Source organism: Paenibacillus sp. 2KB_22 (assembly GCF_052115745.1).
Lineage (GTDB): Bacteria > Bacillota > Bacilli > Paenibacillales > Paenibacillaceae > Paenibacillus.
In genome coordinates this window covers 461,371-692,056 of sequence record NZ_JBFRHG010000002.1, presented here as the reverse complement: position 1 = coordinate 692,056, position 230,686 = coordinate 461,371, and the positions used below count along the sequence as shown (strand labels likewise).

Sequence of the window (230,686 nt, the reverse complement as noted above, 5' to 3'; positions counted from 1 at the left end):
GTGTTCGTGAGGCGATATCGGCTAATGCAGACCGAATTGCACTCCCGTAACAGTAACCTTTGTTCTGCTTTGATGTGTTTTATATAAGCAGACCGCTGTGCAAGAATGAAATACGTTTAAGTGAGTTGTTGGATTCTGCTCTGAGCCGAAGAGGACCGAGACAGAAGGGACGATCGCAAGTGACTCTTTTTTGACTTTTCGGGACTTTTTAGTGGAAAACTAAAAGGTTTTTTTGTTGCGTTTTATTTGAAAAGAAGAAAGGAGCCATGAGAGAAAATGGCGAACAAACAAGCGATGAATATTGTGAAAATGAAAAAATACAAGCAGGATGGCGTGCCGCTTAGCATGATCACGGCTTACGATTATCCTACTGCGCTCCTCGCAGAGGAAGCAGGTATCGATCTGATCCTGGTTGGCGATTCACTTGGCAATGTAGTGCTGGGTTATAACTCAACGCTTCCGGTGACCATCGACGACATGGTGTACCATACACGTTCCGTAGTGCGCGGGGCTGAGAAAACGTTTATCGTGGCTGATATGCCTTTTATGACTTATCATGGCAGTGTGGATGAGACGCTTAAGGGCGTACGTCGACTGATGCAAGAGGGGCATGCCCATGCGGTTAAAATGGAAGGCGGAGTCGAGATTGCGGACACCGTCAGAGCCGTTGTGCAAGCAGGCGTGCCTGTTCTTGGACATATCGGTCTGACACCTCAATCGGTTAATCAGATTGGTGGTTACCGCATTCAGGGCAAGGATGCAGCGGATGCGAAACGTCTGATGGACGAAGCCAAAGCTTTGGAAGCTGCAGGCGCGTTCGGCATTGTGCTTGAACTGGTTACGGAAGAAGTTGCACGGGCGATCTCGGAGGAACTGTCCATCCCTACCATCGGGATTGGTGCAGGACGAGGCTGTGACGGTCAGGTACTGGTATTCCACGATGTGGTTCAGTACGCCTCTCCGTATACGCCCAAACGTTTTGTCAAAACCTATGGAGATGTGGGTACATTAATCAGAACCAGCATCGAAGCTTACGTGAAAGAAGTTAAAGATCGTTCGTTCCCGGCCGAAGAGCATGTATTCAATGCTGCGGATGGTGTTCTGGATCAATTGTATGGACAACGCAAGGAAAAGGTGGGAAGTAACTCATGAAAGTATTACGGACAATCGCAGAGTTAAGACAGGAGCTAAGCTTGAAGCGTCAAGTGATTCGATCCAATGCGTCCGTTGTAGGTCTGGTACCGACAATGGGTTATCTACATCAAGGTCATGCAAGCTTGATGCAAGCAGCCAGACAACAGAGCGATATCGTGGTATTAAGCATATTCGTTAATCCGATTCAATTTGGCCCTAATGAAGATTTTGACAGTTATCCGCGGGATGAAGCCAGAGATGTGGAAACAGCACGCTCACAAGGAGTGGATATCGTATTTATTCCCTCAGTTGAAGAGATGTATCCACAGGCAACGCAGACAACGGTATCTGTTTCACAATTGACTGAGCGCCTATGTGGCGCTTCCCGGCCAGGACATTTTAACGGAGTAACGACTGTAGTCTCCAAGCTTTTCAACATCGTACAGCCACAGCGTGCATTTTTTGGTATGAAAGACGCTCAGCAGGTTGCGGTCATTCAACAGATGGTGAATGATTTGAATATGCCTGTAGAAATTGTTCCCTGTCCGATTGTTCGCGAAGAGGATGGTCTTGCTCTCAGTTCACGTAATGTCTATCTTAGCGCAGAACAGCGTACACAGGCGTTGGTTCTGTCGAAGGCACTGCGCGCAGCTCAGGAAGCCGCAGATACGGGTATAGCTATAAACGCCGCAGATATCCGTCGTATTCTGCGCGAGCAGATTGCAACCTCATCGCTTGCAGTGATCGACTACGCTGAGATTCAGGCTTTTCCAAGTCTGGAGCCGCTCGCAGATCAGGAAGAAGTTCAAGGACGTGACGATCTGCTCATTGCACTTGCGGTGAAATTCGGAAAAACAAGATTGATTGACAATATAAGGTTGCAAAAATCGGAGGTACTGTCCCATGTTTAGAACACTTATGAAATCCAAAATTCACCGGGCTACGGTAACGGAAGCCAACTTGAACTATGTGGGTAGCATTACCATAGATGAAGACTTGATGGAAACATCCGACTTGATGGAAAACGAGAAAGTGCAAATTGTGAACAACAACAATGGTGCACGTCTGGAAACTTATGTGATTCCAGGACCGCGCGGAAGCGGGGTTATCTGTCTAAACGGCGCAGCTGCACGCCTGGTGCAACCTGGAGACAACGTCATTATCATTTCTTATGCCATGATGTCGCAAGAAGAGGCAAATACTCACAAACCAACCGTTGTATTTGTAGATGGACAGAATAAGCCGGTACAAACCATGAAGCAGGAAGTCCACGCAACAATTATGTAATCGACTGGTAAGGAGAATGAAATCGGCCCTTGAAGCAAAAAATGAGTACAGGTCACTGCACTAATCCATTTTTTCAAGGGTGGGGATGCAACGATGTTCCAGCATGTTTTCGCAGAAATGAACGACATGTTAGATGAAATTATCAAGAGCTATCCTTCCGCTGAAGGTCTGAACAAACAAGAATTGCTGCAAAAGTGGAACTTGCTTAAGCGGATGAGTGACGGAATGCTGGATGAATGGCTGATGTTTGAAGAAAAGATGAGTCAGGTGAGGGAGCGGGAGATGTATAAGCCTGCTTCCCTTGAACCGGAACAGGAAGCTGTTACCGCTCTGCCTGAACTCCATCTGGAATGTTTCAGTCGAGGACAGGGCTATTTCAAATTACAGATGTATCCGCAGGCGATCTTGCAGTTCTCCCGGGTTGTGACCGACCATCCGGAGAGTGCATTGACTCGTTTTTACCTGGCACTCGCATATCTGAATCTGGAACAAATGGCGGAAGCAGGGACACATTTGCAGCAGATCATGTACCTTGAGGGTTCACCTCGCTTGAAGGGGCTTGTATGTAATGCCCTGGGCTGTATTCAAGCCAAGCTTGCGAATCCGGAGGCTGCATGTTCACTCTTTGCACAGGCCCTTCAGTATGACCCGACATTGACCGAACCACTGTACAACATGGAAGCATGCAGGTTGAACAGGGGAAAATTGCAATATGCTAATCAGCTGACGACCCTTCATTAAGCGGGGAATTCGGCGACAAAAAACGGTGTTCCCTCCTTTGGCATAGCGGCGGGGACACCGCTTTTTTGTCAGTTAATTTTCAAATCCCCTTTTTTTTGCTATGCTGTAACATAGACTGGAATGGAAGGGACCGTATATTGCAATGAAATTTGCCGTATTGGATTTCGAAACAACCGGCACGCAGTCCGACGGTGAGATTATACAAGCCGGACTTGCCATCATAGATCATGACTTCAGCATAACTCAAATATATAGTTCTTATGTGAACCCTGGTGTCCCGATTCCTCCGTTTATTTCGGGGTTAACGGGTATTACCGATGAAGATGTGGCGGACGCTCCTTCACTCGAAGAGATGATGATGGAGATGGTTCCGCTGCTTAACGATGTGGTTCTTGTTGGACACAACGTAGCTTTTGATTTTCACTTTTTGCAGAATGCACTTGACCGTTGTGGTTATCTGCCGTTCACTGGACGTATTCTGGATACAATTGATTTTCTGAAGATTACGTTCCCATCACTGGGTTCTTATCAACTCGGTTATGTGTCTTCTGAATTTGGATTTCAACATGATCGCCCTCATCAGGCCGACAGTGACGCACTGGCGACAGCCTATGTGCTGCTCAAGTGTCTGGATGAGTTAGAGGAATTACCGCTCATAACGATTCAGCGGCTCAGTGACCTGTTCGCACCAGAAGACAGTGACTTGGGTTGGTTCTTGGACGGGATGCGCAGTGAGAAGGAAGCAGAGCCGATTCAGGATCTGGACGGACATACCTATTATCGGCAGCTTGCTCTTAATGTAAGTGATTGGACCGATATTGGTGCACCACGTGATGAGCGGGAGGGTAACCCCCTCGATGGTGTAAGCTTCGAACAGTTTATGGACCAGGTTCGGGAGAACCTGAAGGATACGCTGGATCATTACGAAGAGCGTGAAGCGCAGACTCAGATGTTCAGCAGTGTAAGGCAAGCTCTGGATGAAGAGAAACATCTCTTGATCGAAGCTGGAACGGGTACCGGTAAATCTCTGGGTTATCTGTTGCCAGCGATTTACGAAAGTGTGAAACAAGAACAGAAAGTCATGGTCAGCACGCATACGATCAATCTGCAGGAGCAATTGAGAGAGCGGGACATTCCAATGCTGACCCAAGTGGTTCCGTTTCCGTTTAAGGCTGCTGTCTTCAAGGGACGTGGACATTACCTGTGCCTGCGCAAATTCGAGCACAAAATCAATAAACGTGAATTCGCCACACCCAAAGAGGATTATTTCACAGCCGCTCAGATGATCGTGTGGCTTACTCAGACCGAAACTGGAGATGATGAGGAGCTTAACCTTAGCGGACGCGGAGGCGACTTCTGGGAGACGGTACAGAGCGAATCCGAGTCCTGTCTGGGAAGATCCTGCCCATGGTTCCGCAAATGTTTCTATCATCGCGCCAAACATGAGGCCGGGTTGTCTGATATCGTAATTACCAATCACTCCAAACTGTTTACGGATGTCAAAGCAGCGCATCAGCTGTTGCCAGCCTATGAGAGTCTTGTGATCGATGAGGCCCATCATCTGGAGGATGTAGCTGGTAAACATCTTGGAATGCATATGAAATATTTCACGTTGGTTCATACCCTGACCCGTCTGTTTAAAGACAGTCGTAATGGACAATTGCCTATGCTTCGTTCGCAGTTATCCGGGCATGAAAATTCGGTGCAATGGGGCTCCATGGTGGATCAGATGTTCCCGCTAGCTGTCGAGGTTAAGGAACTGTGGGATCGTATGAGCGATGCCTTGTTCGGTCTGTTGCCTGAACGAAGTGATGCTTCACCGGGAGAGACAGGGCAATTTTCCCTGCGCCTGAAGGCATCTCAGAAACCTGCGAAATGGCAGGAGTTGCAGGATCTGGAGAACCAGATCTATGTGACTCTGGGGGATTTGGTTCGCAAAGGGGATAAATTGCTGCTTGAGGTGAAAGAGGATCAGGATGATTATCAATCGGATAGTCTGATTACGGACATTACAGGATTGCTGAAAGATCTGACCACATTGAAGGAGAATCTGCGATTCTTCATGCGTATGGATGATGCCAAAACGGTGTACTGGATGGAAGCCAGCGGTCAGTTCCGCAGTAAATCTCTTCAACTGTATGCCGTACCTGTAGATGTAAGTGCACAACTGAAGGATTTGTTCTTTGATAAAAAGAAAAGTGTTGTGCTTACCTCGGCTACGCTATCTGTAGATAAGTCATTCCAGTTCATGATTGAGCAGCTTGGCTTACAGGAAGCCTCCGAGAATAATCGGCTGTTAACGTCGATGCTTCCATCACCTTTCAATTATCGCGATCAGGCACTTCTAGTGATTCCCCGTGATTTCCCAAGTGTGAAAGGCAGTGTGGGTGATGCGCACTTTGTCAATATGCTGGTGCAATCACTCGCAGAGACCGCAATTGCCACGCGTGGACGCATGATGGTTCTGTTTACTTCATACAAGATGCTGCGACAGGTCTATGATCCGCTGAAGGAGGCACTGTCTGGTAACGACATCTCGTTGTTGGGCCAAGGTGTGGACAGTGGAAGCCGCTCCAAGTTGACTCGTAGGTTCCAGGATGCCAAAGCTACGGTACTCTTGGGCACAAGCAGCTTCTGGGAGGGTGTAGATATCCCGGGAGAAGCACTGACCTGTCTTGCTATTGTGCGCCTGCCTTTCCAGCCGCCGAATCATCCGTTGGTGGAAGCCAAGAGTGAGTTGCTCCAGGAGCAAAAGAAAAATCCATTCATGAAACTGTCTGTGCCGCAAGCGGTCATTCGTTTCAAGCAAGGATTTGGCCGATTGGTGCGTACTGCGAAGGACAGAGGTATTGTCATTGTTTATGATACACGTGTGATCGAAGCGTACTATGGCAAATTCTTTTTATATTCATTACCTGGTCCCAAAATGGAGCATATGCTCACGGAGCAGATGGTTCCACGAATTACCGAGTGGTTAGAAAAACCTGTTAATGAACAAGAATAATGGTTGTTTTGTTCGTTATATCATTGCATGACACTATCGTTTGGCGTTAAACTTTATTAGATATTTCCGTTTCCGATTAAAGCAGTTGCACGTAAGAACTTATAACCTAAATTACAAGGAGCATTCTGTATAAAATGTCACGTCTATCTTGGAGTTTATACAGAATGCTCATCTTTTCATCTATTATTTTATCGTGGCATTGGTAAGGGGGAGCAAGAATGAAATCGGATAAAATTTCGGAAGCGGTGGTACGACGTCTGCCTGTATACTTGCGCTATTTGAACGAGTTGCATCAGCGTGAGGTGGCTACTGTTTCTTCTCAAGAGCTTGGACAGAGGCTGGATCTGAATCCGGCCCAAATTCGAAAAGACCTGGCTTACTTCGGTGATTTTGGTCGAAAAGGGATCGGGTATGATGTATCCTATTTGATCGAGAAAATTCGTCACATTCTCAAAATTGATCAGCAAATTAATGTAGCTCTGGTAGGCGCGGGTAACCTCGGACAGGCCTTGTCCAACTACAACGCATATCTGAAAGACAACATGAAGATTGTTGCTGTATTCGATGCATATGGACCGAAGATTGGTAGTCAAATCAACAGTTTGACGGTAAAACCAATGAATGAATTGACGGAATCGGTTAAGACGGATAACATCCGCATCGGGATTATTACAGTTCCGGATACGGAAGCTCAAAATGTAGCCGATCAGCTTATTGAATCCGGAATCGAAGCGATTCTTAATTTTGCACCAACCATTCTAAAAACACCGCCACATATCCGCATTCACCATGCTGACTTTACAACGGATCTGCTTAGTTTGGCCTATTACTTGGAGACTGGAAAGGACGACGAGGAAGATGACAACAAATAGATGGGTAATTCACAACGGCAAATTTGCTGTTAATGAAGGTACAACATGGAATGTGGTTCATGGATACATGGTTGTCGAGAATGACAAGATTGTGCATATTGGTGAGACATTGCCGGATGGAGACGAAAATTGTACCAAAGTGGATGGAAAAGGATTGTTCTTCCTGCCGGGTCTGATCAATACGCATGGTCATGCAGCGATGTCGTTGCTCAGAGGGCACGGAGACGATCTTGCGTTGCAAGTATGGTTGCAAGAAAAAATGTGGCCGATGGAAGCGAAAATGACTTCACAAGACGTATATTGGGGAACCTCGCTATCCGTGCTTGAAATGTTGAAAGGCGGAACTACAGCTTTCCTGGACATGTATGATCACATGGATCAAGTTGCCAAAGTTGTGGAACAATCCGGCGTTAGAGCAGCACTGGCACGTGGTGTAATCGGGCTGTGTTCGGAAGAAGAGCAATTGCGGAAGCTGGAGGAGTCGGCAGCGTTTGCACGTGAGTGGAATGGACAAGCAGATGGTCGCATCACAACCGTAATCTCGCCACACGCACCATATACATGCCCTCCTGACTACATAGAGAAGCTTGTACAGGTCGCAAATGACCTTAACCTTCCTCTGCATACACATATGTCGGAAACGCTGCGTGAAGTGGAGCAGAACGTTACAGACTACGGACTGCGTCCTGTGGCACATCTGGAGAAACTGGGCTTTTTCTCCCGTCCATCCCTGGTTGCACATGCGGTCCATCTGAATGATGAAGAGATTGAAATTTTGGCCCGCCATGATGTGGCTGTATCCCATAACCCGGGAAGTAACCTGAAACTCGCTTCCGGTGTTGCGCGGGTACCTGCGTTGCTGAAAGCAGGAGTTACCGTGTCACTCGGAACAGACGGACCGGCAAGCAACAACAATCTGGATATGTTTGAGGAAATGAGACTGGCTGCATTGATCCACAAAGGTGTGTCTGGTGATCCGACGGCAGTGCCAGCGGGCGAAGCGTTACTACTCGGAACTTCATATGGTGCTAAATCCATCTTCCTGAACAATACCGGAGCGCTTCAGGTAGGCATGAAGGCTGATTTCATCGCCCTGGACATTGAACAGGCACACTTCTACCCACATACAGACCTGATCTCACATACGATCTATTCGGCCTCTGCCAAAGATGTGGAGCACGTATGGGTGGATGGGAAACAAGTGGTCAAACATGGCGAATGTCTGACGCTGGATGAAGAGCGCATTTTGCGTGAGTCTCAATTGGCATTTGATGGTCTGCTTGCTCGTTAATTGCATTGAAGAGCATCATAGGGAAAGGAAGTTCGGCTTTTGAAGAAAAAAAAGAAGTGGATATGGGTTTCGCTGCTTGCACTGGTTCTGATTCTGATTGGACTTCAGCGTTATTACGTGTATGTCACACAGGACCAGCGTAAGGAAGAAGCGCTCGCCATACAGGTAGCACAACAGAAACTGGGTATTACATCTTATGATGAACTGCGTAAATACATCTGGGGAGATAAAGAAGGCTCTGACAACATCTACTGGACCCTGATCGGCAAAAACAAGGATAACCAGGATGTAATGGTCTGGGTTAAATTCGATGCAAACAATCAACCTGCTACAGGTGCTAACGCTGTACACAGTGAACTGCTGCAGAATGGCATGTCCGAAGCACAGATACGCAATCGCTTTAGTTCCGAAGTTCCTGCCGGTGAGATTAAACGAATCATGCCCGGAGTTGTGAATGGAATATATGTGTGGCAAGTGTATTATAAAGACGGTACGCATAACCACTATCGGTTTTATCGTTTTAGCAATGGAGAACAGGTGGACTTGGTCTACACACTCCCGAACAGCTAGAACCAATAGAGTAACTTAGCTAGAGAATCATAGAAATGAAAGAACCGGCAGACGGATATCCGACTGAACCGGTTCTTTGTGTTGCCTGTGAACAGTTTTGATTTAAATAGTTAAAATTAAAATTAATAATTTATTCATATTTTCGCCTTCGAAATTGTATATACGATGTGATATACTCAGATATGTACTCAAAGTTACATTCAAAACAAATAAACCTGTCGAAATTCTCGCAGGAGTCAATGTGCACATATTCGTATATACCAATAAGCCAGTAGGTTAGGCCAAAATCTGGGAGGGGTAATTCACTTGAAGCTAAAAGTATTGCCTATTGCTTTAACTGCCGTCATTTCAGCCGTTGTGTTGTTTGGAGGTTGGTTTGTGTATCGTCAGGTGGCTTTGCAGAATCCGATTGAAAAGATGGTTACCCAATACGATGGAGTCAATGACGTTCAATTAACTATTAACCGCAATGACGTACAATTGAAACTGGATCTGCAACCTGATGTTGATTTGGGCAGACTGGTACAATATATTCACAAAGAAGGACAGACCTTGATTGGAACTCGTTCACTAAAGTTGGATGTTGTGGATCATTCCAGTGAAGCACTGGAAAGTTGGTGGGGTGATGCGATGTTTACCGTAGCTCAGGCGATGGAGAACAAACAGTACACCGAGATTACACCAACGTTGTCGAAGATGGCGACGAATGGGATAAAGGTAAATACAGCGATGGATGACAACAATGTATATGTCAGTCTCAGAGACGGAGATGCCAGCAAGTTTATTATTCTGCCGCGTGTGCCCGGTCAGATAGGAGTGTGGCCTAATGCCTAAGTGGACCAAAGAAGTTGCCATTGGATTTATCCCCGTGTTGATTATTTTTCTTGCTTTTACTGGTGTTAATATTGTTCCGATTCTAATCGCAGCGGTGTTTGTCGGAGCTTTGCTGTTCATGATGCAAATGCGTGGCGGGATTACCGTAGGCGCTGCACAGGAACGTAAACGGAAGAAAAAAGGACCTTCCAAGCTTACTTTTGAAGAAATTGGTGGTCAGGACAGTGCCAAGCAAGAATTGCGTGAAGCACTGGACTTTCTCATCAAACATGAAGAGATCCGCAAGTTCGGGATTCGCCCGTTAAAAGGGATCTTGCTGACAGGCCCTCCAGGGACAGGGAAAACGTTGATGGCCAAAGCTGCAGCCCATTACACCGATTCTGTCTTTGTAGCTGCATCGGGTAGTGAGTTTGTGGAAATGTATGTTGGTGTGGGTGCCAGCAGAATTCGGGATTTGTTCAAGGACGCCAGAACCCGTGCCACCAAGGAAAATAAAGAAAATGCCATTATATTTATCGATGAGATCGATGTCATCGGGGGGAAACGTGAGGGCGGACAACAGCGTGAGTATGATCAGACGCTGAACCAGCTCTTAACGGAAATGGATGGAATCTATTCTTCCGATACGCCAAGAATACTGGTTATCGCTGCAACAAACCGCAAGGAAATGCTGGATAGCGCCCTGACACGTCCAGGACGTTTTGACCGACACATTCAAGTGGACTTGCCTGACAAGAAGGGCAGAAAGCATATTCTGGAACTGCATGCGGTGAATAAACCTCTGATGAAAGAAGTTAATCTGGAGAAGACAGCCGAAGAATCGTATGGTTTCTCCGGTGCGCAGCTTGAAAGTGTGATGAACGAAGCAGCGATATACGCCATGCGGGATGGGCTGTTGCACATAGAACAACGGCACTTGTCTCTGGCTATTGACAAAGTCATGATGGGTGAGAAGACTGACCGTGAGTCCAGTGTGGAAGAGAAGAAAAGGGTTGCCATTCATGAATTGGGACATGCCATTATGGCTGAACTTGTTCGTCCAGGCAGTGTAAGCCAGGTCGCACTCAGTCCACGTGGACAGGCTCTCGGATATGTTCGTCATAACCCGCAACAGGAACAATTCCTTTATACGAAGCGTTTTCTGGAAGAGCAGATCATGATTGCACTCGGAGGAGCCGCTGCGGAGGAAATGTATTACGGTGGACGTTCCACAGGTTCACGCAATGACTTCGATCAGGCCACCAATGTTGTGCAAACGATGATGGCTTCCGGATTGACTTCTCTTGGGATTGTGAACATGGATATGGTCACAACCGAGGAGCTCATGCGAGAGAACAAATTAATATTGCAAGAACTCATGGAACAGACGAAGCGGTTACTTGAAGAACAACGGACAATTTTCGACAATTCACTCGACATCCTGATTCGAGAGGAAGTTTTGTCCGGCGAACAATTTCGTTGTCAATTTCGTGACAGTGCCCGTTTACCAGCATAATTTCTTTATGCTGGTTATTTTTTTTTACATTTCACTCGTGCTAAGATATTATTATATGTTGGGTCGAAATTTGTAATTTTCGGCGAACAGGGTACAATAGAGAAATAGAGAACCGAAAGGATGGAGCAGAACCATGTTTTTCAAAAAAATAGGAGTTGTCGGCGGCGGTACGATGGGGCAAGGTATTTCCCAGATGCTCGCAGCCAAAGGACTTGATGTGCTTCTCGTGGAGCATACAACACAAAAACTGGATCATGCCTATGACATGATCGAAACCAATCTGGATAAACAACTGGAGAAATGGGCGATTACAAAAGCGGAGAAGAAATTGATTCTTTCCCGTATTACCAAGGTAGCTCATTTAGCTGAACTTGGAACTTGCGATATGGTCATTGAGACGATTTCAGAGGATCTGGATGCGAAAAAAGCAGTATTCAGCCAACTGGACCAAGTTTGCCCAAGCAATGTCATTCTGGCAAGTAATACATCCACGCTGAGTTTGACCGAGCTTGCAAGCTCGACCAAATACCCAGAGCGTGTTATTGGTATGCACTTTATTCACCCGGTATCCCGGGTTGATCTTGTAGAGATTATTCGTGGACTGAAAACGTCGGATTCAACATTCGAAGAGACCAGACGTTTTGTTGAAGAAGTGGCAGACAAAAAAGGAGTTATGATCTATGAATCACCTGGATTCGTAACTTCCCGCTTGATCTGCCTGCTGATTAACGAAGCGTTGCATGTATTGCAGGAAGGTGTTGCATCTGCTGAAGATATCGATGATGCAATGCGTATCGGATACAACTTCCAACATGGACCACTCGAAATGGCTGACCGTTTCGGATTGGATTCTGTTGAAGCTGCACTCGAAAGAATGTTCCGTGAATTCGGAGAATTGAAATATCGTCCTTCCACGGTCCTGAAGAAAATGGTGCGTGCAGGACACCTGGGTGTCAAAACAGGCGAAGGATTCTTCAAGTACGACAAGGATGGTGACCGACTGTGAAAGTACTCGTAATTAATGCGGGGAGTTCCTCGCTCAAATATCAACTGTATAATATGACTGACGAATCTGTCCTGGCTAAAGGTCTGGTAGAGCGGATCGGAATGGATTCCTCAATTCTGACACACAAACCGACAGGCCGTGAGGATGTTACAGAAGTTAGCGAGATTCTGGAGCATACAACAGCGATCCGTAAAGTCATTGATATTTTGACTCATAAAGAAAATGGTGTACTGGATTCTGTAAATGAAATTCAAGCTGTTGGACACCGTGTTGTTCACGGTGGTGAAGCATTTAAAGAATCTGCATTGGTAGATGATGCTGCCAAAGCTGAAATTCGTCGTTTGTTCGACTTGGCTCCACTTCATAACCCTGCAGCAATGATGGGGATTCGTGCGGCTGAATTAAATATGCCAGGTGTGCCTCAGGTAATGGTCTTCGATACAGCGTTCCATCAAACGATGCCGGAAAAAGCATATCTGTATGCTATTCCGCGTGTACTTTACAAAAAATATAAAGTACGTCGCTACGGCGCACATGGTACTTCCCATGATTTCGTAAGCAAGGCAGCTGCTGAATATCTGGATCGTCCAGTGGAAGATCTGAAAATCATCACTTGTCACGTCGGTAACGGTGGTAGTGTAACAGCAGTTAAAGGTGGCGTATCCGTTGATACTTCGATGGGTATGACTCCGCTTGAAGGTCTGATGATGGGAACGCGTTCTGGTGACCTTGACCCAGCCATCGTACCTTATGTCATGAACAAGGAAGAACTGAGCGTAAGCGAAGTGAACTCCATGTTGAACAAACACAGTGGATTGCTTGCAATCTCCGGAATCAGCAGTGACATGCGTGAGATTACAGAAGGTATGGAGAATGGCGATGCGAACTCCACGCTTGCTTTTGAAATGTACGAATACCGTCTGCGTAAATACATCGGATCATATGCAGCTGCAATGAACGGTGTAGACGTGATTGTCTTCACGGCTGGTGTAGGTGAGAACTCCGTTGTTCTTCGCCAAAAAGTATGTGAGCAGCTTACGTATCTTGGCGTTGAGCTGGACGAAGCCCTGAACGCAGTCCGTTCTGGTGAGCCGCGTCGTATCACAACAGCGAACTCGAAAGTGGATGTTCTCGTTGTTCCAACAAATGAAGAATTGGTCATTGCGCGCGATACGCATCGAATCGTATTGAATTCTAAGTAATCTAACTGTAAAGTAAATATAGAGTGGCAAGGAAGTGCAGAGGACAGGCAACAGCCTGTCCGCTGCATTTTCAAATTTCAGGAACCAAGGGGAGATATGGCATGGATACGAATTGTGTAATTCGTAATGTGAACGAGCATGTGGGCGAGACCGTAACGATCGGTGCCTGGATTAACAACAAACGTTCCAGCGGCAAAATTCAGTTTTTGCAGTTGCGTGATGGAACCGGATATATTCAAGGGGTTGTTGTAAAAAGTGAAGTTAGCGAAGAGATCTGGAACAATGCGAAGAGCCTGACACAAGAAAGTTCTTTGTATGTTACAGGGATTATTCGTGAAGAACCTCGCAGTGCGTCCGGTTACGAGATGACTGTGACAGGGGTCGAAATTATACATCTGACTGAAAACTATCCAATCACGCCTAAAGAGCATGGTGTTGATTTCTTGATGGACCATCGTCATCTGTGGCTCCGTTCTACGAAGCAACGTGCGGTTATGGTGATTCGTGCAGAGATTATTCGTGCTGTTCAGCAGTTCTTTGATGGTAACGGATTCACACAAGTTGATCCTCCGATTTTGACACCGTCGTCTGCGGAAGGAACGACAAACCTGTTCCACATCAAATACTTTGATGAAGATGCTTATCTGACGCAAAGTGGTCAATTGTATATGGAAGCAGCAGCCATGGCGCTGGGCAAAGTATATTCCTTTGGTCCTACATTTCGTGCTGAGAAATCCAAAACACGTCGCCATCTGATTGAGTTCTGGATGATTGAGCCGGAAATGGCATTTGTAGATCACGAGGAAAGTCTGCGCGTACAAGAGAAATTTATCGCTCATGTCGTTCAATCCGTGGTGAAAAACTGCCGTGCAGAACTGGAATCCATCGGTCGTGATGTATCCAAGCTCGAAGGCATCGTAGCGCCATTCCCGCGCATTACGTATGATGAAGCGATTGAATTCCTGCATGGACAAGGCTTTGATATTCCTTGGGGAGAAGACTTCGGTGCACCGCACGAAACAGCGATTGCTGAGAAGTACAATACACCAGTCTTTATCACGCATTACCCTGCAGGAATCAAAGCTTTCTATATGAAACCAGATCCGAATCGTCCAGAAGTTGTTCTCTGTGCTGATATGATTGCACCAGAAGGCTACGGAGAGATTATTGGCGGTTCTCAGCGTATTGATGATCCGGAATTGATGCAACAACGTTTTGAGGAGCACAATCTCTCGGATGAAGCTTACCAATGGTATTTGGATTTGCGTAAATACGGATCGGTTCCTCACTCCGGTTTCGGTCTGGGATTGGAGCGGACGGTAGCATGGATCTGTGGATTGGATCATGTGCGTGAAACAATCGCATTCCCACGTATGCTCTATCGTCTGTACCCTTAATGCTTAACCGAGGAGCGTCTATGGAAGATACCACATCCAAAGCCTGGTTGGATGGAGCAGCTTATGGCATGACTTCGGGTACAGCCCATCTGCCTTATGCCTTGTTACGTTATTATCACCAGCTTGGCCTATCAGATGCAGAAGTGCTTCTTCTGATTCAATTGCTAGGGTTCCGTCAGGCGGAGTTCAATGAGTTTCCGACGCTTGAAGAGCTTGCGGGGCGTATGGGACTTGCACCTGAAGGTATTGCCAGAATGTTGCAACGTCTGATGAGGGACGGATACATCGCTATTGACGAGCATCGTGACGAGGAACGTGACATCCAGTACGAGCGATATGACTTACATGGATTATATGCCAAGCTTGCAGCGTGCACTGCGAAAGAAGTAGCCGCATTCCGTGCGGAGCAGCTGAGCAGCAGTACAGCACGTCAAGATTCGAACAGTGTTCAAAAAGAAGAGGATGAACGGAACATGTTCTCCATCTTTGAAAAAGAATTCGGACGTCCGCTCTCTCCAATGGAGTGTGAGACGATATCCAGCTGGTTGGATCAGGACCGTTACCAAGAGGAATTGATTCTAATGGCTCTGAAGGAAGCGGTTTTTGCAGGCAAAGTACATTTCCGGTATATCGATCGAATACTGCTTGAGTGGAGCCGTAATCGTGTCAAGACCGTTCAAGACGCGAAGGCATACACGCAGCGGTTTCGTAATGGTGGACGTTGATTCAAGTGTAGGCAAGACACAAGAAACAGGCCAGAAGTCATTCTGTGCCTGTTTTTTTTGGATTATAGAATAGATGAGTGATCAGCGACATCAACCTTTCAGGCAAATTTTTTAAAAAAATTTATAGATCACGCAGGGGCTAACACACAAGCTGTCGTCTATTGTATTGGAGAGGAGGGGAGAGTTATTGATGAAGCGCGCGTAATCGAACAAATCCGTCAAGGAGATACATCCCAGATGCGTACTCTGATTGATAAGTATAGCCAGCATGTATACCATGTTGCCTATTCCGTACTCAGGAACGATCAGGAAGCACAGGATGCAGCTCAGGAGGCGTTCATACAGATGTATAAGTCTCTCCCCGACTACCGTTCTGAAGGTTTCAAAACGTGGTTAACCCGAATTGCTTTTCACAAAGCGATTGATGCCAAACGCAAGCTGGGCAGACGAACTGCTGAGGACCTGGGTGGAGGAGAAAAAATAATTAATTTGCCCGGACGGGATGAAGACGTTCTTACCCGTCTCGTTCGTGAAGAACGTCAGGATAAACTTCGCGAACGAATTAATCAGTTGCCTGCTCAGCATCGTGACATTATCACTGCGTATTATCTAAGCGAAAAAAATTATGAGCAGATTGCCAGTGATGCACAGGTGGCTGTGAAGACCGTGGAATCCCGCTTGTATCGTGCACGGCAGTGGATCCGAAAACATTGGAAGGAGGATGAATGGCGTGAGTAAACAGGAGAAGTATACCGCTGGGCAATGGACTGATTATATTGAAGGCCATATGAGTGAAACTCAAGCGAACCAAATGGAACAGCTTCTGATGGAAGATCCGGATGCGATGGACATCTATCTGGAAGCGCTTGGTATCCACGGAGAACTGCCTCCGCTACATGACCCAACAGGGTTTGCGGATTCAGTCATGCATCGGATTGAGGGCATTCAATCACCCAAGGTACAACGCAAATCCTGTGCTGGACGAAACCGGCGCTGGCTTGATCATAAAGTGTTCCATTACGCGGTAGCCGCCTGTTTGACATTGATCTTCCTCTCGTCTGGACTTTTTGACAAGGTAGCACCATATCACAAGTTCCAGGATGGCGATCACAGAGGGTCTTTTTCCGAGAAATGGACGGAGGCAGCCACTACATGGCTGGATAACTTCAAGCCTAAACCATAAATAGTTTCGCATTGCCTGAAAAGAAAGGATGACGACTGTGCACTCAGATCGTAACAAACTACTCGCATTTCTATTAAACCTGATACCAGGTCTCGGTTTTATGTATTGGGGACGGCCTACCAGAGCTGTGGTCTATCCATTACTCTTTTTTGGAACAGGCATTGGCTTCATCATGTTGGCGTTGTTGACTGATGAAAAGGAATTGATGATTGTCGGGTTCCTGGGAGCCATATTCTTCTGGTGTATCAGCATGCTGGATATGATTATCGTTCTACTCCGTGCCTCTTCATTGCACGAAGTTCATTACCAAGGTTATGGGACACATTACGGTGGTCTCCATCAAGGCGCCGCTTACCAGAAAGCATATGCTGGCCAGGAAGAGCCTCTCGGACAGATGGATCAGGAGGAGCCACATCAGGATCATGGTGGAGTGTATGGTGTGCCCGAGGGGCCCTATGGTCAACCCATGTACCGAAAAGGCAGTGAGGGTGAACGGTTCTTCACCATTTTGCTTTCATTTGTTCCTGGATTGGGACATCTTCATCTGGGATTGTTGCATCGCGGGTTGTCGTTCCTGATGGCGTTTTTTGGTTCATTTGCCATGATGGTTTTTGTGGCTTCAATCACCAATGAATCGGTGTTTCTAATGTTTCTGCTCATTCTGCCTGTAATATGGGTATACTGCATGTTTGATGCGGTGCAGCATGTCCACCGTAAGCAGGCTGGAGAGGTACTGCAGGATCGGACGTTATTCGAGGAATTGGAGATGGGCAGAGTAGCCGGACGACGCAGCAAAGTGCTTGCAACCCTTTTATCTGCTTTTCCAGGTGCGGGTCATCTATATCTGGGTTTGCAAAAAAGAGGCATGCAATTGATGTTTCTGTTCCTGGGCAGCATCTATGTTCTGGACCTGCTGCACTTATCTGTGTTCCTTTTCATGATACCCTTGATCTGGTTCTACAGCTTCTTTGACGGGCTACAGTGCTCAAGTCGCTATGGGCGCGAGCCATTGATCGATCAGCCGATCTTCAAGGATTGGGCCCGTCATCAGCGCCTGATTGGATTCGGAATAGCGGCGCTTGGTCTATATTATCTGGCGATCCGGCTTATCATTCCGCAGCTGAATGAGCTGTTCCCTAATGCATTGATGACTTACGAGATCCGTTCCTATTTGAACACCGTCATTGTTTCCTTGCTGCTCATTTTCGGCGGCTTGAAGCTGCTGTTCGGCAAGCAGCGGGGAACAGGCACCAATCATGCGGCTCATCGAAATGACGAAGAAGTAGATAGCCTCTTTTTATTCAAGGATCGGGATGATCGACTGTAAGTTGTAATCGAAGTGGGTTAAGGATGATTTTTACTGACGCTGGGATGACAAAGAAACCTTTACCTTTCATTGCATGTCATCCCACAACATAGAAACACGCCAAGGGCTGTGTAATTCAGCCTTTGGCGTGTTTTTTGTTTTACATTTTAGATTTCAAAATGAATGATTGCTATTTCGTAGCACCCTTCAGCAGAAGTTGACGGTACATTACTTCGAATAAGAATTCGAAGGCTTCAAGGTGGCGTTTTGCCTCAAAAGCATCCTTACCCCAGGCATAAATACCGTGGTTACGCAGCAAAATGCCTGGTACGTTGGCATCCAGAACATCCGGTACCAATTCAGCAATGGACGGGATGTCCGCAAAGTTAGGCAGAACAGGGACACGAATCTCCGCATTTTCTTCCCAGATGTTGAAAGCCTTAATCAGTTCGATACCCTGAATCGGCACTTGACCATCTGCTCCAAAGAATTCACTAATCAGATTGTTAAACACGGTATGCACGTGGAATACAGCACCGCAGCCGGTCAAACGATAGATTTCGCAGTGAATCAATGTCTCGGCACTTGGTTTCAACGTTGTTGTTTCAATTGCTTTGCCGTGTTTGTCCACAAAAAGGAAGTCTTCCGGTGTGCGCAGAGATTTGTCTTTGCCTGAGGCGGTAACCGCAAAATAAAATTGCTCCGGGTCAAAATCTCCTACACGCATCGACAGGTTGCCACTTGTACCCGGGAACCAGTTACGACTGGCAAACAGTGCTTTGATATCAGCCAGCTCTTCAAGGACCTGGCGTTTGTGTTCCAATGTAATCTTTTCAAAACCCATCTTTACAGCACTCCTTGTGTTTGCTTCTGTTTCATATCTTCGATGATATCGTAAAAGGTTGCGAATGGTACATGGTCCACACCAAGTTCTATGCACTTGTCCGTCAGGATGGAACGGGAGTAGACCATATCCGCTATTTTGGCACCTTCGAAATCCGTCAGACTGTCTCCAATGAGGATTCGATTGTATTGTTCTGCCGGGAATGTACGAATCACGGTCGTTTTGCACATGCCGCAACCGTTCTCACAAGGAGGCTGGCAGGGATGCGGCCATTCAATGCGGATGGTATCACCAGAGAAGTCAGCGCCGTTACAATAGACATGATCCTGAGGGATATCGAAGGGCGCGAGTAAAGGTTCGATAAAGAAGTCCATACCACCGCTGGTCACGTTGAATTCAATCCCTTCGCCGCGAACATAGTCAAGAAATTCGCTGAACCCTTCACGGATGCCGGCTTGTCCAAGCACAAATTCCACTATTTCATCTTTTTGCGATGCAGGCAACAGAGCGAACATGGCTCCAACACCTTCACGCAGCGAAATGTTCTGCTTAATCGTATCTTTCATAATCGCTTCAATGCCCTCAGGCTTGAAATGTTTCATGATCGCGACAATATTGTCCGAGAGGGTAATCGTACCATCAAAGTCACAGAAAATGACTGTTTTCTTATCACTTCTCATCGTTCGCCACCCCACAGGTCCAGTGCGCTTTTCAGTTCCGGATGATCGGTTGCATATTGCGCCAGTGGTATGGAACGCTGAGCTGCCTCAATCGCTTGCAGGAATGCCCGTCCGCCTGCCTCAGTGCCCATCGGATGTCCATGAATACCGCCGCCAGCATTAACGATAACATCAGTTCCAAAGTCGCGCAAAATAAGCGGCACAAGGCCTGGATGGATGCCGGCTGAAGGTACTGGCATACTCGTTCTCACTGGCAGATCAGATGACAACAGCTGCTCAGTAATGGCCATATTTTCTTCCTTCGGCATCGTTACCGATCCATAAGGAGAAGGGAAGAGCACCAGATCGGCACCCGCAAGACGCATCAACTGGCCAAGTACAACCGAAGCCGAGATGCCGTAATGTGGTGAAGGATACAATGCTCCTGCAAGAGCAGGGTGAGCCATAATCGGCACATTAATGTCAGGATCACTGCTGAGTTCATGCAGGACATCATATCCGTAGGACAATACGTTGAATAACAGGGCATTGGCTCCTGCGCCGATGGCACGTTCAGCTTGCTCTTTCAAACGAGATGTAGGCCCGGTGAGATTGGTTGCATACAGTAGCTTCTTGCCTGTCTCCTGGCCAGCCTGTTCGGCAGCTTTCATGCAGACCTCAACTCTTTTTTCGATAGGTGTCAATTTATTCTCGAACAGAATTTCATCGTCCTTGATCAGATCAACGCCCCCAAGGGCCTGACGAATAAATTGTTCACGCAGTTCATCTGCGTCCAGTCCAATCACCGATTTGAAGATACTCATTAACAGTGGACGGTCGTGTACACCAAGCAGATCACGAACACCATTGAGTCCAAATTTGGGTCCTGGGAATGCACGGAGGAAGCCATCCGAGAAACCAAGCTTTGTCAGTTTGATTCGGCCATCCATTGAGATTTTGCCAAAAACCGTCACGAGCAGGGCAGGGATATCACGGCTAAAGTTGATATCGGGATATCCGATGGTAATGTCAGCGTAACGCTCACCCGCAGCCATTCCATCAGCTTCATGTACTTCTACGCTTATGACTTCACCCAGATGCTTCTGCATCGCTTCACGCTGGGCTTGCGGCAACTCCGTCCAGCTACCCACGGTCATGCCGATCGCGATGGACTCGGCCTTCTTGCGAAAGTCTGCATGATCATCATGCAGACGATAGGTGGCTGTGCACATGTTATTCATTTTTTAAATCCCCTTCCAAAGCAGCTCCCATCTCCCGTGAGCGCTCTGCACAGCGGTTGACGGCTGCGATTACATTTTCAAAGAAATCTCCTTCGTCCAGCGTCTTCAGTGCAGCTTGTGTTGCTCCTCCCGGGGATGTCACATCACTGCGAAGCTTCATCGGCTCCAAACCGGTTTGCTGTACCATACGTGACGCGCCGAGCACCGTCTGAACAGTGAGATCGCGAGATTGCTGACTGGATAAGCCACCACGAATGCCTGCGGCAATCATGGCCTCCATTAAATAGTATACATAAGCAGGGCCGCTTCCGGAAATCCCAGTGAGTACTTCGAGTTTATCCTCAGGAACAATGGTTACGATTCCGACCGCTTCAAACATGGTCATCACCGTACTGCGCTGCTCATCCGTAATTTCCGCAGAAAAGGCAAGTCCGGTTGCACCAAGTCCGATGGTACTGGATGTATTCGGCATAGTTCTGGCAATAGGCTGTTTACGACCAAGCAAGGATTGCATCGTGCGGATCGATAATCCGGCAATGACAGATACGATCAATTGATCAGGTGATAACAGCGGACCCAGTTCGCGAAGCGCTGCGGCTGCATCTTTGGGTTTCATACAGAGAACAATGACCGGACTGGAGGCCAGATGATCCAGAGATTGTGAGGCCGTTCCAGTATGTACAGCATAACGGGTACTGAGCTCCTCCTGACGTTTCTGGTTGCTGCGGTTCAGCATCGTAATATCCTGAGGACGAACGACTAGGCGGGAGATTAGTCCGCGCACGATGGCTTCAGCCATCGCGCCTGCTCCGTGGAAAGTAATCTTCTGTTGTAGTAACGTCTGTTGCTCTTGACTCATATTTATCGTTCCTCCTATATAACTGGTGCTGGGATATTATTGACGAATCTGTCCATTTCCTGTAATACGATATTTGGTTGACGTCAGTGCTGGCAGTCCCATCGGTCCACGTGCATGCAGTTTCTGGGTGCTGATCCCGATCTCGGCTCCATAGCCAAATTCGAACCCGTCAGTGAAACGTGTGGACGCATTATGGTAGACGGCTGCTGCATCCACATCATGCATGAAGCGCTCTGCATGGGCTGTATCCCGGGTTACGATACACTCGGAATGTTTGGTTCCGTAATGTGCGATGTGCTGCATAGCTTCGTCCAGGTTCTCAACCACACGGATATTTAAAATATAATCGTTGTACTCGGTCGCATAGTCTTCCTCGGTTGCCTCAAGGGCAGTAGGGACAAGACGGCGCACCGTGTCGCAACCTTTCAAGACCACACTCGCCTCACGGAATTGCTCGGCAAGAGCAGGAAGGTGCTCTTCCGCGTATGCGGCATGCAGCAATAACGTCTCCATGGAGTTACACACGGATGGGCGTTGTGCCTTGGCGTTGATGGCAATTTCGGCTGCCATGACGGGATCAGCTGATTCATCCACATAGGTATGACAGATGCCTGCACCGGTCTCAATAACAGGTACGGTCGCATTGGCAACCACATTACGGATGAGGGAGGCCCCGCCGCGTGGAATGATGACATCCAGCAGTCCGTTCAACTTGAGCATTTCATCTACGGAAGCACGGTCCGCATCCTCAACCAGTTGCAAAGCATCAGCAGGCATGGCTGTCGTTGCCAGTGCGTGATGCAGAACCTCTACAATTTTGCGATTGGAGGACAGGGCAGAGGAGCCGCCGCGCAGAAGTACTGCATTACCTGTTTTGAGACATAATCCGGCTGCGTCTACGGTGACATTAGGACGAGCTTCGTAGATGATACCGATTAGACCAATAGGCACTCTTAACTTTTCAACATGTAATCCGTTGGGGCGTGTAAATGTCTCCAATACTTCACCGACAGGATCAGGCAGATCTGCAATCTGACGTAGTCCTTCGGCAATGCCTGCGATACGCTCCTCATTAAGTGCGAGTCGATCCAGCATGGATTCCGGCGTGCCTTGTTCTCTGCCTCGTTCGAGATCTTCAGCGTTTGCTGTGATGATTGATTCCGACTCCGTGATCAATGCATCGGCCATGACACGAAGTGCCGCATTTTTCTGTTCAGTAGTTAATCGGTTCAGCTGTGTAACCGTAGCTTGAGCTTTGCTGGCTTTTTCTCTCACTTCACTCATCGTAATTCCTCCTCATATATAGTTGAGTATTTTTTTCGACCACTTTATAGCTTCATGTCTATTTTAACGTAATCCACTCGTCTCTATGAATAACCTCGAGCCTGTGGATACTAGCAAGTTGTTTCATCACTTCGCCACTGGGAAGTCCGGCAATAAGTCGAAGCTGGTCATCATCATAATTGACAATACCGCGACCAAGCAAGGTTTCATCCATTCCAATGACCTCTACGACGTCTCCGGCGTGGAATGTTCCCAGCACCTTTTTGACCCCTACAGGCAGCAGACTATGCCCACCATGCACAAGAGCCTCTTCAGCCCCAGCATCCACAACAATTGTACCGAGCGGAGTGGACATGAAGCCAAGCCATTGCTTTTTACGGGATAACGAAGCGAGTCGTGTCTCAAAATAGGTTCCTTTGCCCGTTCCGTCCACAGCCTGTTGCATATCTCCGGGCTCTTTCACACTTCCTACAAATACAGGAACACCTCCACGGGTTGCTACCTTGGCTGCATCGACTTTGGATCGCATTCCGCCTGTACCAACCGATGATCCCGAACCGCCGGCAAACGCGTAAATCTCAGCCGTTATTTCGGGGATTCGGTCGTAACGGATGGCTGATGGATCTTTACGTGGATCGGCGGTGTACAGCCCGTTGGTATCCGTTAGAATGATCAGATGTTGTGCCTTCACCAGGTTCGCAACCAACGCGGACAATAGATCGTTATCACCAAACTTCAATTCGTCCACGGATACCGTATCATTCTCATTGAATATCGGAATCACTCGCTGTTTGAGCAGCTCTTCTACGGTCATTCCTGCATTACCCATGCGTTTACGACTGTGAAAGTCTGTACGGGTTAACAGAATTTGTGCCGTAGTAACGCGGTGCGCTGCAAAAGCCTGTTGATATGCCTGCATCAGCAATGCTTGCCCAACGGCCGCTGCAGCTTGTTTCTCATGCAGCAGTTTGGGCCGCTGAGGGTAACCGATCTCCCGGAATCCGGCCGCCACTGCTCCAGAGGTGACCAAGAGCACTTCATGACCCTGCTCAGCCAAGGCTGCAATTTCTCCGGCAAAAAAAGTGATCGAACTGCGATCCAGACCGCCTTCTTCCGTGGTAAGCGAGCTGCTTCCAATCTTAACTACAATACGTGAAGTCATGGTTTCACTTCCTTAAACATGATTAATAAGTGCTTCTGGGTCAGGATTAAGCGGGTACAAAAAAAACTCCCGCCCTTTAGTTAAAAAGGACGAAAGTTCGTTACTTCCGCGGTACCACCTTTATTGATGATTAGATCATCCGGCTTCATGCCCTGTAACAGAAGGCACTGTCCTGTACGTAACAGGCCGCTCAGGGGTAGGTTTCAGAGAAGAGCCGCGGTAAATTCTTTCAGCAGGATGGAATTTACTCTCTGGGCGCGACTGATATTCTCTTACTGGTCCCGTCATCACGTTTCGTTCAATATTTCTTATAACATACCATGGAAACTTGGCATATGCAAAGGGGTTATCGTCCTGTAAATTACTTGAATAAGTTCAGCTTGCCAATCCGTTCCACAGCTTCACGTAATCGGTTTTCATCACTTAGCAGTCCTGCGCGCACATAGCCTTCACCATGCGAACCAAAACCGATACCTGGGGCAACTGCCACCTTGGCTTCCCGCAGTAACAAGTCCGCAAATGAAGCAGAGGTATAACCTGCAGGTACAGGCAACCAGCTGAAGAATGAACCTGCCGGTTTCGAAGCTCGCCAGCCAATCGAGGAAAGAGCGTCATAGAACGCATTACGACGGGATTCGTAACGTGAAACCAGCGAAGTGACACATTCCTGAGATCCAGTAAGTGCTTCCGTTGCCGCAGCTTGAATCCCACCGAAAAGACTGACATAGATATGATCCTGAAGCAGATTAATTTTAGAGACGATCTCTGCATTACCTAGCGCGAATCCAACACGCCATCCAGCCATATTGTACGTTTTGGATAACGTATAGAACTCAATGCCGACTTCTTTGGCACCAGGGGCTTGTAAGAAACTTACTGGACGATGTCCGTCGAATCCAATTGCACCGTAAGCAAAGTCACTTGCTACGACGATTTGATTTTGAATGGCGAATTCAACCGTATCTTCGTAGAAAGACAGTGGAGCCGTTGCCGACGTTGGATTGTTGGGATAGTTGAGGAACATCAGCTTGGCCTTCTCCCGATCTTCGGCTGTAACTGCTTCGTAATCCGGCAGGAATGCATTGGACTCCAGCAAAGGCATAAAGGACATGTTTGCTTTCGCGAGTGCAACACCAGACCAGTAGTCCGGGTAGCCTGGATCGGGAACGAGAACAGTGTCACCGGGGTTAAGCAGGACCTGAGGTAACTGAACCAGTCCTGTTTTGCCTCCGAACAGAATGGCTACTTCGGTCTCGGGATCCAGATCAACATTGTAATCTTCCTTATAACGTTTGGCGACAGCTTCCTTCAGGAAAGAGTACCCTCTAAAAGGGGAGTATTTGTGGTAGAGAGGATTTTCTGCCGACTCTTGCAGTGTTTTCACAATATGTGGAGGTGTAGGTGTATCCGGGTTCCCCTGACCCAGATTGATCACGTCATGTCCACTTGCGATTTCACGATTCACATTTTGAACAAGCGTAGCAAAAAATTGCGTTGGCAGCTGTGTCATTACATCAGAAGTTGGTATCGTAAAGGCTGAACGAGCAGTTATATGGTCTGAATGGGTCATTAGCTTCATCACTCCGGTTATTAAAAATGGCAAATAGTTCTCATTAATTTATCACGCCAATCCCGAGCTGTATAGAGGGAAATACACTTGATTATGCAGTACATAGGTGCCAAGAGCGGGAGATTGTACAAAACTGAAAGTGCTCATTTCGTTTTGTCCATTGAGCTGAGAGAAGCCATGTTTTATGATAATATCCGATAATGATAATCAATATCATTAAAATATATTGCACTATGCACATGATACAGGGGGAGTAATAGCAATGAAAAAGGGTATACGAAATACGGCAGTATTATTTACGATTACGTGGTTATCCGTTCTGATGCTGGCTTGTGGAAATCAGGCTGCTACACCTGCTGCTGGCGCAGAGGATTCTAAAGCAGCCACAGAAACTCAGGCTGAAGGAAAGACAACTAATCAGGAACAAACTGCAACGGAAGAGACAACGAATGAGGGTGAGACCCGGGTATTCAAAGATTGGACTGGCCATGAGGTTGAGGTTCCTGCAAATCCGAAGCGAGTCATCTATCATGGGGAAGTTACCGGGGACCTGCTCGCGCTAGGTGTTGTTCCAGTAGGCATACTGCATCAGGAGGGAACCGTATACGATGATCAGGTTGCTCAGGCAGAAGATGTAGGATTTCCGATTAGTGTGGAAAAGGCGCTAGCCTTGAATCCCGACTTGATCATCTTCTCCAACAGTGATGAGGCGCAATATGATCAGATTGCGAAGGTTGCACCCACGGTTACCTTTGACTCATTCGGATCAATAGAAGATCGGTTGCGTATCCTTGGCGACTTGTTGAACAAGAAGCAAGAAGCGGAGGATTGGATTACGAAGCATCAACAAGCAACAGATGCGATGTGGAAGCAACTGCATGAGAACGGATTGAAAGAAGGGGAGACAGCTTCGGTATTCACCATGTATCCCGGGAATCGTCTGTTTGTCATGGCGGGTGCAGGATTGCCACAGTTGTTATATGGAAAAGACGGGCTGAAGCCAACCGCAGAAATTCAGAAAGTATTAGATCAAGACATGGGGTTCGTAGAGATTTCGACCGAAAAATTATCGGAAATTGCCGGTGATCGGATATTTATTCTAGATCCTGTGACCGACGATGCAAAGCAATCCACCAAAGAATTGCTGGATAGTTCAATTTGGAAGAACCTGCCTGCGGTGAAGGAAGGAAAAGTATATCGCTTTGATATCGTAAAAGCTTCAAGTGATGCCCTTTCCAGGGAGTGGCTGTTACAAGAGCTGCCTAAACAGATGATCCAATAATTGATGATGAGCCAGTAAGGCACCAGTAATACCTTTAAGTAATGTTGATTCAAAAGTAAAAGGAGCCTTCAACTTTTCGTTGAGCGCTCTTTTTTGCTGATTAAAGTCATAGCTGGATTATTAACCATCACTCGCTTATAATCAGACCATACAGAACGATTGATAATTATTCTCATTATAGAAAAATGAGGTGAACCGACATGCAGGCTTTGGATGCCGATGGGGGAGCGTTGTTCTTTTCAGCATTCATGTTTCGGCTGGATCATCTGGTACGACGAATTGAGCTACCTGAACAGGTGATGCTGGAAGTTGCTTGCGAGAAACATGCGTTCCTGATCTGCGAAGAAGGGGAAGGGCGTTTATATATTGGAGATGAACAATATCCGTTTACTACTGGATGTGTTTATCCACTTTCTCCGGGAGAGGGCTACCAGATTGAACATCGCAGTGACTCGGAATTGAAATATATCGTGATGAACTTGGATGTTATTCATGTGTTGACGGGTGATCCGGAGCTCTATACCCGCCCTGTATTTGAGCACAGGAACCAATTGAATGGCTATCCTTATGCTCCGTTAAGTGGGCTGCTGGAGCAGATGTATGTCATTCGGAACTATAAAACAGATGCCGAATACAGTCATTTGAATGCACAGTTCCAAAAATGGATGGAGATGATCATTACCCGGTACACTTCTCCAAAGACGGAACAGAGTATGGAAGCAAGACTGCACAGTACGATTCAGTATGTGCACGACCATTATGCTGAAGAAATTACTGTACAGAAACTGGCACGTCTTGCGGAAATCAGACCTGTGCAGTATACCGCCTTGTTCAGACAACTCACAGGCCACAAGCCGCTCGATTATGTGAATCATGTACGCATCAAACATGCCAAGGAATGGCTTCGCAAATCGGATGAACCACTTCGGGATATAGCGAGCCGGGTGGGGTTTAAGGATGAGTATTATTTCAGCAGGCGTTTTCGCCAAATGACCGGTTTATCTCCTCGTCAATATGACAGATCGATTCAGCAGCAGACGTTGGTACAAGATTGGTTGGGTCATGACGTAAATATTCCAGTAAACCCGGAGCGAATTATGCATTACGGAGATTCCGCTGGGGATCTGCTGATGCTGGGCATTCAGTTGCTGGGAGATCAGACCTATGACGCGATTGCTCCGGTTAATGTGGAAGTGGCTGTTCATATGAAGCCGGATCTAATTATTTTTGATAGCAGCAATGAACAGCAGTATGAACAACTTTCCCGGATTGCACCAACACTTGCTTACAACTCACATGCCATGTTGGACGAGCGAATGCGCAGATTGGGCAGCTGGTTTGGCAGACAACCTCAGGCTGAACAATGGCTAGCTTCCTATGAAAAGCGAACGGAAGAGATGTGGGTGAAGATCCATACAGCGATTGAAGCTGGGAAAACGGCATCCGTATTTACATACCATCGGGGTGCACGATTGTTTGTTATGGGCAATATCGGACTTGCGCCACTACTATATCATCCCAAGGGATTTAGGCCGGTTACCAAAGTGAAGGAAGCACTTGCAGCGGGCAGAGCCTATAAGGAAATTTCGGCTGAAGCGGTGCAGCAGTATGCCGGAGATCATATATTTGTTATGCTGCCTGAAGAAGTAGTGGCAAGGCAGGCTACGGAGATGCTGATGGAAAGTCCCAGCTGGCAGACCCTTCCTGCTGTGCAGAATGGACGGGTGTACGCTGTGGAGGAGTCGACCTGGAATATGGGTGATGCGCTCACGATCGATCGATTGCTGACCTTGCTGCCTGAGTTGTTGTGTGCAAGTTCATAACAAAAACAGGCTTGCGGTACTCAAGAGGATCAAGCTATGATAGCAGGTATTACGGTTCAGAGGAGTGCTTGTCATGACAGAAAAACAACAGGGAGAAATGCGTGTAGCCCTGATTCAGGGCGATATTCAACTCGGAGACCCTGAGGCCAATCATAAACATATGCAGGCGTTGCTTGAGCGTGCGGTAGAACAGTATCCGGATCTGGGGCTGGCTGTGCTGCCTGAGATGTGGAATACCGGATACGCTTTGACTCAAATTCATGAACTCGCTGACCCGGAAGGCCAGAAATCTCGGGAATGGCTGTCTGCTTTTGCTCAAAAACATCAAATTTCCATCGTTGGCGGTTCAATTGCCGAGAAACGGGATGGTCAAATATACAATACAATGTACGCGTATGATCGTGAAGGAAAACAGGTCACTCGCTACGATAAATTACATTTGTTCCGTCTGATGGACGAGGAGAAATATTTAGAGCCTGGTGCGGAACCTGAAATTTTTGAATTGCAGAACGGTCTTACAGCGGGTGCTTCGATCTGTTACGACATCCGGTTTCCGGAACTTGCCCGCACCCTTGCTTTAAATGGTGCCAAGGCATTGATTGTACCGGCCGAATGGCCGAATCCTCGTCTGCACCACTGGCGTACATTGCTTACGGCAAGAGCGATTGAGAATCAGATGTATGTGATCGCCTGTAACCGTGTGGGAAAAGGGGGAGACACCGAGTTTTTCGGACATTCCCTCATCATTGATCCGTGGGGTGAGATTGTGGCTGAAGGTGGCGAAGGGGAAGAGATCGTGACCGGAATCATTCGCCCCTCCCTGGTAGATGAGGTTCGCGGGCGTATTCCCGTGTTTGAAGACCGTCGACCTGGCGTTTATTTTGGCGAAAAATAAAAATTGAAATAAAATTCTTTAGATAAAGTGTTTATTCTTCCAGGGCGCGGGTAATGATAACTATCCCGTTACCAAGGAGATGATCAATCAATGGACAACCATGTGAAAGATACGCTCAGGAGACTGGAACAGGATAACACAAGGGAAGATCACTTAAGGGCATTCTTAGAGAATGGAGCAGGAGGGCTATCACCGCCTGATTCAACTGTTCAGGACGAAGGCCGTATCATGAATCAGCAAAACAGGCTGACAAGCGATCGTAATTTGCGAAAATAAACCGCCACACATGAAGTTTTCTTATGTACGTTTCTACATTAACATTATAAATTAGCATTAAAGCTAAACAACTTAACAAGCAACATTGTACTCTAACCAGTTACTGTGATTGCGATGTAAGAACTCTATCCTGCTTATGCGGGAAACGAGTATATGACAAAGGCTTGGCCCATTAGGGTCAAGCCTTTGTTTTGGTTCTGTATTATATGTCACCATACCTATAGGAGAAATTCCTTAGTCTCCCTTTGACAATTCGGCCACCGTTTGTTGAAACGTATGGATGAATGCTTCGGCTGCCTTCGACAGTACTCTTCCTTGACGGTAAGCCACAACAAGTGTTCTGCTGGGAGTTGGCTCAGCAAGCGGCACGTACACAGGTACGAATTCACTGCGCGGCGCACGGGCAATAAAGCGTGGAACCAGTGTAATGCCCATCCCTGTGGCGACCAGTGACTGAACGGTTTCAATATTTGTGCTTTCGAACACAACTTGGGGATCAAAACCGGCCTGCTCACAGAGATCAAATGTAAGTTTGCGGAAACCCTGTCCTTTTTTTAATACAACAAATGGTTCATCGCGAAGCTCTTCAATGCGCACAGGAAGCGGATTTTCAGGATCTGCCCTGCGTGCCAGAGGGTGATTCGGAGGAACCGCCAGATCAATCCGTTCTTCGCCAATAGTTACATAAGACAAGCTTGGTTCTTGTAAAGGAAGAGATAACAGGCTCAGATCAGCTTTGCCGCTTGCTGTCAATTTCTCAAGCGTAAGTCCGGAGTCTTCCAACAAGGTGACTTCAATCTCGGGGTACGCTTGTTGGAATGCAGGAAGCACGTGTGGGAGCAGGTGTGAGCCAGTGATGGGCATGCTGCCCACAACGACTTTACCTTTGCGAAGCTGGGAGATGTCTGACATTTCCTGACGTAATAACTCCATGGCATCTACGATCTTCTGGGCTTGCTCCACAAAAGTAACACCCGCATGGGTTAACTCTACGGTGCTTGTATTACGCTGAAACAGCAGTACTCCCAATTCTTTTTCCAATTTGGATAATTGCTGGCTTAATGAAGGTTGGGCAATATGCAGTTTTTCTGCTGCTCTGGAGAAATTGCGTTCGGCCGCAATTTGCAGCGTATATTGAAGTTGTCTGAATTCCATTGTCATTGGTCATTCCTTTCGTTATGCCACCATTATATCACTACAGATAAAGAAATCATTAATTTCGTTTAACCGCTTGCACTACATAAGAAGAGTTGATATACTAATTTTGAAAACGCTTAAGATAACCACTTACCCGGGTGAAACAAAATCAACGTTTTCATGTGTGCTTGTTTCAAGCTTAAGTACTCATACATTCTAATTGTCCATATTTTTCGTTCATATAATTGAATAAAAGTTCATCCAACGATGGCGTGTTACTGTTCGGCAGGCAAGACCTAGATTGGGTGGGAAGAGTTTCTTTTTCCTACCCTTTTTAGGTCTTTTTTTGTTCCCATCAAGAAGAAATGGCGGAGGTATACCATGAATCACAAACAATTAGCACAATCGATTATGGAGCTTGTAGGTGGTAATGATAATATCAACACAGCTATTCATTGTTCGACAAGGCTCAGGCTTACATTAAAGAATTCCGATTTAGCGAAGACCGATGAGATCAAAAGACTGGATGGCGTCATTGGTGCGGTGAACAGCGGTGGTCAATATCAGGTGATTATCGGTAATGATGTCGGGTACGTGTACAACGAACTTGCCAAGATGGTGGATACCCAGCAATCAGACGAGGTTCAGGAAAAGAAAAAAACGGATTACAGTCCTAAAGGCTTATTTAATATCTTTGCCAGTGTCATTGCAGGTATATTCCAGCCGATTATTCCAGCCATTGCTGCCTCGGGGATGCTCAAGGCCCTGTTGCTGCTAGCCACTGTGACTGGCTTAATGTCCAAAGAGAGCCAGACGTATATTATTTTAAGTGTGATGTCTGATGCGGCTTTTTATTTTTTACCGATTCTACTGGCCTTTTCCAGTGCGAATAAATTCAAAACCAACCCTTTTGTTGCCGTTCTGTTCGGTGGCATCATGTTACACCCTAATATGATTGGTCTGCTTGGCAGTGAGGATCCGGTGTCCTTTATTGGTATACCTGTTGCTTCCGTCCAATATGCGACGTCCGTGGTACCGATTATTTTAACGGTCTGGTTCATGTCTTATATTGAACGTTTCGCGGACAAAATCTCACCAGGGCCGGTTAAAATTTTTCTTAAACCGTTGATTGTTATTTTAATTGTTGCTCCAGTCGCTTTGATTGTACTTGGACCTCTGGGGATGTATCTCGGAACGGGAATGTCGAACATGATTTATTGGATTCAGGACAAAATTGGATGGTTGACTGTTGTTATTATGGCTGTTTTGATGCCTCTAATTGTCATGTTCGGTATGCATAAAGTATTTTATCCCATTATTTTCGCAGCACTGGCTTCACCTGGATACGAGACACTGGTGTTGGTCGCGATGTTAGCTTCCAATATGGCACAGGGAGCAGGCGCACTGGCGGTGTCTTTCAAAACTAAAGATACGAAGTTTAAACAAGTGGCTTTGTCTGCAGGGATTTCTGGCGTATTCGGTATCACAGAGCCAGCACTCTACGGTGTACATTTAAGGCTTAAGAAAACGTTAGTTGCTTGTATGATCGGTGCGGGAGTCGCGGGATTATTCGCAGGTATTGTGAATCTTAAGGCTTATGCGGCCGTGGGACCAGGGATTGCATCCATGCCTATGTTTATCAGTGAAGATCATATGAACATCATTTATGCGATCATCACCATGCTGATCTCCTCCATAATCACATTTGTTGCAGTATATATCATTGGATTTGAGGATGTTGTTTCAGCAACAAGTAGTGCCATAACCAATGTAGAGGGAAAATCTGATATTCAGGCTTCTAAGGGGATCAAATCGAAAAAAATTATTTTTGCTCCATTGGAAGGTAAAGTTCTGCCATTAAGAGAGGTGAAGGACGAAGCCTTCTCGCAAGAAGCCATGGGACAAGGTATGGCCATTCAGCCAAGTGTTGGCAAGGTGTTCGCCCCGTTTGATGGTACCGTTGAGACGGTGTTCCGTACCAAGCATTCCATCGGTCTGAGATCGGCAGAGGGGGTAGAACTTCTGATTCATGTAGGTTTGGATACGGTGAAACTCAAAGGTCAGCATTTTGATGTGAAAGTGAACGAGGGAGAACAGATCTCCCATGGTCAGCTCCTGATCGAATTTGATCTTGAAGCCATACAAGCCGCAGGTTATGACACCACGACCCCTGTAATTGTAACCAATTCCTCGAATTATCTGGAGGTATTGGGCAATGAATCATCAACAATGACTGGACCGGAAAAACCGTTAATTACGGTGTTATAACTCGCTGAAATACGAATGAAAGGCAGGCAGCCTGATATGGAAGTCATAAAAATACTGAATTCGAGCATTGTTCTTGCCAGACGTAGTGAGGATGACAAGGAAATTATTGTGATGGGAAAGGGCATCGGCTACAGGAGCAAACCCGGAGATGTCGTGAGCGAGGATGAGATTGAAAAGATCTATGTCCTTGAAAATGAAACGATCTCCTCCGATCTCACCGCCCTAATGAAGGAAACGCCAAAAGAATATCTGATTCTGGCTGATGAAATCATCTCCCATGCAAAACATACATTGTCCCGCCATCTGAGTGATCATCTCTACGTCGCATTAACGGATCACCTGTATATGGCCATGAAGCGATTCAAGGAAAATATGACGATCCAGAACCGAATGATGTGGGAAGTGAAGAAATTCTATCCGCAGGAGTTCAGTATCGGGTTGCATGGCCTGTCTCTCATTCAAAAACAGCTGGGTCTCTCCTTGCCTGAAGAGGAAGCAGCGAATATTGCCTTTCATCTCGTTAATGCGCAGCAGAATGATGACAATATGAATCAGGTCATGCTGATGACCAATACAGTTAAGGATGTACTCAATATTATCAAAATTCACTATCAAGTGGAACTGGACACACACAGCATCAACTATTCACGTTTTTTGACCCATTTGCAATTTTTTATTCAACGGCTTTTTGAGCATAAAACATTAAACACACAGGATCATGAGCTCTTTGAGCAGATCGCGAATAAATACCCGCAGGAAGAAGCCTGCGTACTGCTAATCAAGGATTATATTGAAGCCCGGTTTGAACATACGATCTCCAATGAAGAGATGATGTATCTGATTATTCATATCAATCGGGTCATGAGTCGCAATTGAGCAAGAATGAAAGAGTCAGAGAGATAATCCAAGGAGGAATACACAATGACCAATACAACAAGAACGTTTCCAGAAGATTTTCTATGGGGAGGAGCGATTGCTGCCAATCAGGCAGAAGGAGCGTGGAATGTGGATGGCAAAGGTCTATCTACAGCCGACATTGCTATCTACCGAAAAGGTGTAGCCAAGAGTGAGTATAAAAAACATAATGCGATCAATGAAGAACAGATCAAGGCTGCGATGGATTCTACCTCGGACAGAGAATATCCGAAACGCAGAGGCATTGATTTCTACCACCGTTACGAGGAGGATCTCGCCCTGTTTGGGGAGATGGGACTCAAAACGTTGCGCTTATCCATTGCTTGGACCCGAATTTTCCCGAATGGCAACGAAACAGAGCCGAATGAAGCCGGGTTGCAGTTCTATGACCGTGTTATTGATGGCATGCTGAAACAAGGGATCGAACCTTTGATTACGTTGTCCCATTATGAAATGCCGATGTATCTGGTGAATTACCATGGTGGATGGACGGATCGGAAAGTCGTCGAGTATTTTGTTCACTTTTGCAAAACCGTGTTCACCCGTTATAAGGACAAAGTGAAGTATTGGATTACATTTAATGAAATTGACAGCATTGTTCGTCATCCGTTTACGAGTGGTGGTATTGTTCCGGAGCGTTTCGAAAATGTGGAGCAGGCCGTATATCAGGGGTTGCACCATCAATTTGTAGCGAGTGCGCTCGCAGTGAAATACTGTCATGAGATCATTCCCGGTTCCCAGATCGGATGTATGCTTACCAAACTGACGACGTATGCTCATACATGTAATCCCGAAGACGTACTCGTTGCTTCCCGGGATAATCAATTCAATCTTATGTTTACGGACGTACAGGTACGTGGTGCGTATCCCTACTTTACGAAGAGATTTTTTGCCGAAAAAGGAATTAACCTCGATATGCTTGAGGGGGATGAAGAGATTCTGAAAATACACACTGTGGACTTTATCTCATTCAGTTATTATATGTCCCTGGTATCAAGTGTGGATGGCGACCGATTGGAGCAGGTGAGCGGCAATACAACTGGAGGGGTGAAGAACCCGTATCTCCAAACCAATGATTGGGGCTGGCAGATTGACCCGGTTGGTCTGCGCATCTCACTGAATGAACTGTACAGCCGTTACGAGGTGCCCTTGTTTATCGTTGAAAATGGAATTGGAGCGGTAGACACGATTGAATCTGATGGCAGCATTCAGGATGATTATAGGATCGATTATTTCCGTTCTCACATTGAACAGATGCATGAGGCAATTCTAGACGGTGTTGAACTGCTGGGCTATACCAGTTGGGGAGTGATTGATCTGATCAGTTATTCTTCTTCAGAGATGGAGAAAAGATATGGCTTTATTTATGTAGATCAGGATAATGACGGCAATGGAACACTGGAGAGAAAACGCAAGAAGAGTTTCTGCTGGTACAAAGATGTGATTGCGAATAACGGTTTGTAATACAGTGGTAGGACCATTCTCATAAAAGGCGTTGATATGATAATTTTCATTTCATAACAGAAACTAGGAAAGCAGCTCTGGATTCAGGGCTGTTTTTTTATGTTCCAGATAAAAAACATTGACAGCGACGAAGCGGGAACGTACTATAAGACGTATATGATAATGATAATTGTTATCAATTGAAACCTCTGCGATGAGCAGTGGTTTATTTGTCTTTCTCTCATTATAGGTTAAACCTATTACATCTATAGATATTATATCTTGGAACAATGAAGGACGGGGTGATATATTTATGTCATTCAAGAGCTTCACTTTTTAAAGGAAACAGAGGCTCTTCCAAGGACCGAACTTATGATGAGGTGAAAATGATGAGTAAAAAAACGATGTTTGAGAAAATTTGGGAAAATCACGTAATTCATCAAGAAGAAGGCAAACCAAGCATTCTGTATATCGATCTGCATCTGGTGCACGAAGTAACTTCTCCGCAGGCATTTGAAGGACTTCGTCTGAGTGGACGTAAAGTTCGTCGCCCTGAGCTAACATTTGCAACAATGGACCACAACGTTCCAACCAAAGACCGCTTCAACATTACAGATCCAATCTCCAAACAACAAATTGATACACTTTCGCAAAACTGCCGTGATTTCGGCGTGAAGTTGTATGATCTGGACACCATTGATCAAGGCGTTGTGCACGTTATGGGACCTGAACTGGGTCTGACTCACCCGGGTAAAACGATTGTATGTGGTGACAGTCATACTTCCACACACGGTGCGTTTGGCGCACTGGCATTCGGAATCGGAACAAGTGAAGTTGAGCACGTTATGGCAACTCAATGTTTGCAACAAGCGAAAGCTAAAACAATGGAAGTTCGTTTTGTCGGCAAACGTAACCCGGGTGTAACCGCGAAGGATATGATCCTCGCAGTCATCGCTAAATACGGTACAGACTTTGCAACAGGTTATGTTATTGAGTACACAGGTGAATCCATCCGTGAGTTGAGCATGGAAGAGCGTATGACGGTCTGTAACATGTCCATCGAAGGTGGAGCAAGAGCAGGATTGATCGCTCCGGATGAAACAACATTTGAATATCTGCGTGGACGTGAATACGTACCAGCGGGTGCGAAGTTCGATGAGGCTGTAGCAGGCTGGAAACAGCTTGTAACCGATGAAGGTGCAGAGTTCGACCATGTGGTTGAAATCGATGTGGAGACATTGATTCCGCAAGTAACTTGGGGAACAAGCCCTGGCATGGGAACCGACATTTCTTCGAAAGTTCCTGTTCCGGCTGAATTGCCTACAGAAAACGAACGCAAAGCGGCTGAAAAAGCGCTTGAATATATGGGACTTGAGCCGGGAACACCAATTGCCGAGATTCCAATTGATTATGTATTTATCGGTTCTTGCACCAATGGTCGGATCGAAGATCTGCGTGCAGCTGCAAAAGTGGCTAAAGGTCACACGGTATCCAGTCAGGTTACAGCAATTGTTGTACCAGGCTCAGGACGTGTTAAAATTCAGGCTGAACAAGAAGGTTTGGATAAAATCTTTACGGAAGCCGGATTTGAATGGCGTGATGCGGGATGCAGCATGTGTCTGGCGATGAACCCGGATGTATTGAAGCCAGGACAACGTTGTGCTTCGACGTCCAACCGTAACTTTGAAGGACGTCAAGGACGCGGAGGACGTACACATCTGGTATCTCCGGCAATGGCAGCAGCAGCAGCGGTTAAGGGTCACTTTGTGGACGTACGGGACTGGAATTTCAAAACGGAAGCAGCGATCTAATCTATAACAGACAGAAGGGAGAACGTTTAATATGGAAGAATTCAAAACATTACAAGGCATCGTTGCACCGGTAGACCGGGTCAATGTAGATACAGACGCAATCATTCCGAAACAGTTCCTGAAACGGATTGAACGTACCGGATTTGGACAATTTTTGTTCTATGAATGGCGTTTTGATGAAGAGGGCAACAATAATGCCTCCTTCGAAATGAACAAACCTCGTTATGAAGGGGCATCCATCCTGATCTCACGTGCCAACTTTGGCTGTGGATCTTCCCGTGAGCATGCGCCATGGGCAATTATGGACTATGGATTCCGTTGTGTCATCGCTCCATCTTTTGCAGATATCTTCTATAATAACTGCTTTAAGAACGGGATCTTGCCAATCAAGTTGTCAGAAGAGCAAGTGGAAGACTTGTTCCAACGTACAGCTACACATGAAGGCTATGAGATGAATGTCAATCTGGAAAACAAAACGATTACTGATGCATACGGACTGCATATCGATTTTGATCTGGATGAGCATCGTCGTCAATTCCTTTTGCAAGGACTGGACGATATCGGTCTCACTCTTCAACATGATGACGAAATCGCTGCGTATGAGCAACGTCATGCGGCAAAACTGTTCGGTTAATCGCTAAATTAGCGTACAGCAGAAAGCTTCTGCCTCGCCAAAGGGACCTTGGTTCCTATGGATGAGACAGAAGCTTTTTTTTGTAATTTCAGAAGCTAAAATATCTTAATGAGTCACCTATACATAGAACTTCTCATTTTTTTTGGTCGAATACTTCAACAGATACAATCAACAGTCGACTAAATAGATGAACCTAAAAATAGATTACTGAGGTAAATTCAAAGGGTCGTTTTTTGTATTCTGAAAATAGACATAGATATAACAAGCCGAATGCACGAAATTCACAAGTGACCATACCATAAGCCATATGATTGTAGTAGATAGGGTAGTCCAGATACCAAACCATGGCAGCACACGTCCTCCGCCGATAAATGTAACCAATGGGAACAGAGACAAGAGAATTAGAACCGGGATCAGTCTACCGACTGTGATCAGAATCAATTTGCTAATCGTTAGGCGTTGGTTGCTCCGAAGTATGCGAAAATAGGCGTCGATGCCCCATGCAAGCGTAGCGATGATCAGCGCAATCATAATCGTTTCCATATTCCGACCGTTTACAAAAGAGGTTTGGGCTTCCTGCCCCCTTATAATATCTGCTATTCCATCAATAAATGCCGAGTAATTCACATAAGCGTTTATACCAGAATTAAACATTACGGCAATGCCCATTTGCTCGTTCAAATAAACCAGTTCTTCTGACTTGTAGGTCCAGAAAATGCCGCTGTGGGAGATCGTTTGGCCGCTAGACGCATCTTGGTTTGCAAGCCAGCCCATGCCGTATGAACTGATATCTCCTGCGGAATGATATTGTTTCATCAGCACAGGGGAAACGAGGCGGCCGTGATATTGGGAAAGCATCCAAAGGGACATGTCCTCTGCAGTTGAAACGATGCCGGCGGGGCCCTCAATGAACCAAAGCGGTTCGGATTGACTTATAGAGCGTCCCAAACTCAGGTAATGTCCTAGCGGGATAGTATTATTCTCATAGAACTGCTGCGTTGTACTGACACTGAAGGTATGATTCATTCCTAGCGGTTCAAAAATATGTTTTTTCAGGTAATCTGAAAAGCGCTCTCCGCTAACACTTTCCACGAGGTTCGCCAGCAGCACGTAATTAGGATTATGATAGCTGTAGGCCGTTCCGGGGATATGGGCAAGTTGAACCGTGTTTAATAATTGGTTCGCTTCCGCCAGTGATTGGAATTGCGGAGTCTTTGTCATATCGGGATTTATCTTGTCATTGAGACCACTCGTCTGATTCAGTAAATGACGGACCGTGATGTCAAGAACGCGGGGATCCTGTGGAGAAAGCTCTGGAAAATAGGAAGCGTAAGTAGCATCCAAGTTGATCCGACCCTTGTCCACCAGCTGCAGAACGGCCAATGCAGTAAAGGACTTGCTAAGTGAAGCAATGGGAAAAGGGGTGATGCCCGTAACCTTCTGGCCATCTGCAAATGTCCCGTAGCCTTTTGCGTAAAAGACCTCATCGTTATTGGCAATCGCCAGCGAAGCAGCCTTAATGTGATTGGCCTTCATGCTCCGATTCATATATTCATCGATCTCCTGCAGAACTTCTGTCCTGTCTCTGGCTTCATTGGCGGATAAGGGGTTCGCCCACGCGATACATAACAACAAGCAGCTAATTGTGATATACATAATTTTTTTCAGTTTTAGCATGATAACACTCCTCGAATTCAAGATAAGGAGATGTTATCAGATCATTTTCAACTATTTATCAACTTGCGTCCCAATACTTGCCGACACGCTTCCACCTCCGTTAGGACCGTTTGCAATCTGAAGACTACCTTCATGTTTTTCGCAAAACACCTTGCAAACGTAAAGGCCCAGCCCGCGATGTTCACTCGCATCCCATACTTCGCCTCGGTAAAAAGGGAGTATAGCCTTACTCAGGGCCTCGTCAGAGAAACCAGGACCGTCCTCGGAGACGGTAATCTTCATAATGCCCCCCTGCACGTCATAGTGAACGTTTAATTGACTGGCTGCGTATCTTGCCCCATTAGCCACTATATTCTCGAAAATCTGCATGACGAGATAGGGATCTACATGCACTGAGGCATTATTATATTCCACGGAAGAGACGAAACGTATACCGTACTGTTTCGCGATTTGCTCAGCGCTGCCGTCCAGCAAAGCCGTCAATGAGATCGTATCCATCGATTGGATTTTCAACGGCACATCCTCCAGCCTCTGAATGGAGTTCATGGCCTCTGCATAACTCTCCAGACGCAAGATGTGAATGTTCATAGTATGGATCAGGTCGAGCACCTTTTCTTCCGACAACTTCTTCTCGGGAAGATAGGTGGCGAGAAGCTCGGCGTTTCCTTTTAACACGGACAGGGGGGTTCTCAGATCATGGGCAAAAATAGCATTGATCTGCTTGCGCTCTTCAACCGAACGCCAAAGTGTCTTGAGGTTTTTTTCCAATTGTGAGCGCATGTTTTCAAATAGCGCGATCAGCTCGCCCATCTCATCCTGGCTGTCATAGGAAATGCGGAAATCTAGATCGTTGGCTGAAATGTTCTCGGATGCTCGTTTTAATAGCTCCAGCGGACGTTTTAGCTTCCATCTGTAAAATAGAACGGCCATTGTGACAATTCCACTCGCTACGGTGAGCAGAACCGCCGTGACGAGGGAGGGCATCACCCAATCCGTTTCTCCGAAACGTAGCCGCAGCTTCTCCGCCCAAGCAAACTCCATAGTTATAACGGCCAGCACGGCAACGAGTGTGACCACACACAACAGCATAAAAGAGTGCAGTAAGGACAATCGCTTTAAAAACAGGAGTCTAGTCATGAACTTGGCCATTTGTATCCTACTCCCCAAACGGTCTCGATTTGATTATCACAGCCGTATTCCTTTAATTTGTAGCGAATTCGCCGGATATGCTCTGCAATCACGTTACTGTCGCCTTGCTCGTCCATGCCCCAAATCTTTTCGTATATGCGTTCCTTTCCAAACACCATATCAGGATGCGTGGACAGCAATTCGACAATATCAAACTCTTTTTTGGGCAGTGAAATTCGCTTATCCAGGTAGTAGAGCTCCCTGGCCGTATAATCAATGACCAATTCATTGTTAAACCTTACCGAAGATTTAGTTTGGATTCGTTGTTCCCTGCGTATATGTGCTTCGACCCTGGCGCCCAACTCGCGAATGCTGAAAGGTTTCAGGATATAGTCATCGCCTCCGGCACGAAAACCTGCTATTTTATCAGCATCTTCGATTCGGGCCGTTAAGAATAAGATCGGGCAAGAGACGAAGTCCCGAATTTTCTCACATAATTGAAGGCCGTTCTGTTCAGGCATGTTGATATCTAACAAAACGAGATCGGGCTTTTTTTCCACTTTCCGCAGCGCTTCCCGGCTGTCCTTGGCCGTCATCACGGAATATCCGTTAATTTCAAAATAATCAGTCAGTAGCTTTCGAAGATCTGCTTCATCGTCCACGATCAGTATTTTAGGCATTAAGTCTCAATCTCCTGTAATCAAGTATTTGAACTCAGCATAGCAAAAATGGATGAGGAATGTAATTTCCATATGATTTCGGGAACTAGACGAATGGAGAAAGTAACCTTTTTGCGACTCTGTTTCCGACTAAATATGACAACGTTGTAACCGGATGATCAGACAATATCTGATAAACTGATTAGTAGATTATGGAAGGCTACATAGCGCCATTGATGTTACGCTGCAGAGAATCAGGTCGGATGTTCAAAAGACAAAAAGAATGGTGGATGAGGTATGAAAAAATGGTCGGCAGCAGTCGTTTTTCTTCTGTTCCTATGTTTATTTCCAGTCATGGCCCATGCAGACACCACTCCCTCGATTGTACTCGACGGTGTAACCATTAATCAGCAGACGGGAGCACCTGCCGAAAATATTGGAAAGACCGTCATGGTTCCGATTCGAATTGTATCCGAGAATCTGGGTTATAAGGTGAAGTGGGAGAAGGCAACTCAGTCAGTCCAGGTTCAAAAAGGAAACAGCACAATTCAAATGACGGCTGGCAAAGATGCAGCTACAGTGAATGGAAACGTGGTGAATCTGGATTCGCCTCCACTGATCAAACAGGGAACGACGCTTGTTCCGTTACGCTTTGTTGGGGAAGGCATGGGTCTGCGTGTTGGTTGGGACAATGGAACCAAGACAGTAAGCCTATTTAGTATTCCTCCCGTAGTCGGAACGGAAGGTGACAGTGACCCCGTCGAGGCTCCTGTCCCGGATGGTCTGACAGAGCTTCAAGGGATCACCTTCAGCGGAGATCGGTTGATTGTAGCAACAAACGGGAATATCAGTCCCAAAGTATCCAGTATAGGCGGGCCAGACCGTATTATAGTTGATCTGCCTTCAGCCACATTCTCTCAGGAATTCATTCAGGGACAAGCCTCTAACGCGGATGGCAGTGGACAGATTCTCGTTACGGATTCATCATTAGTTTCCAAAGTCAGGTATGCCATGTTCAGTAAATCGCCTTCTACCGTGCGTGTCGTTCTGGATCTGAGTCAGACGGCTACAGCCAAATGGTCTGTTGGAGATAACAATGTCTTGCTTGTTGACCTGACAGCAACGAGTGGAGAACCCACAAGCCAACCGGCAGTACCTACGAATGATGGCAAAACCATTGTGGTCATTGATCCAGGACATGGTGGTCGTCAATCTGGTGCAGTAAGTTTGTCAGGAGCTTATGAGAAGGATTTCAATCTGGCTGTAGGGCTGAAGGTACAGGCGATCCTTCAACAATACCAAAATATTCAAACGGTCATTACACGCCAGGATGATACAGAGCTTTCACTCAAACAGCGAGTGGATATTGCTGAATTGAATAAGGCAGATGTTTTTGTATCCATTCATGGAAACAAATTCACAACACCCGTACCTAACGGCGTTGAAACGCTATACAGTCGCAAGGAAAGCAAGACTTTGGCTGATACTCTTCACAAATATGTCTTGCCAATAACAGGACTCAAGGATCGTGGGGTTAAAACGGCTAGTCTACATGTGACCCGTGAAACAACCATGCCTGCTGTGTTACTTGAATTAGGTTTTTTAAGTAACCCTTCAGATGAAGCAGTCATGCTCACAGAAGAATACCAGGACAAATGTGCACAGGCGATTGTGGACGGAATTGTTGAAATTTTTGGGACTGTAAAGTGAATTGTGCGCAAATATGAAGGTTAGGGTAGTACGTTGTTTAGAGATGTATATTTGATAAATAAGGAAAAAATAAGACATTAAAATGTAAAAAAAGCTTGATCTGACAACGTTTTTTTTCTGTTATGTTGGAATATATTCGCAACTTTTGAGAGCGAGGGGCGTCTAATAGGTGTCTGGTAATGCCCAAACGGTCAGTCGGAGTTGGAAAATGACAACATGCGGCAAAAAAATATGAGAATGGTAGGGGTGAAGGATGAAGAAGTTCGGTTTTTTGGTACTGTTATTTGTCTTTGGGCTCGTATTCCCGGGCTATAGTCACGCAGCAACAGACACGAAAATTATCCTAGACGGAAAAGAAATCGTACAACCATCGGATGCAAAAGCGGAAATTATCAACAGCAAGGTGATGGTCCCGATCCGGGTTGTGTCCGAAAATCTTGGATATAGCGTGGAGTGGAAGCAGCAAACGCAAACGGTGACTATCAGCAAAGACAACACTGCCATGCAGATGATTGTTGGACAGAAGACGGCAACGGTGAACGGCAGTAACGTAAACCTGGATGCCCCGCCACTCGTTAAAAATGGTACTACGCTCGTACCTCTCCGATTTATTGGTGAGGAAATGGGTCTTAAGGTGGGTTGGAACAATACCACGAAGACGGTAACATTAGTTACCCAGAATTCAGGTTCCGGAAACGGGACAACCACACCTCCGAACTCTGGCAATGAAGGCGGAGGATCGGATCAGGAAGGTCTTGTACTGGTGAACGGCATCAGCTTCAGCGACAACCGCCTCATGATAGCAACAAGCGGAAGTACGAAGCCGAACGTCTTCACGATGACAGGACCAGATCGAATCGTTATAGACTTGCCGAATACCGCATTTGCTGATTCATTCAGTGAAGGACAGGCTCTAGACAGCAACCAGAATGGACAACTCGTCGTTAGCGGCTATCCGGATGTGTCTAAGATTCGTTACTCGTTATACAGCAACAGTCCATCCACAGTTCGTTTTGTGATCGATCTGTCCAGTTCGAAAGGGTACAGTGTGCAAAATGATTCCGGACTGATCATGATTAACCTCGACAATCAAAGTGGTACACCTGCTCCTCCCGTTGGGAATAATGGCAAAAAAGTTGTCGTTATCGATGCAGGTCACGGAGATCAGGATCCTGGGGCAATCGGTGTAACTGGTAAACGTGAAAAAGACTTCAATCTGGCAATGGCTCTGAAAGTGGAAGCCTTGTTGAAAAAAGAATCCAAAATTGACGTTGTGTTAACGCGCAGCGATGATACATTTTTGGCATTGAAAGAACGTGTGAAGATTGCACAAGACATAAAAGCGGATATCTTCATCTCCATTCATGCTAACAGTGGCCCTACTGCTGCGAACGGTGTAGAGACATTCTATACACGCTCCAACAGTAAAGCACTTGCTACAGTGATGCACAAGTATCTTTTGCAGTCATCCGGACTGAAAGATCGTGGAGTGAAAACGGCAAGTCTCCATGTTACCCGTGAAACGACAATGCCAGCAGTTCTGCTGGAAGGTGGATTCCTTAGCAATAAGAGCGACGAAGCAGCCCTGTTCACGGAGAGTTTCCAGAACAGTGTTGCCAAAGGTATTGTTGCAGGAATCAAGGAGTATCTGGGAATTAAATAAGGGACAAGCCCTTATGTTGAGGAGGCGGAGTTAGAATGAACAAGAAAATATGGATTGCAGCCTTGCTGGTAACGGTTATGGCAGTAGCTGCTGGATGTGGAAGCAAGCCAACAGCTGCTCCGAATCAGACGCAAGGCGCAGGAACTGAAAACAATGTGACCGAGGTTGAAGGCGAAACAATTACCGAACCGGTAACTGCTGAACCAGAAGAGAACACAACACCAACAGAATCCACGGAAGGCAGTTCGGAGGAAACGACTACAACTACTCCGCCAAGCGAAACGTCTACGGACACGCCAACAACTTCCGAAAGTAATGAAAAGAAAACGATCACTGTATTCTATACGGATGAAGAAGAACTGGAGTTGCACAAAGCTTCGGCAGAGATTTCATACGCATCGGATGATGCCAAATACAAGGCTGCCTTTGAATCACTGCAACAGAGCAAAGATGCTAAACTTGTTCCGCTGTGGTCTAAGGACATTGAATTGAAGTCTGTTCAGTTCAAGGATGGAGCTCTTACGCTGGATATTCACATGCCAGATACGGCACGTCTTGGAGCAGGTGGAGAGTCTTATGCGCTGGATGCTTTAAAACAAACGTTCTTCCAGTTTGATGAAGTAAAATCACTTGATTTACTGGTGGATGGTCAGCAGACCGAGAGTCTGATGGGCCATGTGGATCTTGAACATCCAATGACAAGATCCGAATAGGCTGTACAGCATGCTGTTGTACCGTGAATCCACGGAATATGGGGCGTTTTACATGAGAGAGGGGAATCATAGGTGACTTTTAAATATAACAATCCATCACACTCTAAAAAAGTAGTATCAGCCGTGCTTGCAGGCATGATGGCCCTTAGCGCCGGCGGAGCTGCCATGGCAGCAGAATCAACAGAAACGGGGCAGGGTCAGACTGCTGCGGTAACGAATACGGCTGCACCAACTGGTTTGTTCAGTGACATCAAGGTCGGATACTGGGCCGAGAAACATGTGTACAAACTGGCATATCAAGGCATTCTTCTCGGTAATAACGGCCTGTTCCGTCCAGGAGACGCGGTAACACAGCAAGAAGCTGTAACGATGGCAATCCGTTTTATGAATCAAGAGGGCCAGTTGAAGACCGACTCGGCTGCGGCATTACCGACAAACATGGAAGTGGGAAATTATTTCAAGCCATATGTCGCGCTGGCACTTCAACTGGGACTGATTGACAAGACGGAAGAATCAACGGTGGATGTATCCAAGACATCATGGGGGCAAAAGCCGGCTTCACGGGAATGGATTACGAAATTGTTAATCCGCTCATTGGACAAGGATGCTGAAGCGAAGGCACAAAACAATCAATCTACCGGATTTGCTGATAATGCAAGTATCTCCGAAAGTGGTAAAGGTTATGTCAATCTGGCTGTTAGCCTGGATCTGGCCAAAGGTGTGGAAGGCAACAAATTCAATCCAACCGGTTCCGTAACCCGTGCTCAACTCGCTACCTTTTTCAGTCGTGGCGAATCGTTAACGGATACAAAGTATCCGAACACTTCCACGGGTTATGTGACTGGATTGAAAGATGGGCAGATCACGCTGGTTGTGGACGGCAAAGCCGTTAACTTCGCAGTGAACAGCAGTACGCCTTACTTTACAAAAGACAGTGAGACGCGTGCTTCATCCACAGATGTGAAACTATATACAAAAGTTATGGTTGTGGGTTCGGCAGGTGGGGCTTCCTATGTGGAAGTGGTTGTTGCAACACCACAGGTGGAAAGCGTTGAAGGTACATTTGCTCGTTCATTGTCTGGCAACAAGATTGGTATTTTTGTGGGCGAAAATTACGAAACGTACAGTTATGATGAGGGAACTGCATTCATCGATCAGAATGGTAATGCAATCAAACTGTCCGATATTACGGCAGATAGCGTCATCGAAGTACAGCGTGAGACGTTCTCGGCTGACAAAAAAACAGTCGCTATTCGTGTGAAATCCGGCATTGTGAACAAGAGTGACAATGGCGTAGTTGCTGAAGTATCTACTTCAGGCAAAACCATTAAACTTGTCAATGCAGCGGGTGCTACCGAGCAGTTTGCATACAATGACAATCTGCTTATCACATATCAGAACCGTATCCTGTCAGTGGCTGATCTCAAAGCCGGAAGTGCCGTGAAATACACCGTTAAGGACAGTGTTCTGCAAACGATCGTATTATCTCAAGGTGTGGAGCAATCTGTGCGTGGAACATTGGTTGAAATTGGTGGTAACCAATCCACGGTAACGTTCAAACGTGAAGGGGGTTCACTGGAGGCGAAACTGCTGACTGAAAAGCCGGAAGTCATTATCAATGGCATTCAGGATGCAACGCTGAATGATCTTATCACGGATGCAACGAACGGGGATCAGGTGGAGTTGACATTAAACGCTGACGACCAGGTAACGCGTATTCAGGTCATTGGCCGCCAGATGGAGCCTATGAACGGAGTAACGGTTGTATCTTACAATAGCAAAACAAAGGTACTTACCGTGCTGGATAACAACAAAAAACCGTATGTGTTTACATTGGATGAGAAAACCAAGCTGGATTACAATACGACCAAACCTACACTGGCTGGTCTGGAGTCACTGTTAAATGATGGTCGCAAATTGGATCTGACATATGTGGGAACACGTGCATTGTCCGTTAAAGTGATTTACAAATATGAGGGTACAATTAGCAACATTGATACTTCTGGCAAGAAAATCAGCTTGTTGTCCGGTAATCAGACGATTACAGTGCCTTATTCTACAGTTCCTACAGTTGAGATGTATAACAAATCCGGCGCAGGTCTGGGAGATTTGAAGATTGGTGACAAAGTTACCGTAACGCTTGGAGCGAATCAGGATGTCGTGCAGAAGGTTGCACTGAACACCGTGGCTCAATTCGAAGTGGTTGCCTTGGAAGCAAATGGTCGTATTCGAGTAAAATCCGATCTGTTGACAAGTCAGTTCTACGTGGATCAAGCGGTACTGACAGGAGAGAGTGGTCAGACGATCACGCCTTCACAGCTGACAGCAGGCAACCTGATTAATGTAACGTTTGAAGGAGCTACGCCAAAAGCGGTTCAAGTTGTGAAGCGTACGCTGGCTGAAGTTACAGCGGTGGATGCTTCATCCGTAACACTCAAGCAGTTTAACGGCCAGACTGAAACTGTGCCTGTTAGCGGTTCGGTTAAAGTCGTAAAATCGGGCTCCACATTAACTTCACTGACTAGTCTTACGGTCGGGGATCGTGTGGAAATGACAAAAGATACGGATAATTCCACACGTTTCAGAGTGCTGACTGTCATGAGTAAACAATTCTGGTCTTATGATGGCGTGGGTAACCAGATTTTGGTTAAACGGGAAACGACAGCAGACACAAACTATCGTTTTGCACTCGGCTCAAGTGTATTTGTTCACCAGGGTGACAATACTTTAAGCGTGCAATCTCTCAGAGATAATGATAATATTGTATTGTATCTCCTGAACAATGTTATTCTGGAGATTCAAAAACAGTAATCGTTTCTTTTCGAGGATCAAAAGAATGACCGTCTTGATACGGGATCTTTCCCGCATCAAGACGTTTTTTTTGCAAGCTTTTTGAGGTCCCCGCAAAGTACTCGGATGAAGCTTCGAAGTAAGGCTCCGCAGAGTGGAGTCATTTTGTGGGAGGTAGCTCTTCATGAATGCAGCGACGGTTAGGCATATACTCGAAACTATGGAAGCAATGTTTCCTGATGCACATTGCGAATTAAATCACAGCAATGCATTTGAATTGACGGTAGCTGTCCTTTTGTCTGCCCAGTGTACCGATGAAACGGTGAACAAGGTAACCGCAGATTTGTTCCAGAAGTACAGAAGCCCAGCAGATTATCTGGCGGTTCCTCTCGAAGAGCTGGAACAGGATATTCGGCGAATCGGTCTGTACCGGAACAAGGCCAAGCATATTCAGAACATGTGCCGAATTCTAATAGAGCAGTATGGCGGTGATGTACCGCAGGAACATGATCAGCTTGTGACGCTACCAGGTGTCGGGCGGAAAACCGCGAATGTAGTTGTTTCCAATGCGTTTGGAGTACCGGCAATTGCGGTAGATACTCATGTTGAACGTGTATCGAAGCGGCTGGCGCTTGCAGGTTGGGATGACTCCGTACTTGAAGTCGAAAAGAAACTAATGAAGCGCGTACCTCGGGATGAGTGGACTTTAACTCACCACCGATTTATATTTTTTGGACGCTACCATTGCAAGGCACAGAACCCTGCGTGTCATATCTGTCCATTGCTGGACATATGCAGGGAAGGGAAAAAACGTATGAAAACGTCCCAAATCAGGAAAGATAAGGAACGTGTCATCACCCGAAAACGAAAAATAAATTAATGAGCAGAAGAGGATGAATAATCATGAAATGCATTTCCGTGTACACTGACAATTTTGAGGCTTTCTCCGATATTTTTGAACAAATCGTTGAACAGGAAATGGCTGAGAATGAAGAAAAAGAAGTAGAAGGCATCACAGTAAGCCATTCTGGCGATGTGCCTGAACATTATCTGGAGCGTATGTCCGTTAAACCAGAAGTTGTGGTTATGAGAGACAAAGGAAGAGACATCACAATTCTGCAACATGGACAAGTATTTGAAATCTTGCTTCCTTCCATGGAGAACGCAGTTTCCTAAGAAGTGATTACACTAATGGGTTCTGTTGTATTAAAGTGTAAACAGTATGCTAAATACCGAGTATAGAATGTCTGACAGATAAAACCGACTTGTTCGGTTTTATCTTTTTTTAAATTATAGATTTATATGTTTTCAGCACAGCTGAACAATTCGATAATTGCAAGAAAAGCAATTGCTAAACGCGTTGTGTCTTCTGTGAAAATACGTTGATAGACTTTTTTCTTATATCTGTATTTTGTATATATAGGATAGTTCATGTATATTCCATTCCAATCGTTCAAATTCAAACTTGATAATGTTAAAATAAATGTTGTAAAAGAGATAGACATCGAAACGGATGTCAAATTAGAGGAGCCAGGGGGAAGGCCAGTCATGTCCAGAACAGATTACCCAAAAGAAATGGCCAAACCTCTGCTTCCGCTGCGTGAAGCGATGGAGCAGACAGGGGACCATACGGCTGTACAGGCTTTAACGGATTTAATCAGCAAGGCGGAAATGAAACATCTGACGATTGCGTTCTGTGGTCATTTCTCTGCAGGCAAATCGAGTCTCATCAACAGTTTGTGCGGTAAGCGGGTGCTGCCTTCAAGTCCCGTGCCAACAAGTGCGAATGTGGTATCCATACGTAATGGTAAGCCAAGAGCGCTTATTTATACTACGCCAAACGTAAGCGCTGACAATGGAGCAGGAATACTTGAAGTTTCTCCAGAGGAATTGGAGGCGTATTGCAAAAATGGGGGAGCGTACAGCTCCATTGAGGTATGGGATGATATTCCCCTGCTGAAGGATGATGCTGTTCTACTGGATACACCCGGTGTGGATTCTACAGATCGGGGGCACAGTCTTGCGACCCATTCCGCGCTCCATCTGGCGGATGTGGTCTTCTATGTCATGGACTATAATCATGTCCAGTCCGAGACGAACCTTTCATTTGCCAAGAGTCTGTCGGATTGGGGCAAACCCTTGTTTTTGATCGTAAACCAGATCGACAAGCATCGGGAACGTGAGCTTTCTTTTGAACAATATACCGAAGGGGTCGAAGCTATATTTGCAGCCTGGGAAGTTAGATATGACGGACTGTTGTTTACTTCCCTCCGCGACAAGGAGCATCGCTACAACCAGTGGGATATGCTACCGGAACTCATTGGACACATGATGCAAGAGAAGGAAGCGTTAATTACGCACAGTTTGGCAAGTTCGGCCAGTCATGTAACGGAGCAACACCTGACGAGAGAAGCGGAGAAACGTGAGGATGAAGAACATTCTCTGCTGGATGAGATTGGTGGCAAGGAAGGAATTGAACGCTTGGAACGGGAGCTGGAGCTTCTCGATCAACAAGCAGAAGACATTCGTACCGGGCCTTCGCGAGTGCGTGAGAAATTCCGGGCAGAGCTTGAGCCTCTTCTGGCGAATGCAAATCTTACTCCTGCGGATATTCGCACGTCGGCTGCTGCCTATTTGGAGAGCCGCAAACCGGGTTTCAGGGTAGGCTTATTGTTCTCAGGCGGCAAAACCGAACAAGAGAAACAACGCCGTGCTTCTGAGCTGGTGCGGTTATTACAGGATCAGGCTTCCGGACAAGTGGAAGTACATATTCGTACGATGCTTAGGCAGCTGGGTGAATCCCATCAGGTATGGGGAGCGGAGTGGGAGCAGGCGCTCAATTCGGAGCTGCCTGCTGTAGATGAAGCACTATTGGAGATGAAACGCAGTGCCAGTGCTGAGGTATCTCCAGAGTATGTGATCCAGTTCAGTAAAGATGTGCGGGGCGAGATTGAGGCCCGCTATCGCAGGTCGGCCATGATGCTGGCCGACCGCATGCTGGAAGCGCTGGGTGCGCGAGGCGAAGCCGCGCTCCAGGCGCTGGACGCCAGCCGCGCAGCGCTGCTGGCGCAATCCGCGGCGGCGGCGCGCTACACGGCGCTCCAGCGCAGCGCCGCCGCAGAGGCAGCAGGGCTGCGCAGCCTGCTGCCTGATGCGGGCCCCCTCCCCTCCGGGCTATTGCCGGAGGTGAAGGGCCCGCACGTGCCCGCGGTGCCTGAACCGGGCGAAGCTTCCGGTTCGCATGCGGGCACGTCAGCGTCTGTGGCTGCGCAGCCACAGACGCCAGAGGCACCGCCAGCGCAGCGCGCAGTCGCGGCGGCGGTGCCAGGGCCAACGGCGGCGGCTGGCGCTGAACGCCGCCGACGCCTGGACGCAGCAGCGGCACGGCTCGAAGCCGCTGCTGCGCTGGTGGAGCCGTACCCCGCCATGGGGTCGGCGGTACGGGATCTGCGTGCACGCGCGGCTTCGCTTGCGGGCGGCACGTTCACACTCGCGCTGTTCGGAGCTTTCAGCGCCGGCAAATCCTCCTTCGCCAACGCGTTGCTAGGCGAAGCTGTACTACCCGTCTCGCCGCATCCAACAACAGCGGCGATTAACCGGATCATGGCTCCTGCCGGGGGCGCGGAGCATGGAACAGCCCGGGTCCGTATGAAGACCCGGGATGCCTTCCAGGAAGACCTCGCCTATTCCTTCCGTTTACTTGGACTGGGTGAACCTGGAACCGAGTGGCAGAAGCGAGTTAAATCCCTCTCGCCACAGGATGTGCATCCGGCGGGGCGCCCGCATTACAGCTTTTTGCAGGCTGCGGCAGCCGGCTGGGAAGAAACAGCGGACCAGCTAGGTCAGGATGTACTGGTGGATCTGGAGGGTTACCGTAATTTTGTCGCAAACGAGAAGAAGTCCTGCTTTGTAGACAGTATCGATCTCTACTACAGTTGCGATGTAACGGAACAGGGTATTGTGCTGGTCGACACACCAGGAGCCGACTCCGTCAATGCTCGTCATACGGGTGTAACCTTCAATTATATGAAGAATGCGGATGCACTCATTTTTGTGACGTATTACAACCATGCTTTCTCACAAGGAGATCGCCAGTTCCTGAATCAGTTGGGACGTGTTAAGGATAGTTCTGCCATGGATCAGATGTTCTTTGTCGTGAACGCCAGTGACCTGTCTACCTCTGAGGAAGAACTGGAGCAGGTGCTCGATCATGTGAGTACCCAACTACGCAGTAATGGAATTCGGGCACCACGACTGTTCCCGGTATCCAGCATACTGGCGATGGAAGGCAAGATGGCAGGCGATTCGAAGTTGCTTGAGCAATCCGGTTTTATTCGTTTTGAGGAAGAGTTCAACCAATTTGCAGGCAGAGAATTAGCCGATCTTGCCGTAGGCGGAGCTTCAGAAGAGATGGCACGTGTCATTCAGCGGCTGAAGAAACGCGCGGAGGATGCGGCTCAGGGAGAGGAAGCATTGCAGCAGCGGCGGAATGAACTGGAGACTATCCAGGGACAGTCACGCCAGCGCATACAGCAACTTGCAGCACGATCCATGAAGGAAGAACTGTCACAGGAAACAGCAGAACTCCTCTTCCATGTGCGGCAGCGACTTGCCTACCGCCTTGGCCTATTCATGGCAGAAGCATTCCATCCATCCGTACTTCGGGAGGATCGGGGCAATCTGAAGACGGCTTTTGCTGCCTGTGGACGTGAACTGTTGCGCATGATTGCCATTGAACTGGAGCAGGAACTGCTCGCTACTACCCTCAGACTTGAACAGGCAGGTCAGACTTGGCTGACGAAGCAAGTTACGGATTGTATAGATGAGGTGAGACAGTTATCAGGTGGCGTGGATGTGTCACTGCCACTGACCGAACGCTGGAGTACACCTGTGCTTGAAGAAGTCCGTCTGGAAGAACCATCTGGATGGAAAAGCTATTTGAATTATTTCCGCAATCCGAAACAGTTCTTCGAAGGGGATGGGCGTCAGCGGTTACAGGAGGCACTTGATCCGGTCCTCAAACAGATGATCATTGAAGTTCTTCCTGCTGCGCAAGACAAACTGATTCAGTTTTATGACAACCAGCTATGTCAATCATTGCAACACCAATCCCGTCAGTTGGAAGAACGTCTGGACGAGGCGGTGAGCGGAATTCAAGATACACTGGAAAGCGGAATTCCGGCGGAGCAATGGACCAGCTTGTCTAATCAATTGGAACAGATTGAACACCGTTAAAATCACGGTATAACGCGTATTCTCTGGAAGTCTTTGTAAAAAGAAATGATGGATACAGCAACACATTGAAAATGTTGCGAAACTAACCTCAAAAAGGCCCCTGCCGAAAAGGCATATAGGGAGCCTTTTTTTGGTACGAACAACCTGAAATAAAGAGAATATTCAAACATTTGATTGAAAGGTGGGTATTTACCTTCGTTAATGCGTCAATAAGCTGAAAGCAGGCAGAATATGGTCTGTTATTCGCTTTGCCGCGAATGGGGTACGGTGATAAACTTCATAAATGTTCATAGTATTTTTGAACGACATAAGAGGAGGAGAAACATGGATGTTCTTAGGCAACTGCAAATCTTTTTTTGGGAAAAGCGAACGTATTTATTTGTATCAATCTTGTTCCTCGCCTTAGCGACCGCACTTGGGTTGGTGTATCCGTACATGCTGAGGATACTGATTGATGATGTTATTGTTCCGCGCACTTTTGAAGACGTTCCCATAATTGCCTTAACTGTGTTAGGTGTAGTGATTTTAAAAGCAGGAATGCAGTTTTTACATGGCTTTTTTGGAGGACGCTTGGGTAACTTCCTGGCGTACAGACTTCGTAACGCATGTTATGAAAAGCTTCAATTTTTATCCTTCCGTTATTATGATACGGCCAAGACAGGTGATCTGATGTCCCGCCTCACGGGAGATTTGGAAGCCATCCGTAACTTTATCGGATTTGGTTTCGCCCAGATTCTCAACATGGTTTTGATGGTCGTATTCGGCGCAATCATGATGATGACCATGAGTTGGCAGCTTACACTGTTCACGCTCATATGCATCCCATTACTTGCCTTCGTTGCGCTGAGATTCGAATCCAAAATTCACCCTGCGTTTCAGGAGATGCGGCTGGCGCTCAGTTCACTGACGACAGCGGTACAGGAGAATATTACTGGCGTGCGTACGGTAAAATCCTTTGCACGTGAGCCTTATGAAGTGGAGAAATTCTCCACACGTAATGAGCGTTACAAGACGAATCAGATTCATGCCGCAACATTGTGGAGTCGTTATTTTCCGATCATGGAGATTCTTGCTTCGGTGAGCATCGTGCTGTTGCTGGTGATCGGTGGAAGAATGGTTATACAGAATACGCTGACACTTGGTGAACTCGTTGCCTTTTTCAGTTTGATCTGGTACATAATCGGTCCAATGTGGAATCTGGGGTTCCATATCAACAACTATACGCAATCCAAAGCTTCAGGTGAACGGGTGCTCGAACTGCTCAATACGCCAGTGGATGTTGAAGAAACGCAAGATCCGGTCATTGTGGAAGCAGACCAAGTGAATGGTCATGTGACATTTGAATCCGTTACCTTTGCTTACGGCAACAAAATGCCAGCGGTAACCGATATTAATTTTGATGCTGCACCCGGTTCTGTAATCGGTTTCCTTGGGGGGACAGGGTCAGGTAAATCGACCATCATTCAGCTTCTGATGCGTGCATATAACGTCAACTCGGGTACGATCAAGCTGGATGGCAAAAACATCAAAGATATAGGCATTCGCAGTTTGCGGAGTCAGATCGCTTCTGTTTTCCAGGAAACATTCCTGTTCTCATCCAGCATTCGCAATAATATTTCCTACGGACTTAAGAATGTCACCATGGATGAGATTATCCGTGCAGCCAAGCTGGCCAAAGCTCATGACTTCATTATGGAGTTCCCGGACGGATATGACACGGTGGTTGGTGAACGCGGCATGGGATTATCGGGTGGACAGAAACAGCGGATTGCGATCGCAAGGGCTTTGCTGAAAAATCCGAAAATCCTGGTACTCGATGATGCAACCAGCGCCGTGGATATGGAGACGGAACATGAGATTCAATCCGGTTTCCAGGAAGTAATGCGCGGTAGAACGACATTTATTATTGCACACCGGATATCTTCACTAAGACATGCAGATGAGATTCTGGTGCTGGATGAAGGTCGCGTGGTACAACGTGGCAAACATACCGAACTTATTGAAGTACCTGGACCATACCAGGATGTTTATAAAATTCAATACGCAGATTATATTGCCCGCGGTAAGCGGGAGGCTGGGGAGCAGGTGAATTCATGAGTGCCGAAACGATAGCAGACAGGCGCGAGGCCAAAGGGGCCTCCGAGAAGAAACTGAATGAACGATTTGTGTATCAGGATGATGAAATTATTGAAAAACCGTTTAACTGGAAAGAATTCGGACGTTTGTTTGCATACATGAAACCTTATGCGAAACAACTGTTGCCACTCGTTATTCTAATGATGATTCTCGGTACCATTACGAAATTATCCGTACCTTTTCTGATCAGTCTGGCGATTGACCGGGCCATCGCACCGGCAACAGGGCTGCCAAGTATGACGATGCTTTATCTGATCGCAGGCTCCATATTCGTGTTGTATCTCATTCAATGGGCAGCCAATACGTACCGGATCAAATTGACGAACATTATTGGACAGCGCGTTATCTACGATCTTCGCTCGGATCTGTTCAAGCATATCCAGAAGCTGTCCTTTAACTTTTTTGACAAGAGACCGGCAGGTTCCGTACTGGTGCGTGTGACGAATGATATTAACTCCCTTCAGGATCTATTCACCAACGGTGCAGTTAACGTCATGATCGACTGCGTGCAGCTGCTCGGGATCATCGTAATCTTGCTGTTGATTAACTGGAAACTGGGTCTCGCCGTGATCATTACGGTGCCAATCATGTTTATCATCTCGACCAAACTGCGGGTGCTGATCCGTCGTGCCTGGCAGGATGTTCGAATGAAGAACTCTCGTATTAACTCCCACTTGAATGAATCCATTCAGGGGATTCGAGTGACTCAGGCTTATACACAGGAAAAAGAGAATATGAAGTATTTTGACAACATGAACCTGTCCAGCAAAAAGTCATGGGATAGAGCATCAGCGATGAACCAGGGCTTCGGACCGCTGATTGAGATTACCGGCGGATTCGGTACATTGATCCTCTTCTGGTTTGGTGCTTATCTGATTCAACAGGATCAGTTGACCGTGGGATTACTTGTCGCTTTTGCCAACTATGTCGGCAACTTCTGGGACCCGATCAACCGTCTGGGACAGATGTACAATCAACTCCTGGTTGCGATGGCATCATCGGAGCGTATCTTCGAGTTCATGGATGAAAAGCCTAGTATTGCGGATAAACCAGGTGCCAAGCCACTTCCTTCTATTAAAGGGGATATCGCATTCGAAAATGTTGTGTTCGAATACGAGAAGGGCAGACAGGCGCTGAAAGGAATCAGCTTCTCGGCGGCTGCGGGACAATCAATTGCACTTGTTGGTCATACGGGTTCAGGTAAAAGTACGATCATCAATCTGATCAGTCGTTTCTATGATATATCCGGTGGACGTCTCACCATTGACGGACAGGATGTGCGGGATGTAACGGTAGAGAGTTTACGCAGCCAGATCAGTATTGTATTACAGGATACCTTCATCTTCTCGGGTACGATTCGTGACAATATCCGATTTGGGCGACTGGATGCAACGAATGAAGAGGTGGAGGACGCAGCCAAAGCAGTCAATGCACATGAGTTCATCATGAAGCTGCCTGGCGGATATGATACCGAAGTCGAAGAACGCGGGAACGTATTATCCATGGGACAACGGCAATTGTTATCCTTTGCCCGTGCGCTGCTTGCTGATCCGCGTATATTGATTCTGGATGAAGCTACTGCCAGCATTGATACCGAGACGGAGCTTAAAATCCAGGAAGCATTGAAGGTGCTGTTGCAGGGAAGAACGTCCTTTATGGTCGCTCACCGTCTCTCAACCATCCGGAATGCAGATAACATTATTGTCCTGGATCATGGTGAAATTAAAGAAGAGGGCAACCATGAGCAGCTTATCCAAAAACAAGGCGTCTATAATGGATTAATAGAAGCTCAATACAGATTTTTGTGATGAAACCTTCGGACGCCTTTGAAGTGTCTGAGCGCATATGAACTTATAATACTCTGGCGTTCTTTAGCCTGATCCTCAATAATAAGTGCATCTTATTCATTGAAGACAGGTTAGAGGATAGCCGGAGTGTTTTTTTAATCTTTAGTTCGTGTGGTATGTTATATTTTTAAAGAATGAAATCAGTACAATCGTTTATGTCTGGAGGGAGATCAATGCAGATGGACAACAACGAAATAGACTCAAAGCATTTTGATCACCTGGATCATATGAATTTTAGGCTCATTCACGTGAATTATACGACTGATCCTGCGACGGAGTGGCTTCTGAGGAAACACTTCATTGAAACATACATGTTATTATTTGTAGCCAGTGGCCAAGGTTGGTTAAAAATAGATGGCAGTTTCATCGAATTAAAGGCAGGCGGACTGTACATAGGTTTCCCAGGGCAGCTGGTTGAGGCAAATGTGCATTCGTTGGATGAACGAGGTGTGTATCACATGAGTTTTGAAGTCACGTACGCACCGGAGCAGGATGCTGGAACAGCCCTGGATATGATGAAGCAACTTTTACGTAATGAAGTGAATGGAGAGGTCAGCTCAACTTCGCCCGTTGCTGTTGGCGTGATCTGTCAGATGATTTACCACCACACAATGAAGAAGGATGGTTTGCAAAGGTACTATGGTCAGATTCGTTTTCAGGAACTGTTGTATACCATGTTTTACGACGTGGCCTATGCCGAAAAGACGGATCTGGCTTCACCAATTGAACATGTTAAAGCCTACATGGAGCAGAATTATTCGAAAAGATTAACTATTGAGCAATTAGCAAATGTGGCACGAATGAGCGCTCGACACTTCATGCGTTTATTCAAGAAAAGGTATGGCTACAGTCCAGTCGACTATTTAACGCTATATCGAATTAAACAAGCCCAGATCTTAATGAGAAATGATCACAGTTATCGACTCAAGGATGTGGCATCGTACGTGGGGTATCAGGATGAGACGTATTTCCGGCGTAAATTCAAGCAAATCTCCGGCGTTCCACCGGCAGCGTTTATACGTAATAGCAAACAAAAAATTGCTGCGGTTCATTCTTGGAGCATTGGTATACTGCTTGCATTGCAGATCATTCCATGTGCCGCGCCGGCAAGTCATCCATGGACATATTATTATAGACGTAAATATGAAACGGACAAAGTTATGCCACTCGCTGAGAGTGAGACCACCTGGCTGGAACAGCTTCAATTAGTTAAGCCTGATTATATAATTACGATTGGGACGGAGTCTGAGGTTTTGCAAAGTCAGCTTCAATCCATTGCTCCTGTGTGTGACCTTCCGTGGGAAAAAGGGGATTGGAGAGAGCATTTGAGATATGTTGCAAGCTTTTTGGACAGGTCTGATATTGCAGAGGTATGGCTTCAAAGATATGAAGAGAAAGCAACGGTCATAAAGAATCAGCTTGCGGATTTCATACGAAAAGACAAGCTAGTTGTACTCAAATTTTATGGCGAAGAGTTGCAATTGTTAGGCCCAAGGAGCATTGCTTCCGTTTTTTACGTTGATATGCAAATGGAAGGTCCCGAAGGAATTGAAACTTATTGGGAACAGGGAACAGTGAGCATTAAGGAGTTGTCTGTTCTTAACGTTGAAAGAATATTACTGATTGCGGGTGATGATGAGGCATCCAGGCATACATGGTCTGTTGTGCGTAAGTCTGAAGAATGGCTTGAGCTGTTAGCGGTACAGAATGGCAGAATAGATGTCCTTTTGTCGAGCGTCCTGCTGGACTACACGGCGTTTACCCATGAGCTTATGTTGGATGAAATTTTAAAGCTATGGCAAGATCGTCCACAGCAAAAAGTCTGAATAGTCAATATCATGCCTGTACATATTTGATTATACTACTCCTATATCTTAGTGATAATGATAATTATTATTGATTAGGCATTGTCATATATTAATGACCAATAGGGGGTACATACAGAATGAGATTCAGATGGTTAACCGTAATATGTACAATGATGTTGATGCTCGTTATTTCGGCTTGTGGGGCAGCAGGTAAAGAAGCGTCCACGAGTGAAAGACAAGAAGCGGGTACCGTCAATTCTTCAACGACAGAAGCAAGTCAGGTGAAGAAAGTGAACACGGAAATGGGAGAAATTGAAATCCCGGTAAACCCACAAAAAATAGTGGGTCTGTCCGTTGTATATCCAGAGTTTTTATATTCACTTGGGATCGTACCCATTGCTGTACAGAACTACCATGAGGATTTTCCTTCTTACTTGCAAGAGCCATTCGCAAACACGATGAAAATGGGAATAGGAAGAACGCCTAACTTTGAAGCCCTCATGGAGGCAGCTCCGGATTTAATTATCGCTCCTGACTGGTGGTCTAAAAAGGACTATGATCAGCTTACTCTGATTGCCCCTACCGTACTTTTACCACAGCGTGATGATTGGCGTGATGAACTGCGGGATATTGCCAAAATTCTGGACAAAGAAGAGCAGGCAGAAAAGGTTATTCAGGATTTGGTCGCTAAGGAGAAGGTAGCTGCTGACAAATTGGATAAGCTGATTGGTGAAGAGACTGTTCTCTACATTAGAGTGATGGAAAAAGAAATCGTACTGCATGGAGAGAATCTTGACCGAGGAAACTTTGTCCACAAACGATTGGGAATGAATCCACTTCCTAACTTCCCGAAAGATCAAACGGCCATGTCCGTATCCTTGGAAGTACTGCCCGAATACGACGCAGATCATCTGATTGTTCAGCTGGATGATGAGACTAATCCGGAAATTAAAAAGAAATTTGAAGATATGTTATCGACATCGATATGGAAAAATCTGAAAGCTGTTAAGCAGGACCATGTTTACATGGTGGGCGGCAAGGAATGGTTCAATCTGGGAATGTCTCCGCTTGCCGACGAATATGTCATTGATGATATTGTGACTGCTTTTGAAGAAAAAAATAAATAAGGCAAACCGTATGTTACAAGAATCTCTAATTCATAACTAAATTAACAGGGTGTGTTCAAGATGAATGAAGAAGATATCTACGATGTAACCATCATTGGAGGCGGACCTGCAGGCATGTATGCGGCCTTTTATGCAGGGATGCGTGATATGAAAGTAAAGATCATTGAAGGTAAAGACCAGCTTGGTGGTTTTCTGCACACCTATTCGGAAAAAACAATTTGGGATGTAGGCGGCCTGCCGCCTATGAAATGTTCGAAGTTGATCGAGTGGCTTGTTCAGCAGGCCAATACGTTTAACCCAACGGTAGTATTGAATTGTAAAGTGGAAAGGTTCACTCGAATGGATAACGGGATATGGAGTATGTATACTACTGGAGGAGAGATACATTATACTCGTACGATTATTGTTGCAGTAGGTCGAGGTATCGCAGAAATTCAAAAATTGGAGCTTCACGAGACAATGGATTATGAATATGAGAATCTTCATTATACCGTTCAAAATCCAGCACATTTTTCAGGGAAGCGTGTGCTCATTTCAGGAGGAGGCAACAGTGCAGTAGACTGGGCAATTGAACTTGCTAAACTTGCACACAGTGTAGTCATAATCCACCGGAATAATGAGTTCCGTGCAATGGAACGAAATGTAAGCGAGATGAACAATATAACGGATGTGAGAACACCATATAGCATCACGCAGCTTCACAATAATGGTAAGCGAATCCATCAGGTTGTGATTACGCATATGGAAAGTCAGGACAAAGTCGTGTTGGAAGTGGATGAAGTCGTTGTTAGTCACGGATATAAAAGCAATTTAAGTGATCTGACCAGTTGTGGCATAGAAATGGACGATGGAATGGTTCTAATGAGCCACCATGCACAGACGAGTCTTCCAGGTGTTTTTGCAGCAGGGGATTGTGCGACCCACGAGAGCAAAGTCAGACTCATTGCCGGAGCCTTCAATGATGCGATTGTTGCAGTCAATAGTGCGAAACAATACATGACACCAGACGCACCCAAGATGGCCTACGTTTCCTCACATAATGAAATTTTCAGAGAAAAGAATCGACAAATCCCAAGATTTTAAATTTGGGATTTGTTTGTGTATTCCGATTCTCTGAAATATTAAAATCTTCCCTTTTAACTTTTCCTTAATTCTGGGAGGAATGGAAAGAGTATCGAATCTGTGAGCGGTAATTGTAAAATTTGATCGAAAAAACACAAAAAATCTTGTAAAATTCACAAGAAAAATAGGGAGCACTCTTGCAATCTTTAACCAAAACCCCGAAAATAGAGAGACAGATATATAGAAGATTTCTCTTTGGGAGGATTGGAAAGAACATGTGGGGTGCTCCTTTTACGGCTCAAGCCAAAAAAATGCTGCTATTAGGCAGTGGAGAATTGGGAAAAGAGGTCGTTATTGAGGCCCAACGACTGGGAGTAGAGACGATCGCTGTTGATCGTTATGAGAACGCACCTGCAATGCAGGTCGCGCACCGGTCTTACTGCATCGACATGCTGGATGCCGAAGCTTTGAAACAATTGATCCGTAAAGAAAAACCTCATTACATCGTACCTGAGATTGAAGCTATTGCAACAGAAGCTTTACTGGAGCTTGAGGAAGAGGGATTTTGTGTAGTACCTACTGCCCGAGCTGCACGTCTAACGATGGATCGCGAAGGCATCCGTCGTCTTGCAGCCGAACAATTGAAACTTCCTACAGCTGATTACCTTTTTGCGGACAACCTGGAACAACTTCAGGAAGCCGTACGTGAGCTTGGCACACCTTGTGTTATTAAACCATTGATGAGTTCTTCCGGCAAAGGGCAGAGTGTATGCCGTACACCGGGGGATGTGGAGGATTGCTGGAACATTGCTCTTTCGGGGGCTCGTGGCAAATCCGTTCGTGTCATCGTGGAGAGCTTTGTGCAATTTGACAGTGAGATTACATTACTTACCGTTAGGTCTGTATCAGGCACCGTATTCTGTCCTCCGATTGGCCACATTCAAAAAGATGGGGACTATGTCGAATCGTGGCAGCCTCATGCGATGACTCCTGAGCAATTGGAGCAGGCTTGTCATATTGCCAAATCCGTTACGGATGAACTTGGCGGCTATGGACTGTTTGGAGTGGAATTATTCCTAACATCGGATGGTGTTGTGTTCAGCGAGGTATCTCCTCGTCCGCACGACACAGGTATGGTTACAATGGTGACGCAAGACAGTTCCGAGTTTGCGCTGCATGTACGTGCAATTCTTGGTTTTCCGGTTACAGGTGTACATCTGTTGACACCGGGAGCTTCAGCGACGCTGAAGGCTAATGATGAAACATCTGACTTTACTGTAGGCGGGATTGAAGAAGCGTTGGCTCTTCCTCGTACTCAGATTCGTGTATTTGGCAAACCTGAGACCAAAGTAGGACGCCGAATGGCTGTAGCGCTAAGTGCTGGCCAAGATGTGGAAGAAGCTCGTAAAACAGCGGTGCAAGCCGCTAATATGCTGAAAGTGGAGGTAAATCATGTCCAATAATGTTGAGGCCCCTGTACTGATGATCCGAGAGTGTGAACTGCGAGATGCTGAAGCGGTAACGGGACTGATGCGAGAGGTCAGCTATCCGACAACAGCCAATGTCATGAAAGAACGCATTGAATGTTTGGAAACCAATCCTAACGCATGCATGCTTGTTGCCGAAGTGGATGAACAAATTATTGGTGTGATTGGCTTGCAATGTGTGCAAAGTCATGCCTATCCAGAACCTGCCGCACAAATTACTTCCCTGATTGTAGGTCAAGAACATCGTGGTGGTGGTATTGGCCGTCGTCTGATGGCTCGTGCCGAAGATTGGGGCAGACAGCAAGGTGGTAAACAACTGTTTGTCACAGGTGCGAACCGTGAAGTAACTTCAACAACGTACTCTTTTTATGAGCACATTGGTTTTCAGAAGAGAGGTTATCGGTTCAGTAAAGTTCTTCTATAGTATAAAATAAGTCTCTTCTATTGCATGGAAATTCTCATGATATCCGGATCTGCACGTTCTGATGTAGTGACTGATAAATAGATGGTGAAGCGGCATTCGACTAATATTTTTAGTCTGAATGTCTTTTTTTTATGCTTTTATAGGCAGGGATAGAGGCAGGGCACGCTCTTAGTATGATCTGAGACAATCTAGAAAATGACAAAAAAGTTACTTTTCCATATTTTATAGGTTCACAATCTCCTGTTGAATTGATATACTGCTAGAGTATTAATTACAAAGTTGTAATAACTAATCTTAAGGAGATGAATGAATTTGAAAAAGAAATGGATGAAAACTGTCGTAACGAGTAGTCTGACAGCCGTACTGGCCGTAGGTGTAATGCTTCCTGCTTCCGCGTCTGCTGCAGATTCAACATATAAGACTGTCACCACTTACAAAATTACTAGTACAGACAGCCTAAAAGCATATCTGGAGAAATGGCTCAAACAAAACGGATATACTGTATCCGAGGGGCAAATCGTAGAGAAGCCTGCTACGCAGCCTGATCAAACGACCAAACCTGCTGAGCCGACTACAAAGCCAACTCAGCCGACAACTAAGCCGACAACTAAGCCGACAACTAAGCCTGAGCAACCGACTAAACCAGCACAACCAACACAAGAAGAAAAACCGGCAACGACACCGGCTAAAGATTCTTCAAACACAGGTAACACAGGTAATACCGGTAACAATACAAGTAATAATGGTAGCGAGAGCACACAATCTGACTTTGCTACTCAAGTTGTAAAACTTGTGAACGCTGAGCGTGCGAAAGCAGGTCTGAACGCTCTGACTTCAGATGCTCTTCTGGACAAAGTAGCTGTAGCCAAAGTAAAAGATATGAGCAACAATAACTATTTTGATCACCAGTCACCTACGTATGGTTCTCCGTTTGATATGATGAAACAGTTCGGAGTAACTTACAGCTATGCAGGTGAGAACATTGCCAAAGGACAAAAAACACCTCAGGAAGTTGTAACAGCCTGGATGAATAGTGCAGGACACCGTGCCAATATCCTGAGCAAAAACTTTACCCATATCGGTGTAGGGTTCTACAACGGATACTGGGCTCAAGAGTTTATCGGTAAATAAGCAATTATAATGAAGAAAGTATGAACTTTCTTTTCCACAAGGTTATGCCAGCACAGTTGAAATCTGTGTATGGCATAACCTTTTTTCCGTTAAATGACATATAGAAAATGAATTCTGCGAATGTAGCGGCAAAATTTGCAAATTAACGACAGAACATTTATGTTATTTAGGAATAGCATCATCAGGGCGTGTCTGAAAACTCCGAAGGAAGCGGATTTTTAGACACGCCTTGATGTAAAGTCATTATAAATTATTAAGCACCCGGATTGGTGTACATGAGCGGAGATGTGATGATGAAAAAGAAAAAAAGCCTTGATTCAGCACCATGGATCTGGAGAACCGTCAGTACAGTATCCATCTTGGCAACCTTGTTGTTGTTATTTGGATTTGGATACGCTATAAAAGACGTGATTTTCCCCGAGGGAGATTCAGCGTTAACTACAGGCCAGGAGGCAACTGCTCCATCCAAGGATAAGGAAGGAGAACCCGCTGTAGTGGAAGATGGCAAGATTCGGATGGCCGTCATTGGCGATTCCCTGGCAAGAGGTACGGGGGATGATGAGGGACTCGGTTTTGTGAGACGTGCAGGGAACCTGCTTAAAGATAAAGGATATGACGTTCAGGTTCTTAACAATCTGGGTGTGAACGGTTTGAGAACGGATGCTTTATTGGAAAAACTCGATGAGCAAGGCGTACGTTATGTCCTACAGCAGTCCAATTTTATTTTGCTCTCGATCGGCGCGAATGATCTGTTCCAGGGAGGGCAAGTTCTACAGGGGGAAGATCCGCCAACAGCAGAGCAGCTGGCAGCAGCTTTACCGGAAACGTCCAAACGCCTTCAAGAGATATTGAAGAAAGTAAAAGAAATCAATCCCGATGCACAGATTGCGTACATAGGGTTGTACAATCCATTTGGTGATGTGAAGGAATTGGAGAAGCCAGGTAATGCAGTTGTTGCTGCTTGGAACGATGCTGCACTGGCTATTTTGAACAATGAGGATAAGATGACACTTGTCCCTACATTCGATTTATTTGAAAATCATCTGGGGGAGTATCTCTCGTCAGATCATTTTCATCCAAACGGACAAGGTTATGAGCAAATTGCAGTTCGGATTGCACAGGAATTCCAGACGGATACACCGGCAGAAGGGAGCGGAAATTAAATGGCAGAGCAGCAGTATGATTCCGTCCTGTCTGTACAGCATCTGAAGAAGCGGATCGGGCGCAAGTGGATCATTAAAGACGTTACATTTGACGTAAAACCTGGTGAGATCTTCGGATTTCTCGGTCCCAACGGTGCTGGGAAAACAACAACGATACGGATGCTGGTGGATCTGATCAAACCGACAGAAGGGAAAATTAAAGTCTGTGGTTATGATGTGAATCGGGACCCTGAGCGCGCTTTGAAGTATGTAGGCTCCATTGTTGAAAATCCCGAGGTATATACCTATCTGACCGGATGGGAGAACCTGGAACATTTTGCCCGCATGCAACCAGGAGTGGATAATGATCGTATCCAGGAAGTTGTGGATATTGTACGATTGGATCAGCGTATTCACGATAAAGTCAGAACATACTCACTTGGTATGCGTCAGCGGCTCGGTATTGCACAAGCGTTACTTGGGCGGCCTCGTCTGCTCATTCTGGATGAACCGACGAATGGCCTTGATCCAAAAGGAATTAAGGAACTTCGTGTCTTTATTAAACAACTTGCGAGTGAAGGGATGGCTGTATTTGTCAGCAGTCACTTGTTAAGTGAGATCCAGCTTCTCTGTGACAGAGTAGCGATTATCAGTGCGGGACGTGTGCTTGCCGTTGGAGGCGTAAGCGAACTGATTGAAGATCATTCCAAGTTGGCGATATGGCATGTTTCCCCACTGGAGCAAGGCAAAAAGATGTTACTGGATGCAGGGATTGCTCTGGTAAGTCGACCTGCAGATGTAATGGATGATACCATTGTTGCGGGTCTTGGTCCCAACGCTGTGGTTGCCGAGATGCATGAAGATCGAATTCCTGATATGGTACAACAGATGGTTCAAGCTGGTGTACAAGTTGAAGGGGTACAGCGGATTCAGCCTACGCTTGAACAACTATTCTTAAAAATGACAGAAGGTGAATCCATTGAGTAATATCATGCCGCTGATCCGGAATGAAACGATTAAGATGGTGAAGAAAAAACGGCTTTATATTATATTTATTGTACTTGCGATCCTGGTACCGATGTTTACGTATGCCCAGATGAAATCTGCGGAGAATAATCGCGACAAGTTTGGCGGCGATTGGCGGCTTGAATTGCAACAGGCCATCACAGACAATCAAAACTCGCTCGGTAGCGATCGTGTACCTGAAGAGTACAAGAAATATAGAACAGTGTATATCCAGCAGATGCAGTATTATCTCGAAAATGACATCAATCCCAAAGAACCGGGAGGTGTTACCTTTACACGGGAGTTCATGAACAATGCAGTTGGATTGTTTATTCCACTGTTAATCATGGCCATTGCTTCAGATCTTGTTTCAGGTGAACGTACGACAGGTACGATTAAAATGCTTTTAACGCGTCCGGTTAGACGCTGGAAAGTGCTTCTGAGCAAATTAATTACGCTGATTATGTTTGTTTCAATCATCGTGGTATCAGCCTACATTATATGTTATGTCATATCGGGTGCGGTCTTTGGCTACAAAGGCTTCAACATGCCAATCTTCACAGGATTCAAAGTTGTGGGAACAGATGTCGATATGTCGGCAGTGCATGCTGTAGACCAGTGGTTGTATATGCTTATGCAGGCAGGACTGATCTGGTTTGTGAGCGTAATTGTGGCTATGCTTGCATTTATGGTATCCGTACTTGTGCGAAGTACAGCTGCAAGTATCGTTATCATGATGGCCGCTCTGATTGCAGGAACAATCTTGACCAGTATGGCTGCATCCTGGCAGACAGCCAAATATCTGTTCATGGTTAACCTCGAACTTCCTGATTATTTGTCAGGCGGATTACCGCCAATCGAGGGTATGAATTTAGGTTTTTCTCTTATTGTGCTTAGTGTTTGGGGCGTTGCTTCACTCATTGTGTCATTCCTTGTCTTTACGAAACGGGATATCTTGAATTAAAATGGACAAGGATAAGAAAACATCTGTTTGCATTTTAGGCATTTTTTTAGTTGCAAGTTAAGAAGGGGGAGCATGAATGGTCGAGCAAATCGATATGTCGGCAGGTTCGACAGGCGGAGGACAGGGGTCTTCAGGCTACGACGCGGACGACATTCAAGTACTTGAAGGGTTGGTAGCGGTACGGAAACGGCCGGGGATGTACATCGGCAGCACCAGCACTTCGGGTTTACATCATTTGGTATGGGAAATTGTCGACAACGCTGTCGACGAACATCTCGCCAAATTCTGCTCCAAAATCGATATCACGCTGCATAAGGACGGTTCTATTACGGTTCAGGATAACGGAAGGGGAATTCCGACAGGTATACATAAAACAGGGATTCCTACTCCCCAGGTCGTGTTTACGATTTTGCACGCAGGCGGAAAGTTCGGTGGATCAGGATACAAAAAATCAGGCGGTTTGCACGGTGTAGGTGCGTCAGTTACAAACGCATTGTCCGAGTGGCTTGAAGTCGAGATTTTCCGTGATGGCAAGATTCATCGTCAGCGATTCGAGTATTGGAAGGACAAAAAAGGGATTGAACATGTCGGTGAACCGGTCTCCGGTCTCGAAGTGTTGGGCAATACCAATCGGACAGGTACGAAAGTGACATTCAAACCGGATATTCGGGTGTTCCAGAATGGCATTCAATTTAATTATGATACATTGGCAGAACGCCTTCAGGAGATTGCTTTTCTGAATTCTGGTCTGAAAATTGTGCTCAAGGACGAACGTTCGGGCAATCAGGATGAATACATGTATGAAGGCGGAGCAAGCCAGTTTGTTGCTTTTCTTAACGAAAATAAAGATGTGTTGCATGATGTTATTCACTTCTATGCGGAGAAGGATGACATTGAAGTCGAAGTGGCAATCCAGTATAACGCGGGTTATACGGAGACACTGGCGTCGTTCGTGAACTCGATCCCTACTCGGGGTGGCGGTACTCATGAGACCGGATTCAGGGCTGCGTATACCCGTGTAATGAATGATTACGCACGGCGAACCAGCATGATTAAGGAAAAAGATAAAAACCTCGAAGGTAATGATCTGCGTGAAGGCATGATGGCCGTCATCAGTGTCAAAATGTCGGAGGTTGAGTTCGTAGGTCAGACGAAGGATCAGCTTGGGAGCGCAACCGCGCGGAGTGCTGTGGATTCGGTCGTGTCCGAGAATATTCAGCGGTTCCTGGAAGAAAACCCGCAGGTAGCGCAAACGTTAATTCGCAAAGCGGTGCAAGCCTCCAGAGCCAGAGAAGCAGCTCGCAAAGCACGTGATGATATGCGTACAGGCAAGAAACGCAGTGAAAGTTCCAACCTGAACGGCAAGTTGACGCCGGCGCAATCCAAGGATTTTACCCGAAATGAGTTGTTTATTGTCGAAGGTGATTCCGCAGGTGGTTCTGCCAAACAAGGACGTGACTCGAAGATTCAGGCTATTCTGCCCCTCAAGGGAAAACCGCTCAATCCGGAAAAATCAAAGCTGGCGGACATTCTCAAAAATGAAGAGTACCGCGCCATTACCGCAGCGATCGGAGCGGGCATAGGAACCGAATTTGCAGTTGAAGACAGCAATTATTCCAAAATTATCATTATGACCGATGCGGATACGGACGGCGCACATATTCAGGTGCTGTTATTGACCTTCTTTTATCGTTATATGAAGCCTTTAATTGATGCAGGCAAAGTATATATTGCTCAGCCGCCATTGTACAAACTTACTCGTAAGTCTGGTAAGCTCGCGAGTGTTCGATATGCATGGACGGATGAAGAACTGGCGAATTATATGAAGGAATTCGGTAATAATGTTGAGCTTCAACGTTATAAAGGTCTTGGTGAGATGAATCCGGATCAACTGTGGGAGACAACAATGAATCCGGAAACTCGTGCGATGCTGAAGGTACAGATTGTTGATGCAGCAAAAGCAGAACGTCGTGTATCTACGCTCATGGGTGATAAGGTTGATCCGCGGAAACGCTGGATTGTAGAGAACGTCGACTTTACAGAGTACGAAGAATAGAAGGTGCTTGGAATGAGTCCATCAGAACAATTTATGCCGGCCTTTCTCGAAGAGGTCGTAGGGGACCGTTTCGGTCGCTACTCCAAATATATTATTCAAGATCGAGCCATTCCGGACGTCCGGGATGGATTGAAGCCAGTACAACGGCGTATTCTGTACGCCATGTACGATTCAGGTAATACGCCTGACAAGACTTACCGCAAGTCTGCCAAAACCGTTGGGGACGTAATGGGTAATTATCATCCACATGGTGACTCCTCCATCTATGAGGGTATGGTGCGGATGGCTCAGCCATGGAAAATGGGCCATATGCTCGTGGACGGTCATGGTAACTGGGGATCACAGGATGATGACCCGGCAGCGGCGATGCGGTATACGGAGGCCCGTTTGTCGCCCATCGCGATGGAGATGCTTCGCGATATCGAGAAACGGACGGTTCTGTTTAAGGATAATTTTGATAATACAGCCAAAGAACCGGTTGTATTGCCATCCCGTTATCCGAACTTGCTGGTTAATGGTGTCAGCGGTATCTCCTCAGGGTTTGCAACGGAGATTCCTCCACACAATTTGCGTGAGGTCATTGATGCTTCCATCGCTGTGATGGAGAAGCCGTCAATTGAGCTGGACGAGATCATGATGTTCATGAAGGGCCCTGACTTTCCAACCGGCGGATTGATTATGGGCGGTGACGGCATTCTGGATGCTTATCGCACAGGTAAAGGACGGATCTATATCCGATCCAAAACCGAAATTGAAAATATGCGCGGTGGCAAACAGCAAATCGTCATTACCGAAATTCCTTATCAAGTCGTGAAGTCGCGTCTGGTTACGGCGATGGAGAACATTAGACTTGAGAAAAAGGTAGAAGGTATTGCCGAAGTGCGTGATGAGAGCGGACGTGAAGGGCTACGGATCGTAGTTGAGCTGAAAAAAGAAGCTGACGCACAAGGTATTTTGGCTTATTTGCTGAAGAAAACCGACCTTCAGGTCACTTACAACTTCAATATGGTTGCAATTGTGAATAAAGCACCACAGCAAATGGGATTGAAATCAATTCTAGAGGCTTACATTGCCCATCAGCGGGAAGTTGTTACATTCCGTACCCGGTTTGAGCTGGAGAAAGCGGAAGACCGTGCACATGTGCTGGAGGGCTTGGTTAAAGCTCTTAACATCCTTGACGAGGTCATTGCAGCGATCAAAGCGTCCAAGAATCGGCAGGATGCTCAAAATAACCTGATGTGGATGTTTGGATTCACGGAACGTCAAGCGGATTCCATCCTTACTTTGCAATTGTACCGTCTGACTAATCTGGAGATTAATTCTCTGGAGAAGGAACTCGGTGAACTGATGAAAAAGATTGCGCAATTACGATCCATTCTGGATAGTGACCGCAAGCTCATCGGAGTCATCCGCAAGGAATTGATGGAGATTCGTGAGAAATACGGCATAGACCGTCGTTCTGCGATCCAGGGTGAAGTGGAAGAACTCAAGGTTAATCTCGAGGTACTTGTGAATGCGGAAGATGTATTTGTTACGTTATCCAAAGAAGGATACGTGAAACGTACAGGCATGCAGTCCTTTACACGTTCTGGTGGTGAACGGAGCGGAAGTGGTGTAAAAGACGGCGATTATATCGCTCAGGTTCTGGAAGTAAATACGCTTGAGAATCTGCTTGTCTTTACGAGGAAAGGTCAGTATTTCCTGTTACCTGTTCATCAGGTACCTGAGTTCAAGTGGAAAGACCCAGGCACAGCCATTGTGAACGTTATTCCTCTTGCGAAAGACGACCGTATAGCAAGTGTGCTTGCTGTGAAATCCTTTGAAGAGCCGAATCACAGTCTGGTCTTCGTCACACGAAGAGGACAGGTGAAACGGACGGAACTGAAGGATTACGTTACCAAACGTTCCGGAGCAGTTGCAGCTTGTAAAGTGGGCAAGGACGATGAAGTGTTATCTGTACATCTGAGTACGGGTGACCAAGATATAATGTTGATTACAAAAGAAGCCATGGCGATTCGTTTCCGTGAGGATGAGGTCAATCCAATGGGACGTGTATCCGGTGGTGTTCGTGGTATTCAGTTGAGAGATACAGATGAAGTTGTATCCGCCCTATGGGTTGCAGGAGATGAAGGTGAAGTTGCCGTGTTGTCCGATTTGGGATATGGTAAACGTTCATTACTCCTGGATTATGCTGTGCAGAGTCGTGGAGGCAAGGGGCTTGCCACATTCGAGTTCAAGGAAGGCAAACGCGTGAAACCAAATGGCAGTCGTATTGTCGGCGCTTTTTATTGCAAAGAACAACGTAACATCACTGTCATGACCAAGGAAGGCCACGTGCATCCGATCTCTTCGGAAGGTGTTCCGATTACTGAACGCAAACATATTGGCAAACTGCTTGTTCCTGTGGACAAACAGGACGAGATCGTTGAACTTCTGAGGGACTTCAATGAGAATCAACCAGCATCAACTTCATAAAAACAAGCAAACAAGACTTTTCGCAGCGCAGCTAATCCTGTCATGCGAAGAGTCTTTTTTTGTTGTTCGAAGGCGGATTAGAAGAGCACATCCATGCGAAGTTTAACAACCTTCGTCGATTACGGTCGATCGCTAGGAAAATGAAAAAAGGCAGCAGGAATGCGGCTTTGGAGGGCGAAAACTTAAGCAGGTGAAGTGATAACCGGTTGCAGAGAGGAGCGATGCAAGATGTATAATTCCGATTTTGCCAAGTGCTGGTCCAGACTAACCAAAGATTATAAACTGCATATGGATCAAGAGCTGGCACCCTCATTGACGGAGGCTCAGTTAGCTGTTCTGGAGGTGCTTGAGGATCATCAGAAGATGAAACCTTCGGATCTGATTCCTTATCTGGCGACTACGCCAGCTGCCGTAACCATGCTGCTCGATCGGATGGAAAAGAATGATCTGATTCGCAGGAATCGGGATAATCAGGATCGACGCATTGTCTGGGTTTCTCTTTCCGATAAAGGAAGAATGGAAACAGAGCGGGGGATTACCATCCGCAATGAATTCATGAACTCTGTTCTCAGTAACATATCGATGCACAATCAACAATTGCTGGTATATCTGTTAGGCAAAATGACAACACCCAAAACCAAAGAGCCTGCATTATCTACTTCGGTATAATACAATGCTGATTCTTCTGAATAACCATAGGAGTACCTGCTCGTTTCGTGCAGGAGCCCTATGGTTATTTTATTTACAAATTACATATGATACACATTGTGTCCAGGTTAGTTGATGAAAGGCAAGGAAATAACACAGTTAGTATGTCCTAATATTATTTTTGTGATTTCATATGTAAAGAGTTGACTATGTAAATATTTTTGTTATAATAAATAATTGTTCCCCTGATATTTCGTGTACGAAATATTATATTCCATAAGTAAAAGGGTGAATCAATGACTGATACGTATGAAGTATTCTATATTATCAATTCGTTCCGCCAAGTGAATCAAATGCTCTTTCGAGCATTCTGGAATGAAAACAAGGAGATCGAGTTGACTTCGATTCAGTTTATGGTGTTATCCATCCTGAGAGAGCGTCCTTCCATCGGCATCAACGAAGTGGCTGAGCTATGCCATATGGGCAGCAGTTCCATGAGTGCTGTTGTGGAGCGGCTCGTAAAGGGCGAGTATATCGTTCGGACACGTTCAGATGCTGACCGCCGATCCGTTAAGCTTCAGATTACGGATAAAGGGGAAAAGGTCCAACGGGAAACGCACCATTTGTGGATGGAAAGAGTGTCGCCCATTCTGGATATATCGAAGGAAGATCTTGAGCACCTACTTAGAATTCATAGTCAAATGATTGAAAAGTTACAAGGAAGAGAGATGAACAACATATGAGCACGACTACTGCTGCAGCACCATCCTCCGCGATGGACAACATCAAGAAAGGCCCGATTGTAGCGGCATTGTTAATTGGTGCCTTCGTGGCATTCCTGAACCAAACCCTGATGAACGTAGCTCTTCCTAAAATCATGGAAGACCTCGCGATCAATGCAAACAAAGCCCAATGGTTAACCACGGGTTACATGCTCGTCAACGGTGTACTGATTCCGGTTACGGCATATCTGATTGCGAAATTTTCAACTCGTCAAATTTTCATTACAGCCATGACTCTCTTTACCATAGGGACGTTAGTCTGTGGTCTTAGTCCAACCTTTACCATTCTAATGGTAGGTCGTGTCATTCAGGCTGCGGGTGCAGGTATCCTGATGCCTCTGATGACCGTTGTATTCCTGACCATCTTCCCAATTGAGAAACGCGGTCAAGCCATGGGAACCATGGGGATCGCGATGATTCTGGCTCCTGCGATTGGGCCTACACTTTCAGGTTATGTAGTTGAGCATTATTCCTGGAGATTGTTGTTCTACATCATCTTGCCATTCTCTATTATTGCAACGGCAATTGGTATTGCTTTTGTCAAAAACGTAACACGTCAATCCAGACCTAAACTGGATTATCCAGGTGTTATTTTATCTACACTTGGTTTTGGTAGTTTGCTTTACGGATTTAGTGATGCGGGTACCGATGGATGGGGCAGTGCAATTGTCATTGGATGCCTCGTCGTAGGTGCGATATCCCTGATTCTTTTCGTTATTCGTCAACTGACAACAGATCATCCGCTCCTTGAGTTCCGTATTTTCAAGTACAATATGTATTCATTAACGACAATTATTAATATGCTTGTGACGATGGCGATGTTTGCAGGTATGATCCTGCTTCCTATTTTCCTGCAAAACATTCGTGGTTTCTCGCCGATTGAATCAGGACTTCTGATGATGCCGGGTGCGATATTGATGGGGATCATGTCTCCGATCACGGGTCGCATATTTGATAAGGTAGGCGCTCGCTGGCTTTCAGTTGCAGGTCTTGCCATTACGGCGATCACAACGTTTGGACTGAGTCGCCTGGCCATCGATACGACTTACGGCTACATGATGTTTATCTACACGGCTCGTATGTTCGGTATGTCGATGCTGATGATGCCGATCCAGACAGCAGGTCTGAATCAACTGCCTCAACGTCTGAACGCGCATGGTACAGCGATGTCCAACACATTGCGTACTGTTGCAGGAGCGATCGGTACAGCCATTCTCGTTACCATCATGAGCAGCAAGCTCAAAACACATCTGGCGGATGCAGTGGCTGCGGGTCAGGTTGATCCTACTGATAAGACAGCGATGATAGCTGCTACAGCAGATGCAACGATTTATGGTGTTAACTATGCCTTCATCGTGGCTACCGGAATGACCGTGGTTGCTTTAATTATGGCGTTCTTTATTCGTAAAACGAAACCGGCTGTTGAACCTGTTGCTGTAGAACAGGAAAAAGCGACGGCTACAGCATAACGAATACCAGATAAAAATCAAAAAAGAGAACTCTAGCAGTTGAAGAGGGGTACCCCTAACTGCCTGAGTTCTCTTTTTTGGTGTGTGAAATAGGGGGAGAGTAATCTTATTCGGGCTGGATCGTTGGATCGATGAGAAATACAGGTTCGGGCTCATGTCCGAACAGGTTGAGATTAATGGTTCCGTTCAGCTGAAACTCCACACCTTCGCTAATCAGTTCTGTTTCCTGCATCATACGCGAGTGTTCATCCGGGATGGAGATTTCGCCTTTTGCGTTGACGACGCGGTGCCAGGGCAGACGTTCCTTGCGGCTCATAGAGTGCAGGATTCGTACGACTTGTCTCGCGGCTCTCGGACTACCAGCATGGGCTGCAATCTGACCGTACGTCATCACTTTACCTTCGGGAATCGCCGCGATGATCGCAATGACTTGTTTGGTAAACGGGGTCATCAAAATGTCTCCTCTCTGTATCTTAGGCATATAGCTGAAAATATGAAAAAACGTGTCGTTCAGATACAGAATCTGAACGACACGTGATATGGACAGATCTAACCTGATCCTGTGCACTTATAGAGGTTGTTCAAAAGCTTTTTGGTACACCGCAGCAGGCCATTCTGCCCAGGGAAATTCTCTTGCAGGCAAAGATTGTAGAATAACTTCTTCTTTGGTAACTGGATGGGGAAAGGCTGCAATCACAGACCATAGAGCAATTTGTTGCCCGGGTTTATTCACGCTTGCACCGTACTTCTGATCCCCGTACAGAGGGCAGCCGACTTCTTTCATTTGCACTCGAATCTGATGAGATCTGCCGGTGTGCAGTTCAATATGGACGAGGCTGTAACAATCTGTCTCCCCTATAACACAGTAATCCAGAACGGCATCCTTACCGCCAGCTGTACCCTTAGGTACAACCGTAACGGTATTTGTGCGTGCATCTTTCAGAAGCGTGTGTTTTAACGTTCCCTGCTGTGCAGGCAACTTGCCATGTACAACAGCCGCATATATTTTACGGAAATGACGTCCCCGCACTGTCTCGGACAATCTCGAAGCTGCTTTGGATGTCTTAGCAAAGATCATTGCCCCTCCAACAGGACGATCAAGTCGGTGTACTAACCCGAGATAGACATTGCCAGGTTTATTATATCGTTCTTTCAGATCTTGCTTCAGCAATGTGAGCAAATCCGGATCACCTGATGCATCTTCCTGGGTAGGTACATTGACCGGCTTCGTAATACCTAACAGATGGTTGTCTTCAAACAGAATCGGAATTGCATCGTGATCATGCCGATGTTCTGACATGATTAGGACTCCCAACGGCCCAGAATACCACAAGGCAGATCAAGACCACTGCGTGTGATCGGCAGACCAATTTCACCTGCGGTAATGTCACCACCGTACTGAGCAGACATCGTCATGGTCAACATGTTGCGCAGAACCGTGGAGGAAATGCCCGTGGTGTAGGAGTTAACCAGCATGAATAATGGATTATCCGACAAGATCGTCATACATGACTTCAAGAATGGATAAAGGTTCTCTTCCAGTTTCCATGTCTCGCCATTCGGACCGCGGCCATAAGAAGGAGGGTCCATGATAATGGCGTCATAACGATTTCCACGCCGTTGCTCCCGTTGTACGAATTTGAATACATCATCTGTAATAAAACGAACAGGGCGATCAGCCAGTCCGGATAATTGAACATTTTCCTTGGCCCATTGAACCATGCCTTTAGCTGCATCCACATGCACGACAGAAGCGCCTGCGTAAGCTGCGGCTACCGTTGCTCCGCCTGTATAGGCAAACAGGTTCAAGACAGAAATCGGGCGTCCTGCATTGGAGATTTTATCCATCATCCAGCTCCAGTTGGCGGCTTGTTCAGGGAACAGACCAGTGTGCTTGAAGCTGGTAGGTTTAATGTGGAATTTCAGGTTTTCGTATCCGATCGTCCAGCGCTCGGGAATGGGCTTTTTCATATCCCAGTTACCGCCACCAGAAGAGCTGCGATGATAGTGACCATGCACCTGACGCCATTCATTGGTTTCTTGCTCAAGGGGCCAAATAATCTGTGGATCGGGTCTGCGTAAAATCACATCTCCCCAACGCTCCAGTTTCTCGCCGCCTCCTGTATCGATTACTTCATAGTCCTTCCAATTCTTAGCTACGTACATAATGATTTATCCATCCTTCAAAAGTCATTTGGATACTATTGTACAACAAAAAAGGGCTTGTACGCCAGTTGGGGGGCGGGATCATTGGAGGAAGATATTATATCTGATCATAAAAGGGTGAAGGATGTTTAGCTGTGTTGAAATTCAATGTGCGCCATACACTGAAAAACAAAGATAACCAAAAATTTAATTTGACAATGATAATCATTATCACATATGATTTTGTTAATTCAAATTCATTCTTTCTTCGGAGAGAATATTAACATGATCCAACTAAAGTGAGGGAAAATAGATGGCTAAATTGTTAGTGGCTTATGCGAGCATGACGGGAAATACAGAAGAAATTGCAGAACTGATTGTGGAAGGAATTACACAGGGAGGCCATGAGGCAGATCTGAAATCCGTAACAGATTGTAATGCATCCGATGTATTGGACTATGACGGATTCATGATTGGCGTCTACACCTGGGGAGACGGGGAGTTGCCAGATGAATTCCTTGATTTTTATGAGGAGCTGGATGAGCTGGACTTGAGCGGTAAGAGAGCCGCGGTGTTCGGTAGTGGTGATACCTCGTATGAGCAGTTCTGCGGTGCAGTTGATCTCGCTGCTGCCAAGCTGCAAGAGCGTGGGGCGGAGGTATCTCCAGAGATGTTAAAAATAGAATACAGTCCGCTTGAGCAGGAGAAGGATTCGTGCCGTGACTTTGGCAAACGCTTTGCTGCTGCCGGATTACAGGTGTCCTAAAGATCATGTTAAGACATAATATTCAGGCGGCGATGCCGGTCGGAAGGAATGACCTTCCTGTACGCTTGCTTGAAGATTACAGATTGGAAGAAATGCTGCGCAGCCCACACCGGTTCATCCGCCCTGAACCAGTGACTGAGCAGCGTCCTCCACTGCAATGGAGGCACCGTGTACAATATGCGGTGAGCCATGCGGTCAATGCCTTTTATAGCCTCGACCCCGATGTTCGCAAAGAAGTACCTGTACAGTATTTACTTGAGAAGTGGTGGCCCAGAAAGACAGATGGTTTCGAATCTGTTCTCCATTACTGGGATGTGAAGAGCAAGATCACGGATGAATTGTCACTCGCCATTGCTATGAACGATGATCTGAAGCATCCAGCCATTCTGTTTGAACAGTGGAGAACGGAGTTACCTTCATTATCCATGCATTTGTCGATGATATTTCAGGCGGCTTGGCAACCAGAAGGGTGGGATTCGCTGCTTATTCAGAAATATATGGTTGTCCATGATCCGAACGTAGTTGAGGCGTTTCAGCATATGGTCAGTGCATTTTGCTGGGAAGCCTTCGGAAAATTACCGGGTATGATCGAGGTGTACTGCTTGTTGGAAGGACGCAAAATTAGGTACATCCCTGGACGCCAGTCTCTGATTCGTTCCATGGACTACATTCACTTGATACGTGATAGCATGCCGCAAGCAGAAGTGGTGGAGTCAGAACAGTTTACGACTCGTGATAAAGTACGCATACACGAAGAGGTAGATCGCTGGAGAACGGAAGCCGTTGAACCGAAGAAAACATGGTTGATGTGAAGACGGATGAAGGATAACGATATAACATGCAGATAGAGGAGGGGAAGTTGCCATGTCTACCGGTCTAAGTCAAGATATAAGCAGCAGCAAAAGACGTGCAGGAACTTGCGAATTCAGTCCGTTGCCGGTACCCCAGTCAGTTATACGAAAGTTGCTTGATGAAGCAGATCCTTCATTATATGTGATGAGTTCAGAACCGTGGAGGTTTATGTTATTTGCAGGCGAAGGGCGACAGCTATATCTGGAAGCGGTCAGACAGAGCTATCCACCTCATCTGGCTGATCGCTACGGCGATTGGGCTACATATCAATACACGGAAGCGATTCCTACCCATCTGGTTGTGGTAGCGCCTGTGAATGCCCGTGAGGATAATCTTCTGCCAGCCAAAGCCTGGAGCAAACGTTTTAGTATTCTGGCTGCGGAACAGGGCTTGAATGCTGTTTGGAAGATCAATGATTATCAACAACATCCAGTATTTATGAATTTGATGGGCTTGACAAGTGCAGAGAAGGTGTTAGGGGTATTCCATATCGGTTACGGAGACCAGCCTGGATTGCGGGATATGGATGCAAGCAGACCAGCCTCTGAACTGATGACGGTCTATGACCATCTGGTATAAAACGATTCTTTAGTTACTTATTTGCTGGTGTTGGATAGAAAATCACGAACGAGCTGACGATTCGTCTGATCTTTGTTATATACGGAGTATAATCGATTGGATACTGTAAGGACATTGCCAAAAAAGAATCGTTCGAATTGGGTCTGTCTGCCTCCGAATGATCCAGCACCAAGCTCCCAGATCAGGCGGAACAGAGCGTTGCGTTCATAAGAAGCCATATCGTTCCCTTTCAGATATATATTCAGTGAAGGAGCAATATCGGATTGAAACTCTTCTTCCTGAGGGATCATAATTATCCCGCTCGAACCCAAAAGTTGCAGAGTTTCAATCATCTCAGGATAAAGTTTCGGAAAAAGGAGATTGGCTGCCATCAATGGTTTGGGTGCAGGTAATACAAATCCTCTTCCGTCTGGTATGGCACCTGCCTCTGCGGCCAAAGCCAATGCTTTTAACGATTCAAGACCTGCGAACAGACGTGCAGTTTTCTCAATAACATGTGCTTCTGTATTCAGATCGAGAGTATCCGTGAGAAGCTGGATTGTACCGAGAACAAATTCCGTCTTGGCAATATAACGACACAATACCTGATGACCTGCGTGAATATGAAAGTTGCTACCACTGAAGAGACGCGAGGACATTTCCTCACTTCCTGCAAAAAATATTCGTTCATGCGGAACAAGCACCCGGTCAAAGATGACGATATTGTCCATTTCTTCATATCTGGAACTCAGAGGATAGTTGGTGTGAGATTCGGCTGCGTAGGTATCCCTGCATACCAGACTGATTCCTGGGAGATCATTGGGGACAGCAAAAGAGAATGCAAATGGATTTTCGTCATCAAATGGGGCGGGAGAAGGGGACGGGTAGACAAAAATCTCATCCGAAGTGGCAGCTTGTGTAGCCATCATGAATGCTCCGCTAATAATGAGACCTTCCTCGGTACGATCTACGACCTTTGCGGCAATAGCATCCTCAGTGGCATCCAATTGTCCTGAAATTTTGCTGGCGTATGGCTGAATGAAGGCATGGGATAGCGTAATATCATGATCACGGCAGTAGGCATAATAATTCTTGAGATTTTCTGCATATTGGGGAGATAATTCGTTCAGAAGATCGGCACCTGTGTAAAAGGACATTATGGCTGTATTCATGTAATCGGGTGAGCGACCAAGAAAGCCATGATGGACATTTGCCCAGATATTCATCCCTTCCCGTCGTTTGCGGAGGTCGTCCGCACTGGTTGGAGGCAGGAAGGATATGCCTACTGGTTTTCCATCGGCCGGAGAGGCATACGTCATCGTTTCCACATATCTAGGATCAGATTGCAGATCATACATGTACATCTGAGTCTCCATTAAACCAGCAAATGCTACATGTTCAGAGCGTTTTCCAGTAATAAGATTACCTTTGTACCAGCAAGGGACGGACTGTGCATCAATTCGTTCACGATACTGTGTGCCACTTTTAACAGGCATTGTTATTCACCTCTTGGTTCTAATCGTTCATGGGCAGACTGACTTCTTACATAGTGTACGTAGGTGATCTGTCCAATGTGCATTTAAGAGGTGAGAAGGATTTTTACAGATTAGGGCTTGATAATAATTATCATTCTTGTTACAATAGATAAAGAAAAAAGGAACCGGTAAGGGCTCCTTTAAGTGGATCACATGAAATTACTTATTTTACTTCAAAAGTCTTACAGTCTGTTTCAGCAGACTGACTTGCTTCTTTGGAACTGTGGCTCACGATGTAGATTGAAGAAGCGTTACATTTGTTCTCTTGAGCCCAGTGACGACAGGAATTAACTTCACACAATACGTCTTTTGCCATGATTGTTAACCTCACTTTAATTGGATTACATTCGTTGGTATAAAGAATCCAGATGTAGCAAGTTGCCGCTTGCGAATCTGGAAAATTATTACTCTCGTGAAAATTGGAGGGCTTTTTTGCGTTATACACAACGATGCACATTTAGAATAGCAAATTTTATTGAAGCTTGCAACCAATGACTTCCTTCTGTGGCAGAATAGTGGACGTGCTCTAGTTATATTTGCAAAAAGGCATTAGTATGTTATTATTTAATAGTAATAATTACGATTAATAGTCTGGATGATTCTATATAAATTGAACTAAGCATTTACACGAAAACGGAGAGGACAGAAAGAACCTGAAGAAGCGGAGCGTTCGCCTTTATCCCCGGATTTCCCCTCTAGGGAAATAATCAAAAAATCTGGGGATAACAGCAATCGGAAGGTTGTTCTGTCATCGAAGTGGTCAGTGTAAATATTTATTAGTTCAACTTATATAACTTGAATCACGGACTGAAACTATAAATGAAGGAGCATTTGTTACATGAGCAAAATAAACCATATGAACCGGATTCCACGAGCAAAAGGGATCGATATGGCTGCTTTTTACACACCAATAGAGTGTAGGCGCAAAGCCCAGCATATTGTATTTTCCGCTGAAAATGAGCGTATCATTAATGAATTCATCACCATTCTGGGCATGAAAGAGAAGTTCAGGGAGCATGACGTGTCCATCCCCAATAAAATGGTCATGTTCGGGCCTCCCGGTACAGGTAAAACATTAACGGCATCACATCTGGCAGAGCAGCTTGATTTGCCACTGGTACTCGTGAGATTGGATGCAATCATTCATAGCCATCTTGGGGAGACGGGCAGTAATGTTCGCAAGTTATTCGAATATGCGCGATTGAATCCCTGCGTGTTATTTCTGGATGAATTTGATGCCATAGGTCGGACACGTGAGAGTAATGATGAAGTGAAAGAGATGGCTCGTGTCGTCAATACGTTGTTGCAGTGTCTGGACGAATTCGATGGAGACAGTATTCTGGTGGCTGCAACGAACCTGGACACCCAACTGGATCATGCCATATGGCGGCGTTTTGATACGAAGATGACCTATGGAATGCCTGATGATTCAAGTCGCAGATTGTATATCAGCAAGTTGTTGGGGGCATTTGAACAGGAGACCGGGCTGGAAGATTACATATGTGAACGCATGGCAGGGTGCAGTTATGCGGATATAGAGCAGATCGTTTTGAAAGCAAAACGGAAAGCGATCATTGCCAGCAGTACACTTCATAAGCAACTGATCTCGGATGCTTACGATGAATATAGGCCACGTGTATTAGAGTGTTGACTGAAAAAACGCTGAAATAGCCCAGTCTCCTGAATGGAATCCTGGGCTATTTGTCATGTTAGCATGCTGCGTTACACTTTTACGGCTGCTCCGTAAGCTTTTTCTGTATTCATGGCTTCTTGAGTTGCAGTCCAACGTGGCAGGCTCAATCTGAACGTGCTCCCTTCCGGACTACTGGAGACAAGCGTCAGTTCACCGCCTTGTTCCTGAGCGAGTAACCGGCTATATGTTAAGCCTAGACCCAGGCCGCGGTTACGACGTTTCTTGAGCTCTCCACGATAGAAGCGTTCGAAGATCTTGGGTTGGTCTTCGGCCGCGATGCCTGTGCCGTTGTCCTTGACATCAACATACAGCATCTGTTCTTCTGCGCGTAGATAAATATCGAAGACAGCCTTTTGTTCAGGAGCTGTGGCATGAAGTGCGTTATTAAGCAAATTAACAATAATCTGCTGAATGCGGAGAGCATCCCCCAGGGTAAAGAAGTTGACTGGTGGGGTGTGCAGCTGAACCTCTGGCATTTTGTCCTCATACGCAATCTTCCACTGATAGATGATCTCACCGACCAACAGCTTCAGATCCGTCCGTTCCTTGCGAACGGTAACACTTCCTGCAGCCATGGCGTTATAGTCAAGCAAATCTGCGACCATACGCTCCATGCGTTCGGATTCCTTCAAAGCGATATCCAAAAATTCTTTCCCTTCCTGTGGACTCACGACATCGTCACGTACTGCCATAACGAGCCCCTTGATGGAAGTTACCGGTGTCTTGAGTTCATGACTTACCCCTGCCAGCGAAAGTGTACGCCATTCTTCGAGTTGTTGGAGACGAGAGGCCATATCTCGGAATGAATTAACAAGTTCATTGATCTCACGCTCTCGTGTATTCAAGTCAAGACTCACATTATAATTGCCACCTCGAATCTGTTCAGCTGCATAGGCTACCTGACGAATAGGTCTGGATAACTTGTTGGACAGGAGATAGATTGTGAACCATCCACAGAGGATTAGTCCTCCGAGGATTAGAGCCACGAGCCATATGGTCTCTGGACCAAATGTAATGGATTGTTTGGACTGCATAACCCATACTTTACCCAAGGTTTGATCGCCCTCGGATATGTTGACCGTTACACCTGCATATTTGTTGTTTCGCGGTTCAAGATAGTCGTCTGACAGTCGATAATGCACATCTTTTTGCTCCATTTTAGGCTGGGAAAAGATCAATTGATTGTTGTTGTCCAAGATCATGACACAAAAATAATGATCTGTATTAAATAGTTTCTCTCGCTTGGTTACCAGTCTGTCCAGATCGGGTGGAACCCGTAGCATATTATTTTCACTGGTCACATGATCTGCGATCTCCAGACCCAGCAGTTCTGCAGTTTTGAGGCTTTTCTCAATGGAAGTTGTTCGAATCCAGTAGAGTGCCCCAGCCACAATAATTGTGAAACCAATGCATAGAATCAGAAAATATCGCAGTGTCCAGTGTGACAGAATGGATATCGTTCGTTTCGGTTTCTTTTGTTTCAGTTGGCGATCCAAAATTGATACCCCATTCCTCGCAACGTCCGAATCTCTCCCGTCTCTGGCGACCAGTGGGAGAGGGCTTGGCGTAGTCGTTTAATCGATAGATCCACAGCACGGTCACTGCCATCATAGTCCATCCCCCATACCTGTTCAATGAGGTGATCCCTGGTAAACGTACGATTCGGATAATCGGACAGGAAAAACAGTAATGACAGGTCACGAGGTGTGAGTGCAACCTCTGCACCATTCAGCAGCACCTGCTTGGCAGCAAGATCAATGACGAGATTTCCAAAGGAACGCTTCTCTTCGCCACCTGAGGTCCAATGTGGATTACGCCGCAACACCGCATTAACTCTGGCGACCACTTCTTCCGGTACAAAAGGTTTGCTCATATAATCGTCCGCACCGGCATTCAATCCGTTGAGACGGTCTGAAATGTCATCCAGTGCGGTTAGCATGATCACGGGACAAGCACTTTTTTCACGAATAATCCGCAGCAGATCCCATCCGTCCATTCCTGGCAGCATCACATCAAGTAATACGAGGGAAGGTGTGACGGTATCAAAAAGGCTAAGTGCAGTCGGTCCATCTGCTGCATGATGAACTTCAAATTCTGCTTTTCTCAGATAAGCAGCCAGTACTCGTGCAATAGCTTGCTCATCCTCGACGATAAGTATGGATTTCAAGAAAAGCGTTCTCCCTTCATTTCATAAACTTGTACTGATTTTACATGAGCAAGAGCGTAAAGCCAATCCTGTATTACAGATTTGAAAAAAATATCGCACGTGTCGTATCTTGACTTCTTCCTGACACATTCGGTTGATATGATCCATATCAACAAGCAATCTAAACAATCATATACTGGAGGAAACATACAGATGAACAAGAAAGCAAAAGCATGGCTTATTACAGGTGTGGCGGCGGTTGCCGTAATCGGTGGTGGTGGTTACTATCTGGCCAATAGTTACTTGGGGAACAACGTGGAGATTGAGCAGGTGCTTCCTGCCAGCACAGCGACTTCGACAACATCAGTAGACAGTACAGGTGCGGTTGTCGCTAATGAAACTGCGGGAGCAGAGCAATTGAACGGAGACTGGAGCATCAGTGAAGGTTCCAAAGTTTACTTCTCTGTGACTACTTCGCAGGAGACGGTTAACTTTGTGGACGAGCAGGTAACAGGCAATTGGACTATTAATGTAGACGATGCTTCCCAGATGAAAGCAGAAGGACAGATCGAGATGGACGGAATTGATTCCGGGAATGGACAGCGTGATGGTCACGTGAAGCAAGCCGATTTCTTCGACATTGCTACATATCCACAAGCTACATTTACAGCGACTTCATTTGAAGGGGTACCTGCGGAATGGCCTGTCGGTCAAACGGTTGATATCAAAATGAATGGTACAATTACGGTTAAAGGTATTGAAAAAGAAGTCACTTTTGATGCAAAAGCGGCTTATGAGAATAATGCAGTATTATTGTCGGCAACATCGATGGTAACGTTCGAAGATTTCGGAATGGAAAATCCGCACTCGGTTGTGCTTTCGACGGAGAATGATATTCAGGTACAGCTTGAATTAAAACTCTCCAAATAAGTGTAGCGACGATCATATACCTAAAAATCTGTTCTGCTTCCGCCTTCCGGTGGACGGACAGATTTTTTTGTTTCTTACAAATCGTGGATTCTTATAGCTCAAATGTAACTTTTACAGGATCATATTGTTAAAATAACTGCTGTTTCCTTTGGAAAATGCCGTGTTACCCACCACTATTAAGCGCTTACAATGAGGAGGATTCATCACATTCATTGATCCATGCACAATCAAACACAAAAAGGGGGAGATCAAGAGTGAACAAAAGGTACATAAGCGGGTGTCTAGTATTACTAATGTTGTTCTGTGATCTGGGGTTGATGGTTCGTCCAGCGGCTGCAGAAGATGCAAAAGTGAACGTGGCACTTAACAAGGCGGTTACGGTAAGTGAGCAAGATCTATTGTATGAGGGACAAAAAGAAAAGGCGGTGGATGGTGATGTGAATACTCACTGGAGTGCGAGCTCACCTACTTCTGAGAGTAATCCTCATTGGTTGACTATAGACCTAGGTGCGCCATATGAGCTTTCCGGAGCGGAGTTGACTTGGAAGGACAAAGACCAAGTTGTAAAATATTTGATTGAAGTATCTGATGATGGTAACAACTGGTCAACTGTTGTGGACCAAACGACTAACGAAATAAAACAGACTGTGGCCAGTGAAGAATTCCAGACCAGTACATCTGCCCAGTATGTGAAGGTTACGATTCCGTACTATGCGGGAGCAACTTGGTGGCCCGGGATATCCGAGCTTAAAGTCTGGGGCGAAGAGGAAGAAATTGATCCGTCAACCATTACGGGCTATGATGCTATACAGGTCAAAACAGTGGCTGGGGTTGCTCCCGTTCTACCGACAAAAGTGACAGCGCAGTATCCGATCGAAAAGTCGGGTTCTGTTCCAGTGGAATGGAATAGTATCAGCCCTTCAGAGTACGCACATGCGGGAAGCTTTACCGTAACAGGTGCAGTATATGGAGCTCCTGTTCAACCGGAGGCCACAGTAATTGTTGAGGGATATCGTGAAGACTATGTTAGAGGTGTTGATATTTCCACATTGACAGCCATTGAGGACAAAGGCGGCAAATACGTGGACAGCAACGGTACGGAGCGTGATTTGCTCGATATTCTAAAGGATCGCGGTGTCAATTATGTACGTCTTCGTCTGTGGAATGATCCACAGAAATCAGGGGGCTACAACGATAAGGAAGATGTCATTCGTTTGGCTACGCGGGTGAAGCAAAAAGGCATGAAGATCCTGTTGGATTTCCACTACTCGGATGAGTGGGCGCACCCAGGTCAGCAGCTTCGTCCCAAAGCTTGGGAAGGTCTTTCCCCCGAAGAGCTGAAGCAAGCCGTATACAACTATACGTTTGAAGTTGTGGGAGAATTGAAGGCAAAGGGCGCTATGCCAGATATGGTGCAGATCGGTAACGAGATCAACAGTGGTGTTCTGAACGGCTTGAGTAGTGACGTGGATTTCGAGCAAAATGTTGCATTGCTGAAAAGCGGAATTGATGCTGTACGTGCAGTAGAAGGAGAGATCACCAATAACGCGGATAAGGTGAAGATCATGATTCATCTGGCAGAAGGAGGCAAGGCGGATACGTTCGACTGGTATTTCAGTGAGCTGGAGAAACGCGAACTGAAGTATGACATTATCGGACTGTCATATTATCCATTCTGGCATGGGACATTTGCCGATGTTCAGAAGACCATGAATGAAGTGTCTAACAAGTTCCAAAAAGACGTGATTATTGCCGAGACATCGTATCCATTTTCATATAAAAACGGGGACGCTCACGGAAATATCATTGGATCGGACGAAGCGCTTCATGTAGGGGGAGCAGACTTCCCTGCAACCGTCCAAGGTCAATATGATGCCATCGCGGGCATTATGGACATGATTGCAAATGTGCCGAATAATCATGGAGCAGGTTTCTTCTACTGGGAGCCAGCATGGATTCCGGCCGGTGTAGGCTGGATTGCATCTGAAGGGAATGCATGGGAGAACCAAGCGATGTTTGACTACGACGAATTTCCGGCTAACGGTGGGCATTCGTATGAAGGCAGAGCGTTATGGTCCCTTGATGTGTACAAACGCGGATTAAATCTTCTGCCGGCAGACCGCCAGCAACTGGCTGCGGCACTTGCACGGGCAGAATCGTTGGTACAGACTGATTTTACTTCGGAAACCTGGAGTACTCTGGCTCCGGCAATCTCGGCAGCGAAAGACGTAAATCGTCAGGCATACACGCCGGGTGGGGTGACTCAAGCAGATACAGATGCAGCGACAACGGCATTAGAACATGTGATGCAGCAAATGCAGGTTATCCCTCCGCAGCTTGACGAGCTTCGAGCCAAAATAGCAGAAGGGCGTACGTATCAGCAGGCTGACTGGTCTGCGGCCACTTGGGCGGTATTGACTAAAGCACTGGAAGGCGCTGAGCAGGTCTTGGATGATCCAAGAGCAACACAGACGGATGCGAATACAGCGGTTAAACGTTTAGATGATGCGATTCAAGGTCTATCCAATGTGGACAAAACACAACTGTACCAGTACATTCAACAAATGCAGCAGCAGAATGAATCTTCCTATACACGCCGGAGCTGGTCTATATTGCAACAATCTTTGAAGGTAGCGATTCAGGTCCGAGATAACAATGCTGTTGTCCAGTCTGAAGTGAATTCAGCACTAAGTACGTTGAAACAAGCCTTTACTAATCTGGTCTCTCTGGAGGCTTTAACAACGGGCAAAACGGCAACGGCTTCAAGTAGTGCAGGGACTGGAGGCAATCAAGCCAACTCTCCTGAAGGTGCAATTGACAACAATCCGAACACTTCATGGGGGACCGATAAGAGTATTGACAGCTGGTGGCAAGTGGATTTGGGGCAAGTCGCTAACCTTCGCAAGCTCGAGATGTCGATGTGGAGTGGCGGTATCAAATATACGATCGAAGTGTCCAATGATAACCAAAACTTTGTGAAAGTAGTGGATACCACAAGTGATGTGGTTGTATCGACCGCACCTAGCCATGTACTTCCAGAAGGCACGGAGGGACGTTATATTCGCGTAACGATTAAAGCAGGTCCCACATGGGTAGGATTCATGGAATTTGAAGCCTATGGTACGTTCCCTGCGGACAAATCTGCACTGCAAGCTACTGTGCATACGGCTGAGAAATTAAAACAAGCCGAATACACGACATCAAGCTGGAATGTATTCAGTAAGGCGCTTTCTGAAGCGAAGGCATTCATTCTGGATGTTGAATCTTCAACGCAAGATGTAAGCAGTGCGGATCGTGCGTTACAAGATGCTGTGAGTAAGCTTGTACGTCAAGAGGGTACACCTAGCCCTGGCCAGCCATCAGAACCAGGTGTACCATCACAGCCTTCCAACCCGGGAACAGCTCCTTCAACGGGGAATCCGGCTGTAACACCACCGGTTGGATCAGGTACTGTACCAGAGAAGGGTTCGATCACGGTAAAAGGAACGACATCCGGGGAGGACAAGTATTCTATTCGTCCGGATGCATCCCAATTAACCCAGGCAATGCAATCCATGGATGCAGGAAATCGTATCTTGAAGCTGATTGCAGATGTGCCTGACACAGCCAAGAAAGTCACATTCCAATTGGCTGCAAGTCAACTGGGGGCATGGATTCGTTCCGAGGAAGTGAAATCCCTGGATGTAGTTGTAGGACAGACTACCGTTCGTGTTCCTCTGAGATCACTCCCGCTAACCATTGCGGAGACTGAGGGAACGTTCGACATCGTAGTGGCAACAGGATCGACAGATACACTGACCACATCACAAAAAGCAGCGATCGGTCATCATACGATTGTTGATGTGAATTTGTTGTTGAACAATAAGCCATTGCCATGGACAAACAGAGCGGTTGAAGTTGCATTATCCAGTGTAGAGCAGCCTAAGCAGAATGATGTGGTTATGGTCGTACATTCCATATCTTCAAGTGGGGAAATGAAGCCTGTTACGTATTCCAAGTACGATGACAAAACGAAGACGATGGCGTTCAAACCGCTGGAATCCGGCAGTTATGTCATTACAGAAGTTGAAGTGCCATTACATGATCTGCAAAATCACAACTGGGCTCTCCAAGAAGTGCAGAACCTCTACGGTAAAGGAATTATTACGGGGATGAGCGCAACTCGTTTCGCTCCGCAAGGTGAACTGACCAGAGCACAATTTTTGCAAATGATAATTAAAGGTATTGGTGATACACGTCAGCCGGATCCATCTATTTCAACCCCAACGGATGTGAAGGAAGGGCAGTGGTATGCCGATTCAGTAAGACTTGGAATTGAGATGAACATTATTCAAGGCCGAGCGGATGGAAGCTTCGGGGCCAACGAACGCATTTCACGAGAAGATATGGCCGTTATGCTGAATAGAGCTCTTCAGGTTGTGCAGCGTGAGGATGCAACCCATTCTATACCAGGAAATATGGTGTTTGTAGACAACGATGAGATCGCGCCATACGCCAAAGAGGCTGTAGCCTCGATGCAACAACTTGGACTGCTGAATGGCATGCCTGATGGCACGTTTGCTCCGAAAGAAACGGCGAACCGTGCACAAGGGGCTGTTGCAGTAGCCAGATTGATGGAACGACTGTATTAGAAAATAACGAAGCAGGTAAGGAGATCGAATCAACTGATTCGGTCTCTTTGTTTTGTGGAAAGAAGAGGTTCAGACTTCATCCATTTCTCTACATAAGCATATGAATCATTTGTTAATGTCGTATTGACAATATCAAATCCATTTGTTATCATTTCGATAATATCAAAACGACAATATTAAGAAATGAGGAATGAGCCATGTTTGGATTCCGATTTGCGAAGTTTCAACCCAGTGAATATGTCATGAAGGTGAAAAATGGTAAGGTACAACGTCAGGGTGTCGGATTGTCTTTCTATTATTATGAGCCGACCACATCGGTAGTGGTCTTACCCGTGTCCTCGGTGGATGTACCATTCATGTTCGAAGAGATTACGGCGGACTATCAGACCGTTACAGTGCAGGGACAACTAAGCTATCGCATTGTAGATTATTTGAAAATAACACAGAGCCTGAATTACACGTACAATTTGCGCAAGAATCGGTATATTTCCGACGACCCCGGCAAACTGGATCAACGGGTAATCACCACAGCGAAAGTACTAACTAAGAAATATCTGGAGAAAATGCCGTTGAAGGAGGCCATTCAATCCAGTGAACGGCTGGCAAGCAGCATGAAACGTGAAGTTGTGCAGAGTGAAGAGTTGGAGAAACTGGGCGTTGAGCTGATGAGTCTATCCATCCTGGCCATTTTGCCCAATAAAGAGACGATGCGTGCATTGGAAGCACAAGCGCGGGAAGAGATTTTGCGTCAGGCTGATGAAGCGCTGTATGTGCGTCGCAATGCATCAATTGAACAGGAACGCCGAGTGAAGGAGAACGAACTGAACACCGAAATTGCCGTGGAGACAAAGAAACAGCAAATTCGTGAGACCCAACTGCATGCAGAACGCTCGGTGAAACAGAAACAAAACGAGATGGAGCAGGAGCAGCTTCAGTTCAATACAGCGATGGAGGAACGTAAGCAGCAACTGATTGAATTAACCATTGCCAATCACAATGCAGAAGCCGATGCCAAAGCATATGAGATCGCTGCCGTGATGAATTCGTTGCAACATGTACAGCCCAATGTACTGCAAGCGATGGCAAACATGGGCATGAATTCCGATAAGCTGATTGCACTTGCATTCCAGGAGCTGGCTGAAAATGCAGGCAAGATCGGACAGCTTAATATCTCGCCGGATCTGTTGCAGGGGTTGATGTCTCCCGCGCCGGGCAGAGATCAGGGAGGTAGAGGGCGATGAGATTAGGAAGAAGAGAGCAGACAGAGCAAGCAGGGAAATCGGTACGTCATCAGGCTACGCCGGACGATCGAATGAGCGAACACAAGCTCATTCTCGTTAAGCGTCGGACCCGACTGGAAGAGTTGGTGGTTCGATATAACACGGTGCAGCAAGCTCAGTTTTATATTGAACGTCTGGGTGCCGACTTCAGTGATTATATGGAGGAAGACCGTCGTTATCGGTTATCTGTGCAGCAGGCGCAGCAGCAACTGGGGCAATTAGGACGGGTTCAGACAATTGATCGTGAACATGTGCCCAACTTTATTTTTGGAGAGCAGGATATCGTGGTTGTGGTTGGACAGGATGGGCTTGTAGCCAATACCCTCAAATACGTAACCGAGCAGCCACTCATTGGTGTGAACCCGGACCCAATGCGGTGGGACGGGGTGTTATTACCTTTTACCGTGGAGGATCTGAGCTTCATTGTCCCGGATGTCATTCGAAAACAACGAACCTTGAAAGAAGTCACACTCGCCAAAGTAGAACTCAATGATGGACAGTATCTATATGGCGTCAACGATCTGTTCATTGGTCGGAAGACACATGTATCGGCACGTTATGAAGTGCGTTTGGGTACATCCGTAGAACAACAATCCTCCAGCGGTATCATTGTATCCACAGGCATGGGATCGACAGGTTGGTTCAAAAGTGTGCTGGCCGGGGCCACCGGAATTGTAGGATCGGCGGCGTGGCAGAACATGAATTCGGAAGATGAGGTTGCTGTTGCATCCTCATCCATTCATGGAAGCAGGCAGGAGCTGAATCATTTTAACTGGGATGCGCCTTACTTGTATTTCTCAGTAAGAGAACCCTTTCCAAGCCGAACGACGGCGGCTAATCTCGTGTTTGGACAGATCCATTCGAAGCAACCACTGCACATTGTATCCCAGATGCCAGAGGATGGTGTTATTTTCAGCGACGGGGTTGAGCAGGACTTTCTTGAGTTTAACTCAGGGGTGGAAGCTATCATTGGTTTGGCAGAGAGAAGGGGGCGTCTCGTAATCTGACCCTTTATTTCCAAGACGTTTCCAACTAAAATGGGTAACTAGATGTGATACACTGACGTCAGGAAACGGAAAGAGGGTTAACGATGCAGTCGATATTGTTGGTTGAAGATGATGCCAAGCTTGCAGGATTGCTGGCGGCTTATCTTAGCCGAAATGGATTCCAGGTACAGGTCACCGGTGATTTTCGTCATGTATTGGATGAATTCGTGAAGATGGAACCGGATCTAGTGCTGATGGATGTGAACTTGCCTCAATATGATGGTTATTATTGGTGCAGGCAGATACGTACACATTCCATATGTCCCATTCTATTCATATCCGCTCGGGATAGCGGCATGGATCAGATTATGGCATTGGAGCATGGAGCGGATGATTATATTACAAAACCTTTTCAATATGAAGTTGTGCTTGCCAAAGTCCGCAGTCAGCTGCGAAGAGCCTATGGTTCCTACGCTGCTGTGCAGCAGGAAGTGAAAGTGAATAACGGTCCCATGATTCTTTATCCTGAGAGATTCATATTGGAATATGATGAACGCTCAACAGAGCTGACTCAGAAGGAAGCGATACTGGTGGAAGCACTGATGGCGAAGGCAGGGCGAGTGGTCAGCCGGGAAAAATTACTTGAACAGATGTGGGAAGATCAGCATTTTATTGATGATAATACATTGAATGTCTATATTACACGTGTTCGTCGGAAGTTGAAGGAACTGGGTGCAGAAGAGATCTTGGAGACGGTTCGCGGAGCGGGTTATCGCGTGTTGGATCTGGGCCCTTCTGCACAAGGACAAGGGAAATGAAACTTTTCCTGAAAGACCACCAGATGTTAGTTGGATTTTATGTATTGCAGATGCTGCTTGTTCCGTGTGTATATTGGCTCTCTGGTGAAGATCGCCCGATGAAAATTATCCTCTATGGCATGATGATCAGTACCGTGGTGCTGATGGTCTATCTCGTCATACGTTACTTCCAGCTACGAGCGTATTATCATCTACTTCAACAACCACGTAAATGGGTCAACGAGCCTTTTCAGACCCTTGGAAATTCGGTTGTAGCTGAGGCTATCCAGGAATTGTTACACGAACTGGAGCGTAATCGGCAGAACGAGATTGGTCAGTTACGTACTAGCAAGGAACAGCAGGTGGTATTCATGAATCGCTGGGTTCATCAGATGAAGACACCGTTGTCTATTATCCAACTGACCTTGGAAGACGTGGAAGACGAGACGGCTGGCAGCATTCAGGATGAGCTGGATAAAATGCGTAAAGGACTTGAAATGGTCTTACATTCATCCCGGCTTGAACAGTTCGAAGGAGATTTTCGTGTGGAGCTGCTGTCTCTGCAAGAGGTACTTCGGAGCAGCATTGCAGAGAACCGACGTTTGTTTATACGCAGAGGTATTAAGCCGGATATCCGTATGGAGGAAGATCTTAAGATCTACAGTGATTCCAAGTGGCTGCGGTTCATGTTCACCCAGATCCTGACCAATGCGGTGAACTATTCCGATAGCAAATCAGGCAAAAAAGTGATCATTACCGGCTATAAACAGGAAGAGCGTACAATCCTGGATATTCAGGATGAGGGAATCGGCATCTCGTCAGAGGATATTCATCGCGTGTTCAATCCCTATTTTACAGGTGAACGTGGCAGGCAATACCATGAATCTACGGGAATGGGATTATATCTGGTTCGTGAGATCAGTGCACGCCTGGATAACCGGGTAGAGTTGTTTTCGGAGCTGAATAAGGGAACATTGGTTAGATTCAGCTGGGTTCATACGAAAGTTCCGCAGTAAAGAGCGCTTTGCCCGTAACCATGGGTGAGGTGCTTTTTTATGTAGATACCCAAAGTTATGGAGGTAGGGGAACAGAACCTTAAACGGGATGTAAGGCAAGTTTAAGGTAATTCGATAGCACCGTTACGGAAGGTCAGTTAGGATAAGAATAGGATTAACATATAAAGAGTAATAGATTCGGAGGGGAATACACATGGAAATGTTACAAGTATCGGGACTGAGCAAAGTATATCAGGGCAAAGTGCAGACTCAAGCCCTTAGTGATATTCATCTGACAATCAAACAAGGTGAGTTTGTGGGCATTATGGGCCCGTCCGGCAGTGGCAAAACTACATTGTTAAACATGGTCTCTACCATTGATGAACCCAGCTCAGGCAAGGTGCTGATTAATGGTATGAACCCGTTTGATATGAAAAAGAAAGAACTTGCCATGTTCCGGCGTCGGGAACTCGGGTTTGTCTTTCAGGATTTCAATCTGTTGGACACGCTGACGGTTGCCGAGAATATTGTACTTCCATTGACACTGGACAAGGTCAAACTGAAGGAGATGGAGAGTAGACTACATCGCATTACATCCAAGCTTGGGATTGATCATATTCAGGATAAACGAGTGTACGAAATCTCGGGCGGTCAGCGACAGCGCACAGCCATTGCGAGATCCATGATCAATATGCCTTCAATTGTATTGGCGGATGAACCTACGGGCGCATTGGATTCCACTTCATCTCAGGCCGTCATGGAGTCGCTTGAACAGATTAATCAACAGGAGAAAACGACCATTATGCTGGTTACACATGATCCCCTTGCTGCAAGTTATTGCAACCGAATTGTGTTCATCAAGGACGGGAAACTGGCAGCGGAGGTACACCGCGGAGATAATCGACAGACGTTTTTCCAGCGGATCATCGATACCTTATCCTTCTGGGGAGGGAATTCACATGAGCTTTCCTCAGTTCGCGTTTAATAACATTCGCCGCAATGGGCGAGCGTATATTGCTTTTTTTCTAAGCAGTGTGTTTATGGTCATGATTTTCTTCGCTTATGCAGTGTTCATCTATCATCCGTATGTGACCGAGTTGCCGATGGGTGACACAACTGCTACGGGGATGCAGGTGGCTTCGATCATTGTATATGTGTTTGCATTTTTCTTTGTCATGTATTCCATCAGTGCTTTTCTCAAATCACGGAACAAGGAGTTTGGCATTCTAACCATACTTGGTGCGGAGCCTGGACAGATTCGGAAATTGGTCATATTGGAAAATATGTTGATCGGCTGTCTTTCCATTATTGCCGGTATCGGCGGAGGCATGTTGTTGTCGAAGCTGTTCCTGATGTTAACTACTCGTTTTATCGGGATGGAAGATCTGCCCTTTTATTTTCCGGTGAAAGCGATTCTGATTACGATCGGGGCCTTTCTGTTATTATTTTTCTGCATTTCACTCTTCACATTGGTATTTATCGGAAACAAACGGACGTTAGAGCTTTTGACAGGGACCAGCAAACCTAAAAAAGAACCCAAAGCTTCATGGTTCTTCTCGATTCTGGGTTTTGCCTTACTTACAGTCGGATTTGTGGCACTCCGCAGTGAATTGAGTGGCGGGACGATCTTGCTTGCAGCAGTGACAGGCATCGCGGGGACGTATTTTTTCTACTCACAACTTTCAGTGCTCATCATCCACTTATTGAAGCGTAATCGTAAAACGGTATGGCATGGTACTCGTCTGTTATGGATCTCAGAGATGAGTTACAAAATGAAGGATAATGCTCGCATGCTGTTTATGGTGACCGTGGTCATTGCGATTGCTTCGATGAGTGCAGTTGTAATTTTGTCACTGGATCAGGAGAATCGGGAGCAGTTTACCAACAACGATTTTCCAGTCATATACAATGTGTACACACCATCGGATCAAATGGATATGAGCGCTATTGATTCGACACTTGAAGCCGCAGGCTTGGATTATCAGCAAGTGTATCTGGAGTACTTCTGGTCTGATGCAGATCAGAGTGCTGTCTCAGTCATGCCACTCAGTCATTACAACCGATTCAATGCGATCCAAGGAAAAAAGACATTCCAATTGGATTCAGGTGCAGCATTATTCGTAGATTCGCGTAATGAGAAGGATCAGGCTCAGATCGATCGCAACAGGTTTCGCAATTATGCGGAAGGAGACACTTTGACCTTGAATCTGGAAGCTGGCCCCATGCAAGCAAGAGTTACAGCCACGGATGTCGAGACACGGTTTGCAACCTTGATCTATTCAACAGGTGTAGTTGTCCTACCGGATGAGAAGTTTGAAGAGATCACACAACAGATCCATGAAAATAGATTATCTGGCAAAGTTCTGTATCAGATTCCTGCCTGGGGTCATGCGGTACCTGACCGCCACTCCTCGGAAGCCATGGTTAGCGATCAGTTACTTTCGTCCGCAGATACCATTCGAAGCGATAATGCTTCGGATGAGAATTACTCCGGATTTCTCACCACTCGATATGGAGATTTTGAAAGATACAGACAGGGTACAGCACTTTTTACCTTTCTGGGCATATTTATCGGATTGATCTTCTCCATCTCTTCGGCAAGCTTTCTGTATTTCAGACTGCATACCGATCTTGAAGCAGATGGGAAAATGGTTCACTCTCTTTCGAAAATGGGTCTCAGTTTCGACGAGATGAAACGATCATCCACCGTTCAGATTGCCATTCTGTTCTTTTTACCGATCGGGGTAGCTATCATTGAAACGTTGGTCGTGGTTAAGCCATTCCTGTCTGAATTCGGTATTACCCACTATACGATTCCGGTGTTGACTGTATTTGGTGCGTTTCTACTTGCACAGACGTTTTATTTCTTTGTTATTCGTTCCAGATATATATCTTCTCTGCGCAAAATGATGGTTTAGTCATCCAGGAAACGAATGATTATAAGATACGCTCGTGGTCTCTTCATTGCCTGCATTTCTTGATTCAGATCAAGGAACTGCGGGCTTTCTTGCGATAAGATGAATGTATTCACAGATTACAGTATCGAGGAGGACGATGATGATGAGTATTACGTCACTGCAAGAAGTCAAAGCATTCAGTGAGGACCGTTTTACGAAACGAGTTTTATTCCAGCAGGGTGGTGGAGTTACCTTTGTCCTTCATTTTCTGCCAGGTCAGCAGCTTCCCGATCATAAACATCCGGGCACAGACGTTATTTTGCTGGTGGTCGAAGGCACAGGCACACTTATATTGGATGGAAAAGAACAAGAGGTGAACCAAGAGGATGTAATCCATTGCGGCGGCGAGGTAGAGTTCGCATTCCGTAATACAGGAGAACAGGAAGTTCGTTTGTTCGTGGTGTTAAATAAAGTACCAGCAGCATCGTATGCAAAGGACATCTAAGAGCTATTATCAAGGAATTGATACAATGATTCACTGATTGGCACGAATATAAGAGGGAACTCTATTCTGGAGTTTCCTTATTTATTTTTTATCCAAAATTCACTGCATGTGTCCGACAAGCCATTTCGTAGGAGACGATCAAGTGCAAGCAATCCTTCGCAAAACAAAAAGCATACCTAGGTCTGAGAGAACATCAGATGTCAGGTATGCTTTTTCATATTCCGTCAACAACTTGTTCATTCATCCGGTCTATAGTCATTCGGCCTAGAAGTATCCCAGCATTTCCTTGGCTTCATTCGACATCCGCTGTGGAGACCACTGTGGCTCCCACACGACTTGAACGTCAATATTAGTCTTGTTCGTATTTTCCTGTAAAACCCATTTCACCGCACCAACGATGGTATCGTGCAGCGGACAACCTGGTGTAGTCAGCGTCATCCGTACATGTACCCGTTCAGGTTCTTCCCTTACTTCATATACCAGACCCAGGTCAACGATGTTGACACCTAATTCAGGGTCATACACTTCCTTGAGACATTCGAGTAAATGCATCGTTTGTTCCACCTTTTCCACGCTCCGATCGATTTCATAATTTTAACGTCTGAATACCAAAGCAATATTTGCGATATAAATGATGGAAACAAGAGACAAAATCGTTCCACCAACCATCATGACCTCCGCCAGATTAATCAGAATTCCACTCACAAGCAGCAGGCTTCCAGCCACCATGGCTATCATCCCCCAATGGACGTTCCGTTCACTTAGCATACCTGCCATCAGCGGTGTTCCGGGTCTGCCTGCCTGCTTGCCATATTTGTGGGTCCACCACAGAAAAGGCACGATTTTGGAGGCATAGCCAAGTATGGTGAGAGACACCCAGCCCCCGAGATATATCCATCCAGACAGCAGAACAACACGTGGATGGAGCAGCAGTTCAGTCCCTTGTGCGGAATAGATCAGTAGGGCGACAGCATATGCGGCAAATGCACGGCTTACATACACAGACCAGCGAATGCCTGGACCTGGGTTGCTTTTGTGTCGTTTCTCCTGAATTTGCTCCAAGTGATACACATAGACGAGTAACGCTGCGGTAAGGAGAAGTAGCGCGAACCAGAGCCAACCTCCCTTGAGCCCAGTGAGAAATGCAACAACGCCTGTGATAACAGCTGCGTTCCACAGAACCAGGACCACTTTCTGTAATCGAATGGAATAATTGTGGGACAGGTAGAACATGGGCAGCATTTTGTAACTGAAACCGGTAATTAACATGCCAAACCAGCCGAGTGTACCCATCCAGATGTGTGCGCCGAACAAGCGTTCATGCAAGCCATTCCAATCACCAAAGGCAAAATTCAGACCCATCAGCATACCGGACAGCCCGGTAAGAACCAGATAAAGACAGGAACAAGCTGCGCTGATCGTTACCGGGTTCCACTGTGAGGCCCGGAAGAGGGTAACGGCCATATTCCATCCGAACAACAGAATGCCCGAGAGCACGAGTGCAGCAGAACCGGCAATCCAGATGACATCAGCATGAATGAAGCCATATAACATGCCCACGATACCGATACTGAACAAGAAATAATGACAATAACCGAGAAACAGACTGTAGATATTGGATTGCAAAATAACATGTATCAACTGATATACCGCTCCCATGGCCAGCATCGTTGCCCACCCAAGCACAAACAAATGAGCATGAAACCAGCCTTCGGGTCCTCTGAGTTCATCACCAAGCCAGCCTGTCAGCGAGAGTAGGGAGAAGGCATGATACATTACAAATCCAAAGATGCCCGAGATGATAAAAAGAAACGGCAACCTGGACATGGCTTTCGCCTCCTTACCCTTTTTCAATTCTCACTTTGGCTGTGCCATCGGTTTGATCTTCAACCGTGTAGGTGCAACCGAGATTGTTCAACTCTTCAATCAGGAATACAGGTACACGGTCATTGTGGATCAGCACGATTTCCCCAGACTTGCAACGATCCAGAGCTGCGAGTGTTCGCACCATGGGCTGTGGCGGTTCCAATCCGCGATTGTCCAGTATAACGGTGGGAGCCTGTAGAGATTCAAGGTTTTTAAATGCAGCAGGTTGCTCCTCTGGATGTCCATGGCATGAAGCTGATTCTTCATCTGAATCGGGTTCTGAATTAACTTCTGATCCAGATAAAACCATTGCAGAAATTGCCTTTGCACCGGTTTTATTTTTTTTGTGCACAAACTTGGTGACCCAGTGATCTGAAGCCTTTCGTTCCGATGTGCTGGAGTATCCTTTCAGCTTGAGAATACCGAGCAGAGGTGTTGGCTTGAATGGAGCGTGTAGTACAAACACATCGTCACGCTGAAGGCCTTTGACTGTGTCCATAATCAGCTGAAACGGCTCCAGCTTGTTACTCAGATGAGGACGCACATCCAATTCAACAACATGAACATCAGATGGATACATGTGCGTTCACATCCAATCCTGCTCCAGCTACATCCGCCTGCTTTACCAACTGCAGAGATGATTCATACAGGGCGGCCATTCCACCGTACAGCGCATAGAAGAATGACTCTGGCGCATCGAGGGAGAAGGAGAGATAAGCTTTCGGGTCCATGCCAAGCACCTGTTCAAATAGTCTTGCACTGTCATAGGCGTAAAAACAGAAATGAGTATATTCGAACACTGACATTTTTTCGTAAATGGTAATAATCTCTTGGGCATATTCGGCCTGTTCACGCTGTGCCATCTGCACCATGGTTATGGCATCTTCCAGCCGTAGCGTGATGCGAAGTGTAGTATCGTCAAGGATTTCAACGTCCGCCATAGCGGTTCAGCTCCAATCTATAGTTTGCTGATTTTGACCTGGAAGGTTGTAGGGCCCTGCTCAATATATTCCCAGTTGAAACCATCCGGATGTGTGGACTGGAACTGGAATCGAAGTGGCTTTGGATCGTGATCGTTAATGAGCAGCATGGATTCCTGTGGTTGCAGCTGATCAAACGTTTCGAAAATCACTTTATGTTTCAAATGCGGTGCATACTCCGTGGCATTAATGGTTGCTGTGTATGTGTTCATGTGTCATTCCTCCAATTAGGGATAGTGTGGTGTTGCAATTTGATTATAGAAAATGTGAAGAGGGGTCTGTGTGAGCCTGCTCACATATTTGTAATGTCATTGTCTCGCCTTATATGACTGAATTCTGCATACGCAAAGAGACCTTAACGTGGGTTACGGGCGCTAAGGTCGTTTTGTGTAAACACAGTTTTATTGTTAGAGTGTGGGTCAAAAACAAAGTAGCCTGGGTGCAGGGAGATCAAGTATCCCTTTGCTGCTTCAAAGCTTGCAAATCATGAATGATAATCCGGTTGCGATCCACTTCGAGCAGATTCTCTTTTGTAAGCTGGTTCAAAAGCCGATTTGCTGTTTCCCTTGTTGTACCAATGGAATTGGCAAACTCCTGATGTGTCATGGGCAGATTGATGACAATATGTTCTTCATGTTTGTGTCCGTGCTGCTCTGCGAGCATAAGAAGGAAGGAGAGCACACGATTGCGTACATCCTGACCAGAGAGCACCTGCAACTTATCCTGCAATTCTCGTATTTTATCACCGAGCACACGCATAATTTTGATCGCAATGGAGGGTGTACTCAACATTAATCTTTCGAAAAGCCGCACAGGTATGGCCAGTAGTTCGGTAGGAGTAATTGCTTCTGCTGTAGCCGGGTAGGGGTGCGCGTTAAAAAAACCGGTATGTGGGAACATATCTCCTGTTTTAAGGAAAGAGACGATCTGTTCATGGCCGTTTTCATCCGTTTTATAAGCCTTTACAATGCCGGTACGTATGAAAAAAACAGCTTCTTTTTCGCTTCCTTCGCTGAAAATAACTGATTTCTTCTGAATGCTTCTGGAGATGGCTATGTCTTCCACTTGCTTTAATTCCTCGGGGCTAAGATCCTGGAAGATGGGGAACTGTTGTAGAAACTCCGCTGTTGTATCTTTGTTTACCCTGCTCATGAGAATCTCTCCTCTCTGTGCTCATATTTCTGGAACTACGACATCATTTTATCATAGCGTGATTTTTAAACACATCAGGTGACATAGATCACCGTAAAGCCACATCACTGTTTTTGATTGCTCAACCAGGGTTAATGGAATGATAGAAGATAGAATATGATTGAACAAGAGAGGGGTCGACCCGGATGTGGACTGCATTCATGTGGGGCGGCATCTCTGCCTCAGCGGTAGTCATTGGCGCACTCGCAGCATTGTTTGTGAAGATTCCCAAACGAATCATTGGCTGGATCATGGCATTTGGAACAGGAACATTAATTGGTGCAGCAACCTTTGAACTTCTCGGAGATGCGCTGAATGATGGAGGTATTATACCCACAGCCATTGGATTTACGGCGGGGGCTGTTGTGTATACGCTGTTTGACCTGCTCGTTTCTGCAAAGGGAGGGGCAGGGCGTAAACGTTCGGCAAAGTCGGGAGATTCCAATCAAAGCGGCCTTGGCATCTTTGCAGGAACGGTAATGGATGCGATCCCGGAATCCATCATGCTTGGAGCCAGCTTGCTGGCTGGCAACGGTGTCAGTGTAGTCCTGGTGGTATCGATCTTTGTCAGCAATATCCCTGAAGGTCTGTCCAGTACGGTTGGGCTACAGGGCAAGTACAGTCGTGGTAAAATCATGCTGATGTGGCTGAGCGTCCTGCTGATCTCTGCTCTTGCAGCACTGGGAGGCTATCTGTTTCTGGAGCAGCTTCCCAAAGAGATGGGTGCAGCGATTGGTGCATTTGCAGGCGGCGGAATCATTGCCATGATCTGCTCGACAATGATGCCGGAAGCCTTTGAAGAGGGCGGACCTGTAGTGGGATTGATTGCATCCATGGGACTGCTTGTGTCGCTGTTGTTGGATATCTGAATAACAGGACCATACGAAAGAGTATCCGAACAGAAGCTTTTCTGTTCGGATACTTTTTTTTGGCATACACAGACTGCTCGTACCTGCAAGCTTCCTTACCACGCTCATTGGCTTAACGCTGGCGGTTCAATTCTTTCCCTGAGCTGTTCCAATTGAAGAATAAGAATACAGTTCCCTGTAACCTGAAGAAGTCCCTGCGTTTGCATCATGGTGAGTTTACGACTAAGCGTCTCTGGTGTGATACCAAGTAATAGAGCCATGTCTTTTTTGAAAACAGGCAAGCGGATCTCATGCCTTGCATGATTTCGGTTGTGGAAGAACAGAAGCAGCTTGGCAATCTTCTGTTCCGTTGTCATGGCACTAAGCGAGCTGTTCCATTCATCGGTTTCACGCAGAAGATTGGAAATGGCAAGCAGGAAATGATAAGCAAGCTTTGGATCATGTTCAAGTAACTGGTCAAAATCATGCTTGCCGATGGAGCAGATGGCTGAAGGCTCCAGAACTTCGGCGTTCGCGGCATGTGGTTTTTGGTGTAACAGGGAATCTTGTCCGAAGAAATCTCCAGGAAACAGAAACCGGATAATATGTTCTTTGCCATTTTCATTATATTTGGATAACTTCACACATCCCTGATGAATCACATAAAGCGTATCTGAGCGTTCGCCCTCCTGGACAACCATCTCACCTTTTTTATAACGGCGGGTATGCAGAAGGGAGCTCAGCAATGCAGCTTCGGATTCATCCAGATGCTGGAACAGAGATACTTTGGAGAAACAGGTATCCTTCGCTTCGTGCGCACAGATCATCATATAATCACCTCGAAATTGTTCAGGATGGGTATAGCCATGATCTATTGTTATGTCTTTAGTGAGACATGGCGAATCCACCATGATCTTTACCATCCTTGGTCACACGCAGAACAGCGGTAGCTCCTTTGGCTACATGGTTGAACTGGTGGGTTACGATTGCATAATCGCCTTCTTCGGTCACGGTAAACTCGACGACAGCTCCACCACTTGCAGGAAGCATAATCGTCTGTATTCCATACTGGATATTGCGTGGATTCCCATCGTTATATACACGGTCCATAATTGTACCTACAACGTGGAAGGATGAGACTTCATTGGGTCCGGCATTGCTGACATAGATCCGCACGGTATCACCAACTTTGGCTAGCAGGGGGTGCTTGGTCAATCCATAATCATTGCCGTTAAATACGACATGTTCAGGTTTTTCATTCAAAAAAGCTTCGTAATCATGCTCTTTATACCATTCACTCTGAACTAAGGTATACTCACGATCAACCAAGTGATCGGAAGGGTATCCAGCCTTGGGCTCCACAATAATCATGCCGTACATGCCGTTCGCAATATGGGCTAGAACTGGTTTGGTTCCACAGTGATACATGAATACACCGGGTGAGGAGGTTGGATAGGTGAACGTGCCTTCCTCGCCTGGCATAACATCAATAAATTTGCTGCTGGGAGCAGCATGTACCGCGTGAAAATCCATGGAGTGAGGCAAGCTGGAATCTTTATTTTTCAACGTGAACACCAAGGTATCCCCCTCGGTCACTCGCAGGACGGGTCCGGGTACGGTACCATTAAATGTCCAAGCGTTGTAGATCACACCTTCGGAGATTTCGATGTCTGTAACCTGAGCCGTCATTTCAATATATACCGTAGTTCCTTCTCTGCGAATGATTGGGTCCACCGGGGGTTGACTGGCCGCAGAGGAGGAGACTTCATCGTTGTGAACAGGTTTAATCGTATCGGTGGAACTACAGTGAGAGAGAGTTGCAGTGAATATGGCGAATACGAGTGACCATTTATATACATTTATGTAGGAAAACATAGGTGCACAACCTTTGCTAAGTGATGTTTTTCACAATCTAAAAAGCAGGTATACTTTCAATCCAGTATTTATTTAGTTATAGATTACGTTATTGAGGCAGGAGCTGGTGTGACGGGGCACACACTTGGGTATGTCTTATTAGAGCCATTTTCAACAATCTGGCTTCCATTCTTGTGCTGAGGAACGGAGTTACATATAATTTTAGAGAGATGGATTGGTAAATGTTACGTATTTTCAGGCTGTGTATATCTTAGTTACAGAAGGAAGGGTGGATACGGAATGAAACGTTTCGAAGATGAAGGTGCGTATAAGTACAGTTTTTATTCGGTACTTCGTCGGGGCGATAGGGTGGCTGTGAAATGTCCAAAATGCGGCGGAAACGCATCTATTGAAAAGCGGAAAGATCAACTGGGATGGAAGTGTTTTGATTGTTACGCTCAAGCTATTGAAGAACCAGTGTATCAATATAACGCCAAGGGGAATTGTGCTGTATGTGAACGTTGGTTTAACGTGGAGGTCACAGGCGAGAAGAAGACGTCTCACCGAGTAACGCAACTGGAATGTCCGCATTGTGGTTCTGTTAATCAGGTTGAATTACATGCCAAGCCGATATACGGAAGGTGTTTTTCCGAGATTCGTGCAGGAAAAGATCCTGTATTCGGGTTGGAGCTATACTTCCTGGATGAGTTCAGAGGAAAAAGAATATGGGCAGTGAACCGGGAGCACTTAAATTATCTCATCGCTTATGTTTCCGCAGATCTGCGTGAAAAACCTGGAAATATGCCTTTAAAAACAGCTTCACATAGTATCCCGGCTTATATTAAGGATGCAAAGAACAGGGATGTGGTTGTACGTACACTGTCGAAGCTTCAGCACAAGACTGGATGAGACTGAAAGCGAAGATGAAGCGTTAAAGCTGCAAGGGAGAGAAAACATGAAACTACGATTTAAATTAACTATTTTTGCAATCATTCTGGGTATGTTGATGATTCCGGCTTATTTTATTTTACAGACTTATGGCATATTTCAAAAACAGACAGTCTTATCTGACTATGCTCTCGCGGTTGATGTGAATGGCAAGTCCTATGCAGCCTGGCCGCTGATTAACAGTTTTGCAGCGATGGATAAACAAAAGGATAACCGTCAGTTTTATTACCGGATCGACATGAGTCATCTCCAATATCTGTTTAATCTGGCCTATCGGGAATATGAAGTGAAGCCCGGTGGGGACAATCCATATCTGGCTGGTACTATAAACTATCAGCATACGGACCACAACTACGTACAGACCGAGAAACAGTATGAGAACGCCAATGATTTCTCAACGGTCTTGAATCTGTATGATCAGGATGGGCAGGTGATTTACTCCTACGATAACACTGGCAAGGGAGATAAACAGCTTGTACAATCCATTATTCATCAGGGAATGAGCCGTAACAGTGGCGGTAGTAGCGAAGCTGCCCGCGATCCATATATCAATATTACGGCGTTATTCCGCGAGAAGCTAAACATCGATGTGAAACTGACGGTGGATGAAGAGCACAAAGTGGTGACCATTCGAATGAACAAATCGGAGGCGAGATGATGAATGAGTATGGTGTGCAACACGGACCTGCTTATCTGGAAGGTTTGACAAGAATAGAAGAGGACATTAAGTCCGAGGAAGTGGAGTGGAAAGGCAAACTTCAAACGAGTGATGGTCATGATAAATTCCATATTTTTTATTATGGTGACTTGACGGAAGATGATCTGATTACCTGGCATGATTCGACACCCCTTCTTGTATATGCGGAGCATATTGTCACAGGTGAACGTTATCTGCTCATTGATGCCGCCAAGCATGGATATGATGCCATGTTATGTGAGACCTATTCGGAAGAAACACTACGTGACAGACCCCTTCGTCCTTATCTGGATGTTGAAGGAGAGGACATCTTTGAGGTGGAATTGACGGCCTACTACAATGTGCCATGGGATGAAGAGTTCGGCGAAGATGTAGATGAAAATGGTGCATATGAACTGATTACGGGAGAGCGCATTCATTTTGATCAGGTCAAACGTGATGGATATGATGCCTTTGCCATTCGTATTCTGAATCGTAAAGGGGTATGGACTGACATTGTACAGGAAGAACTGGCTTAGATCTGTAAACGAATGAACCAAACTGAGATGGGAGATGTCAAAAAATGTATATGGTATCCTGTGTACTTAAGCCGGTTCCAGCAGAGGAACTGAATCAATTTGAACAACAATATGCCATCTCGCTACCTTCGTCATATCGTGCTTGGATTGAACAATACGGTGAAGGCACATACACGGGGTGGATGAACGTGCAGAGACCGGACCCGGAAGTGTTGAAGCCTTTTGTGGAATATGATTTTTGGATACATACGGATGAATCGCCTATAAGTCAGCATCAACTTGAGCAGTGCATTACCATCGGCAGTTCTGTAGATGGAGATTTCCTTGCTGTTCATCCGGAAGTTGAGGGGCTGTTGTGGCTACCGCGTCATGATGAAAATATCACCTTATGGACATGCTCGGAGACTGAATTTGGCGAAACGCTGGACCGAATCTATTGTGGGTATTACCGTCAGGATAAACCGATAGCCCCATCATACTATGAACCGTGGAATGAGCTGCGTAAACATACGTTTTACCACTTTACAGGTCTGGAACAGGGAAGTTCAATGCAGGCACTGGCAGAGATGTGTAAAACGGAATACGAGTGGGACGCTGTGTTGGAGAATGAGTACATGTGCAAGCTGTTTATGGCGTCAATGGGCGGATATGTACGTTTTAACTATGCAACTGGGAGAGAAGTTGCCTTGTTTTATGAAGAAAAAAACGGTACTGAAGAGGCCACAGATAACGATATCAGTCTGTTTTTGCAAGCACATCATTGCACGGCATATGAATAGGTTAGGTTGGAGGGGAACAGATGAGTTGGTTAAAGGAAGACATTGCGGAACAATGGCGCAATGAAGGCAAGCGTTATGCAAAGGATGTCAATTCATTTGTCCAGAGAAGTATGCAGGGAGAGCAACCGGATGAATCCGAGTTGGAGGGAGACTCCAGAAGCGGAATGAGTACTGAAGTATTCCATATGGTGAGACAAGCCAATCTCCACGGTGACTTGGAGGTGCTCCGACGTGAGCTGCCCGCAGCAACGTGGCCGCTGAATGAGGCGTTTCAGGCTTCCATGCAGGCGGTCAAAGTTGTAGGTTATCTGAACGAAGAAACGTGTGTATGTAACACGGGAATCTTCACGGAGAATGGTCAGATCTATACAATGGATCAACATGGATGGCAGTTGATTTCTTCGTTTACTTTTGCAGGGTGCTCATCAGACGGATTGGACTATGCGCTTGCAGGACCGGATGGGATTCGTATTATTCGTCAGCCTGATCGCAGATTGGAAGGACAGGAGTTGGCAGCATATCGTTGGGAGGATATTCAAGCCCGGATACAATCTTCCTTTCCTCGGATCGAATCGCTTGCGGACTGTGAGCATCCCGAACGGACATTAGAGGGACTTATTTCTATGGATGAAGGCAGAGCAATACTTATACATTCACGATACGGGATATATCTGGTCACACAAGCTGAGGTGACCTTGCTTCATCCCGATCTGGCTGAGATTGAAGAGTACGAACTAGAGGATACACAGATAGATATGGGACATGCTGCTGTATCTCGGGATGGCCGATGGATTGCCTATGGTAGCCAAGGGAGCAATCATATGGTGATGGATCGTCAGGTGAATAAGACATATTCCCTCTATCCGGAATCGAGTTACCCTCATTATGCCGCATTCATGAGTGCTAAGCAGAGCGTCTGGTTTAACGCATGTCATTTCTATAATGGGGTCACGATACAGGTTCCGCTGGAAGATATACAAGGTAACGAAACGAAGGAAGACTGGCCAGTCATGGATGAGAATGCACGTGTGTATGCGGCAGTGGAAATAGAGGCGGGCATGGTGCTTGGAGATGCCTATGGTTACCTGTACTGTGTGAATGGCGAGGGTGAGGAAGTATGGCGTCATTTTGTGGGCAGTACGATCTATTCTCTGGCTGTATCCCCTGAGCAGTCCAAGCTAGCAGTAGGTACCTATGGCGGTATGTTGCATGTGCTCGATCTTCATTCCAACGAGATGGACGAGTACGGGATCGGTACAGGCAGTCTTCGTGAGTTGGAGAGGTATGTATTGTGGCGTGGAGAAGAACCTCTGCGCTGGTGAGGTAGCATTATGACCTGGTTAGGGGTGAAGGCATGGAACGTGAAGAGGCTGTAATGTTATTAAAATGTCATGCTTTTTCCTATGATGATCTGAGTCATCCCAAGATGGAGAACGGTTTTATTGGCAGTCTGCGCCCCTTTCGCGGACATTTGATTGAGGAGAATTTTCATGAATTGATGAAGATATTACGTGTTCTGGCACCAGAACTTGCACAGCCTTCACTGGATCGGGGAGTCATGGCATGTCTTTGGGGAATTACTCATATGGCACGTGCCTGGGCCGTTGAACCCGAGGGCATGCTCCGCAGAAACAATCTCATCTCGGACGAGCAAGTAGTGTTGATGGAACAATGGCTTAATTTGTTATCTTACGCAGTCATGATCCTGATCGAAGGTGGCGGAGAGGAAGAAGCGTTTTGGGAATATCATCAATATGTGCAAGAAGAGAATGGCGGAGCTAAGAAAGGGGAGGTCTAGTGAAACCGGAATCGAATGTAACATTAAACGTACTTATTGACGAGCTGAATCGCTTGTTGGATGAGAAAATACAGGATCAAGAGATTCGCCAATTGTTTGAAGAATATCAACATCGGGAAGGGGCATCCGAAGAAAGTCTCGATGTATTCGAAAAGGAGTATGGAATTAGGCTACCTGGCGATTTTCGTACCTTTTACCAAGGCAAAGATGGTAGTGGCTATGGGTTGCATGTGCTGTACCCGGGTGATGCTGAGGCTGGGCGTTGTACGCCATTTTATCTGATGTCATTGGAAGAGATTCGAGAGACCAAACAATACTTCTGTGAGGTAGATGATAAGCTCGAAGAGTATTATTCTGCGGAAGAGATCAGCCAGTTGGACCCGGAGATCAAGCCATATCTGTTCCATAAACCATGGATTCCTTTTGCAACAATCGCGGGAGGTTCACTGTATCTGATGCTCGATTTTGATCCAACGGAGGAAGGGACGTATGGACAGATTATTATGTACGTGCACGATCCGGACTTTGTCTATTATCTAACGCCTACCTTCACGGATCTTCTCAGTATGTCGAACCATAATCTGAAGATGATGGATGAGATCGCATATTAGGTCCTGAACGATTAGACTATTCCAATAAATAAAGAAGCTGCCGAAGCAGCTCCTTTATCTGACCTGAACTTTGCATAAGTCTCGATTACCACTGAAAGAAACGATGTCCGTGAAACCCGCCGCCTTGTGGACCTCCGTGTCCACCTGGACCACCCGGCCCGCCGTGCCCGCCTCCGTGAGGTCCGCCGGGATAGCCACCTCCCGGGTAATGACCAGGGTGTCCACCGGGGTAACCACCGCCGGGATAGCCACCATGCCACCAAGGACCACCGATCGGATATGGTAATGGAAAAGGAACGATGGGCGGATATGGATACGGATAAGGGTAGGGGTAGGGATATGGTGTGGGTGGATAATAAGGGTAAGGATAACCCGCAGGTTGCGGGGATGATACTGAACCAGGGCCGTATGCCATGTAACAAGCCTCCAATAACTGGATTGATGATATCAGCCTATGCCACAATGGTTTCAGTTGATACAGCAGATTGAAGAATAATGAATTAGAGGTATGAGGGGGAACCTATGGTAGCCGTAGCTTTTCACACCGATCCAAGAGGAACTGCCTATGAACTGTTGATTGACGAATTGATCGAGAAGACAGATCGTTTTATGCTGGTTGACAGACAAAGGTACGAAGAGAGCGAAATACCCGAAGTAGTTCGTGTGTTAGAGAGATTGAAGCCCTATTTAGTTGAACGTGCTACGATGGAAGAGATGATGTTAAAAAGCGGCGCCTATTATTCAGAAGGCACCTATTATACATATCGCTGTACGCCGGAATCGGGTCAAGTACTCAAAGAAGAAGCCAATCGTTTTCATGATTGGTGCTATCCTTTATTGCCGGACGATCTTTGTTTTATGACGGAAGACGGGAATGATTATTTCTTCTCAGTGGCCCATGAGCATATGTACGGCATGAGGATTACATACAAAGAAGCGAGTGAACTTATGGAGAGGATTCCGGGTTTGTTCTTTGAGTTGGACCGTCATAAAAAAATCGATCACCTTCTAGACGATGCTATCAGGCATCAGACTGATAAGCTGGATATCAGCTTACATGGTTTGAGTGAACTTCCCGAACGAATTCGGGAGTTGAAGCACTTGAAGGAATTGACGATTTTTGAGCAGAATCTGTACTCGCTCCCTGCAAGTCTGTTCGAACTGACCTCATTGGAAAGATTGGTCATTACAACGCTTGATTTGGAGCGTATTCCGGCTGAGATCAAGAAACTGAAGTATCTTCAAGAGTTAAGAATTTATTGTGGGAGCCCTTTTGAATCTAAACCTGGTTGGAGGCCCAAACCACAAACTGAATTGGGATTAAATTGTATTCCACCTGAAATTGGTGAATTAAGTGAGCTGAAGTATCTCGAAATTGTATATTCTGGTATACGTGAACTCCCTCCTGAATTGGAAAAACTGAAGAATCTACGCGCTTTACTGGTGACGAATGCACTAATTGAAGGAACTCCGGATGTTGTCAAACGAATGCACTGGCTGGAGTATGTAGACTTAATGAATATTCCATTTGGTACCTCTTGGGAAGAAGTCTGGGAAATGAAAAAGAACATGTAGCCAATGAGCCCTGCTCGGGATGTCCGAGTCAGGGCTCTTTTGTTATACGATAAAAACTTGGCGGAAATGGGCTCACGGATCTGGGCGCTGGGCATAAGCTGGCATATAGGTTATCACCTAAACCGAGAGCGAAGGGCAGGCGTTTTATTTTGGCAACTTCATACATGGATTACACTTTACCAAGCACTCAATTTACTTATGATTTAAGCAAAAACCCGTTATTCAAGAAGGATGAGAACAACTACATTAATTCTCTGTCCATCAACCAGTTAAACACACTCGGCAATACTTCTTTACTGGATATTTTCCTCAGCACAGGCAATGTGGTTGAACCTCATATTCATCAGAATGCAACAGAACTGGTATACTGCATCAGCGGTTCGGCAGTCGTGTCACTCATTAATCCGTTCACGAACGAGTTGCTTCATTTCCCAATTACACCAGGGCAGGTAGCTAATGTACCTCAAGGCTGGTGGCACTATGAAGTGGCTACTGTAGATCATACGCATTTACTGGCGATCTTTGATGCTCCTGTGCCTGAGGCGATATTTGGCTCAGACATCTTACGTCTTACACCTGCAAAACTTTTGGCTTATACGTACTGTCTGGACGAGAACAAAGTTCAAGAAGCGCTGGCTCCCATCCAAAAAACAGTGATCATTGGACCGCCGGCAGATTGTATGACTTCCACTGCCCCTGTCTCTAACAGTGCTCCGAATGTGAATCATCAGCCCTACGTAATGCCTAATGTACAGCCAAACATGCAACCAAACACACAACCCAGCATGCAACCAAACACACAGCCGAATATGCAACCAAATGCACAACCAAACATGGCACCAAATACTCAGCCCAATATGCAACCTTACGTAAACCGTCTTCCATACTGGGGTACTTGGGTCGATCCACGTATTATCCACGAACCGGGTTGCCCGTATTATAGAGAGCTTCCTGTGAATACGAATATTCAAGAGGAAAGATGACTGTTTATTAGGCAAGGTTTATCTAATGCACATAGGTACTTCAATTGTATTAGGTATAGAAAAAGAAGCGTTCCTTGGCGGACGCTTCTTTTTCTTGATTAAGGGTGTCTTCATACTTGCCGAAAGCTGATGCAATGAGGCGCTAATGAATCGCAGGTGTCTTAAATCAAGGATTTGAAGAGTGCCCCAAAATTAAAGAATCTGAGACACGCTATATCAGAATAAATAGCCGTTTGATGGCGTTTATATCGGGGATTTTGGGAAATAAGGTGTCTGTTGTTCTTTACAATTTTAGATGAGGAGCTAAAGGCCAAATAAGATGTCCTGAGTTCCTTAGAAAATTCTCAACTCATTCGCCACAACCCGCAGCACCTGAATTTGAAGACACACCTAGTATTCATACTATCTACTTACGATGTGTAATTTCGGCCCAAACCAATTTCCGTTAATAATTGACGATAAGCAATTGAAGTACGGTCTGCGGGAATATGGGCCTCGGCATGCAGATCCAGGGGCAGATCCTCCGGTTTCTGTGACTCGACCATCTCGCGGTCCTCTTCGAATACCTGCAAGTTGAACTTGATTGTGTCTTCAATAGGAGCGTCTTTGTCAAAGTTTCGTGTGATTGGACAGAATAGACGGGTATAACGGGCAGAGATCGGCGAAGCACAATTTAGAATATTCAGCTTGTCTTCACCTGGGAAATGTACCGTCAGAGAAGCCACAAAAGGCGGGAACACCCTAAACTCACGTAACCATTGGAAACCTTCGGGAGCAACCAGATCTTGCCCTTTGCCATAGTTGCTCACCGTACTCCAATATTCGGCCAGTAACTCATTACCTTCGCGTTTCACTTTGTATTGGGGCACTTCTGTATTGTTTCGGTCACCAAACGTTTCCGTATGCACATAGGCAAAATGGGATACATCGAGGAATCCCTCCATTTGTCGTCCAGAAGAACCGGCAATGTCAAAGTTGGGTGGCAAAATATTGATATAATCCGGATCATCCCATCCAGGGAAGGAGGGGATCTGTTCTTCCGATCCCGCCAAAGTGGTCCAGATTAAGCCATAACGTTCAACTGCCGGATACACGATAAGTTTGAGCTTAGGCGAGATCTTGGAGCTTGGGTGTGCAGGTACTGCGGTACATTTACCTTCACAATTGTAACGGAAGCCGTGATACGGGCAGACAATCTCACCATTTTCTACCCAGCCTTTGCTGAGTGGGGCCCCGCGGTGAAAACAAAGATCCTTGGCTACGACAACCTGATCATTGCTACGATAAAGAACCAGCTTCACATCGAGTAATTGAGCAGCAAGTGGTTTGTCTGTTACTTCGGTAGCTTGTGCTACTGGATACCAATATTGTGATAATACATGCCAGTCTTCAGCGGTGAATGTACAACCTCTAGGCAATTCGGGCGTCACATTAGGGTTTGCGTTGGAAGTTATCATAGTAAAACACTCCTTGCCAATATGAATAACGTTTCTCTTTTCATGTCAGAAAAGTTAACTTGATTAGACGTATGTTACTACTCTTTTGGTCAAAGTATCAATATATCCAACCTACTTTTGGTTGAAATCACAAACAGTACAGCAAAAACCGTACATGAACACGGAAATTTCCGGACTTACATTACGTCAGATGTTACTTGTAGTAAAAGAGAACAACCTTTCAGTTTGTTATTTCTTTAACTGATGGATGGATATATGGAGATGTTTTGTTAGAATCTCAGTGTAATATCTGTTAGTTGAGCATACATTTTGGTGGGAATAAAAAGATTTTCGCAAAAATGTCACAGATCCCGGCCGTCGTTTGTCTACAGTATGTAAACCAAATGACGGAGGCGAATGAAATGAATTTAAGAACCAACTACAGAGCAGTGAGTCCAGGCGCTTTTAAAGCGATGATGGCGATGGAGCAGTATATATCCGGGCAATTTGATAATAAAGTATTGTATGAGTTGTTAAAAATCCGTGTGTCTCAGATCAATGGCTGCGCCTTTTGTCTCGATATGCATGCCAAAGATCTGATGAAATTGGGAGATTACGCGGATCATGTTCTCTTGCTAAGTGTGTGGCGTGAAGTACCTTTATTCACGGATCAAGAACGTGTTATGCTGGAACTGGCTGAAGCCGTGACTCGAATCTCGGAACAGGGTGTACCCCTTGCGTTGTACGATAAGGTCCGCGAACATTTCAGTGAATCCGAACTGGTGGATCTGATCTTCGCCATCAACCCGATTAACAACTGGAACCGGATTGCCATTACAACCGGAATGTATCCGGGCTGCTTTAACTAAAAATACTCGCACCATGCCAGAGGAGGCCATTCTTATGAATTCCAATCCCTACACCAATGAGCCAGAAGTGTCTTCTCTGGACGTTGGTGAGTTGTATATTCGCTATAAAAATTATGCATTTTCAATAGCTTACCGCATGCTGGGCAGTGTGGTTGAAGCTGAAGATATTGTGCAGGATTGTTTTGCGGGGATTCAGAGCACGTCTGCTCAGGATATTCGTAATCCCAAGTCCTACATCGCCAGACTCGTGGTGAACCGAAGTTTGAATCTCTTGAATTCCGCCCGCAACCAGCGGGAAAGTTATATTGGTGAGTGGCTGCCAGAGCCGCTTGGTGACAGTGAAGTGGAAAATATGCCAGAGGAAACGATGCAGAAGAAAGAGATGATATCCTACGCCTATCTGGTCATGTTGGAGCGTCTTTCGCCCATGGAACGAGCTGTTTTTGTACTTCGTGAAGCGTTCCGATATGATTATTCCGAAATAGCGGATTGGCTTGGCAAAACGGAGAGTAACCGCCGTCAAATCTTTAGCCGTGCCAGAAGGAATTTGCCTGAAAAACTTTCGCCGATCGAGCAGAGTGATGCGCATATGTTAGCCAAAGGCGAATTGCTGAGCCGTTTTACGACGGCTTTCCTTCGTTATGATGTATCTGCCATGCTCGAGTTACTGGCGGATCAGCCTGTATTTACAGCAGATGGCGGTGGTGTTGTGCATACCGTTATGAGAACGATGAGCGTTCATAAAGGCGTGCTTGCCCTCCTGACCTCCCGGCGTGTCCTTACGCGATTGCGTGAGAGAGAATGGCTACCGGTGTGGATTAACGGCGAGCTTCAACTTGCGTTGATGAAAGAAGGGCAGTTGTCCGAGGTATTCTGTTTGGAATTGGACTCTTCCGGGGAGCGGATTGTGGGTGTTTACCTCATCGTGAATCCGAACAAACTTACAGCGGTACACACGACAATTCTTTGACCAGAACGGAAGGACTCGATAGATAAACGGAAAAGCGACAACCTCTGTTACGAGGATTGTCGCTTTTTTTGCATTCAATTGGTGCTCTGCTCCACCTTATTATTTAAGGGCAAAGTGTTGTTCAACAGATTCAATAACTGCTCTCACTTCTGGTGTAAGCTCATCATTGTTCTGATTGAGAACTAGTAGAATCTTTTCCATGGCATCCAGAAGAATACTCTCCGTATGGGGCTCCCGCTTAGCCAAAGCTTTCTCGTAAGCCTGTTTCACCTCAGGATCTATGGTGCGGATTTCTTCATCCGTGTACCAATCATAAGCAGGCGTGTTGTCACTTCCATAAAACAGATATTCAACAAATAACCACTGCTTCACTACTGTTGTACGATTGGAATTCGGAAAGTTGTTCAGAAAGGCTTCTTTCTCCAATGTACGCTGAATTAATTCATTCCAGGGGATGATGATGCCAGCATCTGCAGTTGTCATTTGATTGGACTCAGTAGCCATAATATTAATGTATGCGGCAATATCAGCTTTAACGAAAGGTTTGAACTTTTGGTATATCTCATAATTGATGATGGGGTAATACAAGCCTTCACTGGTTTCCAGTTTGAACCCGAGATCAGAGGCTTCCTGCAGAATCTTCTTCACTGCCGGATCTTTAATTTCTTTGAGCAGACGACTATATGTAAGCTTCTGTTCGTAACCCAGTTGTTCGTGGGCTTGAGATAGGGCTTGTTGAAATTGTTCCGTATACATTTGGTATTCTAGATCAGCCAGCTTCACGTTCTGCATGTTCTCCAATTGCAGGGTCATTAATGTTGCTTGCCAAGAACTGACTTTATCGATATGATTCATGAGATATTTACGGGCTTTAACCAGACTTTGTGTGGACTTCACTGCTTCTGTTCGATAGGTTTGAAATTGATGATACACCGCTTTGGAAGCGGGGACAGGTGCAGCCAGTGTGGTTGAGGTCGCAAGTGTTGAGCCAATGGCAGTACAGCCGAGAGCCATAGCCAGTAAACCGAGTTTAGCAGGTTGATTCCATCTCATTCATATACCTCCCCATAATGAAGAAAAAGCCATTTGAATTCTGATTCTCGTGTAACGGTACTGTAACGTATTTTATATGTATGATCCGTAAGCTGAATATGTACGGGTTAGATTTTGATTAAACCAGTTTCTGGTAACTGAATCAAGTGTCTTAAGCACGAAAATTGATTACGAATATTCAAAAAAACAGTCTCTACTACCCGAGTGGGTTATAGAGACTGTCCTCTGACCTGGTATTTGGTTTTTTTGTTTTTAATTAATGTAGTGGTTTATTGCCAATAGGCATTTGAGGTGCTCCGGTTGCTGGAATATAAGCCTGAAGCATCTGTTGTGTATCACTTGGTGTGAGTTGAGGTACTTGATAATAGGCGTTTTTATTCTGGAACATGAAAATTTCATAAGCCATCTCAATAAAATGCTGGATCTGCGAAGCGATGACTCGGCGAACCGTTCCATTCGTAATTTCGCTGCAAGACATGCCAAGAAGACTCGCATGTGACTTGATCAGTCCCAGCATATGACCGCTAATCCCGGCATCCTTTACGTCAGCCAAGCTCTGGTTTGGCTTTTTCGGTGCTGAGGGCTTAAGGCCATATACCGGTGGTACCATATTGGGGATCATGTAGGTTGCCGTTTCTTGATGAGGCTTCTGTCCGGATGCAAAACACTCTGCTGTCAGATTGTACTGGGATAAAATGAAGTTATACTGTCGGTCCAGAATGCCAATCAGTTCCTGGCTCTGCACAAACGTACGAAAGATCATATATTGATCCAGCACGTTAATGGTGGAGGCCAGAATTTCATGCACATCGAACATCTCATGGCCACCATGATTCAAGTTAGGGCTGATATTTGGATTCGTATTCAATGTGGGCTGTACTGCATTCTGAGGGTTCATGGAATTTGGATTCATTGTAAATTTGATTCTCCTTTGGTAAATGGTATGATTCTAGTATGCTTGAAGAGTAGTAAATTTATGTACATAAGTGAGGTTAGAATCATTGAGAAAACTGAATTATATTCGCATATTTATTTTCCTTTGTGTGGTCACAGCAGTAACGCTTGGATTGTACTATGTAGCCGCTGATTGGCTGGATCAGCGCTATTTCCGCTTCCTGATCTGGAATTTGTTTTTGGGCTGGATTCCTTTTGTGTTCTCATATGCATCCTATCTGCTATCTGATGTGAAATGGAAAGGGTCCGCATGGCTTGCAGTGGCAAGTGGGTTGCTGTGGTTATTATTTTTCCCGAATTCTTCGTACATTGTTACGGATCTGGTTCATCTGACAGCGAGAAGTTCCCGGTATTATGGCGGGAATGGGGTGGACTACACGTACTGGTACGACTTAAGTGTTGTATTAATGTTTGTCTGGACAGGGCTCCTGCTTGGATTCCTGTCGATGTATCAGCTTCAGGAAGTGATCTATCACCGAATTGGACGCTGGGCATCATGGATCTTTGTACTGGCTGGCTGTGCTCTGGGAAGTTATGGCGTATTGCTTGGACGTGTATATCGATTGAATAGCTGGGATGCATTGACGAATCGCGAGACGCTGATTGAGCTGATGCACGAAAGTGTAAGCCGCCCGTCTCTTGCGTTTTGCCTGTTTTTTGGTACGTTTATCATCACAATATATGCCACACTATATTATCTGATCAATACAAGGTCTCCCCGTGAAATGAAGAAGGGTGCAGGAAGTCCCGAGGCGGACCTGCAAGCGTTACGCTAACTTATGCTATCTTGAGACTGAACTCATTAGAACTAATATTAATGTATTTTGCTTAAAAGGCTGTTCCAAGTCATACACATGGCTTTTGGAACAGCCTTTTCACATTGGATCGAGCGCAGGAAGTTCTGAAGAAAAAACCTCTACTTATTTAGAGATTAACTCAAGAATGGTTTTCACAACCAGTTCGGGTTCATCGTGGATAATCATGTGACCACTGTTGGTGGCCGTAATGAGTTGACTATCCTCCGATATATTCAACATGTTACGCTGTCCCGATTGCCAGACGGATTCGAGCTTCTGCCCCATTTCAATCGGAATCCCTGCACTAGCATAGTCTTGAGGACGTCCGCGTGCAATGATACGTACAGGAATGGATCCAAGAGTTTGGCCACGAATGGCATCTTCTGTTGAATGAGCGTGGAGGGCTTCTTCTTCTTTGGCGTGAAAATAAGAGGGGGTGGCAATCACATTAACAAATGTATCCCGATCTTGCTTGGCAACCAGACCATCAAGCATAAAGTCTGGAAATAATCTAAAAGTTCCAGATAGCTTCAATAAAGATAACAGGGAGGCAGGCGGGTTTCCCTGAAACTGAGCCTGTTCCAACAAAGCCTTAGTATTCTGTTCATCATCCTCAGGTCTCGCATCAATGAGGACAAGGCTCTGAACCTCACTTGTATAGGTCTGTGCAAAGAGTCTGACGTACATACCACCAAGGGAATGACCTACCATAACGTAAGGCCCCTGGATATTCTCTTTCTCCAGCGCTGTATGCAGCTCTTTGACGATATTCGCACCTGTACGTTCTGTAGGGGCAGATTCACTCCAGGCATATCCTGCGCGATCATAGGTGACCACCGTTGCATGTTGGGCGAGTGCCGAAGGAATATCTCTCCACGACAAACTGGTCTCCCCACTTCCAGCCTCCATAAGGATGGTAGGCGAACCACTACCTTGTTTATGAATGTGAAGTTGGTAACCGCCGACTTGAACTAACGTACCGGGAGGCGGAAAGTCCTTTTTGGCCTGCGACGAGGCAAACCACTCATAAAGGAATGCCGCTCCAATTAGCAATAACATTGTGCAGAATATCCTTATGATGAAGGTGAGAACTCTGAATTTCTTTCGTTTTTTGGTTGGAATAGTTGTATGCATAATCGTATGAATTCCTCTCTTACAATTGTTTTTTTATTTAGTACAATGTATTAAATAGTATTATAGCACAGTGTATTACTAAAAGAGAAGGATGGTGTATAATGTTGTCATGCCAAAAATCGTAGATCATGAAGCTCAGAAGAAAATCGTTGCTGATGCAGCAATCCGGGTCATTCAAGAGCATGGACTGGAGCATGCTACAGTTCGGAATATAGCAAAGGAAGCGGGACTATCTGTAGGTTCCATGCGTCATTATTTTGCCACACAGGCCGAATTGTTCACCTTTTGCATGAATCTTTTTGCAGAAAGGGTACAGAAAAGGGTGGAGGCGTTACAGATGAGCGGATCTGTCCTGCAGGATATGAAGAATCTGCTCTTGCAATTTCTCCCGTTGGACGAAGATAGAATGATGGAAATGGAGGTCTGGTTTTCGTTTACAGCCAAATTATTGGTGTACCCCGAATTAAAAAAGTTAAGTGACGAGATGCATCAGGGGATGTATCGATCTGTTCAGTGGGTAATACAGGAGTTGCAGAGCCAAGGCATGACACATCCTGATCTGGATGTCGAGATGGAGATAGAGAAGTTATATGCTCTTGTGGATGGACTCGCCATTCATATGCTAATGCAGCCAGATAGACTTACAGTAAACCGAGTGGAACAAGTGATTGAACAACATTTGAGCATGCTTTGTTCAACTTAGTCTTACTTGTATTAAGAAGGGTTATTACCTTTTATAAGGGAGTAGCCTTTCTTTTTTATGGAAATTTGGCAGGTATGCTGGATATGACGAAGAATTAAGAATGAGAATGTAATGAATACATAGACAAGTAGGTGAACAACAAAATGTTAAATGTATTAGAGCTGACAACAAAAGTAGAAGAAGTTATGGAACGCGTTAATTTTTCGGGTGTTGTATTACTCCAGCAAGGCGGGAAAACCCTTTTGAATATGAAACGTGGTTATGCGAATCGCAGTGAAGAGCTTGCCAATCAGGTGGACACACGGTTCGGCATTGCATCAGGATGTAAGATCTTCACGGCAGTGAGTATATGCCAACTAATTGAAGCAGGTAAGTTGTATGCCGATTCCAAGCTGAACGATGTGTTGGATGTGGAGTTTCCATTATGGGACGAAGGAATTACCATTCAGCAGTTGTTAACACATACGTCAGGCATTCCGGATTATTTCGATGAAGAAGTGATGGATGACTTTTCCGAATTATGGAAAGACAGACCCGTTTACACGATGCGGCGTTTAAGTGACTTTCTGCCCATGTTTCAGCATCTGCCGATGAAGTCTGCTCCGGGTGAACGTTTTCACTACAACAATGCGGGTTTCATTGTGCTGGGGCTTATTGTGGAACAACATTCAGGACTGTCGTTTACAGATTATGTGGAAGAGCACATTTTCAAAAGTTGTGGCATGAAGGACTCCGGTTATTTCTTAACAGATCAGCTTCCGCGTAATACGGCTTTAGGATATATCGATCATGAAGATGGCTCATGGAACACCAATATGTTCTCCATTCCTGTCAAAGGTGGATCAGATGGTGGGGCCTATGTTACTGCGCCGGATATGATTCGATTTTGGGATGCTTTGCTGGGTCACCAATTGTTGAATGCTGAGACAACACGGCAGTTATTAACTCCACATGCTCATCAAGAAGATGAAGAGTACTATGGGCGGGGTATCTGGATTGACCGCAAGGGGGAAGGGATTTTTAAATTTCATGTCATGGGGTTTGATCCAGGGGTGTCGTTCATGTCTTCCGTGTATCCAGACTATGATCTACAATTAATTGTGCTCTCTAATCAAGAGTCTGGTCCGTATCCAATCACAATTGCTATCGAAGAAGCATTGGTATAACGAATAAACCCTCAGCCTATGGATTGGTTATCCTACAACAGGTTGAGGGTTCATTGGTCTAACTATTGGTCGAACAACATAAAAGAGCGGCCTGCATTTATAATATTTTCCACAGCTCAGGAGCTATTAATCGAGGGAAAACATCCAGTGGAGGTTTCTCTTTCTTTCGTTTGTCATTGGTTAACACCGTAACAAGTTCCAGCTCAGGGACAATATATACATACTGACCACCAAATCCTCGCGCGTAATAATAATGGAGATTGGGTCTGCCGTTTTCAGCAGCAATATCTTCGGCAACAGACCTTTCATTCGGATAGACATCGACCCACCAATGCCAAGCATAACTGCCGTAATTAGGTGGGCTGACTGTAATGAATGGCTGCGTTGAACGGGTAACGAGATGACTGGAGATGAGAGACTCCCCTTCCCACATCCCTTGCTGTAGAAATAGCTGACCGAATTTTAGCAGATCTACAGGTAACATCTTAAGACCGAATCCGCCGGTGTGTACACCTTGGGGGTCGCTTTCCCATTCATAATCCTTAATTCCCAGCGGCTCAAAAAGATAACGTTCTGCGAACTCGGCTACATTCATACCTGCATTTTGCATCAGAATGGCGGATAGGATCTGTGATACTCCTGAGTTGTACTCCATATGTGTACCTGGTACATGACTTAACCGTTGTTCCAACGCAAAATCCACCCAATGATCGGTGCGGGTCATGCGAGGAAATGAATTCTGTCCGCCAAACTCATCCCAGTTGAATCCAGCTGTCATGGTGAGCAGTTGTTCCAGTGTGATTGCTGGTTTACGCGGGTCAGGATCGGATATCAACTGTGGGAAAAAGGTGGAGATTGGGGCTGATGCCTCTGGCAACAAGCCTTTATCCATGGCAATACAGATGAGTGCGGACAGCACGCTCTTGGTGCATGAATTGATTTTTGCAATATCGGTCGCAGCCTCTTGGTTGCGGTAGTGTTCATACATGATCTCACCGCGTACGCTGACCAGACAGCTTCGCAGATCCAGCGGTGGAATGATCTGTTGTAACTTGGATGGCAGTGATGAAGGATTCATAGTGTCCTTTCTGTACAGTTGATTTGTAATAGAGATTTTGTAGAAATAGGTGTCCATTATCTTAGCATACTCCCGAGGTAGGGCTCAACAAGTGTAAAAGTTTTGTTGAATAATCAGCTTGTAAAAGCTGAGGGTTCATGATGTGAGTAGTATATTTCAGAAGTAAGGGTGGTATATCATGGTTCAACAGTTACTGACTTATTTTAAAGCAAATCCTGAATTTTCAATCGTAACTACTATTGTTTGTACAGCTATTATCTGGCTTTATAAAGAGTTTAAAGTCATGATTGAAAGAGATAATCAAAATAAACTTGTAAGAATTCAGAAGCGGATGGACTCATACGTTAAAGTTGAGGCAGCCATAGCTAGTATTCTAGCCCAACCCGCCAATTCTGGAGTACTTCAAAACTTATACGATAAATTTGGTGAGTGTAGTTCTTACTTTTCCGAAGATATACGTGTTTTGATAAGAGATTATTACACTAGGCAAGATGCTGCCAAACTAGTAACAATTATGAGTTTTATGAAAATTGAGATTATGAAGTTAGATAACCAAAGAAATAAAATAGAAGCTCAGGATGTCTCGGGCGATGATTTTGACTCCATTCTTCGTTTATACAGACCCCTGAAACCCATCTTACTTATTTTTTTGTTGTTCTTTGTCACTTTATGGTTCATATTGCTTGCATTATTAGAGAGTAGTGTTTGGAATAGATTATATTTAGGGACTAGTTTTATAACGACATCGCTCAGTGTTTTGTTTTTAATCGCGGTTGTTGTGGTCTGGATGAATGGTGAGTTATATATTAGAGGGAAATTAGAATCATCTTTTAAACTCAGTATGATGTTTTCTCCTCTTTTGATACTTATTGATTGGAGATTGTCTGTTCTGTCATTAATTATTCAGATTGTGGCAGGTATACTTATAGCTAGGAATATGAAAACAAGACTGATCGTAGTGTAAAAATAATCAAAGAGTAGGAGGTACAGCGTATGTTCAAAATCGGAAATCAAGGATCTTTTGAAACGCTTCCTGATCATGCCAGGGCAATATATGAGGGAGATACCGGTGCTGTAGAGCAATTCGTTAAGCAGGGCATGGATCTTGAGGAAGAGATTACGCTCAGTAAATACATAGCATTAACGCCGCTCGACCTTGCCTTAATCTGCAATCAACTGGAAGTAATTAAATTATTGGTAGAGCATGGAGTTAATCTGAATGTCAAAAATAATCCGGCAATCCTGAAGGCGGTTAGATACTGTGGAGAAGAAATGGTGCGATACCTGTACCAGCAAGGAGCCAAGTTAAATGGCCTTAATCGGGTCAAATCCAGTGCATATGATGAAGCCTACTATGGTAACAAAAAGAATATAACCGTGCTGAATGAACTCGGGTTGGATATTCGTAAATATGGAGGCAAAACGCTACGCAAAGCGGTAGCTGATCACGATATGAAGACAGTCCAGTACTTGCTGGATCAAGGAGTGGACGTCAATTACAATGAACCGGACATGGTATATCCGTACAAGGCCACACCTCTCACGGTAGCTGCACGACTTAATAACATGAAGATGGTTCGATATCTGGTGGACCAGGGAGCAGATGTGACCATTCAGGAGAAGGATGGAGAGCGTGCATATACGATTGCAGTGAGTCAGAAAAATGAAGAAATGGCTGAATATCTAAAGGGGCATGAACCTCAAGAATTTCATGATTTAAGCAACAAATTGCATGCTCTAAAGTCTTATAAACTCCCACAGCAACTTATTGATTTTCTAACTAGCAGTAAGAGAAGAATGGACTTGCCAGATAATGAATTAGGTATCCGGTATATAGAATTCTTTCATCTGATCGATACCGTGGAGATGAAAATGGGCAGACAGAAGCTGCTGCGTATATCCTCGAACATCGATCAATACTCACATATCCTGATTGTCTGGAATCCGAGCAAAAAAATGATTGGATATGCAGACATTGAACATCAAGAACATGGAACGATAGCTACCTTTGAAGAGTTCATGGCAGATCCTGTTGCAGTTATAGAAGGTACCCTGAATTAGATGGATTTTATACGGAATTTCTATGAACCTCTTTCCTAATTAACATGCGGAAGAGGTTTTTACTATTATGAACATGCTAATATAGGAAAAATATCATATGAAAAATAAAGTATGATAGTGTGTGATAAAGTTTTAAATGGTAAAATACCGAATTATGTTATAACCTTATCGACCAATACCATGTATGCTGCTTTGATATTATCTCACCCATCCCCATCCTGAACCAGAGCAACTCAGTTCCAATGAAAATGAGATTGGCTTACTTAATGAAACGTTTCGAATTAATATTTATAAATTCTCTTTATGGCAATCAGCATTTGTAAGCGTTTTATTTTATGGTTTACGGAAATGGGAAATTTATGATAACATATACACGAAACGTTTCGAATCCATTTGAAGGGAGAACATCATGAAAAAAGTAAAAATATTCAGCTTCATTTTAACTTTTTGTCTGCTAGCTAATCTAGCTTTAACTCCGATGGCCTCAGCGGCTAACTCAAGCAATTTAATTGGATTTCGAGCAGAATTGAAAGCGATTGCATATAAGACCTATTTGTATTTTGAGGACTATACGGATCAGAACACTGGCTTGACTTACGATGAAGTTCGGCTCTCTGAAAACGGGAGAGAAGAAGCTAAACGTACCTCGCCCACGAACATCGCCATGTATATGATGAGCACCGTTTCAGCGCAACAGTTAGGCATTATTTCAAAGAAAGAAGCTGTACATCGTCTGCAAACGACTATCAATTCCCTGGAAAAGTTAGAAAAGTGGAACGGCCTTTTCTATAACTGGTATAACACAGATGATGGTTCAGTGAAGAAAGATTGGGGGCAATTTATTTCTCAAGTCGATAATGGCTGGTTATCCGCTGGTTTAATTGTTGTTGGGCAAGCCTATGAAGAACTTCATGGGGCAACAAGCGAGTTGATTAAAAATATGAATTATACTCCGCTGTATGATCCTGAAGTCGGCCAATTCCGCGGAGGCTATGATGTGGCTAAAGGTGCACTGACGGACCACCATTATGGAATGTTTTATACGGAACCACGTGTAGGCAGCTATATTGCCATTGGGAAAGGTGATGTTCCCCAAGAGCATTGGTGGAAGATGTATCGCACATTACCTCAAGAGTGGGATTGGCAAGCTCAGATTCCTCAAGGCAAATCCGTTAAGTACGATGGAGTGGATGTGTTTGAAGGAAGTTATGTATACAAGGATAAAAAGTTCGTGCCAAGCTGGGGAGGCAGTATGTTTGAAGCTCTTATGCCCGGTATGGTTATAAAGGAAAAAGACCTGGGCACTCAAGCTTTGGGATTGAACAACCAGCGTCATGTTGAATTGCACATCGAATATGCCAAAGAAAAAGGGTATGCCGCATGGGGCTTTTCACCTTCTGCAACTCCGACAGGTTACAGTGAGTTTGCGGCAACGCCGTTAGGGACCTCAGGTTATAAAGATGGAGCAACGGTTACAGCACACGCAACTTTCCTTGCCCTGGATTATGCACCTGAAGCTGTTCGAAAGAACATTAAAGCTTTAAAGAAATTCAAAATGTTGGGTAAATATGGTCTCTATGACTCAGTCAATGTTGAAACAGGAGAAATTACGAAAGCTTATCTGGCACTGGATCAAGGAATGATTATGGTTTCGATCGCTAATTATCTTCAGGATGGCGTTATACGCGATTATTTTCACAGCGATGAGATTGGGCAGAAGCCAGAAGAATTGTTGAAAAAAGAAGTGTTTTCCATTCATTAAAGGAGAGGGAAACATGCCATACTGATTGTTTAAACGGAACGAAGCAGGGTGTTTTCTGCTTCGTTCCATTTGCGTTTGTCGAAACCGTCTCTTAGGTTCAAACCTCCTTTCCGTAGCGAGAACCGCCAAGAGCCTTCCGGTAAACTTGAGATGTTTAGGCTTGGTGAAAGGAGTGGTTTTTCTCATGAATGATGCAATGACTTCCAGAGTTGTATTGGTAGTTATCAAGATCCTATAGAGAAGATTTCTTCTTCGTATTTAATACCTCAAATGCTTCTGTCAAAAAATCCATAGTATGCTTAGGTATCAACGACTCATAGGGTTTTACGTTTCTATAAAGTTCTTCGTTCTTTTCTTCGTCATGGAGAATCAGATGATTTAATTGGGTATTTGCAATGATGTCTTTCAACTGTTGCTGTATGGAAGGATGGTTTGGTTTAAGATCGTGTATGGTAGCTCGATGGACAAGCAATAGCAAATTGTATAATTGTTCATCCAAGTAAGTTTGCTTAGAGATATCCTCTGGGAACACCTTCTCAATAATATCCGTAGAAACATACTTTTGAAGCAGCTTTTTTTGGTCCTCCTCAACACGCATCGAGTTCATAAGTAGCATGAGCAATTCTGAGTTTAATTCATTGAATTGATCTTTTTCCTTTAACCATTTTATTCGTTTAATTAATGCTAAAGAACAATCAATAGCTTTTCTCCGATGTTTAAGCGATTGTTCTTGAACTCTAATGATTTCATCAAAAGAATATTGTGGATCTTCGAAACTGGCTTTAATCTCGTTTAATGAAAGTCCCAGAATTTGTAATAATTGGATTTCGTGCAGCCTTTTAAAATCCTCATTTATAGATACATAATGATCATTTTCGTTCTTTTGTGAGGGAACCAATATGCCAAGTTGTCGATAATGTCTTAACGTACGAACTGTCGTGCCCGCCAGCTTTGCAAATTTACTCACTGTTAATTGCATCTAACGCCCCTCTTTTCAAATAATCAGTTCTTGTATTTTCGTGCCAGAATAATTCCAATAGAAATATTATAAATGACATGTGCAAGGATTGGGGGAATTAACGACCCGGTAAAATAAAAGAGCAGTGCAAAAATCAAACCATTTACAAACACAACTATAAGGACACCAGTAGCTCCTCTATATTGAGGAACGTGTATTATCCAGAATAGAAAAGTGCTTATTAGAATGACGAGCCAATCCACTAACAAAGAGTATCCAATAAATAATCCGATCAGGACCCCTCTAAAAAAGAATTCTTCAAATATACCACCTATCGTTGTTAAAGCTATACCACTTGGTTGGATCATTATTTTTTTAATCATATCTGACCCTTCGGTTTTAGGGAGTTCTGTTCTTGTTTTGATAAATGTAATTAGAACAATTGTAGTAATAAATAAACTAAAAATAAGACCGATGATGATTGTGGATAATATACTAATCACGTTTGGCATAAATAGGGAAGCTATAAATGGTAATATTCCTCCCCACTTGAAAAACCCAATAAAAATAAATCCAATAAATAGAAAAGCTGATTGCGTTAGTAATGCGATCAACAGTATTTTGTAATGTTCCTTTGCATGGGTCTCAGACATAATGAAAACTCCTTTATCACATTTTTTTCATTGTAGATTGTGACGTAACGTCCTCCGCAACAGCTTTTTTTATCAAAGTATGAATCAGCTACTCATAACAAACGTTTGAATTCTTGCTCGGTAATCACAATATGTTTCTTTTGCAACGTGGAGGAGGTTCGTAATTCACATATCTACAGCCTTGCTCCATTTGCAACCATTCACATCAGGGCTGAACGAAAAGTGCCGCAGTAGCACGGTTTTACACACCCTATTCGTGACAATGCAGAACCTACATATTTACCATGTCATCTTCGTTTCACTATACTTCGGATTGTAAGCGTTACCAAAAGAGAGTCAGCAAGAATGCAAAGCAGCAACATAAACCGTAGGTAATGAAAGACATAGAAAGGAGTGAGAGAGTGAAGGAGAGTCACGCAGTAGTATCCGTAAATCCTTCATTGAAGAAGAACTCCCTTGGCAAGAGAATTTGGAAAAACTGGGAGCTTTATCTGTTCATGCTTCCTGCTTTGTTGTATTTCCTTATTTTTCATTATGGCCCGATGTACGGCATTCAGATTGCTTTTAAGAATTTCGTACCTTCAAAAGGAATTACAGGCAGCGAATGGGTTGGTTTTGACCATTTTGAACGGTTCTTCAATTCTTATTTTTTCTGGGATCTGCTCTGGAACACATTCAGTATCAGCTTCTATGAACTTGCCATCGGATTTCCGCTGCCTATCATATTGGCGCTGGCCTTCAATGAAGTCCGTAACGGCCCATTCAAGAAATCGGTCCAGACGGTCACCTATGCACCCCATTTCATTTCTGTAGTTGTCATGGCAGGTATGATCATTACCTTTTTATCACCCTCAAGCGGAATGATTGTCCGGTTCATCGAATTCATTGGTCTTGAACCAGCACAGTTTCTGACTGATCCCGCATGGTTTAAGACGGTGTATGTATTTTCCGGCGTCTGGCAGAGCACCGGGTGGGGAACCATTATTTATCTCGCAGCCTTGTCAGGCGTAGATCCCCAGCTCCATGAAGCAGCCATTATGGATGGAGCAAGCCGAATTAAACGGGTGCTGCATATCAATCTGCCGACGATATTACCCACGATTACGATCATGCTGATCTTGAATATGGGTAATATACTGGGTCTTGGTTTCGAGAAGATTCTGCTGCTGCAGAATTCACTCAATATGGAAGCATCCGATGTAATTTCCACCTATGTATACCGCGCCGGTTTGGTGAACGCCCAGTATAGCTTCTCAACAGCTGTCGGATTGTTCAACTCGGTAGTCAACGTTATTTTGCTTGTTACGGTCAACCAGATCGCCAAACGCACCAGCGAGAACAGCCTCTGGTAGAAAGGAGTTGAAGTCTTTGGTTACTGCGATGAAAGAATCCCGGGGGGACAAGCTTTTTCTGATCAGCACTTATATTTATCTGGGTCTGGCAATGCTGGTTGTTCTCTATCCGCTCATCTATATTCTTAGCGCTTCAATCAGTTCGCCGCAGGATGTCAATTCGGGAGCGATGTGGTTGTTTCCGAAGAATGTAACACTGGACGGCTACAAACTTGTGTTTGAGAACCCAAAGATATGGAGTGGTTACTGGAATACCATTATTTACACAGTGGTGGGCACTCTGCTCAATCTCGCCGTCACTCTGCCGGCCTCGTATGCGCTCAGCAGATCTGATTTTGTCGGGCGCCAGTTGTTCATGGGCCTCATTCTGTTCACGATGTTCTTCAGCGGTGGAATTGTGCCGACGTATCTGCTGGTCAAGAACCTTGGACTCATGAACAGCATGTGGGCATTAATTCTGCCGGTGGCCGCTTCGGTCTGGAATATCGTCGTGGCCCGCACTTTTTTTCAGACGACCATTCCGAAAGAACTTCAGGAAGCAGCGCACATTGACGGCTGTACGAATCTAAAGCTGTTCATTCGCATTGTTCTACCGCTGTCGGCACCGATTGTAGCGGTTATGGCCCTGTTCTATGGGGTTAGCCACTGGAACAGCTACTTCCCGTCCCTGATCTATTTAAATGATGAAGCGAAGTATCCGCTGCAGATGGTCCTGCGTCAGATCCTTGTTCTTCAGGAAATGACGGCGGAAACGACGGGCTCATCCATCAACGGTGAGGTGGCGACCGCCATGAATAATAAGGCAGAAACGGCATCCCTGATTAAATATGGAGTCATTGTTGTCTCCACACTGCCCATCGTGGCAATCTATCCATTCCTGCAGCGTTACTTTGTCCAAGGGGTCATGATAGGTTCTGTTAAAGGCTAAACAGCTAAAATGTATGAAATCAAGGGAGGAATTATAAATGCCAACCGCACGCAAGCCATGGAAGCTCCTGCTGTCTTCGGCTTTAGTTATTACATTACTGGCAGGCTGCAGCAGTTCAAACGAAGGTGAAGCGAACAACAATCTCGGAAAAGTCGCTGTAAACAATGAAGGTTTCCCGATTGTTAATGAACCCGTTACTCTGTCGCTTATGGCACCAGATGTAGGAATTCAGAACTGGGAGAACATGGCGGTGCTTCAGCAGATGCAGGAGAAGACCGGTATTACGCTGGAATACAAAAACGCACCGAAGGATAGCTTCGAAACGAAGAAAAATCTGGTGCTCGCCAGTGGGGATTACCCGGATATCCTCTATGCTGCTGGTTTGACAACTGCAGAGCAGATGAATTACGGAGAGCAGGGTATCCTCATTCCACTGGAGGATCTGATTGAAAAGTATGCTCCGAATTTCAAGGCGCTGTTGGAGGAGAATCCGGATGTCCGCAAATCGATAACTGCACCGGACGGGCATATCTATTCCTTGCCAGTAGTAGAACTTAGCCAGCACTGGTACCGCAATCCGATGTGGTATAACGGGGACTTTCTAAAGGCGCTGAATATCGATAAACTCCCTGAAACGACAGAGGAGTTGTATACCTATCTGAAGCGTGTGAAAGAGGAAGATCCCAACGGCAATGGCATAGCCGATGAAATTCCGATTTCCTCGGTGACAACACCCGCTGCGAACCTGCGCGATATCCGTACATGGCTGCTTGGTGCCTTCGGCATTTATGAAGAAGAAATTTATGTGGATGATGCGGACAAGGTGCATTATACACCACTTGAAGAAGGTTACAAGGAGTATTTAACTTATATGAACCGCCTGTGGTCTGAAGATCTGCTGGATCATGAGAGCTTCTCACAAACAGCGGAGCAAAAGAAGGCCAAAGCACAGAACAATCAAATCGCCCTCTTTTCGGACTGGCATGCCTACATGAGCAAAGGTGGAGAACCTTCGACGGCGGATCCGATGTTTGCACCTGTTCACAGTGAATCAGTTGCTGCTCCAGCGATTGCAAAGAATAGGGGGATTACAAGCGGCGCCTTTGCTATCACGCAGAGTAATCCTGCGCCGGAAGCCTCTATGCGCTGGGTGGATTATCTCTATTCGTATGAAGGTGCCATGTTCTTCAATAAAGGTCCAGAGGGCACTCTCTGGGAGTACACTGACAAAGATAACCGGGTCAAACGTTACTTGCCGGTACCCGAAGGTAAGGAAATGGAAGATTATCGGGCAACGCTGACACCTAACTACGGCATTCCCGCTCCTACCCTGTCCATGGATGATATTAATAAGGGGCTGAAGACAGACTTTGACCTCTGGGTAGAGCAGGAGACCAAGCAGAAGCTTCTTGATAAAGGCGCACGGATTCCGTTTCCGACTCTGTTCCTTACCGTGGAAGAGCAGACCGAAATCAGCAGCCTGAATTCAGATTTGAAGACATATGTGAATCAGATGGAGGCGAAATTCATCACTGGAGCCGAGCCGCTTACGGGTTGGGACAATTATGTGGCGACGGTCAAGAAAATGGGCGGAGAGCGTATGGTTGAAATCAATCAGGCTGCCTATGATCGTTGGAAATCCAACTAATCAGGTCCATGCGAAGAAAGCTGCTGTAAAAATAAAAGGTGAGATATAAGGTTACAACGCGTCCCTGAACATTCATGCAGATGCAGGAGGAATAGACATGCAAATCACGAGACATCCGAATAATCCCATTGTTGTCCCGGGCGACTATGAATGGCGTAAGGTTACGGTTTTCAACCCTGCGGTCATCATCGATAACGGTAAATTTTATATGATTGAGCGCACTGCTGGTTCCCTAACTCCATGCAAAAATTATTTGGGTCTGCTAGAGAGTGAAGATGGGGTGAATTTTACCCACGTGAAGGATGAGCCCATTGTGACGCCAGACATGCTGGGGTTCCCTTATGGTAGTGTGCAGGACCCGCGGATTGTCAAAATTGACGGAACCTTCTATCTGAACTACGCCCTTCGTCCCTGTGCCATGAGTTATTACCCTACCGGGGCAGGCGTCCCTCTTCGCTCTATTCCGGAATATCCGGACGGGTGGGGGGACGAGGCGGGACATTGGCTAACTCGGTCCTCCATTTTGAAATCAGATAATCTACTGGATTGGGAGTATGTGGCGGACACGACACCTCTTGATATTAATGACCGGGACAACATTCTGTTCCCTGAGAAAATAGGCGGCAAATTTGTACTGTTGCGCCGCCCTGAGGAATATGTGGGAGAAGCCTACGGTACGGATAAAGCGGCCATGTGGATTACCTACTCCGAGGATCTCGTTACCTGGGAAGAGCCCAAGCTGCTCGCTACCGCCCAGAACCTCTCCTGGGAATCGCGGAAGATTGGGGGCTCTACGCCCCCGATCCGTACGGACAAGGGCTGGCTGGTGCTCTATCATGGTGTCGATGAGGGCATTGTCTACCGTGTGGGGGCCATGCTGCTGGATTTGGAGCAGCCCGAGAAAATCATTGCCCGGACACATCATTTTATTATGGAGCCAGAGACGTATTATGAGAAATTTGGGTTCCAGATTCCAAATGTCATCTTCCCAACCGGAAATGTGGTCAAAGATGGACTGCTCTATATCTATTACGGGGTAACAGATACGGCGATTGCCCTTGCAACTGTTCCGCTGGATGAGTTGGTAGAACACATCCTCCAGGAAGGGCAGTAGCTAAATAAACCATCAATGAAGCGATATCTTCAAATATAAGAATGTAGTACAGAGGGTGCGGAAGCTCCGCCAATTTAAACAGGTCTTTTAATAGTAGCTCCTCTCGAGGCATGTTCCTTGCGATACTGCCCTGGTGTCAGACCGATTTCTTTTTTGAACTTGCGGATAAAATTTGGCGCATCCATGTAACCGACCTGTTCGATAATTTCTTTGAGGGGTGCGCTAGTGTTCTCCAGCAGCCGCATGACTTCATCCACACGTCGCTGCCAGATATATTGTGAGAAATTGCGGCCGGTCTTCTCTTTGAAGCTCCGGCTTAAATAAGAAGTTGAAATGGCAAACTTTAGCGCCACATGCTCTAGGCTGAGTGTGTAGTCTGCAAACTGTTGATTCACATAAATCAGAATGTCATCCATTAATGTAGACTCGCTTGTCTTCGTATTCAGCTCCACCTGCGTGCAAATGTCAGCGGCCAGACAGAGCAAACGACTCTCCAGCTCTTCAAGTGTTTCAAAGGAAGTCAGTTCCGGCATATTGGCGAACACTTCGTTCATACCAAGCTCGGAGGCGGTGCGTAGAAAAGCGTTCAACAGATCGAAACAGATGCAGCGCAATAGATGAACCTGTAACGGCTCGTTTTTTATCGTATGAATAGTTTCGGTAATCAGTTGCACGGTTACTGATTCGTTGCCCTGCTTTAGACTCTGCTCCAGTTTCAGCATGGATTTGCGTGGAATCCAGAAGCTCTCGGAAGCAGAAGGGTTCAGCTCTGCAAGCTGCTCGAAATAAGTTACCTGACCGCTGTGCTGGATGATCCGGTGCTCCAGAGCTGTAGCAGCTTCAATGAAGGATTGGTTAAGATGGGCCAAGTCCCCGTATGCCGTGCCGACACCGATACTTAGAGATAGCTGCGAATGCTCGCGGATTACCGCTTGAATGGCTTCAATCACCTGTTCCAATTGGTTTTGAATCGGCTTCTCCCCATCACCGGGAAGTGAAATTATCAGAGCAAACTGGTCTTTGACCGAGAATTCTACACCGAAGATCTGAGCACGGGTACCTGGAAGACATACATTGCTAAGTATATCCTGCAACAGAAGGCGTTCCTGCCAGGACTTGTCGCCAGGCAACGTATCATCCCAAGACAATATAGTCGAGAAATAGAGGCCTTGTCCTTGAGGATGCCGGAATCCGGCGCTCAGAATCATTTGCTCAATCTCCGGATCATCCGGTTTGCCGTGCTTGAGTAACAGCAGCATGCACTGATTACGGACGAAGGGCTCCTGAAAATCAATTTTAGCACTGTAATTGTGTAGGGTCTGTCGTATCCATTCCCATTCATTGCGCAGCTTGGAAGCATCATCGCCGCTGCCTCTCATCTTGTCCATTAAATCCCTGATTGGATGGTACTGGCGTTTGGCTAACAGCAGCGCAGCAGCTATGCCGGTAATGACGGTAATACAGAATACGATCAGGATCAGGGTCTGGACATGAGCGACACGGCTGAAGAACTGGAAGCTTGGCATCGTAGTCACATAGGTCCAGCCATTTTCTTCCGATTGAACAGAAACAACGGAGTATTGTTCTCCGTCCATTTTCAAATTATGAATACCGGGCTCAAGTGTAGCCAAGTTGTCAATTTCGTCTTGGGGAAGGCTGACGCCATGGCTGTTCGCGGTCAACACCTCTCCGGAGGGACTGAAAATATAGCTGCTTCCTGAAAAATCACTCAAAATCGAATCCATGACCCCGGTAAGGTTGGATTCTTTCATTAAATAGACAACGGTCCCATATGGAAACGGATCATTCGGTTTAATGGGCACAAGCATGACGAGCATCGGTTCCATTCGGGAATTAACCTTCACATTCTCAGCGGCACGGACCAGGGGATGCCTAGTTTCATTCAAGTCCTGCTGCAATTCTTCCAGATTCCAATGCTCGAACTGATAGAGGCTACCAAAGGTGACATCAAGATTAGCCAAACCGCGGTGCGAATAGATGTGGGAATCGTTATGGAAGTAGAGAAGCAGATCCTCTGCAATGCTGCTGCTAGCTTTGTAATTCGCCAACGCCTGAATCGCCTCCAAGCTGTAATACGGGTGATTTACCATATAAGGGGTCAGGTGTTTGTCATAGGCGATTCTCCCCGCTATTTCCTGAAGTTCATTCATCCGGTTATCTATCGTGCTCTTCACCTGGTTAAGCTGATTGACATTTGATTGTTCGATTTCTACACGCAATCCTTTGACAGCGTTTTCATATACAAAAATAGTTACACCTGTCAGAGGGATAAGAAATATGAGAATGTAAGAAAAGGCATATTTCAGCAGAAGCCTTGATTTGAAATGATTCCAGCTGAGCCTGAATCTGTTGAGCAAGGATGGCTTGAGTGCCGAATTTGCCATGAAGTATTCCCTCCAGTGTTAAAATATTCGGATTAAAATCACTATTCTCTTCTGGATTACACTTGTGCTAGTATAAACATTATAACATTATAATCTTTAGAATGAAGTAGCTCATCAGGCTTATTTTTAACGAATTGGAAGTACGATTTACATGTCATGAATCATTTTTGGAATTTGTCTGTATACCGGGGTTGAAAAAGGAGATGGGATGAGTGGGCACAGAGAATGTGCTGCGCAATCTGCAGCTTGTTGACGGGCGGATCATGGATATCGCCATTCAGGACGGGATCATCACCGCCATGTCACCGCCAGGCCAGGCTGAAGGAGAAAATGAGTTGAATTGTTCAGGGTTATATGCGTCCAGTGGGTGGATTGATCTGCATGTGCATGCCGTTCAGGAGCTTGATCCCTATGGTGATGATATCGACGAAATTGGTGTGAAGCAGGGGGTAACAACACTTGTAGATGCCGGAAGCTGCGGTGCAGACCGAATTGGCGCTTTCTATACGGCAAGACTACAGGCTGCTACACAAGTATTCGCTCTGTTGAATATTTCAAGGATCGGACTCGAACGGACGGATGAACTGTCACAGCTGGAATGGATTGACAGGGCCAAGGTCTTGGAGGCAGTAGCGGCTTATCCTGATTTCATTGTTGGCCTGAAAGCGCGCATCAGCGAAAGTGTCGTCAAAGACAGCGGGATACAACCGCTCAAGTTGGCACGCACACTCTCGGAAGAAACGAAACTTCCGCTTATGGTTCACATCGGTTCTGCTCCGCCCGCGATCTCGGATGTGCTGGAGCTACTACAGTCGGGCGATGTAATCACCCATTATCTTAACGGTAAGTCGAACAATCTGTTTCATACGGATGGCACACCGCTGCAAGAATTACTGGATGCGGCTGCTCGGGGAGTTCATCTGGATGTGGGTCATGGTACAGCAAGCTTCTCCTTCCGGATTGCAGAACAGGCCAAGGCTGCAGGCATTGCGCTGAATACAATCAGTACGGACATTTACCGAGGCAACCGTATGAATGGTCCGGTATACAGTATGTCGAATGTGCTGACGAAATTTCTGTACCTCGGCTACAGTCTGGAAGAGGTCATCCGCGCGGTTACAAGAAGTCCAGCCGAGTGGCTCGGTAAGCCGGAGCTCGGGCAGATCAGGGTGGGACAGCCAGCAAACTTGACTTTGTTTTCCCTGGAAGCAGGAGAAAAGCAACTTGAGGACTCGGAAGGCGATGTCCGGGTCACGCAACACTATATTGAGGTTAAAGGAGTCTTTGCTAATGGGTCACTCATTACAGGCTAAATATGGATTGAAGCGTGTTATTAATGCCAGTGGGAGAATGAGCATCCTTGGTGTTTCCGCACCAACGGATTCAGTCATGGATGCGATGAAACAAGGCGGACAGCGGTACGTAGAAATTGCAGATCTTGTGGACAAATCAGGAGAATATATTACACAGTTACTTGGTTCGGAAAGCGCGGTTGTGGTGAACTCAGCATCCAGTGGTATTGCGCTGTCGGTGGCAGCCATTGTGACCGCCGGAGATCCGCGTCTCAGCCTTCGTCTGCATCAGGAACCGGTATTAAAAAATGAAATTATTATGCTAAAGGGCCATAATGTGCAATATGGAGCGCCCGTCGAAACCATGATATTTCTTGGCGGCGGCCGGGTAGTGGAAGTCGGATATGCCAATGAAGGCCGCAAGGAACATATTGATCAGGCAATCGGTGAACGCACGGCAGCCATTCTTTATGTTAAATCCCATCATGCTGTCCAGAAAAACATGATTTCTGTGGAAGAGGCCTGGGAGGTTGCACAGCGTAGAGGCGTGCCGCTGATTGTTGATGCGGCAGCGGAAGAGGATCTGCATAAGTATATCCAGTTCTCCGATCTGGCCATTTACAGCGGGTCAAAAGCTATTGAAGGCCCTACTTCCGGCATTGTCACCGGTAAAAAGAAATACGTCGAGTGGCTAAAGGTACAGCTACACGGGATTGGCCGCAGCATGAAGGTTGGCAAAGAGACCATCTTTGGGTTACTTCAAGCTCTGGAGGAATACCAGGACAAAGCGGATAATAGTGAACGAGAGAAGCAGACGCTGGAGGCTCTTCAGCCACTTGGTGGACTTCCTGGTGTTTCAGTCCGCATCGTGCAGGATGAAGCCGGCAGATCGATTTTTCGAGGGCGTGTCCAGATTGATTCCTCTCTTGCTGGGGTGGATGCGAAGAAAGTGAATGACCAGCTTCGTGAAGGTGTAATTGCGGTATATACCCGAGATTATGGCGTCAGGCAGGGTTATTTTGATATTGATCCAAGGTCGCTGCAAGGGGATGATCTGCAAGTCATTATCAGCAGAATACATGAAATCGTGGGAGGTAAACCGAAATGAGTCATATTCAGCAGTGTCTGTATAAGAATAGGGCGGCAATGAATGTACTGGCTGGAAGTATCGAAAACGCTAAGGATGTGTACGAGGCTGCGGAAGGATATGTGCTTGTGGGTGTACTCTCCAAAAACTATGCTACGTCGGAGGAAGCTGTAGTCGCCATGACTGAATATGGTCAAGCTATTCAAGATGCTGTATCCATCGGACTCGGAGCCGGAGATAGTCGCCAGGCTGCAGTTGTGGCGGAGATTGCCGCGAGTTATCCGGGCAGCCATATCAATCAGGTATTCCCGGCAGTGGGGGCAACCCGTGCCAATCTGGGACCTAAAGATAGTTGGATTAACTGCCTGGTATCTCCGTGCGGGCAGCCAGGCTATGTAAATATATCGACCGGCCCCATCAGTTCAGTAACCACTCCGCAGGCCATTGTGCCGGTTCATGCCGCCATTGCACTGGTTCGTGACATGGGAGGGAACGCGCTTAAATATTATCCGATGCAAGGGTTGAAGCTCGAAGAGGAGTACCGTGCGGTCGCCAAGGCTTGTGGGGAAGCAGGTTTTGCTCTGGAGCCTACAGGTGGAATCGATCTGGACAACTTTGGACCCATTCTAGAGATTGCACTTCAGGCAGGCGTTCCTCAAGTTATACCCCATGTGTATTCTTCAATTATTGAGTCGCAGACCGGGAATACGAACGTACATGATGTCCGCAGACTGCTCGAAACAATGAAATCGCTGGTGGACCGATATGCCTAGGGTTGTTGCTTTTGGTGAAGTGATGATGCGGCTGCAGGTTCCGGGCTACGAAACGCTGGTACAGGGCAGCAGGCTGGAGTATTCTTTTTCCGGCAGCGGGGTGAATGTAACGGCAGCATTAACCAGATACGGCCATAATGGTGCTCTTATTACGACTTTGCCGGAAACCCCGGTGGGCGAAGCGGCTATCGCTTATTTGCGCAAGCTTGGGGTGGATACCACTCTTATTAGACACGGCGGTAGACACCTTGGGATGTACTTTCTGGAAAATGGCTTTGGAGCCCGTCCAGGCAGAGTCACTTACACAGACCGACTGGGCAGCAGTTTTAATACCGCGGACGCAGACAATTATGATATGAAAGATCTTGCCTCCCGGATCGACGTTCTTCATTTATGTGGCATTACGCTGGCTATGAATGATAGCGTGCGCAAGCAGATGAAGCGGCTTGCTGAGGAAGTGAAGAGTGCTGGCGGCAAGGTTGTATTTGATTGTAATTACCGTCCTGCGTTATGGGGAACGGACGGCTATGTCAAGGCCCGCCCGCATTATGAGGTAATGCTGGGGCTGGCAGATCTGGTGTTAATGAATGAGAAGGATGCGAAGGGTATTCTTGGCATCGGTACCGGAGAATATGATAGAATAACACAGATGAAGCACGCGATTCCTGAAGTTGCAAAGCGCTTCGGAATCGGAACGGTAGCAGGAACCCACCGTGAGATTAACGCGGACCATACGCATTCCTTGACAGGATATATCTATCATCAGGGTACGTTCGTATTTTCCCGCAAGCTAACATTTCCGGTGTACGATAGGATCGGTGCCGGCGATGTGTTTGCCAGTGCCATCATCCATGGAGAATTGCAGCAATACCCACTGGAACATACGGTTAATATGGCAGTGGCGGCAGCGATGCTGGCCCATACCACCCAAGGCGATACAGCGCTTTTTACCGAGAATGAGGTGCTCCGGGCGCTGTCGGACCATACCTCAGATGTTGAAAGGTAGTGAACAGTGAGTGTCTCTCAAGCGCAAGCAAGGTCCTTTATATCAGCAAATCCAAAAAATTCTCAAAGATCGGATTCTACATGGTGTATATCCTCTCGGAAGCACGATCCCCTCTGAACCGCAGCTGGAGAAAGAATTCGGCGTCAGCAAAATGACAGTCCGCGGTGCGGTTCAAGAGCTTTCCCAGGAAGGTTACGTGCAGAAGAAAAGCGGAGTCGGTACAATTGTGATGCGGAACACCTCCCATCAGAAGCTCTCAAAGGGTAAAAGGTTTACGGAACTACTCGTAGAAGAGGGCCATAAGCTGGAAAAGAAAGTTCTGAATTCCCGGTTATTTACCAATGATACTGGTACAGAGGAGTATGGTCTCTACGGACCATGTTGCCAACGGATTGAAAGGCTCTACATTCTTAACGGACAGCCCTATATTCATCTGATTCACTTCTTGGCAGCAGTTGCTTTGCCCGGCGGAGGCAAGGAAGGCATAGATGGAGACATCCAATCGCTGTATGACTCACTGGAGGAGAACGACATATTGCTGGAAAACTTCAAAGACCGTTTCTTTGTAGAACCGGCAGCTCCTGAAGTATGCCAACTGCTGAAGATTCCCCCTGGAGTGCATGTGCTTAAGCGCCTTCGTAACTCCTTCGATGGAGAAGGCAGATTAATTGAGCACAGTATCGGCTGTTATAACACGGAACTTCATCATTATCTGGTTAGTTATGACACTTGAGGTCGGTGGACATATTGTGAAAGAAGTTGTATTCATACAAAAAAAGGGTCCTGCACTTTTAATAACAGGCCCCTTTTTGCGTAAACAACGGTTTAATCGTAAAATACCTAGAAATCCCTCAAACGATCAAATACCTCATATAAATCCTCGTGATTAACTTTACCGAATCTTCTTGATGCAGTTCCAAATTCTGCTGTAACTGATCTAGCAACGCTGCTAGAACAACATAAATCTCTTCCCCTCAATAGTTTCAATAAAGCCGGTCTTGGCATTCATCTTGTTGAAGGTTTGTGTGTAGTTCTCAAACATGGAGGCGAGCTGTTTGTGTAGAAAGCCACTCCGGTTTGCGAGAAAGCAAGCGTGTCGGAAGGTTTACCTTCCATTTCTTTCAACCGATTACCTGGCAGGCGGTATATTGTTGTAATTTTTCGGCGTACACGCAGTACACATCTCCAACATTGGGGATCATGTTATGCTCCTTTCGTTCTGCACCATTCGATGCTAAGCTACTTGTAAACCAAGGATTCTGCAGAACTAATAATAGATGAAATATATCAAAGTCATTCAGAGACTACCATTTTGGGATAGAGCCGAATAGGCTTGAATACTTTTATAAAAAGGAACGATGTCTATGGCTACAGGTATGAGCCGCAACAAAAAACTGGGTGAGTTTTTGAAATCACGGAGAAGCCGCATTCAACCGGAACAAGTTGGATTGTCAGGGTTTTATGGACAGCGAAGAACACCGGGTCTAAGGCGGGAAGAAGTAGCGGTACTGGCTGGTGTCAGTGCAACGTACTACACGTGGCTTGAACAAGGTAGGGAATTGGCAGCTTCACGAGAAGTAATGCAAAGCATAGCGAACGCGCTCCGGTTAACGCCGGAAGAGAAGAGTCATCTGTTTGACTTATGGGACCCGAATACGGAACATGAATTCCTTGCTTCGTATTCACAGCTGGAGCCAGGTTGGCAAAGTATTATTGGCCAGTTGACGCATCCTTCCTTTATTACCAATGAACGTTCTGAGGTACTTGCCTGGAATGAAGCAGCTGATACGAACCTCTTTAACTTCTCGTCGATGAATATGAATGAGCGTCTATTGATGCGGATTTTGTTCTTGGATGCAACGCTCAGGGAGCGTATGCACAATTGGGATGAATTCGCGCGGCACTCGGTAGCTGTTTTCCGTACGTATTATGATAAGTATCCGAGTGACCCCGAATTTGCCAGAATCGTGAAACAATTGAGTGAAGAAAGTGTGGATTTCCGAACGATCTGGAACCTGCACCAAATCGAATTAAAACAAGTCAATCGTGTGCTGCTTGAAACGACGGATCGTGCAGATGGTGTTGTACATGCGTACGATATCTATTCCATGAATAATCTGAACAGCCAATCAGGCATTCATTGCTGTATTTATGTTCCTGTTGTCATGTAGAAGGTTGAATAGACTAGACTAGTAATTTCTTTACTAGCATACATGGAGTGTGGTTGGGGTCTCGGGAGTGAAATAGAATGAACTTAAGCTCAAACGTAGCTATTTATCGTTTCTATTTTAATATGAAAAGAGGGAGCCTCATGCTCAAGACAAGAACGTTAGGCAATGACAAATTACGTATATCCGGGCTCGGCCTGGGTGTGATGATGATGCCGGATAATGACGAATCGGTACATACCATTCAGGGTGCACTGGATGCAGGAGTCACTATGTTTGATACGGCGGATCTGTACGGAGAGTATGAAAAAAAGCGATTCGGAGGGAATGAAAAGCTGCTTGGGCGTGCGCTTCAAGGTCGAAGATCTGACGTTGTTGTTGCCACCAAATTCGGTATTACGCACACACAGGGCCCCAAGGGAGATCCGGCCTATATCAAAAAATCAGTAGATGCGAGTCTCTACAACCTGGGAATGGATTATATCGATCTGTATTATCAACATCGTCCTGATCCGAATACCCCCATTGAAGAGACGGTAGGCACGCTTGCCGATCTGGTTCAACAGGGTAAGATTCGATATATAGGTTTGTCCGAGGCGCCGGCAGAGATCATTCGGCGTGCACATGCTGTTCATCCGATTACAGCGTTACAGACGGAATATTCCTTGTGGAGTCGAGAGCTTGAGGATGAGATTATGCCTGTCCTGCATGAATTGAACATTGGCTTGGTTCCATACAGCCCATTGGGACGTGGCTTCCTGACTGGTCAGATCCGATCTGTAGATGATTTACCAGAAGACGATTATCGTCGTCACTATCCGCGTTTCCAAGGTGAGAATTTTCAGAAAAATCTGGAGGTTGTTGGATTGATCCAAGAGATGGCTAAGCAAAAGGGATGCACGGTTTCTCAACTTGCTCTGGCCTGGTTACTTGGAAAGGGAGAACATATCGTTCCGATTCCGGGGACCCGTAATTTGGATAGAGTTCACGAGAACTTAGGAGCGTTAGAAGTTTCGCTTACGGATGAAGAGATGAAGCAGATTGATCGCATATCACCCCAAGGCATTGCAGCCGGAGGCAGATTCCCTGGCCAAGTCTAGCTCCTTAAGACAAGATTCAAGAAACCAGCAGTTTCGGATGAAAAAGAATGTATAACAGGTCAACGGTATTATCTTTCTACTCTCCGGCATACAGTACAACAATGAGATGTATGCTCAAGGAGGAGAAATGATCGTATGATAAATCCGATTTTGCAATCCCCGAATGTTCCGCTAGCTGCTGATTCCAATGCGGTTGTCAATTATCAGCGGGATTCACGCAACTACGTAACCCAGTTGTTTGGAGAACAGCTGCCGACCATTGCCAATGGTTTCTTCAACGTGTACTTAAGCAAAGGAATTATTGTGCAGCCACATTGGCACACCAATGTTACGGAGATGATTATAGTCATCACTGGTGAAATTACAGCGTCAGTTTTTAATCCGTTTACGCGTGAACGATTAACATATCGTCTGAAACCAGGTCAGGTTGTGGTATTTCCGAAAGGCTGGTTTCACTGGTTTGTTGCTGAGACAGATGACGTATATGTATTAACGATCTTTGATCAACCTACGCCTGATATTGTGTTTGGAGCAGATTTCTTGGCAGCTACACCGCCGGAGGTGGCTCACCGCGCGTACTGTTTGGATGAAGAGGCGTATGCCAGAGCAGTTGCGTCCATTAAAAATGATGCTATTCTGGGCCCACCAATAGGATGTGATACACAGGTTTCTGATCAATCGACTTCACCTTCCGAGACGTCCGTGTCACCATCCAGTAAGCTGAAGTCTTAATTCAGGATTCCTTATTCATTATCAAAGTACAGAGCCTGTAACTGGAGAATAACAGTTGCAGGTTTTTTGACGTGTCGATGTGATTATTGTATGAAGTTCATGGAGGGGTTGGCATTATATTAGAAAAAAATTCAAAAGCCTTGAGTCAGTGTGTTACGTTCTCTGTTAGTATAGTATGAACATCCAACGAAAACGGAGGACTCATTAATGAACATGTCAGAGATGGAAACACTTGAAACTGCAATGAGTTATGCACCTATCTTGATGTTTGATAGAAACGAACCCTTTTATCCGGATTTTGTTGGCATTTCTGTGCTGCATCAATCAGGGCCTTCACCATCGTTCAGAAGGGACATTGAGTTCCCAAGCGAGGTAGTCCAATACGTAATTGAATATGCAATTTGGTGGGATTATGAGATCGGACATCTGTATGAAATGGAGCATGTATGGGTTTATGTGGGCCATGACGGAGAGGTAGTAGACTGTGAAGCCAGCTTTCATGGGAAGGTATTACGTGGATTGTTGAAGGAACGGGTCAATGTGGTTGGACATCATGTATGTCTGTACTCGCAGCCTGGCAAACATGCTTTTTCACCACTTCCGGTTGTATTTGAGTTATTGCCTAATCTGTATAGTGCCACGGGTTCAAAAGCTGGATGTGATGGGCTACTTGTGAATGAGTTGTTTCAAGGTTATTTTGAAACGAATGAACAGATCGATGCTCAGGTGGAGCGTTATCTGAAGACCAAAGCGTTCGTACCTACCATGGAGTTCGAAGAATATGTATTAAAACCGGAGATGTTTATGACATGGGATAATCTGTTTGGTATTATTCCACACAGGATTAAGGATCGCTTAATGGAACTGGGGCAGTTGTATAACACATAAATAATTAGTTTTAAATGGATTTTATGTTAATTTAAAGTTTATATTTTCGCTTCGAAACCAAACTTTGTTGATTCGGGTTTGGTTTTTTTTTTTTTTTTTTTTTTTTTTTTTTTTATGGGAAAATGGACTCAGTTTTAGGAAGTGTTTATTAGACTTAAGTCTTGGAATGTGGTGTTTTATGTATCATAATAGATCATTTTTTTGCATGGGAAACGATAGAGGTTAGACATAAGAACTATACATCTTTTTATGTAGCTATAAGAAGAGCACGCGACATGACAGTTTTTTTGAGATGCCTGTGTGTGTCAATGTATACTGTTAATTATACGTATATGTGTAAGGAGTGGAAACGATTTTATAGGTAAAAAGTCTAAATTGTATTAAAAAGAAGTTTCTTTATGTCTGAAATAAAAATTCATAATAGTGCAATTTTATAGAAATAAAAATTTTCTATTCAGTTTTAATATATTTATGTCGAAATAGATCGTAAGTTGTCTGGAGCGCGACCTAGAGAAGGGTTTACCAACCAAGCGTTATATACATAACTGGACACTACGATGCCTAGGAGGAGATTACATGAAGTGGTTTGGAAACTTGAAAACAGCAACAAAGATTATCTCAGCATTTTTAATTGTGTCGATAATCCTCGCGTCGCTTGGCGTCTACTCGGTAGTAACATTGAGAAGTACGAATGAACGAATGCAAGAGATGTATAACAACAATCTGATCTCAGTTAGAGAACTGTCCTCAGCTCAGGTTGATTATCAGAGATTGCGAGTTAACGTGCGAGATCTGAATTATGAAACGGTAGCATCAGAACAGACCAAAGTTACGGAAAATATCGCTACAATTCGTCAATCCATGGAGGAGCGACTTGCTGCGTATCGTCCTCTTGCTACTACCCCGGAAGAAACGGAACTGCTTCGTAAGTTAGATACCCAATATACCAGCTATATGAAACTTTATGATCAAGGCGTCACTATGGCAGTAACAGATGATGATGCAGCTTTCATCACATTCCTGAAATCATCATTGAAATCTCCGGGTGATGAGGTTGTAAAAACACTCTCAGACCTGGTGGATCTCAATGTAAGGTTGGCAGAGCAGGCTAACACGAAGTCGGAAGAAGCTTACACAACTTCCTTTGCAGTAACCATTGTTATGGTCGTTGCATCCGTCCTCTTCAGTGTCCTCATTGGTTATATCATCGCTCGCTCCATTTCGAAGCCACTCATGGCCATGCTGGGTCTAGCTACGGAAGTTTCCAACGGAAACCTGACCCTTAAGTCAGACATCTCTAGCAAAGATGAAGTCGGTCAACTGGCTGCGGCATTGAATCGTATGGTCGACAACCTGAAAGAGTTAATCAACAATATCGTGATGAACTCCCAAAGTGTTGCCGCTTCTTCGGAACAGATCTCAGCCAGTACACAGGAAATCGCAAGTACCAGCACAAGTCAATCCAGCGAGGCAGGAAACATCTCCGAATTGTTCAAGGAGCTTTCACTTGCCATTAACTCCGTCGCTGCAAGTGCGGAAGAAGCGGCTGAATTGTCCAATGATACTGTGAAGACTGCGCGTGAAGGCGGACTTGTTGTACAGACTTCATTGGAAGGTATGCAAGCTGTTAATACGAAAATGACCAAGCTTGAAGATGATTCTCGTAAAATCGGTGACATCATTGAAGTGATTGACGATATCGCTGAGCAGACCAATCTGCTTGCGCTGAATGCAGCAATTGAAGCGGCACGTGCGGGAGAACAAGGGCGAGGGTTTGCCGTAGTAGCAGATGAAGTCCGGAAGCTTGCAGAACGAAGCGGCGAGGCGACCAAAGAAATTACAGCCATCATCAAAGCGATGCAGGAAAATACGAGACAAAGTGTACAGGCAGTTGCAGCCAGTGTTGAGCAGTCTTCCATGACTGGACAGGCGTTTGATCAGATTATTGATATGGTCAATAACTCCTCACAGAAAGTAAACGAAATTGCAGCTGCATGTGAGGAAGAGGCGGCTCAAGCGGCAGAAGTGATGAGTTCTGTTGAATCCATCTCGGCTTCCAGTGAGGAATCCGCGGCTGCATCAGAAGAGACTGCGGCAACCTGCCAGTCATTGGCACATCTGGCAGAAGAGCTGGCGAAATCTGCGGCTGCCTTCAAAACCCATTAAAACAAATTGAATTGAGGGTGAATCGATGTCTTCACTTCAGAAGGAACAATATATTGAGCTGTCGGTAGGTGCAGAGACTTGCGCCATTCGAATCGAAGAAATTCACGAAATTATTAAAATGCTCAGCATTACAGATATCCCATTCAGCCGTCCAGAGATCAAAGGGGTAGTTAATTTGCGTGGCAAGGTTGTATGTGTGATGAGCCTGCGCAACCTGCTGGGTATGCCGGATGAACCGGATACCAGAGCAACTCGAATTATCGTAGTTCGGTATCAGGATGAATATATTGGCTTAATCGTGGATCGGGTGAACAAGGTAACCACATATTCGGAAATACATCCGCCAACCGGAGGTTACGGTCGTAACCGTGAAGGGGCATTCCATGGTGTAGGTCAACATGGAGACGAGCTTGTGGGCATTTTGAAATTGGACGAAATATTGGGCGGTTAGGGAGGAATACACGAATGATGGATTTGTCTGCCTACCGTGACATCTTTATCGAAGAACTGAATGATCAACTGGAACGGATGGATCAGTCTTTGCTGGCATTGGAGCTTTCGCCTTCTGTTGAACTGGTTCAAACGCTGTTTCGGGCAGCTCATACCATCAAGGGATCGGCATCGACAATGGATTTTCGTGAATTAAGCGACCTCACTCATGAGGTGGAGTATGCTCTTGAATGGGTCCGGGAGAAAAAACCCGAGATGACTTCGGAGCTAATTGATACGTTGTTCCGTTCTTTGGACGCCATGAAGGTGCTTCGCGATCAGTATATCCGTGGGGAAGCCTATGCAGACTTTCGAGCGGTAGTACGAGAAATAAAGGATCTAATTCAAACCCCGGCAGTAGTCGGAAAACTTGTAACACCTCAATTGCAACCAGCAGAATCGATTGTTGCACAGGTTGCTGTCGTGTCAGGCAAGCACCTACTGTCCATTCACATTGTGCTTGAGCATAAGTGTATGATGAAAGCAGCCAGATATCATATTTTGCGCCAACGCATTGAGGACATATGTGGGACGGTGGTTACAACTTCTCTCATGGAGATGCAACCGGGCGCACAGAATGAAGATGACCATTATAGTCAGTTCATCATTATCGTGGCAACTTCGAAGGACCGTCAGCAGCTTGAGACAGAATTGTCTACAGACTCGGATATTCATATGTTGGAGATTCATCCATATATGCTGGAATCCAATGAGGTTACAGCGACTTTTGCACCAGTTGAATTAATCTCTGAACCAGTGCACACAAAACCAAGCTTGCCTACCGTGACTACATCAGGCTCGGGCTCGGATGAGAAAGTGAAAGCTGCTCAACCTACAGTTCGTGTGAGTGTTGAACGTCTGGACCATTTGATGAATTTGGTCGGTGAACTGCTAATTGATCAGACATCCCTTGCAGATCTGAGTGGATCGGGTGCGCGTAAGGAGTCTTCCTCACTCATCCAGAGTATTGGTGGAGTATCTGATCATATGGGCAGGGTTATCAAGGAACTGCAAGAAGGTGTAATGAAGACACGGATGTTACCCATCGATCAACTATTCAGTCGCTTCCCGAGATTGGTTCGTGATCTTTCGCAGAAGCTGGGTAAAGATCTGGAACTGGTTATTCAAGGTGGAGAGACTGAACTTGACCGGATGATTATTGAAGAATTGAGTGACCCGCTAATCCATCTCATCCGCAACAGTGCAGATCATGGCATTGAAAGCGCAGAGGTTCGTGGAGAGCTAGGGAAGCCGTCCAAGGGACGTATTACCTTAACTTCGTTCCATGAAGAGAATCATGTCGTTATTCGGTATTCGGATGATGGCAAAGGGATCGATGGGGAGAAGATTAAGGCTTCCGCTTTGGGCAAAGGCATTATTAGTGAGGAACAGGCTGCACGCCTATCGACACAGGAGGCTGTACATCTCATATTTGAGCCCGGTTTTTCCACAGCTTCTTCTGTAAGTGAAGTATCAGGTCGCGGCGTTGGAATGGACATTGTGCGCAGCCAGATCGGGCGGCTTAACGGTATCATTGATATTGATACGGAGGTTGGTGTTGGTACCACGTTTACGATTCGTCTACCGCTCACTTTGGCGATTATTAAAGGTCTGTTAGTCAAAGTATCGGGTCGTGTTCTGATCCTGCCAATGTACAATGTGGCCGAAATTGTTCGAATTTCACCTGAAGATATTCAGATGATCCAGGGGCAACAAGCGATCCTGAATCATGGACGCATAGTACCCTTTCACCGACTATGTGACAGACTGAACTATCCACGAACGGAACGTAAATCGAAAACCATTCCACTGGTAATTGTGCGTTCCGTCGACAAAATTGCAGCATATGCAGTAGATGAGATCATCGGAAATCAGGAAGTCGTTATAAAGACACTCGGTACGTATCTGGGTGCGATGAACCATCTTTCTGGTGCAACAATCCTTGGTAATGGTAAGGTTGCTCTTATATTGGACGCCTCCTACCTGGTCAGTCATTAATCGTTAGATTAACATTATGCAGGCCCAAGAGCCTCATCATCCATAACGGGATGGTGGGGCTCTTCGTTGTACTTTTTGACATGGTGACCACTCAGGATTTGAAAATAAGATCCATAAACCGGTTGGCAGCCAAAGAAATCGGCATATTGCGCTTGGTCATAATCCCCACATGGGAAGGGGGGAGCGGGACATCAAGCTGAATTTCGAAGAGAGAACCTTCCTCCAGCTCTTTGGAGATAAACTCACGTGTGACATAGGAAATACCCAGTCCTCGACGCGCAAACTCAATCAACAGATCAACGCTACCGACCTCAATCTCAGGCTTCAACGTGTAATTATAGCTGTTAAACAACTCGGTTATAGCCATCCGAACCCGACTGTTCCGGGAGAAGAGGATCAGTTGATGCTCTAGAAGCATCTCAAGTGTCATGACTTTACCCTTCAACTGAGCATAACGTTCCCCAGCTACAAAACAGTCTTTCAACTGAATGCTTTCTCTGACTTCGAGCTGCGGATCAACAATGGGCATCCGAACAACACCAAGATCGATCTTGCCTTCTTTCAGAAAGGTAATCACTTCCGGCGTTGTTCCATGACTCAGATGTAGCTTGATGTTAGGGTACAAAGTGTGGAATTCCTCTAGATACGCCAGCATGTAATGCTTGAACAGGGAGTCACTGCCACCAATCCGGAGTTCACCATTATCTAGATTCTTTAGTGCGGCCATTTTTTCTTCCGCAAGTGAGATCAGAATCTGGGATTGTTCAATATAGGAGTATAGACTGGCACCTTCCTGTGTCAAAGCTACACCCTTGGAATTTCGATAAAACAAGGTAAGACCAAAGCTCTCTTCCAATTGCTTAATGGCATGACTGACGCTGGGTTGAGTGATATACAGTGCTTTTGCAGCCTGTGTCAAACTTCCCGTTTTGGCGGCCCAATAAAAGACTTTATATAGTTCGTAATTTGTAGTCATAGATGTTGTCTATAGCTCCTGTGAAATATATTAATTACTTGTATGGCTATAAAACGTATTATAGTGTAACTACAACAAAGAAACCAGAGTTACTTGGAAGGAGAACGGTGAGATGGAACCAACTACCATTGTTTTATTTGGTGCTACTGGCGATTTAGCCAAAAGAAAAATATATCCTGCCTTATATAACTTATATCTTGAGCAGAAGCTTCCTGAAACCTTCTCATTGATTGGTCTGGGGCGTAGAGAGTGGTCTGATGAATTCTTTCAGGCACAAGTGGAAAAGTCATTAAATGAATTTTCCAGACGCCAGGCAGATCCTGAAGTTGTGAAGTCATTTGTGAAAGCTTTTCGCTACAGTGTATTGAATATAAGCCATAAGGAAGATTATATAAAGCTGTTGGGATTAGTTGAACAAAGAGAAGCTGAGCTTGGCATTCCGTCTAACCGCTTGTTCTATCTCTCGGTTGGTCCGGAATTCTTCGAACCCATTGCCGAGAACATTCAACAAAGTGGGCTGGGTTCCACAGAGGGCTGGAAACGTCTCGTCATCGAGAAGCCATTTGGTCACGATCTGCAGTCCGCCCGAGACCTTAATCGCAAATTAAGCGAATCGTTCACGGAGGAAGAGATTTATCGGATTGACCACTATTTGGGCAAACCGATGGTACAGCGCCTGGAGACGTTACATCAGAGTAACCCAATCATGAAGGCGTTGTGGAACAACCGCTACATCTCCAATGTGCAAATTACGGCTAATGAGACTGTAGGTGTCGAAGAACGTGCATCCTATTATGATCATGTAGGTGCAGTGCGAGACATGTTCCAGAATCATATGTTGCAATTGCTCATGATGATGGCGATTCAGCTTCCATACAACAGTACTTCCGAAAAAGTTGGATTGAAGAAAAAGCACATTATGGAATCAATCCAGCCGTTACAAAAGCAAACCGTGGGCGCAAGCATCATCCGTGGACAGTATGCAGAAGGCAACATTCAAGGCAAACCGGTAAATGCTTATGCTGCTGAACCGGGTGTAGCAGAGATTACGGTGAATGACACATTCATTGCTGCCAAATTGCAAATTGATGATTTCTTCTGGCGCGGTGTTCCGTTTTACATTCGTACGGGTAAAAGAATGAAGGAGAAATCAACACGTATCGTGATTGAATTCAAAGAACCTTCAGGACAAACGAATGTGCTGAAAAACAAGGGTTCCAAGCCAAACCTGCTCGTCATTGAGATGAGCCCGGATCAGAGCATGACATTGCAACTGAATGCAAGTGATCCTGAGAATAAAGGTGAATTCAAACCGGTTCATATCGATCTTTCTCCGGATAAAGGTGACCTTGCGGAAGCTTACGAGAATCTGATTCGTGATGCTTTGCTGGGTGATCCAACATTCTTTGCCCACTGGGATGAAGTAGAATTGTCATGGGCATGGGTGCAACCTATTCTGGATGCATTCCAGGAAAATCTGTTGCCACTTCACCTGTATCCTGCAGGTAGCTATGGTCCAGCTGAATCAGATGCTATGCTTGAAGAAGATGGTCACCACTGGTGGTTTGATGAGCCGGCGGATCAGGAGTCTGTAGTTACGAACAGCATACCCTTGGCGGTTAATGCGAATCTCTAAACCATACTAAAAAATATATCTGGAGGTAATTTAATCATGAAATTTTTTATCGATACAGCTAACGTGGAAGATATCCAAAAAGCATACAAAATCGGCGTATTGTCTGGTGTAACAACTAACCCATCTTTGGTAGCCAAAGAAGGCGTGAAATTCGAAGATCGTATTGAAGAAATCTTGCGTTTGGTACCTGAAGTCGAGTCCGTTTCTGCGGAAGTGACACCAGATGCCCTTACTGCTGAAGATATGATTGCACAAGCAAACGAATTGATCAAAATTAATAACAGCGACAAAAACATTACGATCAAATTGCCAATGACACTTGCAGGACTTGAAGCTTGCCGTTACTTGACCAAAAAAGGCGTGAAAACCAACGTAACGTTGATCTTCACTGTGAACCAGGCGCTTCTGGCTGCTCGTGCTGGTGCGACATATGTATCTCCATTCCTGGGACGTCTTGATGATATCTCTGAGGATGGCGTACAATTGGTTACCAAAATTGCTGAATTGTTCCGTACACATAACCTGGATGCACAGATTATTGCGGCTTCCGTAAGACATCCGGATCACGTTACACGTGTAGCAATGGCGGGAGCACATATCGCGACTGTTCCATTCTCCGTCATTGAACAAATCTCCAAACACCCACTGACAGATCAAGGTATGGACAAATTTGCAGCGGACTGGAAAAAAACAGTACAATAATCACTGAGCATTTATTTGTTTCAACTTATAATAAATACGTGTTCAAAAATGTCGGTTTTCAGTACCCCTTCGGAATTAAAAGCGGACTTTTTGAACACCCTCTATAAACTATATAAATCATGGAGCATTGGGAGGATATAATGAGTAAACAACAGATCGGTGTTATTGGATTGGCAGTAATGGGTAAAAACCTGGCTTTGAATATTGAAAGTAAAGGGTTCTCGGTATCGGTATTTAACCGTTCCCCAGAGAAAACCCATGATCTTCTGAAAGAAGCAGAAGGTAAAAACCTGACAGGTGCTTTCACAATTGAAGAATTCGTGGAATCCCTGGAGTCTCCGCGCAAAATTCTGATCATGGTACAAGCAGGTAAAGCAACAGATGCAACCATCGAACAACTGCTTCCTCATCTGGATCAAGGCGATATTATTATCGATGGAGGTAATGCTTACTTCCCTGACACTCAACGTCGCAGTAAAGAACTGGAAGAAAAAGGCTTCCGCTTCATCGGTGCAGGTGTATCCGGTGGTGAAGAAGGCGCACTGAAAGGCCCGGCAATCATGCCAGGCGGTCAGGAAAGTGCTTATCAGTTGGTAGAACCGATCCTTACAGCAATCTCCGCCAAAGTGGGCGATGATGCATGCAGCACTTATATCGGACCAGACGGTGCGGGACACTATGTAAAAATGGTGCATAACGGTATCGAGTACGGAGATATGCAGTTGATTGGTGAAGCTTACCACCTGCTCAAATCCGTATTGAACGTTTCGGTTGAAGAGTTGCATGAGATCTTCACCGAGTGGAATCAAGGGGAGCTGGACAGCTACCTGATCGAAATCACGGCAGACATCTTCTCCAAATATGATCCAGAAACAGGCAAGCCGATGGTTGATGTCATTCTGGACGCGGCTGGACAAAAAGGAACAGGTAAATGGACAAGCCAAAGCGCGCTGGATCTCGGCGTTCCATTGTCCATGATTACGGAATCCGTATTCTCCCGTTTCTTGTCTGCCATGAAGGACGAGCGTGTAGCAGCTAGCAAAATTCTGAATGGACCAGCAACTGAAGCATTCTCTGGTGACAAAAAAGCGTTCATCGAGAACGTGCGTAAAGCGCTGTTTGCAAGTAAAATCGTATCCTACGCTCAAGGATTTGCACAAATGCGTGCAGCTTCCGACGAGTATGGTTGGGATCTGAAATACGGCAACATTGCCATGATCTTCCGTGGCGGATGTATCATCCGTTCGCAATTCCTGCAAAACATTAAAGAGGCATATGACAAAGATGCAGCACTGAAAAACCTGCTGCTTGATCCATACTTCCAAAACATCGTTGAGTCTTATCAAGGTGCATGGCGTGAAGTTATAGCGGCTGCTGTAAAACAAGGTATTCCAGTACCTGGCTTCTCCAGTGCTCTTTCTTACTACGACAGCTACCGTACAGAGCGTTTGCCAGCAAACTTGCTGCAAGCACAACGTGACTACTTCGGTGCTCACACCTTCAAACGTGTGGACAAAGAAGGTTCATTCCACTTCCAGTGGATGGATACGAACGAGTAATATCCGTTCCGAATATATAGCATTCTTGCAGTCATTCATGAATTCAACCTCATGGCACCTGCAAGGGTGCTTTTTCTCGTTAATGGTTCGAATTTGAATATTATCAAATTGTAATAAAATGTACGAATCTGGGTTGGGCAAACAGATGATCTGACCCTTCAACTACGTTATACTTGTTCAGACGGATTTACATCCGTGATAAAAATTCAGCATACAACTTATTGACGTGGAGGTTAGACCGGGCATGTTTGTATTAATGGGTATATTGTTTTTGGTGATATACGGTTTATTAGTGTTCTACATAGGCTGGAGCGGTTGGAGTTGGATGAAACCAGTCGTGTCCGCCAGATTTCGATGGTTTTATATTATAGCGCTTGTATTCCTTGCCGTTTCCTTCATTTTGGCACGTGTGTTTGGAAGTATCTCATTTCTCAGTATTATCGGTTCTTACTGGCTGGCTATCTTCTCGTTGTTATTGCTGATCCTGCCTGTCGTTCATCTTACGATGTGGTTGTTGAAGTTAACCCGTATTCCAAGACATCACACACAGAAATGGGCGGGTGTCGTTACGCTGGTGCTGTTAGTGTCCACAATGGGTTATGGAATTTTCAATGCTTACAGTCCGGTAGTGAGAACATATAATATCCAGATTGATAAAAAAGTAGAAGGTGTAGACAAGCTGAACATTGTCATGGCTGCCGATATGCACTTTGGATTACTGTCTGGCCCTGCTCATGCTAAACGTATGGTAGAGGAGATTAATGCGTTGAAGCCAGACCTGGTGCTGTATCCGGGAGATATTATTGATGACAATCTGGACATGTATCTGAATAGCGGAATAGCGGATATTATCAGTGACATTCAGGCTCCATACGGTGTCTATGCTTCTCTCGGGAATCACGATAAGTTCGATGGTCCAATTGAAGATCTCATCGCTGCGCTGGAGAAGAGCAACATGCAAGTATTATATGATGACAAGATTGTACTGGATGACAAGATCACTCTCATTGGACGGAAAGACCGGACAGAGAAGGATCGTGCAGAAGTGGCTACTTTAATGCAAAATGCGGACTTGAGCCAACCGGTACTTATGATGGATCACCAGCCATATGATCTGGATATTGCGGAACAGAACAATGTAGATTTGGTGGTATCCGGTCATACTCACCGCGGTCAGATTGCACCTGCTCAGTTCATCACACAGGCTATTTATGAGAATGATTGGGGTTATCTGCAAAAGGGCTCCATGCATTCTATTGTAACCTCAGGATTTGGCTTCTGGGGACCTCCAATTCGCACAAGTAGTCGTTCGGAGATTGTGCAGATTAATGTGACGTTCCAGTAAATGATGAAGGCCCTTCGAGAGAAGGGCCTTTTAATAACTATAGTTTAACCATTTTCTTGGATTTGAAGTTCCATTCGTAGACTTCCCCTGTGTACATGTGGATGTAGTAAAGGCCATAAGTCACTTCATACGTTTCTCTGTCTGAGAATGAACGCATTACATAAAAATCTCCGTCTTTGGATTCCTCTCCAACAGTTAGGCTATACATTTCGATTTCTTTCTTAATTTTTTTATATAACAGTTCAAACGCTTGATTCCCTGTTAGTTTAACTAATGGTTGTTTGCCAATGTACAGATTGTTAGACTTTAAAGCTACGTTCTCACCAAGTGCAGTACTTATACTTCTAACTGGTACATATGTAGTATTGTTAAAAGTTATTGCATTAGCTGTCGACTTCTTTGTTCCATCTACATAAATATTTACTTTCTGTAGTAAAGCTTTTATGGGCGTTCCTGATGCTGCATAAGCTGTAACTCCTGTAAGCATTGATCCAATTGTGATACCAATGATTAATCCTTTTACTTTGTCCCTCACGAATAAATCTCCTTTATAAATTACTCCGTACATTTAGATCATTTCTCTGTTAAAGGTGAGAAATCCTTCAAAACATTTACTTTAGTTATAATCTCATTCGTTTCAAGCGGTAAGTCATTGTGAATTTTTTGGTTGAATCTGCATCAACATGTGAATATTAAAACATATGTATCCTTAAAGGTAAGCTTAGTCAAATGACTCAAGTAATAAGGGAATGAAGTGGAATAGAAATGGCAGTATTTGTGGTTGACACCGTTTTCAGGTTATGATAAATTAGATCCGAGGCTTGTTACCGGTAATGCGGGCAAAACCACTATGGAAATGATTTTATTATTTCTGTTTTGGTTTTGCCCTTTTTTATTCCTCAAAAAAAACCAGGTGGGTCCATAATGATTATTAAACAGATATTTAATAACAATATTGTCAGTACCGTGGATGACAAAAATCAGGAACTGCTGATCCTCGGCCGGGGTATCGGATTCAAGTTCAAAGCAGGCGATGAGATTGATGAAGAGCGGATTGAGAAGGTATTTCGTCTTAAGGATACATCGATCTATGAGAAATTTAAATCCATCGTAGCTGAAGTGCCTATTGAGATTCTGCAGGCAACAGATGATATTGTGACACTCGCACGAACACAATTGAACAAAACCATCAGTGACGGGATCTATGTCTCGCTATCGGATCACATTCATTTTGCTGTTCAACGCTTGGAAAAAGGAATGATTACTCGTAATCCACTTTCTTGGGAAGTTCAGCACTTCTATAAGGCGGAGTATGATGTGGCCAGAGAAGCACTGACCTTGCTGAAGGAAAGATTGGATATTGAGTTCCCCAAAGATGAAATCTGTAATATTGCACTACATTTCATCAATGCGGAAGTGAATGATTCCATGAACGATGTCACCCATCTCATGCAGCTGTTGCAGGAGATTATGAATATCATCAAATATCACTTCAACATCGAATTGGATGAAGATAGCGTCAATTATTTCCGCTTCATCACCCATTTGAAGTATTTCTGTCAGCGTGTCATTACCCATTCTTCACATGATGATGCCGAGGAGTATTTGTATGAAGTGGTTCGGAAAAACTATCCGGAGACATTCAAGTGTATTGGTAAGATCGAGACTTTTATCCATAAGAACTATCAGTATGACATGACTCACTCGGAGCAGTTATATCTAACGCTCCATCTGGAACGTCTGATGAAAACCAAGCGGGACGTATAATGTTCACGCAACAGTATGAAATTACAACTGGATACCCTATGGGCTTGTTACTGTTCAATCAGGCAATACCCGAATGAGATGGCGCCATATTTTTGCGCTATATTCATTCGGGTATTTTTTATTGGAAAAATGAGGAGGAAAACATCATGAAACATCAAGAAGCGGCGCAGGAAATCATCAAAGCCGTTGGGGGAACTAAAAATATCAATTCAGTGTATCACTGTGTTACACGTTTGCGTTTTGATCTGAAAGACAACGATAAAGTCGATAACGGTTCACTCAATAAACTGGACAAAGTCATGGGTACAAACATTTCGGGTGACCAATTTCAGGTCATTATCGGTAATGATGTGTCGAAAGTATTCGACGTCATGGTGAAGGAACATCCAGCGATCCAGCAAAGTACGGAAAATAAAGAGCCTAAATCGGATAAAAAACAAAATGTAGTACTGAAAATTTTTGAAACAATCGCAGGTGTCTTCGCCCCTATGCTTCCGGCGATTACAGCGGCAGGTATGCTCAAAGGATTACTCGCCCTGTTTGTGTCCTTAGGTTGGATGTCTGCTGGAACAGATACGTACCGTATTCTTTCAGCCATTGGTGACGGCGTATTCCATTACCTGCCTTTACTGATTGCAGTCAGCGCGGCTCGTAAATTCGGCAGTAATCCATTTGTCGCGATTGCACTGGGAACAGCACTAATGTATCCAGACATGACAGCATTACTATCTAGCGGTGAATCGGTTGGATTCTTGGGAATTCCGGTTACAGCAGTAAGTTATGCTTCATCGGTTATCCCGATTCTTCTTGCAGTATGGTTGATGTCCTATGTTGAGAAATGGGTTGACCGTGTTATCCCTGCTGCACTCAAGCTATTGCTTGTGCCGCTGATTACCTTGCTTGTAATGGTTCCGGTAACGCTGATTGCGATCGGTCCATTGGGTACATTTGTAGGTAGCGGATTGTCTGGCGGCATCAACTGGCTGCTGAATGAAGGCGGATTGATTGCAGGTATTGTTCTGGGCGGCGCGATGGCGCTCATTATTATGACAGGAATGCACTATGCACTTGTGCCGATCATCCTGAGTAATATCGCTACACTGGGCTTTGATAAATTCTTGCCATTGACCTTTATCTCCAATATGGGTCAGGCTGGTGCAACACTCGGCGTATTCTTCCGGGCAAAAGATAAAAAACTCAAAACCGTGGCATTGTCAACGAGCTTCACAGCACTCATGGGTGTAACGGAGCCGGCTATGTACGGGGTTAACATGAAGTATAAAAAACCATTTGCCGCAGCGATGATTGGTAGCGCAGTCGGTGGCGGCTTCGCCCTTGCTTTTGGCGCAAAAGCGTATGTGCTTGCAGGTAACGGTGGTCTCCCAGGACTTCCTTCCCTGATCGGTCAAACGTTCTGGTATTCCTTTGGCGGTATGATTCTTGCATTTGTTGTAGGTACGATTATGTCTACGATATTCGGTATTAAGGAAGAAGAAGGAGATGCTGAGGCATTGGCTCAATTCTCACCAGGCGCTTCTTCTGCGGCAGCGACAGCACCTTCAAGCGGTGCTGCAAGCGTGAACGTGGACGACATGGGCGCTCCAACACCAACGAGTAATGCGGTAGCCGTTGCACCAATGACAGGTAAATCCATCCCGCTCAAAGAAGTCAATGATCCAACATTCGGTGATGAATTGATGGGTAAAGGTGTGGCATTTGTTCCTACGGTGGGTGAATTGGTATCTCCAGTGACGGGTACGATCATGAATGTGTTCAAAACGAAACATGCGATTGTTGTCCGCAGTGATAACGGAATGGAATTGCTGATTCATGTTGGAATCAACACGGTGAAGCTGCGTGGACAGTACTTCGATGCACATGTTGCTACAGGAGCACGTGTACAAGCCGGAGACAAGTTGCTCACATTTGAACTGGCCGAGATTGCCAAAGAATACGACATTACAACTGCTATGGTTGTTACCAATACAGCGGATTACAAGCAGGTTCTACCTGTGAAATTGGGCGAAATCACGATGGGTGAAGACGTCTTGAAAGCCGAAATCTAAACTGTATTAAATAGACAAATTCAACAAAAGAAGGAGAGATACGGATGATTCATCGACAAGGGTTTCCGGAAGGGTTTCTATGGGGCGGCGCTATTGCCGCCAATCAGGCTGAGGGTGGATTCGACGCTGGCGGCAAAGGATGGTCGACGGCCGACATGGTTCCTTATTTTGAGAAAAAGGACTACACGAACCTTAGAGAACTGATGCATGTTACGAGTGCAACGGTTGAGAAAGCAATGGCACATCACAGTGCGGAAGGTTATCCGAAGCGTTACGGGATTGATTTTTACCACCGTTTCAAAGAGGATATTGCGCTGTTCGCCGAGCTGGGCTTCAAGACATTCCGTCTGTCCATCAACTGGCCGCGCATTTTCCCGAATGGTTATGATGACGAGCCGAATGAAGAGGGACTGCGCTTCTATGACGAAGTGTTCGATGAACTCCGTAAATACGATATTGAACCACTGGTAACACTCTCGCACTATGAGATGCCTATGGCGCTTGTACTGAAATATAACGGCTGGGCAGGCCGCGAAGTGATTGGACATTTTGTGAGATATGCCGAAACTGTGATGACCCGGTACAAGGACAAGGTCAAATACTGGTTGACGTTTAATGAGATTAACACAACCATTATTGAACCTTTTACTGGTGGCGGTATTATTGAAGACCGTGTGGAGAACACGATGCAGGCTTCCTATCAGGCCCTTCATCATCAATTTGTAGCCAGCAGCCTGGTAACGGAAAAAGCGCGTCAGATTAACCCGAACTTCCAGATCGGATGTATGCTTGCACGCATGATTCACTACCCGGCGACGTCGAAGCCAGAGGATGTGCTGCAAGCACAGATCGATAACCAGCTGAACCTGCTGCATACGGATGTACAAGTTCGTGGTAGTTACCCAACATTCATGGCTCGGTATTGGGCAGAGAACGGGATTACCATTGCCATGGAACCGGGGGATGAGCAGATCCTGCGTGAGCACACAGTTGACTTCATCTCATTCAGTTATTACACATCCTTGGTGTCCGCAGTGAACCCAGAGGAATATGGAGTGACGGGTGGTAACCTGTACAGCACGATTAAGAACCCGAATCTGGAGCGTACGGAGTGGGGCTGGCAGCTTGATCCGATTGGTTTGCGCGTTGCATTGAAAGAACTGTATGATCGTTACCAATTGCCATTGTTTGTGGTGGAGAATGGACTTGGAGCGAAAGATACGGTTGAGGCAGATGGTTCCATCAACGATGATTACCGGATTGATTATCTGAGAAAACATATTACACAAATGAAAGAAGCCGTTATGGATGGTGTGGACCTGATGGGATATACCAACTGGGGAGCGATTGATATTATCAGTGCATCCACTTCGGAAATGTCCAAGCGTTATGGCGTGATTTACGTGGATCAGGACGACAACGGACAAGGCACATTGAATCGATATAAGAAAAAGAGCTTTGGTTGGTACCAAAAAGTCATTGCCTCCAATGGTGAAAACTTGGAATAAATTAATCTAAAGAGGCACCCCAGGCGTAGCTAGTGTTACGTCATCGGGGTGCCTTTTTATTATCATCTCGCAGGATTTTCATCAACGCTAATGGCACTTCAAGGTAAAAAGGATGACTTCATAACATACTGGATGGTATACTGTGATCGTATTGGGGGAGGGATAACCATGAAGAAGCCTATTATTGCTGTAGATATGGATGACACGATATGTCATCTGGTCAAGCGGGCCATATATCACAACAACCTCAACTTCCCGACCCATCCGTTGCGGTATGAGGATATGATTCATTGGGACACATCCCATTTGCGTCATCCAGAGAGCACGCACGATGTATTTTATGGTCGGCCGGGTCTGTTCGAGGAATTGGAATTATACGACGAATATGTTGTAGATGAGATGCGAAAGCTGAACGATGCCTATGATGTCATTGTCGTGACGGCAGCAGAACCAAAAACAGTCATTGAGAAGTGGAACTGGCTTCAGCAGCACATGCCTTTTATAACCGCTGAACAGTTTATTACATGCAAAAGAAAAAGCTTGCTCGGTTTCGATCTGCTCATTGATGATGGAGCACATAATCTGATTCCCGCGCATGAGGATGGCAAAAAGGTTATCTGTATCCCGCATCCGTGGAATATACAGGAGCGTGAGCGATACAACTTTCCGTTGATGTCTTCATGGAAAGAAGCCAAGGCATACATAGATGAAGTGTTACAGGCTGTTAGTGTCTGAAAGTTAGTTAACCTTATTGTCCAGAGCGCAGTGCTCTGGATTTTTTGCGATAGGCGAGAGGTGTTTCGCCTGTTATTTTTTTGAATGCGGCATAGAATGAATCCATATCCCGATATCCGACCAGCTCTGCAATCAGGCTAACTTTGTGCTGTGAATTCTTTAGAATTTCGCAGCTTTTTTGTATGCGCAGATGTTGCAGGTGGCCGCTAAAGGTCTGTCCGGTATGCCGCAGAAACATTCGCCCAATCTGTTTTTCGCTCCAGCCTGATATGCGGACCAGATCAGACATCCGAATACGATTGCTTACGTGTTCCTTGATATAGTGAAGGATGTAATCAAAACCAGTGGAATGAGACTCTTCATCCTGATCCTTTTGATACAGTTGTCTGTAGGTCAACAATACCAACTGGCTTGCCAAGGTGTATAACATGGTAGAGGAGCCGATTCCCTGAACGGAGGATTCACGATATAGCTTCACCATTAGTTCTTCAATCTGATCATTGTGATCCACAACGGATATATAAGGAACCTGATTTTGTGCCAAGTCCATCAGATGTTGAATGATTTCTTTTTCCTGAATGATGGCTGTCAGCGTGTTGATCAACTCAGCATTAAACAGACAATTATATATAATTAGCGGATGCTCGGTCACGTTTGTGCTCACAGGACGAAAGACATGAGGAACGCCAACAGGAATGACAAACAGCATGCCTTTCTTCACGGGAATGACATCTTCACCGATATGATGAAAGCCCTTTCCTTCAGCAACATAGCTATACTCAATAAAATCATGCGCGTGAAAAGGAAGCATAAAATCTTCAGAGCAACGATTGACAAAAAGTTGCAGATGATTATGCAGAAAATATTCGCTTTTCATAAGTTGTACAGATGAATCCACAGGCAACCTCCTCGCATAGATGGCTGAATCACCGGATGAAATAGTCCGGATTACCGGGTATTTACGACAGCAGGATCGATATAATTATATCGTAACCCCGAATGGGAAGCCAAGATGGAAAGGACGATCTGCTAATGTTCAACGTTAGTCACCTTCGCTGTGAATATAGAATCAACCCGATAGGCCTCGATGTGAAATCACCGAGATTAAGCTGGCAGTTGCAGTCCGATCGCCGGAACTGTATGCAATCCGCTTATCAGATACAGCTGTCCCTGACGAAAGATTTCGATGGAATTAAATGGGATTCTGGCGAGATAAGCAGTGATCAATCTATACATGTGGAACTAAATCATTTTCAGCCTTCTCCGCAAACGCGATACTATTACCGGATTCGGGCTTGGGATGATACAGGAAGTGATTCAGACTGGTCCGAAACGGCCTATTTCGAGATGGGACTTATGGATCGTCATAACAAGTGGAAAGCAGAATGGATCACAGCTCAACCAACAGATGAAGGAGATACGTCATGCCCACGTATGCGCAGGCAGTTTAATGTAAAAGAAACAGTTACGTCTGCTCGCATATATGTGACAGCACTTGGATTATACGAGTTGCATATAAACAACTCAAGAGTAGGAGAAGATTATTTTACACCTGGCTGGACCTCTTATCGTAAGCGATTACAATATCAAACCTATGATGTTACCCACCTGCTTCAGGATGGACAGAATACTTTAGGTGCGTATCTTGGAGATGGCTGGTATCGGGGATATCTTGGCTGGAACAAAGAAAGGGAGATATTTGGTTCAACATCCGCATTGCTTCTGGAACTGCATATAAAGTATGCAGATGGATCAGAGGAATGTATTCTTTCCAATGGGGAATGGACAGCTGGTCCAAGTGCCATTCGGATGTCGGACATCTATATGGGAGAGACGTATGATGCACGAATGGAGTCTGATTGGTCGGATTCATCTGAAGTGAATTGGTCACCCGTGAACGTACTGGAACATCCAAAAGACATCATCGTTGCGCAGGAGAACGTACCCGTCACCCAAGTCGAACAGCTACAGCCAATCGCCTTGTTAACAACCCCACAGGGAGATCGTGTAATAGACATGGGACAGAATATGGTGGGATGGGTTAGATTTAGCATTCAAGCTGAGGTTGATCAGACAGTTGAGCTGCACCATGCTGAGATATTAGATCATGAAGGCAACTTCTACACCAATAATCTTCGCTCCGCCAAGCAGTGTATTCGCTATACGTGCAAGGGGGATGGAGTTGAAACATTCGAACCGCATTTTACGTTCCAAGGGTTTCGATATGTGAAGCTGGTTGGCTTTTCTGAACACATTCGTCTGGATGATTTCACTGGCATAGTGCTGCACTCGAATATGAAGCAAACAGGTCAGTTCTCGTGCTCCAGTCCCTTGGTGAACCAGCTGCATCACAATATATTGTGGGGGCAAAAAGGGAATTTCCTTGATGTGCCGACAGACTGCCCACAGAGGGATGAACGGCTCGGGTGGACCGGTGATGCACAGATGTTTGTCCGCACGTCTTCCTACCTCATGAATACAGCGCCTTTCTTCACCAAGTGGTTGCGGGATCTGGAAGCGGACCAGGGAGCAGATGGAGGTATTCCATTCTTCGTTCCAGATCTGAGAAGTTCCACGTCGGAAGGATGGGGTGACACCAGTCATTCATCCGCCGCTTGGGGTGATGCAGCAGTCATCTGTCCTTGGACTATCTATGAGATGTATGGGGATGCCAGATTACTGGCTGAACAATATGAGAGTATGAAGCGGTGGATCGAGTACATTCACGGGCAGGGCGATAACCCATATCTGTGGAACACGGGATTCCACTTTGGCGATTGGCTGGGACTGGATTCCAAGCCGGATAGTTACGTTGGTGCAACGGATACGGATTATGTGGCAACTGCATTCTATGCCTATTCCGTTTCGTTAACTCAAAAAGCAGCTGAGGTACTTGGAAAGACAGATGATGCTGAATATTATAAAACGTTGCATACAAACATTGTTCTTGCGTTTAATAAAGAATTCGTCACTCCAGCCGGCAAAATTGCTGTTCCAACGCAAACAGCGCATGTTCTCGCGCTGCAATTTGACCTGCTGGATGGTGTTGCCCGAACTCGTGCTGTTGATCAATTGGCGAAACTCGTGAAAGAGGCGGGGAATCATCTTACCACAGGATTCGTGGGCACACCTTATCTGAATCCGGTACTGAGTGATGCAGGTCTTCACGACCTGGCATATACATTACTTTTTCAAGAGGATTATCCGTCCTGGCTATATCAGGTAACTCAAGGCGCAACGACGGTCTGGGAACATTGGGATGGGATCAAGGAGGATGGCAGTCTCTGGAGTGCTGATATGAACTCATTTAACCACTATGCTTATGGTGCGATTGGGGAATGGTTGTATCGTTATGTTGCCGGCATCCGGTCCGATGAACATCAGCCAGGATTCCGAATGGTGCATATCGAGCCGCAACCTGGACCTGGACTGGATTGGGTGGAAGCGAGTTTGGAGACGATGTATGGTCAAGTAGCTTCAAGTTGGCACCGGCTGGCGGAGGGAGAAATGGAGATACGCGTGCACATTCCTGTCAATACGAGAGGTACGGTACGTCTTCCTGGAGCAGGTGCACAGATCGTTCTGGAGCAAGGGCACCCGTTGGATCAGGTAAATGAAGTTCAGAATATTCGAAGTATTGGAGAAGATATTGAAGTCACACTTGGATCAGGAAGTTACCAATTCAAGTATAAGGACACGGATATGAAGAAGGACCGAGATGTTCAGGATGTTACATTGACAGAGTCTGTATAATAATAGAATAAGCGGTAAGATGTATATTTGAAGAGGATCTGCTCACACGCAGGTCCTTATTCGAACTTGTCTGATGGAAGAGCAAGAATGTTATGTCCTGGAAGCGGGAGCATGGCAGTTTCAATATCTGTTGGGAGGGTGTAATGACAGTGGGGAAAGAACATGTCAGATTAATTAAACCATCGCGAGCGTATAAGGATGCATATTTGGCATTTTATGAAGACTGGGTGAGAAGTGGAGAGGTGATGGTACCGTGGGTCATTTCCAAAGATCCTTCTGAGTTTGATGAGATGTTGGCGTTTTTGCAACGCAATGAACAAGGCATCGATATTCCGGAAGGCTGGGTCAAAGATAGTACATACTGGTTGATCACGGAGAGTCAACAAATCGTGGGTGCTGTAAATATAAGGCATGAGCTTAACGACAAATTGTTCAACAGTGGAGGGCATATTGGATATGGCATTCGTCCTGGAGAGCGGCAAAGTGGCTATGGTTCCGAAATTCTCAGGCTGTCTTTGGAGAAAACGAGAGAGATTGGAATCACCAAAGTATTGGTCGTATGTGATGCAATAAATGAGCCATCCAGAAGGGTTATCCTTCGAAATGGTGGAATTCAGGATGAAGACTATGTGGAGTCCAATGGCAATGTTATTGAACGATTCTGGATAGAAAATGTCGAATAATGAAGAATAATGGTGATATATAACGAAAATAATATAGATTATGATTGTAATACCCTCGCGTGCTGATTAAAATGAAGCATAGAATCTGGATTGCGGCCGGAAACTATCATCCCATATCAGGCACAAGTGAGGTTATTTTTATGAATCAACCGGTTAATCGGCCCCGGCGTATTGAGTATCTGGATCTCTATCGTGCATTGGCCATCATGGCAGTGGTAGCCATCCATGCTACTTCAACAGCAGTTGCGCATTACCCCAAGCACACGTTAGATCATGATGTGTATTACTTCTGGAACACGTTCCTGCAATTTGCCGTCCCGGCGTTCCTGTTCTTGTCATCCCTAGTTTTGTTCTACAACTACAGCTCCAAGGTGAATGAGAAGGGTTGGATGCTCGCTTTTTACAAAAAGCGATTATTCTATGTATGTGTACCCTACGTGGTATGGTCCTTTATCTATTTTGCGATTAAACAGTTGCTTGCGGGCAAAGAACCTTTGACCCACGGTGTTCAATTTGCAAAAGAATTAGTGATGGGAACCGCTCATACCCACTTGTACTTTTTTCTGATTATTCTTCAATTCTATCTCGTTTTTCCATTGCTTCTGTCACTTACACGCCATCTTCTTTTTAATCGGTATTTGCCATTATTCTTTATTGCGGGCCAAGCGATCTTCTATGCACTACATTTGCAGTTTCACTTCGAACGAACAGGAAGTTTGTTACCCAGTTATCTGATCGTGATTGGTTTTGGCGCATGGGTTGGGCTGAACTTTGAGTGGGCATTGAAGAAACTGTACACTCACCGTTATGCACTTATAGCTGCGTTATTGAGCGGAGGTGCCATTTTTATATATGGTAATGCTTATATCAAAACCGCTTTTGCTGCATACCCGGTGGTAACCTATACCGTGCTGTTCCTGTTCCGAAATCTGTTTACGTTGTCAGCCTGCTTGCTCCTGCTGATCTTTAGTGAACGATTGGGCGCAGGAAAACATACGGAAGTTCGTAAAGCTACGCATGTTCTGGATTCCTTGGGTACAGTTGCGTTCGGTGTATTTTTAATGCATCCACTTGTATTACTCTTCTGGAGACGTGAATTCACAGATGACCTGGCTCAGCACTTCAGCTTGGGTATCATTCTATCTTATGTTGTGGCGCTCCTGATCTCATGGATCTGCGCGATGGCATTGCGGCGGATGAAGTGGGGATGGGTACTGATTGGACGTTAAGTTGAAATAAAGTTATTCCAGTTAAGATAAGAGTTTTCAAGCCCTGAAGTGTTGAGGGAATCACTTGGAACCTCTTTTTTATTTGCGTTAAAGAAGGTATTATAGAGTTTAATGTCCATAAAATTGAATTAATGGAATGAACACTACCTAGTCAGGAGTGATCAAATGAAATTGGTGATTATTTTTGGCCCACAGGCTGTGGGCAAGATGACGGTGGGGCAAGAGCTGGAGAAGATAACAAAGCTAAAATTGTTCCATAACCACATGACGATTGAATTGGTGTCTCCTTTCTTCAGCTATGGCACACCACAAGGAAAAAGATTGGTGAGTCTGTTCCGCCAGGAGATTTTCGAAGAAGTGGCGAAGAGTGACCTGCCGGGTTTAATTTTCACATTTGTGTGGGCTTTGGACGCGGAGTCAGATGGTGAATACATCCGTAAAATCAGTGAGTTGTTTACATCTCAAGGGGGTCAGGTCTGTTATGTGGAACTGGAGGCGGACCCATCCGAAAGACTGGAGCGTAACAAGAGTCCGCATCGCCTGCTACACAAGCCAACAAAGCGTGATATCGCGTGGTCTGAGCGAGATTTACTTGATACGATGAAGAATTATCGACTGAATTCGGAACCGGGAGAAATCATGCATGAGCACTACATACGGATTGATAACACGCACAAGAGCCCGGATGAAGTGGCAAAGTTAATTCAGGAACGATTTAATTTGTAATCTGAGACACTTCTACCTTAGTAGAAAAGATAGTTTATAGAGAGGGGCATTACACATGTATTTTGTTATATTTTTGCTCATAGGACTTGTTTTATGTTATCTGTTCCCATTTGGTCCAATAGTGGCCGGGGGCATTATTTTTGCACTTGTTGTAGACCAATACCGCCAGACAATGCATATGCGTGAAGATATTCGAGACATCAAGAATCATCTGGGGTTAATGAACAAAGGTGAGGCGCAGGAGTACGAGAGGGATAAAGAATACAGGCAAGTCGATCGTTTGGATTCAGAACAGATGGATATGATTAATCGAAGAATTGAAGCGGAACTGGAGAAAGAAAGCAAAAACAATAAATCGTAAATTATTGTAAAATAATTCTTGTTTTGCTCACGCCTGTGAGTATATTTACCTAGATCGGGAGTCATGCTAATACGATATTAACTTTTTGTTGCACTGTGTAGAACTTTGTAATATTATGAGGGAAGCGCGTACAACATATCGGGTTGTAACTGTTGAATCAGGCAAAGCCGTTTACCTTGAGAAAAGGGATTGGTTTGTCTTTTTCTGTATATTGGAGTGATAAAGTGAAAATCGAGAAGGTGCTGAACAATAATGCTGTAGTTGCAATGAATGACGAACAACAGGAAGTTATTATCATTGGCCGTGGGATTGCTTATCAGAAGCGGGCGGGTGATATGGTTTCCGAGCAGCATATCGATAAGATATTTACTTTACAGAATGAAGATATTCAGGAAAACTTCAAGGCATTAATCTCAAGCATTCCTCTGGAATACATGAAAGTGTCAGAGGAGATCATCGCTTATGCCAAATTAAAACTTGGCAAGAAACTGAATGAGAGCATTTACTTGCACCTCACAGACCATATTCACTTTGCCATTGAGCGGTATCGCAAGAATCTGCCTATACGCAACGGGTTGATCTGGGAGACAAAGCAGTTATACAAAGAGGAATACGAAGTCGGAATGGAAGCGCTCAATATGATCTGTGATCAGTTTGGCGTAATACTGCCCGAGGACGAAGCCGGTTTTATGGCACTTCACTTTGTCAATGCAGCTTTGAACGAGGAAATGCCCAACATCAAGAGTATGACGCAGGTCATGCAGGAAATCTTGACGATCATCAAGTATCATTTCAAGATTGATTTTGATGAGAACTCACTGACATTCTATCGCTTTGTGACGCATTTGAAGTTTTTCGCTCAACGTTTGGTGAAGGGAAAACATTACAAGAGCAACAACGACGATGAACTGTTCCTAATGATTCAGAAAAAGTATCCAGCAGCGCACAAGTGCTCGGAGAAAATCAAGAAGTTCATTGAAAGCAACTACACCTATCAACTAACTGACGAAGAAATCATGTACTTAACGATTCATATTGAGAGAGTTGTGAATGCAACTTCTGAATAATCCCATAGATCAGCTTGCAGGGTTGCAACCACCAGGGCAAAACCTGAACGATTGAATGTCAGAACATACCGTTAACCGGATGTTCCTTACATTCAGATGTTCAGGTTTTTTTATTCTCTCCAATATGCTTTGAATCCGTGTTTATCCAGAAAGGAAGAAAAGATTTCATGAAACACGAGCAATTAGCCAAAGACATTCTGTCAGGTGTTGGTGGAAAACAGAACATTAACAGTGTGGTGCACTGCGCGACCAGACTTCGTTTCAAATTAAAAAATGACAATCATGCCAAAACAGACGAACTCAAAAATCTGCCTGGAGTCATAACAGTCATGCAAAGCGCTGGACAGTACCAGGTAGTCGTGGGTAACGAAGTGTCTGATGTATATAAAGCCTTGCTACAAGTTGGGAATATGAGTGCAGATGAACCGGTCACTAATAATGATGAGTCTGACTCTGCTGGCAAAAAAGAAAGTCTTTTGGGTCGATTTATCGACTTGATCTCAGGTGTATTTACACCCATTCTTGGCTTGCTTGCTGCAACAGGGATGATCAAAGGTTTCTTGTCCATGTTTACTTCTCTCGAGTGGTTGGACCCTGCTTCAGGAACATATCAATTGTTGAATGCTGCAGGAGACTGCCTGTTCTACTTCTTCCCAATCTTCTTAGGTTATACAGCAATGAAAAAATTCGGTGGATCTCCATTCCTCGGGATGGCCATCGGAGCATCACTTGTATATCCGACCTTATCTGGTCTTAACGGTGGAGAGCCTTTATATACGCTGTTTGCAGGCACATTGTTTGAATCACCGATTCATATCACGTTCCTGGGTATTCCTGTTATTTTGATGAGTTATTCCTCATCCGTAATTCCGATTATTATTGCTACTTATTTTGGTGCAAAAGTAGAAACGTTCTTCAAAAAGATCATTCCAGCTGTTGTGAGAACGTTCCTCACGCCATTCTTTACCATTCTGATTGTTGTTCCTGTGACATTCCTCTTGATTGGTCCAATCGCGACATGGGCAAGTCAGCTAATCGGTGCAGGCGTATCAAGCATCTATGACTTGAGTCCATTGGTAACAGGTATTGTTGTTGGCGGATTGTGGCAAGTATTGGTCATCTTTGGGTTACACTGGGGAATTGTACCAATCATGTTGCTGAATCTGTCCACACTGAAAGCCGATCCGATACTTGCGATGATGTTTGCTGCTTCCTTTGCTCAGATTGGTGCTGTCCTTGGCGTAATGCTGAGAACAAAAAATACCAAACTGAAATCACTGGGTGTTCCTGCCTTCGTGTCCGGGATTTTCGGTGTAACTGAGCCAGCGATCTATGGTCTTACTTTGCCATTAAAGAAACCATTTATTATGAGTTGCATTGCTTCTGCAACTGCTGGTGGTATTATTGGGTTCGCTGGTTCCAAAATGTTTGTATTTGCTTCAGGCATTTTCGGTGTTCCAGCGCTCATTAGTCCCACAGAAGGGATCAACTATGAATTCTGGATGGCCATGATGGCTACTATTATTGCTTTTGTATTAGGCTTTGTTCTCGTTTACTTTGTAGGATTCAAAGATCCTGCTAATCCAGAGGCTGCCAAACAGGCTCCTGAGCCAGTAAAAGAAGAGAAGGCTGCACTTGAACCTAATCCAAACAATCGTTATGAAATTGCCAGCCCGATGACGGGTGAGGTGGTTCCTTTGCAAGAAATTAACGATGCTACATTTGCTGGTGAACATATGGGTAAAGGGATTGCCATTCGTCCAACCAGTGGAAGAGTCGTATCCCCGATTAATGGTGTGGTACAGACGATTTACCGTACCAAACATGCGATTGGACTTGTAGATGATCAAGGTGTAGAGATTCTAATCCATATCGGTCAGGATACGGTACAGCTCAAAGGTCAACATTTCACTGCGCATGTGAAAGACGGAGATCGTGTGACTGTTGGCGATCTGATTGTTGAATTCGATCTTCAAGCTATCATTGAGGCGGGATATGAGACGGTAACACCGATTATTGTAACCAATACAGCTGATTATTTGGACGTGGTCGCTACAACAAATCGTGAAGTGCAAGAGAAGGATAAATTGATTACGGTTATTGGTTAATTCTGTCCCGTATCTTATTAAGACCTGCAAACTGTATACTTTGAAAAAAGTGATCTCTTGTGGGTCATTTCTATGTTACTCCAATCAGAAAAGATGCATGAAAACGTTATGAATTGACAGGTGAATATGTTCATGTTGTTTGAAGCGACACGCTATCGATTATTATTAAATAAATTATTAAAATAAGTGTTGCAAATGTAGTTCAGATGTACTATGATGAGTTCAAGAAGTAAGCGCATACATGAATCGGGTTGTAACTGTTTAATCAGGCAATTCCGATCATCCTCCACTAAGAGGGTATGGGGTGTACCTTACTTTCGTTGTTAAAATAATTAAATACCAATGTGTACAGCCTTACAGGGTTGCAACCGTTAAGGGCAAAACCTGAATTGCTGAATAACACGACTGATTTCCGGACGATCCGGTATGTTGTGTATGTTCAGTAGTTCAGGTTTTATTTGTTTCAAAAAGTATGGGGAGTCTACTTAGAGAGGGAGAATTACAATGAGCAACTACGATCAATTAGCTAAGGACATTCTGTCAGGTGTAGGTGGTCGCGAGAATGTAAACAGTGTATTCCATTGCGTAACAAGACTGCGGTTTAAGCTGAAAAATGAAAGCGTAGCCAAAACGGAAGAACTTAAAAATCTGCCAGGTGTTATTACCGTCATGCAGAGTGGTGGACAGTATCAAGTTGTTATCGGCAACGAAGTGCCGGATGTATATAAAGCAGTTGTTAAAGCGGGCAATTTCCCAACCGAAGGTCAGATTGAAGAGGAAGCAGACAACTCAGGTAAAAAGGTAGGGTTGTTCAGCCGCTTTATCGACATGATCTCTGGTGTGTTTACACCACTACTCGGTCTGCTGGCTGCAACAGGTATGATCAAAGGTTTTACAGCCATGTTTCTATCATTTGGATGGATCACAGATACGTCAGGTACGTACCAGCTGTTGAATGCAACGGGTGACTGTCTGTTCTACTTCTTCCCGATTTTCCTTGGTTATACGGCAATCAAGAAATTTGGCGGTTCACCGTTCCTGGGTATGGCGATAGGTGCTTCGTTAGTCTATCCTACGCTATCCGGTTTGACTGCTGGAGATCCATTGTACACCCTGTTTACAGGTACGTTAATCGAATCGCCGATTCACATTACGTTCCTGGGTATTCCGGTTATTCTGATGAGCTATTCCACATCGGTTATTCCAATCATTATTGCTACATTCTTCGCTGTTAAAATTGAAAGATTCTTTAAAAATATCATTCCTAAAGTCGTTAGCACGTTCCTTGTTCCGTTCTTTACTTTACTCGTTATCGTTCCGGCAACATTCATTCTGATTGGTCCAGTATCCACTTGGGCAGGACAGTTGATCGGTGCAGGTGCAACAGGCATATACGACTTAAGCCCAGTTGTTACAGGTTTGATTATCGGTGGTTTATGGCAAGTGTTTGTACTGTTTGGTCTCCACTGGGGACTCGTGCCAGTCATGCTTCTTAACTTGAGCACATCTGGAGCTGATCCGGTAATTGCCATGTCTTTTGCAGCCTCCTTTGCTCAAATCGGTGCTGTACTTGCCGTTATACTGAAAACCAAAAATACGAAACTGAAATCTTTAGGTATTCCGGCCTTCATCTCTGGGATCTTCGGTGTAACTGAGCCAGCGATCTACGGAGTGACACTTCCGCTGAAAAAGCCGTTTATCATGAGCTGTATTGCTGGTGGTATCGGTGGTGGTATCTTGGGATTGGCTGGTTCGAAATTATACATCTTTGGTGGACTCGGTGTATTTGGTTTCCCAAGCTTCATTAACAAAGCAACAGGCGTTGATTCCGGATTCTATATGGCTCTCGTTGCATGTGGTATCGCGTTTATCCTTGGTTTCATTCTGACGTACGTGGTTGGTTTCCAAGACAAAGTAGAAGCAAAACCAGCTCCAGCACCTGTACTTGATCCAAATCCGAACAGCAGATACGAAATCGTAAGCCCAATGGCTGGTGAAGTCGTTGCACTGAAAGATATTAATGACGTAACGTTTGCAGGAGAGCATATGGGTAAAGGGATTGCAATTCGTCCAACCAGCGGCAGAGTGGTATCTCCGATCACAGGTGTCGTTCAAACCGTATATCGTACCAAACATGCGATTGGTCTTGTAAGCGATGATGGGGTAGAGATGCTGATCCATATTGGTCAGGATACGGTGAAGCTGAAAGGTGAACATTTTACAACCCATGTGAAGGACGGAGACCGTGTTAACGCAGGTGATTTGATTGTTGAGTTTGACCTGCAAGCGATTAAGGATGCAGGTTATGAGACGGTTACACCGATCATTGTAACGAATACTTCCAATTATCTGGACGTTGTAGGAACGAAAGATGCATCTGTTCATGAGAAAGATAAATTGATCACGGTATTAAGCTAATTGAAATTACAGATGGTTTAGGAGGAACTCCTCAATGAATGAAAAATATACAGCCTTCCCAGAGAATTTTCTCTGGGGAGGAGCAACCGCAGCGAATCAATTGGAAGGTGCCTATCTGGAAGGTGGCAAAGGTTTAACAACTGTAGATCTGATTCCGATTGGTGCCAATCGATGGAATATTGCTCTGGGTAACCTGGATTCATATGAGCCAAAAGCAGGGGAATTCTATCCTTCACATGAAGCTATAGACTTCTATCATCGGTATAAGGAAGATATTGCGTTATTTGCAGAAATGGGATTCAAGTGCCTGAGACTCTCCGTAGCCTGGGCACGGATTTTCCCTAATGGGGATGAAGCGGAGCCAAATGAAGCAGGCTTGCAATTTTATGATGATGTCTTTGATGAGTTATTGAAATACAACATTGAACCTGTTGTGACGATCTGTCATTTCGATGTACCTGTACATCTGGTCGAGACTTACGGTGGGTGGAAGAATCGCAAGATGATCGGTTTCTTTGAGAAATATGCGACGACGCTATTCAAACGATACAAGCATAAAGTGAAGTATTGGATGACGTTTAATGAGATCAATATGTTACTGCATCTTCCTTATATCGGAGCAGGCATTGTTCTTCAGGAAGGTGAAGACAAAGAGCAGGTCCTGTATCAGGCAGCACATCATGAATTGGTAGCCAGTGCACTTGCTGTTAAGGCTTGTCATGAGATTATTCAGGGTGCACAGATTGGCTGTATGTTAGCCGCTGGCATGGTCTATCCATACAGCTCTAATCCGGATGACGTGTGGAAGGCCATGGAGAAAGATCGCGAGTCATTCTTCTTCATTGACGTGCAGTCGAAGGGAGCATATCCGGGTTATACCAAAAGATTTTTCAGAGAAAATGATATTCAGATTGAGATGCAACCAGAAGACCAAGATATCTTGATGCAGAATACAGTCGATTATATTGGTTTTAGCTACTATGCAAGCCGTTGTACAAGTACAGACCCTGAGATTTTGAAGGATTCGACGGAAGGTAATGTATTTGGTTCAGTGAAGAACCCGTATCTGCAAACATCCGAGTGGGGATGGACCATTGATCCTAAAGGTCTCCGAATTACATGTAATCAACTGCATGATCGTTATGGCAAACCTTTGTTTATCGTGGAAAATGGACTTGGGGCAACCGATGTGCTGTTAGACAATGACTCCGTTGAAGATGACTATCGCATCGAATATTTGAATCGTCATTTTGCCGAGATGGCTGAAGCGATTCAAGACGGTGTAGAACTCATAGGTTACACAAGTTGGGGACCGATTGACCTGGTCAGTGCGGGTACCGGAGAGATGAAGAAACGGTATGGCTATATCTATGTAGACAGAAATAATGATGGCACAGGCACACTTCGCAGAGTGAAAAAGAAGAGTTTTCACTGGTACAAAGATGTCATTGCGAGTAATGGTGCACAATACTTCTGATACAAGGTGTTCGACGCTATAGAATAAAGAAAGAGCAGTCTCGTTATTACGGGATTGCTCTTTCTTTATAATGAGATGAATTTGACTCAATGTGTAGATATTGGATATAATCATTGAATGAAGATAATCTTGTCATTTCAGAAGGGGGAGTATCCAATCATGAAGAAAAAATCACTTGCGTTTATATCTTCCGGATATGGTTACTCTACTGCTGTCTTTTTCTAGAATCTAATCCAAGGGAGAGGTCTGCCCAAAATCGGAAGAAAACTAGAAAATAACGCAGAAAAATCTTAAGAATGACGAGGTAATCAATATGAAAATCGAAAAAATCACGAGAAAAAATCCAGCGAATATGCCAGCTCCTGTAGGACAATACACGCATATTACAAGAATTCCGAGGAATGCAGAGCTATTCGTAACTTCGGGTCAAATTGGAGCAGATGCAAGCGGACTCTTTCCGGACAGTCTGAATGAGCAAGTTACTAATACATTTAATAATATCAAAACAGTGCTCGAATCTGAGTGTTTAGAGGCTGAACATATTATCAAAGTGAACGTATGGGCAACCGAGAAAATCGATTGGGATCATTTATATGCCGAATGGGGACAATTATTTAATACGAATTATCCTGCAATGACGATTGGATATATTACGGAGTTAGGTCTGCCAGAGATTAAAATTGAAATAGAGCTTTGGGCGGCAAAAGTTTAACAACGAATACTTTTTAAGCAGAAGAAGGAGCATCTTATATACAGATGCCCCTTCTTTTTTTATTCGTGAAAATAGATGATATGCCTTTGTGCAATCTTGAGCGATAGCATTATTATGGCACCTGTAAGCTCTGGTAGGCATTGAGGCGTCCATACGTCCAGTAGATTCCAGAGCCGGATACTGGATCGGAAGCGAAGCATAGCGCATCTCGAATCTGGGCATTGGTTTTCCCGCGTGCAGCGAGAAGTGCGGCCACTCCGGCCACATGTGGGGCTGCCATGGATGTTCCGCTCAGGTAGGCATAGGAACCACCCAGATAGGTGGATAGAATACTATCACCCGGGGCAGCCATATCCACCCAGGAACCATAGTTGGAGAAATTGGATTTGAGATCGGAGGGGTTGGTTGAAGCGACTGCAATGACGTTGGGATACGATGCGGGTACGATCGGGAATGAAGTGTTGTCGTTGCCGGCTGCAGCGATAATTACGGCTCCACGATCCCAAGCATACTGCACGGCAGCTTGGAGGAATGCATCTCCCATTGGACCACCGAGGCTCAGGTTAACAACCTGTACACCGTTATTGGCAGCGTAGACAAGCCCGTTACCGACATTACCTACCGTTCCTTGCCCGTTGTTATCCAGGTACCCGGAGCGGAACGATGGATGCGAGTGGTGCAGCGCCTGCGATTCCCACACCATTGTTGGTAACAGAAGCAGCGATCCCGGCAACATGTGTACCATGTCCGTTCCCGTCTTCAGGGATATTATCATAATCAACATAATCGTAACCGGGGAGGAGCTTGGAAGCCAATTCTGGGTGGTTTAGCTGTACACCGGTGTCGATAATGGCGATTTTAACAGAGCTGTTACTTTGAGTGATGTCCCATGCAGCGGGTGCATTGATTTTGGACAGGTTATATTGGTAAGGAAAGAACGGATCATTAGGGGTGAAGGATGCCTCAACAAGGTAATTCGGTTCTGCATGTTCAATAACCGTATGACCTTTGTAATGTTTAAGCATCCGGTGCATTTTTTTGCGGGATTCTACACGGTACCAACCCAAATCCTCGTATGTCTCAGCGACCTTACATCTCCCTTTTTTGTGAAGGGTGTGCATTTCATCCTCGGTTGTACCTTCCTTGAATTTGACTAATAGCTGCTTGGGGGCATGAGGGTGAAACTTACTCTCGGCACGTTGGTCCAGATAACGATACACGAACACGATGATTGCTAGCAAAATGAAACCAAAAACACCTAACCATAACCACATGAGCGTTTCTCCCTCCAATATGGATTGTGACACGCCTTATCGTATGCGAACTCTATCAGACTGTGTGGGCACTTTTTCAATATGGTTAGTAGTGTAGATAGATTGATAGGAGGGGTCAAATTCGGTAAGATGAGATGAAGAGAGCCGATCTGGCATGAAGAAGGATTAAGGAAATGCCTAGAGAGAGCTCCCAATTTAGAGGAGAAGGAACGTGGATCTTTTGACACAACTTCAGAGTATACCGACAGTAACACCAGTTCAGGCACACCAGATTCATGATGCCATTGATTTTGCCATGCGTGTACGTAGAGAAGTGTTTCCTATGATGGATCACACGAGGTTACCTGTGGATTTCGAGCAGTTCACAGAACATTATCTGGACTCCGATGAATCGATCTTTCTTGTTGCAATGATGGGTGATGCGGGCATCGTCGGAACGATTGGAATATTACCATATGATGGACGTATTGAAGCCGTGGACGGTCGATATGCAGCCCAGTCTGCAGCCGAAATTGTGAAATGTTATGTAGATCCTGCGTATCGCAGATACGGCATTGGTTCGATGCTGGTCAAAGAACTGGAGAATGTGGTGAAGGATATGCACTATACGACACTGTACTTGCATACACATCGCTTCTTGCCAGGAGCCGTAGATTTCTGGAAACGTCAAGGGTATACAGTTATTGCTGAGCAAGATGATGACTGGCAGACCGTACATATGGACAAGTTGGGATGTATGTGATCATTGGAATTGTTGCTGATAATCGATAATTTTTACTCAATAACATAGACAAATACAAGATACATGACAGGGGCATAAGCAGATGCAAGAAACGAAGCGAAAAATTGTATTTATTGATATTGATGGCACATTGGTAGATGATGACGGAAGCATTCCGTTGTCAGCTCAGAAGGCTTGCAAACAGGCCAGAGAAAATGGACATCTGCTCTATTTATGTACAGGCCGGTCCAAGGCGGAAATCTATGATTCCATCTGGGATGTAGGGTTCGATGGTCTGATTGGTGCAGGTGGGGGCTATGTGGAGTTTGGCAAGGATGTGCTGTATCACAAAAGGGTGACAGCGGAAGATGTTCGCCATATGGTTGACTTTTTCAATGAACATGGGATTGACTTCTACCTTGAATCCAATTCGGCATTGTATGCTAGCAGTAATCTGCAACCTCACCTGGAACGCCGTATCTATGGTGATGTGGAGAATGATCCTGTAGCCAGAGAGAAGAAGGAATTGAAGCCACACCCGTTTATTGCTGGATTGACGTATGGAGAGAGTGACCTGTACAAGGATGACGTGAACAAAGTGTGTTTCTTGGAAAGTTCGGTGATCCCGTTTGAGCGAATCAAGCAGGAGTTCGAAGGCAAATTTGAAGTCATTCAGTGTACGGTGCCGATCTTTGGTGAAGGAAGTGGTGAGCTAATGATCCCTGGCATTCACAAAGCTATTGCAATCGCCGATCTGCTGAAGCATCTGGACATGTCGCAGGAGGATACATTCGCCATCGGTGATGGCATGAATGATGCCGAGATGCTGGAATTTTGTAACGTTGGCATTGCTATGGGCAATGCTAAGCCAGGTCTGAAAGCCATTGCAGACGATATTACTGGCACAGTTGAGGAAGATGGATTGTATCATAGTTTTGTGAAGTATGGATTGATCGAGGGGTAAGTGCGTACGGAATCACTAATGAACAGCTAATAAAAAGAGAGCAACCTAGTTGCTCTCGAATTTTAGTAATCGGACCATGAATATATTTGTCCATTGTAGAAGGTTACGTAGGTATTTCCATAGACCCAAATATCAATAGAACCTAATGAACTAGTGGAGTTACTGGTGCTATTTGGACTCCCCCAAGAAAGTAACACTTGATTAAACGTCATCCCTAATTTGATCTTTTGCTGACTAATAAGTTTCCAGACGTTTGAAGACCAGCCTGGGTAATCTTTTTTAGGATCACTGTCATAGAACAACCCTTTAATAAAATCATTTGGCTGGTCTGTAACAGGCAACTTGAACGTAACCGACTTTCCACTAGCTCTTTTGGCTTTCACAATTACATTATTTTTTTTAATATCAACGGAAATGATTTTTATTTTTTCTAAATGATAAAGTGGATTTGAATTAGGTAAATTATTTTTGTTAGCCCAGTATTCGCCCCCCTTAAAAGCTATATGTATGAAATGTTCGTAATCAAAATAATAACAAAAATTCGAAAATCCAATGTCTTTATATATGTATTCTGTAACGGTCTTTCCATTTGCTGTTTGTATAGTTACTTCCGTGAGTTGATAAAGTTGTGTCAGGCCGACGATCCAGCCAGGTTGATCTAGCGCATAAGAATAAACTTTTTCTCCAAAAACGGAACGATATGCTTTGGGAACACTAAGGATTCCGTTCATTAATTTCTTAGTCCGTGTTGCTCCATCCTCGTCTCCCCATATAAATGCCACCATTAAATCATCTTCATTCCTACCTGAGTAACCGGAAACCTTTAGAAACTTCTCATACGATATGTATGTTATTCCTTTGTACAAAATGGTGTCTTTCTTACTTACTTGTTCTTTCTTTAATTTGGTTTTGACTTCAAATCCATTTCCTACAGCAATAAGTGAACCGATTTTTTTGAACATTTTGATAGGGATGTAGACGGTATCATTATCCGCTAAAAATGCTTGATCTTTGGAACTTGCGAGCTTTCCATCAATGAATACAGTGTATTCAATATCACGGTAAGACTCAGCTAGAGGATTCCCAGCCGCTAACATGTGAGACGGAAGTAATATGAACAGTAAACTAAAACTAATAAAAATACAGACCAATTTCTTGAGACTATTCATTACAGATTCTCCTTTTATTTTTTTACCTTAAAAATATAGCATGAAGTTAACGGCCATAACAGGAAATTATTTGCTTGATCTGATTTGCTCAACATTGAATCCTCCTTGTCCGATATATAATAAGTACACCTAAGTGACCCGAATTGAAAGGAGTGAAGATCATGGATATTGCAGCATTATCAATGGCGATGAGCCAGGCTTCAGTAATGCAGTCGGCAAGCTTGCAAGTGATGTCAATTACAAAAGACATGGCACAGCAGCAAGGCCAGCAGATGACGGAAATGTTGAAGTCTGTGCCTGCTCCTCATCCCAATCTGGGTGGAAGTCTCGATCTTTCGGTTTAGTTGATATTACAGCATGTGTTTTAATGTAACACCCATTGCAGCAAGCAAAACCCAACCCGCTCCAATTCGAAAGAATTGAAGCGGGTTGGGTTGTTTTTTTCGATAGGTATGTTTAGGCCGTTAATTCCAGACTTACTTCAGATCAGCGTAGCTTCGCCAGGCTTGGTAATCTGCCTTCAAAAGGCAATGTATCCTTCAAGGTCCATAACTCATCGTAACTGGAAATCTGAAGATCGGCTTTGGATAAGTCCTGGTTGCCTGATCCCGGATTGTGATAACCGATGCAGCGCATGCCTGCACTTTTGGCCGCCTGAACACCATTACGAGAGTCCTCAATCACCAGACAATTCGACGGGGATGCGCCAATCATTTCAGCTGTGGTCAAGAAAATATCTGGTGCCGGCTTGCCATTCTCGACTTCCTCTCCGGTCATTCGTACCTCAAAGTATCGCCCAAGTCCTGTCTTGTTCATGATCAAATCAATCAGTGCGCGTGGAGAGGAAGAAGCAACGGCTATGGGAATATGTTGCTCATGCAGCCAGCTTAACCAGCGTTCCACGGAAGGCATTGCCGTCAAATTGGAATGAGCTAGCATGGTTTGCATCACATTATGCTGATGATAAGCTAGTACTTCTTCTAACGTAGCTGTCAGTTGATGTTTATCCAGTACTTGCTGCCACATGGACTCCAGCGTAACTCCAACATAAGCATGGTGTTCTTCTTCGGTCATCACTGCACCAAAATGGGCAAAAGAGCTTCGCTCAATCTCGAAATATATCGGTTCGCTGTCAATTAGTACACCATCCATATCAAAAATGACTGCTTGAATGATGTCATCATCGGCCGCTCCCAGTCCGCCAAACTCTTGGTTTGCTACCATGTTGTATTCCTCCTCAAGGATTGTGTATACATATATCTCTAATCTAATCCATTCATAGTTAGTTTTCCACTTTAGAAACTGGAACCGCTGGATTGCAGTACAACTTTAATGGCATGTGAAGAGGCTTGAAGTGTGCGGCCCTGAATATCGCAGCCAAGTGTGCGGAAAGCCTCTTCGTAATCCTCCAACGGAAAGGAGTGGGTGATGATTTTTTTTGCCGGAATGATCCCTTGTTCAATCATATAATGTGCGGTTGCAAATGTTCCCAGAGAATCGATGGAACCAATAATTTTAAGACTACGGTCCACGACTTCTTTTGGATTAAAGGACGTATTTCCATCTCTCAGACCTACCAGCATCAGGTAACCGCCGCTGGCGAGCTGGGAAAGCACCTGTGTACCTACGACACCTGTTGTATCCACAATCATATCGACCTGTTGCGTTTCGGGTGACAGTGATTCGATTGCATTTTCGAAGGATGAATGAACTTCCCAACGATCGGGTGCAATGGAGCCGGCAATCGCTAAGCGTTCCTCAGAGATGTCAACCAGACAGCCGGTAACACCTTTGGAAGCGAGCGCGTAGCTGTACAAAATGCCAATCGGGCCTGCGCCGAGGATGATCGTTCTGAAATTCGGCAGTAGATGGATCTGATTAATCCCCGTCAGCATACAGCTGAGCGGTTCCGTCAACGTCGCTTCTTCATAGCTCACATGATCCTTCAATTTGTACAAAAAGCGATCCTCGGTCACATAATAATCCGTAAACGTCCCGTCAGCACTTACACCTGTCTCCGTAACAGACTTATGGGTACAATGATTTTGTCTGCCTGTTCTGCACATGTCACATTGTCCGCAATAGTAGGTAGGGTCGATCACAACCCGGTCGCCCGGTTGCAATGTTGTTACCGCAGAGCCAACATCAATGACTTCCCCGGCAGACTCATGACCGAGAATGACCGAAGGGACTGCATGATATTTGCCGCTGACAATACCGAGATCGGTACCGCATACACCTGTCGCACGAATACGAACCAATACCTGGTTATCTCTTGTAATTTCCGGGACAGGCCGTTCCTCAAGCGCAACATCCCATGCCGATTTGTATACCAATGCAAGCATGATATAACCTCCTTATAATTATATAAAATCTAAATATAGCGTTTGATTTTAAAGCAGTTTCTGACAAGATACGAAAGTAGTGAAGGGGACGAAATCGATTCTGTACAAGCGAAGCGTTCGCCTCAAAGCTTTCTGAAAGAAAGCTGCTTCGGAAGCATACGCTATCAACGGATTTTCCCCTTGGGAAAAGGGGAATCAAAAAATCCGGGGATAACAGCGATCGAAAGGTTGTTCTGTTTGCGTAGTGTTCGAGTGTAATATGAATTACTCACTAATGAACGCTGGCAAGCACCGAATCCAGCCGCTCTACAATCTCTACCAGTTCATCTTCGGTTGTCGTAAGGGAAGGCCGGACCTTAACTACGTTACCGAAGCCATATCTTGAACTTCTCAAGATCAGATGCTCATCTGTAAAAGCGCGGTCAACAATGGCATTTGTTTTTAACGTATCCGGTTCATTACCGTCACCTACGATCTCCAACCCCCACATTAACCCGACACCACGAGCTTCCCCGATACTTGGGTATTTCATAGCTAATTCATGCAGCAATTCACCCAGAATTTCACCTTTGCGTTTCACAGCATCCAGAAATCCGGGTTCAGATACCACCTCCAGGGTGGATTTGGCAGCGGTTACGGAGATCAGATTGCTTCCTGAGGTGAAGGAGTGTTCATGCTTTTCGAGCACATTCAATCGGGATTGCATTAATACAGCAGCAACAGGTACGCCGATTCCGCCAAGACCTTTGGCAAGGGTAATCATATCAGGCTGGATATCAAACAGTTCGCTGGCAAACATAGTTCCAGTACGACCGATGCCGGTCTGTACTTCGTCGGCAATGAGAAGCATGTTGTACTCATCACACAGTTTACGCAGTCGTTTGAAATATCCGGCAGGAGGAATGATATTGCCGCCATTCCCCAGAATGGGTTCGATGATCATGCAGGCGACTGAGCCGGAACTTGCATATTCTATCGCATCAGAGATAGCTTCAACGCATTGATATCCGCAGTCTCCGTTTGAGGATTTGAATGGGCAGCGATAACAGTATGGGGCAGGTACATGAACAGCGTTAGCCACAGCTGAATTGGGGAACCGTTTGCGTCTAAAGGCATTCCCCGAAATCCCGGTGGCAAATTGGGTCTGCCCATGATGGGATAGATACAGGCTGATGATGTCTGTCGATTCGGTATACTTTTGTGCAATTTTGGTCGCACATTCGTTTGCAGTTGAACCGGTAATATCCCGCATCCATCCGGCATTAATGTCGTTTGGAGCATATTCGATTAAGTGATCAAGTACTTCATTTACGTAGGGTTCAGTGAAGGAGGAAGACATATGCGTCAGATTGCCGACTTGTTCCTGAATTTTGCTGACTACATGTGGGTGATTATAGCCCAGTGACAGATTGAACGTACCTGACACGCCATCGAGGTATTCAACACCTGAATCGTCAATCAACTTAATCCCTTTTCCGGCTATGAAGCGGCTATTGGTTAAAGTTTGCATATGATTTCCTCCAATATAATGGTGTACTAGCTCGAACGAAGCTCAACAATCCAGGATGATGCGGGCATCACCTCCCTTAAGAAACGATGTTTACATTTCCTTACTATGTTGTGCGAGAGTAGCACTTACTGCATTATTTTTAACAGTCCATAGATGAGAGACCATTAATGTGAGGAGCAGGATCAGACAGAATCCGGCCAAAATCCAGATCGTATTCACAACAGGCCAGGTACTCATACTCCATCCAGTCACATACTGCAAGATGGCACCTCCAATACCACCCGATGCAATCAGGATACTGGTTGTCCGCTCGGTCATGCCGGGAATCAGAACATTAGCATAGACAAGTGCGATACAGAACAGCCCTGACATGAACAGACCGGTTCCGAAGATCAACACATACGTTGCCCACAGTCCAGTTACAAATACCATAGCAACTGCGAACAAAAACGTACCGACTGTACTCCAGATCAGGAAAGGCATATAGTTGACGGCTTCCGCTATTTTCCCGGAGAAAAGACGACCGATGATCATCGCAATCCACAGGATGGAGACACTTAGCGATGCGACAGATTCCTGAAGCTGCAGTCGTTCTACGAGAATGGAGGGCAGGAAGTTCATTAATCCCAGTTCCAATCCCATGTAGATGAAAAAGAAGATGACGAAGATCGTCAGCAGACTCAGATGTTTTCTCGAATATCGGGCTTTACCTGCTGCGTGTGCCACTGTATTCTCGCCTGCCTGTTCCAGATATAGTGCGGCTGCCCGGGGCATAGTGATCCACAGCAACATGAGAATCAGTGACAACACGGCCACCGTATAAAAAGTAAGATGCCACAGTTCCATCCAGATAAATAAAGCAGCGACAGCGGGAATGAGAAGTGCTCCAAGAGCAAAGAAGACATCCAGCTTAGACATGGCGACTGCCTTCTGATTCTCAGTGAATTCGATCGTGAATGCACCTACAGAGGGTTCGATGATACCTGAACCGAAACCTACGATAATTGTGAGAAGGAGAACTACAGCCCAGGATGGCAAAAAACCGAGTAATGTATAGGCGGCTACAATACAGATCAAGGCAATAGTCAGCATAGCTTTTCTTCCGATACGGGCTGTCAGGGCAGGAGCTACAAGTACACCGACAAGAAATCCAAGAAACTGCAGAAATAACAAAAATCCGCCATCACTGTAACCGCGCTCATAATATGACAATAAAACAGGGAGAAGTGCACCGAGCACAACGCTGGTTATGCCGATTAACAGATAAAAACCGCAGCTTAGAGCGAATATTCTTTTCAAGAGCCCGCCTCCTAGTTGGATAAAAGTTTTATATTATGTAATTAATGTTTATTTCATATCTAACTTATATCATAATTGCCGAAATGTACATGCTTTTTACTGTAAAATAATGTTAAGTTTTGAAAATTCGTGTTACATTTTTTTCTAAAACGATTTCGTGTCGAAAGGATAGATACGATCCAATCAATATGACCTTTTAACAGTGTTGGCATTTGAATTGAGCGAGGATTGTAAACTGTGCATATATCAAAAAACGTTCCCTGTCTGAGTAGACGGGAAACGTTCTGCTTAGCCGTTCTATATGATGGAACCTAACCTCAACATATCGCAATTAAGCAGTCTGTACAAAGAAAATTGCATCGAATGGTGCGTGAGCAGACGCGGGACCCCTTCGCAAAAATAAATAACCGTTTGCATCGGGAAGACCCAATATATCACGATAAGGATCAGGAAAATCTCCGGAATATATTTGACACACCAGTTGATACTCCTCTACCAGATGCTCAATTCCTTTTACACCGTTTGGTAAAGTCGGAGAGAAAAACGAAAATGCAGGGAACTCCTGATCGTCCAACTCCATTTCAATCAAACGTACACCGCTTAACGGAATGGGTGGAACGGGACATACGGAAGTTAGCGGATGCGAAGATACCGAGACATAAGTGTATCCTGCGAGAATATTCTCGTTCCATTCCAGCTCATCTCCCGCATAGGTTACCTGGTCCAAAAAGTATTCGGAGGCGGAGTAGGTGGAGAAGACCGAGATATATTTATCTTGTGGTAAAGAAGGGATATCGACCTGCTGTGAAAGTATATTGCAATTGATGGAGAACAGATGCATTAAAGGCTGCCCCTCAGGGTTGAGCGGCCAGTCTGCAACGTATGCGATTTCTCCACCAATCCATATGCCAAAGTCTAGGTTTGGATCATCGGGATCAACTGTAAATCGAGTAACTTTGTCCATGTATACTCCTTCCAGAGTGTATTTTGACTTTCCTATGAACCGTTGTATGTTTTTTCATATAACCATTCATTGCTTCGTATCAGTATAAATGAGATGATGGGGAATGAGAATCAGTACAAGGTACTAACTCTTGCATGAAGTAAATGAACGCACTATTAAATTCAATGAATTAGCAGATATATTACAGATGAGAAGCGGTGACACATGTTAATTAACAAATACATAAGTGAAACGGGATTCTGCTCCCGCAGGGAAACGAACCGATTAATTGCAGCCGGACGCATAACGATCAATGGCAGGGTATGTGAAAAAGGGGCGAATGTTGAACTTGACGATGTGGTACTCATTGATGGCAAGGAGATTCCTCGTAATGACAGCGAACCTGTCTACATTGCTCTGAATAAACCCATCGGTATTGTCTGCACAGCAGCAGAACATGTGGAGGGGAACATCATTCAATATATGAATTATCCTTCTCGCATATTTGCAATAGGCAGGCTGGATAAGGCATCTGAGGGGTTGATTTTGCTTACGAATGATGGAGGCATTGTGAACAAGATGATGCGTTCGGAGCATAATCATGATAAAGAATATGTAGTGACTGTAGATAAACCCATAACAGATGAATTTGTAAAGACCATGTCTGAAGGGGTTGAAATTCTGAACGTGGTGACCAAGCCTTGCGAAGTGAATAGGCAAAGTGAACATGTGTTTCGTATTATTCTGACACAGGGGCTCAATCTGCAGATCCGCAGAATGTGCAAAGCTTTGGGGTACCGAGTATTGAAGCTGGAGCGCATCCGAATTATGAATATTACGCTGGATCAACTGGAGCGGGGGCAATGGCGTCATCTGGAGCAAGAGGAACTGGAGATTCTGCTGTCTCAATTGAATGAGATCAAATGAATGAACTTTGCTGTATGTTAACGGTGGTCAACCAGGATTTCCAGTTATATCTGTAAAAAATGAAGCAAACACTAACCGCTACGCGGATTAGTGTTTTTGTTGTTAAAATTGTGTCCTTTGCGCTCTGAAATGTAAGAGCCGAATAGGGTTAAGAACGCACCAAGCACAATCACCCAGGTTATCTGCTCTTGAAGAATCAGTACAGATGACACGACAGTAATGACAGGCACCAGATAGATATATACACTCGTTTTGATAGCTCCGAGAAGATTCACAGCCTGGTTCCAGGTCACGAAACACAGCGCGGAGGCACCCAGACCGAGGTAGAGAAAATTAGAAAGATTGGTCATACTTGTGAAGCGCCCGAGTTCAAGATGGAATTCAAACAGGAAAAGAGCTGGCAGCATGAAGACCATGCCATAGAAGAACACTTTGCGGGTCGCTCCAATGGTGTGATAGCGAAGCTGGCCAATTTTACGCATTAATACAGAATAAATGGCCCATACCGCAGGTGCTATGAAAGCAAGGAGATCACCTATCGGATTCAGTTGCAGAACGAAACTGCCGTTCAGTGCGATGAGCAGTATACCGCTTAAGGCAATCCCAAATCCGATAATAAAGCGGCGAGTTAACTTCTCACCCTCAAGGAAGTAATTGGCGAGCACAGCAGTGAAGAATGGGGCAATGGAGATAATGACACCCACGTTGGAAGCAGTCGTATACACCAGTGCAATATTTTCAATGAGAAAATATAGAGTTACTCCACATATTCCTGCTCCGATAAATAACCATTCTTCTCTGAATGAGGCGGTCCGCAGTGAACGCGGATAGATTAGTACGAGTACCAAATAACCGATCAGAAAGCGAAAAAATAAAATTTCTACAGGAGTGAAATCAATCAACAGGACCTTCGTCGAGACAAAGGTAGTTCCCCAGATCAATATGGTAAATAAGGCGAGCAAATGTCCGGTAGCGGCATTGGTGTTATGATGACTCGTCATACGAGGTTATCTATAGTTCGTTTCAATTCCGCATCATGGTTGAAGATACGTCTATATTGCTTGGGTGTCAGGCCGATCAGTTTTTTGAAAAAATTCGTGAAATGGCTCTGGTCACTGAATCCGGTCTGTGCGGCTACTTCAATCGGAAGCAGGCCTTGTTCCAGCAGACGTTTAGCTTGATTAATGCGAATGGTTTCCAGGTAGCGGTAAGGGGTTATCCCTTTCTGGCGAGTGAATAAACGCAGCAGGTGATACTTACTCATCTCCGTCAAATCGGCTAACTCGTTCAGCGAAATGCTCTCCATGTAATGCGCTTCTATGTAATCACATATGTGCCTGACCTCAGTGGTTACATCCTGCGTGGATACAGGCGGTTCAGCATCCGAATAGTCTCGCATCAATTGATCCAGCAGAAAGAGTAACAATTCTTCTTTGCAGAAATCCGATTGTTCCTCCAGAATCATCTGATGAAGCTCGTGCAGGGAACCCACAAGTTCACTTTGGTAGAGAACGGGGGATGTAAACCGTGGCAAGTAAGCCTGTCCAGTAATCTCTCTTGCATACTCTAGCATAACCTCAGGCTGGACATTGATACAGCGATAATCGAGGGTTCTGCCATCAACCTGTTCGCAGGCATGAGGATCATGTGGATTAAAGACAATCATGTCGCCACTATTCAGAATGTATTCTTCGTTGTTGCAGACGAGGTGACGCTTGTCTTGCTCAATAAATCCAATGACGTAATAGTCATGAAAATGATTCGGAAACTTCTGCATAATGCCTTCAAATTGATAAGCTTCTAGCTGTAGATCGGTATCAAATACCACAGTCCGGACTTCCCGAGTCATGATGCACCTTCTTTCTGGTATGTTAAGGTCATTATAGGTTGCAAAGAAGGAATTTTCTTGAACGATATTGCTATTGCTCGAAGTGTAAGAGCGGACAGATATCTCCAATAACAAAACACCCGCAATCCCGGAGGGAGAGCGAGCCCTTTGTTTAGTATAGTTGATTCATGAGTTCAAACCTATAGATATGAGGAAAAACAGGGAAAGAAACAGGGTTTTGTTCTTACTGTAAAGTCGCCAGCACTTCAGGTGTAAAACCCTGAATCTCTGATATGCGGCCTTCGCGTACTTTGGCGGCCCATGCTGGGTCACCGAGCAGCGCACGTCCAACAGCCACCAGATCAAATTCTTGTTGATCGAATCGCTTCATAAGTTCGCCCATACCTGGATGCTCAACTTTAGTTCCTCCTGTGTCAGACTCATCCGGCATACCTACAGAACCGACTGTAATTGTGGTTTGACCACTCAGCTTCCGCACCCATCCTGCAAATCCCAGATCCGATTGCTCAAACTCAGGCTCCCAGAAGCGCCGAGTGGAGCAGTGGAAGATGTCTACACCTGCATCAACCAGCAAACGAAGGAAGTGTTCCAGTTGTTCCGGTGTGTCGAACAGTCTGGCTTGATAATCATTCATTTTCCATTGGGAAATCCGCATTGCAATAGGAAAATCAGGACCTACCGCAGCACGAACTGCCATTACAAGTTCAACCGCGAATTGGGTTCGTTTCTGAAGGTCACCACCATAGCGGTCTGTTCTCCTATTCGTTGTTTTCCAGAAAAACTGATCGATCAGAAAACCGTGTGCACCGTGCAGTTCAATTCCGTCAAAACCGATGCGTTGGGCATTAACTGCTGCATCAGCATAAGCTTGAATCACAGTTGCGATCTCTGCCTCCGTCATGGGCGCACCTACTTGCGTACCTTCCATATCAACTCCCGATGGACTCAGTGATGCAGCTTCCGGGTGTGGGTCAGATCCTGAAGGACGAACGATTCCCATGTGTAAAATCTGAGGGAAGATTTTACCGCCAGCTTCATGAACTTGTTTGACCACTTCAGCCCAGCCCTGAAGGGCTTCTTCTCCATACATATGAGGAATTCTAGGCTCACTTGATGCAGACGGATGTTCAATGGTCGCACCTTCTGTAATAATGAGTCCAACACCCTGCTCGGCACGCCGGCGATAATATGCGGCTACGTCAGAGCCCGGGACACCGTTTGGGGAGAAAGCACGAGCCATGGGGGACATGACGATGCGTGAGGACAGGGTTAGCTTTGAAACGGTGTATGGTTGAAACAAACGCTCCGTAGAAATAATGTTATATTGTGGATTACTCAACATATGCACCTCCATTATGATGTACCTCTCAGTGGGTACGAGTGCAATGTTAGCAATCCCTGCGAGCTTGCTCAACCAACAGTTCGATTGTTTTGTTGCTTAAGCGAAAGAATTCGTAAATTGTATGATGTTTTGGAACGCCAATATCACTTGTTGTATAAACAGCACTTAACTATAATGGAAGAACCTATCCACCGATCTTTAGTACAAAGGAGTATTAGGAAATGTCAGGAATATTAACTTCAAATTCTAACGATCCGCGTGTGATTCGCACTCGGCAATTAATCCTTGATGCGTTTTTAGCTCAGCTGAACCTTAAAAATTTCAACAGTATTACGATTCAAAACATTACGGAAGAGGCCACCATTTACAGAGCCACATTTTACGCCCATTTTCAGGATAAATATGCACTCCTCGAAGCCTTGTTATCGGATGCTTTTATGGAATATGTAACGAAAAGGGTGAATCCGGATGCGCGGTTATCAGCGGAAACCATGCAGCAGCTTATATTTTCATTATGTGATTACCACGTCTCTAGCAATGGGTGCATCAAAAAATATGAGACGGTTGCACCAATTATTGAAGAGAACATCAAGACTCAACTGGAGCAATTCCTTCTTGAATTAATGAGCAAAGTGGCGAAGGATGTAGATCCCAAAACACTAAAAATTACTGCAACGATGCTAAGCTGGTCGATCTATGGAATGACGTATCGATGGAATATGGATGGAAGACAGGAATCTCCAGCAGACTTGGCCCAGCGAGTTGTCCCCTATATGATGGGCGGATTGGAATTGTTGAATTAACTTTATTTTAACGAAATCGCTTTACTATTCGAATGGACGAAGGAGAAGTGACAAGATGATTGATCATTTGGTTGTTTTTAAATTTAACGATAAAACCACGCTAGCCAAACAGCAGGAATGGGTGGAGCAATTGCTCGCGCTACAGGAACAAATCCCGGGGATTGTCGCGTTGACCGCAGGGATCAATGTAACGGAAGAAACGGACCGAATCCAAGGTTATACGATTGGGTTGAGAGTGACGTTTGAAGATCAGGACGCACTGCGTGCCTATGGTCCACATCCTGCTCATCAGGCATTTGTAGCTTCCCTCGATGGTTGGGTGGAAGATGTCATTGTAGTTGATTATGCGATATAAAGACCCGATATCAGAGGTTTAACGAATATAGGAGTTGAAGATTCCCATGTGTTTAATTTTATTTGCTTACAACATGCATCCAAAGTATCCGCTTATATTGGGATCAAATAGGGATGAATTCTATCACAGGCCTACTGCTCAGGTACATTATTGGGAAGAATATCCTCATATATTGGCTGGCCGGGATTTGTCCAAAATGGGAACCTGGATGGGCGTAACAACAGCTGGACGTTTGGCTGCTGTTACGAATTATCGTGATCCGAATGAAGAGGTAAACGCCAAGGGCTCAAGAGGAGATCTGGTTGCTGACTTTTTAAAGGGAACATCCACACCTGAGCAATATATACAACAAGCAGAGCAAAGTCGCAATAATTATCCTGGCTACAACTTGTTAGTGGGGGATCGCGACGACCTCTATTATTATTCGAATGTGGGTAATGTCGTGATGAAGTTGAAACCGGGGATATACGGGATTAGTAATCACTTAATTAATACAGATTGGCCCAAGGTGAAACGTGGCAAAGAAGGGCTGGAGAGTATCATTCAAGGGGAGAACGTGGACGAGGATACTCTCACTGAACAAATATTAAGTTTGCTGCAAATGGCAGATCCTTCAGTGGATGAACTTCTGCCTCATACAGGTGTTCCATTGGAGTGGGAACGTTTGCTTTCTCCCATCTTTGTCAGAAGTGAGAAATTCGATTATGGGACCAGAGCTTCATCCGTTGTTTTGATGAACAGAGAAGAAGTGTTTTTTACGGAGATGGTTCACCAGAACGGAGAGGTAATGGAGCAACGTTTTAACATCAAGCTTCTCAACTGACAGCTGAGAATATGAAACAAATGATGTTCAGAAATATGTATTAAACATGAAGCACTGAAATTAAATCCCACGTTCATATCTCTTTTTTCGGAGTGTCAAAGAGGGCTATTCAATCTTGTGTCAACTAATATAACGCGACATAAATTTTAAGAGAGTACCTTTTGTATAACACGCCCAATTTTAGTTGGGCTCTTTATCTCTTATCACAATTCTATGTTATGAATCATGGAACTTCCCTGAATAGTTTATATAATGTGAATCAACATAACATGATTTTTGCAGCGGTTCGGTTGATTCTAATTTCAGGGGGGCAACGTGGGATGAAAGAAACCAAAAAGATGAGAGTTTTTTCACTGGGGATTCAGCACGTACTCGCGATGTATGCGGGAGCAATTCTGGTACCTTTGCTTGTGGGCAGAGCACTAAATCTGACAGCAGAGCAGTTGGCGTATCTGGTATCCATTGACCTGTTAACGTGTGGGATTGCTACATGGCTTCAGGCTCGGAAAGGAAAGTACCTGGGGATTGGTTTGCCAGCGGTGCTCGGAAGTTCCTTTGTCGCGGTGACACCCATGATTGCGATTGGATCGCAATACGGCATTCCTGCCATATATGGGTCGATCATTGCAGCGGGTTTATTTATCGTCATCTTCGCCGTGTTTTTCAGTAAAATTGTCAAATTGTTTCCACCAGTTGTGATCGGTACAGTGGTAACCATCATCGGTCTTGCGTTAATCCCAACCGGTATTAAAAACATGGCGGGTGGAGCAAACAGCGAGAATTTTGGAAGTTTGGACAATTTGGCTCTTTCATTTGGCGTTTTACTTTTCATTCTGATACTGAATCGATATGCTCGCGGCTTTGTTAAATCCCTGGCTGTTCTCCTTGGTATTATCGTGGGGACCCTCATCGCAGCCTTCATGGGAAAAGTGAATTTTGCCGCTGTACAGGAAGCCTCCTGGTTCCATTTACCCCAACCCTTTTACTTCGGATGGCCTACCTTCGAAATCGGTCCCATTATTACAATGATCATTGTAGGTACGGTTGTCATCATTGAATCAACAGGTGTTTTTATGGCTTTGAGCAAAATCTGTGATCAACCTATTAACGAGAAAGATCTGGCACGCGGATACCGCGCAGAAGGTCTCGCGTTTGTCCTGGGCGGTATTTTCAATGCTTTTCCATACAATACATTTGCACAGAATGTCGGTTTGGTTCAGCTCTCGAAGGTGAAAACGACCAATGTCGTGGTTGCAGCTGGAGGTATTCTGGTCTTTCTGGGACTCATTCCAAAGGTAGCTGCTTTTGCAACCATTATTCCAAGTGCTGTCCTCGGAGGAGCGACGGTTGTCCTGTTTGGAATGGTCGTCTCATCCGGAATCAAAATGCTGCAAAACGTCGATTTTGGCAAACAATCCAATCTGTTGATCGTGGCTTGCTCCGTTTCTCTTGGACTTGGCGTTACCGCTGTACCCGATCTGTTTGCCCAGCTTCCTCAAAGTATTCGCATCATTGTTAGCGATGGTATCATCACAGGAAGCCTGTCAGCGATCCTGCTCAATGTCTTCTTTAACCTCGGTTTCAAAAAAGAAAGCTTGCCTGTACAACCCGTACAGGTTCAGGAAGCACATACGTAATTCTTGTAATAACATACATGTCATCGCGTAAACGGAACAGATCCAAGAAGGTTTCTCTGGGAAGTGGAATGAAAGGAAATGACTCCACCTGGCCAAGAAACTTCTTGGATTTTTTTGCGCGAAACCAACAATGTGGTGGTTCCCTTATCAAAGTGACTATTCATGAGGAATGCAAAAGGAATGCAAATATGCTAAAGTTTCATCAAGAACATTTTATATGTTCGTTTAAGTCAACAACCTCTTGAATTGAATTTCCATGCGACTACATAAATGAGCATCGGTTTACAAGGCTAAAATAAAACCTGGGGATAATCCCTTGGGTACAGAAAAGGAGTTGTGAGCATCATGCAACAAGCGAAGTCAAACAAAGGCTGGAATTTGGACAATAGTTATGCGCAGTTACCGCAACCCTTTTTTACACGTCAGGGCGCAGTGCCTGTTGAATCACCAAAGCTAATCATTTTCAATAGACTGCTTGCCTCCAGCTTGGGACTGGATGTGGAGTCTCTTGACAGTGATGAAGGAGCGCAAATTTTTGCAGGTAACCTGGTTCCGGAAGGAGCCGAGCCTTTAGCTCAGGCCTACGCAGGACATCAATTCGGCAATTTTAACATGCTTGGTGATGGAAGGGCTTTGCTGCTGGGAGAACAGATTACGCCACAGGGCGAGCGAGTGGATATCCAGCTGAAAGGTTCAGGAAGAACACCCTACTCCCGTGGAGGGGATGGACGAGCTGCTGTTGGACCCATGTTGCGTGAGTATATCATTAGTGAAGCGATGAATGCACTGGGTATTCCAACGACTCGCAGTCTGGCGGTGGTGGCTACAGGAGAAAATATTATTCGCGAAACAGAACGACCTGGGGCTATCTTGACTCGTGTGGCATCCAGTCACATCCGAGTAGCAACCTTCCAGTACGCAGCCAGATGGGGGTCTGTTGAAGATCTTCGGGCGTTGGCTGATTACACGTTGCATCGACATTTTCCTGAGGTTGCTCAAGCTGAAAATCGTTATCTTCTGCTCCTTCAGGAAGTGATTAAGCGGCAGGCGGCTCTCATTGCCCAGTGGCAGCGAGTTGGTTTCATTCATGGCGTGATGAACACAGATAACATGGCCATTAGTGGTGAGACCATTGATTATGGTCCATGCGCCTTTATGGATGCTTACAATCCTTCGACCGTATTTAGCTCCATTGACAGACAAGGTCGCTATGCTTATGGCAATCAACCGTATATTGCCGGTTGGAATTTAGCTCGATTTGCCGAGACGCTTCTGCCGCTGTTGCACGAAGATGAAGAGCAGGCGGTGCAACTCGCGCAGGATGCTATCGCACAATTCTCTGAATTGTACCATCATCACTGGCTCAAGGGGATGCGTTCCAAACTGGGCTTGTTGGATGAAGAGGCCGAAGATGAAGCCTTGGTCAAGGATCTATTTGAACTCATGGAGAAGCATAGTGCAGATTACACCAATACGTTCCTGGCTTTGACCTTTGACACATTGGAAGGAACAGCTTGGTTTGGCACGTCAGAATTTGCTGAATGGCATGAGCGCAGGCAAGCAAGATTAGACAGACAGCAAGGTGAGAAGGAAGTCTCTAAGCAGTTGATGAGAACGAGCAATCCAGCGGTCATTCCCCGTAATCATCGGGTCGAGGAAGCCCTTGAGCGAGCAGAGAATCATGGGGATCTTAGCGTAATGGAGAAGCTTTTGGATGTACTTTCAGATCCGTTCGCGCATTCACCTGAACAGGCTGAATATGCTGAACTACCTGCGCAATGCAATACTTCGTATCAGACTTTTTGTGGGACCTGATTGAACAGTATGGATGAGGAGGCTGCCTTTGGCAGCTTTTTCATTTCCATTCTGTCATCGACGTTAGAATCCAACACATTGAGGTTGAATTCGGAGAATGTCATGCAATAATTAGATAAGTAGAGATTTACTTCTATATAGGCAGGTGCATTCATGTCCAACATGTTAAGCAAACAACAATTGGCAGATATCCTTTTACAGCTTTTAGAGCGAACAACTTTCCGCAGGGAACAGATGCAGAACTATGTTAACCGCTTATTTGAGACCTTTAAATGGGATGGTGTACCCTATGTTGAGAATGGAAAAGATTCGTATATCGTTCGAATATATGAACGTGGTCTCGTCTCGTTAGAGAAAAGGGTAAAAAAGTCGGATGAAGTCATCTATTGGCTGCTGGAGGATATTATTTTCACCGAAACGCATGTAGGGTTGTTGGAAAGACATGGTGTAGATAATAAACATACGCATTTGAACTATACAGATGAAATCATGAAGGAACTGAACAGGGGTGTTCAGGAAGCTTTCCAGCAGATCGGTGATCCCTATTTACATTGGTATCAGACGGGGAAACGTCAGGAGTTAGAGAGCTTGGAATAAGGAAAAGTGAGGTGTGTTACATGAGCGAGCAAGATATAAATGATATTTGGTATGAGTATGCTGTTTTATTTGTTGAAAAAAAGAATGAATCTGAACAGGGCTGGGCTTCGTTGACTTCGAACGAGCAGGACATTGCTGCTTTATGGCTGTTAGAGGCGGATGTCTTTAATGGCGGTTTTATACAGTTTTTCTGTAACTGGGGTGAAGAGGTATATCGTTACGCGTTGCGGGCATTACATATTATTGGTGCGACTCAAGTCGTGGAGATTATAACCTCAGCATACGGATGCATTGAGCATTTGAAAGAGGACGAAAGGCTTACTGGATTATGGGACATTCCTAAATTACTGACAAAGGAACAAGAGCACCAGTTAGATGAGCTGGATCGGCAATTTTGGAATAATGAGGATCAGATCGCGGAGAAAGCCTATGGTTATTATCACGGAAAATTGAACATGATGATTATATAATCTGGTTTTAACTAAGCATCGGTTGTACTGTCTAAGGATTGCATACTTGGTCTTGCAATGACTGAAACGTTCGGCTATACTTGCTATAAATTGAATACATGAATTACGTTGATAGAGCGCAGTAGCGGCTTTGTCCCTGTTACAGAAAGTCAGGGGTTGATGGAACCTGATACATACAAGGGCTGCGAATTACACTCTGGAGTACTTGGGTAATGCCAAGCGGATAGGCAAACGATATATTGCCAAAAGTGGTATGGATAGCGTGTTAAGGTTACGTGTTATCCATGCAATTTGGGTGGTACCACGGTTATGATAATCGTCCCTGTGTCTAATGAAGACAAGGAGGCGATTTTTTTGTGTCCAAAAAAGCCGTTCCAGCGTGTTATTTCGTAATTCAACGTAGATCATGACTGAATTTTGAGGATAGAAAAGGGGTTATACAAATGAATATTATTGATGAACTACAGTGGCGTGACGCCATTAACCAGCAGACGGATGCTGAGGGATTACGTGAATTGACTGAAACAAAGTCCGTTTCTTTGTACTGCGGTGTTGACCCAACGGGAGATAGCATGCATATTGGACATCTAATTCCCTTCATGATGCTGAAACGTTTTCAACTGGCAGGACATCGTCCAGTCATTTTGATCGGTGGAGCAACAGGCACGATTGGTGATCCAAGTGGTCGTCAGGCAGAGCGGTCTTTGCAAACGATGGAGCAAGTGCAGGAGAATGTGGATGCACTGACAGCGCAGATGAAGAAGTTGTTTGTAACAGACGGGGATAATCAGGTTCGCATGGTGAATAACTACGATTGGACACACAAAATCAACGTCATTGAATTTTTGCGTGACTACGGCAAAAACTTTAACCTTAACACAATGCTGGCTAAGGATGTAGTGGCGAGCAGACTGGAAGGCGGAATCTCGTTCACGGAGTTCTCCTACCAGATTCTTCAATCACTCGACTACCTGCACCTATTCCAGAACGAAGACGTACAGCTTCAAATCGGCGGTTCCGATCAATGGGGTAATATCACGAGTGGTCTTGATCTGATTCGTAAAAAAGAAGGATCTGAAGCGAAGGCGTACGGTCTGACCATTCCGCTCATGCTCAAATCCGACGGAACCAAATTTGGTAAAACAGCTGGCGGCTCAGTCTGGCTTGATCCGAACAAAACGACACCATTCGAATTCTACCAGTTCTGGGCGAATACAGAAGATCGTGATGTGATCAAATACTTGAAATACTTTACCTTCCTGAGCAAAGAAGAAATTGAAGCTTTGGCTGAAAAGGTAGAGACAGAGCCGCACAGACGTGAAGCACAGAAAGCACTTGCGGAAGAAATGACAAAATTCGTTCACGGCGAAGAAATGCTTGAACAGGCTAAGCGTATTACAGCTGCGCTGTTCAGTGGTGATATCCGTTCTCTGACGGCAGATGAAATCGAGCAGGGCTTCAAGGAAATGCCAACATTTGAAACGGACGGCGAAGCCAAAAATATCGTGGACTGGCTCGTAGATCTGGGTCTGGAGCCATCCAAGCGCCAGGCGCGTGAGGATGTCACCAAAGGTGCGATTTCCATGAATGGTGAGAAAATCACGGAGCTTGAATTCACGGTGTCTGCAGAGCATGCCATTGGCGGTAAATTCATCATTATCCGTAAAGGTAAAAAGAATTACAGCCTGGTTAAACTTCAATCCTAGTACAACTACAGAAACAAAAAGACCGTCTTCCATCTCTGTCAGGCGACAGAGCGGAGACGGTCTTTTGTATATCAGGTCATTGCTTGACCTATTTTATTGATTAACAATCGCTGTGATTTCTTCATCCAGATCAAGTCGTACGTTCTCACGGTACGCCCGAATGTTGTATTCACTGTGCAGGTAACGAAGAATCGCTTCAATCATATTGGACTCCACCAGATATTGACTACGGCCTTGAATCCAAACTTCAGCGGAATAACCTGTATCTTCTTCCCAGCTCAGTTCTACGTTTACATCGGTTGGACGTACACCCTTACGTTCTGCCATATGAATACAGATTGCATTCACAATTTCATCCATGCTCAGAACCATAGAGATTAGTACCGTCCGTTTCTGTTACGGTCATCATCACGATCATTGCGGCGGTCATAACGGCCATCCGCTGCAGGTTTACGACGATTGGAGATGGCTCTGAAGAGTGCCATAGCCAGCATAACAATCAACATGATGGCTGCAACGTTCACGAGCAATCCAAGGATGTTACCCAGGGCGCCCATGCCACCGAACAATCCGCCGAACATCATACCAGCAAGACCACCAAGCATCATGCCTTTCATGAATCCGCCGCCACCGCCGAAGAATCCACCACCACGAGTTGCAGCTGCACCAGTACCGGAGTTATTACCGGAATTGGATTGATTCACGTTGCTGTTGGAGTCGGATTTTTTAGGTGTGTTGGTATAACTTTTTGTACCGGATTTGAATCCGCCACCACGTCTTGCATCCGCAGAATCCGGATTCGTTACTCCCACTGTTGCGAACAATAATGTAAAGGCCATAAATACCATCATTAGATGTTTAACTCCGAATTTTTTCTTCATTGTAAAGATCGTAACCCCCCGATTAATTTGTTTGATTCGCCCAAAATTGGGCCTTACTCAAGTAATACGGTTAACGTACAGGAACGTTTCAAATTTTATTAAATTTCTGAAACGCTTGGACTGGGGTCTTGGATTGCAGCTTGACCGTCAAGCAATTGGGTAACCCAATGGCACCATTCCAGACCTGTTTGCGCATGCATTAATCCTTTTTGTACCAGGATGTAGCTTCCAAAATCTCGATTGCCTACACGAAGATTATCCAGAGGTATACGTGACTTCAGATCCTCGAAGTACCGTATACGTTCCATAAACCAGCTTTTACGCTCATTCAGAATGCGTCTCATGCTTCCGTCTTCCGCTATGCCAACACACAAAATACGCAAATTAAATTCATCGCGTGTAACCGGTGCGGTAACAGGAGTGATCATCCATTCCAAGAGCTTTTCAATGCCTTTTTCCGTAACCGCGTACATTTTCTTATCCGGTTTGTCAGACTGTTGTACCCAGCGGGAGGCCAATAACTCATCGTTTTCCATCTTGGACAGGAGTGGGTAGATCTGGCTGTGTTTTGCCTGCCAATGCGGCTGGATTTTCAGCATTAGATCATAGCCCGATGACTCCTCGCGGGTAAGCAGCCCGAGTAATCCGTAGGAAAGTATGTTCATGCACATGTCTCCTTAATATTAGGGCTAGGTCAGAGAAAACAATTGATTTCACTTTCTTTGACCGCTTTCATAAAAGTGTACACTGAAACTGTATGGTTTGACAACCAGATAGAGCAACCGCCTTAATTTAGACAAAAAAAGTGCGAACCATAAGGTCCGCACTCCAAACCATTTAGAGAGATGCCTGTTGTCCATACCCTTCAGCGACAAGATTAAGCTCACCTGTGGCAGAATCGATAACCATGCCGTGAACGGGTACATTGGGAGGAAGTAATGGATGCTTCTTGATCACTTCCACAGTTCCTTTTACCCCTTCTTCAACACTGTCAAACCCGCGCAGCCACTTTTTCAGACGAATGCCGGAATTTTCAAGCGTAGACATGACCTCTTCGGAAATTCCACGTTCTGTCATGTGACCGATCATCGTTTCAGCATGCAGGGAAGCCATACCACATTCTGTATGACCTACCACCAACACCTCATCAGCGCCCAATTCATAGATAGCAACCAATACAGAACGCATAACACTACCAAAAGGTTGAGAGATAATCGCACCTGCGTTTTTGATGATTTTCACATCACCGTTTTTCAGGTTCATAGCCTTGGGCAGCATTTCCACCAGACGTGTATCCATACAAGTGATGATAACCATCTTTTTAGTTGGAAACTTGCCAGCCGTATACTTTTCGTATTCTTTAGTCTCGACAAATGATTTGTTGTAAGCCAAAATCTCTTGAATGTTATTCATGTCCATTGCCTCCTGTTATCCAATACGACGAGCACGGCCACTTGCAATTGATGCAGCTTGTCCTACGCGCCTTTGCGTTAATAGTATATCACGGTCAGCAAATGGCATTACTCCAACCTTTTAGAGGTTGTTCAAAAAGTCCACTTTTGATTACAAATCATGCTTGAGGGCATCATCAGCATCGAAGTTAAAATACATTTCTATCTTCTCGGTAATGAAAACCAGACTTTTGGAACACGTATCTTGAGGAGGATAATGCGATTTGCCTCTGTTAAAAGTTGATTATACTCAATAGGAAAAGTATCATCAATAGGTGAATAAACTTTTTTTGAAGAGGTGAACGATAACAATGGATAAACAAACACAGGAACATTTGGAATCTTTCCGTAATCTGGCTCGTAAAATCAAGAGCTATCATGAAGCCATTGGTTTGCTTCACTGGGATCTGCGCACAGGTGCGCCGAAAAAAGGCGTTCCGACTCGTTCGGAGACGCTGGGTATGTTGTCCACCGAAGCATTCAAGCTGCAAACCTCGGCTGACATGAAAACCTACCTGGATGCATTGACTACTCCAGCGGTATTGGAACAACTCGAAGATATAGATCGTCGTCTGGTTCAAGATTGCAAGAAAGAGTATGATCGCAGTCAATCCGTACCACCAGAGAAAGTCCAAGCCTATACCGTGCTCACAGCCAAATCCGAAACCGCTTGGGAAGATGCCAAGCATAACAGTGATTTTGCTGGGTTCTCCCCATATCTGACAGATATCGTTAAGCTCAAACAGGAGTTTATTGATTATTGGGGTGTAAAGGATACGCGTTATGATACGCTGCTTGATATGTACGAACCGGATCTGACCGTTGAGAAAGTGGATGCTGTTTTTGCCCGGCTCAAAGCACGTTTGGTACCTTTGCAAGAGAAGATTAATGCTTCGGACAACAAGCCTAATACAGAGTTCCTGAATCAGTTGTTTGACACCGAACAGCAGGAGAAGTTCAGTCTGTTCATCTTGGAACAAATGGGCTATGACTTTGAAGCTGGACGATTGGACGAGAGTGTTCATCCTTTTGCAACGGGCCTTAACCCGGGTGATGTGCGGATCACAACACATTATCTGCAAGATGATGTAGCAAGCGCAGTCTTCAGTTCACTGCATGAGGGAGGACATGCCCTGTACGAGCAAAATATTGATGACAGTCTGGCGGGTACCCTTCTGGCCGAAGGAACGTCCATGGGGATTCATGAGTCCCAGTCCCGTCTTTGGGAAAACATGATTGGTCGCAGTCTGCCATTCTGGACACGCTACTACAAAGATCTGCAGCAGCATTTCCCGCAACTGAGCGAGGTTGAACTGGAAGATTTCTATCGTGCAATCAACCGGGTGGAGAGTTCACTCATTCGGATTGAAGCGGATGAACTGACCTATAACCTGCACATTATTATCCGATATGAGATTGAAAAAATGTTATTTAACGATGGTTTAGAAGTGAAGGACCTGCCAGAGACCTGGAATGCAAAATACAAGGAATACCTCGGTATTATGCCAACGAATGATGGAGACGGCGTCCTTCAGGATGTTCACTGGTCCGGTGGCGACTTTGGTTACTTTGCTTCGTATTCTCTGGGTAATATGTATGCAGCTCAAATTCTACATACATTGCGTAAGGAAATGCCGGAGTTTGATACCCTTATTGCTGCAGGTAATCTGATTCCAATTAAGGAATGGCTCACAGACAAGATCTACCGGTATGGTAAAAGTCGCACACCTTCCGAATTAATCGTTGCTGTAACGGGTGAAGAATTGAACCCGGATTATCTTGCTGATTATCTGGAAGCCAAATACGCCGAGATTTACAAGCTGTAGGTATCGCATATATAACATATTGAATAACATTTTGAAGAGCGGAAGAGTCGGGCATCATTGCCCGGCTCTTTTTTGCATTTAAGTTCTTAACCTTTTGCTGGGCATCGGCATATCCATAATAGAGAGAAACTGCTGAAACCAGTGAAGGAGGGAAACAACATGAAATACACGCCATGGTTCGTCCGGGGCATCGTTATTCTGCTGATTATCATTGTGGCGCTCACCAGCTGTAATAAGGAAGAGAATGCAGCCAAGATTACGATTGGCGAAGTGACTCGTTCGGTATTTTACGCACCGGAGTATGTGGCCGTGGCCCAAGGTTTTTTTGAGGAGCAGGGACTTGAGGTGGAGATTCAGACAACTGCCGGCGGTGACAAAACGATGGCGGCATTACTCGCAGGTTCGGTGGATATCGCCCTGGTAGGAGCGGAGACGTCCATATACGTCTATCAGCAGGGAGCTGAAGATCCGGTCATTAACTTTGCTCAGCTCACCCAGACGGATGGTACGTTTCTGTTCGCACGCAACCCGGGAGGTAGCTTCGATTGGGAGCAACTGAGGGATTCCACATTTCTCGGACAGCGCAAAGGCGGCATGCCGCAAATGGCAGGGGAGTTCGCACTGAACAAACAGGGCATTGATCCGCAAAGTGATCTGGAGTTGATTCAGAATGTGGACTTTGCCAACATTGCGTCTGCTTTCGCCTCAGGCACGGGAGATTATGTTCAACTGTTTGAACCCCAGGCATCGATCTTTGAACAAGAAGGTCGGGGCAAGGTTGTTGCATCGTTTGGAACAGAAAGTGGTCGTCTGCCTTACACGGTCTTCATGACGAAACAGAGTTATCTTAACGACAACAAGGATATCGTGCAGAAGTTTACGTATGGTCTGCATAAAGCGCAAGAGTGGGTAGATTCACATACGGCTGAAGAGGTTGCAGAAGTCATTACTCCTTTCTTCAAAGACATCGATCCAGCCATTCTGGTCAGCAGTGTAAACCGTTATAAGGAACAGGGCAGCTATGCTACGGACCCGATCATTGATGAGGAAGAGTGGAACAATCTGCTGGATGTCATGAGTGCTGCGGGAGAGTTGAAAGAACGCGTGGATTTGAATGCAATTGTGGATAATGCCTATGCGGAAGAAGCCACGAAATCAAAGTAATGGGTATTCAGGAAAGGAAGTGAGCAGAATGCCTGAATCCGAAAGTGTGATCCGACTGGAGGGGATCTCTCAAGTATACGTCAGTGAGCGGGAAGCTTCATTGGTGATTGAGGACTTGAGTCTGGAGATCCAAAAAGGAGAGTTCGTCAGTCTGGTTGGACCGAGCGGATGCGGTAAAACGACACTGTTGTCGATCATCGCCGGGCTGCTCACACCCACCCGAGGAGAGGTTAAGGTTAAAGGGAAACTCGTTGGCGGTCCCTCATCACAGATTGGTTATATGCTTCAACAGGACTATCTGTTTCCATGGCGGACCATTCTCGATAACGCATTGATCGGTCTTGAACTGACAGGCAGATTGGATGAACGGAGTCGTGAACGTGTACGGGAACTGCTGATAAGTATGGGCTTGGCCGGAACAGAGAATCAGTACCCTTCAGAGCTTTCAGGGGGCATGAGACAGCGAGTGGCTCTGGTGCGCACGCTGGCAACCGATCCGGGAATTTTATTGTTGGATGAACCATTCTCGGCACTGGATTATCAAACCAAGCTGCAACTGGAGGATCTGGTGTCGGATACGTTAAAACAGTTTGGCAAAACCTCTGTACTCGTCACCCATGATTTGTCTGAAGCCATTGCGGTCAGTGATCGCGTGATTGTACTTGATCGCAATCCTGGGCGCATTCGTCGTGAATTTATCATTCCCGATGAAATTCGGAAGGCTCAGCCATTCCATGCCAGGGAGCAAGAAGGGTTCAATGAGCTGTTTCAGGCATTATGGAGTGAACTGGATTAGCCCGGGGGAGGTGAGAAAGACGCGTGAATCAAACGAATCCGAAGCAGGAAAAGCGTGACGAATGGATGGGACAGCTGCATCGGAATCATATTCAGCAGGTGGCCAGATGGCGACATCAAGTGCTTGCCGTACAGTTATCTATGCTTGTATGTATGTTCTTGTTATGGGAAGTGGCGGGCAGACTCCGTTGGATCGATGTACTGTTATTCAGTTATCCAAGCAAGATATTTGCTCAGATTGGCAAGGACATCGCTAGTGGCGAATTATGGGTGCATGTTGGGGTAACCGTAGGGGAAACGGCCGTTGGTTTTTTGCTGGGAACACTTGTTGGAACCTTGCTTGCGGTTTTAATTTGGTGGTCTCCTTTTTTGTCCAAAGTGCTGGACCCCTATATGGTTGTGTTCAACAGCATGCCAAAGGTAGCACTTGGCCCGATCTTTATTGTTATGTTTGGCGCTGGTTTTACAGCCATTGTTATGACTACGTTGTCCATCACGGTCATTATTACGACACTGGTGGTGTATAACAGCTTCAATGAAGTGGATCCCAATTATATTAAAGTGATTCGTACCTTTGGTGGAGAACGTTCCGAGATTTTTACGAAAGTTGTTTTGCCAGCTTCTTTTCCGGCGATTGTATCCACTTTGAAGGTGAACGTGGGCATGGCCTGGGTAGGTGTAATTGTGGGTGAGTTTCTGGTCGCTAAACAAGGGCTCGGTTATTTAATTATCTATGGATTCCAGGTTTTTAACTTCACGCTTGTATTATCGAGTCTGTTAATTATTGCGGCAGTTGCAACAGCCATGTATCAACTTGTTGTCTATGCAGAACGCAAAATGCTGGCTGGCCGCAGGTAATTCCGAAGTGTTTTTCTCGTAATTTGACTGGGTATGATATGTATACAATTTCACAAGGGGTGTCACGTTGCCCGATACCGTAAAATCAAGTACCATATTTAGTATGAATATTCCGCGCAGATCCGGAATGAATGCGATGATTGGAGAAGAGGGCCTTGAGGTTCTGTCGCAACGATCTAACTTGCCAGCGTCCCTCATTCGGGGCGTGTTGCTGTGACCGGCATGCATGCGCATGTCGGTTGATGTCGTCTAGTTTACACTGGGATGAGATATACTAGTCATGACTAATGAATGAGGCGACCAGCTGGCTATGAATTTTTTTTGCAGCTTAGAGGAGATGGAATATTAAATGGGTTTTAGGGTAATTAAAACCGCAATCGCCGCATTAATGGCCGTGCTGATTGCGGACTGGTGCGGCTTGCCAGGACCAACATCTGCGGGATTGCTTGCCATTCTTGGGGTGGATGTAACGAGAAAACGAAGTATTCGTACCATATCGGCGAGGTTCTTTGCTTCAGTAGTCGGACTTTTATTTGCAAGTGTACTTTTTCACTTTCTAGGATTCCATTACTGGGTACTGGCCGTATACATATTGATTGCATTCCCGGTTATTGTCCGGGTGGGCTTCAAGGAAGGTATTGTAACAGGTTCAGTCGTTGTGTTTCGGGTGTTCAGCGGCGGAGAGATGGACGTGAATGTTGTCCTCGTACAAATTGCTTTGTTACTGATTGGTCTTGGTTCTGCAATGGCGGTTAACCTGGCCTATATGCCGGCAGCGGATCCACAGATGCTGCGTATTCGCAAACGAATCGATGAACTCTTTTCGAAGATTTTCAAAGAATTCGCGGCGACGCTGCGTAATCCCAATGAAGCATGGGCGGGTAGAGAACTGATTGAAGCAGATAAAGCGATTTTGGGCGGTATTGATGCTGCCAAGCGTTCTCTGGAAAATCAGGTGATTCATCCGAATGAGGAATGGAGTGTCTACTTCTATATGCGCAAAACGCAGCTGGACTCCATCCAGCACATGATGCATCTGGTGTCCCAGATCTATCAGAAGATGCCACATGCGGAAATGGTATCGGAGCTGTTCGATCAGCTCAGTCAGGATGTACTTACTGAATCCTACACCGGACGAACTGAAAAACTTCTTGCGAATGTGCAAGAAGAATTCAAACGTATGGAACTGCCGGATACAAGGGAAGAATTCGAGATTCGTTCCGCAATTCTCCAGTTGTGCCGTGAACTCGCGCTGTATCTGAAAGTCGCGAAGAAGGACAAAGCACCGTCCCCAATATCGGACCGGTCCCAATCTACAAACGAATAATAGAAAATAGTTGTCACCCTAGACGAATGCCCTGCATACACTTGTAGTGAATGATTGTATGGAGGAGGTTTAAAGATGTCATTGAGTCATAAACATCAATGTAGAGAGATTATCACGAAGGCGATCTGCGGCAAAGGTCGTAAGTTCTCTACCGTAACACATACCGTGACTCCGCCAAATGGTCCGACAAGTATTTTGGGGGCTTGGATTATCAACCACCAATATGAAGCCGTATCAGCGGGTGACGGAATTGAAGTTATTGGTACTTACGATATCAACATTTGGTATTCCTATGACAAGAATTCGCAGACGGATGTAGCCAAAGAAACGGTGTCGTATGTAGAACATGTGCCTTTGTCCTATCTGGACCCGAAACACCGGACTTCCACAGTGGAGGTATCTGCGGATGCAACGCAGGAACCTAGCTGTGTGGAAGCCACAGTATCGGCGGGTGGAAGCAGTGTAATTATCCGGGTAGAACGGGAATTCGCTGTAGAACTCGTTGCCGAAACCAAAGTTTGTGTGAAGGTCTGCACAGATGGTTGCGGTGATTACGAAGACAAGGACTATGAATTTGGCAGTGGCGATGGAGATTATGACGATCTCGATCCCGATCTGCTCGACGATGAGCTGTGAGATTGACTCAAGTATTTGTTAACCTAAGGTATCATATGCGCCAGAAGGCGCGGTGAAGAGGGCGTAAGCCCTCTTTCTTCTTAAATATTGATAAATGGGTGTTAAAGAGCCTCGCAATGTGCATGGAATACCTTTCACGGGAAGGCTCCGCATTGCGGGGTTATTTTTATTTTAGTTGCATGATCGGGGAGGGGGGACGTAATGAATGTGTTAGAACACGCGGAGGAGGCATTACGCCGATATGAAAGAATGACCTCTGGAGAACGTACAGAACGGTTGAAACAGGCAGGCATTGAAGTATTGTCACTGCGCGATCGGCGCAAACGTGAACCAGGCTTGCGTGTACGCTATGATGTAGAGATAAGTTGTCTGCAGGCGATCCGGATCAAGCGTAAGGATACGAGTGGCATGGGAGGAGCGCAGGAAACTCTGTTGGAGCGTGAAGCGAGTTCAACCTTGTTTAAGCGCATAGAACGACTTGCGATCAAAACGCTGTATACGCTAGGACTGGATCATGGAGCCGTTCGAATGGAATCCTCAGGGAATGGTGGTTGTGCAGTCATTTCGATCGATCCGAGTCCGTGGAAAGGGGTGACGAACCTTGCTGCTACCTACAGGGAAAGCTGGAAGCAGCATCAGGAACTGCTGGATGAGGAGCAGAGTCACAGACCTATCCCCATACTTGGCATGGACCCTGAGTTTCTTCTGGTGCAGATGCCAGAATCCAAAATTATCCCCGCCTCCAGATTTCTTGAACGTACCGGAATGGCAGGCTGTGATTCCGTGACGATTGGTGGCCGGCGCATCTACCCGGTTGCCGAATTGCGACCTGCTCCCAGCTCCGAACCAAGAGAGCTACTGGCTCATCTGATGAGGGCATTTGCAGCAGCTTCCCGCAGCATTAGCGATCACTCGCTCATCTGGCAGGCAGGGGGGATGCCACAGCGGGGGTTACCTCTTGGTGGTCATATTCATTTTAGCGGCGTGAACCTTACCGGGGAACTGCTCCGCGCACTGGACAATTATCTGGCACTGCCACTGGCATTTCTTCAGGATCCGCGTGGATCGGGAAGACGACCACGTTATGGAGCACTTGGTGATTTTCGCCTGAAATCCTACGGTGGATTTGAGTATCGTACGTTACCCAGCTTTCTTGTGTCACCCCTTGTTGCAAAGGGCGTTGTGGCCTTGGCGGGTTTAATCGCGAGCGGGTATACTCAATTACTGCAGCGTCCGTTGGAGAAAGCAGAGGTTCATACCGCTTTTTATGAAGGAACGCGCGAAGTGATCAAGGAATACATTCCAGCTCTGGTAGATAATCTGAAGAGGTTGGATGGATATGCACGTTATGAACGGTATGCGTCACCGTTACTCACTCAATTAAAACTGGGAAGAACCTGGGATGAGAGCCGAGATATCCGTAAACTCTGGAATATTCGGGCAGGTTCATGAAGAACGGACGTTTTTTTGATATAATAAGAAACAAGTCTTTTTAAATGATAAGCTACGGAAGATATGGAGCAGCAACCTTTGAAGGAAGTGGCGAATAGCCAAAACATAAGGCGGAGGCGCAAACACGGTGCCTGACCGTCTTATTGTCCTTCCAGGACGCGTTTCTTCCTGACATTATAGGAATGGGATGGAGGATATTCATCATGGCTCAGTATACGCCAATGATTCAACAATATTTGCAAGTGAAGGCCGAAGCGCAAGATGCATTTCTATTTTTTAGACTGGGTGACTTCTATGAAATGTTCTTTGAGGATGCGATTAATGCTGCTCGTGAACTTGAGATCACACTGACTGCACGTAACGGAGGCACGGATGACAAAATTCCGATGTGCGGTGTACCTTATCATTCGGCTGACAATTACATACAGCGTCTGATTGAAAAAGGATATAAAGTTGCGATATGTGAACAGATGGAAGATGCGAGTGTAACCAAAGGCATGGTACGACGTGAAATTGTTCGTGTGGTTACACCCGGAACGGTAATGGAAGGCAAAACACTAGGGGACAAGTCCAACAACTACATGGTGTGTCTTACAGGTAATCAAAATACGCTCGCGCTCGCGGCCTGTGATCTGTCAACGGGTGAGTTGTATGTGACATCTGTACCCTATTCCAAGGAATGGCTTAAGGATGAAATCGGCATCTATGAACCATCGGAGCTGGTGGGGGATGCAGCGCTGCTCGAAACGGTAGAAGCCGAGGCATCTCCAATCGGTCGCCCTGTGGTCTACACGGCGTGGACAAAGAATAAGGAAGATCTGGTCCGTCAGCAGTTTGGTGAGGCTGTATGGGCAAGATTAGAGCCTGAACGTCAAGCGTGCATTGCACGTCTTTTCTCCTATCTGAGTGAGACACAGAAACGTTCTCTGGGACAATTAACCCAAATTTCAACGTATGAGCCGGATCATTATATGATCTTGGACCCGTTTACCCGCCGGAACCTGGAATTGGTTGAAACCGTGCGTGAACGCTCCAAAAAAGGTTCATTGCTCTGGTTGCTTGATCGGACCGAGACGTCCATGGGTGCAAGAATGCTGCGCCGCTGGGTCGATAAGCCATTATTGCAAAAAGGAAAAATTAATGAGCGTCTTGAAGCAGTGGATACGTTGTATAACCAGTTTATATTGCGTGAGGATTTGCGGGCAGAACTCAAAGATATCTATGATCTGGAGCGTCTGGTAGGCCGGATTGCGTTTGGTAATGCCAATGGTCGTGACCTGAATGCGCTCAAATCATCGCTGGAGAAAATTCCAGGACTTCGTCAGCATTGCGCAGGGTCATCTTCCGCAACACTACAACATATTGCCGAAACGATGGATGATTGCAATGATCTGCGTGAAGCGATCGGGCAAGCCATTGTGGACGAGCCGCCTGTATCCGTAAGGGACGGAGGCCTGATTCGTGAAGGGTACCATGAACGTCTGGATGAATTGCGTGAGGCTTCGGTTAATGGGAAACAGTGGATTGCAGAGCTGGAAGCGCAAGAGCGTGAGGCGACAGGCATTCGATCGCTGAAGATTGGATATAACAAAGTGTTTGGTTATTATATCGAGATCACCAAGTCCAATCTGTCCGCGCTGCCAGAGGGACGTTATGAACGTAAACAGACACTAGCCAATGCAGAACGTTACATTACACCGGAGTTGAAGGAAAAAGAGACGCTGATTCTCGAAGCTCAGGACAAAATGGTTGATATTGAGTATGGACTGTTTGCAGAGCTGCGCGAGCGGCTGAACAGTGAGATTGCAAGATTGCAAAAGCTGGCCGAACAGGTGGCCGAAATTGATGTGTATCAATCTTTTGCGGTGATCAGTGCTGAGCGCAACTTTGTACGGCCCACGTTGACCGACGGGTATGATCTGGTTGTGGAAGAAGGACGCCATCCGGTCGTTGAGGCGGTCATGCGAGATGGCGCATTTATTGCCAATCACACGGCAATGACCAAGGAAGAGGCACGTATTCTGCTGATTACTGGACCAAATATGGCTGGTAAGAGTACGTATATGCGACAGGTCGCTTTAATCTCCATTTTGGCGCAAGTAGGTTGCTTTGTACCTGCGGGTCAGGCGGAAGTGCCGATCATGGATCGCATTTTCACACGGATCGGTGCCGCCGATGATCTCATTGGCGGACAAAGCACATTCATGGTGGAGATGGCCGACATTCAGGTCATGACGGACAAAGCCACACCACGCAGTCTGATTATTATCGATGAATTGGGACGTGGGACATCGACCAGCGAAGGTATGGCGATTGCTCAGTCTGTTATTGAATATGTACATGATATTATCGGCTGTAAAGCCCTTGTATCAACTCATTTCCATGAACTTGCTCATCTGGAGGAGAGTCTGGACAAGCTGGCTAACTACTCGATGGCGGTACAGGAGAGCGGTGACAAGGTTAATTTCCTGCGCAAATTGATTGCCGGAGCAGCCAGCAGCAGTTATGGTATCTATTGTGCACGCCTTGCAGGTCTACCTGATAGCATTATTGAGCGGGCGAATGGATTGTTACATGGGTTCGAACATGCGGCTGCGCAAGTAGCGGTGGGTAGTGAATACATCGGAAACGAGAAGCAGGAAGCAGGCTTGAAATTAGAAGGTGGAGAGCTCCAACACACGGATTCAGTACCATTGATCCGGGAACGCGAGATTGCGGAGAGTGCAGAGCACACACCCTCTATTGAAGATTTAGCCGGGAAGCAACATGCCAAGAAATCAAACAGCAAAGCACAGTCCAGCGCAAGCCATTCGGATGTGGTTCAACTGTCTATCTTTGGGGATGATGAGCCGAACGTGGCAACGAAACAGGATGTAGTTGTGGTGGAAGATAAGCCAGCGCGAGAATTCATCCGTACGATGAAAGATATTGATGTCATGAATATGACGCCTCTTCAGGCGATGCAGATATTGAATGATCTCAAATTGAAGGCACAGCAATTATCCTGAATATAAGGGAGGGGAAAACCTGTGGCGAAAATACATGTGCTAGATGAACATATTGCCAACCAGATTGCGGCTGGTGAAGTGGTTGAACGGCCTGCTTCAGTCGTCAAGGAGTTGCTTGAAAACTCGGTGGATGCAGGAGCCACCAAGATTGAGGTGACAGTGGAAGAGGGCGGACTCCTCAGTATTCGTGTCAAAGACAATGGGTCAGGTATCGAGCCAGAGGATATGGAAACTGCCTTTTATCGTCATGCGACCAGCAAAATAGCCCATGGCCGAGATCTGTTCCAGATCACAAGTCTTGGATTTCGCGGGGAAGCCCTGGCGAGTATTGCCGCAGTCTCCAAGGTAGAGGTGTTGTCGGCAAGTGACAATGACGGGCGGGGGCGCCGCATTGTAATTGAAGGCGGAAACCTTGTCTCTCATGAAGATGCAACCTCACCCCAAGGTACAGATTTTGCAGTGAAAGAACTATTTTACAATACACCAGCCAGACTCAAATATATGAAAACGATCCAGACGGAACTGGGACATATATCAGATGTACTTTACCGGATGGCGATGTCGCATCCAAACATTTCGTTTAGATTGCGCCATAATGAGAATGTTTTGCTACAGACGTTGGGCAACGGCGATCTGCTGCAAGTGGTTGCTGCGATCTATGGGACAAGTGCTGCCAAAGCGATGCTTCCCATCCAGGGAGAAAGCCTAGATTACCGGGTGAGCGGGCTGATCAGTCTGCCAGAATGGACACGAGCGAATCGTGGTGGTATGTCAACGATCGTTAATGGGCGATTTGTTCGCAATTACGGTCTCAATCAGGCTATTCTCAAAGCCTACCATACCTTGCTGCCCATCAATCGCTTCCCGCTTGTCGTGGTGCAGTTGGAGATGCATCCTTCTCTTGTGGATGTGAACGTGCATCCAGCCAAGCTGGAGGTTCGCTTCAGCAAGGAACCAGAACTGTATGAATTTGTGGAGACGACGTTGAGGGGGATCCTCCGGCAGGAGGTATTGATTCCTCAGGTCAAAAAACAGCAGATCCGACGCGGAGATGATAGTTCCTTTATTCAGGAACAATTTCTCTTTCCACGTGGTCCGCTGAAAGACCAGTCTGATGCAGAAGGGTATGGGCAACAAGGTCCACTCGGGAAACCTTCTAATGCATTGTTAAAGTTGACTACGGAAGATGATGACCTGGATTTGGATGCTCCGGCGGATGTGTCCGTAGTACAGCCAGTATCTGAACAGGGACAGACAGTGCCGCTGCCCGAAGCTCCACCTGAGGTTACACACCCCCCTGAGCAGTTAGAAAGTTGGAATGGGGATATTTTGCAGAAGGGGACAAGTCATGATGGGGGGCAGACAACCGCTAACATGCAGGAAGGTACTAGAAATGTAAGTACAAGTTCTTCCGAAGCTTCTCCAAAGCCTGACCTTTCTTCTCAAGATCGTGTAGCAACAGAGAAACCGCTGGCTCAAGGCAACACGACTACCTACAGGTCCGATTCCGTAACTTCACCGGTTAGGGAAGCACGTTCACCATACAGTCCGTCTTCGAATGCGAGAAATGAACGGCCGTGGAAAACTTCAGGTCTGCCTGATGCCACTAAAATTGCTGCTGCCATTAAATCGGATGCATCCATGCCTGCATTTCCGGAACTGAGTCTGATTGGACAGCATCATGGTACGTATTTAATCGCGCAAAATGACCAAGGTTTATATTTGATTGACCAGCATGCCGCTCATGAACGTGTGAATTATGAATACTATTACGAGAAATTCGGTAATCCTGCTCAGGCCTCACAAGAGTTACTGCTGCCGATTACCTTGGAATTCACACCTTCGGAGACGGAAAAGCTGAAAACAAGGCTGGCCTGGTTCGAGCAGGCTGGAGTATATTTGGAGCATTTTGGTGGACAGACGTTCCGTGTTCGTTCCCATCCATTCTGGTTCCCCAAAGGGGACGAGAAAGACATTATCGAAGAGATGTCCGAATGGGTTCTAAGCGAACGCAGCATAGATGTAGCAAAGATGCGAGAAGCTGCATCCATCATGTGTTCCTGCAAGGCGTCCATCAAAGCGAACCAGAAGCTGACGGATCAGGAAGCAGAAGTGCTGATTCAGCGTCTGGGTTCATGTCGTCAGCCCTACACCTGTCCACATGGGCGCCCGATTGTGGTTTCATTTTCAACGTATGATCTGGAAAAATTATTTAAACGAGTGATGTAGTTATTTAGGGGGACATTATGTACATTACAACCGGTGACAAGGAGATTGCCTCTCAGGTGGAGCGTGCGCGTAAGCTCGCCGAAACGACAGGAGGTACCTATGTACCGCGCAATAGAACGTCTTTACCCAGACTGATTGAACATTATGGTATCAATGAAATACTAGTGGTACTCAATGGCAGAGCCCGTCTGTTTCGCAAAGATGCAACGGAGCTTGAGTTTCACCCCAGTATGGGATTTGTTCGCGCTAAACGTGTCCTAAGAGGGGAAGCTGATCCCATGCTAGAAGCCGGTTCGGTACTTGAAGGGGACACCATTGTTGATTGTACCGCTGGACTTGGTTCAGATGCGCTGGTATTTTCGGTTGCGGCCGGGTTGACTGGACGGGTCATCGCCTGTGAAAGTTCTCAACCACTCTATACGCTGTTGCTGGAGGGCATGTCCCATTATAAGAGCAATCAACCCTTGGTGGATGAGGCTTTTCGGCGCATAGATCTGCGGCATGTGGATCATCTTGATTTGCTACGTTCCATGCCAGATCGAAGTTGTGACACTGTATATTTTGACCCCATGTTCCGTGAACCGATGATGGATTCAAGTGCAATACAGCCCTTGCGAGATTATGCAAATGCTCACGCACTGGATGAACAGAGCATTATGGAAGCTAGACGGGTCGCCCGTAAAAGGGTAGTGATGAAAGAAAAGCGCGGCAGCGCGGAGTTTGACAGGCTCGGTTTTGAAATACTTGATCGGGCGAATGCAAAAACCCTGTACGGAGTGATTAATGTTGAACGTGGAAGTTAAACCAAAACCTAAACTGCTTGTGCTGGTTGGACCAACCGCAGTAGGCAAAACAAGAATGAGCATCGAGCTTGCCCAAGCTTTCAATTGTGAGATTATCTCAGGGGATTCGATGCAGGTATATCGTGAAATGGATATCGGAACAGCCAAGATTACCTCAGAAGAAATGAAGGGTGTACCTCATCATCTCATTGATATTCATGAACCGGAGTACCCATATTCTGTGGCCGAGTTTCAGGAGAGTTGCACCCGATTGATTAGTGAAATCCATGAACGTGGTAAAATGCCTTTTATTGTAGGTGGCACCGGTCTGTATGTGGAATCGGTATGTTACGGCTTCCAATTTTCCGATAGTGGTTCGGATGAAGCGTTCAGGGAGCAACAATTCAGCTATGCGGAGCAACATGGCGCACAGGCCCTTCATGATCGATTGAGGGAAGTTGATCCGGTTAGTGCGGATCGTCTGCATCCGAATGACCAAAGGCGAATTGTGCGTGCACTCGAGATCCATCACCTCACAGGCGAGAAATGGTCTGATCAGCTGGCAGTACAGAAGAAAGAGTCACCTTATGACCTTCTTATTGTTGGTTTGACAATGGATCGGCAGAAGTTGTATGCCCGGGTAGAAGAACGGATTGATCTGATGATCGAACAAGGTCTGGTAGATGAGGTGAAATCCTTATTGGAACGGGGAGTGGCCAGAGGTCATATTTCCATGCAAGGGCTGGGATATAAGGAAATTGCAGCGTACTTGCAAGGGGAAGTGAGCTGGGAAGCTGCCGTTGAGTGGTTGAAGAGGGATACGCGTCGGTTTGCCAAGAGACAGCTTTCTTGGTTCCGCCATATGAAGGATATTGAATGGGTGGACATGACGGATACCCAGGATTTTGAAGGGAAATACAAGCAAATAAGTGAATTGATTACACAGAAATTTGATTGATTTGAGCGATTATTAGTATTCTTCAGACAGGCTTCGATTAGATCAAGATATGTAAACCTCTACCTTTTAGTTATCAAAAGGATAGAGGTTTTTATTTATCACTAGAATAGGTGGAAGAGATTAAGGGTTCGCCAAACAATGAATAAATGAGCTTTAAAATGAAGAATTTGTCCCTCTTTTGCAAAACTGGCCAGCGGTGTATAATGGATAAGTCTTCTATTTGTTCACCTCGTCAAGAATGGGTGTAAAATAGCAGACAAGGGGTTTTTGTGGATTATATGAAACTGTTCATGATATAATAGCACGAAAGCTACTCAGCGATATTGAATATTACTTGAACACGAATTCAAATGAACCAATGGGGGTACGGCTAATGAACAAGTCCATCAACATCCAAGATACGTTCTTGAACCAACTGCGGAAAGAAAATATTCCTGCTACGGTCTATCTGACCAACGGCTTCCAAATCCGCGGGACGATCAAGGCATTTGACAATTTTACGATCGTCATTGACAGCGACGGACGCCAGCAAATGGTCTACAAGCATGCCATCTCCACGTTCACGCCGCAACGCAGCGTATCGCTGATGCAGCAAGATAATAGCGGCGAAGCTTAAAAAAATTACGAAACCTTTTCACCAACCATTTCGTCTACAAGTATAGGTATTGAAACAGAGCAACCTGAATAAAGGGTTGTTCTTTTCATTCCGGGCAAAATATGTTTAATATATGCTTGAGCCAACAGACGAATAGAAATTATGCAACTGAAAGGGAGTCAGGAGGTAACATGCCAAACGATCCGTTGTCGAGGTCTAACAATCGCAACAACAATAACAAGTCACCCAAAAAAGCGAAGCCAAAGACCTCTAAAAAGAAAAAAATTACGGGTAAACGCGTTGGATGGACACTGTTTTTCACAATGGCAATCGCCATATTCTGTGCACTAGGCGGATATTTATTTATTATGGTGAGTGGTGAAAATCTGCTCAAAGCCAACAAGGACAAAACTACAATTAATGAAACTTCAAAAGTATATGATCGCAATGGCCAATTAATGGGGGAGCTATCCATTCAGAAGCTGGAACCCGTCAAAGAAGATGATATTCCTGAGCTGGTGAAGCAAGCCTTTGTTGCAACAGAGGATAAGCGATTCTACGATCATCAGGGCGTGGATATCTGGTCCATCGGGCGTGCGGCGGTTAAGGACGTCATGGCTCGTTCCATGGTGGAAGGTGGTAGTACACTAACCCAGCAGCTTGCCAAGAACATGTTCTTGTCTCGTGACAAAACGTTCTTCCGTAAAGCAACGGAAGTATCGATTGCCATGGCATTGGAGCGCAAGTACACAAAAGACGAAATCCTGACGATGTATCTGAACCGGATTTTCTTCGGTCATCAGCGTTACGGGATTAAAGCGGCATCTGAATTTTATTTTGGAGTTACCGATCTCAAGAAGTTGAAGTTGTGGCAAATTGCTACATTGGCAGCTATGCCGAAAGGGCCTTCTGCTTATAACCCGGTAAGCAATCCAAACGACTCCAAAGCACGACGTGGTGTGGTATTGCAGCTGATGTATGAACAAGGCTACATCACCAAGGCGGAGATGGATGAAGCAAAAGAGATTAACTATAACTACAAGCGACCAGAGAAAGACATGAAGTATCAAGCCTTTATTGATTATGTACTCCGTGAAGCTGAACGAGTAACAGGTAAAACGGAAGATGATCTGAATATCGGCGGATACAAAATCTATACAACCATGGATGCTCAGGCTCAAACAGCCATGGAAACTGCCTTCACAGATGATAGTCTGTTCGAGGCAAGCAAAGACGATCAACAGGTTCAAGGTTCCATGGTAATCATGAACCACGAGAATGGCAGTCTCGTTGCCCTCCTGGGTGGACGTGATTATCAGACCAAGGGTTATAGTCGTGTAACGCAGAGTCGAAGACAACCGGGTTCTGCTTTTAAACCAATTGTGTCTTATGCACCGGCTCTTGAAACAGGAAACTACAGTGCCAACTCATCGCTGAGTAATGCGAAGCAATGTTTTGGTAACTACTGTCCGGGTAACTTGCATGGATATTCTTCGACGATCAGTATGACAGATGCCATTACAAAGTCGGAAAATATTCCTGCGGTTTGGTTACTTGATAAAATAGGCGTTAACACAGGTATTAATTTTGCCAAGAGTGTAGGTATACAGCTGACAGATGAAGACAAAAACTTGGCGATTGCCCTCGGTGGTCTGAGTAAAGGTACAAATACACTCGAAATGGCGCAAGCCTATAGTGCATTTGCCAACCTCGGAGAATACCGACAAGCCTATTCGATTAAGGAAATAAAGGATAGCGCAGGCAAAACCACATATAAACACGATAACTCGGACACAACGCGTGTCATGAGCGAGCAAAATGCGTATCAGCTTACACAGATGCTGCAGAATGTTGTTAATGATGGTACGGGACGTTCGGCTCGTCTGGATCGTCCGGTAGCGGGTAAAACAGGAACTGTTCAAAGTGGTATCTCTGGCAACAGTGCCAACCGTGATGTATGGTTCGTTGGATACACACCGGAATGGACTGCCGCAGTCTGGATGGGCTATGACAATCCAGATGCCAATCATATGCTTAAGAACAGCAGTAAGCTGTCCGCAGCTTTCTTCGCTAAAGTCATGGGAGATGCGTTAAAAGGCGTTCCAGTGAAGCAATTCAAAGCACCGGCTGGAGGGCAAGCACCTCCGCCAGTAGAAGAACCAGAACAACCGACTCTGTCCGTTAGTGGCCTGAGTGGAGCATACGATCCAAATGCTCAAACCGTCTCACTGAGTTGGACTGGAACAGGTGACGCGAGCACGCAATATCGGGTGTATCGTAAAGAAACTTCCGAAGCCCAGTTCACGCATCTCATTGATTCAGTAGGATCGACCAGTGCGCAAGATTTAAGCGCGTTGCCTGGCCTGACCTATGAGTACTATGTGACAGCCTACGACTCGGCATCAGGACTGGAGACAGATCCTTCAAACACCATTTCCCTGATGATTGAAGCGCAGGAAATGCCACCGGAGGAACCTGATCCTGGTATAGACCCTGGAACAGAGATAGATCCTGAGCAGCCGGGTACGGAGAATCCGGACAATGGTTCACCGGATAATGGCAACTCGAACGGTAATAATGGTAACGGGAATGAAAATGGCAACAACGGAAATGGCAACAATGGAAATGGTAATGGTAATAACGGCAACAATGGTAATAACGGTGGAGCCGGCCAAGGAAACGGTCAACCTGGGGGAGGAAACACGACCCCACCTGGTCAGGGGACAACAGAGCCAGGCGGTACCGGTGAAGGTTCCAATGATGGGGCCGTAACGACGCCGGGCGAGGTTGTAACTCCGGACAGCGGAACGAGTGGTGATACTGGAGGAACAGATGCACCTGCAGATTCTCAAGCTGGAACCGGCGGCTAAGCCAATGAATAACTAAATAGCTGCATTCATTAAACTGCTTCCCGGAATTTCGGTGAAGCAGTTTTTTTGTTATCAAAAAAGAAGGTGATTTGATGAATAGGTGGGACAAAGCTTGATTTTGAGTGTATACCTTAAATATGGTAAGCTGTAACTATTCGTAATACGTTGTGTAAGATGGGCCCAGAGCGCTGGAATTCATCATACGGACGGTATTACCTTGTTCACCAATAACATCAGAGCAGGTCACGGACCTGTAGTCGGCAAAGAGGGGTTCGTATGAAACGGAAATTCGGGGACCGCGCGAACTGGCGCCGGATTACGAACCGACAATTCACATGCCGGTTCGTTCAATCCAAAATTTTTACAGGTTATATTACGTTGTACACCATACAGGATTTGAAAGAACCTCTGTGGAAAACATATGGAGGCAGTACCTTCTGTATCGCAGATAAAGGGTATTCCTGGCTGCAATACTACCCGAAGGGAGAGCATTTCGTGGTTACAGCGATGTTTGACGATCAGGAACGGATTGTGGAATGGTATATTGATACATGCCGTAGTCAAGGTATAACCGATCAGGGGGTTCCTTGGTTTGATGACCTGTATCTGGATGTCGTTGTGCTGAAAGATGGAGAAGTATTTTTGCTCGATGAAGATGAGCTTGAAGATGCATTGTCACGGAAGCATATTACGACAGGTGATTATGACTTGGCTAACAAGACGGCAAAGGAACTGCTGCATGCCATTGATGCACATGTATTCCCATACTTTCAGTTATCGCTGAAGCACAGGCAAAGTTTGTTTGAGAACGGAGAGTTTCGAAAAAACATCCAAATTTGAAACATGTACCCTAGCCGTAGAATTCTTCATGATCCTTCTAATATTGGAGCGCCTGATAGAATACATTAATAATCAGGAGAGTTCAGCCCGATAAAATAGAGGTGATGGCGAATGAACGGACGGGTCATGGCTGCAGGAGAGCAACCAGGAGGCAGACCATCCAGACAAATTAATATTGTGTTGCGTAACCAGGAACCTCAGATGTTGGTCAAAGATGAAGCGGCGGCAGTACAGGCAGCCAAGAGTATAACCAAACATGCGCACTTCCAGGAGATACAGGGTGAGTTGGAGCAACTGGTTGGACTTGAAAATATCAAAGACTTGGTATTTGAAATCTATGCTTTCCTACAGATCGCTCAGATGCGTACCGAAGCAGGCTTACTTAGTGGTGCGCACGTGTATCATATGATCTTCAAAGGCAATCCGGGAACTGGTAAGACAACCGTGGCGAGGATTGTTGCCAAACTTTTTCAGAAAATGGGTGTGTTGAGTAAAGGTCATCTTATTGAAGTAGAGCGTGCGGATCTGGTTGGGGAATATATCGGTCACACGGCCCAGAAAACAAGAGATCTGGTCAAGAAGGCACTCGGTGGGATATTGTTCATTGATGAAGCTTACAGTCTGGCCCGCGGCGGAGAGAAGGATTTTGGCAAGGAAGCCATTGATACGCTTGTTAAGTCCATGGAAGATAACAAAAATCAGTTTATACTGATTCTTGCCGGGTACTCGGAAGAGATTGATTTTTTTCTGCAGACGAATCCCGGATTACCTTCCCGCTTTCCTATTCAAGTGGAGTTTCCAGACTACAGCATTGATCAGTTGATTCAAATCTCTGAGATTATGGCCAAAGAGCGTGATTATATTCTAATGCCTCAGACCATACTCAAACTAAAGCAGCATTTGCTTCAGGAAAAAAATGATTCGCTGCATGCGTTCAGTAACGCCAGATACGTTCGTAATGCCATTGAGCGTTCGATCAGACATCAGGCGGTTCGTTTGTTGGAACAATACTCGGAAGGCAATCCAGGGAAACTGGAGCTGATGACAATCCGTACAGAAGATTTGAACTTTGAGCGAAAGTAAGCGATAATATAGTTTTTACACTAGCCGGCCGGGCCAACCGGTTCGGCTTAAGGCATGCCATGGCATATTTGTGGTAATGAATATTAACGGATTAGTAATTAGAGGGAGTGAACATATACATGACAAATGGCACGCATGATACAGATATGGTCAAAAAAGATCGCGCCGTCTTGGTGAGTCTTGTTACGGATGATGTAAAACGTACAGGTATCAATCCTGAGTATTCTTTAGAGGAATTGGTGAAGCTTGCCGAGACAGCTGGAGTAGAAGTGCTGAGTGTACTTTCTCAGAACAGGGAGAAACGGGATACCAAATGGTTCATTGGTAAAGGTAAGGTAGAAGAACTTCGTGCAATTGCGGAGGAACTGGGAGCAACTACAGCTATTTTTGATCAGGAATTGTCAGGAGCACAGGTTCGCAATCTAGAAGAAACCCTGGATCTCAAAATTATTGATCGTACCCAGTTGATTTTGGACATTTTTGCGCAGCGTGCCAACACTAGAGAAGGTATCATTCAAGTGGAATTGGCTCAACATAGCTACTTGTTGCCACGGTTGTCGGGTCATGGCAAGAATCTGTCCAGACTCGGTGGCGGAATCGGAACAAGAGGCCCGGGTGAAAGTAAGCTGGAGACAGACCGTCGTCACATCCGTGGCCGCATTGATGATCTGAAGCGTCATTTGGAAGAATTGACTCGTCATCGCAAGTTGCACCGTGAACGCCGGAAGAAGACAGGTATTGTTCAGGTGGCCCTTGTTGGTTATACCAATGCCGGCAAATCAACCTTGCTCAAGCAGTTGACTGCGGCAGATGTGTATATTCAAGATCAGCTATTTGCTACTTTGGACCCAACATCACGCACGATGGAACTTCCAAGTGGTAAAGAAATCGTACTTACTGACACGGTTGGATTTATTCAAAATCTCCCGCATGATCTGATTGCAGCTTTCCGGGCAACGCTGGAGGAAGTAAATGAAGCCGATCTCATCCTGCATGTTGTCGATGCCTCATCAGCTATGCGTGAAGATCAGATGCGGACGGTTAACACGATCTTGCAAGAACTTGGTGCAGGGGATAAGCCGCAGTTAGTCCTGTATAACAAAAAAGATGCGTGCACACCAGAGCAGCTTGAGATGCTTCCACTGGATAAAGATCATATTAAAGTAAGCGCATTAGACTCAGAAGATCTGCTTAAAATCCGTGAATTGATTCAGACCGAGCTGACAGGTGACACGAAACGCTTCCGTATTCCGGCAGAACGTGGTGATCTTACGTCGGTACTCTACAAAATTGGTGATGTAGTGGATACCAGCTTTGAAGAGAATGATGTGATTTATGAAGTGGAATTGCAAAAAGGTGAATATGAGAAATTTGGTTATATGCTCGAAAATTTTATTGAATCGTAATACTCATGACATATTGATGTGATAAGTTACACGATAATGGCCATTCAACGTCAGATTCGTGCTATGAAGGGGAATGAAGTAAGATGGTAAGCTTTGATTCAGAAATATCTGAACTTCAACATCAAGTGGAGCGTCAGATTGAAGGACAACTTCAACAGATTGATCGGATCACAGATCACAATCAATGGAAGGTGATTAATGCTTTTCAACAGCGAAAAGTAAGTGATTTTCACTTTGCAGGTTCAACAGGTTATGCGTATAACGACCGTGGGCGTGAAGTGCTTGATGAAGTATATGCTGATGTGTTCGGCGCGGAAGCCGCGTTGGTACGTCCTCATTTCGCTTCGGGTACTCATACGATTAGTACAGCTCTCTTTGGCGTGTTGCGCCCAGGTGACGAACTATTGTACATCACGGGTAAGCCCTATGACACATTGCATAAAGTGATTGGCAAACCCGGTGATGGTACAGGTTCGTTACGCGATTTTGGTATCGGCTACCGTGAGACGGCTTTAACTGCTGAAGGTAGCGTGGATTGGGCAGCAGTCGAGAAAAACATTACACCGGCTACAAAAGTCATTGGGATTCAACGTTCACGTGGTTATGACTGGCGCTCATCCTTTTGTGTTGCTGAAATTGCTGAGATGGTTACACGTGTTAAAGGGCTTAAGGAGGACGTCATCGTATTCGTGGATAATTGTTACGGTGAATTCACAGAGGAGCGTGAACCGACAGAAGTCGGAGTTGATCTGATGGCCGGATCACTTATTAAGAATCCTGGTGGAGGTATTGCGGAAACTGGTGGATACATATGTGGGAAGGAACAGTACGTACAGTTGGCAGCTTATCGCCTGACAGCCCCTGGAATTGGGGGAGAGGTTGGAGCAATGCTGGGGACAACACGAGGCATCTACCAAGGACTTTACATGGCACCGACAATTGTAGGACAAGCTATCAAAGGTAGTACGTTTGCTGCTGCGATGTTTGCCGAATCCGGATTTGTAACCAAACCCGCTTGGAATGAAACTCGTACAGATCTGATCCAGGCTGTTCAGTTCAGCTCTGCTGAGCACTTAATTGCCTTCGTGCAGGGGATCCAGCGCGCAGCAGCGGTGGATAGTCATGTGGTTCCTGAACCGTGGGATATGCCTGGTTATGAACATCCTGTCATTATGGCGGCAGGTACGTTTATTCAGGGCGGAAGTCTGGAATTATCAGCCGACGCGCCTATTCGGGAGCCGTATATCGGGTATATGCAGGGCGGATTAACGTACTCTCATGTCAAATATGGCGTTTTGATGGCATTACAGACCATGAAAGATCGTAAATTATTGTGAGTTTATCTAACACGTCATTGACACTTGGTAATAACTAAATGTACAATAGGGTGAAGAATAGATGACTGGAAGGTTGATGAACATGGGTGATGAAATTCGCAGAAATATGGCCTTATTCCCGATTGGTATTGTAATGAAACTTACGGATCTCTCTGCACGTCAGATTCGTTATTATGAGCAGCATAGCTTGATCGTTCCTGCGAGAACGTCAGGTAATCAGCGGTTATTCTCTTTTAATGACGTAGAGAGATTGCTAGAGATCAAGGCTTTGATTGAAAAAGGAGTTAACATCGCCGGGATCAAACAAGTGATGAATCCTGTTTCGAAAGAATCCGAGGAAGCTACAGTTATCACGCCAGATACTGAAGTTAAACGCAGAGAGCTGTCCGATACGCAGTTGCACCGCTTGTTGAAGCAGCAGCTCGTATCAGGTAAGAGACCTGGACAAGTATCTCTCATTCAGGGAGAGCTTTCCCGATTCTTTAATAAAAAGTAAATTCGCATAACTTGGCGAGTGAGGGGAAAACATGCACTTTTGGTGTGAGACTCCTTGACCCGTGGAACTTTCTAATGTACAAATATAACAGGCAAGCCAAATACGCAGATAAGAAAGGGAGAGGTTATAGTGAGTTATACAAAAGAAGACATTCTCCGCATTTCGAAAGAAGAAAACGTACGATTCATTCGATTGCAATTTACCGATTTGCTTGGAGCTATCAAAAACGTTGAGATTCCTGTGAGCCAGTTGACTAAGGCTCTGGATAACAAAATGATGTTCGATGGATCTTCCATTGAAGGTTATGTACGTATTGAAGAGTCCGACATGTACCTCTATCCAGATCTAGATTCTTGGCTTATTTTCCCATGGGTAGCAGAGAACCGTGTTGCACGCCTGATCTGTGACGTATATCTTCCGGATGGTAATCCGTTCCCAGGAGATCCACGTGGCATCTTGAAACGAAACCTAAAAGAAGCCCAAGATATGGGATTCACTTCCTTCAACGTTGGTCCTGAACCTGAGTTCTTCTTGTTCAAAACAGACGAAAAAGGAAACCCGACTAACGAACTGAATGACCAAGGTGGATATTTCGACTTGGCGCCTACGGATCTTGGTGAAAACTGTCGCCGTGACATCGTTATCACACTTGAAGAAATGGGCTTTGAGATCGAAGCCTCCCACCATGAGGTAGCTCCAGGTCAGCATGAGATCGACTTTAAATATGCTGATGCTCTGAAAGCAGCTGACCAGATCCAAACGTTCAAACTCGTTGTTAAAACGATTGCACGTCAGCATGGCTTACATGCTACATTCATGCCGAAACCACTGTTTGGTATGAACGGATCCGGTATGCACTGTAACCAATCCTTGTTCAAAGGCAATGAGAATGCATTCGTTGACGAGACGGACGAGCTGGGACTGAGCAAAACTGCACGTCACTTCATGGCTGGAACTCTGAAGCACGCGCGTGCGTTTGCAGCAATTACTAACCCAACTGTGAACTCATACAAACGTCTTGTACCAGGTTATGAAGCGCCTTGTTATGTAGCATGGTCTGCAAGTAACCGTAGCCCAATGATCCGTATCCCAGCTTCCCGTGGTTTGAGCACACGTGTTGAAGTTCGTAACCCGGATCCGGCTGCTAACCCTTACCTGGCTTTGGCTGTTTTGTTGAAAGCAGGTCTGGACGGAATCAAACGTGAGCTATCCTTACCAGCTCCAATTGACCGTAACATCTACATCATGTCAGAAGAAGAGCGTGTGGAAGAAGGTATTCCAAGCTTGCCGGCTGACTTGAAAGAAGCACTGAATGAATTGATCCGCAGCGAAGTCATCTGTGATGCTCTCGGTGACCACGCCTTGGCTCACTTCTATGAGCTGAAAGAAATTGAGTGGGATATGTACCGCACACAAGTCCACCAATGGGAACGCGATCAATATATCACGTTGTACTAATAGCTCAATCCCTTGGCGCTTTAGCGCTGAGGGGTTTTTCTTTTTGTGGGCAAGTAACTATATATTTAAAGAAAAATCAAAGTGCCCACAAAATGCCCACAAAATATTTTTCTATTCGAAAATTTCTTCAGTGAATTTCATTTCTTCCCCGCACTCAAGTAAAAAAACCACGCAGGTATGAGATAGTGAACGGAAGGGGAGGTAAGATCACAATGTTGTAAGATTCTGATAACTTTATATTCAATAACGAACCTTAAAATATTCTATATAATTTTGATTCCTGACCATGAGTAAAAAATCCCTCTTCAATTTGAATAAGCAATATATACTCAATGAAACATTCTCTTTTCAGCTACACATTTCAACCAATTAAAGGGTATTCTCTCTCGAAAACGGAAAATGAATTTATCGTTGTACTCATCCTTGTCGATAATGTATAACAAATAAAAATGGCCCACCCATTTATATAGCGGGGAGCCATTGAATATCTACTAAAATATTATTTAGCTGGTTTTTGTGAATTGAATTGTATAAGGCTCGTTATAGTTGTTGATACCGTTGTCCATAATTCTGAAGTAAACCTTCTCACCAGGTTTAGCATTCCAACTAATTGCCTCAGGGTATCCCCGTCCATTCCAGTTATCCATTTGAATGGACAGGATCGCACCGCTTGCATTCATTTTAATAACACCCATAACAATGTCGAAGTTAGCTGGTGGAGTGGCTATAACAGAATATGTGATTTCGGATGAACCGTTTGTGTTGTCGACTACATAAAAATCGTTATCGCTCATGCTATCTAAATACTGTGTTGCGCTGAATCCAGAAGACTGGTTTACACTTGAGTACATCACTTCTGCTGTCTCAAATGAATCAGCCCACCCTGTTTTAGCGAACGCAGAGCTGGAACCGAATGCTAATAGACAAGCAGTTGCCATAACAGAAATAGAGAATTTTCTTAATCTTTTCATATTCAAACCTCCCAAATATACTAGAACCAATAGAGTAAGATTCTGTTTTAAGTTGTTATTTGAAATTTAAGATATCGAGTAGATCTCACATAATTAGGTTGGCCAACCATGGTTAAATATACCATATAAGATTGTTATTTGTAAATAATAAAGTTGTAAAATGTTGGGTTTTTGGATGTTATTATGGATTTTTTTGTTTATTGAATAGATAGAAATGAATGTTTACGCAAGGAAAAACATACCTTATGATGATTAAAAATAAAATTATTACATTTATATAGTCATATGAATGTTACAGAGGCAATCATATGCTGTGGACTCATTTCCTATAATATATCGTGTGATGTGTGAGGTTTCCTTTCCGTACTTATAAAAAAATCTGCGCAGAACTCAGCGCAGATTTTTTTTGTTTCATTTGATTAAAGTATCTTAAATTCATTCTGAATAAAATTGAAGTTTGTTCACATACTACTTCTCAGGAGGTGGTAAAAATTGCAGATAGACAAAATTAAAAATGATTTGTCTCGACGTTTTAGATTGAATTCAGATTTTGTCCAGAAAGAATTGGAAATAGGTGAGACAACATTTGAAATATTTTTCTTTAACACGTTGGTCAATTATGAAACAGCTATAGAACAAATAAACTATGATATACTTCGAGGTCATAAGGATTCTTATGTATCTAGACTGGACTTTTCTCAAGAGGTTTCTTCGTCTGATCAGATTTCCCATGAAATTTTGCAGGGCAAATTAATATTAACCAGTAAGGATGGCGTATTCTTATTTGATTCCCTCAAAAAAACCAATATATCAAGAGCCGTGAGTGCTCCAGAAAGCGAGAATCCTCTTCAATCTGCGTATGATGCTTTTACTGAGGATATTGATGTAAACATGGGTCTGATTCGCAAAAAAATGAACAGTGAAAACTTAACCATAGAAACTCGTACTCTTGGAAAAAACACAATGAAAAAGATCGCTATTATTTATGTTAAAGAAGTAGCTCCGGCTGAAGTTATAGATTCAATTCGTGGAAAGCTGGAAGAAAATAAAGAGAGGGATGTGACAACTGTTCGGAATTTGGTCCGTTCACTTGGACACCCGAGACTTGCAATTACACCTACATATATCTCATCAGAACTGCCTGGAGAAATGATTCAAAATTTGTTAAATGGGCGTGTTGTAATACTGATGGATCAATTCTCATTTGCTTTTGCCTTTCCCGCTATTATTACCGATTTGTGGTCTACCACGTTGGATGTCAACTATCCGTATTTGTTTCAGGTATTTTTACGGACAGTACGAGCTATTGCCGCTTTGCTTGCAGTTACTCTACCAGGTCTGTATGTTGTCCTGAATTCTGTTAATCCAGAATTGTTACGCATACAATTAGCAATTACCGTTGCAAAAAGCCGAGAAGGTGTACCTTATCCCTCTTTAATTGAAATGCTACTCGTCATGCTCTTATTGGAAATGATAATTGAAGCAACCATTCGCCTTCCCAAAAATATTGGTCCGACCATCACCATGATTGGCGGAATTCTCCTTGGACAAGCCATTGTTCAAGCAAAACTGGTCAGTAATCTGTTGATTATTATTCTTGTTGCTTCAGCTATTGCGAATTTCGCACTTGTTGGATACATGAATACGACTGGGATTCGAATGTATAAATACATTGTTATGTTAATCAGTAGTTTCTTTGGCATATGGGGCCTTGAGGTTGCCATGATTTGGATCGTTCTGTATCTTTCTTCACTTAAAACATCAGGTTTCCCATATATGAGCTTCAGTGTGAAAGGGAACATGAGGGATGAGTAGGGTTAAAGTGCTTACTCTTTTCACGTTACTCCACTTAGCTTCTATTTTTGCGATTCTTCCTGAACGTATCATCTCTTCAACATCTGAAGGACATTGGATAGCTATTCTGATTCTTTTCTTGATGGAACTGATGATTCTTTGGATCTACCTGCGATCTTTAAAACCTTTTCCTGGGATGAGTATAATAGATATCTGTACATCCTCGATCGGCGTATGGGGTAGCCGAATTGTTATTCTCCCGATCATCATTTTCCTGAGCATTGAGCTGCTGCTACTCATGTATTTTCAGGAGGTGGAAATTAAGGCAGTACTCCTTCAGAGAACACCTGCAGCGGCAACACTTCTCCTATTTATAACACTCTGTTTTTATGCCGCTTGGAAAGGCTTAACGGTTATGATTCGTGGAAGCATTGCGCTAAGTATTCTGTTAATGCCGTTTATCATATTTTCTATGCTCATCAGCTTCAAAAACTTTAGATTAAGCTATGTTTTTCCGCTTTGGGTTAGTGATTGGAGTTTCTGGACCCAGCCTGATTTTTATGTATGTATCGTTATCTTTGCCGGGTTTCTATTTCTTGGTATGTCACCCTCGAAGCAGCAACTAAAATTCAGTCATACCGCTCTAACACTAGGTATTGTATTTGTGATGGCTATCGGATCTGTTTATGTGCCGTTACTGGTCTTTGGACAAGAAACAGCCGTTAATTTTCAGTACCCCATGCTGATGGCATCGGATACAATCGATCTGGAGTGGGTTGTGTTTGATTGGCTCCCAAGCTTCTATGTTGTTGCTTCCAGTGCACTTGCTGTATTAAAAGTGTCTGTTTTGTTATGGATGCTGGTTGCCATTCTTCATCAATTATATATCCCGAGATTAGGCAAGGTATGGATATTATCGGCGATCTGTCTCGGTTTATATGTCATTTCATTGTTGATACCCGATATACAGGCTCTTGATTTTTATCTGTACTTAAACTCTGCCTTCTGTGTGTACAGTGTTATCGTTTTTCCAATGATATTGTTTTTGTTCTCCAGAAGGCTAAGGAAGTGGCCTAACCAATGAAATCCAATATGATAAGTGTGTCCATTTTGTTCATGCTAATTAGTGTAATGCTTGCGGGCTGCTGGGATACTAGGGATATCAATAAACAGTATTTGCCTGTCGTTATGGGAATCGGGAAGGGAAACGCAGAAAAATATCGTATTATTCTACAGATTCCCGATGCATCGGGAAAAACTCAAATATTGGACAAACAAGCTCAATCTATCAGTAAAGCAATTGATTTAATTCGTACGGATGCGGAGAAAAGCATTGAATTAGTGCACTTGAGGTTGTTACTCATTGATAAAAAAATAGCTCAACAAGGCATTGAGAATCTCATTAACTTCGCCGTGAGAGCAAATGACATTTCCATCAAAGGACTGGTTGCCGTAGTGGATGGTGATTTTGAGAAAACGATGTATCATCAAATCTCACCTACCCCAGAAATATCTTCTTATGATTATTTCAGTCAGGATGCAGGATGGACACCGAATCAATCGATTGTACGGATCTGGGAGGCATTTCAAAGCTTGAATTCTTATACAGAAGATATGGCGTTGCCGATGCTGAAAAACGGAGAAAGAACCTTGTTTACCTTTAAAGGTACGGCCATCATGAGAAAAGATCGCATAGTAGG

The 230,686-nt window shown here is 45.4% G+C and carries 199 protein-coding genes, 1 pseudogene and 2 other annotated features (1 of these 202 cut by a window edge); of the genes and pseudogenes, 147 read left to right on the top strand and 53 right to left on the bottom strand.

All coding sequences use genetic code 11. The features are described from left to right. Positions 1-276 precede the first annotated feature (276 nt). The 17 genes from panB (at position 277) to AB4111_RS13890 (ending at position 18,068) form a co-directional block, all read left to right on the top strand. On the top strand, positions 277-1,152 hold the full coding sequence (gene panB, locus AB4111_RS13970; protein WP_339307347.1) for a 3-methyl-2-oxobutanoate hydroxymethyltransferase: 876 nt from the start codon (positions 277-279) through the stop codon (positions 1,150-1,152). Next, positions 1,149-2,045, top strand: coding sequence for a pantoate--beta-alanine ligase (gene panC / locus AB4111_RS13965; protein ID WP_442032088.1), 897 nt, complete (start codon positions 1,149-1,151; stop codon positions 2,043-2,045). The genes panB and panC overlap by 4 nt, the downstream gene beginning before the upstream one ends. Next, positions 2,038-2,421 (top strand): aspartate 1-decarboxylase, encoded by a 384-nt coding sequence (gene panD / locus AB4111_RS13960; protein WP_017687742.1) that lies wholly within the window; start codon positions 2,038-2,040, stop codon positions 2,419-2,421. Before panC ends, panD begins: the two co-directional genes overlap by 8 nt. A 93-nt stretch (positions 2,422-2,514) precedes the next feature. Continuing rightward, on the top strand, positions 2,515-3,162 hold the full coding sequence (locus AB4111_RS13955) for a hypothetical protein (protein ID WP_442032087.1): 648 nt from the start codon (positions 2,515-2,517) through the stop codon (positions 3,160-3,162). A gap of 142 nt (positions 3,163-3,304) precedes the next feature. Further along, complete coding sequence (gene dinG / locus AB4111_RS13950; protein WP_442032086.1) at positions 3,305-6,166, top strand: ATP-dependent DNA helicase DinG; 2,862 nt, start codon at positions 3,305-3,307, stop codon at positions 6,164-6,166. 218 nt (positions 6,167-6,384) lie between these two features. After that, a complete protein-coding gene (locus AB4111_RS13945) occupies positions 6,385-7,038 on the top strand; it encodes a redox-sensing transcriptional repressor Rex (protein ID WP_442032085.1) in 654 nt (217 codons plus the stop codon). Then, the gene (locus AB4111_RS13940; RefSeq protein ID WP_253438520.1) at positions 7,025-8,329 is read left to right on the top strand and encodes an amidohydrolase; all 1,305 of its coding nucleotides are present in this window, start codon (positions 7,025-7,027) and stop codon (positions 8,327-8,329) included. Before AB4111_RS13945 ends, AB4111_RS13940 begins: the two co-directional genes overlap by 14 nt. A gap of 39 nt (positions 8,330-8,368) precedes the next feature. Next, positions 8,369-8,899, top strand: coding sequence for a cell wall elongation regulator TseB-like domain-containing protein (locus tag AB4111_RS13935; RefSeq protein WP_442032084.1), 531 nt, complete (start codon positions 8,369-8,371; stop codon positions 8,897-8,899). A 306-nt stretch (positions 8,900-9,205) separates the two neighbouring features. Beyond that, positions 9,206-9,733, top strand: a complete 528-nt coding sequence (locus tag AB4111_RS13930; RefSeq protein ID WP_253438514.1) for a hypothetical protein — start codon at positions 9,206-9,208, stop codon at positions 9,731-9,733. Continuing rightward, on the top strand, positions 9,726-11,228 hold the full coding sequence (locus AB4111_RS13925; RefSeq protein WP_442032083.1) for an AAA family ATPase: 1,503 nt from the start codon (positions 9,726-9,728) through the stop codon (positions 11,226-11,228). The genes AB4111_RS13930 and AB4111_RS13925 overlap by 8 nt, the downstream gene beginning before the upstream one ends. 133 nt (positions 11,229-11,361) lie before the next feature. Continuing rightward, on the top strand, positions 11,362-12,234 hold the full coding sequence (locus AB4111_RS13920; RefSeq protein ID WP_253438508.1) for a 3-hydroxyacyl-CoA dehydrogenase family protein: 873 nt from the start codon (positions 11,362-11,364) through the stop codon (positions 12,232-12,234). Then, positions 12,231-13,436 carry an acetate/propionate family kinase gene (locus AB4111_RS13915; protein WP_339235126.1) on the top strand — a complete coding sequence of 402 codons (1,206 nt, stop codon included), beginning with the start codon at positions 12,231-12,233 and terminating at the stop codon, positions 13,434-13,436. Before AB4111_RS13920 ends, AB4111_RS13915 begins: the two co-directional genes overlap by 4 nt. 101 nt (positions 13,437-13,537) lie before the next feature. Then, complete coding sequence (gene asnS, locus AB4111_RS13910) at positions 13,538-14,833, top strand: asparagine--tRNA ligase (RefSeq protein WP_091017987.1); 1,296 nt, start codon at positions 13,538-13,540, stop codon at positions 14,831-14,833. Positions 14,834-14,853: 20 nt separating this feature from the next. Continuing rightward, the gene (locus tag AB4111_RS13905) at positions 14,854-15,558 is read left to right on the top strand and encodes a DnaD domain protein (RefSeq protein WP_442032082.1); all 705 of its coding nucleotides are present in this window, start codon (positions 14,854-14,856) and stop codon (positions 15,556-15,558) included. A 237-nt stretch (positions 15,559-15,795) separates the two neighbouring features. Further along, positions 15,796-16,296 (top strand): RNA polymerase sigma factor, encoded by a 501-nt coding sequence (locus AB4111_RS13900; protein ID WP_442032081.1) that lies wholly within the window; start codon positions 15,796-15,798, stop codon positions 16,294-16,296. Next, complete coding sequence (locus tag AB4111_RS13895) at positions 16,289-16,741, top strand: hypothetical protein (RefSeq protein ID WP_442032080.1); 453 nt, start codon at positions 16,289-16,291, stop codon at positions 16,739-16,741. Before AB4111_RS13900 ends, AB4111_RS13895 begins: the two co-directional genes overlap by 8 nt. A gap of 28 nt (positions 16,742-16,769) precedes the next feature. Further along, complete coding sequence (locus AB4111_RS13890) at positions 16,770-18,068, top strand: multi-tm2 domain protein (RefSeq protein WP_442032079.1); 1,299 nt, start codon at positions 16,770-16,772, stop codon at positions 18,066-18,068. A 169-nt stretch (positions 18,069-18,237) separates the two neighbouring features. On the opposite strand, the gene AB4111_RS13885 is transcribed toward AB4111_RS13890, so the two are convergent. From AB4111_RS13885 to AB4111_RS13855, 7 genes are all read right to left on the bottom strand, one after another. Next, positions 18,238-18,891: a methylthioribulose 1-phosphate dehydratase gene (locus AB4111_RS13885; protein WP_315936009.1), complete on the bottom strand. Its 654-nt coding sequence runs from the start codon at positions 18,889-18,891 to the stop codon at positions 18,238-18,240. Positions 18,892-18,893: 2 nt separating this feature from the next. Next, positions 18,894-19,571, bottom strand: coding sequence for a 2-hydroxy-3-keto-5-methylthiopentenyl-1-phosphate phosphatase (locus AB4111_RS13880; protein ID WP_442032078.1), 678 nt, complete (start codon positions 19,569-19,571; stop codon positions 18,894-18,896). After that, the gene (locus AB4111_RS13875; RefSeq protein ID WP_442032077.1) at positions 19,568-20,791 is read right to left on the bottom strand and encodes a 2,3-diketo-5-methylthiopentyl-1-phosphate enolase; all 1,224 of its coding nucleotides are present in this window, start codon (positions 20,789-20,791) and stop codon (positions 19,568-19,570) included. The genes AB4111_RS13880 and AB4111_RS13875 overlap by 4 nt, the downstream gene beginning before the upstream one ends. Next, positions 20,784-21,650 (bottom strand): pyrroline-5-carboxylate reductase, encoded by an 867-nt coding sequence (gene proC, locus AB4111_RS13870; protein WP_442032076.1) that lies wholly within the window; start codon positions 21,648-21,650, stop codon positions 20,784-20,786. Before proC ends, AB4111_RS13875 begins: the two co-directional genes overlap by 8 nt. A gap of 36 nt (positions 21,651-21,686) precedes the next feature. After that, positions 21,687-22,934, bottom strand: coding sequence for a glutamate-5-semialdehyde dehydrogenase (locus tag AB4111_RS13865; protein WP_442032075.1), 1,248 nt, complete (start codon positions 22,932-22,934; stop codon positions 21,687-21,689). 58 nt (positions 22,935-22,992) lie between these two features. Further along, entirely contained in the window at positions 22,993-24,096 is a 1,104-nt protein-coding gene (gene proB, locus AB4111_RS13860; protein ID WP_442032074.1) for a glutamate 5-kinase, read from the bottom strand. Positions 24,097-24,178: 82 nt separating this feature from the next. Then, positions 24,179-24,393 (bottom strand) — a binding site (T-box leader). A 64-nt stretch (positions 24,394-24,457) separates the two neighbouring features. Continuing rightward, positions 24,458-25,666 (bottom strand): pyridoxal phosphate-dependent aminotransferase, encoded by a 1,209-nt coding sequence (locus AB4111_RS13855; RefSeq protein WP_442032073.1) that lies wholly within the window; start codon positions 25,664-25,666, stop codon positions 24,458-24,460. Between the two features lie 262 nt (positions 25,667-25,928). Between AB4111_RS13855 and AB4111_RS13850 the strand changes: the two genes are divergently transcribed. From AB4111_RS13850 to AB4111_RS13840, 3 genes are all read left to right on the top strand, one after another. After that, a complete protein-coding gene (locus AB4111_RS13850) occupies positions 25,929-26,948 on the top strand; it encodes an ABC transporter substrate-binding protein (protein WP_442032072.1) in 1,020 nt (339 codons plus the stop codon). 200 nt (positions 26,949-27,148) lie between these two features. Continuing rightward, positions 27,149-28,771 carry an ABC transporter substrate-binding protein gene (locus tag AB4111_RS13845; RefSeq protein WP_442032071.1) on the top strand — a complete coding sequence of 541 codons (1,623 nt, stop codon included), beginning with the start codon at positions 27,149-27,151 and terminating at the stop codon, positions 28,769-28,771. Between the two features lie 73 nt (positions 28,772-28,844). After that, positions 28,845-29,666: a carbon-nitrogen family hydrolase gene (locus tag AB4111_RS13840; RefSeq protein ID WP_442032070.1), complete on the top strand. Its 822-nt coding sequence runs from the start codon at positions 28,845-28,847 to the stop codon at positions 29,664-29,666. A 510-nt stretch (positions 29,667-30,176) separates the two neighbouring features. Here the strand turns inward: AB4111_RS13840 and AB4111_RS13835 are convergent. After that, complete coding sequence (locus AB4111_RS13835) at positions 30,177-31,097, bottom strand: LysR family transcriptional regulator (RefSeq protein WP_253438452.1); 921 nt, start codon at positions 31,095-31,097, stop codon at positions 30,177-30,179. 363 nt (positions 31,098-31,460) lie between these two features. On the opposite strand from AB4111_RS13835, the gene AB4111_RS13830 reads away from it, so the two are divergent. The 5 genes from AB4111_RS13830 (at position 31,461) to leuD (ending at position 38,150) form a co-directional block, all read left to right on the top strand. After that, the gene (locus AB4111_RS13830) at positions 31,461-33,347 is read left to right on the top strand and encodes a beta-glucoside-specific PTS transporter subunit IIABC (protein WP_442032069.1); all 1,887 of its coding nucleotides are present in this window, start codon (positions 31,461-31,463) and stop codon (positions 33,345-33,347) included. Positions 33,348-33,383: 36 nt separating this feature from the next. After that, complete coding sequence (licT, locus tag AB4111_RS13825; RefSeq protein WP_442032068.1) at positions 33,384-34,223, top strand: BglG family transcription antiterminator LicT; 840 nt, start codon at positions 33,384-33,386, stop codon at positions 34,221-34,223. 45 nt (positions 34,224-34,268) lie between these two features. Then, complete coding sequence (locus AB4111_RS13820; protein WP_442032067.1) at positions 34,269-35,726, top strand: glycoside hydrolase family 1 protein; 1,458 nt, start codon at positions 34,269-34,271, stop codon at positions 35,724-35,726. Between the two features lie 368 nt (positions 35,727-36,094). Further along, entirely contained in the window at positions 36,095-37,516 is a 1,422-nt protein-coding gene (leuC, locus tag AB4111_RS13815) for a 3-isopropylmalate dehydratase large subunit (protein WP_339308556.1), read from the top strand. A gap of 31 nt (positions 37,517-37,547) precedes the next feature. Continuing rightward, the gene (leuD, locus tag AB4111_RS13810; RefSeq protein WP_091028995.1) at positions 37,548-38,150 is read left to right on the top strand and encodes a 3-isopropylmalate dehydratase small subunit; all 603 of its coding nucleotides are present in this window, start codon (positions 37,548-37,550) and stop codon (positions 38,148-38,150) included. 204 nt (positions 38,151-38,354) lie between these two features. Here the strand turns inward: leuD and AB4111_RS13805 are convergent, their stop codons facing one another. The 3 genes from AB4111_RS13805 to AB4111_RS13795 are packed head-to-tail and all read right to left on the bottom strand — an operon-like array spanning position 38,355 to position 41,635. Next, positions 38,355-39,827 (bottom strand): serine hydrolase domain-containing protein, encoded by a 1,473-nt coding sequence (locus AB4111_RS13805; protein ID WP_442032066.1) that lies wholly within the window; start codon positions 39,825-39,827, stop codon positions 38,355-38,357. Between the two features lie 51 nt (positions 39,828-39,878). Then, positions 39,879-40,976 carry a HAMP domain-containing sensor histidine kinase gene (locus AB4111_RS13800; RefSeq protein WP_442032065.1) on the bottom strand — a complete coding sequence of 366 codons (1,098 nt, stop codon included), beginning with the start codon at positions 40,974-40,976 and terminating at the stop codon, positions 39,879-39,881. Next, complete coding sequence (locus AB4111_RS13795; protein ID WP_442032064.1) at positions 40,961-41,635, bottom strand: response regulator transcription factor; 675 nt, start codon at positions 41,633-41,635, stop codon at positions 40,961-40,963. The genes AB4111_RS13800 and AB4111_RS13795 overlap by 16 nt, the downstream gene beginning before the upstream one ends. A 276-nt stretch (positions 41,636-41,911) precedes the next feature. On the opposite strand from AB4111_RS13795, the gene AB4111_RS13790 reads away from it, so the two are divergent. The 23 genes from AB4111_RS13790 to AB4111_RS13680 all read left to right on the top strand — a co-directional run bounded on the left by AB4111_RS13790 (position 41,912) and on the right by AB4111_RS13680 (position 75,288). Next, complete coding sequence (locus tag AB4111_RS13790) at positions 41,912-43,324, top strand: N-acetylmuramoyl-L-alanine amidase (RefSeq protein ID WP_442032063.1); 1,413 nt, start codon at positions 41,912-41,914, stop codon at positions 43,322-43,324. 253 nt (positions 43,325-43,577) lie between these two features. Continuing rightward, positions 43,578-44,987, top strand: coding sequence for an N-acetylmuramoyl-L-alanine amidase (locus AB4111_RS13785; protein WP_442032062.1), 1,410 nt, complete (start codon positions 43,578-43,580; stop codon positions 44,985-44,987). Positions 44,988-45,022: 35 nt separating this feature from the next. Further along, complete coding sequence (locus AB4111_RS13780; RefSeq protein WP_442032061.1) at positions 45,023-45,700, top strand: GerMN domain-containing protein; 678 nt, start codon at positions 45,023-45,025, stop codon at positions 45,698-45,700. A 72-nt stretch (positions 45,701-45,772) separates the two neighbouring features. Further along, entirely contained in the window at positions 45,773-48,511 is a 2,739-nt protein-coding gene (locus tag AB4111_RS13775) for an S-layer homology domain-containing protein (RefSeq protein WP_442032060.1), read from the top strand. A gap of 163 nt (positions 48,512-48,674) precedes the next feature. Then, positions 48,675-49,370: an endonuclease III gene (gene nth / locus AB4111_RS13770; protein ID WP_253438436.1), complete on the top strand. Its 696-nt coding sequence runs from the start codon at positions 48,675-48,677 to the stop codon at positions 49,368-49,370. Positions 49,371-49,393: 23 nt separating this feature from the next. After that, positions 49,394-49,666: a hypothetical protein gene (locus AB4111_RS13765; RefSeq protein ID WP_017687779.1), complete on the top strand. Its 273-nt coding sequence runs from the start codon at positions 49,394-49,396 to the stop codon at positions 49,664-49,666. A gap of 372 nt (positions 49,667-50,038) precedes the next feature. Further along, the gene (locus AB4111_RS13760) at positions 50,039-53,725 is read left to right on the top strand and encodes a dynamin family protein (protein WP_442032059.1); all 3,687 of its coding nucleotides are present in this window, start codon (positions 50,039-50,041) and stop codon (positions 53,723-53,725) included. A gap of 324 nt (positions 53,726-54,049) precedes the next feature. Continuing rightward, the gene (locus AB4111_RS13755) at positions 54,050-55,822 is read left to right on the top strand and encodes an ABC transporter ATP-binding protein (protein WP_253438429.1); all 1,773 of its coding nucleotides are present in this window, start codon (positions 54,050-54,052) and stop codon (positions 55,820-55,822) included. Beyond that, positions 55,819-57,669, top strand: a complete 1,851-nt coding sequence (locus AB4111_RS13750) for an ABC transporter ATP-binding protein (protein ID WP_124116258.1) — start codon at positions 55,819-55,821, stop codon at positions 57,667-57,669. Before AB4111_RS13755 ends, AB4111_RS13750 begins: the two co-directional genes overlap by 4 nt. Before the next feature lie 212 nt (positions 57,670-57,881). Further along, a complete protein-coding gene (locus tag AB4111_RS13745) occupies positions 57,882-59,534 on the top strand; it encodes an AraC family transcriptional regulator (protein WP_442032058.1) in 1,653 nt (550 codons plus the stop codon). 119 nt (positions 59,535-59,653) lie between these two features. After that, on the top strand, positions 59,654-60,643 hold the full coding sequence (locus tag AB4111_RS13740) for an ABC transporter substrate-binding protein (RefSeq protein ID WP_442032057.1): 990 nt from the start codon (positions 59,654-59,656) through the stop codon (positions 60,641-60,643). Between the two features lie 60 nt (positions 60,644-60,703). After that, positions 60,704-61,726 (top strand): NAD(P)/FAD-dependent oxidoreductase, encoded by a 1,023-nt coding sequence (locus AB4111_RS13735; protein ID WP_442032056.1) that lies wholly within the window; start codon positions 60,704-60,706, stop codon positions 61,724-61,726. A gap of 254 nt (positions 61,727-61,980) precedes the next feature. Beyond that, positions 61,981-63,168, top strand: a complete 1,188-nt coding sequence (gene purT / locus AB4111_RS13730) for a formate-dependent phosphoribosylglycinamide formyltransferase (protein ID WP_442032055.1) — start codon at positions 61,981-61,983, stop codon at positions 63,166-63,168. Further along, a complete protein-coding gene (locus tag AB4111_RS13725; protein ID WP_253438357.1) occupies positions 63,158-63,616 on the top strand; it encodes a GNAT family N-acetyltransferase in 459 nt (152 codons plus the stop codon). The genes purT and AB4111_RS13725 overlap by 11 nt, the downstream gene beginning before the upstream one ends. A gap of 312 nt (positions 63,617-63,928) precedes the next feature. Next, positions 63,929-64,747, top strand: a complete 819-nt coding sequence (locus AB4111_RS13720; RefSeq protein ID WP_442032054.1) for a CAP domain-containing protein — start codon at positions 63,929-63,931, stop codon at positions 64,745-64,747. A gap of 293 nt (positions 64,748-65,040) precedes the next feature. Beyond that, entirely contained in the window at positions 65,041-65,910 is an 870-nt protein-coding gene (locus AB4111_RS13715; protein ID WP_442032767.1) for a GDSL-type esterase/lipase family protein, read from the top strand. Beyond that, positions 65,911-66,876 (top strand): ABC transporter ATP-binding protein, encoded by a 966-nt coding sequence (locus AB4111_RS13710; protein WP_442032053.1) that lies wholly within the window; start codon positions 65,911-65,913, stop codon positions 66,874-66,876. Continuing rightward, entirely contained in the window at positions 66,869-67,858 is a 990-nt protein-coding gene (locus AB4111_RS13705; RefSeq protein WP_253438348.1) for an ABC transporter permease, read from the top strand. Before AB4111_RS13710 ends, AB4111_RS13705 begins: the two co-directional genes overlap by 8 nt. Positions 67,859-67,934: 76 nt before the next feature. Continuing rightward, positions 67,935-69,914, top strand: coding sequence for a DNA topoisomerase IV subunit B (gene parE, locus AB4111_RS13700; protein WP_253438346.1), 1,980 nt, complete (start codon positions 67,935-67,937; stop codon positions 69,912-69,914). 12 nt (positions 69,915-69,926) lie between these two features. Continuing rightward, entirely contained in the window at positions 69,927-72,389 is a 2,463-nt protein-coding gene (gene gyrA, locus AB4111_RS13695) for a DNA gyrase subunit A (protein WP_253438344.1), read from the top strand. A gap of 228 nt (positions 72,390-72,617) precedes the next feature. Continuing rightward, the gene (locus AB4111_RS13690; protein ID WP_253438342.1) at positions 72,618-73,058 is read left to right on the top strand and encodes a MarR family winged helix-turn-helix transcriptional regulator; all 441 of its coding nucleotides are present in this window, start codon (positions 72,618-72,620) and stop codon (positions 73,056-73,058) included. Positions 73,059-73,333: 275 nt separating this feature from the next. Next, a complete protein-coding gene (locus AB4111_RS13685) occupies positions 73,334-73,780 on the top strand; it encodes a MarR family winged helix-turn-helix transcriptional regulator (protein WP_253438339.1) in 447 nt (148 codons plus the stop codon). After that, positions 73,777-75,288, top strand: coding sequence for a DHA2 family efflux MFS transporter permease subunit (locus AB4111_RS13680; protein ID WP_442032052.1), 1,512 nt, complete (start codon positions 73,777-73,779; stop codon positions 75,286-75,288). Before AB4111_RS13685 ends, AB4111_RS13680 begins: the two co-directional genes overlap by 4 nt. 106 nt (positions 75,289-75,394) lie before the next feature. Here the strand turns inward: AB4111_RS13680 and AB4111_RS13675 are convergent, their stop codons facing one another. The 3 genes from AB4111_RS13675 to AB4111_RS13665 all read right to left on the bottom strand — a co-directional run bounded on the left by AB4111_RS13675 (position 75,395) and on the right by AB4111_RS13665 (position 77,454). Next, entirely contained in the window at positions 75,395-75,739 is a 345-nt protein-coding gene (locus tag AB4111_RS13675) for an MGMT family protein (RefSeq protein WP_442032051.1), read from the bottom strand. A gap of 117 nt (positions 75,740-75,856) precedes the next feature. Then, entirely contained in the window at positions 75,857-76,588 is a 732-nt protein-coding gene (locus AB4111_RS13670) for an RluA family pseudouridine synthase (RefSeq protein WP_442032050.1), read from the bottom strand. 2 nt (positions 76,589-76,590) lie between these two features. After that, positions 76,591-77,454, bottom strand: coding sequence for a class I SAM-dependent methyltransferase (locus AB4111_RS13665; RefSeq protein ID WP_017687801.1), 864 nt, complete (start codon positions 77,452-77,454; stop codon positions 76,591-76,593). A gap of 292 nt (positions 77,455-77,746) precedes the next feature. On the opposite strand from AB4111_RS13665, the gene AB4111_RS13660 reads away from it, so the two are divergent. From AB4111_RS13660 to AB4111_RS13650, 3 genes are read left to right on the top strand one after another with little or no spacing between them, the layout of a single operon-like run. Beyond that, positions 77,747-78,199, top strand: a complete 453-nt coding sequence (locus AB4111_RS13660; protein ID WP_339235037.1) for a flavodoxin — start codon at positions 77,747-77,749, stop codon at positions 78,197-78,199. A 5-nt stretch (positions 78,200-78,204) separates the two neighbouring features. Beyond that, positions 78,205-79,011 (top strand): hypothetical protein, encoded by an 807-nt coding sequence (locus AB4111_RS13655; RefSeq protein WP_442032049.1) that lies wholly within the window; start codon positions 78,205-78,207, stop codon positions 79,009-79,011. A 52-nt stretch (positions 79,012-79,063) separates the two neighbouring features. Continuing rightward, positions 79,064-79,630 (top strand): nitroreductase family protein, encoded by a 567-nt coding sequence (locus AB4111_RS13650; protein WP_442032048.1) that lies wholly within the window; start codon positions 79,064-79,066, stop codon positions 79,628-79,630. Positions 79,631-79,647: 17 nt separating this feature from the next. On the opposite strand, the gene AB4111_RS13645 is transcribed toward AB4111_RS13650, so the two are convergent. Continuing rightward, entirely contained in the window at positions 79,648-81,105 is a 1,458-nt protein-coding gene (locus AB4111_RS13645) for a 4-hydroxyphenylacetate 3-hydroxylase family protein (protein ID WP_442032047.1), read from the bottom strand. 202 nt (positions 81,106-81,307) lie between these two features. After that, on the bottom strand, positions 81,308-81,460 hold the full coding sequence (locus tag AB4111_RS13640; RefSeq protein WP_074095586.1) for a DUF1540 domain-containing protein: 153 nt from the start codon (positions 81,458-81,460) through the stop codon (positions 81,308-81,310). Positions 81,461-81,982: 522 nt separating this feature from the next. Between AB4111_RS13640 and AB4111_RS13635 the strand changes: the two genes are divergently transcribed. Next, positions 81,983-82,795: an AAA family ATPase gene (locus AB4111_RS13635; protein ID WP_442032046.1), complete on the top strand. Its 813-nt coding sequence runs from the start codon at positions 81,983-81,985 to the stop codon at positions 82,793-82,795. A gap of 71 nt (positions 82,796-82,866) precedes the next feature. On the opposite strand, the gene AB4111_RS13630 is transcribed toward AB4111_RS13635, so the two are convergent. Beyond that, complete coding sequence (locus AB4111_RS13630; protein ID WP_442032045.1) at positions 82,867-84,333, bottom strand: HAMP domain-containing sensor histidine kinase; 1,467 nt, start codon at positions 84,331-84,333, stop codon at positions 82,867-82,869. Then, positions 84,318-85,004 (bottom strand): response regulator transcription factor, encoded by a 687-nt coding sequence (locus AB4111_RS13625; protein WP_342570512.1) that lies wholly within the window; start codon positions 85,002-85,004, stop codon positions 84,318-84,320. The genes AB4111_RS13630 and AB4111_RS13625 overlap by 16 nt, the downstream gene beginning before the upstream one ends. A 192-nt stretch (positions 85,005-85,196) precedes the next feature. Here AB4111_RS13625 and AB4111_RS13620 point away from each other — a divergent pair, with 192 nt between their 5' ends. From AB4111_RS13620 to AB4111_RS13580, 9 genes are all read left to right on the top strand, one after another. Then, positions 85,197-85,913 (top strand): YceI family protein, encoded by a 717-nt coding sequence (locus AB4111_RS13620; protein WP_442032044.1) that lies wholly within the window; start codon positions 85,197-85,199, stop codon positions 85,911-85,913. 254 nt (positions 85,914-86,167) lie between these two features. After that, a complete protein-coding gene (locus AB4111_RS13615) occupies positions 86,168-90,544 on the top strand; it encodes a glycosyl hydrolase 53 family protein (protein ID WP_442032043.1) in 4,377 nt (1,458 codons plus the stop codon). Between the two features lie 197 nt (positions 90,545-90,741). Continuing rightward, entirely contained in the window at positions 90,742-91,785 is a 1,044-nt protein-coding gene (locus AB4111_RS13610) for an SPFH domain-containing protein (RefSeq protein WP_442032042.1), read from the top strand. A gap of 71 nt (positions 91,786-91,856) precedes the next feature. Then, positions 91,857-92,831: a sugar kinase gene (locus AB4111_RS13605; protein ID WP_442032766.1), complete on the top strand. Its 975-nt coding sequence runs from the start codon at positions 91,857-91,859 to the stop codon at positions 92,829-92,831. Positions 92,832-92,914: 83 nt separating this feature from the next. Next, the gene (locus AB4111_RS13600) at positions 92,915-93,628 is read left to right on the top strand and encodes a response regulator transcription factor (protein WP_442032041.1); all 714 of its coding nucleotides are present in this window, start codon (positions 92,915-92,917) and stop codon (positions 93,626-93,628) included. Then, positions 93,625-94,623, top strand: coding sequence for a sensor histidine kinase (locus tag AB4111_RS13595; RefSeq protein WP_442032040.1), 999 nt, complete (start codon positions 93,625-93,627; stop codon positions 94,621-94,623). Before AB4111_RS13600 ends, AB4111_RS13595 begins: the two co-directional genes overlap by 4 nt. A 193-nt stretch (positions 94,624-94,816) precedes the next feature. Next, on the top strand, positions 94,817-95,587 hold the full coding sequence (locus AB4111_RS13590; protein WP_442032039.1) for an ABC transporter ATP-binding protein: 771 nt from the start codon (positions 94,817-94,819) through the stop codon (positions 95,585-95,587). Continuing rightward, positions 95,562-97,520, top strand: coding sequence for an ABC transporter permease (locus AB4111_RS13585; protein WP_442032038.1), 1,959 nt, complete (start codon positions 95,562-95,564; stop codon positions 97,518-97,520). Before AB4111_RS13590 ends, AB4111_RS13585 begins: the two co-directional genes overlap by 26 nt. Before the next feature lie 142 nt (positions 97,521-97,662). After that, positions 97,663-98,004, top strand: coding sequence for a cupin domain-containing protein (locus tag AB4111_RS13580; RefSeq protein ID WP_442032037.1), 342 nt, complete (start codon positions 97,663-97,665; stop codon positions 98,002-98,004). Between the two features lie 264 nt (positions 98,005-98,268). On the opposite strand, the gene AB4111_RS13575 is transcribed toward AB4111_RS13580, so the two are convergent. The 6 genes from AB4111_RS13575 to AB4111_RS13550 form a co-directional block, all read right to left on the bottom strand. After that, a complete protein-coding gene (locus AB4111_RS13575) occupies positions 98,269-98,556 on the bottom strand; it encodes a metal-sulfur cluster assembly factor (RefSeq protein WP_442032036.1) in 288 nt (95 codons plus the stop codon). A 42-nt stretch (positions 98,557-98,598) separates the two neighbouring features. After that, positions 98,599-99,831, bottom strand: a complete 1,233-nt coding sequence (locus AB4111_RS13570) for a hypothetical protein (protein WP_442032035.1) — start codon at positions 99,829-99,831, stop codon at positions 98,599-98,601. Positions 99,832-99,844: 13 nt separating this feature from the next. Beyond that, on the bottom strand, positions 99,845-100,450 hold the full coding sequence (locus tag AB4111_RS13565) for a DUF2249 domain-containing protein (protein WP_442032034.1): 606 nt from the start codon (positions 100,448-100,450) through the stop codon (positions 99,845-99,847). Next, positions 100,437-100,811, bottom strand: coding sequence for a hypothetical protein (locus AB4111_RS13560; RefSeq protein ID WP_442032033.1), 375 nt, complete (start codon positions 100,809-100,811; stop codon positions 100,437-100,439). The genes AB4111_RS13565 and AB4111_RS13560 overlap by 14 nt, the downstream gene beginning before the upstream one ends. A 17-nt stretch (positions 100,812-100,828) precedes the next feature. After that, on the bottom strand, positions 100,829-101,062 hold the full coding sequence (locus AB4111_RS13555; protein ID WP_442032032.1) for a DUF2249 domain-containing protein: 234 nt from the start codon (positions 101,060-101,062) through the stop codon (positions 100,829-100,831). Positions 101,063-101,300: 238 nt separating this feature from the next. After that, on the bottom strand, positions 101,301-102,002 hold the full coding sequence (locus AB4111_RS13550; RefSeq protein WP_339256045.1) for a Crp/Fnr family transcriptional regulator: 702 nt from the start codon (positions 102,000-102,002) through the stop codon (positions 101,301-101,303). A gap of 185 nt (positions 102,003-102,187) precedes the next feature. Here AB4111_RS13550 and AB4111_RS13545 point away from each other — a divergent pair, with 185 nt between their 5' ends. Further along, complete coding sequence (locus AB4111_RS13545) at positions 102,188-102,910, top strand: ZIP family metal transporter (protein WP_339234968.1); 723 nt, start codon at positions 102,188-102,190, stop codon at positions 102,908-102,910. A gap of 104 nt (positions 102,911-103,014) precedes the next feature. Here the strand turns inward: AB4111_RS13545 and AB4111_RS13540 are convergent, their stop codons facing one another. Next, complete coding sequence (locus AB4111_RS13540; protein WP_442032031.1) at positions 103,015-103,800, bottom strand: Crp/Fnr family transcriptional regulator; 786 nt, start codon at positions 103,798-103,800, stop codon at positions 103,015-103,017. Continuing rightward, entirely contained in the window at positions 103,775-104,764 is a 990-nt protein-coding gene (locus tag AB4111_RS13535) for a multicopper oxidase domain-containing protein (protein WP_442032030.1), read from the bottom strand. Before AB4111_RS13535 ends, AB4111_RS13540 begins: the two co-directional genes overlap by 26 nt. Positions 104,765-105,043: 279 nt before the next feature. On the opposite strand from AB4111_RS13535, the gene AB4111_RS13530 reads away from it, so the two are divergent. Genes AB4111_RS13530 through AB4111_RS13500 form a run of 7 tightly spaced genes read left to right on the top strand, consistent with a single transcriptional unit; the run spans position 105,044 to position 110,094 of the window. Next, positions 105,044-105,652, top strand: coding sequence for a hypothetical protein (locus AB4111_RS13530; protein WP_442032029.1), 609 nt, complete (start codon positions 105,044-105,046; stop codon positions 105,650-105,652). 46 nt (positions 105,653-105,698) lie between these two features. After that, on the top strand, positions 105,699-106,349 hold the full coding sequence (locus tag AB4111_RS13525; RefSeq protein ID WP_442032028.1) for a hypothetical protein: 651 nt from the start codon (positions 105,699-105,701) through the stop codon (positions 106,347-106,349). Continuing rightward, positions 106,346-106,906, top strand: coding sequence for a hypothetical protein (locus tag AB4111_RS13520; RefSeq protein ID WP_442032027.1), 561 nt, complete (start codon positions 106,346-106,348; stop codon positions 106,904-106,906). Before AB4111_RS13525 ends, AB4111_RS13520 begins: the two co-directional genes overlap by 4 nt. Positions 106,907-106,950: 44 nt before the next feature. Beyond that, entirely contained in the window at positions 106,951-107,685 is a 735-nt protein-coding gene (locus AB4111_RS13515) for an SMI1/KNR4 family protein (protein WP_442032026.1), read from the top strand. Between the two features lie 20 nt (positions 107,686-107,705). Beyond that, positions 107,706-109,007, top strand: a complete 1,302-nt coding sequence (locus AB4111_RS13510; protein WP_442032025.1) for a hypothetical protein — start codon at positions 107,706-107,708, stop codon at positions 109,005-109,007. Between the two features lie 32 nt (positions 109,008-109,039). Next, positions 109,040-109,483 carry a hypothetical protein gene (locus tag AB4111_RS13505; protein ID WP_091017856.1) on the top strand — a complete coding sequence of 148 codons (444 nt, stop codon included), beginning with the start codon at positions 109,040-109,042 and terminating at the stop codon, positions 109,481-109,483. Beyond that, positions 109,483-110,094: an SMI1/KNR4 family protein gene (locus AB4111_RS13500; protein WP_442032024.1), complete on the top strand. Its 612-nt coding sequence runs from the start codon at positions 109,483-109,485 to the stop codon at positions 110,092-110,094. The genes AB4111_RS13505 and AB4111_RS13500 overlap by 1 nt, the downstream gene beginning before the upstream one ends. An 85-nt stretch (positions 110,095-110,179) precedes the next feature. Here the strand turns inward: AB4111_RS13500 and AB4111_RS13495 are convergent, their stop codons facing one another. Then, the gene (locus tag AB4111_RS13495) at positions 110,180-110,509 is read right to left on the bottom strand and encodes a hypothetical protein (protein ID WP_442032023.1); all 330 of its coding nucleotides are present in this window, start codon (positions 110,507-110,509) and stop codon (positions 110,180-110,182) included. Between the two features lie 107 nt (positions 110,510-110,616). On the opposite strand from AB4111_RS13495, the gene AB4111_RS13490 reads away from it, so the two are divergent. Together AB4111_RS13490 and AB4111_RS13485 are read left to right on the top strand one after the other, a co-directional pair. Continuing rightward, positions 110,617-111,669, top strand: a complete 1,053-nt coding sequence (locus tag AB4111_RS13490; protein WP_442032022.1) for a leucine-rich repeat domain-containing protein — start codon at positions 110,617-110,619, stop codon at positions 111,667-111,669. A 149-nt stretch (positions 111,670-111,818) separates the two neighbouring features. After that, entirely contained in the window at positions 111,819-112,652 is an 834-nt protein-coding gene (locus AB4111_RS13485) for a cupin domain-containing protein (RefSeq protein WP_442032021.1), read from the top strand. A 410-nt stretch (positions 112,653-113,062) separates the two neighbouring features. Here AB4111_RS13485 and AB4111_RS13480 read toward each other — a convergent pair whose 3' ends face one another. After that, positions 113,063-114,109, bottom strand: coding sequence for a Rieske 2Fe-2S domain-containing protein (locus AB4111_RS13480; protein WP_442032020.1), 1,047 nt, complete (start codon positions 114,107-114,109; stop codon positions 113,063-113,065). 401 nt (positions 114,110-114,510) lie between these two features. Between AB4111_RS13480 and AB4111_RS13475 the strand changes: the two genes are divergently transcribed. Together AB4111_RS13475 and AB4111_RS13470 are read left to right on the top strand one after the other, a co-directional pair. Then, positions 114,511-114,957: a carboxymuconolactone decarboxylase family protein gene (locus tag AB4111_RS13475; protein ID WP_442032019.1), complete on the top strand. Its 447-nt coding sequence runs from the start codon at positions 114,511-114,513 to the stop codon at positions 114,955-114,957. Positions 114,958-114,991: 34 nt separating this feature from the next. Then, positions 114,992-115,927 (top strand): sigma-70 family RNA polymerase sigma factor, encoded by a 936-nt coding sequence (locus tag AB4111_RS13470; protein ID WP_442032018.1) that lies wholly within the window; start codon positions 114,992-114,994, stop codon positions 115,925-115,927. 99 nt (positions 115,928-116,026) lie between these two features. Here AB4111_RS13470 and AB4111_RS13465 read toward each other — a convergent pair whose 3' ends face one another. After that, positions 116,027-116,980 (bottom strand): hypothetical protein, encoded by a 954-nt coding sequence (locus AB4111_RS13465; protein WP_442032017.1) that lies wholly within the window; start codon positions 116,978-116,980, stop codon positions 116,027-116,029. A gap of 256 nt (positions 116,981-117,236) precedes the next feature. After that, positions 117,237-117,878 carry a spore coat protein gene (locus AB4111_RS13460; protein ID WP_440390239.1) on the bottom strand — a complete coding sequence of 214 codons (642 nt, stop codon included), beginning with the start codon at positions 117,876-117,878 and terminating at the stop codon, positions 117,237-117,239. Positions 117,879-117,981: 103 nt separating this feature from the next. Between AB4111_RS13460 and AB4111_RS13455 the strand changes: the two genes are divergently transcribed. Next, the gene (locus tag AB4111_RS13455) at positions 117,982-118,710 is read left to right on the top strand and encodes a DUF1361 domain-containing protein (RefSeq protein ID WP_442032016.1); all 729 of its coding nucleotides are present in this window, start codon (positions 117,982-117,984) and stop codon (positions 118,708-118,710) included. Between the two features lie 144 nt (positions 118,711-118,854). On the opposite strand, the gene AB4111_RS13450 is transcribed toward AB4111_RS13455, so the two are convergent. Next, complete coding sequence (locus AB4111_RS13450) at positions 118,855-119,790, bottom strand: alpha/beta fold hydrolase (protein ID WP_442032015.1); 936 nt, start codon at positions 119,788-119,790, stop codon at positions 118,855-118,857. 184 nt (positions 119,791-119,974) lie between these two features. On the opposite strand from AB4111_RS13450, the gene AB4111_RS13445 reads away from it, so the two are divergent. Both AB4111_RS13445 and AB4111_RS13440 read left to right on the top strand, forming a co-directional pair. Then, entirely contained in the window at positions 119,975-120,568 is a 594-nt protein-coding gene (locus AB4111_RS13445; protein WP_442032014.1) for a TetR/AcrR family transcriptional regulator, read from the top strand. A 143-nt stretch (positions 120,569-120,711) separates the two neighbouring features. Continuing rightward, complete coding sequence (locus AB4111_RS13440; RefSeq protein WP_442032013.1) at positions 120,712-121,734, top strand: serine hydrolase domain-containing protein; 1,023 nt, start codon at positions 120,712-120,714, stop codon at positions 121,732-121,734. Between the two features lie 97 nt (positions 121,735-121,831). On the opposite strand, the gene AB4111_RS13435 is transcribed toward AB4111_RS13440, so the two are convergent. Beyond that, positions 121,832-122,812 (bottom strand): serine hydrolase domain-containing protein, encoded by a 981-nt coding sequence (locus AB4111_RS13435; RefSeq protein ID WP_442032012.1) that lies wholly within the window; start codon positions 122,810-122,812, stop codon positions 121,832-121,834. 178 nt (positions 122,813-122,990) lie between these two features. Here AB4111_RS13435 and AB4111_RS13430 point away from each other — a divergent pair, with 178 nt between their 5' ends. From AB4111_RS13430 to AB4111_RS13420, 3 genes are all read left to right on the top strand, one after another. Beyond that, entirely contained in the window at positions 122,991-123,776 is a 786-nt protein-coding gene (locus tag AB4111_RS13430) for a hypothetical protein (RefSeq protein ID WP_442032011.1), read from the top strand. 29 nt (positions 123,777-123,805) lie between these two features. Next, complete coding sequence (locus AB4111_RS13425; protein ID WP_442032010.1) at positions 123,806-124,873, top strand: ankyrin repeat domain-containing protein; 1,068 nt, start codon at positions 123,806-123,808, stop codon at positions 124,871-124,873. A 409-nt stretch (positions 124,874-125,282) separates the two neighbouring features. Beyond that, positions 125,283-126,635, top strand: a complete 1,353-nt coding sequence (locus AB4111_RS13420; protein WP_442032009.1) for a glucoamylase family protein — start codon at positions 125,283-125,285, stop codon at positions 126,633-126,635. Positions 126,636-126,867: 232 nt separating this feature from the next. Here the strand turns inward: AB4111_RS13420 and AB4111_RS13415 are convergent, their stop codons facing one another. Together AB4111_RS13415 and AB4111_RS13410 are read right to left on the bottom strand one after the other, a co-directional pair. Next, positions 126,868-127,614: a MerR family transcriptional regulator gene (locus tag AB4111_RS13415; RefSeq protein ID WP_442032008.1), complete on the bottom strand. Its 747-nt coding sequence runs from the start codon at positions 127,612-127,614 to the stop codon at positions 126,868-126,870. Positions 127,615-127,637: 23 nt separating this feature from the next. Further along, positions 127,638-128,246 (bottom strand): CPBP family intramembrane glutamic endopeptidase, encoded by a 609-nt coding sequence (locus tag AB4111_RS13410; protein WP_442032007.1) that lies wholly within the window; start codon positions 128,244-128,246, stop codon positions 127,638-127,640. A gap of 374 nt (positions 128,247-128,620) precedes the next feature. Here AB4111_RS13410 and AB4111_RS13405 point away from each other — a divergent pair, with 374 nt between their 5' ends. From AB4111_RS13405 to AB4111_RS13390, 4 genes are all read left to right on the top strand, one after another. Beyond that, positions 128,621-129,598 (top strand): ABC transporter permease, encoded by a 978-nt coding sequence (locus tag AB4111_RS13405; RefSeq protein WP_442032006.1) that lies wholly within the window; start codon positions 128,621-128,623, stop codon positions 129,596-129,598. A gap of 16 nt (positions 129,599-129,614) precedes the next feature. Then, positions 129,615-130,526, top strand: a complete 912-nt coding sequence (locus AB4111_RS13400; RefSeq protein WP_253438227.1) for a carbohydrate ABC transporter permease — start codon at positions 129,615-129,617, stop codon at positions 130,524-130,526. 37 nt (positions 130,527-130,563) lie between these two features. Then, entirely contained in the window at positions 130,564-132,174 is a 1,611-nt protein-coding gene (locus AB4111_RS13395; RefSeq protein WP_442032005.1) for an extracellular solute-binding protein, read from the top strand. 97 nt (positions 132,175-132,271) lie between these two features. Then, positions 132,272-133,288 (top strand): glycosidase, encoded by a 1,017-nt coding sequence (locus AB4111_RS13390; protein WP_442032004.1) that lies wholly within the window; start codon positions 132,272-132,274, stop codon positions 133,286-133,288. A 74-nt stretch (positions 133,289-133,362) separates the two neighbouring features. Here AB4111_RS13390 and AB4111_RS13385 read toward each other — a convergent pair whose 3' ends face one another. Further along, positions 133,363-135,693, bottom strand: a complete 2,331-nt coding sequence (locus tag AB4111_RS13385; protein ID WP_442032003.1) for a helix-turn-helix domain-containing protein — start codon at positions 135,691-135,693, stop codon at positions 133,363-133,365. A 263-nt stretch (positions 135,694-135,956) separates the two neighbouring features. Between AB4111_RS13385 and AB4111_RS13380 the strand changes: the two genes are divergently transcribed. The 12 genes from AB4111_RS13380 to AB4111_RS13325 all read left to right on the top strand — a co-directional run bounded on the left by AB4111_RS13380 (position 135,957) and on the right by AB4111_RS13325 (position 149,392). Further along, positions 135,957-137,006, top strand: a complete 1,050-nt coding sequence (locus AB4111_RS13380; protein WP_442032765.1) for an amidohydrolase/deacetylase family metallohydrolase — start codon at positions 135,957-135,959, stop codon at positions 137,004-137,006. After that, entirely contained in the window at positions 136,984-138,093 is a 1,110-nt protein-coding gene (locus AB4111_RS13375; RefSeq protein ID WP_442032002.1) for a DgaE family pyridoxal phosphate-dependent ammonia lyase, read from the top strand. Before AB4111_RS13380 ends, AB4111_RS13375 begins: the two co-directional genes overlap by 23 nt. After that, positions 138,090-138,845 (top strand): 2-dehydro-3-deoxy-phosphogluconate aldolase, encoded by a 756-nt coding sequence (dagF, locus tag AB4111_RS13370; RefSeq protein WP_442032001.1) that lies wholly within the window; start codon positions 138,090-138,092, stop codon positions 138,843-138,845. Before AB4111_RS13375 ends, dagF begins: the two co-directional genes overlap by 4 nt. Continuing rightward, positions 138,838-139,851 carry a sugar kinase gene (locus AB4111_RS13365; RefSeq protein ID WP_442032000.1) on the top strand — a complete coding sequence of 338 codons (1,014 nt, stop codon included), beginning with the start codon at positions 138,838-138,840 and terminating at the stop codon, positions 139,849-139,851. The genes dagF and AB4111_RS13365 overlap by 8 nt, the downstream gene beginning before the upstream one ends. 10 nt (positions 139,852-139,861) lie before the next feature. Further along, a complete protein-coding gene (locus AB4111_RS13360; protein WP_442031999.1) occupies positions 139,862-140,584 on the top strand; it encodes a GntR family transcriptional regulator in 723 nt (240 codons plus the stop codon). Positions 140,585-141,215: 631 nt separating this feature from the next. Then, positions 141,216-142,022 (top strand): helix-turn-helix transcriptional regulator, encoded by an 807-nt coding sequence (locus tag AB4111_RS13355; protein ID WP_442031998.1) that lies wholly within the window; start codon positions 141,216-141,218, stop codon positions 142,020-142,022. A 140-nt stretch (positions 142,023-142,162) separates the two neighbouring features. Further along, positions 142,163-143,119 (top strand): aldo/keto reductase, encoded by a 957-nt coding sequence (locus AB4111_RS13350; RefSeq protein WP_442031997.1) that lies wholly within the window; start codon positions 142,163-142,165, stop codon positions 143,117-143,119. 135 nt (positions 143,120-143,254) lie between these two features. Beyond that, the gene (locus AB4111_RS13345) at positions 143,255-143,851 is read left to right on the top strand and encodes a cupin domain-containing protein (protein WP_442031996.1); all 597 of its coding nucleotides are present in this window, start codon (positions 143,255-143,257) and stop codon (positions 143,849-143,851) included. A gap of 207 nt (positions 143,852-144,058) precedes the next feature. After that, on the top strand, positions 144,059-144,739 hold the full coding sequence (locus AB4111_RS13340) for a hypothetical protein (protein ID WP_442031995.1): 681 nt from the start codon (positions 144,059-144,061) through the stop codon (positions 144,737-144,739). Between the two features lie 576 nt (positions 144,740-145,315). After that, a complete protein-coding gene (locus AB4111_RS13335; protein ID WP_442031994.1) occupies positions 145,316-146,905 on the top strand; it encodes a methyl-accepting chemotaxis protein in 1,590 nt (529 codons plus the stop codon). Between the two features lie 25 nt (positions 146,906-146,930). After that, complete coding sequence (locus AB4111_RS13330) at positions 146,931-147,356, top strand: chemotaxis protein CheW (RefSeq protein WP_442031993.1); 426 nt, start codon at positions 146,931-146,933, stop codon at positions 147,354-147,356. A gap of 14 nt (positions 147,357-147,370) precedes the next feature. Beyond that, positions 147,371-149,392, top strand: a complete 2,022-nt coding sequence (locus AB4111_RS13325) for a chemotaxis protein CheW (RefSeq protein ID WP_442031992.1) — start codon at positions 147,371-147,373, stop codon at positions 149,390-149,392. Positions 149,393-149,483: 91 nt separating this feature from the next. On the opposite strand, the gene AB4111_RS13320 is transcribed toward AB4111_RS13325, so the two are convergent. After that, positions 149,484-150,368, bottom strand: coding sequence for a LysR family transcriptional regulator (locus AB4111_RS13320; protein ID WP_036672843.1), 885 nt, complete (start codon positions 150,366-150,368; stop codon positions 149,484-149,486). Positions 150,369-150,480: 112 nt separating this feature from the next. Between AB4111_RS13320 and zwf the strand changes: the two genes are divergently transcribed. The 4 genes from zwf (at position 150,481) to AB4111_RS13300 (ending at position 155,610) form a co-directional block, all read left to right on the top strand. After that, a complete protein-coding gene (gene zwf, locus AB4111_RS13315) occupies positions 150,481-152,004 on the top strand; it encodes a glucose-6-phosphate dehydrogenase (protein WP_442031991.1) in 1,524 nt (507 codons plus the stop codon). A 36-nt stretch (positions 152,005-152,040) separates the two neighbouring features. Beyond that, positions 152,041-152,706, top strand: a complete 666-nt coding sequence (gene fsa / locus AB4111_RS13310) for a fructose-6-phosphate aldolase (protein ID WP_091020607.1) — start codon at positions 152,041-152,043, stop codon at positions 152,704-152,706. Between the two features lie 140 nt (positions 152,707-152,846). Then, on the top strand, positions 152,847-154,265 hold the full coding sequence (gene gndA / locus AB4111_RS13305; protein ID WP_253438175.1) for an NADP-dependent phosphogluconate dehydrogenase: 1,419 nt from the start codon (positions 152,847-152,849) through the stop codon (positions 154,263-154,265). Between the two features lie 244 nt (positions 154,266-154,509). Further along, positions 154,510-155,610 carry a metallophosphoesterase gene (locus tag AB4111_RS13300; RefSeq protein ID WP_442031990.1) on the top strand — a complete coding sequence of 367 codons (1,101 nt, stop codon included), beginning with the start codon at positions 154,510-154,512 and terminating at the stop codon, positions 155,608-155,610. A 37-nt stretch (positions 155,611-155,647) separates the two neighbouring features. On the opposite strand, the gene AB4111_RS13295 is transcribed toward AB4111_RS13300, so the two are convergent. Beyond that, on the bottom strand, positions 155,648-156,145 hold the full coding sequence (locus AB4111_RS13295) for a stalk domain-containing protein (protein ID WP_442031989.1): 498 nt from the start codon (positions 156,143-156,145) through the stop codon (positions 155,648-155,650). A 389-nt stretch (positions 156,146-156,534) separates the two neighbouring features. On the opposite strand from AB4111_RS13295, the gene licT (AB4111_RS13290) reads away from it, so the two are divergent. The 4 genes from licT (AB4111_RS13290) to AB4111_RS13275 all read left to right on the top strand — a co-directional run bounded on the left by licT (AB4111_RS13290) (position 156,535) and on the right by AB4111_RS13275 (position 161,686). Next, positions 156,535-157,377: a BglG family transcription antiterminator LicT gene (gene licT / locus AB4111_RS13290; RefSeq protein WP_442031988.1), complete on the top strand. Its 843-nt coding sequence runs from the start codon at positions 156,535-156,537 to the stop codon at positions 157,375-157,377. 146 nt (positions 157,378-157,523) lie between these two features. Next, on the top strand, positions 157,524-159,443 hold the full coding sequence (locus AB4111_RS13285; RefSeq protein WP_442031987.1) for a beta-glucoside-specific PTS transporter subunit IIABC: 1,920 nt from the start codon (positions 157,524-157,526) through the stop codon (positions 159,441-159,443). A gap of 44 nt (positions 159,444-159,487) precedes the next feature. Beyond that, entirely contained in the window at positions 159,488-160,951 is a 1,464-nt protein-coding gene (locus tag AB4111_RS13280) for a glycoside hydrolase family 1 protein (RefSeq protein WP_442031986.1), read from the top strand. 168 nt (positions 160,952-161,119) lie between these two features. Further along, positions 161,120-161,686: a 5' nucleotidase, NT5C type gene (locus AB4111_RS13275; RefSeq protein WP_442031985.1), complete on the top strand. Its 567-nt coding sequence runs from the start codon at positions 161,120-161,122 to the stop codon at positions 161,684-161,686. Between the two features lie 13 nt (positions 161,687-161,699). Here the strand turns inward: AB4111_RS13275 and AB4111_RS13270 are convergent, their stop codons facing one another. After that, positions 161,700-162,584 (bottom strand): AraC family transcriptional regulator, encoded by an 885-nt coding sequence (locus AB4111_RS13270; protein ID WP_442031984.1) that lies wholly within the window; start codon positions 162,582-162,584, stop codon positions 161,700-161,702. 134 nt (positions 162,585-162,718) lie between these two features. Between AB4111_RS13270 and AB4111_RS13265 the strand changes: the two genes are divergently transcribed. The 10 genes from AB4111_RS13265 to AB4111_RS13220 all read left to right on the top strand — a co-directional run bounded on the left by AB4111_RS13265 (position 162,719) and on the right by AB4111_RS13220 (position 176,220). Then, on the top strand, positions 162,719-165,439 hold the full coding sequence (locus AB4111_RS13265; RefSeq protein ID WP_442031983.1) for a family 78 glycoside hydrolase catalytic domain: 2,721 nt from the start codon (positions 162,719-162,721) through the stop codon (positions 165,437-165,439). Positions 165,440-165,582: 143 nt separating this feature from the next. Further along, positions 165,583-166,122, top strand: a complete 540-nt coding sequence (locus tag AB4111_RS13260; protein WP_442031982.1) for a GNAT family N-acetyltransferase — start codon at positions 165,583-165,585, stop codon at positions 166,120-166,122. A 140-nt stretch (positions 166,123-166,262) separates the two neighbouring features. Continuing rightward, the gene (locus tag AB4111_RS13255) at positions 166,263-167,351 is read left to right on the top strand and encodes an acyltransferase (protein ID WP_442031981.1); all 1,089 of its coding nucleotides are present in this window, start codon (positions 166,263-166,265) and stop codon (positions 167,349-167,351) included. A 165-nt stretch (positions 167,352-167,516) separates the two neighbouring features. Continuing rightward, positions 167,517-168,077: a shikimate kinase gene (locus tag AB4111_RS13250; RefSeq protein WP_442031980.1), complete on the top strand. Its 561-nt coding sequence runs from the start codon at positions 167,517-167,519 to the stop codon at positions 168,075-168,077. Positions 168,078-168,132: 55 nt separating this feature from the next. Beyond that, complete coding sequence (locus AB4111_RS13245; protein WP_442031979.1) at positions 168,133-168,438, top strand: hypothetical protein; 306 nt, start codon at positions 168,133-168,135, stop codon at positions 168,436-168,438. 224 nt (positions 168,439-168,662) lie between these two features. Then, on the top strand, positions 168,663-169,505 hold the full coding sequence (licT, locus tag AB4111_RS13240) for a BglG family transcription antiterminator LicT (protein WP_253438078.1): 843 nt from the start codon (positions 168,663-168,665) through the stop codon (positions 169,503-169,505). 167 nt (positions 169,506-169,672) lie between these two features. Continuing rightward, positions 169,673-171,613, top strand: coding sequence for a beta-glucoside-specific PTS transporter subunit IIABC (locus AB4111_RS13235; RefSeq protein WP_442031978.1), 1,941 nt, complete (start codon positions 169,673-169,675; stop codon positions 171,611-171,613). Positions 171,614-172,117: 504 nt separating this feature from the next. Next, entirely contained in the window at positions 172,118-174,031 is a 1,914-nt protein-coding gene (locus AB4111_RS13230) for a beta-glucoside-specific PTS transporter subunit IIABC (RefSeq protein ID WP_442031977.1), read from the top strand. A gap of 34 nt (positions 174,032-174,065) precedes the next feature. After that, the gene (locus AB4111_RS13225) at positions 174,066-175,508 is read left to right on the top strand and encodes a 6-phospho-beta-glucosidase (RefSeq protein WP_442031976.1); all 1,443 of its coding nucleotides are present in this window, start codon (positions 174,066-174,068) and stop codon (positions 175,506-175,508) included. A 313-nt stretch (positions 175,509-175,821) separates the two neighbouring features. Continuing rightward, positions 175,822-176,220, top strand: coding sequence for a RidA family protein (locus AB4111_RS13220; protein ID WP_442031975.1), 399 nt, complete (start codon positions 175,822-175,824; stop codon positions 176,218-176,220). Between the two features lie 112 nt (positions 176,221-176,332). Here the strand turns inward: AB4111_RS13220 and AB4111_RS13215 are convergent. Then, positions 176,333-177,494, bottom strand: a pseudogene (locus tag AB4111_RS13215) (S8 family peptidase). A gap of 211 nt (positions 177,495-177,705) precedes the next feature. On the opposite strand from AB4111_RS13215, the gene AB4111_RS13210 reads away from it, so the two are divergent. Then, positions 177,706-178,236 carry a GNAT family N-acetyltransferase gene (locus tag AB4111_RS13210; RefSeq protein ID WP_442031974.1) on the top strand — a complete coding sequence of 177 codons (531 nt, stop codon included), beginning with the start codon at positions 177,706-177,708 and terminating at the stop codon, positions 178,234-178,236. A gap of 82 nt (positions 178,237-178,318) precedes the next feature. Beyond that, positions 178,319-179,179 (top strand): Cof-type HAD-IIB family hydrolase, encoded by an 861-nt coding sequence (locus AB4111_RS13205; RefSeq protein WP_442031973.1) that lies wholly within the window; start codon positions 178,319-178,321, stop codon positions 179,177-179,179. Positions 179,180-179,241: 62 nt separating this feature from the next. On the opposite strand, the gene AB4111_RS13200 is transcribed toward AB4111_RS13205, so the two are convergent. Continuing rightward, positions 179,242-180,348 carry a hypothetical protein gene (locus AB4111_RS13200; RefSeq protein WP_442031972.1) on the bottom strand — a complete coding sequence of 369 codons (1,107 nt, stop codon included), beginning with the start codon at positions 180,346-180,348 and terminating at the stop codon, positions 179,242-179,244. Between the two features lie 161 nt (positions 180,349-180,509). On the opposite strand from AB4111_RS13200, the gene AB4111_RS13195 reads away from it, so the two are divergent. After that, positions 180,510-180,692 carry a YjfB family protein gene (locus tag AB4111_RS13195; RefSeq protein ID WP_442031971.1) on the top strand — a complete coding sequence of 61 codons (183 nt, stop codon included), beginning with the start codon at positions 180,510-180,512 and terminating at the stop codon, positions 180,690-180,692. A gap of 142 nt (positions 180,693-180,834) precedes the next feature. Here the strand turns inward: AB4111_RS13195 and AB4111_RS13190 are convergent, their stop codons facing one another. From AB4111_RS13190 to AB4111_RS13170, 5 genes are all read right to left on the bottom strand, one after another. Next, a complete protein-coding gene (locus tag AB4111_RS13190; protein ID WP_442031970.1) occupies positions 180,835-181,572 on the bottom strand; it encodes an HAD family hydrolase in 738 nt (245 codons plus the stop codon). A 71-nt stretch (positions 181,573-181,643) separates the two neighbouring features. Further along, the gene (locus AB4111_RS13185; protein ID WP_442031969.1) at positions 181,644-182,693 is read right to left on the bottom strand and encodes a zinc-dependent alcohol dehydrogenase; all 1,050 of its coding nucleotides are present in this window, start codon (positions 182,691-182,693) and stop codon (positions 181,644-181,646) included. 271 nt (positions 182,694-182,964) lie between these two features. After that, positions 182,965-184,203, bottom strand: a complete 1,239-nt coding sequence (locus AB4111_RS13180) for an aspartate aminotransferase family protein (RefSeq protein ID WP_442031968.1) — start codon at positions 184,201-184,203, stop codon at positions 182,965-182,967. 90 nt (positions 184,204-184,293) lie between these two features. Further along, a complete protein-coding gene (locus AB4111_RS13175; protein ID WP_442031967.1) occupies positions 184,294-185,502 on the bottom strand; it encodes an MFS transporter in 1,209 nt (402 codons plus the stop codon). 331 nt (positions 185,503-185,833) lie between these two features. Continuing rightward, positions 185,834-186,466: a hypothetical protein gene (locus AB4111_RS13170; protein ID WP_442031966.1), complete on the bottom strand. Its 633-nt coding sequence runs from the start codon at positions 186,464-186,466 to the stop codon at positions 185,834-185,836. Between the two features lie 204 nt (positions 186,467-186,670). Here AB4111_RS13170 and AB4111_RS13165 point away from each other — a divergent pair, with 204 nt between their 5' ends. Next, entirely contained in the window at positions 186,671-187,372 is a 702-nt protein-coding gene (locus AB4111_RS13165; protein WP_442031965.1) for a pseudouridine synthase, read from the top strand. A gap of 71 nt (positions 187,373-187,443) precedes the next feature. Here the strand turns inward: AB4111_RS13165 and AB4111_RS13160 are convergent, their stop codons facing one another. From AB4111_RS13160 to AB4111_RS13150, 3 genes are all read right to left on the bottom strand, one after another. After that, positions 187,444-188,373 carry a DMT family transporter gene (locus AB4111_RS13160; protein WP_442031964.1) on the bottom strand — a complete coding sequence of 310 codons (930 nt, stop codon included), beginning with the start codon at positions 188,371-188,373 and terminating at the stop codon, positions 187,444-187,446. Beyond that, a complete protein-coding gene (locus AB4111_RS13155; RefSeq protein WP_442031963.1) occupies positions 188,370-189,221 on the bottom strand; it encodes a helix-turn-helix domain-containing protein in 852 nt (283 codons plus the stop codon). The genes AB4111_RS13160 and AB4111_RS13155 overlap by 4 nt, the downstream gene beginning before the upstream one ends. A 223-nt stretch (positions 189,222-189,444) precedes the next feature. Then, positions 189,445-190,560 carry an NADH:flavin oxidoreductase gene (locus AB4111_RS13150; protein WP_442032764.1) on the bottom strand — a complete coding sequence of 372 codons (1,116 nt, stop codon included), beginning with the start codon at positions 190,558-190,560 and terminating at the stop codon, positions 189,445-189,447. Positions 190,561-190,784: 224 nt separating this feature from the next. Between AB4111_RS13150 and AB4111_RS13145 the strand changes: the two genes are divergently transcribed. The 8 genes from AB4111_RS13145 to tyrS all read left to right on the top strand — a co-directional run bounded on the left by AB4111_RS13145 (position 190,785) and on the right by tyrS (position 198,769). Further along, complete coding sequence (locus AB4111_RS13145) at positions 190,785-191,366, top strand: TetR/AcrR family transcriptional regulator (protein WP_442031962.1); 582 nt, start codon at positions 190,785-190,787, stop codon at positions 191,364-191,366. A gap of 55 nt (positions 191,367-191,421) precedes the next feature. Further along, positions 191,422-191,721: a Dabb family protein gene (locus AB4111_RS13140; protein WP_442031961.1), complete on the top strand. Its 300-nt coding sequence runs from the start codon at positions 191,422-191,424 to the stop codon at positions 191,719-191,721. Between the two features lie 46 nt (positions 191,722-191,767). Next, on the top strand, positions 191,768-192,544 hold the full coding sequence (locus AB4111_RS13135) for an NRDE family protein (protein WP_442031960.1): 777 nt from the start codon (positions 191,768-191,770) through the stop codon (positions 192,542-192,544). A 320-nt stretch (positions 192,545-192,864) separates the two neighbouring features. Further along, positions 192,865-194,181, top strand: coding sequence for a nucleobase:cation symporter-2 family protein (locus tag AB4111_RS13130; RefSeq protein WP_442031959.1), 1,317 nt, complete (start codon positions 192,865-192,867; stop codon positions 194,179-194,181). Positions 194,182-194,526: 345 nt separating this feature from the next. After that, positions 194,527-195,996 carry a protein adenylyltransferase SelO gene (locus tag AB4111_RS13125; protein ID WP_442031958.1) on the top strand — a complete coding sequence of 490 codons (1,470 nt, stop codon included), beginning with the start codon at positions 194,527-194,529 and terminating at the stop codon, positions 195,994-195,996. Positions 195,997-196,149: 153 nt separating this feature from the next. Further along, positions 196,150-196,593 carry an Imm63 family immunity protein gene (locus AB4111_RS13120; RefSeq protein WP_442031957.1) on the top strand — a complete coding sequence of 148 codons (444 nt, stop codon included), beginning with the start codon at positions 196,150-196,152 and terminating at the stop codon, positions 196,591-196,593. Positions 196,594-196,613: 20 nt separating this feature from the next. Then, the gene (locus AB4111_RS13115; protein WP_442031956.1) at positions 196,614-197,063 is read left to right on the top strand and encodes a DMP19 family protein; all 450 of its coding nucleotides are present in this window, start codon (positions 196,614-196,616) and stop codon (positions 197,061-197,063) included. Between the two features lie 99 nt (positions 197,064-197,162). Then, positions 197,163-197,390, top strand: a binding site (T-box leader). A 116-nt stretch (positions 197,391-197,506) separates the two neighbouring features. Continuing rightward, on the top strand, positions 197,507-198,769 hold the full coding sequence (gene tyrS / locus AB4111_RS13110; RefSeq protein ID WP_442031955.1) for a tyrosine--tRNA ligase: 1,263 nt from the start codon (positions 197,507-197,509) through the stop codon (positions 198,767-198,769). A 93-nt stretch (positions 198,770-198,862) separates the two neighbouring features. On the opposite strand, the gene AB4111_RS13105 is transcribed toward tyrS, so the two are convergent. From AB4111_RS13105 to AB4111_RS13090, 4 genes are all read right to left on the bottom strand, one after another. Then, complete coding sequence (locus tag AB4111_RS13105) at positions 198,863-199,141, bottom strand: YxcD family protein (protein ID WP_017687903.1); 279 nt, start codon at positions 199,139-199,141, stop codon at positions 198,863-198,865. Between the two features lie 5 nt (positions 199,142-199,146). Beyond that, entirely contained in the window at positions 199,147-199,650 is a 504-nt protein-coding gene (locus tag AB4111_RS13100; RefSeq protein ID WP_124116370.1) for a hypothetical protein, read from the bottom strand. Between the two features lie 98 nt (positions 199,651-199,748). Then, positions 199,749-200,315, bottom strand: coding sequence for a PadR family transcriptional regulator (locus AB4111_RS13095; RefSeq protein ID WP_253437997.1), 567 nt, complete (start codon positions 200,313-200,315; stop codon positions 199,749-199,751). A 172-nt stretch (positions 200,316-200,487) separates the two neighbouring features. Beyond that, entirely contained in the window at positions 200,488-201,063 is a 576-nt protein-coding gene (locus AB4111_RS13090; RefSeq protein WP_253437994.1) for a beta-class carbonic anhydrase, read from the bottom strand. A gap of 349 nt (positions 201,064-201,412) precedes the next feature. On the opposite strand from AB4111_RS13090, the gene AB4111_RS13085 reads away from it, so the two are divergent. From AB4111_RS13085 to glnA, 19 genes are all read left to right on the top strand, one after another. Next, positions 201,413-202,927 carry a carboxypeptidase M32 gene (locus tag AB4111_RS13085; protein ID WP_442031954.1) on the top strand — a complete coding sequence of 505 codons (1,515 nt, stop codon included), beginning with the start codon at positions 201,413-201,415 and terminating at the stop codon, positions 202,925-202,927. Positions 202,928-203,086: 159 nt separating this feature from the next. Further along, complete coding sequence (locus AB4111_RS13080; RefSeq protein WP_442031953.1) at positions 203,087-204,091, top strand: ABC transporter substrate-binding protein; 1,005 nt, start codon at positions 203,087-203,089, stop codon at positions 204,089-204,091. A gap of 28 nt (positions 204,092-204,119) precedes the next feature. Then, entirely contained in the window at positions 204,120-204,887 is a 768-nt protein-coding gene (locus tag AB4111_RS13075; protein ID WP_442031952.1) for an ABC transporter ATP-binding protein, read from the top strand. Positions 204,888-204,952: 65 nt separating this feature from the next. Next, the gene (locus tag AB4111_RS13070; protein ID WP_442032763.1) at positions 204,953-205,744 is read left to right on the top strand and encodes an ABC transporter permease; all 792 of its coding nucleotides are present in this window, start codon (positions 204,953-204,955) and stop codon (positions 205,742-205,744) included. A gap of 349 nt (positions 205,745-206,093) precedes the next feature. Beyond that, the gene (locus AB4111_RS13065) at positions 206,094-207,071 is read left to right on the top strand and encodes an aromatic acid exporter family protein (RefSeq protein WP_124116373.1); all 978 of its coding nucleotides are present in this window, start codon (positions 206,094-206,096) and stop codon (positions 207,069-207,071) included. 75 nt (positions 207,072-207,146) lie between these two features. After that, the gene (locus tag AB4111_RS13060) at positions 207,147-207,707 is read left to right on the top strand and encodes an outer spore coat protein CotE (RefSeq protein ID WP_339234691.1); all 561 of its coding nucleotides are present in this window, start codon (positions 207,147-207,149) and stop codon (positions 207,705-207,707) included. 201 nt (positions 207,708-207,908) lie between these two features. Further along, positions 207,909-209,159 carry a putative amidoligase domain-containing protein gene (locus AB4111_RS13055; RefSeq protein WP_442031951.1) on the top strand — a complete coding sequence of 417 codons (1,251 nt, stop codon included), beginning with the start codon at positions 207,909-207,911 and terminating at the stop codon, positions 209,157-209,159. 203 nt (positions 209,160-209,362) lie between these two features. Beyond that, positions 209,363-212,167: a DNA mismatch repair protein MutS gene (gene mutS / locus AB4111_RS13050; RefSeq protein ID WP_442031950.1), complete on the top strand. Its 2,805-nt coding sequence runs from the start codon at positions 209,363-209,365 to the stop codon at positions 212,165-212,167. Between the two features lie 21 nt (positions 212,168-212,188). Then, the gene (mutL, locus tag AB4111_RS13045; RefSeq protein WP_442031949.1) at positions 212,189-214,396 is read left to right on the top strand and encodes a DNA mismatch repair endonuclease MutL; all 2,208 of its coding nucleotides are present in this window, start codon (positions 212,189-212,191) and stop codon (positions 214,394-214,396) included. A 17-nt stretch (positions 214,397-214,413) separates the two neighbouring features. After that, positions 214,414-215,199, top strand: a complete 786-nt coding sequence (locus AB4111_RS13040; protein ID WP_442031948.1) for a class I SAM-dependent methyltransferase — start codon at positions 214,414-214,416, stop codon at positions 215,197-215,199. Next, positions 215,180-216,136 (top strand): tRNA (adenosine(37)-N6)-dimethylallyltransferase MiaA, encoded by a 957-nt coding sequence (miaA, locus tag AB4111_RS13035; protein WP_442031947.1) that lies wholly within the window; start codon positions 215,180-215,182, stop codon positions 216,134-216,136. Before AB4111_RS13040 ends, miaA begins: the two co-directional genes overlap by 20 nt. Positions 216,137-216,509: 373 nt before the next feature. Next, complete coding sequence (hfq, locus tag AB4111_RS13030; RefSeq protein ID WP_017687918.1) at positions 216,510-216,752, top strand: RNA chaperone Hfq; 243 nt, start codon at positions 216,510-216,512, stop codon at positions 216,750-216,752. 170 nt (positions 216,753-216,922) lie between these two features. Then, positions 216,923-219,601 (top strand): PBP1A family penicillin-binding protein, encoded by a 2,679-nt coding sequence (locus tag AB4111_RS13025; protein WP_442031946.1) that lies wholly within the window; start codon positions 216,923-216,925, stop codon positions 219,599-219,601. Positions 219,602-219,877: 276 nt separating this feature from the next. Then, entirely contained in the window at positions 219,878-220,441 is a 564-nt protein-coding gene (locus AB4111_RS13020; RefSeq protein WP_062835000.1) for a DUF402 domain-containing protein, read from the top strand. A gap of 111 nt (positions 220,442-220,552) precedes the next feature. After that, positions 220,553-221,524, top strand: a complete 972-nt coding sequence (locus AB4111_RS13015; RefSeq protein ID WP_442031945.1) for an AAA family ATPase — start codon at positions 220,553-220,555, stop codon at positions 221,522-221,524. 119 nt (positions 221,525-221,643) lie between these two features. After that, positions 221,644-222,930, top strand: a complete 1,287-nt coding sequence (hflX, locus tag AB4111_RS13010) for a GTPase HflX (RefSeq protein WP_253437272.1) — start codon at positions 221,644-221,646, stop codon at positions 222,928-222,930. An 83-nt stretch (positions 222,931-223,013) separates the two neighbouring features. Then, complete coding sequence (locus AB4111_RS13005; RefSeq protein ID WP_442031944.1) at positions 223,014-224,267, top strand: methionine gamma-lyase family protein; 1,254 nt, start codon at positions 223,014-223,016, stop codon at positions 224,265-224,267. A gap of 82 nt (positions 224,268-224,349) precedes the next feature. Next, positions 224,350-224,763 (top strand): MerR family transcriptional regulator, encoded by a 414-nt coding sequence (locus AB4111_RS13000; RefSeq protein WP_056689944.1) that lies wholly within the window; start codon positions 224,350-224,352, stop codon positions 224,761-224,763. Between the two features lie 129 nt (positions 224,764-224,892). Then, entirely contained in the window at positions 224,893-226,221 is a 1,329-nt protein-coding gene (gene glnA / locus AB4111_RS12995; RefSeq protein ID WP_442031943.1) for a type I glutamate--ammonia ligase, read from the top strand. A gap of 503 nt (positions 226,222-226,724) precedes the next feature. Here glnA and AB4111_RS12990 read toward each other — a convergent pair. After that, positions 226,725-227,192 carry a hypothetical protein gene (locus AB4111_RS12990; protein WP_105599244.1) on the bottom strand — a complete coding sequence of 156 codons (468 nt, stop codon included), beginning with the start codon at positions 227,190-227,192 and terminating at the stop codon, positions 226,725-226,727. A gap of 492 nt (positions 227,193-227,684) precedes the next feature. Between AB4111_RS12990 and AB4111_RS12985 the strand changes: the two genes are divergently transcribed. The 3 genes in view from AB4111_RS12985 to AB4111_RS12975 are tightly spaced (each overlapping or abutting the next) and all read left to right on the top strand, a layout consistent with a single transcriptional unit that may run on beyond the window. Beyond that, positions 227,685-229,007 (top strand): spore germination protein, encoded by a 1,323-nt coding sequence (locus AB4111_RS12985; protein WP_442031942.1) that lies wholly within the window; start codon positions 227,685-227,687, stop codon positions 229,005-229,007. Next, positions 229,000-230,070 (top strand): GerAB/ArcD/ProY family transporter, encoded by a 1,071-nt coding sequence (locus tag AB4111_RS12980; RefSeq protein WP_442031941.1) that lies wholly within the window; start codon positions 229,000-229,002, stop codon positions 230,068-230,070. Before AB4111_RS12985 ends, AB4111_RS12980 begins: the two co-directional genes overlap by 8 nt. Then, on the top strand, positions 230,067-230,686 hold the 5' portion of the coding sequence (locus AB4111_RS12975; RefSeq protein ID WP_442031940.1) for a Ger(x)C family spore germination protein. 484 nt of this gene lie beyond the right edge of the window; only the first 620 of its 1,104 coding nucleotides appear in the window; its start codon is at positions 230,067-230,069; its stop codon lies off the right edge, out of view. The genes AB4111_RS12980 and AB4111_RS12975 overlap by 4 nt, the downstream gene beginning before the upstream one ends.

Excerpts from the sequence above, each read along its gene's own strand:
- AB4111_RS13880 (WP_442032078.1), bottom strand. The coding sequence starts at position 19,571 with ATGAGAAGTGATAAGAAAACAGTCATTTTCTGTGACTTTGATGGTACG.
- AB4111_RS13255 (WP_442031981.1), top strand. The coding sequence starts at position 166,263 with ATGAATCAACCGGTTAATCGGCCCCGGCGTATTGAGTATCTGGATCTC.
- AB4111_RS13650 (WP_442032048.1), top strand. The coding sequence starts at position 79,064 with ATGTCTACCGGTCTAAGTCAAGATATAAGCAGCAGCAAAAGACGTGCA.
- AB4111_RS13680 (WP_442032052.1), top strand. The coding sequence starts at position 73,777 with ATGAGCACGACTACTGCTGCAGCACCATCCTCCGCGATGGACAACATC.
- AB4111_RS13640 (WP_074095586.1), bottom strand. The coding sequence starts at position 81,460 with ATGGCAAAAGACGTATTGTGTGAAGTTAATTCCTGTCGTCACTGGGCT.
- AB4111_RS13760 (WP_442032059.1), top strand. The coding sequence starts at position 50,039 with ATGTCCAGAACAGATTACCCAAAAGAAATGGCCAAACCTCTGCTTCCG.
- AB4111_RS13080 (WP_442031953.1), top strand. The coding sequence starts at position 203,087 with ATGAAATACACGCCATGGTTCGTCCGGGGCATCGTTATTCTGCTGATT.
- AB4111_RS13600 (WP_442032041.1), top strand. The coding sequence starts at position 92,915 with ATGCAGTCGATATTGTTGGTTGAAGATGATGCCAAGCTTGCAGGATTG.
- AB4111_RS13440 (WP_442032013.1), top strand. The coding sequence starts at position 120,712 with ATGTTAAATGTATTAGAGCTGACAACAAAAGTAGAAGAAGTTATGGAA.
- AB4111_RS13655 (WP_442032049.1), top strand. The coding sequence starts at position 78,205 with ATGTTAAGACATAATATTCAGGCGGCGATGCCGGTCGGAAGGAATGAC.
- AB4111_RS13250 (WP_442031980.1), top strand. The coding sequence starts at position 167,517 with ATGAAATTGGTGATTATTTTTGGCCCACAGGCTGTGGGCAAGATGACG.
- AB4111_RS13395 (WP_442032005.1), top strand. The coding sequence starts at position 130,564 with ATGCCAACCGCACGCAAGCCATGGAAGCTCCTGCTGTCTTCGGCTTTA.
- dinG (WP_442032086.1), top strand. The coding sequence starts at position 3,305 with ATGAAATTTGCCGTATTGGATTTCGAAACAACCGGCACGCAGTCCGAC.
- AB4111_RS13545 (WP_339234968.1), top strand. The coding sequence starts at position 102,188 with ATGTGGACTGCATTCATGTGGGGCGGCATCTCTGCCTCAGCGGTAGTC.
- AB4111_RS13335 (WP_442031994.1), top strand. The coding sequence starts at position 145,316 with ATGAAGTGGTTTGGAAACTTGAAAACAGCAACAAAGATTATCTCAGCA.
- AB4111_RS13555 (WP_442032032.1), bottom strand. The coding sequence starts at position 101,062 with ATGAACACATACACAGCAACCATTAATGCCACGGAGTATGCACCGCAT.
- AB4111_RS13790 (WP_442032063.1), top strand. The coding sequence starts at position 41,912 with ATGAAAAAATGGTCGGCAGCAGTCGTTTTTCTTCTGTTCCTATGTTTA.
- licT (WP_442031988.1), top strand. The coding sequence starts at position 156,535 with ATGATTATTAAACAGATATTTAATAACAATATTGTCAGTACCGTGGAT.
- panC (WP_442032088.1), top strand. The coding sequence starts at position 1,149 with ATGAAAGTATTACGGACAATCGCAGAGTTAAGACAGGAGCTAAGCTTG.
- AB4111_RS13100 (WP_124116370.1), bottom strand. The coding sequence starts at position 199,650 with ATGAAGAAAAAATTCGGAGTTAAACATCTAATGATGGTATTTATGGCC.
- AB4111_RS13055 (WP_442031951.1), top strand. The coding sequence starts at position 207,909 with ATGAATGTGTTAGAACACGCGGAGGAGGCATTACGCCGATATGAAAGA.
- AB4111_RS13740 (WP_442032057.1), top strand. The coding sequence starts at position 59,654 with ATGAGATTCAGATGGTTAACCGTAATATGTACAATGATGTTGATGCTC.
- panB (WP_339307347.1), top strand. The coding sequence starts at position 277 with ATGGCGAACAAACAAGCGATGAATATTGTGAAAATGAAAAAATACAAG.
- AB4111_RS13375 (WP_442032002.1), top strand. The coding sequence starts at position 136,984 with ATGGGTCACTCATTACAGGCTAAATATGGATTGAAGCGTGTTATTAAT.
- AB4111_RS13805 (WP_442032066.1), bottom strand. The coding sequence starts at position 39,827 with ATGCTAAAACTGAAAAAAATTATGTATATCACAATTAGCTGCTTGTTG.
- tyrS (WP_442031955.1), top strand. The coding sequence starts at position 197,507 with ATGAATATTATTGATGAACTACAGTGGCGTGACGCCATTAACCAGCAG.
- AB4111_RS13685 (WP_253438339.1), top strand. The coding sequence starts at position 73,334 with ATGACTGATACGTATGAAGTATTCTATATTATCAATTCGTTCCGCCAA.
- AB4111_RS13280 (WP_442031986.1), top strand. The coding sequence starts at position 159,488 with ATGATTCATCGACAAGGGTTTCCGGAAGGGTTTCTATGGGGCGGCGCT.
- AB4111_RS13465 (WP_442032017.1), bottom strand. The coding sequence starts at position 116,980 with ATGAGATGGAATCAACCTGCTAAACTCGGTTTACTGGCTATGGCTCTC.
- AB4111_RS13510 (WP_442032025.1), top strand. The coding sequence starts at position 107,706 with ATGAGTTGGTTAAAGGAAGACATTGCGGAACAATGGCGCAATGAAGGC.
- AB4111_RS13820 (WP_442032067.1), top strand. The coding sequence starts at position 34,269 with ATGACCAATACAACAAGAACGTTTCCAGAAGATTTTCTATGGGGAGGA.
- AB4111_RS13185 (WP_442031969.1), bottom strand. The coding sequence starts at position 182,693 with ATGCTTGCATTGGTATACAAATCGGCATGGGATGTTGCGCTTGAGGAA.
- AB4111_RS13590 (WP_442032039.1), top strand. The coding sequence starts at position 94,817 with ATGGAAATGTTACAAGTATCGGGACTGAGCAAAGTATATCAGGGCAAA.
- AB4111_RS13560 (WP_442032033.1), bottom strand. The coding sequence starts at position 100,811 with ATGGCGGACGTTGAAATCCTTGACGATACTACACTTCGCATCACGCTA.
- AB4111_RS13835 (WP_253438452.1), bottom strand. The coding sequence starts at position 31,097 with ATGGAATTCAGACAACTTCAATATACGCTGCAAATTGCGGCCGAACGC.
- AB4111_RS13725 (WP_253438357.1), top strand. The coding sequence starts at position 63,158 with ATGTCCAATAATGTTGAGGCCCCTGTACTGATGATCCGAGAGTGTGAA.
- AB4111_RS13190 (WP_442031970.1), bottom strand. The coding sequence starts at position 181,572 with ATGGTAGCAAACCAAGAGTTTGGCGGACTGGGAGCGGCCGATGATGAC.
- fsa (WP_091020607.1), top strand. The coding sequence starts at position 152,041 with ATGAAATTTTTTATCGATACAGCTAACGTGGAAGATATCCAAAAAGCA.
- AB4111_RS13430 (WP_442032011.1), top strand. The coding sequence starts at position 122,991 with ATGGTTCAACAGTTACTGACTTATTTTAAAGCAAATCCTGAATTTTCA.
- AB4111_RS13840 (WP_442032070.1), top strand. The coding sequence starts at position 28,845 with ATGACAGAAAAACAACAGGGAGAAATGCGTGTAGCCCTGATTCAGGGC.
- mutS (WP_442031950.1), top strand. The coding sequence starts at position 209,363 with ATGGCTCAGTATACGCCAATGATTCAACAATATTTGCAAGTGAAGGCC.
- AB4111_RS13670 (WP_442032050.1), bottom strand. The coding sequence starts at position 76,588 with ATGTCAGAACATCGGCATGATCACGATGCAATTCCGATTCTGTTTGAA.
- hfq (WP_017687918.1), top strand. The coding sequence starts at position 216,510 with ATGAACAAGTCCATCAACATCCAAGATACGTTCTTGAACCAACTGCGG.
- AB4111_RS13155 (WP_442031963.1), bottom strand. The coding sequence starts at position 189,221 with ATGACTCGGGAAGTCCGGACTGTGGTATTTGATACCGATCTACAGCTA.
- zwf (WP_442031991.1), top strand. The coding sequence starts at position 150,481 with ATGGAACCAACTACCATTGTTTTATTTGGTGCTACTGGCGATTTAGCC.
- AB4111_RS13285 (WP_442031987.1), top strand. The coding sequence starts at position 157,524 with ATGAAACATCAAGAAGCGGCGCAGGAAATCATCAAAGCCGTTGGGGGA.
- AB4111_RS13390 (WP_442032004.1), top strand. The coding sequence starts at position 132,272 with ATGCAAATCACGAGACATCCGAATAATCCCATTGTTGTCCCGGGCGAC.
- AB4111_RS13780 (WP_442032061.1), top strand. The coding sequence starts at position 45,023 with ATGAACAAGAAAATATGGATTGCAGCCTTGCTGGTAACGGTTATGGCA.
- AB4111_RS13710 (WP_442032053.1), top strand. The coding sequence starts at position 65,911 with ATGGCAGAGCAGCAGTATGATTCCGTCCTGTCTGTACAGCATCTGAAG.
- AB4111_RS13120 (WP_442031957.1), top strand. The coding sequence starts at position 196,150 with ATGTCCAACATGTTAAGCAAACAACAATTGGCAGATATCCTTTTACAG.
- AB4111_RS13350 (WP_442031997.1), top strand. The coding sequence starts at position 142,163 with ATGCTCAAGACAAGAACGTTAGGCAATGACAAATTACGTATATCCGGG.
- AB4111_RS13620 (WP_442032044.1), top strand. The coding sequence starts at position 85,197 with ATGAACAAGAAAGCAAAAGCATGGCTTATTACAGGTGTGGCGGCGGTT.
- AB4111_RS13230 (WP_442031977.1), top strand. The coding sequence starts at position 172,118 with ATGAGCAACTACGATCAATTAGCTAAGGACATTCTGTCAGGTGTAGGT.
- AB4111_RS13595 (WP_442032040.1), top strand. The coding sequence starts at position 93,625 with ATGAAACTTTTCCTGAAAGACCACCAGATGTTAGTTGGATTTTATGTA.
- leuD (WP_091028995.1), top strand. The coding sequence starts at position 37,548 with ATGGAAGAATTCAAAACATTACAAGGCATCGTTGCACCGGTAGACCGG.
- AB4111_RS13005 (WP_442031944.1), top strand. The coding sequence starts at position 223,014 with ATGGTAAGCTTTGATTCAGAAATATCTGAACTTCAACATCAAGTGGAG.
- AB4111_RS13410 (WP_442032007.1), bottom strand. The coding sequence starts at position 128,246 with ATGTCTGAGACCCATGCAAAGGAACATTACAAAATACTGTTGATCGCA.
- AB4111_RS13135 (WP_442031960.1), top strand. The coding sequence starts at position 191,768 with ATGTGTTTAATTTTATTTGCTTACAACATGCATCCAAAGTATCCGCTT.
- AB4111_RS13610 (WP_442032042.1), top strand. The coding sequence starts at position 90,742 with ATGTTTGGATTCCGATTTGCGAAGTTTCAACCCAGTGAATATGTCATG.
- AB4111_RS13445 (WP_442032014.1), top strand. The coding sequence starts at position 119,975 with ATGCCAAAAATCGTAGATCATGAAGCTCAGAAGAAAATCGTTGCTGAT.
- AB4111_RS13000 (WP_056689944.1), top strand. The coding sequence starts at position 224,350 with ATGGGTGATGAAATTCGCAGAAATATGGCCTTATTCCCGATTGGTATT.
- AB4111_RS13380 (WP_442032765.1), top strand. The coding sequence starts at position 135,957 with ATGGATATCGCCATTCAGGACGGGATCATCACCGCCATGTCACCGCCA.
- AB4111_RS13435 (WP_442032012.1), bottom strand. The coding sequence starts at position 122,812 with ATGAATCCTTCATCACTGCCATCCAAGTTACAACAGATCATTCCACCG.
- AB4111_RS13900 (WP_442032081.1), top strand. The coding sequence starts at position 15,796 with ATGCGTACTCTGATTGATAAGTATAGCCAGCATGTATACCATGTTGCC.
- AB4111_RS13015 (WP_442031945.1), top strand. The coding sequence starts at position 220,553 with ATGAACGGACGGGTCATGGCTGCAGGAGAGCAACCAGGAGGCAGACCA.
- AB4111_RS13065 (WP_124116373.1), top strand. The coding sequence starts at position 206,094 with ATGGGTTTTAGGGTAATTAAAACCGCAATCGCCGCATTAATGGCCGTG.
- AB4111_RS13755 (WP_253438429.1), top strand. The coding sequence starts at position 54,050 with ATGGATGTTCTTAGGCAACTGCAAATCTTTTTTTGGGAAAAGCGAACG.
- AB4111_RS13830 (WP_442032069.1), top strand. The coding sequence starts at position 31,461 with ATGAATCACAAACAATTAGCACAATCGATTATGGAGCTTGTAGGTGGT.
- AB4111_RS13075 (WP_442031952.1), top strand. The coding sequence starts at position 204,120 with ATGCCTGAATCCGAAAGTGTGATCCGACTGGAGGGGATCTCTCAAGTA.
- AB4111_RS13945 (WP_442032085.1), top strand. The coding sequence starts at position 6,385 with ATGAAATCGGATAAAATTTCGGAAGCGGTGGTACGACGTCTGCCTGTA.
- AB4111_RS13645 (WP_442032047.1), bottom strand. The coding sequence starts at position 81,105 with ATGCCTGTTAAAAGTGGCACACAGTATCGTGAACGAATTGATGCACAG.
- AB4111_RS13300 (WP_442031990.1), top strand. The coding sequence starts at position 154,510 with ATGTTTGTATTAATGGGTATATTGTTTTTGGTGATATACGGTTTATTA.
- AB4111_RS13635 (WP_442032046.1), top strand. The coding sequence starts at position 81,983 with ATGAGCAAAATAAACCATATGAACCGGATTCCACGAGCAAAAGGGATC.
- AB4111_RS12980 (WP_442031941.1), top strand. The coding sequence starts at position 229,000 with ATGAGTAGGGTTAAAGTGCTTACTCTTTTCACGTTACTCCACTTAGCT.
- AB4111_RS13235 (WP_442031978.1), top strand. The coding sequence starts at position 169,673 with ATGAAACACGAGCAATTAGCCAAAGACATTCTGTCAGGTGTTGGTGGA.
- AB4111_RS13530 (WP_442032029.1), top strand. The coding sequence starts at position 105,044 with ATGAAACGTTTCGAAGATGAAGGTGCGTATAAGTACAGTTTTTATTCG.
- parE (WP_253438346.1), top strand. The coding sequence starts at position 67,935 with ATGGTCGAGCAAATCGATATGTCGGCAGGTTCGACAGGCGGAGGACAG.
- AB4111_RS13320 (WP_036672843.1), bottom strand. The coding sequence starts at position 150,368 with ATGACTACAAATTACGAACTATATAAAGTCTTTTATTGGGCCGCCAAA.
- leuC (WP_339308556.1), top strand. The coding sequence starts at position 36,095 with ATGAGTAAAAAAACGATGTTTGAGAAAATTTGGGAAAATCACGTAATT.
- AB4111_RS13745 (WP_442032058.1), top strand. The coding sequence starts at position 57,882 with ATGCAGATGGACAACAACGAAATAGACTCAAAGCATTTTGATCACCTG.
- dagF (WP_442032001.1), top strand. The coding sequence starts at position 138,090 with ATGAGTCATATTCAGCAGTGTCTGTATAAGAATAGGGCGGCAATGAAT.
- AB4111_RS13345 (WP_442031996.1), top strand. The coding sequence starts at position 143,255 with ATGATAAATCCGATTTTGCAATCCCCGAATGTTCCGCTAGCTGCTGAT.
- nth (WP_253438436.1), top strand. The coding sequence starts at position 48,675 with ATGAATGCAGCGACGGTTAGGCATATACTCGAAACTATGGAAGCAATG.
- AB4111_RS13920 (WP_253438508.1), top strand. The coding sequence starts at position 11,362 with ATGTTTTTCAAAAAAATAGGAGTTGTCGGCGGCGGTACGATGGGGCAA.
- AB4111_RS13245 (WP_442031979.1), top strand. The coding sequence starts at position 168,133 with ATGTATTTTGTTATATTTTTGCTCATAGGACTTGTTTTATGTTATCTG.
- AB4111_RS13125 (WP_442031958.1), top strand. The coding sequence starts at position 194,527 with ATGCAACAAGCGAAGTCAAACAAAGGCTGGAATTTGGACAATAGTTAT.
- AB4111_RS13605 (WP_442032766.1), top strand. The coding sequence starts at position 91,857 with ATGAGCGAACACAAGCTCATTCTCGTTAAGCGTCGGACCCGACTGGAA.
- AB4111_RS13550 (WP_339256045.1), bottom strand. The coding sequence starts at position 102,002 with ATGAGCAGGGTAAACAAAGATACAACAGCGGAGTTTCTACAACAGTTC.
- AB4111_RS13060 (WP_339234691.1), top strand. The coding sequence starts at position 207,147 with ATGTCATTGAGTCATAAACATCAATGTAGAGAGATTATCACGAAGGCG.
- AB4111_RS13195 (WP_442031971.1), top strand. The coding sequence starts at position 180,510 with ATGGATATTGCAGCATTATCAATGGCGATGAGCCAGGCTTCAGTAATG.
- AB4111_RS13325 (WP_442031992.1), top strand. The coding sequence starts at position 147,371 with ATGATGGATTTGTCTGCCTACCGTGACATCTTTATCGAAGAACTGAAT.
- AB4111_RS13955 (WP_442032087.1), top strand. The coding sequence starts at position 2,515 with ATGTTCCAGCATGTTTTCGCAGAAATGAACGACATGTTAGATGAAATT.
- AB4111_RS13795 (WP_442032064.1), bottom strand. The coding sequence starts at position 41,635 with ATGCCTAAAATACTGATCGTGGACGATGAAGCAGATCTTCGAAAGCTA.
- AB4111_RS13365 (WP_442032000.1), top strand. The coding sequence starts at position 138,838 with ATGCCTAGGGTTGTTGCTTTTGGTGAAGTGATGATGCGGCTGCAGGTT.
- AB4111_RS13480 (WP_442032020.1), bottom strand. The coding sequence starts at position 114,109 with ATGATAACTTCCAACGCAAACCCTAATGTGACGCCCGAATTGCCTAGA.
- AB4111_RS13925 (WP_442032083.1), top strand. The coding sequence starts at position 9,726 with ATGCCTAAGTGGACCAAAGAAGTTGCCATTGGATTTATCCCCGTGTTG.
- AB4111_RS13275 (WP_442031985.1), top strand. The coding sequence starts at position 161,120 with ATGAAGAAGCCTATTATTGCTGTAGATATGGATGACACGATATGTCAT.
- AB4111_RS13115 (WP_442031956.1), top strand. The coding sequence starts at position 196,614 with ATGAGCGAGCAAGATATAAATGATATTTGGTATGAGTATGCTGTTTTA.
- AB4111_RS13490 (WP_442032022.1), top strand. The coding sequence starts at position 110,617 with ATGGTAGCCGTAGCTTTTCACACCGATCCAAGAGGAACTGCCTATGAA.
- AB4111_RS13085 (WP_442031954.1), top strand. The coding sequence starts at position 201,413 with ATGGATAAACAAACACAGGAACATTTGGAATCTTTCCGTAATCTGGCT.
- AB4111_RS13865 (WP_442032075.1), bottom strand. The coding sequence starts at position 22,934 with ATGAGTGAAGTGAGAGAAAAAGCCAGCAAAGCTCAAGCTACGGTTACA.
- AB4111_RS13525 (WP_442032028.1), top strand. The coding sequence starts at position 105,699 with ATGAAACTACGATTTAAATTAACTATTTTTGCAATCATTCTGGGTATG.
- AB4111_RS13165 (WP_442031965.1), top strand. The coding sequence starts at position 186,671 with ATGTTAATTAACAAATACATAAGTGAAACGGGATTCTGCTCCCGCAGG.
- AB4111_RS13575 (WP_442032036.1), bottom strand. The coding sequence starts at position 98,556 with ATGCATTTACTCGAATGTCTCAAGGAAGTGTATGACCCTGAATTAGGT.
- AB4111_RS13905 (WP_442032082.1), top strand. The coding sequence starts at position 14,854 with ATGGAAGATACCACATCCAAAGCCTGGTTGGATGGAGCAGCTTATGGC.
- AB4111_RS13355 (WP_442031998.1), top strand. The coding sequence starts at position 141,216 with ATGGCTACAGGTATGAGCCGCAACAAAAAACTGGGTGAGTTTTTGAAA.
- proC (WP_442032076.1), bottom strand. The coding sequence starts at position 21,650 with ATGAGTCAAGAGCAACAGACGTTACTACAACAGAAGATTACTTTCCAC.
- AB4111_RS13220 (WP_442031975.1), top strand. The coding sequence starts at position 175,822 with ATGAAAATCGAAAAAATCACGAGAAAAAATCCAGCGAATATGCCAGCT.
- AB4111_RS13160 (WP_442031964.1), bottom strand. The coding sequence starts at position 188,373 with ATGACGAGTCATCATAACACCAATGCCGCTACCGGACATTTGCTCGCC.
- miaA (WP_442031947.1), top strand. The coding sequence starts at position 215,180 with ATGTTGAACGTGGAAGTTAAACCAAAACCTAAACTGCTTGTGCTGGTT.
- AB4111_RS13785 (WP_442032062.1), top strand. The coding sequence starts at position 43,578 with ATGAAGAAGTTCGGTTTTTTGGTACTGTTATTTGTCTTTGGGCTCGTA.
- AB4111_RS13200 (WP_442031972.1), bottom strand. The coding sequence starts at position 180,348 with ATGAATAGTCTCAAGAAATTGGTCTGTATTTTTATTAGTTTTAGTTTA.
- AB4111_RS13130 (WP_442031959.1), top strand. The coding sequence starts at position 192,865 with ATGAAAGAAACCAAAAAGATGAGAGTTTTTTCACTGGGGATTCAGCAC.
- hflX (WP_253437272.1), top strand. The coding sequence starts at position 221,644 with ATGACAAATGGCACGCATGATACAGATATGGTCAAAAAAGATCGCGCC.
- AB4111_RS13145 (WP_442031962.1), top strand. The coding sequence starts at position 190,785 with ATGTCAGGAATATTAACTTCAAATTCTAACGATCCGCGTGTGATTCGC.
- gyrA (WP_253438344.1), top strand. The coding sequence starts at position 69,927 with ATGAGTCCATCAGAACAATTTATGCCGGCCTTTCTCGAAGAGGTCGTA.
- AB4111_RS13765 (WP_017687779.1), top strand. The coding sequence starts at position 49,394 with ATGAAATGCATTTCCGTGTACACTGACAATTTTGAGGCTTTCTCCGAT.
- AB4111_RS13265 (WP_442031983.1), top strand. The coding sequence starts at position 162,719 with ATGTTCAACGTTAGTCACCTTCGCTGTGAATATAGAATCAACCCGATA.
- AB4111_RS13260 (WP_442031982.1), top strand. The coding sequence starts at position 165,583 with ATGACAGTGGGGAAAGAACATGTCAGATTAATTAAACCATCGCGAGCG.
- AB4111_RS13515 (WP_442032026.1), top strand. The coding sequence starts at position 106,951 with ATGTATATGGTATCCTGTGTACTTAAGCCGGTTCCAGCAGAGGAACTG.
- AB4111_RS13475 (WP_442032019.1), top strand. The coding sequence starts at position 114,511 with ATGAATTTAAGAACCAACTACAGAGCAGTGAGTCCAGGCGCTTTTAAA.
- AB4111_RS13690 (WP_253438342.1), top strand. The coding sequence starts at position 72,618 with ATGTATAATTCCGATTTTGCCAAGTGCTGGTCCAGACTAACCAAAGAT.
- AB4111_RS13070 (WP_442032763.1), top strand. The coding sequence starts at position 204,953 with ATGGGACAGCTGCATCGGAATCATATTCAGCAGGTGGCCAGATGGCGA.
- AB4111_RS13495 (WP_442032023.1), bottom strand. The coding sequence starts at position 110,509 with ATGGCATACGGCCCTGGTTCAGTATCATCCCCGCAACCTGCGGGTTAT.
- AB4111_RS13750 (WP_124116258.1), top strand. The coding sequence starts at position 55,819 with ATGAGTGCCGAAACGATAGCAGACAGGCGCGAGGCCAAAGGGGCCTCC.
- AB4111_RS13800 (WP_442032065.1), bottom strand. The coding sequence starts at position 40,976 with ATGGCCAAGTTCATGACTAGACTCCTGTTTTTAAAGCGATTGTCCTTA.
- AB4111_RS13460 (WP_440390239.1), bottom strand. The coding sequence starts at position 117,878 with ATGAACCCTCAGAATGCAGTACAGCCCACATTGAATACGAATCCAAAT.
- AB4111_RS13170 (WP_442031966.1), bottom strand. The coding sequence starts at position 186,466 with ATGGACAAAGTTACTCGATTTACAGTTGATCCCGATGATCCAAACCTA.
- AB4111_RS13225 (WP_442031976.1), top strand. The coding sequence starts at position 174,066 with ATGAATGAAAAATATACAGCCTTCCCAGAGAATTTTCTCTGGGGAGGA.
- AB4111_RS13405 (WP_442032006.1), top strand. The coding sequence starts at position 128,621 with ATGAAAGACATAGAAAGGAGTGAGAGAGTGAAGGAGAGTCACGCAGTA.
- AB4111_RS13020 (WP_062835000.1), top strand. The coding sequence starts at position 219,878 with ATGAAACGGAAATTCGGGGACCGCGCGAACTGGCGCCGGATTACGAAC.
- AB4111_RS13665 (WP_017687801.1), bottom strand. The coding sequence starts at position 77,454 with ATGTACGTAGCTAAGAATTGGAAGGACTATGAAGTAATCGATACAGGA.
- licT (WP_442032068.1), top strand. The coding sequence starts at position 33,384 with ATGGAAGTCATAAAAATACTGAATTCGAGCATTGTTCTTGCCAGACGT.
- AB4111_RS13025 (WP_442031946.1), top strand. The coding sequence starts at position 216,923 with ATGCCAAACGATCCGTTGTCGAGGTCTAACAATCGCAACAACAATAAC.
- AB4111_RS13090 (WP_253437994.1), bottom strand. The coding sequence starts at position 201,063 with ATGAATAACATTCAAGAGATTTTGGCTTACAACAAATCATTTGTCGAG.
- AB4111_RS13855 (WP_442032073.1), bottom strand. The coding sequence starts at position 25,666 with ATGACCCATTCAGACCATATAACTGCTCGTTCAGCCTTTACGATACCA.
- AB4111_RS13535 (WP_442032030.1), bottom strand. The coding sequence starts at position 104,764 with ATGTTTTCCTACATAAATGTATATAAATGGTCACTCGTATTCGCCATA.
- AB4111_RS13580 (WP_442032037.1), top strand. The coding sequence starts at position 97,663 with ATGAGTATTACGTCACTGCAAGAAGTCAAAGCATTCAGTGAGGACCGT.
- AB4111_RS13735 (WP_442032056.1), top strand. The coding sequence starts at position 60,704 with ATGAATGAAGAAGATATCTACGATGTAACCATCATTGGAGGCGGACCT.
- AB4111_RS13095 (WP_253437997.1), bottom strand. The coding sequence starts at position 200,315 with ATGAACATACTTTCCTACGGATTACTCGGGCTGCTTACCCGCGAGGAG.
- AB4111_RS13420 (WP_442032009.1), top strand. The coding sequence starts at position 125,283 with ATGAAAAAAGTAAAAATATTCAGCTTCATTTTAACTTTTTGTCTGCTA.
- AB4111_RS13715 (WP_442032767.1), top strand. The coding sequence starts at position 65,041 with ATGAAAAAGAAAAAAAGCCTTGATTCAGCACCATGGATCTGGAGAACC.
- AB4111_RS13875 (WP_442032077.1), bottom strand. The coding sequence starts at position 20,791 with ATGAATAACATGTGCACAGCCACCTATCGTCTGCATGATGATCATGCA.
- AB4111_RS13660 (WP_339235037.1), top strand. The coding sequence starts at position 77,747 with ATGGCTAAATTGTTAGTGGCTTATGCGAGCATGACGGGAAATACAGAA.
- AB4111_RS13675 (WP_442032051.1), bottom strand. The coding sequence starts at position 75,739 with ATGACCCCGTTTACCAAACAAGTCATTGCGATCATCGCGGCGATTCCC.
- AB4111_RS13180 (WP_442031968.1), bottom strand. The coding sequence starts at position 184,203 with ATGCAAACTTTAACCAATAGCCGCTTCATAGCCGGAAAAGGGATTAAG.
- AB4111_RS13585 (WP_442032038.1), top strand. The coding sequence starts at position 95,562 with ATGAGCTTTCCTCAGTTCGCGTTTAATAACATTCGCCGCAATGGGCGA.
- panD (WP_017687742.1), top strand. The coding sequence starts at position 2,038 with ATGTTTAGAACACTTATGAAATCCAAAATTCACCGGGCTACGGTAACG.
- AB4111_RS13565 (WP_442032034.1), bottom strand. The coding sequence starts at position 100,450 with ATGTATCCATCTGATGTTCATGTTGTTGAATTGGATGTGCGTCCTCAT.
- AB4111_RS13425 (WP_442032010.1), top strand. The coding sequence starts at position 123,806 with ATGTTCAAAATCGGAAATCAAGGATCTTTTGAAACGCTTCCTGATCAT.
- purT (WP_442032055.1), top strand. The coding sequence starts at position 61,981 with ATGTGGGGTGCTCCTTTTACGGCTCAAGCCAAAAAAATGCTGCTATTA.
- AB4111_RS13885 (WP_315936009.1), bottom strand. The coding sequence starts at position 18,891 with ATGGGTTTTGAAAAGATTACATTGGAACACAAACGCCAGGTCCTTGAA.
- AB4111_RS13450 (WP_442032015.1), bottom strand. The coding sequence starts at position 119,790 with ATGTTATTGCTAATTGGAGCGGCATTCCTTTATGAGTGGTTTGCCTCG.
- AB4111_RS13940 (WP_253438520.1), top strand. The coding sequence starts at position 7,025 with ATGACAACAAATAGATGGGTAATTCACAACGGCAAATTTGCTGTTAAT.
- AB4111_RS13850 (WP_442032072.1), top strand. The coding sequence starts at position 25,929 with ATGAAAAAGGGTATACGAAATACGGCAGTATTATTTACGATTACGTGG.
- AB4111_RS13570 (WP_442032035.1), bottom strand. The coding sequence starts at position 99,831 with ATGTCCAGGTTGCCGTTTCTTTTTATCATCTCGGGCATCTTTGGATTT.
- AB4111_RS13520 (WP_442032027.1), top strand. The coding sequence starts at position 106,346 with ATGATGAATGAGTATGGTGTGCAACACGGACCTGCTTATCTGGAAGGT.
- AB4111_RS12990 (WP_105599244.1), bottom strand. The coding sequence starts at position 227,192 with ATGAAAAGATTAAGAAAATTCTCTATTTCTGTTATGGCAACTGCTTGT.
- gndA (WP_253438175.1), top strand. The coding sequence starts at position 152,847 with ATGAGTAAACAACAGATCGGTGTTATTGGATTGGCAGTAATGGGTAAA.
- AB4111_RS13330 (WP_442031993.1), top strand. The coding sequence starts at position 146,931 with ATGTCTTCACTTCAGAAGGAACAATATATTGAGCTGTCGGTAGGTGCA.
- AB4111_RS13340 (WP_442031995.1), top strand. The coding sequence starts at position 144,059 with ATGAACATGTCAGAGATGGAAACACTTGAAACTGCAATGAGTTATGCA.
- AB4111_RS13415 (WP_442032008.1), bottom strand. The coding sequence starts at position 127,614 with ATGCAATTAACAGTGAGTAAATTTGCAAAGCTGGCGGGCACGACAGTT.
- proB (WP_442032074.1), bottom strand. The coding sequence starts at position 24,096 with ATGACTTCACGTATTGTAGTTAAGATTGGAAGCAGCTCGCTTACCACG.
- AB4111_RS13845 (WP_442032071.1), top strand. The coding sequence starts at position 27,149 with ATGCAGGCTTTGGATGCCGATGGGGGAGCGTTGTTCTTTTCAGCATTC.
- AB4111_RS13470 (WP_442032018.1), top strand. The coding sequence starts at position 114,992 with ATGAATTCCAATCCCTACACCAATGAGCCAGAAGTGTCTTCTCTGGAC.
- AB4111_RS13140 (WP_442031961.1), top strand. The coding sequence starts at position 191,422 with ATGATTGATCATTTGGTTGTTTTTAAATTTAACGATAAAACCACGCTA.
- AB4111_RS13040 (WP_442031948.1), top strand. The coding sequence starts at position 214,414 with ATGTACATTACAACCGGTGACAAGGAGATTGCCTCTCAGGTGGAGCGT.
- AB4111_RS13890 (WP_442032079.1), top strand. The coding sequence starts at position 16,770 with ATGACGACTGTGCACTCAGATCGTAACAAACTACTCGCATTTCTATTA.
- AB4111_RS13205 (WP_442031973.1), top strand. The coding sequence starts at position 178,319 with ATGCAAGAAACGAAGCGAAAAATTGTATTTATTGATATTGATGGCACA.
- asnS (WP_091017987.1), top strand. The coding sequence starts at position 13,538 with ATGGATACGAATTGTGTAATTCGTAATGTGAACGAGCATGTGGGCGAG.
- AB4111_RS13540 (WP_442032031.1), bottom strand. The coding sequence starts at position 103,800 with ATGGTGGATTCGCCATGTCTCACTAAAGACATAACAATAGATCATGGC.
- AB4111_RS13385 (WP_442032003.1), bottom strand. The coding sequence starts at position 135,693 with ATGGCAAATTCGGCACTCAAGCCATCCTTGCTCAACAGATTCAGGCTC.
- AB4111_RS13105 (WP_017687903.1), bottom strand. The coding sequence starts at position 199,141 with ATGGTTCTGAGCATGGATGAAATTGTGAATGCAATCTGTATTCATATG.
- AB4111_RS13505 (WP_091017856.1), top strand. The coding sequence starts at position 109,040 with ATGGAACGTGAAGAGGCTGTAATGTTATTAAAATGTCATGCTTTTTCC.